We start from the raw sequence: 230,686 nt of genomic DNA, 5'->3' as shown, positions 1-230,686 counted from the left end.
GGACGCCTTGTTACGTTCAGGTGTTCAGGCTGAGGCATTTGATCCGCAAGACCGTAGCGTGACTGAACTTGTAAACTATGACCGTGCATTTATTGTATTGCATGGTCGTGGTGGCGAAGACGGTCAAATCCAAGGTGTGCTTGAGTGGTTGAACATCCCTTATACAGGAACGGGTGTACAAGGTTCTGCCATTGGTATGGATAAAGTCAAAACCAAGCAAATCTGGCAAGGAAGTGATTTACCAACCGCACCGTATCGCATTATTACTAAAGAAACTGACTTGGATTCAGTGATTGCTGAATTGGGGTTGCCTGTCATTATCAAGCCTGTACATGAAGGTTCAAGTGTAGGCATGAGTAAAGTTGAGAAAGCTGAAGATTTTGCGGCAGCAATTGAAAAGGCAACTCAGCATGATGCTGTAGTTATGGCAGAAAAATGGATTACAGGACGCGAATTTACGATTTCATTCTTAAATGGTCAGCCTTTACCAGTTATTCGTTTGCAGCCACCAGCAGATGTTGCTTTCTATGACTACGAAGCAAAATATCAACGTAATGATGTTGAGTATGGCATTCCTTGTGGTCTTAGCGAAACTGAAGAGAAAAAACTACAAGCTCTATGTTTACGCGCTTTCCAGGCCGTAGGTGCAGAAGGCTGGGGACGTATTGATGCAATGCAGGATGAGCAAGGTAACTTCTGGCTTTTAGAAGTAAATACTGTGCCAGGCATGACCAGTCATTCGCTTGTACCAAAGGCTGCTAAAGCAGTAGGTTATAGCTTTGATGAATTGTGTGTTGCAATTCTTGAGCAAACATTGGAAGGTACGGCTTAAATATGGCACAACTTCCGGCATCCATGCGCCGTAAACGTGCGGCAATTACCTCCATTCATGAAAAACCGCCTACGCGCAAGCAAAAACTTGCCAATGCCGGCGGATGGGTGTTGCTGGTTATTGCCTTTTTAGTCTTGGCGGTCGGAATTTACGGACTATATAAAGTTATTACTGATGCAACTGTTGCAAAACTTGAAGTTGTAGGTTCAACAACTCCAGTTGAGACTCAGCAAGTGATGCGATATGTGCAGCCGATTGTAAAAGATAACTACTTTACATCTGATTTAGAGCAGATTCGTGATAAAGCATTAGAAATTTCATGGGTAGACCGAGTCGTCGTATCTCGTGCTTGGCCCAATGGTATTCGCGTTCGTGTTATGCCTCGACATGCTATCGCCCGTTGGGGAACAGGTCGCTTATTGAGCGATGGTGGCGATGTATTTAGTGAAGCAGAGCCGAGACTTCATCCTGAGCTTCCGTTACTACACGGTCCGGTAAGTCAGTCTAAAATGATGATGCGACGCTATAATGAAATTAATCAGTTATTCCATCCTGTTAATTTGCGTTTAAAAGAGTTATATCTAACAGAGCGAATGACTTGGTTTATGCAGTTTGACTCTGGTTTACGAATTATTGTTGACCAAGATCAAACAATGAATAAATTGCAACGTTTAAGTCATTTGGCACAATCTGACCTAAAACCTGTGTGGACAAAAATCTCAGCCATTGATTTGCGATATCGTAATGGATTATCTATTCAATGGAAGAATGCAACCCCACCTAAAATCGTGAATGGTCAGTTTGTTGTAACGAGTGATGACACAAGCATTGCAGGTGGTACAAAAGCAAAGCCATAATACGTGGCTTTAAAATAGGCAATTTGCCTGGTATTAGACAACAAAGAAATGGTATGAGTGATGAGTGAAGCTGTTCCCTCAGTTGTTGCGATTGACATTGGGACGCATAAAGTTTCAGTTTTGATTGGAAAAATTCATGCGCCGGATAACATTCAGGTTATCGGTATGGCAACTGCTCGCAATCGAGGCATGAACAAAGGAAAAATTGTAAGTCTCGATAAAGTCATTGCTGCGATTAAAAACGCTGTTGCTGAAGCGGAAAATATGGCCGAATGTCGCATTCATAGTGCGTGGGTATCTATTCCGAGTACCGAGCTACAAAGTTTCTATGCTTCTGGACGCACACCTGTTGCTAACCCGGCACATGTGATTACAACCAATGAAGTTGTACGTGCATTAGAGTTGGCAAAAGCAAGCCATGTGACTTCTGACTATTATCTAGCGAGTGCAGTCCCATTAGGATTTGAATTAGGCGACTCATCTGAATGGGTTCAAAACCCAATCAATATGACCGCTCACAGCATGACTGGTCATTATCAGCTTATGATGATGCCGATTGCCACTATGCAAAACCTTGATCGTGCCATGAAAGGCGCGAACATTGGAGTTGAGAAAATGGTGGTTTCTTGCTTGGCTACGGCTGAGGCAAGTTTGCTTAAAGATGAAAAAGAATATGGTGTCTGTCTTGTCGATATTGGTGCAGGTATTACCAATCTGGCAGTTTATTTAGATGGCCGTTTGGCTTTAGCACGCACCTTACAGCGTGGTGGTGAGCATGTGACACGTGATATTGCTGCCGTGTTACAAACAACCACTGAAGAAGCTGAACGTATTAAGATTCTGCATGGCTGCGTTGATCTAAGTGCTGTTAAGCCTGACCATATGATTCAAGTACAGGGTATTGATGGTCCGCAAACGATTAGCCGAATTGAGTTAGCGGAAATTATTATTGCTCGTTATGAAGAGATTTTCAGCCAGATTCGCGAAGAACTCGAACAAAGCGGTGCAATCCATGGTCTATATCATGGTGTTGTATTGACTGGTGATGCTTGCCAGATTGAAGGTATGGTAAGTTTGGCGCGTCGTATGTTAGGTGTGTCTGCCCATCTAGGTAATCCGCCATTACAGGTGTATGCTGATGATCAGCATCAAGCTGCATTACGCCGCTCAATGTATGCAACAGCAGCTGGTTTACTTATGTTTAGCCAAAGTGAATTACAAGAAGCTGTTGAGGAGCCTGAAGAGGGAAATGACCGTTCGGTATGGGAACGAATGGTGAATGGCTGGAATGCTTTTAATAGCAAACTTAAAGCCATTTTTTAGGATGTATGTATTTATTGGTAGAATTGTTAGGAAGTTGTAAGAGAAAACCACTGTACTTGACAAGGTTGGTATTGCACAGCATTCTTAAAATTAGTTATTTTTGAAAATCAAGGCAGTATACGGGCTGAAGTGACTGCCATAATGTATTAGGAACCCTAAAGGTCATGGCCTCATTTGAATTTATAGAAGATGAACTAAACGATGGCAACGGTCAAGCCCGTTTCACTGTATTTGGTGTAGGTGGCGGTGGCGGTAATGCCGTTCAGCACATGGTACAGTCTGATATTCAGGGTGTTAAATTCGTTTGTGCTAATACAGATAAACAAGCACTTGACTGTATGAATGCCCCTTTCAAAATTCAGTTAGGTGAGCAAAGTACACGTGGTCTAGGTGCAGGTGCTAACCCTGAAGTAGGCCAGGTAGCAGCAGAAGAAAGCCGTGAAATTATTCGTCAGCACCTTGAAGGGACTGACATGGTGTTTGTAACCGCTGGTATGGGTGGTGGTACAGGTACTGGTGCAGCTCCGGTTGTTGCCGAAGTTGCTAAAGAAATGGGGATTTTGACTGTTGGTGTTGTAACAACTCCATTTAACTTTGAAGGCCGTCGTCGTCAAAAGTCTGCTGAGCGTGGTATTGAAGCGCTGGAAGCTCATGTTGATTCATTGATTATTATTCCTAACCAACGTTTATTAAGCGTTTATGGTGATATTTCAATGAAAGATGCCTATAAAAAGGCAGATGACGTATTGTTAAACGCTGTACGCAGTATCTTTGATCTTGTGGTTAACCGTGGTCATATTAACCTTGACTTCGCGGACTTGAAAACTGCAATGAGTACTCGTGGTTACGCAATGATGGGTGCTGGTTTGGGCCGTGGTGAAGACCGTGCGCGTCAAGCAGCTGAACAAGCTATCCGTAGCCCATTACTTGATAATGTGAATATTATTAATGCGAAAGGCGTGTTAATTAACATTACTGGTGGCGATGACATCACATTGCGTGAAACAGAAATCATTACTGACGTTGTTAACCAGATTGTTGACCTCGATGAAGGTGAAATCTTCTACGGTACAGTATTTGACCCAGACGCACGTGATGAATTACGCGTAACTGTGATTGCAACTGGTTTAACACGTAATGCAGCTGATGCAGAGCCAAGAAAGCGTAATACAGTTAGCCATACATCAACTCAATCTGCACAATCTGTAGATGAAGATGACGTTCCTGCAATTAATAAACGCCAAAATGCTGAAAATGACGTGAATAATGCGCCAAGTTCAACACCGCGTTCTTCGCCAATGAGTATTCAAGATTACTTGAAAAATCAGCAACGTAAGTAATTTAGCGTACAATCTATTGAAAGGCAGTGTATAAACACTGCCTTTTTTTATTTTTGATCAATGACTAAATATGCTAACGTATAGCGGTTTTAAAAAAGAAGTTACAAAGCATGGTGAAACAGCGTACTCTCAATCGTGTGGTAAAAGCGAGTGGAATAGGTCTTCATAGCGGTCAAAAAGTGATGATCAATTTCATTCCACATACCGTGGATGGAGGGATTGTATTTCGCCGTATCGATTTGGATCCACCTGTCGATATTCCTGCTAATGCATTGCTGATTCAAGAAGCATTTATGTGTTCAAATCTTGTCACTGGCGATATTAAAGTCGGGACAATCGAACATGTGATGAGTGCGATTGCCGGTTTAGGAATCGATAACTTAATTGTGGAAGTGTCTGCTTCTGAAGTTCCAATTATGGATGGTAGTGCTGGTCCATTTATTTATTTGCTCATGCAAGGTGGCTTGCGTGAACAAGATGCTCCTAAGAAATTTATAAAAATATTAAAGCCAGTTGAGGCTTTAATTGATGATAAAAAAGCAATATTCAGCCCGCATAATGGCTTTCAGCTTAACTTTACGATTGATTTTGATCATCCTGCATTTGCCAAAGAGTATCAGTCTGCAACTATCGATTTTTCTACTGAAACGTTTGTGTATGAAGTCAGTGAGGCACGAACTTTTGGTTTTATGAAAGACTTGGATTATCTCAAAGCAAATAATTTAGCTTTAGGAGCAAGTCTAGATAATGCAATTGGTGTAGATGATACGGGTGTGGTGAACGAAGAAGGTTTACGATTTGCCGATGAGTTTGTTCGTCACAAAATTTTAGATGCAGTTGGTGATTTGTATTTACTTGGTCATCAAATTATTGCCAAGTTTGATGGCTATAAATCAGGACATGCCTTAAATAATCAGCTATTACGCAATGTTCAAAGCGATCCGAGTAATTATGAAATTGTAACATTTGATGACGAGAAAGACTGTCCAATTCCATACGTGAGTGTGACATAAGTCATTGTCTTTATTTGGGTATGTTATAATGTAACATTAATAAGTGTGATTTTTATCACATATTAAGAACGATTCTAATTAAGAAATAGAAAGCTCATCATTTTTTATTGCTTGCCAAACGTAGTAAAGCTTGGCTAAGCTTAGGGTCGCTCACGAAGTCGGCGGCACTACGTAACATTTCTTGTGTTTCCGGGGGGATGGATTTAGAAGGCTCAGATGAGGTCGTTACAGGAATAGTTTTATTTCTTAAGCGAACTTGAATTCTTTGTAAGTCTTTTAATCCTTCAAGTTGAGATAATTTAGATACATATTGGCTCTGTAAATAGCTGAGTTGACTAATCATTGCCTGATTTTCACCAGTAATAATTAAAGAGCCATTTTGATAACACACGACTTGCCATTGTTCCGGTTGGGGCAATAAGGGTTGGATTATTTTCGTAAGTCTTTGCCATTGCGCGACTTGCGTTGTTAGAAACGTAAGGTTTCCTGTTTTTATGTGTTTTCCGGTTTGTTGAAAAACGTTATCGGGTTTAGACATTGATCATTCTCAAATGGTTTCTTGTCCTAATCTTAAGCGTTCATTTCAACCGATATCAAGGAAGAGATCATAAGGAACTTGAGTAAGAACAGTTTCAAGAGGTTTTTATGCACACGCGTCGTATTTTATTAGCGTTTTCACTTGCCGCTTCGGCAGCATCGGTTGCTTTTGCAGATTATCAAAATATTAACCAATCTACTGATTCAGATCGATTGGAACAGTTATCAAAAACACTATCTCAAGGCTCATATACTCATCCTGATGATTTAGATCTTCCGGCGAGTGCAAAAGTTTCAGTGACTTTACGTGAGAAAACAGTTGAACTCAACAATGATTCACTGGCAAAGAAATACGGCACAACGACAGCTAAAAACTCATTTAAAACCTCTTCTTCAAATCCTTATTCTTGGTTAGTTTCTCATCCTCTTCCTGATACAGTACGTGTTTCTTCTAACTTTGGTGGTCGTACCATGGGTGGTCGTGCAGAGCATCATGGTGGTTTAGATATGGCTGCACCAAGTGGTACGCCAATCTATGCGACTGGCCCGGGTATTGTGACTAAATCAGGCTGGGGCACAGGTTATGGCCAATATGTTGAAATTAACCATGGTAATGGTTATTTAACACGTTACGCGCATGCTTCACGCTTAATGGTTCGAGTTGGTGATCAGGTTTCTGCTGGTGACCATATTGCTAATGTTGGTTGTACAGGCCGCTGTACTGGTCCACATTTACATTACGAAGTAGTTAAAGATGGTCAACGTAAGAATCCATCAACTTACTTGGCAATGTTGCCTTAATTGCATTGCCTCCAAGGTCAAGGTTATTAAATTTATGAATTTGAAATTAACTTAAACCTTTTTTAACGTAATGATTGTATAAAAAAACGCCTTTATTGGCGTTTTTTTGTTATTTTGTTTACTGCTCGGTCAATGACTATTCATTCAGAAAATAATAGGCCCCCCCCACATTCACCCGTGGCAATAACTTGAAAGGGGTAAAACGTGGTAAAAATACAAAGTAGATTAGAGAACAAGGAACAGGTGAATTATGGCGTTTTACGGTGACTCCGACGCACAAGAAACCCAAGAATGGCAAGATGCATTCGATTCAGTTTTACAACACATGGGAACTGAGCGAGCGGCATTCTTGTTGGAAAAACTTTACCAACAAGCAATTGCTAAGCATGTTCCAATTCAACGTCTCAATACACCTTACTTAAATACAATTTCTGTTGAAGAGCAACCTGCAATGCCAGGCGACCAAGATATGGAACGCCGTATTCGTGCATTGATTCGTTGGAATGCCTTAGCAATGGTACTTCGCGCGAATAAAACGGGTGATGATTTAGGTGGTCACTTGGCGAGCTTCGCATCAAGTGCAACATTATATGACGTAGGTTTTAACCATTTCTTCCGCGCTAACAGTGATAACTTTGGCGGAGATATGATTTATTACCAAGGACACTGTGCTCCTGGTATTTATGCACGTTCATTCCTTGAAGGACGTTTAACTGAAGAACAGTTAAGTAATTTCCGCCGTGAAGTTGGCGGTAACGGTTTACCAAGCTATCCACATCCATATTTAATGCCAGACTATTGGCAATTCCCAACTGTATCAATGGGTCTTGGTCCAATCATGTCGATTTATCAAGCGCACATTCAAAAATATTTGATGAACCGTGGCTTGATCAAAGAAGAAGATCGTAAAGTTTGGGCATATCTCGGCGATGGTGAGATGGATGAGCCAGAAAGCTTAGGCGCGATCTCACTTGCTGGTCGTGAGAAGCTTGATAACTTAATTTGGGTAGTTAACTGTAACTTACAGCGTCTAGATGGTCCTGTACGTGGTAACGGTAAAATTATTCAAGAACTTGAATCAATCTTCCGTGGCGCAGGCTGGCGTGTCATTAAAGTAGTATGGGGTCGTCATTGGGATCCATTACTAGCTAAAGACACAAGCGGCGCATTAAAAGCACGTATGGAAGAAGCTGTTGATGGTGACTATCAGCGTTATCAAGTAAAAGGCGGCGCATATACACGCGAAAAATTCTTTGGTAAGTACCCTGAAGCTGCGGAACTTGTAAAAGATTTAAGCGATGAAGATATCGATAATCTTAACCGTGGTGGTCATGACCCTTACAAAGTTTTTGCTGCATATGCAGAAGCGATGAAGGCAAAAGGTCAACCAACAGTAATCTTGGCGAAAACCATTAAAGGTTACGGTTTATCTGAAGAAATTGAAGCGGTAAACAAAACTCACCAAATCAAAAAGATGCAAATTGACTCTTTAAGATATGTACGTGACCGTTTCAATCTTCCATTCACAGATGAGCAATTAGAAGAGCTTCCATTCTATCGCCCAAGTGAAAACTCTCCAGAAATGAAATATATGAAAGCGCGTCGTGAAGCGTTAGGTGGTTACTTACCTGCACGTCGTCGTGAGAGTGAATCTTTAGCGATTCCTGATCTATCTGTATTTGATGCAGTGTTGAAAGGTTCGGGTGGCAAAGAGCAATCAACCACTATGGTGATGGTTCGTTTAATTGCTGCTTTACTTAAAGAAAAAGCAATTAAAGACCGCGTAGTGCCAATCGTTCCAGATGAAGCACGTACTTTTGGTTTAGAGGGTATGTTCCGTCAGCTTGGTATTTATGCTGCACACGGTCAAAAATATACACCGGAAGACCAAGAGCAGTTAATGCATTACCGTGAAGCAAAAGACGGTCACATGTTACAAGAAGGGATTAACGAAGCAGGTGCGATGAGTGCATGGGCTGCGTTAGCGACAAGTTATTCAACCAATAACTTGCCAATGATTCCAATGTACATGTACTACTCAATGTTTGGTTTCCAACGTATTGGTGATATTGCATGGGCTGCGGGTGACGCACAAGCTCAAGGTTTCTTGTTAGGTGCGACTGCGGGTCGTACAACATTGAACGGTGAAGGCTTACAGCACCAAGACGGTCATTCTCACATCTTGGCGAACACGATTCCAAACTGCGTATCTTATGACCCATGTTTTGGTTATGAGTTGGCTGTCATCGTGCATGACGGTTTACAACGTATGTATGTGAACCAAGAGCGTGTGTTCTATTACTTAACTGTAATGAATGAAAACTACGAGCATCCTGCAATGCCAGAAGGCGTTGAAGAAGGCATTAAACGTGGTATGTATTTATTCGAGAAAGATGAAAAAGCAACTGTTCAGTTACTTGGTTCAGGTGTAATCCTTCGCGAAGTGATTAAAGCTGCGAAAATCTTACGTGATGAATACCAAATCCATTCAAACGTTTGGAGTGTAACAAGCTTCAATGAATTGGCACGTGATGGTATGGCATGTGAAGAATACAACCGCCTACACCCACTTGCTGAAGAAGTTAAAGAATCTTGGGTATCTAAACAATTACGTGGTACGGAAGGTATCGTAGTTTCTGCTACCGACCATATGCGTGCTTACAGTGAACAAATCCGTGCTTATCTTCCAGATGGTCGCCCATTTGTTGCATTGGGTACAGATGGTTACGGCCGTTCAGATACACGTGCGAACTTACGTAGTTTCTTTGGTGTTGATGCTGCGCACATCGTTGTTGCTACCTTGAAAAAATTAGCTGACGAAGGTGAAGTAGACGCACGTTTAGTGAAAGATGCAATTTCTAACTTTGAGCTAGATACTGACCGTCCGGTTGCATGGGCGCCGCAAGCACATCCGGAAGTTCAGCCAGTTGCTGAATACAATGAAACGCAAACAGGTGAGGGGAACTAAGTATGCAAATTAAGACCCCTGATATTGGTGTAGATAAAGCAAACGTCGCTGAAATTTTAGTAAAAGTTGGCGACCGTGTTGAAGTTGACGACAGTATCGTTGTGCTTGAGTCTGATAAAGCAACTGTTGAAGTGCCTAGCACTTCAGCAGGTGTCGTAAAAAGTATCTTGATTAATCAAGGTGATGATGTGGCTGAAGGTGTTGCTTTGATTGAGATCGAAGCAGAAGGTGCGGCACAAGCAGCTCCGGAACCAACACCAGCTCCTGCGGCTGAAAAGCCAGCTGCTCCAGCACCTGCGCAACAAACTCAAGCTTCAGCTCAACCTTCTGCTGCTACATCAACTGCAACTGTTGAAGTGACTGTACCTGACATCGGTGTTGAAAAAGCATTGGTTGGTGAAATCCTCGTTAAAGTGGGTGACCAGATCGATGTTGAACAAAGTATTGTGGTTGTAGAGTCGGATAAAGCGACTGTAGAAGTTCCAAGTAGTGTCGCTGGTACTGTAGAAAGTATTCAAGTGAAAGAAGGCGATACCGTTAAAGAAGGTGTTGTTCTTATTCAAGTGAAAACAGCAGCTGCATCTAATGCGCAAGCAGAAGCTCCTGCTACTACACCAGCTCCAGCTGCGGTAGCTGAACCGGTTGCTGCAAAGCAAGAAACTGTGGCAGCGGCTCCAGCTCAGTCTGGTTCAGTTGATATCAATGTTCCTGATTTGGGTGTAGACAAAGCTGTTGTTGCTGAAATCTTGGTTCAAGTTGGCGATAAAGTTGATGTAGACCAAAGCCTTGTTGTTGTTGAGTCAGATAAAGCAACTGTGGAAGTCCCAAGTACCGTTGCTGGTGTTGTAAAAGCAATTCACTTGCAAGCAGGCCAACAAGTTTCACAAGGTGTATTGCTTGCAACAATTGAAGCTGAAGGCCAAGCACCTGCTGCTGCACCAGCGGCAAAAGCAGAAGCAGCCCCAGCTCCACAGGCAGCAGCACCTAAAGCAGCCGCTCCTGTTGCAACTCAGTCTGCACCTGCGGCGTCTACATCTGGTACTGATAAGTTAACGAAAGAGCAAGAAGCAGAAAACGCTAAAGTGTATGCTGGTCCTGCTGTTCGTAAGCTGGCTCGTGAACTTGGTGTGATCTTGTCACAAGTTAAAACTTCTGGTGAGCATGGCCGTGTTGTTAAAGAAGATATCTTTGCTTATGTGAAGAGTCGTTTAACTGCACCGCAAGCTGCACCAGTAGCTCAAGCTACTGCTGCTCCGGCTGGATTGCCGTCATTACCTGACTTTACTGCTTTTGGTGGCGGTGAAGTAAAACCAATGACGCGTTTACAGCAAGTTTCTGTACCACAGTTGTCTTTAAACAACTACATTCCACAAGTAACTCAGTTTGACCTTGCGGATATTACTGAGCTAGAAGCTTGGCGTGGTGAGTTGAAAGACGGCTTTAAGAAACAAGGTGTGAGCCTAACAATTTTAGCATTTATTGCAAAAGCAGTAGCACACTTGTTGAAAGAAGAGCCTTATTTCGCGGGTCACTTAGCAGATGATCAGAAATCTGTATTACTCCGTAATGAAATCCATATGGGTATTGCGGTTGCAACTCCAGATGGTTTGACAGTGCCTGTACTACGTAATCCTGACCAAAAATCAATTAAGCAAATTGCTGTTGAATTAGGTGAGTTGAGTAAAAAAGCGCGTGATAAGAAATTAACACCGAAAGATTTACAAGGTGCTAACTTCACGATCACAAGCTTGGGCTCAATTGGCGGTACAGCATTTACGCCACTAGTTAACTGGCCACAAGTTGCAATTTTGGGTATTTCACCTGCAACGATGCAGCCTGTATGGAATGGTAAAGACTTTGATCCACGCTTAATGTTGCCGTTGTCATTGTCTTATGACCACCGTGTAATTAATGGTGCGGATGCAGCGCGCTTTACAAATAAACTTACGAAACTTCTTAAAGATATTCGTACTTTATTAATCTAATGCTTTGAAAGAACATACTAAAACCTCGCTTCGGCGAGGTTTTGTTTTAATGTCTATTTGACTTAATTTTAGGTTAATCTACAGATTAAGCAGGACTTATCGAGAGTGAGGAGACATTTCTCGTTATTACGTAAAGGAGAAATAGTAAATGTTGGGTTTTCTGAAAATGATGTTGCCCTTATTGTTGGTTGTATTTTTATTGATGGGAATATGGGTCAGTATTTTGCACTTCCCTTGGGAGTGGATGACTTATGTTGTCATGGGGATTGAAGTTTTTGTCGCTACTCTGATTTTACCCCTTGAATATCAAACTGGAACAAGTAGCAGCCATATTGGTTTTATCAGTATAAGTGCTTGTTTTGCAGTGCTGTTAGGAATAGCCCGTTTATTCGTGTGGACATGGGTAAAATTTTTTGCCTGAATATTTGAAAAATAGATTTAGTCGAATATAATAAGCCCATACTTCATTGGGGAGTAGCCGCTATTCACAGCAAATGTGAATAGGTGATGGTCAACATAATTGTTCAACAGAACATGGTCATCATAGCTTAAACGTCTCATCGTTCCTGAGTTGGCAAGACCTTTGATTTACCACTCTGCAATCATTTTATGATATTTGGCTAGCAGGAGGGGTAGGTCATAGGCATTTATGCTAGCCAGAGAACCGACATGCAAGAATTTCTGATTTCTACCTCGATTGTTGCCCTCGCTGAAATGGGTGATAAAACTCAATTGTTGGCACTTTTATTATCTGCACGTTTTCGTAAGCCAATCCCTATTTTAATCGCGATTCTTTTAGCAACTTTAATTAACCATGGTATTTCTGCTGTGCTTGGGCAGTGGATTACAACGGTTTTAAGCCCTGAAATCTTAGTCTGGGTACTTGCAGTTGGTTTCATTGGTATGGCGTTCTGGATGCTTATTCCGGATGAGCTTGATGATGAAACAGCGAGTATTAATAAATGGCAAAAGTTTGGTGTTTTTGGCGCAACCTTTATTTTGTTTTTCTTGGCGGAAATTGGCGATAAGACTCAAATTGCAACAGTCGCTTTAGCTGCACGTTATGACAGCATTTTCTGGGTAATGTTAGGCACAACTTTAGGAATGATGATTGCCAACGCACCAGCTGTATTTATTGGCAACAAATTGGCTGAACGTTTGTCTATTGCGCTCATTCATAAAATTGGCGCAGCTATTTTCTTCATTGTAGGTATCTCTACTTTAGTACAGCATTACTTCTTCTAACGCATTTAAAGCTACCAAAAAAACGCACTCATTAAGAGTGCGTTTTTTATAGGTAATTTTAATAGTTAAATTTCACAGTAAAGTTAATTTGACGTGGATTACCTAAAGTCACCAAATTTTCGTTGAGAGCACCTGCATAGTAATCTTTATCAAATAAATTACGAATCGCAAGTTGAGCACCCCAACGCTCAGCCTCATAGCCAGCTTCGGTATCAAATACTGTATAGCCCGGAACATGCACATCTAAACCATCAACAGTTTTATAAGTTTCACCTCGGAAACCACCACCTACATACCAACCAAGTTTTGATGATGGATCAAATTTGTAACGAGCTGACAAGCTATAAGCGTGTTCAGGAATATTGTCGAGCGCTTTCCCTACATTGCTTGCATTTGCATCTTTACTAATTTCTGCATCAATTGTGTAGGTATATGCAGCCGTTAATTTTAAACCTTTTAAAATTTCTGCACTAAGTTCAGTTTCAATACCGCGAGTTAACTGTTCACCACGTTGTACTTTATAGCCACTATTCGCAGTATCAGTAACCAAAACATTCTGACGTTTTAGATCATACCAAGCGATAGCACCTTGAATTCGTTGATCCGGACTTTGTAATTTCATCCCGACCTCAACCTGTTTTCCTTTTTCTGGCTTAAATGGGTTGCTATTTACATCAGTACCACTATTTGGGGTAAATGAAGTAGCGTAGCTCACATAAGGTGCCACAATGTCATTGAGGGTATACATGACAGAAGCACTGCCCGTAAATGCATTATCTGATTGTTTACTCGCATTGCCAGTTACTAAACTTGTAGTTTGGGTTTGTGCCCAATCTTGACGTCCTGATAAGCTTAAAAGTAATTGATCATTAAGCTGAATACGGTCGCGTAAATAAAGCCCCAGATATTTGAGACGGTTGATATCACGTACATTTTGCTTCAATGTCACGTTCTGACCATAGACAGGGTTATAGATATTTAAATCACCAATATCATATTTATCATTGGTGTAATCACTTTTTTCCTGAAAAGCATCGACTCCAATATTAATGTCATGTTGCATGCCATATAGATCAAACTGTTTATTTAAACGGTTATCGATGGCGAAGCTTAAGTTATCAATAACTTGGTGTCGGCTGTTATTTTTACGGCTGATAGTCGTGTAATCAATTTCACCTTGTTTATCTTTTGCCCAAAAGTTACTACCTGTACGAGCAAAGACTGCTTTGCCATCCATTTCGGTTTTTTGTACGGCAAAATTCTGGTTAAAGTTCCAGCCATTATCAAAAGTATGTTTAAACGTATAACCAGTGCGATAAACATCTGCCTCATATTTACCGAAATTAGGATCTCCAATATATAAACTACGATCTATAGGTCCGTTAGGGTTGTCTTTTAATGTACCAATTACAGGTAAACCTTGCTGACGAATATATTCGCGGTGTTGATAGCTTGCGATTACAGAGAGGTCAGTGTTATCACCGAGGTCAAAATTATAAGAAGGCGAGATATAAAAATTTTTAAAATAAACATAATCGGTTGGATCATCTTGATCAGAGATACGTCCATTTAAACGGAAAGCACCTTTTTCGCTATTGTTTGGGCTGTAGTTTAAATCGAATGTTCCTTCTTTAAGGCTGTAACTACCATAAGTCATGCTAGCACGTGCAAAGCTTTCTGCTTCCGGTCTTTTAGTCACTAAATTGACCATACCACCCGGAGCAACTAAACCGAAATTAATAGAAGCAGGACCTTTTAAAATTTGTACCTGATCCATTCCCGAAATTTCAGCAGCTACAGAAGGGGTAGGAGAACTTTGGCCAATTCTTAAACCATCGACATAAACCGAATCAGAAGAAGTTTGACCTCGAATAATAAAGTCGTCCCAACCGCGGCGACCAAGTTTCCCTGCTTCTACACCTGCGACCCCTTCAAGCGCATCCGTAAGAGTTCTTGCTTGTTTTTGGTCAAGTTGTTCACGGGTGACGACAGAGACTGATTGAGCAGTTTTAAATAGAGGTGCATCTGATTTTAAAGCTGAGTTTGCTTTTGTTGCGACATAAGAAGTGGGATTTTCTTTTTGTGCTTGAATAGAAATAGTGGGTAACACATTGGTTGAATTTTGCTGTTCTGCCGTTTCTTCAGCATGACTTGTTGTCATTGAAGTAAAAATAGCAACTGCTAACAAAGTTTTTGAAGTTGAAAAAGCAAAGCGTTGAGTCATGGGAGGCCTAAACAGCACAAAAAGTAAATTTGATAATGAGAATTATTTTAATTTATTGCAGTTTAATTTTAAATAACATTATGATTCATTTATAAAATAAGAAAAGCAAAATCAATTTTAAAATATTATGAGAAAAATAGAGTAATTCATTGCATGAGTTATTGAATCCCATTATTTTATTATGGAAATAAAAATATCTAATATTTAAAGTTTTTTTGGGGAATTTTATGGGGTTTGAAAAAACAACATCACAGATATTATTTGATAATGGCGTACACAAATGTATTAGTTTTACCAGTTTGGTCAAAGGGGAAGGCATACAAGCCAATCAATTTTTAATTATTGATCATGAGCGTGCTGCCGTGATCGACCCGGGTGGTGATTTGACCTATGTTCCGCTGACAATGGAACTTAATAAATATACGCGCCTTAAAAATCTTGATTATGTGATGGCTTCGCATCAGGATCCAGACATTATCACCTCAATGCCCCGCTGGTTGGTTTATACCGATGCTAAAGTGGTGGCCTCAAGATTATGGGCAAGGTTTTTACCTCACTTAAATTCATCATTTATGAGTGAGCGTATGAAAGGGAATTGGGAAGACCGTTTGATTGAGCTGCCTGATCGTGGTCAAGTGATTCAATTAGGTGAATCGAAACTTGTAATTATTCCAGCGCATTTCCTACATTCGGTGGGTAATTTTCAGTTTTATGATCCCGTTGCTAAAATTTTGTTTTCGGGCGATATGGGAGCATCCATCGTAGATGATGCAAGTCAGCCTCTAAAAGATTTTGATAGCCATGTGATGAAAATGAAAGCTTTTCATCAACGTTATATGTGTTCAAATAAAGTCATTCGCTTATGGGTCAACATGGTTCGTCAGATGGATATTGAAATGATTGTCCCTCAGCACGGTAGTCCATTTATTGGTAAAGAGATGATTAATCAGTTTTTAGACTGGATTGAAACATTACCATGCGGTGTAGATTTAATGACAGAACAAATTTTTAGCTGTCCAACATAAAAAATAATGTTCGACATATTGAGTCCAATTTGAAATTTTTTTAGGATTTCGCGTCGCAGAAAAATTTTTGATGACGAGAATTTGAATAAAAATGTTATCTCAAGTTGCGACTCCAGATGAATGCCTACGCTGTGGGGCATGTTGTGCACATTTTCGGGTTTCATTTTACTGGGCTGAGGCCGAGTTAATGGAAGAACATCTAGTTGAACCTTTGACACCTGTCTATTCATGTATGCGTGGAACTAATCAGCTTGAGCCCCGATGTCAGGCTTTGACGGGTGAAATTGGTAAAGAGGTGGGTTGTTCCATCTATGCAGTGCGTAGTTCTACCTGTAGAGAAGTGCAGATTGCTGATGAGCAGTGTAATAAAGCTCGTTTAGCGCACCAGCTTATTCCTCTTATTCAAGTTAGCCCGGCAGATTCAGAGAATGATCACGACTATGATCAGGTGAGTTAAATATAAGCTAACACAATAATAAGTGGGAAATATTTAGAGTAGGCGAATATCTATTGCTGAAAAAGGCAAAGATAATATGAAAATTGCATCGAAATTTGTTTATAATAGCTCACGGAATTTACCAGTGAGATTGTTATGCTGACCATCGTTCAAGAAGCGCTAACCTTCGATGATGTCTTATTACTTCCTGCCTACTCTACTGTTCTCCCAAAAGATGTCTCTCTAAAGACACGTTTAACTCGCGGCATTTATTTAAATATCCCATTAGTTTCAGCTGCAATGGATACAGTGACTGAGTCACGTATGGCGATTGCAATGGCGCAAAATGGTGGTATCGGGATTTTGCACAAAAACATGGATATTGCTGCTCAAGCTGCAGAAGTACGCCGTGTGAAAAAATTCGAAGCGGGTATGGTGAAAGACCCTATCACTGTAAGCCCTGAAACTACAGTACGTGAACTGATTGCAATTACCTCTGCTAATAACATTAGTGGTGTACCTGTTGTTAAAGACGGCAAGGTTGTTGGTATTGTGACAGGCCGTGATACGCGTTTTGAAACCAATTTAGAACAACCTGTTAGCAACATCATGACAGGCCAAGATCGTTTAGTCACTGTACGTGAAGGCGAGTCTAAAGAAAATATTCAAGCATTATTGCAAAAACACCGTATTGAAAAAGTCTTGGTCGTTGGCGAGAGCAACGAACTTAAAGGCTTAATTACGGTGACTGACTTTCGCAAAGCTGAGAGCTATCCAAACAGTTGTAAAGATGATCTTGGTCGTTTACGTGTTGGTGCTGCGGTAGGTACAGGTGCTGATACACCAAGTCGTGTGGAAGCATTGGTTGAAGCTGGTGTTGACGTCATTGTTGTTGATACAGCACATGGCCACTCTGCTGGTGTAATTGAACGTGTACGTTGGGTGAAACAAAACTTCCCTCAAGTACAAGTGATTGGTGGCAATATTGCAACTGGTGATGCTGCATTAGCATTATTAGATGCAGGTGCAGATGCTGTAAAAGTGGGTATTGGTCCTGGTTCTATCTGTACAACACGTATTGTGGCTGGTATCGGTATGCCACAAATTTCTGCAATTGACAGCGTTGCTAGTGCATTAAAAGATCAAATTCCTTTAATTGCAGATGGCGGTATCCGCTTCTCTGGCGATATGGCTAAAGCGATCGGTGCGGGTGCAAGTACGATCATGGTTGGTTCATTACTTGCAGGTACTGAAGAAGCGCCGGGCGAAGTTGAGTTTTTCCAAGGTCGTTACTACAAAGCATATCGTGGTATGGGTTCATTAGGTGCAATGGCGGGAGCAACTGGTTCTGCTGACCGTTATTTCCAAGATTCAAAAGCGGGTGCTGAGAAGTTAGTACCAGAAGGAATCGAAGGCCGCGTTCCATATAAAGGCCCAATGGGTAACATCGTTCATCAAATGATGGGTGGTTTACGTTCATCGATGGGTTATACAGGTTCAGCTGTGATTGAAGATCTTCGCCAAAATGCGAAATTTGTGAAAATTACTTCAGCAGGCATGTCAGAGTCACATGTTCATGATGTAACGATTACTAAAGAAGCTCCGAACTATCGTGTTGGTTAGATTTTGGTAACCAAAACAATCAAGAAAGCCGTCAGTACACTGACGGCTTTTTGTTTTTGGTGTAAAGTAAATCCGATGAAAAGAGATATGGCGGAATAGCCATATATGAAATGAGCCACGGCTGAAGTGGCGTAAAAATGAGATAAGCTATGAGTTATTTTGGAACGGATGGTATTCGTGGAAAATTTGGGCAAATGCCGATTACGCCAGAGTTTGCTTTAAAACTCGGTTTTGCTGCAGGGAAGGTATTAAAACGAACGAGTCCGAAAAATAAACCACTTGTTGTATTAGGAAAAGATACTCGTTTATCCGGTTATATTTTAGAGTCTGCTTTGCAGGCGGGATTAAATGCTGCTGGTGTATATGTTCACTTACTTGGACCATTACCGACACCGGCTATTGCACATCTTACCCGTGCCTTACATGCACATGCAGGGATTGTTATTTCTGCATCACATAACCCATATTTTGATAACGGGATTAAGTTCTTCTCAAGTGAAGGTAAAAAATTACCAGATTCATTGCAGGAAGAAATTAATAAAGAATTAGAAAAAGATTTATTTATCGAAGACACTGCAAACTTAGGTAAAAGTGTTCGTGTGACCGATGCAAATGGTCGTTATATCGAATTTTGTAAATCTACATTCCCATATCATTTTGATTTAAATAATTTAAAAATTATTGTGGATTGTGCGCATGGCGCTGCTTACAGCGTTGGCCCTTCGGTTTTCCGTGAACTCGGCGCTAAAGTTGTCGCTTTATACAATGAGCCAGATGGTTTAAATATTAATGAAAACTGTGGTTCAACTCATCCAGAGAGCTTACAAAAGGCGGTTGTGGAACATGGGGCTGACTTAGGTATTGCCTTTGATGGTGATGCTGACCGTGTAGTGATGGTTGATAAGTTCGGTAACTTAATTGACGGTGACCACATCTTATATATTTTAGCGACTCAGGCAAAAAATAAGCCAGCAGGTGTTGTTGGTACGGTAATGAGTAACATGGCACTTGAAGTTGCACTTGAAAAAGCAAATGTTGGCTTTGTCCGTGCAAAAGTCGGTGACCGTTATGTGTTACAAGCCCTAGAAGAAAATGGATGGGTAACAGGTGGTGAGCCTTCTGGTCATATTCTGACTTTAGACAAGAGCACAACAGGCGATGCGATTATTGCAGCATTACAAGTGTTAACTGTGATGGTTGAGCAGAACAAAGCGCTGCACGAATTAGTTCACGACTTTAAACTGTACCCACAAGTTCTTGTAAATGTACGTTTGGAACAAATGCTTGATCCATATTCTATTCCTGCATTAGTTGCTGAGTTTAATAAAGCTGAAGAGCAGCTCAAAGGACGTGGACGTATTTTAATTCGTAAGTCTGGAACTGAGCCAGTCATTCGTGTCATGGTTGAAGGTGATAACGAGCAAGAAGTGAAAACTTTAGCTGAACATTTAGCAAATGCAGTTCGTTCACAGGCACAAGTCGCATAAGGTGTATGGCATGAGTGATGTCATTAAAGACTTAAGTGAATTGCGCTTAAGCTATGAACAAGGCGAGTTGTACGAGACTCAAGTTGCTAGCAATCCCCACGAACAATTTCTAGGTTGGTTTAATCATGCCTTAGCAGCTAACTTGCATGAACCGTATGCAATGTCATTAGCAACTGCGAGTGCTAGTGGTCGTCCGCATGTCAGAACTGTGTTGTTACGCGGTGCGACAGAAGCAGGTTATGATTTCTATACCAACTATGACAGTCAAAAAGGTATAGATTTGGCAGAAAATCCATATGCTGAATTGTTATTTTATTGGCCAAGTCTAGAGCGTCAGGTACGAGTAGGTGGGCATGTTGTAAAAATTCCTGAACAGGAATCTACAGACTACTATCATAAACGTCCACGTGATAGCCAGATTGCAGCTCATATCAGTACTCCTCAAAGTGGCAAAATTGAAAGTCGCGAATTGTTACAACAGCGTTTTCAAGACTTGCAACAACAAGTTCAAAGCCACGAAGTACTCGATAAGCCGGAGTTCTGGGGTGGATACCGTCTACAGCCGGATTATTATGAATTCTGGCAAGGGCGACCAAATCGTTTACATGACCGCTTGAGTTATGAAAAAATCGACGGTCAATGGACGTTGCACCGACTGATGCCTTAAATGACAAAAATACAAATTAAACAAAGACCTTTATTGACACGCCCTGAACAGTTTCAGGGCGTGCCTCCGTTTATTGCCGAAATTTTGGCAAGACGGGGCGTACAATCCGAGCAAGAACTAGAGTTAAAGCTTAAGAATTTACTGGCCCCTGAACTCAAGGGGTTGGACGCTGCTGTAGCATTAATGGATCAAGCCATCGATGAGCAGAAAAAAATAGTTATTGTGGGGGACTATGATGCTGATGGCGCAACCAGCACTGCTTTAATGATGCTCGTGCTTCGCGATATGGGAGCACAAGTCGACTATTTGGTACCGGATCGTTTTAAATACGGTTATGGACTTACTCCTGCCATTGCTGAGCTTGCTCATCACACCTATCAACCCGATCTATTAATTACGGTAGATAATGGTATTTCTAGTCATGCTGGTGTTGATGCAGCACATGCTCTAGGCATGCAAGTGATTATTACTGATCATCACTTAACGACTAAAGAAACACCACTTGCAGAAGCAGTGGTTAATCCAAATCAATTAGGCTGTGAGTTTCCAAGTAAAGCACTGGCAGGTGTGGGCGTCGCTTTTTATGTACTTGCCAATTTGGCGAGCCTACGCAATAGACAAGGCAAAAGCACAAGTAAAGTTACCCAATATTTAGATTTAGTCGCTTTAGGAACTTATGCTGATGTTGCTGTCCTAGATTATAACAACCGTATTTTGGTCGATGCAGGTGTAAAACGTATTCAGCAACATCAGTGTCGAGTGGGAATTTTAGCCTTACTCGATATTGCTGGTCGGGAAGCTACTTCAATACGTGCCCAAGATTTAGGTTTTGTGCTTGGACCGCGCATTAATGCTGCTGGACGTATGGAGAGTATGCGTATTGGGATCGAGTGTCTATTGGCCGAGACAATGGAAACTGCATACCCCATTGCTCAGCAATTAAATCAGTTAAATATCGATCGCCGTCAAATTGAAGGAGAGATGAAGCAACAAGCTTTATCTGCTTTAGACAGTTTACAACTCTCACAACAAGATATTCCGGCAGCGCTTGTTCTGTTTGAAGAAAACTGGCACCAAGGTGTAATCGGGATTGTCGCGGGACGTTTAAAAGAACAGTTTCATCGCCCAACGATTGTGTTTGCTCCAGATGAAGATGGTATTCATATTAAAGGCTCAGCACGTTCCATTGATGGGGTGCATATTCGAGATACCATTGAACAAGTTGCCGAACAACATCCTGAGCTGGTGAGTCATTTTGGTGGACATGCGGCAGCGGCAGGCTTAACGATTCGTAAAGAAAACTTTGAAGCTTTTAAAACCGTATTTAATGATTGTGTAGCTGCTATGGATGAATCAATCTTTCAAGCGACATTATGGACCGATGGTGAGCTACCTGTCTCTGCTTTGCAATTAGATACCTTAAACTGGATTGAGCAATTAGGTCCGTGGGGACAAAAATTTCCACTGCCTCAATTTGAAGGACATTTTAAAGTTATCGATTTTCGTTGGCTCAAAGAGACACATTTAAAGCTTAGATTAGCGATAGACCAATATAGTTTCGATGCTATTGCTTTTAATGCGGCAGGTCGCTTCGAGTTTGATCCGATGCGTGACCATGTGCATTTGGTTTATGAAATAGACCGTAATGTCTTTAATGGTAATGTGAGCTTACAGCTACGCATTGTGCATTTAAATCAATAAAAAAATCCGCTCAATTGAGCGGATTTTTTTAATCTAGGTTAGATTAGAAGCGGTATGCTGCACGAACACCATAAGTGTTGTCGTTATCACCGAATCCAACACGACCTTCAACACTTACTTGCTGATTTAAGAATTTTTTAGCATTGATACCAAATTCATCTTTATCAGTTAAGTCGTTGTTGTAGTAGTCCACACCTAAACTTAAAGTTTTATCGATGTAGTAGTCACCACGAACTTTATATTCGTCAAGGTCACCAAACGCACCATAAGCTTCAAGGTTTACGTCATGTTGACCAACTTGAGTTACATACTTAGCACGAACGGTAGGATCTGCACCGTCTTTACCGTCTTTTTCGTCGTAACCTTTAACACCTAGAGCAAGTAATAAACCAGGAGCTGGTAAATAACCTACTTCTGCAGCATAAGTAGTCACTTTACTGTCGATATTAGTGTTGTCGATTTCACGTTCGTTTCTGCCTACATCACCGCTAAGGTAAAAGTCAGAGTTAGGAACGAAGTACTCAACGCCTACGCCATATTGAGTGTCTTTTGTGCCGCTGTTATCGCCATAGTTAACATGCGCGTTAACATTACTTGCACGGTTTAAGAATGCTGCTTCTGCAAGCGGTGCGTTACGTGTTTGAACAGGGTTGAAATAATAAGTCCCATCAACACCGAATTTGCTTACGCTGCTGCCGTTATCTGGATCAAGATAATTGTAAGAACCACCAACTTCAGCTTGGTAAGCGTTTGCTGTGCCACTTACTGCAAGAGCAGATAAAAGAGCTGATGCAATTGCTAGTTTTTTCATGGAATCTCTCCCCTCTAAAAACGATTTTATAAATGTTTTGTTACAACTTTCAGTCTAGAGCAAAATCATTCACCGTCAATCTTGTCCAAGTAACTGGACTGTAACCATGTGCTTTTTATGTAACTATATTTAATTTAATATATTGATTTTAAATAATAAAAAAACAATGTTTTATTTTATTAAAAATGAGGAGATTTTGTGTAGAAACTTAAAAATGCTGGAAAAGTACCCAATTTTGTATGGGGATGTTACGAGTTAAGCTTAAAATCTACTGAAAGAAAATTAGCAAACTTATTCATTGAAATAAGAGTTAGCGATTAAAGCAGGTTCGAAGATAACCGTAGCTATGATAAAATATTCGACTGTTTATCTGCTTTTATGGGAACACTCGCGTGGAAATTAATCCTTATCTAAACCAATTGAAAGACTTAACTGATCGTAGCCAAACACTACGGGGGTATCTTTGACTACGATCTAAAAAAAGAACGTTTAGAAGAAGTTTTACGTGAGTTAGAAGACCCTGCGATCTGGAACGATCAAAACCGTGCTCAGGCAATGGCGAAAGAAAAGGGCGAACTAGAAAACGTTATTAATGTATTAGATGGCTTATCTACACAGCTTGAAGATGCAAAAGCAATGTTGGATTTGGCTGTAGAAGCTGATGATGAAAGCTTACTTGAAGATGTTCAGTCTGAACTGAGTACTGCTGAAGAAGAATTAGCAAAACTTGAATTCCGCCGTATGTTTAGCAATCCAATGGATCCGAATCCTTGCTATGTCGAGATTCAGGCGGGTTCAGGTGGTACAGAAGCACAAGATTGGGCTTCAATGCTATTACGTATGTATATGCGCTGGATTGAACGTCATGGTTTTAAAGCAGAACTTATGGAAGTCTCTGACGGTGACGTCGCAGGTATCAAATCTGCTACGATTCGTGTTGAAGGTGAATATGCGTATGGTTGGTTACGTACAGAATCTGGTGTACACCGTTTAGTACGTAAATCACCATTTGACAGTGGTAACCGTCGTCATACTTCATTCTCTGCGGTATTTATCTCCCCAGAAGTCGATGACAATATCGAAATTGATATTAATCCTTCAGATGTTCGTACTGATACTTACCGTGCATCTGGTGCAGGTGGTCAGCACATTAACAAAACCGATTCGGCAGTACGTTTGACGCATATTCCGACTGGTATTGTAGTGGCATGTCAGAACCAACGTTCACAGCATGCGAACCGTGATCATGCATGGAAACAGTTACGTGCAAAATTGTATGAATTAGAAATGCAAAAACGTAATGAAGCCGCTCAAGCACTTGAAGACTCGAAGTCTGATATTGGTTGGGGTAGCCAAATTCGTTCGTATGTACTTGATGACTCTCGAATCAAGGATTTACGTACGGGTGTTGAAAATTCAAATACTGGTGCGGTTCTTGATGGTGACCTTGATCGTTTTATTGAAGCGAGTTTAAAACAGGGGTTATAAGAGTCTTTTGAACTTTTAATTCTCTATAACTCTTAAATTTTTAGCGATTAAAACGGCAAAGCAGTTTAGTGTTTGGAAGTTAATCGGAAAAATACGATATGAATATCGAAAAAAATAGATATGAATATCGTCAAAATACGATATTATGTTTCCGAAATGCTGAACAAAGCTTTGTTCGTTTACAAGACGTGTTGAGCCTATGGATATTGATGCAATTAGCAAAGCCCTAGCCAATCCTCTGCGTCGGCAGATTCTGCAATGGTTAAAAGAGCCGGAGCATTATTTACCAGTAGAAGAGTGTGGTGGTAGTTTTGAAAAAGGGGTTTGCGCAGGTCATATTGAACGTTTGGGTAAAGTAGCTCAGTCTACGATGTCCAATCATTTGTCTGTATTACAGCAGGCGGGTCTCATTCAGGTCCAAAAATATGGACAATGGTCTTATTTTTCACGTAACGAAGCTTTGATTCAGCAATATATCGAACATTTAAAACAAACACTTTAAAACAAATAAAGTGTAAGTCGAGGCGATCATGGCTGAACTCAATACTCCCTTAACAGTTGGTGATTTTGAAATTAAAAATCGACTGGTAATGGCCCCATTAACACGTGCGCGTAGTGGCGAAAGCCGTGTTCCAAACGATTTAATGGTGCAATATTATCAGCAACGTGCAAATGCTGGTCTCATTCTCACTGAAGCAACAGTGATTGGTTCAAAAACCGTAGGTTATGCAGATACTCCGGGACTATGGTCACAAGAGCAAGCACAAGCATGGAATAAGATTATTGAAGCAGTTCATGCTCAAGGTTCAAAAATTGTAGTTCAACTGTGGCATGTGGGTCGTATTTCACATCCAGAGCTTTTAGATGGCGATATTCCTGTTGCACCGAGTGCGATTCAACCTGCGGGTGAAGTAAGTTTATTACGCCCTAAACGTCCATATGTAACGCCACGTGCGCTTTCAATTGAAGAAATTCAGGAAATTGTTGCTCAATATAAGCATTCAGCTGAATTGGCTAAAGCAGCAGGTTTTGATGGCGTTGAGCTACATGCAGCAAATGGTTATTTAATTGACCAGTTCCTTCAAAGTAATACTAACCAGCGTGATGATGAGTATGGTGGTCCGGTTGAAAACCGCGCTCGCTTGTTATTAGAAGTAGTTGATGCCTTTATTGAAGTGTGGGGCGCTGGCCGAGTAGGTGTGCATATTGCACCGCGTGGCGACTCGCATGATATGGGTGATGAAAACCCGCTAGCGACATTTGGTTATGTGGTTGAACAACTCAGCCAACGTAATGTGGCTTTCATTTTCTCTCGTGAATATGAAGCAGCTGATAGTATTAGCCCACAATTACGTAAAAAATTTAATGGTGTATGGATTGCCAATGAAAATCTGACACCAGAGTCAGCAAAACGTATCTTGCGTGAAGGTCAGGCAGATGCTGTATCTTTTGGTAAAGCATATATCGCTAACCCAGATCTATTACAGCGTTTAGAACAAGGCTTACCATTAAATGAACTTCAACCAACGACTTTATATGCTAAAGGCGCTGAAGGATATACAGACTATCCGGCTTTAGAAGCTTCATAAATTCATAATATTATTAAAATTTACTATGTGCTGAACTTGCTCTTTCGTGAGTTCAGTAAATGACTTTTCTTGTATATGGTAGAGTTTAGGTATCGAAACTCTGCCATTTTTTTTATCTATGTTATATTTTCCGCAGTTTTTGAATTTTGACTATTTGAGGCAAATCGCTTGGCGACCCCATTTTGGTACAACACCGCACTTCATTTATTAAAACCGTTTTATCGTTGGCGGATAAAAAGACGTGCAGAAAGTCTAGAATTATATCAGCAGGAATGTCTGGAAAGATTTGGGCCGTTTGAAGCACCGAAGAATGTAAAAGCGATCTGGTTTCATGCTGTTTCAGTCGGGGAAACCAATGCTGCACAGCCTTTAATTGAGTATTATCTAAAACTTGGGCAGCCAGTCTTAGTGACCAATACCACGAAAACAGGTCAGGCTCGTGCCAAGTCACTTTTTCTAAAAGAACCATATTTAGATTTATTTCAAGCCGTTTATTTGCCTGTAGACCAGAAGCCTCTTTTAAAAAAATTTTTTGAGTTATATCAGCCAAAGCTTTTAGCACTGGTTGAAACTGAACTCTGGCCAAATTTAATCGATCAAGCCAAGTTACAGCATGTACCTTGTTTGCTGCTTAATGCTCGGTTGTCAGAAAAATCTGCAAAAGGATATGACAAAGTCTCGGGTTTAACCGCAGGTATGTTAAAACAGCTGGACTGGGTGTTAGCGCAAGATAGTGCAACTCGTCAGCGTTATGTTGAGCTTGGTTTAGACGAACACAAAAGTCAGGTCGTTGGTAATATTAAATTTGATATTCATGCGCCAGAGGCTTTTATTAAACAAGCAGCGCAATTGCGTCAGCAGTGGTATCTGGAAAATCGGCAGGTTGTGACAATTGCCAGTACACATGCACCCGAAGAACAACAGATTTTGGAAGCACTCGCACCTTATTTAAATTCAGATCGTGAGTTGGTGTGTATTGTGGTGCCTCGTCATCCTGAGCGTTTCGATGAAGTATTCGAAATTTGCCAAAATTTAAATTTAATTACGCATCGTAGAAGTATGGGCCAAAGTATTCATGCCAGCACGCAAGTTTATCTCGCTGACAGTATGGGTGAGCTCTGGTTATGGTATGCCTTAAGTCAGGTGTGTTTTGTAGGCGGTTCTTTAAATGAGCCGGGTGGGGGGCATAATATTTTAGAACCTATGGTTTTAAATGTACCTACTGTAGTTGGACCGCGTTATTTTAACTTTCAAACGATTGTCGATGAGTTCATTGATGAAAATGCTGTGCTTATTGCTCAAGATGCGCAGCAGGTCGTTGATATCTGGTTAGCATGTCTGGCAGAACCTGAGGCGACTGAACAGTTAGTGGTACAGGCGCATAAAGTGTTGCAACGTAATCAAGGTTCCTTACAAAAACATATCGGGGTGATTAATCGCTATCTGGCCGAAAAATCATGAATATTGTTTTACTAGAGTCTGAAGATGTTCAATCGGATACATGGTCTATCCATTCAAAACGTCAATTACAGCATTTGCGTGAACATCTTGATATTACAGTCGGCCAGAATCTAAAAGTTGGTATTCGCAACGGTGCCCGTTATATCACTGAAATTGTTTCGATGAATGAGCATGAAGTCCGTATACGGCCTATTCGTGAAGAACCACTACCAGCAAAACTTCCGGTTCATTTAATTGTAGCTTTACCAAGACCTAAAGTTTTACGCCGTCTAATTATGGACAGTGTGACTTTAGGGGTTGAAAAGATAAGCCTGATTCATAGTTATCGTGTTGATAAAAGCTATTGGCAAACACCTTTTTTACAGCAAATAGACAACTACGTTACGCTGGGACTTGAGCAAGCAGGCGATACAATTGTTCCTGAAATTCAACTCTATAAACGCTTTAAACCTTTTGTTGAAGACGTCTTGCCAAGTTTAATTACGCAGGAAACACCTGCCTATGTGGCTCATCCTTATGCTGAGCAGCGTATGCCAATTAATATTAGCCATGCTTGTAGTGTAGTGGTCGGGCCGGAAGGAGGATTTATTCCTTACGAAGTAGATTTGCTCATAAAAAACGGCTGCCAAGCTATGAGCTTAGGCAACCGTATTTTAAGAACCGAAACGTCTATTTCTTATATTTTAGGTCGTTTGTTTAGCTGATGTTTCAGGGTTTAAAGCTGGTGGATTAGATACCATTTTTAATTCCTGAATTGGGTAAGGAATATCAATATCATTTTCATTGAAAGCTTGTTTTACTTGAGCTTGAATATTACTAATAGATGAAGAGATATCAGTTTCAGTGGTATCAACCCACCAGCGTACAGTCAGGTTAACCGAGAAATCTGCTAAAGCTGTGACGTTAACCGAAAACGCAGGCTGACTCAGTACATTTCGGTCATTGTTGAGAATATCTAAAATAATCTGTTTGGCTTTTTGCTCATCATCATCATAGCCAATTCCGACTACAAACTCACAGCGTCGTTGTTGATAAGCAGTATTAACAGTTAAGGCACTTGTATAAACCGTTGCATTTGGAATAACAATACGGCGACCATCCGGTGAGCGTAGGAAGGTTGCACGGATCTGGATGTCTTCTACAGTTCCTTCAAGTGAATTCACCACAATTGAATCGCCAATACGGAATGGCTCGCTCAATAAAATCAAAATACCTGAAAGCAGGTTTTGAAAAATATCTTTAAATGCAAAACCAATGGCGACCGAACCGATCCCTAGCGCACTCATAAGCTGGCCTGGTGTGAACCCCGGAATCATAATGACAAGAGCTATTAAGAAACCAAAGAATAAGATCGCTGTACTACCGACACGGTTTAAAACTAAAACTAGATTTTGACGAGTATAAGAGCGATTTTCTAAAGTCTTACGAACAAAGAACTTAAATAATTTGGTCAGTAGCCAAAAAATAAGAAAAACAACAATCGCAATGCAGATATAAGGTACACGTTCCCAAAAACTATCTACGATTTTGTCGATAGTGGTATAGGCATCATGGTATTTCTCGGTATGCGCTAAAACTGTTTGAGTGGTTTTAGTACCTGCTTCTTGCAAAAGTTCGCCTGTATTTTTTGCCACATCCGTTAAGGATTTTTGTTCATCAGCCACGACAAGTCTCTAATTAAATAAATTCAGAAAGCCTTTTCAGCTTCCATCATAGTAGGAGATAAAATGTGCGCCTACTATAATGAGTTCATCTAAATAATAAAGTGTTTTTTAATTAAAAGTATTCCGTTCCTTTTTGTAAGATTTGTGTCGGGGTTTGAATAGTATCGGTACCAGAGAAGTAGTAAAAAAAGCCTGCTGTAGAAATAAGGCTAATTAAAATAGCGATTAAAATAAGCCAAGCCATCAGTTTTTCTATAAACGTTGAAGGCCGAACGGGACCATATTGATTAGTGCCCGCTGTACCAGAAGCAAGCAGTAAATAAAGCATAAAAAAGAACTGAACGACTGGAATAAATAACAGCAGCCCCATCCAGCCACTTTTATTTAAATCGTGTAGGCGTCGAACGACCAGAATAATGTTGAGATAGATCAGAAATAGCCAGAAAGCCCAGACCATTAAAGCACTTATACCGGAGAGAGAGCTGTAAAATTCAAAATTAAATAGATCACTTGAAAGCTGAAAACTTCCAAGAAACGAAGCCAGTATAAAATAGCCCACGATTGTGACTAAATAAATCAGGCCATATCCACCCAAATAACTCATTCGGTTAAAGCGGCCATGAATTGAAAAAGGGCTGTCTTTAAACGGGAGTTGAGGTGGACGTGAAGAGGGAGTTTCGGCAAACATCTTATTTTATTCCTGCACTGCTTCTAAAAGCTAAAATAAACTTTGTTGATGGTCAAAACCATCAAAACTTAAAAAAATTATAAAAGTAAAAGCTATAGACAAATGTTTTAAATCAACTTAATTTTATAAAAATGTTCACAATTTCGTATGCTTGAGTAAGTGATTAATATATGACCAAAGTCGCATTGTCTAGGCTTTGAAAGAGTCATCATACTGAAAAGGCAAACAAATAAGATCCAGTAAAATAATAGCCACAGTCTCGAGATGGGATGCACAAGATCAAGGAAGTTGCGTATGAATGAGATCTATCCAGTACCAGAGGAATTTAAAAAAACAGCTCGTACTGTTGAAGCAGACTACTTTAAACGTTATCAACACTCTATCGAGAACCCAGATGAATTCTGGGCAGAGCAAGCTAAAATTGTCGATTGGATAAAGCCATTTACCCAAGTTAAAAATACCAGTTTTGACAAAGACAATTTCAAGATTGAATGGTTTGCTGATGGTGAGTTGAACGTATCAGCAAACTGCTTGGACAGGCATCTTAAAGAACACCCTCACAAACCTGCAATTATTTGGGAAGGTGATCATCCTTCTCGTCATAAAATCGTTTCTTATAAAGAATTACACGACGAAGTCTGCCGTTTCGCCAACGTTTTAAAGAAATATGGCATTGGTAAAGGTGACCGCGTTGTGCTGTATATGCCAATGGTGACTGAGGCTGCAATTGCCATGTTAGCCTGTGCCCGTATTGGTGCGGTGCACTGCGTGGTATTTGGTGGTTTCTCACCAGACTCGTTGGCGAGTCGTATTGAAGATAGCCAAGCTAAACTTGTGATTACGGCTGACTCAAGCCTACGTGCCGGTAAGTTGTTACCACTTAAAGAAAATGTTGATTTGGCTCTAGCATTGCCGGGCACAGAATGCGTTGAAAATGTGATTGTGGTTTACCGTAATGCAAACCCAATCGAGATGAAGCCGGGTCGTGATTTGTGGTATCACCTTATTATTATGGAGGTGGATGCAAACTGTCCTCCAGAACCAATGAAGGCCGAAGACCCTTTATTTATTCTTTATACCTCTGGCTCGACGGGTAAACCTAAAGGAGTGTTGCATACGACAGGTGGTTATCTGGTGTATGTGGCGAGTACCTTTAAAGAAGTTTTTGATTTAAAACAAGATGATGTGTACTGGTGTACCGCTGATGTCGGCTGGATTACAGGCCATAGTTATCTAATCTATGGACCACTAGCAAATGGTACGACGACCTTAATGTTCGAAGGTGTGCCTCAGTATCCAACATGGGCACGTCTTGGTCATGTGGTCGATAAACATAAAGTCTCTATTTTATATACAGCGCCAACCGCGATTCGTGCCATGATGCGAGAGGGTGATTCGTATGTACGTGAAAGTAACCGCAGTAGCTTGCGTTTGTTAGGTTCAGTGGGTGAACCTATTAACCCAGAGGCTTGGAACTGGTATTACAACGTTGTTGGTGAAGGCCGCTGTCCAATTGTTGATACATGGTGGCAAACCGAAACAGGTGGTATTTTGATTGCGCCATTACCGGGGGCAACAGCTTTAAAACCAGGTTCGGCAACGCGTCCTTTATTTGGTATTCAACCAGCTATTGTAGATGGTGAAGGCAATGAACTAGAAGGCGCTGCCGAAGGTAACCTTGTGATTAAAGATTCATGGCCGGGCCAGATGCGTACCATTTGGGGTGACCCAGATCGCTTTATTGAAGCTTACTTCTCGACCTTTAAAAATACTTATTTTACAGGTGATGGCGCCCGCCGTGATGAAGATGGCTATTACTGGATCACAGGCCGTGTTGACGATGTCTTAAACGTTTCAGGCCACCGTCTAGGTACGGCTGAAATTGAAAGTGCTCTTGTATCGCATGAATCGGTGGCAGAGGCTGCTGTTGTAGGTATGCCGCATGATATTAAAGGGCAGGGTATTTGTACTTTCGTAACCTTGCAGGCGGGGGTTCCGGAGTCGGAAGAACTGCGAAAAGAGTTAATTAGCTGGGTACGTAAAGTACTTGGACCAGTGGCTTCACCAGATGCACTGCACTGGGCACCTGCATTACCTAAAACCCGTTCGGGTAAAATCATGCGTCGTATTTTAAGAAAAATTGCAGCGAATGAACTGGATAGTTTGGGCGATACCTCAACCCTAGCTGAACCTGCTGTGGTGGATCAACTGATTGCGACAGTTTATCCTGATAGACAAAAATAACGTTTTTATAAAAAAGCCCCGATAGGGGCTTTTTTATTAAGCCTGTTTAAGATTTTGCTAGAAAGTCAGCAGTATTTTGTACGCTCGCAAACATACCAAGAGCAGCTAAAAAAGCAGTTTGTACATCTTCGGCTTTAACAGTTTTTCCGTTATGGCTTAAATCACGGGTCGCAGTGGCATCTCCAATTAAGATGGGTTGATAACCTAACTCTTTGGCTGCACGTGTGCCAGAATCAATACAAATATGTGTCATCATGCCTGTGATCACGAGTTGTTCAATTTGATGTGCTTTTAAAAGTTCTTTTAAATTGGTTTCTAAAAAACTGTTTGGATAATGCTTTGTCACGATTAATGAATCACTGCCAGCACTGAGTTCTGGATGAAGTAACACACCTTCAGTATTTTCTTGAAAGAAGCTGGCTTGTGGCGGGTTAATATGTTGCACATAAATAATCGGTAAATCTTTTTCATTAAAATATTGCTCGAGCTGTTTTATTTTATCGAGCGCTTGATCTGGTCCAACCAATTCCATTTTGCCATTTTTAAAATAATCATTTTGTACATCGATAACTAATAGTGCTTGTTTCATGAGAATACTCTTGTTGGTATAAGATAAAACAAGGTTATTCTCTGCCCGCAAAATCGGCTATAGTCCTATGAAAGCATTATCGCCAGTTTTCTTTCGTTATGAAAAATGAATATTGAATTAGACCCTATTGATCTAAAAATTATTGCATTGCTTAAGCAAGATTCTCGCTTAACAAATAAAGAAATTGGGCAGCGTGTTCATCGGACAGGACAGGCAGTAGGAGCGCGAATTGCTCAGTTAATGGATGCAGGCTTTATTAAAAATTACACCATTGCTGTGCAATACAGGCATAAACAATTTATTCATTTGCATTTAAATGAACAACGCTCCTTTGAAGAAATTGAAAATTTAGTGAAGCAATATGAACAAATCGATGAGTGCTTTAAAGTTATGGGTAATGCTTGTTATATGATCGTTAGTCATTTCGAACCAGCAGAACTCAATGCTTTTATTGAAGTCCTCTCAAAATGGTGTCGTTACTCAGTTGAAACTGTCATTCGAGAAGTAGAGAAAGCTTAAAAAAAATAAAAGCTCCAAGCCGAGTCTTGGAGCCAATATGTCTTTATTTTTATTTATTGTTTTTATTGTCTTGCGCTGTTTTAACTGGAGGTTTTAGGCTGATTTAGCTTGAATTTCTACCTCCTTTTCCTGTTGTAGTTCTAACTGACGAACGAGCGGCAGAACTTTTTCACCAAAGTATTCCACCTCTTCAATAAAGTGTAAGAAACCGGAAAGAACCAAATCGACACCTACATTTTTAAGCGCCACAATCCGCTCTGCAATTTGCTGAGGTGTACCAATTAAATTGGTTTTAAAGCCATCGTTATATTGAACTAAATCTTCAAAAGTTGATTTTGCCCAGTTGCCTTCTTGTTCTGGTGAAGCAGCACCCGCTTCGCGAGTTGCATCGCCAAACGCATTTACTGCTTCAGTGTTGGCTTTATCAATAATTTCTTGAAGTACCGCTTTTGCTTCTTCTTCGGTATCTCGAGCAATAATGAAAGCGTTCACCCCAATTTTAACTTGATGGTTATTGGCTTTTGCTTTGGCTCGGATATCTTCGACTTGTTTTTGAATTTCTTCTACAGTATTACCATTGGTGAAATACCAGTCAGACACACGAGAGGCCATGTCACGTGCGGCACGTGAACTACCACCTTGAAAGACTTCAATATACGGTTTTTGCAGAGGTTTCGGCTTAAGAGTGTAATTATGAAATTGGTAATATTTACCATCGAAACTATAGTTATCTGTGGTCCAGATTCCTTTTAACGTGCGAATAAATTCTTCAGAGCGAACATAACGCTCATCATGCTCGGGCCATTCTTCGCCAATCGCATCAAACTCACCTCTGAACCAGCCACTTACCACATTAATGGCAATACGGCCTTGAGTTAGATAATCAATCGTCGCGAGTTGTTTAGCTGCAAGTGCCGGTTTCCAAGGGCCGGGCAGAATAGCCGCAATCACTTTAAGTTTCTCAGTTTTTGCAAGTAATGCATGACTGAAACTCACAGATTCATGCTGGTTTTCTGCCCCGTACCCTGCCGTAAAACGAATTTGGGTGAGCGCATATTCAAAACCATTGTTTTCGGCAGCCTGTGCAAGTCGAACATTGTAGTCATAACTCCAGTCTGTACGCTGTTCGATGTTACTTACGACAAGGCCACCGCTTACATTTGGTACCCAATAAGCAAATTTAATTGGTTGTTGTAATTGCGTCATGGTGCTCTCTCCCCATTCGTTATTTTTATTTAGCTATATTGCGCTTAGGCAACATGCGTTAATGATTTACCGGCCTTATGATGCAAACGAGATTCTGCTGCATCGAGATTTGGTACAGCTGCTGAAGGCAATACTTCTTCTTGCTCAATTTGCTTGTTAATACCGAGCTCTTGATTCGCTTGCTGAGATTTAGGTTTAACCACTTCAGCACGTTTACCTTTCGCTGGCGCCCATTCTAAAATTGGCAATGCACGCGCTACGGCTAGCGTAATACGGTCAGATAACTGTTCACTTTTCACCGTATATTCAGGAGTAAAGTCGCGATCTGTTGCGTATACGCCAATTGGTAAAGTTTGTGCCTGAAAGAAGCTAAACAATGGGCGAAGCTGATGTTCAAGTACGAGTGCATGACGATCACTACCACCTGATGCAGCTAAAAGTACAGGTACATCTACTAATGCAGTTTGTTCAACGAAGTCAAAAAAGTGTTTGAAAAGGCCTGTAAAAGAAGCACGGTAAACAGGCGTACCAACAATTAAGGCATCTGCTGCTTCAACCGCTGCAAGGTCATCTTGTACGCGCTGTGGAAGCTGGTTGCGATAAAATGCGCCGCCTAATAAGGGCCCGATTTCACTCAATTTAATAAAGTGAACTTTAATATCAATTGCTTCAGATAACTCATCAAGAATGGCCTGAACCAGACTTTCGGTTTTAGATGGCGTATTCAAACCACCAGAAACAGCAACAATATTTAAGGGTTTTGATGATGTGATACCAGTCATGATTTGGTTCCTAAGCCTAAAAAAGAAGATTGGACTTATTAATCAACAATGCTGGCGAACTGTAAAATAACGAAATTGGTCAACCTTATCAGTTTTAAATATAAAACCCGAATAGTTGATTTTTATCATTAAATAGTGAGTTAAATAACTGTTTTTATTTTATATAATTATTGATGATATATTTTTTAGAATAAAAATAAAGCTTATATAAAAAACAGATTAATTTTGATTAAAAGGTAAAAAACATCCGAAAATCGAAGCAAAGTTCTGTATTTAACAACATTTTGCATAAAAATGGATAAGATGAGCATATCTTTCATCTAAATAGTAGGGTTACAATAGGTCATACTTATGCTCAAGATTACTTTAATCGCTTATGAATATTTTAATCGTTGATGATCATCCTTTGTTTCGTCATGCTTTGATTCAAGCAGTACGTTATAGCCTGCCGCAGGCACAAATTCATGAAACAGCTTCGGTTGATGAGTTTTATGAGCGTTTGGAAAATGGGGCAGAACCTGATCTGGTATTACTCGATTTAAACTTACCGGGTGCTTCAGGCTTTTCGGCTCTGGTCTATGTAAGAGCACAATATCCATCTATTCCTATTATTGTGGTTTCTGCACACGAAGAAGCGTCAATTATTCAACGTGCAATTGCGCATGGTGCAATGGGTTATATTCCTAAATCGGCTCATCCAAGTCATATTGGCGAAGCAATCCGTCAAGTGTTAGATGGGGAAATCTGGTTGCCGCCAAACTTGCCATCGAATATTAATCTTGACCCGAGAGCGGCAGATGAAACTGCTTTGGCTGAACGTATTCAGTCGTTAACGCCTCAGCAATTCCGAGTTTTGATGATGGTTGCAGAAGGTTTATTAAATAAACAAATTGCTTATGAACTCGATGTTTCAGAGGCTACCATTAAAGCGCATGTAACGGCTATTTTTAGAAAACTAGGCGTACAAAATCGTACACAGGCTGTATTGGCAATTAGTGCATTAAATATTGAAGATAAAAAAATCTAAAATAAAAAAGACCTCAATTGAGGTCTTTTTTATATGTTCCACTTAGGCAAGGCAATCTTGCTTAGGTGTTAGGCTGTCGCAGTACAGTGGGTTAAGCGCACATTGCAAATCATCAATTTGTTCTTGGGTCACATAGCCTTTGCTTTTTAAATATTCAGCTACGCGGTCATCACGCAAGCTTAAGAAAGCCGCATCATAAACACCTAAATCAACAAAGAGAGCTGCGGTTTCTAGGCTATTGAACCGATCAAGGAAAATATCATTGCCATACATTAAGAAGATATGGTCAAGTTTTGCTTTTTCATCTACATGCAAACGTTCAGCAAGTTGATGTGGAGGTGTCTTAATAAACAGCAAGTCAGAAAGCTCATCGAATTGAGTCATATCTAACTGGTTTTCTCCAAGTTTGACATGACCAAGCCAAGCCTTGAAAACCAGAACAGCACCACCGCGTAGAAGCATACTCCAGATTTGATGGCGTGTTTCATGGTCAAGGTTTTCACTTTCAGCAGTAAGAACTTTTAAGAAGTTCTCTTCTTGTTGGGCTAATTTATCAAATAAACCCAAGCCTTGCGGATGATAAGCAGCAGGCGCAAATACATCAAAATTTAGATCATGAAATACATTGAGTGCGAGAGGTACAGCACACTGATAAATAGTATTGAGTGCTTTGATATGTGCTTCGCTAAGCTTGCTATGCGGAAAAATACTTTGCCAATCTAACTCAGGAAGTAAGGCATTGGCACTGTATTGACGATAAAATTGTTGAGACGAGAGTTGCCCTTGGGGGGTGTTATCAGAAATATTCATGGCAGTTATCCTTTGCATTCATTCTAGAGCAGTGAAGCTATATAGATTGGAAATCGATTTGATAATTCGTTATACAATTTAAAAATTCGTTTTGAATATTTATGTGTCATGAAGAATGCAAGTAGAATACGACTAAAGTCGTATAAGGTGATTTTTTGTAAATAATTTTATATAAAAACAATGATTTACTAAATTGTAACTAAGTATACAAGTGTTCACTTACAAAAAAGGTGGGCTTTGCCATAGAAAAAAAGGTATTGGAAATTTTGGTCAATGATTTACTGGGTAAAAGTAGACTTTTTGAGCAGTTCTGCCTATTGGCTTAAATTCAGTCAAACATTTTTGCCAAGAACCGCTCCCCAAACTTATCAAAGGTTGGGAAGCGATAAATGATTAGTCTGTCGTGCTAGCAATTTTAAGCCCAGATAACCATGCTCTTAATGAAGCAGGTTTTAACGGCTTTTTGAGTAAAACAATATTCAGTTCTTTTAATTGCTGCGGTAACTCTGGGTGCGAGTCCGCTGTAATTAAGGCAACAGGAACATCTTCTTGACGATTTTGAGTAATAAAATCAACCCCAAGTTGATTGTGGTTTAAATGCTGGTCAATGAGCCAAACCTGAATATTCTCTTTTTGAATAATTTCTAGCGCCTGTTCAGGTTCAGTCGCTTTGAAAACTTGATAACCCCATCTTCCTAATAAACTACTCATTCCTTCAAGAATAGTTTCATCATTGTCTAGGCACAAAATACGGTAGGCTTTAGTTTTTAAAGGTACGGCTTGTACAGCTGGTGTTGCAACTTTTGGTGGCTCGACAATAGGTACTTCAATCATAAAGCATGAGCCTTTGCCCAACTCTGAGTAAACATGAACAGGGTAATTTAGCAAACCTGTCATACGTTGTACGATGGCAAGTCCTAGCCCTAAACCTTGTTCACCCCAAGGTGATAAATGCCCACAGCGCTCAAACTCTTGGAATAGCTTAATCCGTTGTTCTTCGGCAATACCAGGTCCAGTATCCCAAACCCCAATTCGAATATGTCCAGACTTCTGCGCAGAGCGGAGTACACCCACCACCACTCGACCTTTGGCGGTATAACGCAAAGCATTACTGACAAAGTTTTGGATAATACGACGAATCCACTGCGGGTCGGTATCAATCCAGAAAGACACATCGTGGACTTTCAGTGAGATATTTCGCTGAGCAGCGATCGATTTAAACTGCAACTCAAGATCACTGAGTAAATCATGCAACGGATAAGGTTGTCTTTTTGGCTGTATGGTGCCGCCTTCCAAACGCGCAATATCGAGTAGGGCAGAGAGCATACTTTCTGCTCCATAGAGTGCTCGGTCAAGTTGTTGTAGGGTCTGGCGGTCTTCTTCGGTCGAAATACTTTGCTCAAGAACGGTACTAAACAGACGAGCAGCATGCATAGGCTGTAATAGATCGTGACTTGCCGCGGCAATAAATCGACTCTTTGACATATTGGCCATATCGGCTTGTTCACGTGCAAGCTGTTGTTCAGTTAAGGCATCGGCAAGCTGTTGTGTTCTATCTTTTACGCGGGCTTCAAGCACGGCTTCGTTCGCACGGAAGGCCGTAATATCGGCAAATGTCGTTACAAAGCCTCCACCTGCAATCGGATTTCCTCGCATTTGAATTACACGGCCATCTTTACGAATACGTTCAAATTCGTGAGCACTTCCCACTTTCATCCAGTGAAGACGTTTACGCACATGTTCTTCAACTGAACCGGGGCCACATTCACCGCGCTCGGCGTTATAACGAATGAGGTCGGCAATTGGGCAGCCCACATAAACGAGGTCTTTTGGATAACCAAACAGTTTTAAATATTGGTTGTTCCAAGCGACCAAACACATATTTTTATCAACCACGCTTACCCCTTGGGTCATGTGGTCAATCATGGTCATAAGAAGGTTCTGATTAAAACGTTGCCACTGCGATGCTTGGTCTAAAATATTAGCCACTTGCCCTAAAGCGAGGCCGTTATTAATCATTGCTGTTGTGAGCAACGTACGTGCAGAAGCGGCACCGATAATACCGGCCAGATATTGCTCGGTAAAACGCCACCACATGCCATTGGCAATACTATTCGGGTTGAGGGTGAGGTGATTTTGCTCACAAAAATTTTCGAACGCTTGCGTAGTGGGTTGCTCACCCGTAATTCTTTTGGCTAGGGCAAATAAATCACCCACTTTTAAGCGGGCCGCATCATGAGGAAGATAGGTTAAATCAGTAGATGTGTGCGGTGATGGTAAAGGCTTTGTTTCATAATAAAAGAAGCTTTCTGCCTGAATTTGCTCAGCGACGCTTGGCCGATAAATTTTTGAAATCCAGATATATAAAACAATATTTAAACCGAGTGACCAAATAACACCGTGAGTTAAAGGTGCAAATGACTCAAAACCAAATAAAGATTCCGGGCGTAGGGCATTAATGCTGAAAGGACCGAAAAGTAAAATACTTTGAGCAGTTTCCTGATAGGCTTCAGGCAAGCTACGTAAAATAGTTGGAAATAGTAATGTATAACTCCACATTAAAAATCCAATAATAAGTCCTGCATAGACGCCTTGACGGCTTCCGCCACGCCAATACAAACCACCAATCAGTGCAGGTGCAAACTGTGCTACAGCACTAAAGGCCAATAAGCCGAAAACTGAAAGTTGGTTAATGTCATTAAAGAAATGGAAGAATAAAAAGCCAAGTAGCATCACCGCAACAATACTGATACGGCGGCTAAATTTAAGAACTTTAGGTAAATGCTTATCGTGACGTGACAGCAACTTAAATCGCCATAGAGCAGGCATAATCAAGTCGTTACTGAGCATAATAGACAATGCTACTGATGACACCAGTAACATGCCTGTTGATGCAGAGAACCCGCCTAAAAAGGCCAGTAAGGCCAGCCACTCTTGGTTATAACTTAAAGGCAATGACAGTACAGCCACATCAGGCACGGTCAGAAACTTCGGTGCGGCATGTAAAGCCCAGCTTGCAATCGGAATAATGGCAAGAATAGTTAAAATGAGATAAACCGCGAACCATTTACGGGCACCACGAATATGCTTCTCATCGCGTAGCTCGACCACAGCCACGTGGAACTGACGTGGTAAGCAAATAATGGCTAAGCCCGCCAATAATGTTTGAATCCAGAAGGTTTCGGGTACACCAAAGAGCTGAACTTCCTGAAAAGTTTGGTTTACATCAGAGGTCATTTGGCTCAGGTTGGCCGGTGATTCAAAAATAAAAAATAAAGCGACACAAAGTAAGGCAAATAACTTCACAAATGATTCAAATGCAACCGCAAGCATGAGGCCGCCGTGTTGCTCCGTGTTTGCAATCTGCCTTGTACCAAAAATCATGGCTAAAATCGCAAGCACACTGGTGAGCAATAACACACTGTTGGTCGTCGTATGAATATGCGAGCTTTGCTCCATAATGACCGAGGTACTTAACGCAATCGCACGGAGCTGTAACGCGAGGTAGGGGATAATCGCAATAACTGCAAGAATAGTCACCAACGATGCGAGTACACCACTTTTACCATAGCGTGCCGCGACAAAGTCAGCGATTGACGAAATCGCATGATGCTGACGAACTCGACCTAGACGCCGCCAGATGTCATAACCAAACCAGACAAATAACAGTGGACCTAAATAAATAGGTAAGAAGATGACGCCTTCACGTACGGCAGCCCCAGTTGCGCCATAGAATGTCCATGAGGAACAATAGACACCTAAAGTTAAGCTAAATAAAAACATACGGCCACGCGTGCTAAGACGACTGGCATGCTTCTCACCAAAAAAAGCACAGACAAATAAAAGCGCAATATAAAGAGTGAGCACCCCAATAATCAGCCAGCTGTTCATATGACCTACATAAGTGAAACCTTATGCCTATCATAACCCAAGCCGAAACAAAGCTATAAATTGATTAAATTTTAACGACCAAAGTCTAAGTTACGACTGAGCTGGAATCTTGCTAACTTTAATAATGAAAAAATACATTAAAAAAAAGTGACCAAGGTTGGGCACTATGTAAGGAGTTTGGTTATGGATCAAAGCCAAGTAGAACAGATTCTACGTAATCCAAAGTTTCAAAAAATGGTCAAGAAAAAAAGTGCATTAAGCTGGACGCTCACAATCATCATGTTAGTGCTTTATGTGGGCTTTATGCTACTTGTGGGCTACAACAAAGAATTTTTGATGAGTTCCTTTAGTGGTGGTGTAACGACATGGGGGATCCCGCTAGGTTTAGGAATTATTGTTTTATCTTTCCTACTTTGTGGTGTGTATTCCTATATCGCAAATAATACCCTTGACCAATTGAGTGAAGAAGCGTTGAAGGAAGTTGAAGCCATCACGCATGAGAAAGGACTACACTAATATGAAATGGAATTCATTAAAAGCGAAAGCCTTATTGGCAGCAGCATCGCTATATTCAACTGTTGCTATGGCAAGCCCGGACTTAGGTGAAGCAGAACAGCAAGCCACCAACTGGCATGCCATTATCATGTTTATCATCTTTGTTGGCTTTACCTTGTTTATTACCAAATGGGCGGCTAAACAAACTCAATCGGCGCAAGACTTCTATACTGCTGGTGGTGGGATCAGTGGTTTCCAAAACGGTTTGGCGATTGCGGGTGACTATATGTCAGCAGCGTCATTCCTTGGTATTTCTGCAATGGTGTTTAGCTCAGGTTTTGACGGCTTGCTCTATTCACTCGGGTTCATGGTTGGTTGGCCAATCGTTTTATTCTTGGTGGCAGAACGCTTACGTAACCTTGGTAAATATAACCTTTCAGACGTAGTGTCATTCCGTCTTGAAGAAAAACCAGTTCGTACTTTAGCTGCTTTCAGCTCGCTTGTTGTAGTCGCGTTCTATTTGATTGCACAAATGGTAGGGGCAGGTCAGCTCATCAAACTATTATTTGGTTTGAACTATAACATTGCAGTTGTGATTGTCGGCTTGCTCATGATGGCATACGTGATTTTCGGCGGAATGCTAGCAACCACATGGGTACAAATCATTAAAGCAGTGATGTTATTAAGTGGTGCAACATTCATGGCCTTTATGGTGATGAAAGCGGTTGGTTTCAGCTTTAGTAACATGTTCACCCAATCAATTGAAGTGTTCAGTAAAGTTCATGATGTAAGCTTTGAAGATGCTGCAAAAATTATGGGACCAGGTAAACTTGCCGCAAACCCGATTGATGCCTTATCTCTTGGCTTGGCACTCATGTTTGGTACAGCAGGTCTTCCACACATTCTTATGCGTTTCTTCACGGTAAAAGACGCAAAAGAAGCTCGTAAATCGGTTGTCGTTGCAACAGGTTTTATTGGTTACTTCTATCTTTTAACTTTCATTATTGGTTTCGGTGCGATCCTTTTCGTATCAAACAACCCGCAATTCCTTGATGTTGCGAAAATGGCAATGACCGGCAAACTTGAGCTTGTTGGTGGTAACAATATGGCAGCCGTGCATTTAAGTGACGCTTTAGGCGGTGACTTATTCATGGGCTTCATTTCAGCAGTAGCGTTCGCAACGATTCTTGCAGTTGTTGCTGGTTTAACACTTTCAGGTGCATCTGCGATCTCACACGATTTATACGCTAACGTATTTAAGAAAGGTCAAACCACGCCAGCTTCAGAGCTTCGCATGTCAAAAATCGCGACGCTTGGTTTAGCAATCTTTGCCATGATTTTAGGTATTTTGTTTGAAAAGCAAAACGTAGCATTCATGGTAGGTTTAGCATTCTCTGTAGCGTGTTGTGCAAACTTCCCAATTCTTGTTCTTTCAATGTTCTGGAAAGGTTTAACAACTCGTGGTGCGGTCATTGGTGGCGTAGTTGGTCTTGTAACAGCGGTTGTACTCATTATTCTGTCTAAAGCAGTATGGGTAGATACTTTAAAAATCTCTGATACCCCAATTAACCCGTTCAATGGTCCTGCATTATTTGCAATGCCTTTGTCGTTCCTTTGCTGCTGGTTCTTCTCGGTAACTGACAGCTCAGCACGTGCGAAAAAAGAACGCGCTTCTTTCGACGCTCAATATGTTCGTTCAATGACAGGTATTGGTGCTTCTGGCGCATCAGATCACTAATCAAAATATATTGAACATCTCAAAAAAGCCCTACGGGGCTTTTTTTATTTATCTCATTAAGTGTATTGAAAGAAGCTCCTTAATAAAGAACAACTTGTTTATCCTATTTTTTGTACAGTATGATTTTCTATAATCCAAAACATAATGAAAAAATGGAAAATAATTAAATGCGATCTATCATTGAATTCTGGTCGAGCTTTCGATTGTTGCCTTCTGCATGGCTGCTGTTGGTGCAATTCATTTTACTTATTCTGGCTATGCTGACTTTTGATAATGAGGCTTACAGGACCTTAACTTGGGCGCTAGGGGTACTTGCATTACTCATTATTGCTAAAGTTATTCGCCAAACACCCATGTTCACTTTTCTCGGTCTCGCATTTGTCAGTGGGGCAATTATAGCTTCGGTCTTTATTTTATTAGGCTATAGCAATTTAACCATCCAGATTTTTGCCCATAGCTGTGAAGCCTTAGCTTACTTTTCGGCTGCTTATGGTTTATTTCGCTATATGTTTGCCGACCGATATTTAACCCGCGATGAGTTGTTTGCAGCTGCCGCAGTTTTTACCTTGCTGGCTTGGGGATTTGCATTTTTATATAACATTTGTCAGTTACTCATTCCTAATAGCTTTCAAAATCCAAACCACATCCATCACTTACAAACTTGGTTAGATTTACTGTTTTTAAGCTTTAGTTTGCAGTCCGCTACGGGACTGTCTGACTTAATGCCCCTTAGTCCACCAGCACGTGTTTTAGCGATGTTACAGATGTTTTGTGGAGTGATGTATTTGGCCCTAATAGTCACGCGTTTAATCGCTTTACAATATATCAAGCACACGCCTAAAAAGAATTCTGATAAATAAAGAAGGAGGTGTTTTAATTTATTTACACCTTTGTAACTGCAATATTATTTAAGTTTATTTAAAGTATTATCGGCTTTCTCTATTGAAAGATAAAACTTTGTTCATTCCTGAATGTCTTTATTGGCTTTAAGCCTGTCATTTTCATTAAAATAACATGGAGGATTTATGCCTTCCAAACAAGCGAGTTGGTTCGCAAATGTTAATCCCAATGTCTTTTTGGGTACGGTCATTATTATTGCTTTGTTCTTAGCAGTTGTTGTGATCGCTCCGAGTTCTTTTGAACTTCTCACGCAACAGTTAAAGCAGTGGATCACTGATTCTTTTAGTTGGTTCTATGTCTTATCGGTTGCCTTCTTTCTTATCCTACTCATTTATATTGCCTGTTCTGCGATTGGACGTATTAAATTAGGTCCTGACCATAGCCAGCCCGAATATAGTAACGGATCATGGTTTGCCATGTTGTTTACTGCGGGTATGGGTATTGGCTTAATGTTCTTTGGTGTGGCTGAACCTGTCATGCACTATGTCAACCCACCAAGTGGTGAGCCACAGACAATTGAGGCAGCACAACAAGCTTTACGTGTAACCTTTTTCCACTGGGGCTTACATGCATGGGCAATTTACGCCGTGGTCGGTTTAGCATTAGCTTATTTTGCTTATCGGCATAATTTACCGCTAAAAACCCGTTCAGCACTGTATCCACTAATTGGTAAAAAGATTTATGGACCGTGGGGCGACAGCATTGATATATTTGCGACCATTGGTACGGTATTTGGTGTAGCGACTTCTCTCGGTTTTGGTGTTACCCAGATTAACTCTGGTTTACATTATTTATTCGGTGTTGAGCAAAGCACTACTACTCAGGTTTTACTCATTATTTTTGTGAGTATTCTCGCTTCATTATCTGTGTTCTTAGGACTAGATAAAGGGGTCAAACGTTTATCAGAGCTAAACTTAATATTAGCTTTAATATTATTAGTATTCGTTTTTATCGCTGGCCCTAGTATTTATTTACTTCAGACCACTATTCAAAACACTGGGCAGTATATCTCTAACCTTTTTACCATGACATTCAATTTATATGCTTATCAGCCGAATGGATGGATTGGGGGATGGACGATTTTATATTGGGCTTGGTGGATTTCTTGGTCGCCATTTGTAGGTATGTTTATCGCAAGGGTTTCACGTGGTCGTACCATTCGAGAATTTATTGTCGGGGTACTCCTCATTCCAACAGGCTTTACCATTATCTGGATGGGCTTTTTAGGAAATGCTGCGTTATTTAGCATTATCCATGAACATCAAACCACTTTGATTCAGGCTGTTCAGCAAGACTCGTCAGTTGCTCTATTTGAGTTTTTAGGACACTTGCCATGGTCAGGTGTCATGAATATTCTGGCGACTATTTTGGTGGTTTTATTCTTTGTGACTTCTGCTGACTCAGGGGCATTGGTTACTGACTACTTAACAGCAAAAACAGAAAATTCACCTACTTGGCAGCGCCTGTTCTGGACAGTACTTATGGCGGTGCTGGCTATTATTTTACTCTTGGTGGGCGGTCTTGCGGCGCTTCAGTCTTCAATCATTATGAGTGCGTTGCCTTTTACCGTAGTCATGCTGTTAATGAGTTGGGGCCTAATAAAAGCCTTGCATCTTGATGTCACTAAAATGATAGCAATTCAAGAGGCTCGCATTACACCACGCGCCATTCATAACCCTAGAAGCTGGCAGCAGCGTCTTGGTTTAATCATGCATTATCCTCATAGTGAAGAAGAGGTGAAGCAATATATTGAAAAGCAGGTTTCACGTGCTTTTGAAAATATTCAGCATGAGTTTAGACGCCGCCATCTTGAGGTGTCGATTAGTGAAGTGGAAGATGGTATGCAGCTTCGAGTCGATCATCATCATGAAATTAATTTTATTTATAAAGTTGTTTCACGTGAAACAGTACCCCCAAGTTTTTTAATTGGTCGTACAGAAGCAGAAGACGGTCAGTATTTTCAAGCCGAAGTGTTTTTAAGAGAAGGTGGACAGAACTATGATGTAATGGACTGGACTCAGGAAGATTTGATTCAGGATATTATTGATCAGTACGAACGTCATTTACATTTCTTAAATATCGTACGCAGTTAATAGCCATAAAAAAAGGACTCAATTGAGTCCTTTTTTTTTAATTCAATTTCTAAATTAAATTAGAAACGGAATTTAGCATTTAAGCCGATAGTTTGTGTATCGTAGCTAGACTTTTTAACGTCAGCTTTCATGTAAGATGCACCAACTGCTAAAGCAGGAGTGATGAAGTAGTTTACGTTACCACCCCAAGCTTGGCGGAATTCACCAAGGTCATTACCTTTGATGTCAGCTTCGCCATCGTTACCAACGAAAGTAGCGCCAACACTTAACTTAGGAGTTAAGTAAAGGTCAGTTTTTAAACCGTATTGGTTTTCTTGACCGAATGCACCAGCAGCTTCAAAACCGATTGCCATGTTAGTTCCATCGATTGGACCAACATATTTAGCACGTGCTGTAACAGCATCTTGGTCGTTTTGGATAGCAGCAGTTTGGTTAACAGCAGAGTAGATACCGTTACCGATGATACCGAAGTTATCTAAAGCGAATTGGTTAGCAACACTTGTATAACCAACAGTCATTAAGAAGTTAGGTAACAACATAGCACCAACTTCTAATGCATAACGGTCACCGTTGTCATCTTTAGAGAAGTTGTTTTTACCATCAACATCAGTGTGGTTGTAAGTTGCGCTAGCATATACAGGAAGGTAAGGAGTTGGAACGTATGCCTCACCTTTAACACCGTATGTACCAATGTGGTAGTTTACGTTGTTTTGGTCATATTGTTGATAGCTATAACCTAAAGACACGCTAGAAGCTTGGTTTAAGAAAGCTGCTTCAGCTAAAGGACCCTTAGCTGTATCAACATTTTTCAAATAGAATGTACCAGCAACGTCACCAGTGAAGTTTTTATCATTTGCAGTTGTGTCAACATATTCAGATTGACCTTGAACTTCAAATTGATAAGCATGAGCACCGGTCATGGCTAATAATACAGCAGTGGCTAAACCAAGTTTTTTCATAATCATTTCCAGCATTAACAAGAGATAAAGCTGGGGTCATTGTATTGTAACAATTTATGAAGTCAATAATAGATGAAACGTAATGTTAAGGAAATTTGACACTTATGTTAAAAATGGTTAAAAAAACAACAATTGAAGTGTATTATGTCAACCTGCTAAAAAAATGAACATTAACAAGAGTCTAAACCTTAAGTTTCATAGGGAATTGACACTAAATAGTTTAAAAATAATTACATTTACAATTGGAAAAAGCGATTTTATTAATCGGTTTTAACGTTAATTTATTTGTCGACTTGTTTAATAAATAGCCACTCAAACATTATTCTTTTTTCAATTTTGCTGTATTTTGAGTAATAGTTAACACTATTTCGATAAGTTCATCTAAATAATCTATCTATTTTGAATTATTATATAATTGAATAAAGCAAAGAAAATATGTTTTTAAACTAAAAAAACGATTAAAAAATTAATTCTGATCAATTTAATCAACTTTACAAAATTAGAGATAAGTCACACAATTCAATTGCAAAGTTCACTATCTAACATTTTTAGAGTTGGAAGTGCTTTCCCAGATACGATGTGTTATCACATCAGACTTTACGAGCTCAGCTTTCCCCAAGGTTGAGCTTTTTTTTATCTATAAGAAAACATTAATATTTATTAAAAAAAATACATGAAATTTCTTCTATTGAGTGTGTATAAAAAAGAACCCAGCTGAGGGCTGGGTTTAGGATGCTGGGAGAAACATCCAAGAGGAAAAAGAAGCTAATTATAGGATTGCGAAATTTACATCATCTGTAAAATGGAGTTTTGCTATAGCCATCATTTGCTCTTTCGATCAAATTTTTAAGAAATAGAAAAGATGAAAGCGTATATTGCGTTAATCGAACTTTGTTGCTGAACTTCTGTTCAGTAAAGTGCTAGGATGCGGATTAATTACTTCATTCTATAGTAGTGATCATGGTAGGACATTTACGGAGTACCAGCTAGAAATGTCAGGATTACGTTCAGAACATATCAGTAATCGACTGTTTTTCTTCATGTTGGTCATTATTTTGTCCTTACTGTTTATGGCGGTTCCGCTTATTGTCAGCAGTTATCAAGAGTACTTAAAAACTAAACAGGCTTTGGTTGAAATTAAAAGCTTAAGATCAATTGCTGAAGTTGCAAATAAAGTCTCTAAAGAACGTGCGCCCGCAAATAAATTAATGTCGAGTAACGCTGCCGACTTTTTAAAAAATCAAAAAAACTTAAAAGAATATCGTCTCTCTGTTGATCGCCAACTTAATGAAACTATTCATATTTTAAAAGAAGAAGGTTATACCGATTTAGCAAATACTTTAGATACTAAATTTAGAGATGATTTAAAACAGGCGCGTGCTGTAGTTGACTATTATGTTGCAACTCCTGAACAAGCGAGAAGCTCTATACAATTCGATAATGCAATTTTGGCTATGTTTGGAGCTTGGGATAGCTGCCGAGAAGTTTTACAAAATTTGATGCTACAGTTAAAAAGTAAAGATAGCCAAATTAACAATTACTTTACTTTGATTGTGGTGTTGACCGATATGCGGGATCAAGCTGGTCGTACCGCATCTAATGTTATTGCGCCTGTGACCTTTAAAGAAACTATACCTAATGATAATAGGGCGCGGTCTTTGCAGACTCAGCAGCAAGCACGCTACTTATGGGCACTTGTAGACACACTACAGTCAGAGCAAGCTAAAACTCCGGAATATCATCGCCTTTACTCAAGGGTTAAAACTGAATTTTTAGATAAAGGCGTACCTATTGTGGGTCAGCTTTTAGATGAAAGCCAAAAGCACCAAGCCTATCATTTAAATGGAACAGAACTGACAGACCAAATCGTTGATAAATTTACCACGGTTATTGATTTGCAAAAGTTTTTACTTAATAAAAGCGTCTTGATTGCATCTCAAGAAAACTATTTGGCAAAAAAGAAGTTTTTCCTTACTTTGCTCATTTCAAGCATATCCTTAGCAGCAGCTTTACTTACACTAATTTATGCAAAGAGAAGGGTGTTTGAGCCTCTTATTCAGGCCCGTACCTTAATTCTTGATTTATCTCATAGCACAGATTATCCAATAGATGAGTTGAAACCTAAAAAAGGAGAATTTATTTCGTTGTTCGAAGCTATTGATCGTTTACAAAGGATGCTCAAGCAGCGAGATGCTTTTGAATTCCAGCTTAAAAATATTGCCAATACAGATCCATTAACGGGTGTATCCAATCGTTTGGCTTTATCTGAGTATTTAAAAATTGTTGAGAGTTACCCTCAAAAATTTTCTCAAACTTGTTTGATGATTATTGATATTGATCGCTTTAAACACGTGAATGATCAATATGGTCATATTGTGGGTGACCAAGTGATTCGGCGTATCGCAGATCAATTAAAAGCAAATGTACGGGCTTCTGATTTAATTGTTCGTTATGGTGGTGATGAGTTTTTAATTTTGTTAGAACAAGTGCAGTTTTTAGATGCACGTCTCTTGGCCGAAAAAATTCGTATTGCGATTTCTTTAGAGGAAATTGATCTATCTGGTACACAAGAAAAATTGCATGTATCGGTCAGTATTGGGTTTGCGATTGGAGCGACAAGCTGGATGGAGTTATTAGAGAACGCTGATCGTTCACTCTTAAGAGCTAAAGCTCGGGGACGAAATGTAGTAGAGGGATAAAAAAAGCCGGAAAATAAATTCCGGCTTTTTGTTTTATTGTTTCAACATCGGTTTCAAGAAGCGACCAGTATGGGAAATCTCGACCTCGGCTACTTGTTCAGGTGTACCTTCGGCAATGATCATACCACCGCCCGAACCACCTTCTGGACCTAAGTCGACAACCCAGTCTGCTGTTTTAATGACATCGAGGTTATGTTCAATCACCACAATGGTATTACCCTTGCTGCGTAGCTCATGCAAAATATCGAGTAACTTGGCAATATCATGGAAATGCAGACCTGTTGTTGGTTCATCCAAGATATAAAGCGTTTTACCCGTATCACGTTTTGCTAACTCACGAGCCAGTTTGACACGCTGTGCTTCACCACCAGATAAAGTAGTAGCCGCCTGACCTAAACGAATATAGCCTAGACCTACCTGAGTTAAGGTTTCTAAACGACGGTGAATAACTGGAATAGCACTAAAAAACTCAGCAGCATCTTCAACCGTCATTTCTAAAACATCAGAAATGTTTTTGCCTTTATAACCGACTTCAAGTGTTTCACGGTTATAACGTTTGCCATGACAAGCATCGCAAGGTACATACATGTCTGGTAAGAAGTGCATTGCGACTTTAATCATACCGTCGCCTTCACACGCTTCGCAACGTCCGCCTTTTACGTTAAACGAGAAACGACCCGCACTATAACCACGAGCTTTCGCTTCTGGTGTTTGAGCAAATAACTCACGAATTGGCGTAAATAACCCTGTATACGTTGCAGGGTTAGAACGTGGAGTACGGCCAATTGGGCTTTGGTCAATATCAACGACTTTATCCAGATGTTGTAGACCATCAATTGAATCAAACTTTTCAGCGGTTAAGGTCGTTGCACCGTTGAGCTGTGTTGCAGCCAGTGGGAGTAACGTACGGTTAATCAGTGTTGATTTACCTGAACCTGAAACACCCGTGACACAAGTCATAATGCCAAGTGGGATGGTTAAATCGACATTTTTTAAGTTATGACCCGCTGCACCTGAAAGTTTAATTTTTTCTTCAGGTTTAGGTGGTTGAGTTCGCTGTTTTGGCACTTCAATTTTGAGTTTGCCTGAAAGATATTGACCTGTGAGCGAGTCGGCATGTTTAGCCAGCTCATCATACGTACCTTCAGCAATGACAACACCACCATGCACGCCAGCACCAGGGCCGATATCAATAATATGGTCAGCTGCACGGATTGCATCTTCATCATGTTCAACGACTAATACCGTATTGCCCAAATCACGTAAGCGAATTAGCGTTTGTAATAAACGGTCATTATCACGTTGATGGAGACCAATTGATGGTTCATCAAGGACGTACATGACACCCATCAAACCTGCACCAATTTGCGAAGCTAGACGGATACGCTGGGCTTCACCACCCGATAGTGTTTCGGCAGAACGAGCCAGACTTAAATAGTTCAGGCCAACACTCACCAAGAAATGTAAACGCTCACGAATCTCTTTAAAGATTTTATCTGCAATTTCACCTTTGGCACCTTCAAGGTTTATACCTTGATAGTAACTTTCGGCATCTCCAATCGACATGCGGGTAATGTCAGCAATGGTTTTATCTTTTACACGAACATGACGTGAAATTTCATTGAGACGTGAACCACCACATGCATCACACGCTGCATTAGAGAGATATTGTGCTAAATCATCACGTACATAGTTACTTTCAGTTTCACGATAACGGCGCTCAAGGTGAGGCAAGATTCCCTCAAACGGTTGTACGCGAGTATGTTTACGGCCGCGTTCATCGATATAACTTAAATCGATTTTTTCTTTGCCAGTACCTTGTAAGAATTTCTTTTGCGTGTCTTTATCTAACTGATTCCAAGGTGTATCAAGTTGAAAACCGAAATGGTCGGCAACTTTTTGCAGCATTGAATAGTAATAAGGACGTTGACGATCCCAACCACGAATAGCACCTTCACTAATTGCAAGCTCAGGGTTAGGAATGAGCTTTTCAGGGCTAAAATGGCTACGTGTACCTAAGCCATCACAGACAGGGCACGCACCAAACGGGTTGTTAAATGAAAATAAACGTGGCTCAAGCTCTGCGACTGCGCGATCACATTCAGGGCATGAGTGCTTTGCAGAAAAGACGCGATCAGGGTGTTCGCCATTCATCCATGATAAAACAGCAATATCACCACCTAAACGCAGTGCGGTTTCAAATGATTCAGCAATACGGTTGCCTAAATCATCACGTACTTTAAAGCGGTCAACAACGACTTCAATGGTATGTTTTTTCTTTTTGTCGAGTTCCGGTGGTGTATCAATATCAATGATTTCACCATCAACACGGGCACGAACGAAACCTTGACCTTGTAGTTGTTCGAACAAGTTGCTGTATTCACCTTTACGCTCACGAACAACAGGGGCAAGCAACATAAGTGCTGTACCTTCCTCAAGGTTTTTTACCGCATCGACCATTTCAGAAACAGTTTGCGCAACCATAGGTAAGTCGTGTTCAGGGCAATAAGGCGTACCGACACGTGCATAAAGCAGACGCAAATAGTCATAAATTTCGGTAATCGTACCAACCGTTGAACGTGGGTTATGGCTAGTAGACTTTTGCTCAATCGCAATGGCTGGTGATAAACCTTCAATCGAGTCAACTTCAGGTTTTTCCATTTGCGATAAAAACTGACGGGCATAGGCCGAAAGTGATTCGACGTAACGGCGCTGTCCTTCGGCATACAAGGTATCAAAGGCAAGAGAAGATTTTCCTGAACCTGATAGCCCCGTAATTACCACAAATTTGTCGCGTGGAATATCGAGTGACACATTTTTTAAGTTATGGGTGCGTGCGCCTCGAATACGGATATGACTTTGGCTCATAAAACATCTCAATTGTGTATTGATGAAAATTTAGGTGTTGAGTGATCAGCCGCAGGGAGGTGTGACTGGTTATAAACAACAGACCCTATATATGATAACGATTTAAAATTGTTCAAGTGGTATAAAATGATTTAAAGCGACAAATTGTGACGGTTAAACGACAAACGACAAAATTTGTTTAATTAAGCAGGTTGTATTTTTAACATTCCTCATTCTACATTTCTACTCTAAGCAAATTTTAACCAGCAACATAATTTTACTAGACGACTGGTCTAATAGTTGTTTATGATGAATGCATGAAACGATTAAATAAAAGCGAAACCACACGACAACACATTTTAGATACCAGTTTTGAACTGGTGCTACATAAAGGTTTTGTCGGTGTTGGTTTGCAAGAAATTTTAAAGGCTTGTGACGTACCTAAAGGTTCATTCTATCACTACTTTGCTTCAAAAGAGGCGTTTGGCTGTGCGTTGCTCGAGCAATACATGGCCAATTATAAAGTCCGTATGGAACAGCTTTGGCAGCACAGTGAGCAAAGTGCCCATGCCCGTTTAATGGCTTTATGGCAGGCGTGGATTGATGATCCGGTCCATGGTAGCTGGGCTGAAAACTGCTTGATTGTGAAATTGGCAGCCGAAGTTTCGGACTTATCAGAAGATATGCGTCAAATTCTAAATGACGGTGTGCACAAATTAACGCAGCGTCTAGCTTTGCTACTCAAAGAAGGGCAACAAGAAGGATCAATTCCAAAACATATTGAACCTTTGAAAACTGCGCAAGTCATGTATCAGCTATGGTTAGGTGCTGCTTTACTTACAAAATTGTCGCAAGACAAAGCACATCTACATCTAGCCTTAGAAACCACTCAACAACTCTTAAAACCGATAGAGGAATAAAGCATGCGAAGTATTATCCATCGTAATTTTGGCGAACCTGTAGACGTTTTAGAGCAGGCGGATATGCCAAAGCCTGAACCAAAAGCAGGCGAAGTGCGTATTAAAACCATCATGTCTCCGATCCATAATCATGATGTATGGACAGTACGCGGAAGCTATGGCTATAAACCAACCTTACCTGCGATTGGTGGCAGTGAGGCAGTTGGTATTGTAGATGCGTTGGGTGAAGGTGTTGAACATGTACAGGTAGGGCAACGTATTGCTGTTGCGGCTGTGCATGGCAGTTGGGCTGAATACTTTATTGCGCCTGCTCAAGGTATTATTCCACTCAATAATGAAATTGATGATGAAACTGCAGCACAGCTGATTGGTATGCCAATTAGTGCTCTCATGCTACTCGACTTTGTAAATGTTCAACCGGGTCAATGGCTCATTCAAAACACGGCAAATGGTGCAGTCGGTAAAACAGTTGCCATGATTGCACAGGCACGTGGCTTACCTGTGATTAATCTGGTTCGTCGTACTGATGCAATTGCAGAAATGCAAGCATTAGGTATTCAGCATGTTGTTGCGACTGATCAGCCGAACTGGAAAGAGCAAGTTAAACAGATTCACGGCGACCAACCTCTTATTGCCGGTGTGGACTCGATTGGTGGAAGTGCAAGTGGCGAAATGCTGCACTTACTCAGTGAAAATAGCCTGCTCGTTTCGTTCGGTAGTATGACTGGCGAAACCATGCAGATTTCATCGGGTGATCTAATTTTCAAACAAGCGACAGTAAAAGGTTTCTGGGCGAGTGTGGTTAATAAAGAAATGCCAGCAGCTCGTAAAAAGGAACTGATCGTTGAGCTGCTAACATTAGCGACTCAGAAAAAATTAATCCTTCCTGTAGAAGGTGTATTTAGTTTTGATGAGATTAAAACTGCCGCTCAAAGAGCAACGCAAGGTGCTCGTCAAGGCAAAGTGTTGTTAAAACCGTAACACATTAAAAGATCAGTCGAGAGACTGATCTTTTTTCATATCTTTAAAATAAAAAGGAAAATTGTATGATCGGACAAATATTGATTGCGCTTATCGCAATATTACATGTCTATATTTTAGTGTTAGAGATGTTTTTGTGGGACAAACCTTATGGCATGAAAGCCTTTGGAAATAATGCAGAAAAAGCAAAACTCACCAAAGTCATGGCACAGAACCAAGGTCTTTATAATGGCTTTTTAGCAGCAGGTTTATTTTGGTCTTTATTGGCTGATGCGCCATTTGCAACATCAATTGCCAACTTCTTTTTAGGCTGTGTACTGATTGCTGGTATTTATGGTGGTCTGACTGCCAGTAAAAAGATTATTTATATTCAGGCGGTTCCGGCATTGATTGCTTTAGTCGCTGTTAATTTTCTTTAAAAAGCGCAAAATACAGCGTTTTGAAATGAATATGACCAGATAGGATCAGCGCATGTGGGCGTTATTTTTAAAGTGTATGTTGGGGGCCGGGGTTGTCCTCATTATTTCGATTTTATCGAAAAGTAAGGCATTTTATATTGCGGGTTTAGTCCCGCTTTTTCCAACCTTCGCTTTAATTGCCCACGTAATTGTTTTTCAGCAAAAGGGAGCTGAGGCATTACAGAAAACGGCTTTATTTGGTTTATGGTCACTGATTCCTTATGCCATTTATTTAGTTGCTGTTTATGTGCTGGCAACGCGTATGTCGATGTGGTCTTGTTTAGGAGTCGCAACACTATGCTGGGTTGTGGCTGCTGCAGGTTTGATTTACGGCTGGCAATTGTTTCAAAGTTAAATTAAAGACTGACCATTTAACGAACTAAATGGTCAGAACTCATCTTATTTTAGATCTGATCTAAACCTAACCATTGTCTTTGATGGTAGGCACTATCCCAAAATAACCATTCAAGTTTTGCACCCATGGTATAGGCTGCATGCATTTTCTCTAAAGTATCTGCATCACAACGTGCGGCAACTTTATCTACCGTCGCAATCACATTACGAACGGCGGTATGGAATTCTTCACCTGCGTAGGTATCAATCCATGCCTGATAAGGATTGTTCGGGACAGACTTACTCACAATGTCTTTACCGACTTCGGCATAAATCCAGAAGCAAGGTAATAGAGCCGCAAGTACAACAGGGTAGCTTTCAGACCAAGCAGTTGCCGTCAAAAATGAAGTGTAATGATGTCCTGCCAAGGTCAATGGGGTATTTTTAAATTCTTCTTTAGTTACCCCAAAATTTTTCATAAAGTCGTCATGCAAACTGCGCTCGACCACAATTGCAATTTTAGCTGCATCAGAAAACTGCATAATATCGTCAGCATCAAAAGCTTTAGCTGCTGCAACAGCCAGCACACGGCCATAGGCCACTAAATATTGAGCATCTTGAATAACATAATGACAAAAAGCTTCTTTATCTAAAGTACCGTTAGCAAGTTCCTGATTAAAAGGCAGGTCGAGAATTTTTTGATATAAATTTAAATTACGTTGCCAGAGTTCTTGAGAAAAAAGCATAAAAACATTCCATTTAAAATAAGACAGCTAAACCCGATTTTAAATCAATTTTAAAATACAAAAATAATAATGATAGATATATCGCAAGAAAATATTTAATACGATTAATAAGTTAATGAAATATTATAAATTTCTTTATTAAACAGTGAGATAAAGTAAAGTGAATAACGGCACAAAACAACATCGTTTTGTGGTTAATTATCGATATAATAGCCGCGGTTTTAAGAAAGATTAAATTTAGTTCTTGGTATAGGTCTGATCCATGAAGCATTTCCGATTTTCGATATTTTTTACGGTGGTGTGTTTAGCACTATCCGCTTACTGGGGTTTTACCCATGGACCTGAAGCGGGCGTGTCAACCATGCTTAAAGCTTTAACCATTACCGCGATTTTAGCTGTGATGGAAGTTTCTTTATCTTTTGACAATGCGGTCGTGAATGCATCGGTTCTACGTAATTGGGACCCGTTCTGGAAAATGATCTTTTTAACGGTAGGTATTTTAATCGCCGTTTTTGGTATGCGTCTGATTTTCCCAGTCGTGATTGTTGCAGTGACTGCTGATATGGGTGTTGTTGAAGTAGCCAAAATGGCACTTAATGATCCAAAAACCTACTCTGAACGTTTAATGGCACATCATGCTGAAATTTCGGCTTTTGGTGGAACATTCCTATTACTGGTTTTCTTAAACTTCTTCTTTGATGACGAAAAAGAAACGCATTGGTTTAGATGGCTTGAATCTAAACTTGCAAGCTTGGCAAGCGTACCAGCAATGTCTGTATTTCTTGCTTTGATTGCCTTAATTGTGATGGCAGGTTATGTCGATGACCATCAACGTTTAGCTGTAACTATGGCCGGTATTTGGGGCATTGTGGTTTATATTGGCGTTGAAGTGTTAAGTCATTTATTGGGCGGCGAACCTGAAATTGATGAAAATGGTAATGCTGTATTACAAGATGGATCAGGTGCCGCTTCTGGTGTTGTAAAAGCCGGTTTAGGTGGTTTCTTATATCTTGAAGTGTTAGACGCATCATTTAGTTTTGATGGTGTAATTGGTGCATTTGCCATTACTAGCGACGTTGTTGTAATTATGCTCGGTCTTGCAATTGGTGCTATTTTCGTCCGTTCAATGACAGTTTATCTTGTAGAAAAAGGTACGTTAGATGCCTATGTGTTCTTGGAACATGGTGCGCATTATGCGATCGGTGCTTTAGCATTCATTATGATTGCAAGTGGTACAGGCGTGCATGTACCGGAAGTTGTTACAGGTTTAATTGGTGTAGCGTTCATTGTTTGGGCGGTTATCGCTTCAATTCAATATTCGAAGCGTGAGCAACAGTCGCCTTAAGCTAATTTTCAGCAAACTTCGATAAACTAAAGAGGCTAAACGCCTCTTTATTTTTTTAAGCCCAAATCGTTATTTTAAATAAGGTGTCCCGTATTTTTAGAAACGAATCGGCTTATAATTTACTTAGTTTGATAACGTGTATTGATATGATGAATGCTTTGGAACGTCGCTCAACTTTTGCCTTAAGTAGTATTTTTGCGCTACGCATGTTGGGCTTGTTCATGATTATTCCTGTCTTTTCTGTAGTTGGGCAGTCATATCAATATGCGACTCCAGCACTCATTGGTTTGGCTGTAGGTATTTATGGTTTAAGTCAGGCCATTTTACAAATTCCATTTAGCTTACTTGCTGACCGTTTTAGCCGTAAACCGCTTGTGGTCTTTGGTCTATTGCTTTTTGCTATTGGTGGTGCAATTGCCGGATTATCTGACACCATTTATGGCGTAATTATTGGCCGTGCTATCGCTGGGGCGGGTGCAGTTTCGGCAGTAGTTATGGCACTTTTAGCCGATGTGACGCGTGAAGAGCAGCGTACTAAAGCCATGGCTGCCATGGGTATGAGTATTGGCTTGTCTTTTGTAGTCGCTTTTAGTCTTGGGCCTTGGCTCACAAGCCTTGTAGGTATTTCTGGTTTGTTCTTTGTAACAACCATCATGGGTTTGATCGCGATTGCGATGTTATTGCTGGTGCCTAAAGTCACTCGCCATCATCGTAACTATCAGCAAGGCTACATGGCACAGCTTAAGCAAGTCATTCAAATGGGTGATTTAAACCGTTTACACGTTTCGGTTTTTGCATTGCATTTATTGCTGACCGCCATGTTTATTTATGTGCCGTCACAGCTTATCGAGTTTGCGCATATTCCTTTGGCGAGCCACGGTTTGGTGTATTTGCCACTTTTGGTTATTAGTCTGTTTTTTGCATTTCCTAGCATTATCATCGCTGAAAAATATCGCAAAATGCGCGGCATTTTCTTAACAGCAATTACAGGCATTATTGCAGGTTTGCTTCTTCTTATATTTGGTTATCAGTCCAAATATGTCTTGCTTGCCGGCTTAGGAATTTTCTTTATTGCCTTTAATGTCATGGAGGCTTTATTACCTTCTTGGCTGTCAAAATCCGCTCCAATCCAGTCGAAAGCCACCGCTATGGGGGTAAATGCCAGTAGCCAGTTCTTAGGTGCTTTTTTTGGTGGCACACTAGGTGGTCAATTATTGATGTTACATAATACTGCGATTGGATGGAGTGTCTTAGCAGGGATTGCTATAATATGGCTGCTAATTAGTTTTGGTTTAGCTCAGCCGCGGTATTTGTCATCTATTGTGCTGCCATTGCCGCAAGTGCAACAGGTGAATGAGTGGACCACACAACTATTGGCAATTCGTGGTATCGAAGAAGTTGTGGTGATGCCTGACCAGCAAGTTGCTTATATTAAAGTCGATAAACAGTCTCTTGATGACGCTTCGCGACGTGATTTAACGCAGTTGTTCGGTAAAGAGGTAGCCATTTAAGCATAACTCTTATAAAGTAAAACATAGAAATGTATAGGATGAAGACAGCTAATGCGTGGTGTAAATAAGGTTATTTTGGTTGGTACTTTGGGTCGTGATCCTGAAACAAAAACTTTTCCAAATGGGGGCTCGTTGACCCAGTTTTCTATCGCAACAAGTGAAGTTTGGACTGATAAAAATACAGGTGAACGTAAAGAACAAACAGAATGGCACCGTATTGTTTTGCATAACCGTTTAGGGGAAATTGCTCAGCAGTTTTTACGTAAAGGTTCTAAGGTTTATATCGAAGGTTCATTACGTACACGTCAGTGGACAGACCAAAATGGTCAAGAACGTTACACTACAGAAATCCGTGGCGACCAGATGCAAATGTTAGATGCTCGTCAACAAGGTGAACAAGGTTTTGCTGGCGGTAATGATTTTAACCAACCACGTTTTAACGCGCCTCAACAAGGTGGCGGCTATCAAAATAACAACCAAGGTGGTGGCTACGGCCAAAACAATGGTGGTTATGGTGGCCAAGGTGGTTTCGGTAATGGTGGCAATAGCCCACAAGGTGGTGGTTTCGCTCCTAAAGCGCCACAACAACCAGCATCTGCACCAGCTGATTTAGACGACGATTTACCGTTCTAATCAAAGTTTCGAAAAGGGCGAGTTTATCTCGCCTTTTTTATTATTCAATTCCAAGTAAACGTACCAGTGCTGTGCCAGCCGCTGCCAGACAAATCACCAATAAAAGCGGTGCTTTTTTCCAAACTAAGAAAAGTGCCAAACCCACCCCAAATATACGTGCGAAACCTGCGAAATGTTGGCCTTCAAAAAATGTAGTGGTCACAGCAATGGCACAGAGCAAAACGGTGGCGCCGTTTGAGAGTAAAACTTGGTATTTTTCAGAAAATGAAAACTTGGCACCTAAGTGGAAACCAGCAAAACGGATACTGTACGTACCCAGTGCGAGTAGAGCTATTCCTACAATAATCAGTAACTGTTGACTCATTTTCTTCTACTCCATATCAAGCCAAAAAGTGAAATCAGGATTGGAAGTCCTGAGGCCAAAAAGGGCGTGGTGATCAACGCTAAAGTTGATCCGGCAAATGCAGCTTTTCGAGTCACCTTATTCTTTAAAGCAGAAAAAGTAAGAGCAATTAAAATCGCTGGGAAAATCGCATCTAAGCCAAATGTTTTAGGGTCTGGAATAGCACTCCCAATAAAATAACCTGCAGTGACACCTAGTGGCCAACTGAGCATGATGCCTATACCGCATAGCCAGTAAGCAGCCTTTTTGGTTTCGAAATCAGGCTGTGCCATACCAAACAAAACGCTTTCATCGTTCATGATATGAGACCCAAAATATTGAGAGAATTTGCCTCGAATCAGTTCGTTGACCGCTATGCCAAAAGGCAGATGTCTTAAATTGACGAGTAGTCCTGCAATTGCAGCCGCAATCGGGCTACCACCTACCGCCAAGAATCCAATAAAAATAAATTCGGCAGTTCCCGCGAGCACAAATATGGACAGACAAAGTGGGATCCAGAGTGCTAAGCCATAACTTGCGGCGAGTGAACCTAAGGACATACCAACAACACTCGTTGCTAGACACACAAAGAAAATCGAGCGAGTAGTATCTTTACTAAGTTTTCTAATAAGAGCGTATGTAGTCATGGCATGATATAACGAACGATTTTCCATTATAATGAATAAGTCTGATTGTTTTGTCAAAACGAACGATCGTTTTTTTTATAGAACGGATAGAATGAATGTCTCAGCCAATCGAAATTATTGCCAAAGGTTTAACGCGTGAACGCCAAAGAGCAGGGCTTTCATTGGCAGAGGTTGCGCGCCGTGCAGGTGTTGCCAAATCTACACTTTCTCAATTAGAGGCAGGGCAAGGTAACCCAAGTATTGAAACCTTGTGGGCACTTTGTGTTGCACTCAATATTCCATTTGCACGTTTGATGGAAGAACCGAGCAATCAAGTGCAAGTCATTCGCTGTGGTGATGGGCCAACGGTGAGTTCGGAGATTGCCAATTACAAAGCAATTTTGTTGGCGACCTGTCCACCCTATGCGCGCCGAGATGTGTATTTATTGATTGTTGAACCGGGCGAAGATCGACTTTCAGAACCACATCCAGTTGGTTCTGTAGAACATATTATTGTGGTTGAAGGGCGAGCTTTAGTGGGTTTAATTGATGAAGCGGTTGAGCTGGGTGTTGGAGACTATATTTGTTATCCAGCCGATCAAAAACATATATTTAGAGCCTTGGAAACAGGCACAAAGGCGTTATTAATTTCTGAGCAAAACTAAAGAAATTCAATCTGATTAAAATAAAAACAAAAAGCCATTTACCAGCATCTTCTATAAAAAGGGCCAATTTTGCGTATAAATTTTGCAATTGGCTCTCTCTTTTATTACAAAAATGGCTCTCGTTTCTTGAGTGCCGAAACGACAAATTAAAGCCATTGGAAGTATGCATACGGAAGCGCCGGATAAGCTCAGTGAATTTTCTGTTTTAGGAATTGGGCAGAACGGCTAAATTTTTAGGGGATATTTTTTGGCTTCGGAGGATTTCCGAGACTAGCCGATATCCTCCATATATTAAGGAAAATGATATGGCAGCTCATCAAAATGGTTCTGAAGCCAATCACTCCCAAAGTTTAAAACATGGACTTAAATCACGCCACTTAACTATGATCTCGATTGCAGGGGTTATTGGTGGCTCTCTCTTTGTTGGCTCAGGCAGTATTATCTACAACACCGGCCCTGTAGTTTTTCTAACTTATGCTTTAGGTGGCCTTCTAGTTTGGTTCATTATGCGTATGTTAGGCGAGATGGCCGTTTTAAATCCAGACAGTGGCTCTTTTTCAACTTATGCGGACCGTGCGATTGGTCGTTGGGCAGGGTTTTCAATTGGTTGGTTGTACTGGTGTACGCTGGCGATGCTCATGGGCTGGGAAGCTTATGTAGCAGGAAAGATTTTAAACAACTGGTTCCCGTTTATACCGATCTGGGTTTATATGACCGTTGTCATTGTCGCACTGGTTGTTGTCAATTTACAAAACGTCAAGAACTATGGTGAATTCGAGTTCTGGTTTGCGCTCATCAAAGTCATCGCGATTGTTGTTTTCCTTGTGATTGGTAGTTTAGCCATCATGCATTTGTGGCCTTGGGGCAATCCGGCTGCATCTGGTATAAGTAACTTAACCTCTCAAGGCTTTATGCCAAATGGCGGTTCGTCAGTGATTACCGCCTTGCTTGGGGTGATGTTCGCCTATATTGGCGCTGAAATTGTTACCGTAGCAGCAGCAGAGTCTGCAAATCCATCTAAAGAAATTCGTAAGGCATCGAACTCGGTGGTTTGGCGTATTATTTTATTCTACGTTGGTTCAATGTTCGTTGCTGTATGTCTTATTCCTCACAACAATGAACTTTTAAAAGATTCGACTTGGGGTACTTATAGTGTAACTCTGTCTGCACTTGGTATTCCGGGCGCGCGCCATATCGTAAATTTTGTAGTTCTAACATCGGTATGTAGTTGCTTTAACTCAGCACTTTACACGTGTTCACGGATGCTATTCTCGTTGTCTAAACGTGGTGATGCACCAAAAAGTTTTGGTTCTGTAAACAGTAAAAGCAGTCCTTGGGTGGGTGTGATTGTGTCATGCTTCTTCTCTGTAATTGCGGTAATTTTAACTGCAACAGAGAGTATGAATGTTTATGACTTCTTCATGTTAACAACAGGTGCAGCAACACTATATGTGTACCTGACCATTGCTTATTCTCAGCTTCGTATGCGTAAAAAATTAGAAGCTGAAGGCGTGAAGATTGACTTTAAAATGTGGATGTTCCCTTACCTGACCTATGTGGTGATCTTTGCAATTATTGGTGCAATTCTTACCATGTTGATTGAAGGTACTTATTTTAAAGAAGTGATTTACACCACAGCATTGTTCGGCATTATTGTGTTCTTCGGGTTATTGTCTGAAAAGCTAGGTTGGGGTAAAGACCGTCGCGCAACCCATTTAACTCATAGCCATGAAGAAAAGTTAGTTTAAATTTTTAAACCAAAAGAGCCTCACAATGAGGCTCTTTTTTATTTTACTCAGATAAAAATCAATTCAGTGTGGATACACCTGCTTCACGTAAGCATTGAAGCAAGACGCCAAAAGCCATCACCATATCTTTTTCATTTACACAGGCAAAGCCCATCAGCAGTCCGCGCTCTGCATGTGCATGCGACTGCATGTAGTACTGAGACAGTGGACGAACCTTGACGCCACGTTCAAGCGCTGTGGCTGCAATGGCGACATCATCGCAAGAGTTCGGTAGTTTTAAAACCAGATGTAACCCTGCCGCTTCGTCATATTCATGAATAAATTCGGGGCCAAGATAGCGTTGAATTAAGCTCACCAAGTAATCACGGCGTTTACCATAGAGCAGACGCATACGGCGAATATGCGCTTCATAATGGCCTTCACGAATAAATTCAGCGAGGGCTTTTTGCTCAAGCAAGTGCCCACCACGATAAAGTTCGGCCGCAACAATACGTAGCGGTGAAAATAACGGCTTAGGGACGACCAAATAGCCAATTCTTAAAGATGGATAAATAGTTTTACTAAACGTGCCCATATATAAAACAGGTGCGTTATTTTCTAAGCCTTGCAAAGATGGATAAGGCTGGCCCGAGAAACGGAACTCACTGTCATAGTCATCTTCTACAATCCAGCTATTGTGCTGACGTGCAATCTGAATCAATTGTCTGCGACGATCAAGGCTTAAATGTGAGCCAAGCGGATATTGATGTGATGGTGTGACAAAAATGAGTTTAGGCGGTACTGCTGGATTTTCTTCGGGAATAATGCCTTCAGCATCGACAGGCATCGGCTGAATATCGAGGCCATTAATCCGTAACGTATTACGCATTCCCCAATAAGCGGGATCTTCAATCCAGACTTTATCTCCCATATCACTCAGTGCACGTGAGACTAAATCAATGGCTTGATGAATGCCTTCGGTAATAATAATCTGGTCCGCATCGCACTGGACTGAACGCGCAACACGTAAGTAATCTGCCAACGCACTTCGAAGCTCTATGCATCCACCTGCATTGCTATAAATTAGACGGTTAATGTCCGGTTCGCGGCTTAAGCGTGCTTGAATACGACTAAAAATATGATGTGGAAACTCGGTAACATCGGGTGCTCCCGGAACAAAGGCTCCCCATTGATGTGGCGAGGCTGCGGCATAGCCCAATAAGTTTGAGCCACGCTGTGAGAGGGCGTAAGAACTTTGAATATTTGGGCTAGAAACTACTTTTTTCTTGTTTTGTGTATTTAAAAAACTCTCTGGTAACTTTTCGGCAACCCATGTGCCATGTCCTGTCCGTGCTTCTAAATAGCCTTCGGCCTGTAGTTGTTCGTAGGCACTAAGAACGGTATTTCTCGAAACATGAATTTCACTGGCTAAATCGCGTGATGCAGGTAGACGAGTCTTGGGCTGGATGACTCCATCAATAATGGCACCACGCAGGCAACGGAAAAGGCGTTGATGTAGTTTCCCTTCAGTGTCCTGTTGGAGTCGTTGCAGCAAATGATCTCCAAGTAAACTACGCAATTGGCTCTCTCCTACAGTTAAAAAGTGGCTCTCGTCAGTTGCCATCAGACGAGCGAAATTACATGCATAGGCAGTCGTTGTAAAGCACCCTGAAAATTAAGCACAGGATGCAAAAAAACTAAGCTGCAACTGATGATGAAAATATGAGGGAATCAAATGGATACTCAACATTCTGCACTTAACGCACGTAAACAGCAAGCAACTCCACGTGGTGTAGGCGTGATGTGTCAGTGGTATGCGGAAAAAGCTGAAAATGCCACGATTTGGGACAAGGAAGGCAACCAATTTATCGATTTCGCTGGTGGTATTGCAGTTTTAAATACAGGCCATCGCCACCCTAAAGTCATTGCAGCGGTGACTGAACAACTTACTAAATTTACGCATACTGCGTATCAAGTTACGCCTTATGAAAGCTATGTGGCTTTAGCTGAACGTATTAATGAACGCGCGCCAATTGCTGGTCCTGCGAAGGCAGCTTTTTTCACAACAGGTGCAGAAGCAGTTGAAAATGCAGTGAAGATTGCTCGTTGTTACACAGGTCGTCACGGCATTATCACGTTTGGTAACGGTTTCCACGGCCGTTCATTTATGACCATGGCAATGACAGGTAAAACAGCACCTTATAAACGTGATTTCGGTGTAATGCCAGCGGGTGTGTTCCACGCACGTTACCCAGTACCTGCAAAAGGTATTTCAGTAGATGCGGCAATTGAAAGCGTTGAAGATATTTTCAGTGAAGATATTGCGCCACATGACGTTGCAGCAATTGTACTTGAGCCAGTACAAGGTGAAGGCGGTTTCAATGTGGTGCCAGCCGAGTTCTTAAAACGTTTACGCGCAATTTGTGATAAGCACGGTATTTTACTTGTCGCTGATGAAGTGCAATCTGGTTTTGCTCGTACTGGTAAGTTATTTGCGATGAACCATTATGAAACTAAAGCAGACCTCATCACGATGGCGAAAAGCTTGGGCGGTGGTTTCCCTATTTCAGGTGTTGTGGGTCGTGCAGAAGTCATGGATGCACCAAACCCGGGTGGTCTAGGCGGTACTTATGCAGGTAGCCCGATTGCAGTTGCCGCTGCGCATGCCGTGATTGACGCGATTGAAGAAGAAAACTTATGCGACCGTGCAAATGAATTAGGCGCTGAGTTAGTTGCTACGCTTAAAGATATTCAGCAAGCAACAGGTGACGTAGTAACCGATATTCGTGCATTAGGTTCAATGGTTGCAGTAGAGCTTGAAACAGCTGAACAAGCAAAAGTTGTACAAAACTATGCAATGGAAAACGGGTTGTTACTTCTTACTTGTGGTAAATACGGTAATGTAATTCGTTTCTTATATCCATTAACCATTCCTGCTGAGCAATTCCGTCAAGGTCTTGATATCTTGAAACAAGGTTTTGCGACACTCAAAGCAGGTAGTGCAAAAGCAATGGAGCAATCTGCATGATTCAAAATAATTTGCAGTATTTATTAAAACATCCTGATATTTCATTAGAAGCACCTGCATCAAATGACTATATCGAGGTAAATGATGCTGCTACAGGTGAAACTTTGGCATGGGTAAAAACCTATGACCGTGCAGGGGTTGAAGCCGCAATTAACCGTTCAGCAAAAGCGCAGGCTGCTTGGAAAAAGCAAACTGCCTTGGCGCGTGCTGATGTGCTATTGGCATGGTACAACCTCATGCTTGAGCACAAAGAAAATCTGGCTCAAATCTTAACTGCTGAGCAAGGTAAACCATTGGCAGAAGCACGTGGTGAAATTGGTTATGCAGCATCATTCATTCGCTGGTTTGCCGAGCAAGCGCGTCGTATTGATGGTGAAGTCTTAACACCTACGTTGCCAAACCAACGTTTGCTCGTGATTAAACAAGCGATTGGTGTTACAGCTGCAATTACGCCGTGGAACTTTCCGGCTGCCATGATTACGCGTAAAGCAGGTCCAGCCATTGCTGCGGGTTGTTCAATGTTGGTTAAACCGGCAGAGCAAACGCCGTTAACCGCCTATGCGCTTGAAGTATTGGCGTTACAGGCAGGCTTACCAGCAGATGTTTTAATTAACATTAGTGGTGATGCAGTTGAAGTCGGCAAAACCCTATGCGAAAGCGATATTGTTCGTAAGTTAAGCTTTACTGGTTCAACACAAGTTGGCCGTATCTTGATGCAACAATGTGCGCCAACCATTAAAAAGCTTTCGCTTGAACTGGGTGGTAACGCGCCTGTATTGGTATTTGATGATGCCAACCTTGAACAAGCGGTTCAGGGCATCATGGCAAGTAAATATCGTAACAGCGGTCAAACCTGTGTCTGTGCTAACCGTATTTATGTTCAAGATGGCATTTACGATGCGTTGGCAGAGCGCTTGGTTGAAGCTGTGTCTAAGCTTAAAGTTGGCGATGGCCGTCAAGAAGGTTCAACTCAAGGACCTTTAATTGATGAAGATGCGATTGCAAAAGTTCAGTCTCATATTGCAGATGCAACTGAGAAAGGCGCAACAGTTCGTATTGGTGGTAAACGTTCGGCACTTGGCGGTACATTCTTTGAACCGACTGTGTTAACTGGCGTAACGCAAGACATGAAAGTGTCTAAAGAAGAAACTTTTGGTCCGCTTGCCCCACTATTTCGCTTTAAAACTGAAGATGAAGCAGTGGCAATGGCGAACGATACCGAGTTCGGTTTAGCTGCTTATTTGTTTACTCAAAGCACAGCTCGTCAATGGCGAGTAGGTGAGGCACTTGAGTACGGTATGGTCGGCATTAACACGGGCGCGATTTCAAACGAAGTTGCTCCGTTTGGTGGCGTAAAACAGTCAGGTCTAGGTCGTGAAGGTTCAAAATTCGGCATCGAAGAATATGTCGAAATGAAATACCTCTGCGTAGACTTATCTGAGTAAGGGTTAAAGCGAGTTCGCTTTGTTCTGAACGAAAACATGCAGTTATACTGCATGTGATGTTTCACAAAAAAACCGGTCATGCCCATTCATGACCGGTTTTTTATTTAAGTCGGCAAATATCCTTCATGGCTTTCGGGTAAACGACGAAGCTCATCAATGAGGGTTTCAATGAGTTTTTCGACCACAAGGCGTTGGCCTTTTCTAGACACATAAACCAGTTGTAGCATGCCAATATTCGACTTCCAGTCAGGAAGTATATGGACCAGCGTTCCTTTACGAATTTCCGATTCAACGGTTAAAAAAGGAAGGTCGGCAATACCTAAACCGTCCATCACGGCATAGTAAACGCCAGCCAAGTCATTACTTTTAATTCGTGGTTGATAAGGCACATCAACCGATTCACCATTACGTATATTGCATAAATGCCAAATATAATTTTGCTTTTGTGTGCCTAAGCTAATACTTGGAAAGTCCTGTAATTCGGAATAATGCTTAATGGTGCGACCTTGCAGTAATTCAGGCGAAGCCACCAGACAATGATCGGTTTTAATCACGTCACGAACAATCAAATTTGAATCTTCATTCGGTTCAAAATTGGTTCGAATCGCAAGGTCGATGTCATCATGCAAGATATCTACTCGACGGCTCGTTAGCTCAAGAGATATTTCAACTTTAGGGTAGGTTTTTAAAAACTGATTTAAAATTTTTCTAATTTGAAAATGCATCATTAAAGGCGGGCAGCTTACTTTTACCAAACCTTGAGGCTCACTTTTTTGCTTTAATAACACGTTCTCTGCACATTCAACTTGAGCAATGACTTTGCAGCATTCCTCGTAAAACTCTTGACCTAAATCGGTCACTTTAAAATGGCGGGTTGTTCTTTGAATCAGGCTGACATTAAATTTATTTTCAAGGTCAATAATGCGTCGGCTGAGCTTGGATTTACTAATATTTTCGGCCTCACTGGCCGCACTAAAGCCGCCGTGTTTTACGACCAAATAGAAATAATAAAAATCATCAAAAGAGCTTATCAATGTCCGTTCAACCCATTAAAATGTAAGATTAGAATGCTTAAGCATTCTAATCTTGGCAGTAGAACTTATTTTTGGCTAGTGTTGTGATTGTAACTTGAAATCAGGTTACGGTAGTCAGGGATATGATTTGAGAACAATGTGCCCAAACCTTCAATATCATTACGCCAGTCACGGTGTAATTCACACGCCATACCGAACCAAGTCATCAGCTGAGCACCTGCTTTAGACATACGGTCCCAAGCTGCATCACGTGTTAATTCGTTGAAAGTACCAGAAGCATCAGTAATTACGAATACTTCAAAGCCTTCTGCCAAAGCAGATAGTGCAGGGAATGCCACACAAACTTCAGTTACAACACCTGCAATAATCAGTTGTTTTTTACCGGTTGCTTTAACCGCTTTTACGAAATCTTCATTGTCCCACGCATTGATTTGGCCTGGACGTGGAATAAAAGGCGCATCTGGGTGAATTTCTTTTAACTCAGGAACTAAAGGACCGTTTGGACCAGTTTCAAAACTGGTTGTTAAAATTGTTGGAAGATTGAAGTATTTTGCTGCATTTGCAACAGCAAGTACGTTGTTTTTAAATTTATCCGGATCGATATCTCGAACTAAAGAAAGTAAACCTGCTTGATGGTCAACTAAAAGAACCGCAGCATTATCCTTGTCTAAGCGTACATAATCTTGAGCCATTTTTTATGTCCTCATGTTATCAAATTGAATAATCAAAAATTATTGGGTAGGTCATCAGTGCCTAAAATCATGCTAGATGAGTTTGTTGTCGTAATTAAGTCTAAAAAATAGGATTAAGAATTTTAAAAATAGGACGATCTCTTAAACAAAACATCAAAATTTATGATTGTCCCATAAATGCAATAATGTGTTGCTAATCCTGATCTATAAACTGCAATTATTGAGGCGTAAAATCAATCTCAGTTCAAGAAAATCCTACATATATAGGAGAGATCAGATGAAGAAATTTCTTGGTGCATATCAAAATAACCACATGCATTGGGTTGGTGATGGTTTCCCTGTATATAACCTGTTCTCTTATGACCGTTTAGGCCAAACCCTAAGCCCATTTTTGTTACTGGATTATGCAGCGCCATATAACTTCTCACCAACCACTGAACAACAAGGTGTAGGTTCACATCCTCACCGTGGCTTCGAAACAGTTACTATTGCCTATCAAGGTGAAGTGACTCATAAAGACTCAAGTGGTGGTGGCGGAACCATTAAAACCGGTGACGTGCAATGGATGACTGCGGGTGCAGGGGTGTTACATGAAGAGTTCCATTCTCCTGAATTTGCAGAGCATGGCGGTCTTTTTGAAATGGTGCAATTGTGGGTAAATTTACCTTCGCATTCAAAAATGACCCCTGGAAAATATCAAGCCATTGAAGCTAAAGATATTCCGGACATTGCACTAGACGAGCACGGTAGTCATTTGCGTGTGATCGCAGGTGAATATGCAGATGCAAAAGGTGCAGCAACTACATTTAGTCCATTAAATGTATGGGACGGTAAATTGGTAAAAGGCCAAAAACATACCCTGTATGTACCTGAAGGGCATACTACCCTTGTTGTTGTGCTAGAGGGCGCGGTTGTGGTCAATGATACAAACCGTCTTGAAGGCAAAACCGTTGCGATTTTATCTCGTGAGGGCGTTGAGTTTAGCTTAAATGCTGAAGAAGACACTAAATTCTTGGTGTTGACTGGCCAACCACTAAATGAGCCAATCGAAGGTTATGGTCCATTTGTCATGAATACCAAAGCCGAGATTATGGAAGCGATTAACGATTTTAATCGTGGAAAATTCGGTTCAATCATGCAAGAAGGATAAATTGCTAAGCTGTACTTAATGATCTTTAAAAGCAAAGTAATAAAAAGCCCGCTATCAAGTGTGAATAGCGGGCTTTTTCGCTGTAAAGTTTCTGTTTTTATGATGGATATCATTATTGTGTCGGCATTGTTTTGTGTGATTTAGTTCTCATTATTATACCACCATGATACCGCAAAAAATGATACTTGTAAAACGAATGATATAAATACAGTTAAATTATCTTATTTTATTTAAAAGAATTTTTTTAAATTTTTAAAAAATATAGATTTTTATACAGTCATCCTCTTTTGTAAAATTTTATGAAAAACTTTTGGGCTTACCTTTTAAAATTTTTCTATATAAATTGATGCAAAAAATAAAAATCTGGTAGTTTTTAATACGGTGTTTTTTTAGGGTATGAGTGATAATCAAAAAAATTCTCGAAAAATGGGACATCATTTTGGATATCGCAATTATTGGCAGTGGAATGGCAGGACTTGCAGCAGCAAGAATTCTGAAAGATGCAGGACATACAATCACGATATTTGAAGCACTTCCTGGCCGGGGAATGGACAGTCATAGCATTGAGTTCGATGGTGGGATTATTGATGCACCATTGCGTGTTATGAACCCGCATCTATGGAAAAATACACTCAGCCTTGCTGCACATTTAGGCATTAAAACCTTTCCGGTTCGTACCTATATGTCTTGTAGCTGGTTATTTGAAGATCGTACTGAAACATGGTTAACCACATCTCGTAGCCGTATTGGTAATTTCCCAATTATCAATAACCGTAAAGGTATCCAGCAATATGGCTGGCGTCTGGTAAAAGGGATGCTGCAATTAAAAACTGCGATTCACCAGTTCTTTAAATCTAAAAATCAAGATATTACTCTCGCTGAATTTATTAATCAGAACGATATTGAAGAAGTATTCTGGCATGGTGTAGTTATGCCGGTGCTTTATACGATTTGTACATGTAACCCAAAAACAATTGGTGATTGGCCTGCGAAAAACCTTCTTGAGTTTTTGCGTCATTTAACTGATGGTGACATGTTGTTGCGTATGAAAGGCGGTACACCTGCATTTGTAGACAGCTTAATTAAAGGCATTGATATCCATAGCGGTTCGGCAATTAAAAAAGTTGAGCTACAAGGTGAAAAAGTACTGGTCGAAAATGAAAAAGGTGACCAAGGTACATTTGACCGCGTTATTGTGGCGACGCCAACATCTAAACTTGAAGAGTTCTTAAACCCTGAACAGTTTGCAGAAGATATGAATCTGCTTAAACAGTTCCGCTTTGAACAAGGCGACTTGGTTATTCATACAGATGCAACAGTAATGCCACCACGCCGTAAAGACTGGTCAGTGCTGAGCTATATGATGGACCGTAAGTTTACTCGTCAGCAGTTTACAGTTTGGATGAATGCCGTTGAGCCATCACTAGTAGGTAAAAATCCTGTATTCCAAACTTGGCGTCCAGTAGTGGATATCGACCCTAAAAAAGTCATTTCAAAAGTGACCTTAACGCGTGCAGTTGTAGACTCGCAAACTATTGCTTTAAACAAAGAGCTACAACAACGTCACTTAGAACCAAACCGTAAAGTATTCTACTGTGGTTCATGGTCATGTGATGGTTTGCCAATTTTAGAGTCAGCAGTGACTTCTGCGATGCATATTGCTGAAATTTTGGGTGCACCTTTACCATTTGTGGGATTAAAGCCTAAGGTCGAAGTTGCCCCTGAACTCGGTTACTAAAATTGTGAAAGCAAAAGTTCGAGCAGCTCTTTCTCGATTTATCCCTCATAAATATGCAATTGATGCATCAAGTTTGGGAGATAGTGAAGAGCTTGCTTGGACAAACTTGGGTTTTTGGAAAAATACCCAAACCTACCGTGAAGCTTGTCGCCAATTGGCTGATCATCTGGCACAAGCTGTCAATTTAAATTCAAAAGATCATCTCTTAGATTTAGGTTGTGGACAGGGTGCAAGTTTATTGCACTGGTTACAGCACTATCACCCCAAAAGCCTTAGTGCTGTTGAACTACAAGCCTCATGTGTTAATAAAATTCAAAAATTTATTCCTGAAATAAGTCAGATTTTCTGTGGTTCATTTTTAAATTTAAAACAATTTGAATTTAAACAACGCTTCGATGCCATTTTATGTATCGATGCGGCTTATCACAGTCATTTAAATTCATTTCTAGATTCGGTTACGCCAGTTTTAAATTCAAAAGGACGATTAGGTTTTCATTACTTGATGCGTGCCGACTCATGTCACAACATGACCATACTACAAGAACAAAAGCATCGTTATTTACTTAAAGCAGCCGATGTCACTTGGGATGCCTTACTCACGGAAGAGATACTGAGAACTACCTTGGAACAACAAGGTTTTACAGATATTAAAATCGAAGATTTATCAGAACAGGTATTATTAGGTTTTTCACAGTATATTCAAAATCAACAAGCACAAAGCCATAACCGAGGGTTGGCAAATTTTAAAATCCAAATGACTGCAAAGTTATGCCAACAACTCTATCAAAATGGGTATGTACGTTATATTCAAATAACAGCAATAAAAAAATAGGGTGAGCCATGTCAGTTAAATATCAAGGATCATGTTTATGTGGAGCTGTGAGCTATCAAAGTGATGCAGAGCCACGTTATAGTTTTAATTGCCATTGTCGAGATTGCCAAAAGGCAACAGGTTCGGCCTATGCGCCAATCGCTTTTTTTCATCAATCTGAATTGAAAATAAGTGGCGAACTTAAATATTTTGAGACATTAGGTTCTTCTGGTCGTCCCATTAAAAGAGCTTTTTGCCCGACTTGTGGTTCTCAACTTTTTGGCTTACCTGAACTTGTTCCTGAAATGATTTCAATACGCGCAGGCACTTTGGATGACCCAAGTCTCTATCATCCTAAAGCGGAGGTTTTTGTGAGCCAGACTTATGCTTGGGACATGTTGAACCCAAACCTTAAACACTTTGAAAAAATGATAGAGAAGAGCAAGAAATAAGGCTTAATTAAAGAAGCCAAATATTGCCAAAGCACAGATTAAAGTAAGACTGCCAAGAGCTAAAAATAATATGGTTTTTCTAAATTTTAGCTGAGGCATTTTACTTACAAGGATAATAAGGCATGCAAGTATGATCACTAAAGGTTGAAAAAGATTTGATGGTAGATTAGACATGTCGTTCCTTGTTGTTTTTAAATTTATTTTAGAAATAAAGTAATAAACTCATTATATCTTTTTCTTATTTAATTGAAGAACAGAACTTCTTTATAAATTCATATTTTTTATTTCAATGATGGGTAAATCAAGTTTTAAATTTAAAAGAACCATGTACGCTTTTTCCTACATCCATTCAGGAAATTGACGTCTTTCTATGACCTCACGAATTGCCTATGATGAACTCATCAGGAACAGGAAGTTCCAAAACGTAAAACAACAATAATAAGTTTAAGCATCAGGACGTGAGGTATTACAGGATGTATGCCTAGTAACGAAATACGAAAAAAGCCCAACAGGATGTTGGGCTTTTTTCATTTCTTATTAATAAAGTTTATATACCATTCAGTAAAAATTTTTTATAGAGACTTTCTGCTTAACTTTAATGTCTAAGAGTTAAAAGAAACTTCATATTCAGTTTATATATCTAAAGTTTAATTATTAGTTGTCCTATTTAATTATAATTATGTCCCATTTGGATTGAAGTAAAATTGTAGTATTTAAAAATACCCCAATTTATTTTACTTAAACTAATTGGATTGTATGTATTTCTTTTGTGAGTTTTGTGATGGGTTTTATATCTTTTATCGATTTTTTTCTAGTATTTGTTTTTATAACTTCTATAGTTCTTTCAATTATTTGGGTTTTTAGTAAAAGAAATAATCCCTATATACATTGGTTTGATAAAATTCTTGTATTGTTTTTTATTCCTGTAATAAGTTTATCTTTTTTTTTAATATTAATAATAAGTACTGAGAAAATTGTAAATATTTTTATATAGATAATTATATTTATTTCTAATGAAATTTAAAATAATTATTTTACTTGATCTCGAAATTCTTGCGGTGTCTTATTTGTCCATGTTTTGAAAGCTTTGCTAAAACTACTAAAAGATTTAAAACCTAATAAAAATGCTATCTCTTTATAGCTTAAATTGCTGTTTATAAGTAATTCTATTGCTTTGTGCATTTTATAATTTTTAATTAAATTTCTAAAACTTTCGTTCTCAAGTTTAAGTTTTCTTCTTAATGTTCTTGTATGCATATTTAATTGATTTGCTATAGATATTTCATCTGGAATAGTATTTCCAGATTGAATTAAGATAGAGTAAATTTTATTTTTTAGATTTGTATGGTTGCAATTTTTAGGTTGCATTGTATTTAATAAGTCTTTGATTTTCTTATCTATCTCTGAGTAATCTAAAGGCTCAATTTTTTTGGTTAAGAAATTTCTTGAAATATCAAAAAAAATTTGATTTTCAGTACTATTAAAAATTATTTCACAGTTGAAAAAATCTCGATATAGTTGGGCATTTTGGGGTTCTGGAAAACGTAAATTAATTTTCTTAGGATATTTTATGGTTGGAATAAAATATCTTATAGTTTGCATAATTTGATTAAGATGATATTCAACACAAAAAATATAAGAACTATCAGTAACGGTAGTAAATAAGTTTGGTTTTATTTCAAAATAAATGTTGGAATTTAAATATAAATTTATTTCGGCAAGTGGATAAGCTGCTTGTTGATATTGAAATATAAATTGTAGCGCTTTGAGATGATTTTCTTGGATAAGGGCTCCTAATTCTAAAAGTGAAAATTTAGAAATATGTATGTGATTAATATCTAAAGAAATTTTTTTATTTGGATAATTCGCGCAAAAATTAATAATTTTTTTCATATAAAAAACATTATATTCGCTAAATATTTCATTATTTATGCAAAATGAACCGCAAATTTCTTTACAGCTAGTACTATCTAAAATTTTCTTATTAATCAAGTATTCACAAATAAGTGAAAAATGATTGCTCATCATAAACATATTTTAAACCAAGTATTTCAGGAGGATTTTTGAATAACTATATGTTACATAAAGAATACACTTTGGCTATAATTCTTTATGTCATTTTGGGACAATTAGAGGTTAATTTTGGTCAAAAAAAGATTTTATTGATAATTATATTTTTATTGTCTGTATTTGAATAATAAAATTATTAAAAAAATAGTGATAAATTTTGAAATTATTTTTTAATTTGTGGTTTGTTTATCATTTTGAATTTTTCCATTTGTTTAAATATTACATGAAATTTCAAGTAATTATGTTTTTGATTTTATATATAGATTTAGTTAATTTGTACTTGAGAGTCTTCCCAAGAGCTCTCTTTTAGTTGTTCTGCTTAGCCTAAAGATTTAAGAACACACCTAAGGAAAGGAGGCATATCGTTCCTTAGGTTTTTTTATTTTGCGGCCAAAGAATTAAAAAGAAAGAAAAAGAATATTTTCTAATACTATTTTGTAGTACTTCTATTGCTAACAATAAAGATAAAAAAGAATCTTCTCCTCACACACATATAAAGAAGCAGTTTGCAGTTTATTTGGATTGATAGTGTTTTCTAGTATAGGAGTTATTAACTAAGAAATGACTTCGAATGACCTATTTGGACCATCAGACTATCGAACTGATGGTCTGAAAAGATAGGGGGGATAGTTTGCGAATTTCAATGAAATGATGAAACGTTTTAATAATAATCTTCTAATAATCCTATAGTTTTTGCTGCTTCTAAAGCTATCCAAAACCGTGTAATACCTAAGCTTGTTGTGGGCTTTATGCCAGTTAATTCTTCTATAACTCTTAATCTATAGACTAGTGTCTGCCGATGAATATCTAATTTAGAAGCGGTTACCTTCCAATTGCCATCATATTTTAAAAATACAGCTAGGGTTTTGAGCAATGGTAGGGAATTAGTTTGTTCATATTCTAAAATACGGCCAAAATAATGACCAACAACAGCTCTCGCTTCTGCAACAGTCTTAGGGCCTAAGGCTAATTCTAGATCTAAATGATTGTAGTGAATTAAATCAGTTTGGCTTTCTTTGATTCTTCCTAAAGCTAAACATGACTGGAAAATACTTTCTTTGAAACCAAGCATTGCTGTAATTGGGCTACTTATACCTATTTTTGTTCCTTTTCCAAAATAATTAATAAGAGCATTTAATAAATTACTATCATCAGGAAGTACCGCAAATATTCTATTTTCATCACAAGAAAATAATGGATAAATTTTATAAAATTCAGGTATATGGTGAATGTCTGCGTATTGTCGAGATCCTTTGTTTGAGGGATCAATTGCGATAGTAACTAATTTACCTTGTAAGCCACGTCTTTCTAACATAATTTTTGCAGCACCAAATTCAATTTCCCCATTTAACAAGTCATCAAATAAAGCTTCACCTTCTTCACGAATTCCATCACGGTCTATCATTTCACGTTCTAGCTCAATACTAAGTAAGCCGGCTAAAATACGCGGTAAAAATGTCTCATCAAAAAAACGCGACTCTTTATTAATAATATTTAGAGTAGTTTGGGATCTACCCGGTATTTTTACACTATAGGGAATATTATCTTTTGATACCGGAGAACTAAAATTAAAAATAGGAGTAAGTGTTTCATTATCTAAGATTTGTAAATTTAAAGATAACTTTTGCCCGATAATCTGTAGACGCTCATCTAATTGTGAACTTTCCCATAACGCATCAGTATAGACTTGAAATAGCTTATTTCCTGCGTCAAAACGGTCTCTTTGAGCTTGCAAAACGCTCTCAATTACCAAACGAGCTAATCTCAAAAACTCTAAATCAAAACTAGCTCCTAATATTGGAAATCCTAAATCACTTGCTTCATCTAGCATCTCCTCAGTAATAGAAGGAGCAAAATCTCTAGGGGCAATAACAAGGGCGCTGGCTTGAGCTTCAGCGAGCTGTCGTAACCATTCAATCTGTTCAGCGGGTTCTGTTGGTAAACCACCACCAGTGGTCATTACGAGGGTGCCAGGTGATATCCAATGCCAAGGATCTGGTAAATCTACAGCATGGGCCCATTTAACTATACGTTTACCTCCTGATCTACCAGACTTAAAAGTTAGGCCTAAATTATTATTTTTCACCAATTCATCAATAGTAATCATAAGCATCCTGCTTTTTTCATCATACATTTGTATAAAAGATAGCAGTTTTTATGCTTATCTTACCAATAGAATCGTGCTTAATATGACCTTAACATCCTCAATCAATACTAAAAATGTTTGAGGAATAATAAATGAATGAAGCACTTAAGGATGAGCTCATCAAATTACCAAATATTCCATATTGGTATGAAAAAACTGATGAAAGACCATCGTTAAATAATGAGGTTGATGCTGATGTAGTCATTGTCGGAGCTGGTTACACAGGCCTATGGACTGCATATTACTTACTTAAAACATCACCTTCTCTTAGAGTTGTAATTTTAGAGCGTGAACATGCTGGATTTGGAGCATCAGGCCGTAATGGCGGTTGGGCTTCTGCCATATTTCCAATTTCCCTATCTAAAGTAGCAAAGAATTCATCTCACCAAAGCGCACTATTTTTACAGCAAGTAATGAATGAGACAGTAGATGAAATTGGTCAAATTCTTCAACAGGAAGGTATTGATGCCAATTATTCTAAAGATGGCTTTTTATCAATAGCGCGAACGCAAGCTCAACTACAGCGTGCAAAATCCTCAGTTAAAGCTTCGAAAGATTTTGGTTTACCTGATCAATGGTATTTTCTTGATGCTAAAGCCACAAAATCAAAGATTAATGTAGCTAATGCATTAGGTGCAATTTATACACCGCATTGCGCTGTAATTCATCCAGGCAAGCTTGTTAGAGGTTTGGCTAAAACTGTAGAAAAATTAGGAGCTAAAATTTATGAGAAAAGCGCTGTAACGAAAATAAACTCGGGGCAAGTTACGACTCTAAATGGAAAAGTCAAAGCCCCTATTATTGTAAAGGCTACAGAAAGTTATTCATGTCAATTAGATGGATATAAACGTTCAATTATTCCTTTGTATTCATTAGTGCTAGCCACAGAACCAATTCCTGCGTCTGTAAGAAATGATCTTAAGCTAAACCATAGGTTAGCTTTTAACGATATGAGGCATTTACGTGTATATGCTCAAATGACTGCTGATGGGAGATTGATTTTTGGTGGGCGCGGTGCTCCTTATCATTATGGTTCAACAATTTCCCCCGAGTTTGATCTTGTTGATAACGTTCATGAAAGTATCCGTAGCACTATTAATGACTTTTTCCCAACTTTAAGCAGTTTAAAAATAACTCACCGATGGGGCGGAGCATTGGGGGTCGCCCGTGATTGGTCACCATCTGTAGGTTTTGATCCGAATACAGGCATTGCTTGGGGTGGTCATTATGTAGGTGATGGTGTTGCGATGAGTAACCTTTCAGGACGAATACTCAAAAATTTAATACTAAATATTCAAGAGCCAATTAATAAGTTACCAATCGTAAATCATGCTTCTCCTTTATGGGAACCTGAGCCTTTACGATGGATGGGAATTAACTTTGGTTTATCTGCAACGGCGTTTGCTGATAAAGAAGAAAATATTACTAACCGTCCTTCTACTGTTGCATCTGCACTAGAAGCATTGACGGGCGCTCATTAATTTAAAGGAGTAAATACATGACAACTATGACTATTGTTAAGCGCGATGAAATTGAAAACGGTAATTTACCTGCTGCAGGTTTACGTGCTGGCGCTGATAGTGGAAACCCTCAATTAGGAGTTCAAACTCTTGCACCTAATGCTCAAGGGAATTTAGGGATATGGGAGTGTCAACCAGGAGGATGGCCTGTTATTGACAGAAAAGATACCGAGTTTTGCTACATCATTTCTGGTAAAGCAACTCTAACTGATGACAAGACAGGTGAGGCCATTTCTGTAAGTAAAGGCGATTTGATAATTCTGCCTGTTGGCTGGACAGGTCGTTGGGATGTAACTGAAACAGTTCGAAAAATATTCACAATTTATTAATTCAATCATTTCCTTAAGGAAAAGTAAGGAATATATCTAAAGTTAAGGAGAATCAAATGAGCCAGATCGTTGGACATTTTATCAATGGCAAAGTAGTTGTAGATGAAAGTAATACTCAACCGGTATTTAATCCATCAACAGGTGAGGTTAGTAAGCAAGTAAGTTTAGGTGGAGCTAAAACAATTGATGAAGCAGTCGCTTCAGCTAAAGCAGCGTTTCCATCTTGGAGTAAAACACCTCCACTAAAACGTGCTCGCATCATGTTTAAATTTAAAGAGTTATTAGAGCAAAATACTGCTGAAATTTGCCGTTTAATTGGTGAAGAGCATGGAAAAATTATTCATGATGCGGCAGGTGAGTTACAACGTGGTATTGAGAATGTCGAATATGCATGTGGCGCACCTGAGTTATTGAAAGGTGAGCATAGTCGTAATGTCGGCCCTAATATTGATTCTTGGAGTGAGTTTCACCCCCTAGGTGTAGTGGCTGGTATTACACCATTCAACTTTCCTGTAATGGTGCCGTTATGGATGTTCCCAATGGCAATTGTATGTGGAAACACTTTTGTCCTAAAACCTTCTGAACGGGATCCTAGCGCGATTTTATATATTGCTCAGTTGTTAAAAGAAGCTGGTTTACCTGATGGTGTACTTAACGTAGTAAATGGTGGCAAAGAAGCTGTAGATGCTATTTTGGTTAATAAAGACATTCAGGCAGTAAGTTTTGTAGGTTCTACTCCAATTGCTGAATATATCTACAGAACTGCTACAGCCAATGGTAAGCGTTGCCAAGCGCTTGGAGGTGCGAAAAACCACGCAATTGTTCTACCTGACGCAGATTTAGACAATGTAGTGAATTCCTTATTAGGAGCTGCTTTTGGTTCTTCTGGTGAGCGATGTATGGCTCTATCTGTTGCAGTTGCTGTTGGTGATGAAATTGCTGACAGAATGATTGCAGCTTTAAAAGATGCGATGGCGAATTTAAAAGTTGGTATTCATTCAGATAAACAAAATGATTTCGGACCTGTAATTACTGCAGAACATAAAACCAAAGTTATTGGACATATCAAAAGTGCAGAACAGCAAGGAGCTACTATTTGTGTAGATGGCTCAAATCTCGTCCATGCAGATTATGAAAATGGTTTTTATGTCGGGGCTACATTGATCGATGGAGTTACCAAAGACATGAGTAGTTATCAGGCAGAGATTTTCGGTCCTGTACTGCAGGTTATGCGTGTTAAGACAATGCAGGAAGCAATGGATCTAATCAATGAACATGAGTATGGGAATGGTACCTGTATTTATACTAGAGATGGAGAAGCTGCTCGTTATTTTGCAGATAACATTCAAGTTGGTATGGTTGGTATTAATATTCCACTGCCTGTGCCAGTAGCCTATCAAAGTTTCGGTGGTTGGAAGCGTTCATTATTTGGTGATTTATTTATGTATGGTCCAGACGGTGTACGCTTCTTCACTCGCCGTAAGACTATCACTCAGCGTTGGCCAACTGCACAAATCCGAGAGGGTGCTCAATTTTCAATGCCTACTTTATAGTTTGAATAATAAAAAATAACTTAATGGCTTAAATCCTAAGAGGTTTAAGCCATTTTTCTTAAATTAAATAAATATTTTCTACTTTTCTCTCATTGAGAGAATTCTAAACTAGAGCTTTCCAGCTCTTTCCTGTAAACGGTAGTGGATAAATTATCTTTACCTTATGTGGTCGTTACTTATTATGTAAATGCTATAACAATACTATTTCTCTAACCTATGGTAAGGTTTTCAAATAAACAAGTATTGAAAAATACCTTCCTGAATGAATCATAGAATCATTTAATAAAAGCATTTTTTGTAGTTGGCTTAATTATGTGTGCTAATTCTTTTTATCTTGGCACAACTCTAGCAATTTGGCTGAGTGCAACTCAGGATTATTATTAACATTAAGCTATCTTGGAAAGGTCACATTACTGCTTAAGTAGTTCTAGTAGTCCTTAACTACACGTTCAACCAGCAAATATGTATCTATTTCAAGGTTAGTATTCATGAATACTTTTATCGATAATATTCAGAACTCAGAAGCAATTATCACAATATAGACCGTCATTCATAGAATCTAAAGCCTACTGATAGTTTTCCAATGCAGCTACTTGTAGCAATTATGCAATACGCTTTGATAATTCTCGCTTCTAGAGGTTAAGCAAATTTAAGCCCATTAGACAATACACTAGATAAACCAGCTTATGATTTCAGTCATAACCATGACGATGAATACTACTAAAACATTTCCAGAATACTAATTGAGGAGATTATTTAAGTACATTTGAATAGCTTGCTTAGGGAAGGGACAGTTGAAGTCATAAGATTTTATATCTAATTATAATATTACTTATTGATTTTAAAATTAAAATCTCGGTATTGTTATACCGAGATTTATTAAATTAAGAATAGAAGGTAATTACGATTATTTAGTGTGTCTTAAGGGATTAACTTGTGGAACATGTGTTGGCTTATTAGGACTAACAATTTTCATAGCGCCGTATGCAATTACAATAACAAAGATTGCAATTAAGGACTGTAATAAGCTAAGTCGTGTGGCTGGATTGATCCCCATATTAACTAAAACAGCGACGATGCAGAGAGTTACAAATAACGGTAACCAAGGATGCAACCACATCTTAAACGTTAGAGTTCCTTCCTGTACCCACTTTTTACGTAACTTTAATTGTGATAAGCAAATCATCAAATAGATAAATAAGAATAGAGCACCAGATGAGTCAAGTAAAAACTGGAATGCAGTGTCTGGCCACAATGCCGCAATTACAACACATCCATACCCGACTAAAGTAGAGGTGAGTACACCCCAAACTGGCACACCACGCTTATTTTTTCTAGCTAACCAACTTGGAGCTTCATTATTTGAACTTAATACATGCAATAAACGAGATGCAGTATATAAACCTGCATTAAGTACAGATAATACAGCAACAAGAATTACTACTGTCAGCATTGTACCTGCACCAGGAATACCAATTTTTTCAAGTGTTGCCACGAAAGGTGATTTGCCTGGAATTATATTAGTCCAAGGTTGTGCAACAACAATGAACAGTGTAGATAAAACAAAAAAGACTAAGATACGTGCCATTACAGTATTTACAGCACGGCGGATGTTGTGTGAAGGATTATCTGATTCTGCAGCAGCAATAGTAGCAACCTCTACTCCACTCATTGAGAAAATTACTGAAACCACACCAGAGAAGAGGGCTAATGTGCCGTGTGGTAAGAATCCGCCATGCTGAGTTAAATTAGAAAAAGAAGCTGTTGAATTCGGCCATACTTTAAATACATATGCGCCAACAATTACCAAGAATACAACAATAGCTGCTACTTTAATTCCTGCAAACCAATATTCTGCTTCACCGAAAGAACTTACTGATAACAAGTTGAGAGAGGTCATCAGAATTAGTAAGCCAAGTGAGATAATCCAAACAGGAATATCTGGTAACCACTGATTAATAATTTGTCCACCAACGACTGCTTCAAAGCCAACGACAACTACCCAGAAATACCAATAAAGCCATCCTGTTGAAAAGCCGGCAAGATTGCCGAAAGCTAATCTAGAAAAATCTACAAATGAGCCAGTGGAAGGGCGAGCTGCCGCCATTTCTCCTAGCATTCTCATAATTAAACCTACCATAATTCCCGTAATAGCGTAACAGATGAAGGCTGCTGGGCCTGCTGCAGCTATTACTGAACTGGAACCGACAAATAAGCCGGCCCCAATCACACCACCTAAAGCTAACATGCTAATGTGGCGGGTTTTGAGTGTAGATTTCAGACGTGGATCATGTTCCGTATGAATAGGCATCTTTTACTTCCTCTATGATTATAGTTTTAACTCCATTTGAGGGAATATAAGCATTACTGCAAGAGATTGCCTATATGTAAAAAAGATGAATTTACAAGGTCCATTTGTATAAATGTATGAATGAAAAATAAACAGGATATAGGGTAGAAAAAATTAGAAATTCAAATAGAAATTTCAATTAATTCTCTTTGGAAGAACAAATTTAATTAATTTATATATCAGCTTATATAACTGACTCATATTATTGTATACATATTACTTACGGACCACTAGACTATCGATCAAATGGACCACAAAATAGTCCGTTGGACCAGCAATGTACAAAACCTACAGACAACAAAAAACCCCATAAATCAAATATTCATGAGGTTTAATGATGGTGCCGGCACACGGATTCGAACTGTGGACCTACTGATTACAAGTCAGTTGCTCTACCAACTGAGCTATGCCGGCGATGTGGAGTGAATTTTACAGTTTCTTAAAAAAAATACAAGCCAAAAAATGAGCATTTAAATTTTTTCATATGATTTTTAAATGCTCATTGGGTTTAGCCTAAAAAAGTTAAGGTTTTACTACATTAATGCGCTTTGGCATGTGATGTATAAATCGCTAAAAATATTCCAATTAAAGACAAGAACACGGTTAAACCGACAATCGCACTCCAGCCACCGTGTAACCAGAACCAACCGCCCGCCGAGCCGACAATACTTGAACCCATATAGTAAAACAGCAAGTAAAGCGAACTGGCATGAGCTTTAGCTTGTTTGCTTTCGGCACCCACAGAACTACTCGTAAGTGAGTGGGTAATAAAGAAGCCTGTGGTAATAAATGCGATGCCAATGATAATGCCGAAAAGAGAGCTGAGCAGGGTCATGAGACTACCCACGATCATCAAGGCAAAGCCACTCATCATCATGGTTTTTTTACCGAAGCGATCAGCTAAGCTACCTGCCAACGATGAAGACACCATACCAAAGCTATACGACAAGAAAATAAGGCTAATTTGTGTCTGACTGAGTGAATAAGGTGCGCCGCTTAAGCGGAAGGTCGCATAGTTAAATAAGGTGACAAAAACACTGGTAAGCAAGAAACCAATCGCAAAAAGGCGTAATAATTTAGTATTGCTTAAATGAGCACGCCACATTTGTATGTGAAAGCCTAAATTCAGCCCTTTTTTCTGCACAAAATTACGCGATGCGGGAAGTAATTTTAAAAATGCAATTGAGCAAATAAAACAGATTGCTCCAAGTAGGCCTAAGGCGGTGCGCCATGAAAAATATTCAACCAAAATACCCATACCGACACGGCCCATCATGCCACCAAAGGCCGTACCTGCAATATATAAACCCATAGTTTTACCGAGGTGTTCAGGTGCAATTTCTTCGGCAATCCAAGCCATAGTCACTGCGGGTACGCCACCGAGCAGCAAACCTTCTAAAGCACGCGCCATCAGCAAACTGTGCCAATTCGGTGTAAGCATCGAGACAATATTTAAAATTGCGGCACATAGCATAGATGTAAAGATTACACCGCGACGGCCAATCGCTTGTGAAAAGGCACTCGATAGCACAATCGAAATGGCTAAAAAGGCAGTCGTTAATGACAGGGCCAAAGAGCTACTCGCAGGACTAATCTGGAAGCTTTGGCTAAATGCAGGTAAGAGTGGCTGTACACAATAAATTAGAGAGAAGCTGGCAAAACCTACGAGGAATAAAGCAAATCCTGCATGTTTATAAGCTTTAGTCCCTTTGTGAATCCACTCAAGGGAGGAAAGAACAGACGTTGCCTCAGTGTTTAAAGTACTGGGTGTAGATGAAGAGTTCATATCATGACCATGACAGAAAAAAGAGCAGGACCTAAAGGCATGCTGCATCGAGAAAATTCGATAAATTAAAATTAGCAATTTAAAAGGTATTTTTCTAATATATTTAATAATGGGACACGATATGTTTTATATATAACAATGGAACTCAGGCATATACGCTACTTTTTGGCAGTAGCAGAAGAAAAAAACTTTACCAAAGCTGCGCAGCGCTTAAACATGAGTCAGCCGCCTTTAAGTATGCAAATACGAGACTTAGAAGAAGAGCTAGGTGCAGATTTATTTATTCGTTCGCCTCATGGGGTGGAGCTGACCGAAGCTGGGCTTGCCTTTTTAAATGCAATTCAGCCAGTACAGCAGCGTGTAGAAGATGCAGCAAACCTTGTTAAACAAGTGGCAAATGGCGAAGTGGGTCAATTACGGTTAGGCTTTACAGGTACTTCAATGTTGAACCCTTTAATTCCTAAATGTGTTCGCTATTTCCAGCAGCAATACCCGAAAGTAAATTTAAAGCTTGAAGAAGCCAATACCTTACTACTTATCGACTTATTGCTTGAAGACCGTTTAGATGTCGCAATTATTCGTTCGCCACGCAATATGCCGGATAGTCTTATACTTCAAGAATTATTGGCTGAGCCGCTCATTGCTGCTTTACCTTCCGAGTCTTTTAATCTGGACGATGTATCACAAGAAATTGATTTAACTGCGCTGCGAGAGCTTGATTTTATTGTCTCGCCACCTTCAGTGAGTGCAGGGCTTTTTGATGCGATTAAACAGGCCTGTCATGAGCGTGGCTTTGAACCGAAAATTGGACAAAACGCCCCGCAAATTGTGTCAATTTTATCGTTGGTATCTGCAAACTTAGGGGTGTCTTTGGTTCCCGAGTCGACCAAACAATTGCAAATACAAGGTGTGGCTTATCGCTCTTTGAAAGCGCCTGTACCTACGGTGGGTTTAGGGCTTGCTTATAAGAAACACGCCCCTTCACAGATGGCGATTAACTTTGCCAGTGTGGTGCAAGTGGCTTGTCACCACGCCAACGAAATAAATGAAATCAGCTAGTTTGATTTCGGCGCTCTGTTCATTAAAAAGATGCCTGAAATAATAAAAATCGCGCCATATAAAAACGATAAAGTCGGCTGTTCATGAATGAAAACCCAAGCCATGAGCGCTGCAAAAATAGGTTCTGAAAGCTCGGTCACTTGTACCTTTGCGGCGCTCATATAAGACAACGCTTTAGTGGTACAGAAAAAGCCGAGAATGGTCGGCAGCACAGCTAAACCAATCAAACCTAAAATGATGTCACTATTAAAAGTAATGCTATGCAAATTTACTAAAAACGGAACTGCAAGATAAACACTACCAAACAGCAGTAAGTATTTAGTCAGAAACAGGCCGCCGTTTAACTTGAACTTTTTCACTAAAACCGAAAATAAGCCATAACCCGTACCGGCAATAGAAGCATTGATCAGCATTAAAAGGCTATTTTCACCTTTCCACGAAATAATGCTAATCCCCGCAACCGCCAATAATGTTCCAATAAGCGAATGAATGTAGATACTTTCTTTTAAAATGAACCTCCCAAAAAATAGGGCAGAGATGGCAGCCGAAGCCATGAGTACCACCACCACATTGGCCGCAGCACCGTGGTTATAAGCAATGGTCTCAAAAAAGAATAGCGAGAAAATACCTAAAAAAGCACAGATAGCAATTTGAGCAAAAACGCTGAGTTTACTTGGCGTACTGCTAATAAATGCAATCTTTTGGCTAACTGGCACTTTAAATAAAAACACACTTAAAAAGAAAAAGGCGATAATGGTTTTTAAAAAGGCAATGTCTTGTGGGTTTAAACCACTGTGCATGAGTAATTTACTAATTACACCAATAGATGCATTTAAAGCCGCTGCACACAGTGCAAATAGGGTTCCAATAATTAAATTATTCACTCTTATAATTCTTCCTAATTTTTACGCATGCAGTCTACATTATTTTTTGGTTGAATATTCAATTAAAATAACCAGTTAAGGTTGAATGTTTTCAAAAATTTATTTTGTATGGATTTAACTATTTTTATAAAAACCTAAACTCTTCTAATAGACTTTTGTTTCAAATAATTGTGATTTATAGCGCCAGCTCATATTATATAATTAGTTAATTATTAAAGAATTTTAAAAATGATTAAATCGATTATTACAGGCTGCGCGGTTCTTACACTTTCAGCTTTAACGATAACTCATGCAGAGTTTTCTTATGAACAAGAATTACAACAAAGCTGCAATAAAGTGAAGCAATACGCGAGTTTAGGCAAGAAATTCTACGATCAAAAACAATATAAAAAAGCGCTCGAAAACTTCCAAAACCAAGCCTCTTGGACTGCTTTTTGTAAAGCCAATGAAGATGAAACCACAGTTAAATTTACCGACCGTGATATTGAAGTTGCCAACAATAACGTGGGCTTAGCCTATGCCAAATTGGGTCAACCACTTTGGGCAAGAGCATGGTTTATGCTCGATGAAAAATCCAAATCTAGTCAATTTAACCTTAAGCAGTTGCCTCAACCTAAAGCATCAAATGATTTGTCGGGTGAGTACGTCCGTTACTCAGGTTTTGGTGAGTGGGATCACATCACGGTAAGTCGTAAACAGGGCCAATATGCTATTAGCTATTCAGGCGTTTATATGGGACTTAGAAGCTTAATTTACGGCCCAAATATGGGTGAGTTTGACACCAAAATGCCGACCAATGCCAAGCAAACCATTTATAAAGATCAAGACTGCCGTATTCAGCTCGATTTTAAATCTAATGCGAAATTAGGAAATTATATTCAGGTCAAACAAAACGAAGGCGAGTCGGGTTGTGGCTTTGGACATAACGTTTATGCCGATGGAACGTATTTAAAAGTTGAGTCTGGAAAATAAGATTAAACATATAGGAACACAATAATGAAAAATATATTTGCACCTTTACTGCTTGTTTCTACAGCTATTTTTTCTGCTCACATTTATGCAGAGCCGACTAGTACCTGTAAGGAAGTGAAATTCCAAAAGGCCGATCAGGCTTGGAGTGGGCACTATTATTTACATGGTGTGATGGAAGTCGGTTCAGAGCTTTTACTTCAGCCAGACGGTAAGTTTCAATGGATGCTCGCTGTGGGTGCTTTAGACCAATATGCCGAAGGTACATGGTGGAAAAACGGTGACTGTATTGGTTTAAAACCAGAGGCTAAATTTAAAAAGGATTTAAGTATTTTCCCTGAAAGTCTAACGATTTCTGACAAGTCCTTAGACGCGATTTGGGAAGGTGGGCGCCAGCAAGGCACATATAGCAAAGACTAAATTAAAAAGTCCGACACTCAGTCGGACTTTTTTATGACTTATATTTTAGTGGTTGACCGCAGCAAGTTGCTGAGCGTTATAGCGTGCGCCCATATTTGGGTATCTCGCGATAATCGCATCGATTTCTGCCAAATCTGCCGCTGTTAAATGAAGGTCTACAGCACCCGCATTTTCCACAAGTCGCTCGATTTTACGCGTACCCGGAATTGGAATAATGTCGTCACCTTGCGCCAAAATCCAAGCCAAAGCCAGTTGAGCTGCTGTCGCATTTTTGCTTTGAGCAAACTCGCTAAATGCTTGCGCCAAGCTTTGGTTATTTTTCCAGTTATCGCCCTGATAACGTGGTAACTGGCGACGGAAATCATTTTCATCTAGGTTATTTACATCAAGCGTATTGGTAATTAAACCACGCGAAAGCGGTGAATACGGCACAAGGCTAATGCCTAACTCACGAATAGTTTGCAAATGGGTTTGCTCAAACTCACGAGTGAGTAGTGAATATTCATGTTGAACTGCTGCAATTGGGTGAATCGCATGTGCTTTACGAATAGTTTCAGCCGATGCTTCACTGAGCCCTAAATAACGAACTTTACCTTGCTTGACCAAGTCTGCCATTGCGCCAATGGTGTCTTCAACTGGAATGTTTGGATCAATGCGATGTGCATAATACAAATCAATCACGTCTGTATTTAAACGTCTTAAGCTGTTTTCGACCGCAACTTTAATCCACTCTGGAGAACCATCAATATAAGACTCTAAAGAGTTTTTCGGGTTAAGGTTATCTTCTTTATAACGAAAGCCAAATTTGGTCGCCAAAAACACTTTGTCGCGGTGTTTTTCTAAAACTTTTGAGAGCAAAACTTCATTTGCACCGTTGCCGTACATGTCGGCAGTGTCCCAAAAGTTAATCCCGAGGTCTAAGGCCTTTTCTAGAGTTGCAATGCTTTGTGTGTCGTCTGAGGCACCATAGGCAAAGCTCATTCCCATGCAACCTAAACCAAGTGCTGATACTTTTTCGCCTGTTTGTCCTAAAGTTCTATATTTCATTTTTCACACTCTTTTTGCAAAATCACTTGAGTAGAAAAACTATAAAATGCTTTGGCTCAAACTGACGTATAACATTCAAACCAATAATTATAAAATTCAAACAATCTGTTTTTAGGCTACACAGTCTTCGCGGAATTTTTTAGGCGAAAATCCGGTATTTTTCTTAAAGAAGTTGGTGAAATACGCTGAATATTCAAAGCCTAAGCTATAAGCAATTTCGGAAATATTCCAACTGGTGTGCTGTAGCAGCGCTTTGGCTTCTTGCGTAATACGCGAGCTAATATGTTCAGAGGTGGTTTTACCTGTGGCTTCTTTTACAGCGCGGTTTAAATGGTTGACATGCACTGACAAGCCATAGGCAAAGTCATTTGCAGTTTTGAGTTTAAGCTGAAAATGTGGCGAGTCGATTGGGAACTGGCGCTCTAATAATTCAAAGAATAAATGGCAAATGCGCACCGAAGCATTACTATGTTTTTCAAACTGTTGGGTCGGTTGCATTTTCATGGCTTCATGTACAATCAGATGCAAATAATTTCTTAAAACATTGTATTTATGAATGTAGTCTGAATTTATTTCATTCATCATCTTTTTGAAAATAAATGAAATTTCATCAACCTGCTGGTCATTTAAAAAATATAGCGGGTCGCCGTCGACTTTAAACAGCGGTGAGTCTTTTAAAAAGCTTTGTCGCGTTTCTTGGTTTACAAACTCTTCGGTAAATAGACAAAACCAGCCTGCCTGTTCGGGCGAATTAATTTCCCATGCATAGGGCACCATTGGGTTTGAAAACAGTAAAGCAGGGCGGTCGACTCGTATCCAGCGGTTAGCATAGTGAAGTTCACCTGTGCCTAAAACCAGTGAAATTTTATAATAATCGCGGCGGCTATAAGGCGTTAGAAATGAGCAGGCATCGCGTTGGAACACGTTAAAATGTCCAAACGAAGTCGATGGAACCGAGTAATCGCTATCTCTGGTTAAAGAAAAGCGGCGATAAAAATCATGTATGGTTTCCATGTTTTTGCCTGCATGCGTTATCAATTTATTTAAAGTTATAAAATTCAAACTTTATTTAATGTAGCTTTTATTTATAGCGTGATCAATCTGTTCATTTAAACAGGTTTGAAAATGAACGATAAATTAACAATGAAATAAGCAGCCAAACTAAACTTTAAGAAAATATATTCTTAAATCACTAGGCCAATGAAAAATAAAAATAATCTTTATAAATGAATAGCCAATATCACATTGACACTTAAAAACACGCGGATTATCCTTTGCCTGCTGGCCTACATTGCCAGTCGATTTTGACAGATCGATATAACACACAAGACATCAAAAAGTTCTCTTTTTGGTGGCGAACTCGTTCGTCCCCCTTCGTAGCGGTAGGGCGAGGGAGGGACGCCTTGTGCGTGCTGATTCTTGTGTGTCAGTCTGTCAACCTTCTCTCGTTCTACCACCATCATTTGACAGTGATTAGGTAGAACTCCTTTACACACAAGGAGTCCGCATATGCGTACTATTTCATCTCTTTCATTGGCAACCTTCGCCAAAATCTTTGACTCTATACCCAACTGGTCTTTAAAACGGTTTAACCGACTCTAGGTTTTAGCCCATAGGTCATTACGACTAAAAAATCATAGCAACAATAAAACCCGAGATAGGCGAGCACACCATTTTTGTGCTGCTTTTGCACGCCTGTTTTTAGCGCTCAATTTAAGAGCGACGGCATTTCTATCTCTTTTATTTACAACAAAAAATTATTTTAAGCGATATACATGAAAAATTTAGAAGCTTCATTTAGAGCATTGCGAGTGCTCCATACGGCAAAAGATTTATTTAACCAATATGGGTTTCATAAGGTAGGGGTAGACCGAATTATTGCCGACTCCCAAATTCCCAAAGCCACCTTTTACAACTACTTCTATTCAAAAGAAAGACTCATTCAGATGAGCTTAACTTTTCAAACAGACGCTTTAAAAGAAGAGGTATTTTCCACGATCTATTCGTACCGTGAACTGATGGTGTTCGATAAACTCAAGAGAATTTTCTTTTTACATGCTGACTCAGACGGGCTTTATCGTTTGCCTTTTAAAGCAATTTTTGAAATAGAAAAGCATTATCCGTCGGCTTATAAGGTAGTTATTGATTATCGAAACTGGCTTATTCAGGAAATTCATAAACTGCTTTTAACTGTAAAACCTGCCGCTACAGTTGAAGATGCGCATATGTTTTTATTTGTGATTGATGGGGCAATGGTTCAGCTTTTAAGCTCAAATCAAACTGATGAAAGGGAATATTTGATTGATTATTTTCTAAGTCGGGTTTGATGGGGAAAGGCCTGACGGGAGTTGGGCTTTAGTGTAATTAAAAAGAAATTTATAAGTTTTAAATAGCAAACAGATTAAAGATAAATATTTTCGCCATACGGGAGGTGATTATTTAATTCATTAAATTTAAATAGCTCTCATCTATTATTGTTTGATTATAAAGGTTAGAAAAAACTATTTAAGGTTAGACATGAATAACTTCAAAATTCTTTTCATTACTATAGGACTAATGTTTTCAATGAATTTATTTGCTAATCCAATTTTCTCAGATGACCTATTAAAGAGAGCTACAAATGGTGATATATCAGCTCAACTAGAGTTAGCAGATGTTTATATATATGGATGGGGTATCGAAGAGAATGAAACTCAAGCGGAATTCTGGGCAACTAAATCAGCCGAAAGCGGTAATGTAAAAGCAATGCAATGGCTCGGTGAGGGATATGCCACTTATGCTAGCCTTGTTGGAGATATGGATCCAGCTGATGCAGATGAACACTACAAGAAAGCTTTTAAGTGGTTTTCGAAAGGAACTCAATTAAATGATGCAGATTGTATGGTTGGTTTGGCTAACTTGTATAGTAGCGGTGACGGAGTTGAGCAAGATACTTATAAAGCACTAGAGCTACGTAAAAAGGCTGCTGCTCTTGGAAATAAACAAGCTATGAGGGATATTGCCTTTATGTATAAATATGGATTGGGTGTAGAGAAAAATTTAGAGATTGCAAAATATTGGAGTGAGAAAGGAAAGATTTAATAGATTTATATTTTATATCGAGTTCCATTTTATTTGAGAATGGAAAGACCTAAATCTCTAGTTTTAGGTCTTTAAAAAGGAAAGTTTCTAATGAAGCATAAATTAATAATTATTTTTTCAATTATTTTTGTACTTATAGGTTGTGGGAAGAAATATAAAATTTCTCCTGAGAGTTTACCTATCGCTCATATTAATCAAGAATACCAACAAATTATTAAGATTTCTGGAGGAAAAGTTATAGATAAATACGCTGAATTAGAAACGAATATTCCAGAAAATCTAGGCATTACCGTTAAACCTGTTGATGACTTGGATGGATATAATGTTATACAAATCAAGGGTGTTCCAAAGTACAAAGGAAAATATACTATCCATATACGAGCTGACTTCTATGCAGGTGGTGATGCTGAAATTGACAAGACATATAGCTTTATTGTCCAAGATTAAAAATTATCGCAGAGTCGGGAAATAGCAAAGTAGAGAAGTTAATAATGACGGTAAAATTTAGACAATATTTCTTAATTTTAATTTTTGGATTATTACTTTCCGCTTGTCAGCCAGCCGCAAAACATAATGAAAGTTTAGATTCCCAACAGCAAGCCTACACTTTGCATATGGGTGAAAAAGGTATTCAAGATTTTTCAAAATATAGTGATAGCAATGTCGATAATCATCCAGCTGGCGTTAGCTTTAGAGAACTTCAATTTTCTCCTCCTAACTTAGGAAAAATAACTATAGAGAATGGTTCTAACACTTTATCGATTGAACATGTTTTCTCTGTTTTAGGAACTCAATATGACAAAAATGAAGGGATCCAAGTTTTAGATATTGATGCTGGCCTCACAAAAGAAGAATTTGCTACCCCAGAGCAGGTTTATCAAAGCTATGTAGCTTTAATGAAACGTATTAATCAGGCTGATTGGAAAAACTATTTCTTTACAGATGCTCCGCGTATTGCTAAAGAAGATAATATTAAGCATCTATCGAAAAGTCGTGATGTCATTGATCCTAGTTATATTTTTAGCTTTGAGGAGTGGAAAAATATAATAAACAACAGCCCAACAAAATCATTGGGTTATAAATTGTACGCTAATGGGATTATTTTAGATATCAGTTTAAAAAGAACAGCTAAGAATGAGCGTAATGAAGAGCAATATATGCTTAGATTTAGCTTTCAGAGTGTTCGATACAATGAAAGAGACTCAATTCCTGACTCTGATAAAATGACACCTAGTGAATTCGAGCAAGCGTTTAAAAAGAGATTAATTGAAAATAAAAAATATCGGGAAAAGGAGGAGAGAAAAGCTAAGGCTGAGGGCTATCATATCAATGAAAAATATACAGACCCTGATGTTTGGTCATATGTTAAATAGAAGTTTTTAAAATAATAAAAAGGCTTAATTTACTTAAATTTAAGTCTTTTAAATAATTCTATTTTTAGCTTTCACTCAAAACCAATTGTTTAATCTTCACAGCTTTCTCGAAGTGGTCTAGCTTATGCTCCATAATCCACCAATGCGCTGCTTCCATAAGTAGCTCAGGGTTATCATTCTTATTTTTAAAAAAGGCATAAAAAGATAGACCGACATTGTCTCCCTTCTTTTCAATTTTCTCGTCGCATCCCTTAATAAAAATTTCTTTTAATTCATGTCTCATATTGAGTATCACTTCAAGTCTATAAAACTAAGACGGCTTATTTTGCTCGCCCCATTGGCACATCATATCTAACAAGGGAATTAAAGATTGTCCTCTTTCAGAAAGACGGTACTCAACCTTTGGTGGAATTTGAGGATATTCCTTACGAATAATAAGTTCGTCTCTTTCTAACTCTTTAAGTGTATTGCTCAGCGTTCTAAACGAAATATTGCCAATACAGCGCTGCAACTCATTAAAACGCATAACAATTTTTCCATACAGCCAATACATGATGATCATCTTATATTTGCCATTAATTAAAGAAAGAGTGTAGCCAAATCCCGTTTCTTCTAATGGCGTATTTGATGGTAGGCAGTCAGTCATTTTTTAAATCTACACTATCTTTTAGTATAGTATATAACAAAAATTACCGTACTTATATTTAGGAAAGCACACTTCTATAATCGATTTATCTACTTTTCGATAAGAGTGTTTTTATAATGAAAAAGACATTAGTGATCGTTGCGCATCCTCACATAGACCAGTCTGTAATTAATAAAAGATGGGTAGAGGAGTTAGAAAAATATCCCGACCAATTTACCGTTCACCAGATTTATCAAGCCTATCCAGATGGCGTAATTGACGTTGCCAAAGAACAAGCACTTGTAGAAGAACACGAAAATTTAGTATTTCAATTTCCAGTGTATTGGTTTAACTGCCCGCCACTTTTGAAACAATGGCTTGATGAAGTTTTGGCGTATGGTTGGGCTTACGGCTCAACAGGTGACAAGCTTAAAAATAAAAAATTTATGTTGGCTGTGTCTGCAGGTGCTCAAGAAAAAGTTTATTCAGAGCAAGGCGAATATAAGCTTTCGTTAGAACAGATTTTTAGTTCTTTTGAACTCACCGCTTTATATGTTGGGGCAGTTTATCAACCGCTTTATGCATTTTATGGTTTAGACACAAACCCTTCACCAGATGATGCTATTCCAACTCACCAAGAAATAGATAACAGTGCCGTTCAGTATGTTCAGAAGTTATTAGCGTTGTCTGAATAAGTTTTAAAAGCAGGAGGCCTGAACGTGAGGGTTTAGGCCTTTTATATAGAAGATTTTTTAAAAACATGGATTAAGGTATTAAGTTAAATATACGATTTATCTATGATATAAATGTTCGTTAAATATAGATTAAATTTAAAAAATTATGACCGTTTTTCGCATTAAAGAAAAAGAAAACTCTCTTATAACTGAAGATGCTCATGAATTAATATGCTACGCAACAATCAGTGAAATAAACTCATGGAACGATGTTGTTAACTTATATTCAGAAATTAAGCAGAAACATTTCCCTAAAAAAGTATTATTACTTTTAGAAGATATAGGACAGTGCGAATACACGTCCATGCATGCTTCAATGGGAGAGGGGCTTTATTTTGATACCACAGAATTCGTTGAAGATGACAGTGCAGCAAGTTGGGAAAATACTCGACCTTTAGAGCTTCAATACCATATTGAACAATTATTAAAGCCAGAAAATTATTTAAACTTTAATAACTTGCCAAAAAAACTTAACTATAGCGATGAAGATCAGGCAACTCTGCTACAGATCAATGCTGAACCAGAAAAAATTTTAGATGAAGTTATTCAAGTAAAGTTAGTCAATATTCAAACTGAAACTCAAAAATTTGCAGCATGCCTCAATGGTTACTTTACTTGTGATTTGAACCCTTTTGAGTCTTTTAGCTTGATTGAGCATTTAGATCAAAACTATGGCTTAGAGTATGTGGGTTTAGGGGCAAGCTTATTATTCTTTATTAAAACATCAAAATTTGATGCAAATAAAACTCCTCAATTGCTTAATGAGTTGAGCAACTTTTATCAATTCAGCCAAACAACTCATAACCAACTAGAACAACATTTATCTAATCATGAATATCTTATTTTGCCTCTCTGTACACGACAAATTTCACAGAACCCTTATCCTATCAGGATTCTGCTTTCTTAAAATTGCCAAAATTTCCTTAAACTCTTCTTTTTTCCCAAAACCAATTAAACGCTGAATCGCCATTTGAACATAGTCTAAACCATAGCGAAATAAACTCATTGAGAGTCGTCCATGCTTCTTTATTTTTATCGCTTTTTTTTGATTATGTTGCCATTCACCCGTTAAGTAACACCAACAGAAGCTTATAGCTAACACCGCAATCAATTTTTTCACTCGTCTAGGGTCTGTCAAGCGCGTATTTTCAAGATTAAACCCGCGTCCTTTGAGACAACTGAATAAGGTTTCAATTTCCCAGCGTAATGCATAATCCTGAATAGCATTGGCATTAAACTGAGGAGAAACGACGAGTAAAAGCTCTCCATTTTCTAACTGTAGTGCACTTATATATAGTTTCACCCGACCAACCAAAATCCGTCGTTTACGACATTCAATTTGACCAACTTTAAGATGGCGAAATAAATCACTAATTTTATGATTCTTTCCTAAATGATTGGTGACAATGAAGTTTTTTTAACACGAATGCAGAAGTTGATGTCTTGTTCAATTAACCATGTAAACCACTGCTCACCGATAAACTCTCTGTCTGCGAACACATTCACAATACGGTCTTTACCAAAAATGGCTATAAAGCGTTGAATCAAAGCAATACGCTCTTTCGTATCTGAATTTCCACGTTTATTAAGCAATGTCCAAAGGATAGGTATCGCTATTCCACGATAAACGATTGCGAGCATCAGGATATTAATATTTCGTTTTCCCCATTTCCAATTGGTTCTATCTAAAGTCAGTTGCACTTGGTCGAATGAAAACATATTGAAAATCAACTGAGAAATTTGACGATAATCAAAATACTGACCTGCAAAGAAGCGCTGCATACGTCGATAAAATGATTGTGGTAAACACTTGATGGGCAAGGCTTTAGATGCAGAAGAAAGATTACATGTTTGCTTTAAAATAATCACAAGCATGATGAGCGCAAAGCACTTTAAATGTGACTTGTTCCATTTTAGAGATTTGTTTAAGATAAGATATAACTCATTGAGATGTGTCATAGTATTCGTCGTTAGAAAACAATTATTGTGACATTATTTCAATGAGTTATCTATTTTTGTCGTGTACAGAGCGCTTCATCAGAAAACTGAAGGAACCTCCATTGAATCGAACTAATATTTTTTTTGGTGAATCGCATTCTGACTGGTTGCCTGTCAGAGGCGGAGAATCTGGTGATTTTGTTTTTCGACGTGGTGACGGGCATGCCTTCGCGAAAATCGCACCTGCTTCCCGCCGCGGTGAGCTCGCTGGAGAGCGTGACCGCCTCATTTGGCTCAAAGGTCGAGGTGTGGCTTGCCCCGAGGTGATCAACTGGCAGGAGGAACAGGAGGGTGCATGCTTGGTGATAACGGCAATTCCGGGAGTACCGGCGGCTGATCTGTCTGGAGCGGATTTGCTCAAAGCGTGGCCGTCAATGGGGCAGCAACTTGGCGCTGTTCACAGCCTATCGGTTGATCAATGTCCGTTTGAGCGCAGGCTGTCGCGAATGTTCGGACGCGCCGTTGATGTGGTGTCCCGCAATGCCGTCAATCCCGACTTCTTACCGGACGAGGACAAGAGTACGCCGCAGCTCGATCTTTTGGCTCGTGTCGAACGAGAGCTACCGGTGCGGCTCGACCAAGAGCGCACCGATATGGTTGTTTGCCATGGTGATCCCTGCATGCCGAACTTCATGGTGGACCCTAAAACTCTTCAATGCACGGGTCTGATCGACCTTGGGCGGCTCGGAACAGCAGATCGCTATGCCGATTTGGCACTCATGATTGCTAACGCCGAAGAGAACTGGGCAGCGCCAGATGAAGCAGAGCGCGCCTTCGCTGTCCTATTCAATGTATTGGGGATCGAAGCCCCCGACCGCGAACGCCTTGCCTTCTATCTGCGATTGGACCCTCTGACTTGGGGTTGATGTTCATGCCGCCTGTTTTTCCTGCTCATTGGCACGTTTCGCAACCTGTTCTCATTGCGGACACCTTTTCCAGCCTCGTTTGGAAAGTTTCATTGCCAGACGGGACTCCTGCAATCGTCAAGGGATTGAAACCTATAGAAGACATTGCTGATGAACTGCGCGGGGCCGACTATCTGGTATGGCGCAATGGGAGGGGAGCAGTCCGGTTGCTCGGTCGTGAGAACAATCTGATGTTGCTCGAATATGCCGGGGAGCGAATGCTCTCTCACATCGTTGCCGAGCACGGCGACTACCAGGCGACCGAAATTGCAGCGGAACTAATGGCGAAGCTGTATGCCGCATCTGAGGAACCCCTGCCTTCTGCCCTTCTCCCGATCCGGGATCGCTTTGCAGCTTTGTTTCAGCGGGCGCGCGATGATCAAAACGCAGGTTGTCAAACTGACTACGTCCACGCGGCGATTATAGCCGATCAAATGATGAGCAATGCCTCGGAACTGCGTGGGCTACATGGCGATCTGCATCATGAAAACATCATGTTCTCCAGTCGCGGCTGGCTGGTGATAGATCCCGTCGGTCTGGTCGGTGAAGTGGGCTTTGGCGCCGCCAATATGTTCTACGATCCGGCTGACAGAGACGACCTTTGTCTCGATCCTAGACGCATTGCACAGATGGCGGACGCATTCTCTCGTGCGCTGGACGTCGATCCGCGTCGCCTGCTCGACCAGGCGTACGCTTATGGGTGCCTTTCCGCAGCTTGGAACGCGGATGGAGAAGAGGAGCAACGCGATCTAGCTATCGCGGCCGCGATCAAGCAGGTGCGACAGACGTCATACTAGATATCAAGCGACTTCTCCTATCCCCTGGGAACACATCAATCTTACCGGAGAATATCGTTGGCCAAAGCCTTAGCGTAGGATTTCGCCCTCTCCCGCAAACGACCCCCTTTTATCTACACTAGATTTAAAACAGTTGAACGTATGAAAGAAGCTGTTTCTCAAAATATTCAATCAGACAACTTGAGCCATCAAAACGCCATCAAGAACAAGGAAGAACAAAAAGCCCGAATTAAAAAATTCCGTGATCAGTTAGAGATCGGGACGATCTTATATACCTCATGGGGATATGAGCAAACAAATGTAGACTTCTATCAAGTTATTGAGAAAAGCCGGGCATATTGTGTCATCCGTGAACTTAAACAGGCTTATGATGCAACAGGTTCAATGCAAGGTTATGTTGTGCCTTTACCGAATGAATTTACCAGCAAAGAGCCAATGAAAAAAAAGATCATGGATAACTATATCGTGATTCATCAGTCTGCAAATGCAACAGTATTAGATTTTGAATTATTGCCGACAGGTACAAAAGTTTATAAACGCTGCTATACATCATCATACGCATAAAACAGTTGACCCCCTGAAGGGGGTCAATTCACTACAGAGGAAAATATGAAGCATTCAAAATTAATATATAAAGATTGGCAATTATATTTAAGGCTCTTATTTGAAAATAAATAGGGGTAATAGTCACCCGCATTTTTTTGATGTTTAGATTTCTAATGCTTCAAAAAAATGCGGTTCATTGCGTATCATATAATGAATATTAAGGAACTGAAAAAATGAATAATGCTCAATTCAAAATTGAATGCTTCAGAAATGGTTTATATAGCCCAGAGCAAATAATTGAATTTTACAAGGTAGTCCACACGGAAGAAACTAAGTACAATAGCCGTGATGCTCAACTTTGGATTAATGGGAAAAGCTCTAGGGAATATCAAATTGACCCTAAAGCAATTCAAATTGTAGATATGCTTAATGCAATCAGATCGGAAGTAATTGCAAAAGAAAAAGAGCGTATAGAACTTGGCAATCCAAGATATAAATATCTATTCAAAGGTGAACAAGCACTATGGTCGGAGCATCAGGAATTTATAAATTTACCTGTCAATTTTTATAATTCAATAATGGTTGAGCTAGGTAAAAAAGATTTAATTTATTTTGAATTTTCAAAAAAAGATATTGAATCCTAAACGATAGAGCAGAGCAAAGTGTCTACTTTGCGAACTGAAAAATCTGAAAAATCCTCCCTTCTCTGATTACTGTTGAATGGGGCAAGCGAAGCAGACAAAATCTGTGATTTTGGCTAGCTGACCGCAGACCCGCAACTACTTCCATGTTACCTATAAGCGGGATTAACAAAGCAATCCCGCAGGGTTGCGACTGAAAAAAATTAAATTATATTTTTACCAGTTTGAATATTCTTTAATTTGTAGAGCCTGAATTATCAACTAGAGTTGATTTAGATTTTTTTGATTGTTCCCGATCAGCAATAAATTTGTCACCAGCAATTTTTAAACTGTCAAAATGTTGGGGATTGGATTTATATGATTCAAGAGCCTTTAAAAGAACACCAGTAATAATTCCTTTATCTTCAGTTGGGAAATCTACTATTTCAAAAAGCGCACCAATTGAAATTAATTTATGTTCACGTTTTTTGCGATCTTTAACTTGAGCAGCTTGAGCATCTTTTTTCAAACTAGCTAAAAGTTTTTTTTCATCTTCCTTAATTTTTTCTAATTCTAAACGTGCTTTATGTTTTTTAAATTCATTTTTCATTACACGTTCAAATGAACTAATTTGCTGCTTTGTTGGTGAGCCTGATTCAATACTTTTAACAAGTGACAAAATTAAATCTTCAGTTTGGTTTCTATTCTCTAATCCCTTCAAACGAGAGATTTCATCAGTTACAAACTTTTTTTGATCTTCAGTAAATTTTAGATTTTCGATAGCCATTGCCACTTCCTCATTGTCAATATTTTTAAATCATAGCATAACTAAAAATAGAGGAAATCTATTACAGCACTAAACAACAAAAATCATATTAAATTATTAATTTCTGACTTTTACAATTAAAGAAATATTTATTCTGAGTATGACTTGAATTGAAAAATATTTAGCCAGGTGATCATTTTTTATAGGATTTTTAAAATTTTAAAATTGGCTTTCAGTCCTTTAGTTTAAAAAATATCCTAATGTCTATCTAATAACAAAAAATTACAGTTTATAGCTTAAAAAAATCCTTATTAATCGTGTCACTTATAGACCCTCAGATTTGGGGTTTCTGAACTATGGGTTATCACCTTGTAGCGAATATATATTGAAGTTATCATGACAACAGCAGTTGGAATGCACGCTTCCGCGTTTCTCTCCGAGAAACAAAAAAAGCAGATTCAAAATAGGCGAATTATGGCGATTTATCACTTATCAGTTAAATCAGGTAGGCAATACGGTTCTTCGGGAAGTCGAGGGGCAAGCCATTACGCTTATATAAATCGTGAAGGTAAATACAAAAGAGAAGATTTAGAAAATATAAAATCAGGAAATTTACCAAATTGGGCTAAAGATGCTGCTCATTTTTGGAAGTCAGCAGATAAGAACGAACGCATTAATGGACGTATTTATACTGAATTGGAAATTTCATTGCCTAGAGAATTGAATAAAGAACAACGTGAAGAATTAGTACAGGAATTTGTAGATAAGACTTTAGGTAAAAACTTCACATATTCCTATGCAATTCATAGCCCATTAGCAAGTGATGGTGAACAAAATCCTCATATTCATTTGATGTTTAGTGAAAGAAAATTAGATGGTATTGATCGTGACGAAGTACAACACTTTAAACGCTACAATCCGACTAATCCTGAAAAGGGCGGGGCAGGTAAAGATCGCTATTTTTCATCTAAAGTTTTTGTGGCAGATACACGCTTATCATGGGCTAACCATGTAAACGATTTTTGCGAAAATTTAGGTCTTGATGCTCGTATAGATCATAGAAGTTATAAGGCTCAGGGGCTTGAATTATCCAGTCAAAACTTCAGGGCTGATTATGTTAGTAATCATAAATATTTCATTAATGAAAATATAAAAAATATACGTCATCAAAATGGCGAAATTATTATTGAGCGTCCTTCGGAAGTTATTAGAGCTTTAACTTCTAATCAGTCTGTATTTACTGCCCGTGATCTTGAGCGTTTTGTTATGGCTCATACTGACAGTCAAGAACAATATCTTAAAGCCTATGAAGCTGTAATGACTTGTCCTGATATGGCAATGTTGTTTGGGAAAGATAAGGTTGTATTCTCATCAAAAGAATTGGTCGGAATTGAAGATTCTATTACTGCATTTATCTACAATGCCAATGAGCAAAGTCGAGTACAGAAGCCATTTAATTTAACTGAAAAATTCACTTTAAATGCTGTAAAAATTGCTGATAAAAGAACATTCAATAGAGAGCAAGAAGCAGCCTATTATACTTTGACTTCTACTGATCGAATCTCATTGCTAAATGGTTCGGCTGGTACTGGTAAGTCTTATGTTCTTAGTGCTGTTTCTGAAGCCTTCAAAACTTCAGATTATAAAGTTCATGGTATTGCTTTGCAGGCAATTACAGCTAGAGCTATTTCTGACGATTGTAATATTCCAAGCAGTACAATTGCTTCATTCCTTGCCCGATATGAAAGTGGTAATTTTGAGATCAATAATAAGACTGTCTTGATCTTAGATGAAGCGGGGATGGTCGGCTCAAGAGACATGCAAAAACTTCTCATGATCGTAGAGAAGCATGATGCTCAAATAAAACTTGTTGGTGATAGTTATCAGTTAAGTGCTGTTAGTGCTGGTTCTGCTTTTGCTCATATTCAAGATAACCTTGATAAGAAAAATATTGCTTCATTAGAAAATATACAACGACAAAAATATGCGAAGGAATCAGAGAAAATGATTGAAGCATCTAAGTTGTTATCTAAGCATGAAGTTGACAAAGCATTAGATATTTATAAGACCATTAATGCTGTTAATGAATATGAATCTCACGATCTAGCACTAGCCAAAACTATTAAATCTTGGAGTGAAGATTCTAGCGAAAATAAGTTAATGCTTGCTCATTCAAATAATGATGTGAATGAATTAAACCGCATGGCAAGAAATGTATTAATTAAAAATGGTCAACTTTCTGCTACTGGTAATCATGTTAAAACTGCTTTCGGTGATATTGAAATTACTGTCGGAGAAAAAATTGTATTTAAGCAGAATGATTCAAAATTAAAAGTTAGCAATGGTGAAACAGCAAAAGTAATCGGTTTTGAAAAAGATAATCTTAATAACATTAAATTTATGATGGTTCAGTCAGATAGAAATAATGAGATCATTAAAGTAGATTTAAATGAATACAACCAATTTAAATATGGTTATGCAAATACTATTCACTCATCACAAGGTATGACTGTTGATAATGCCTATATTGTGGCGAGTGAGAACATGAATGCTAATTTAACTTATGTTGCTTTGACCCGACATAAACATAATGTCGAAATTAATTATTCTGCTATGTCGTTTACCACGAATGAAAAAGAATTCGTTAAACGTCCAGATGGGAAAATCTCATATGATCAGAATTACAATCCTGTTGAAAAAGAAGTTACACCTTTTGAAAACTTCAAAAAAGTTCTAGGACGATCAGAAAAGAAAGAATTTTCTACAGACTTCACTTTAGTAGACAAGCAAGAAAAATTGATCAAAGCATATCTGCAAGATCACCGCCACCATATTGAAGATAAGCGGGAGATATACGGAATTAACTCGAAGATACATGCTTTAACTTCAGAGAATCGTACATTCACGAAGGAAGAAATTGTTACCGAGGTTCGTGCGAATCTTAAATCTAAATCTATTTTAGGTGATGAGATCGGTAGCATTAGAGGTATGAAAATTGCAAAAGGTGAGCTTCTCAAACTTGAGGAAGGGTTACAGATCAAGACTGGATTCTTTAAGAAAGAAACCTTTGAGAAGGGAACAGAATTAAAGGTTCTTGATGCCTACAAGATGAAAGATAAACCAATGATTAAAGCTCGAATCAATGATATGGAATATGAGATTCCATTTGAAAAACTTTCTGTTAAGTATTCAGATCGGTACTTCACAGAGTTTAAAGATCAGAGCGCACACCGTTTTACTGCCCGCAATAAAACTGAAGTTTATAGCGAGTACCGTGAGCAGTTATTGAAGCAAAAGATTACTGCACCGGAAGAAAATTTGAATGCTCCTAATCACAAGATGAAGCTGCAAAGCAATCTTAATACTACCCCTAGAAATACACCTAGAATCTAACTTCACCTGGCATAAGCAAGTGAAAATAACAAACCATAAAAGACTTTTTAATGAGTAAAGATGATCATGATAAATTTGTATTATTCCTGATAGTTGTAGGCTTTATCGTGTTAGTTGTTTGCGGTCTTGCGTGGCAGGGAGCAGGCATCTTTAACTTGCCTTTCACAGTGATGCTATGGACTATCATTAGATTAATTATCGTGGTATCGCTTGTATTTATTACTGGAAAATTCGGTCTATCAAGAGAGTTTACTTTCCCCGCAGCAGCAGTAGGTTTAGCTTTTAGTTTATTCCCTGTCCTTGATCATATTGCGTTAGGTTATTCTGCTAAAAATTTCTATGAAACCACTAATTTTAGGTTCTTTGCACTTTAGCGTGAAGATTGTTACGATATGGACTCATTCACGAAATAACCCGCACATGAGCGCTACCAAGAAAGCAGACAAGTAAGCCGCAGCAACCTTCGTTTTCGGTTGTTGCGGCGTTCTCAAGAACCTAGTTGCTCTGCAAGAGCGCCGCCAAATTCTTAACTTAAGGAGATGGCTTCGTGCGCTCAAAAGATTTTTCCTGGCGGTATTCTCTTCCCGCCACGCTATTGCTGTTATCACCATTCGATTTGCTGGCGTCACTGGGCATGGATATGTACCTGCCCGTGGTGCCTTTCATGGCGGATGCACTTGGGTCCGGTGCAGGGACGATCCAGCTGACGTTGACGGCATACCTGGTTTTGCTTGGAGCCGGACAGCTTCTCTTCGGCCCACTGTCGGATCGGCTGGGTCGCCGCCCCGTTTTACTTGGTGGCGGGATTGCCTATATTGCGGCTTCATTCGGCCTCACCGTAGTTTCATCGCCAGAACTTTTTCTGAGCTTCCGCGTTCTTCAGGCCTGCGGCGCTTCGGCATGTCTCGTTTCCACTTTCGCGACGGTACGCGACATCTATTCGGGCCGTGAGGAAAGCAACGTCATCTATGGCTTGCTCGGCTCTATGCTTGCGATGGTTCCAGCGATAGGCCCACTGCTAGGAGCGCTGGTCGACGCGTGGCTCGGGTGGCGCGCAATCTTCGGCTTGCTAGGGATGGCAATGATAGGCGCTGTTATCGCAGCCTGGCGACTCTGGCCAGAAACTCGGCGGCACCGGACGGCAGACCTACAGTGGTCGCAGCTATTGACTCCTGTGAAACACCTGAACTTCTGGCTGTACACGCTCTGTTACAGCGCGGGGATGGGCAGCTTTTTCGTCTTTTTCTCGACCGCCCCTTGGCTAATGATGGGGAGGCAAGGGTTATCGCAGCTTAGCTTCAGCTTGCTATTTGCGACAGTGGCCATCGCTATGATGGCTACAGCGCGAGTCATGGGACGACTGATTCCCCGGTGGGGAAGCCTGAAGACTTTACGAGTGGGAATGGGGTGTCTGATGGCGGGAGCGCTGTTGCTCGCTGTTGGCGAGACATTGGCACCGGTCTCGGTGCTTGGCTTCATCGCCCCGATGTGGCTCGTTGGTGTTGGTATCGCCACTGCGGTATCGGTGGCACCCAATGCCGCTCTTCGAGGTTTCGATCATATCGCTGGGACCGCTACAGCAGTCTACTTCTGTTTGGGTGGACTACTGTTAGGGATTATCGGGACACTCATTATTACGCTTTTATCGACTGGTACCACCTGGCCGATCATCGCTTATTGCCTCATCCTCGCAACAGCAGTGCTTTGTCTGTCCTGCATCAATCCCAACAGACGCCATCTCAGCCAAGAAGAACATGATGCCCTGGCGCTACAAGGCACCGATAGCGCGCAATCGGTCCATGATCATGACTAGCGCTGATGTTTGGAGCCTGTTCTGGAAGGGCTTTTCGCCAGCGTCTCATGGGCTTCTGGATGAACAGACTTTGCTGATCCGTCTTACACACGACGAGGAGCATACGCCAATTTGTAGCCGATGCGATTGCCCTTGTTTCCTAGTACATGACATCAATTGGCGCCGAGTTCGCGAGTCACCCATTATGCAGTATCGCGTCGAGTTGGATGTACCTGTGCGGCGGCTGCGTTGTCCACAATGCGGTCCAACCAGAGAGCGGATCGATTGGCTACCACGGCGCTCCCGTATTACGCAATCATTGCGCAACTGGATTGAGAAATTAGTACAGATGCTGCCCGTCAGCCATGTTGCCAATCTTTTGGGCTTGCATTGGCATACAGTCAAGACCATTGACATGGAGCGGCTCAAACGTGATTTGCACGAGCCAAATCGAAGTCGATTGCGCCGCCTGATGATGGACGAATTCGCCCTGCACAAGGGTCATCGCTACGCCACGGTGGTCGCCTGTGCCGACACCCAGCAGGTGGTGTGGATTGGCGAGGGCCGCTCCCGTGAGGCGATCCGGCCGTTCTTCGAGTGGTTAGGCGATGCCCGGAACCAGATCGAGGCAGTGGCCATGGACATGAACTCAGCCTTCGATCTTGAAGTGAAGGCCCAGTGCCCCAACGCGGTGGTGGTCTACGATCTGTTCCATGTGGTGGCTAAGTATGGCCGCGAAGTGATGGATAGAGTGCGAGTTGATCAGGCCAATCAACTGCGAGATGACAAGGTCGCCCGCAAGGTGATCAAAAGCAGCCGTTGGATACTGTTACGCAATGCTGACAACCTTGAGCCCGAGCAGGCGGTCAAGCTGGACGAACTCCTGGCCGCCAATGCGTCCTTGACTACGGTATACGTGCTCAAGGACCAACTTAAGACGCTATGGTTTGCGGAAAGCGAGACGACGGCCAGAAGCGCCTGGCTGGAATGGGCCGGCATGGCCCTCGGTAGCGGAATTGATGCTTTGGTACGATTTGCCAAGAAGCTGGAGCCATATATGGAGGGTATCGTTTCCAGTGCCCTCCACCGGCTGAACACCAGCGTGCTGGAGGGCATGAACAACCGGATCAAAGTCATTAAGCGGATGGCCTACGGATACCGCGACACGGACTACTTCTTCCTCAAGATCCGTGCTGCATTTCCCGGCAAAGTGCGATGAACCTAATTTTATGGGGCAAACGGTTCGGGAATTTGGTGCCAGTAAAATTACGGTCTGGTGGGGTTCGATTTATGCCAAAATAGCCTATGCTAGCCTTGCAGGTTTAATTGGATATGGTGTTAAGGTCGCCACTGATGATTAAAAAAGAAAAACCAACTTGAAGTTGGTTTTTTTGGCACTGTTGCAAATAGAGATTTGAGTCGATGATGTTCCCTTTAAAAAGTACTTAGAGACCGAAAACCCTGTTGATTAGACACACTTCACCCTGAGGCTGACCATAATAAAATGACGATGCTTGTCCTTTACGTAGTGCACGCATGACTTCAATACCTTTAATTGTGGCATAAGCCGTCTTCATAGATTTGAATCCTAATGTGGCCCTGATGATCCGCTTTAGCTTGCCATGATCACATTCAATCACGTTATTTTTATACTTAATCTGCCTGTGCTCAAGGTCTGGTGGACATTTACCTTCCCGTTTTAACCGTGATAAAGCACGTCCATATGTGGGTGCTTTATCCGTGTTGATCACTTGTGGAATTTGCCACTTCTTCACATTATTTAAAATTTTTCCAAGAAAACAATATGCTGATTTGGTATTACGTCTAGAAGAAAGATAAAAATCAATGGTATCGCCACGTTGATCGACTGCACGATACAGATAAGACCATCGTCCATTCACTTTTACATAGGTTTCATCAATATGCCACGAGCTCAGATCTGTAGGATTACGCCAATACCAGCGTAAACGTTTTTCTATTTCAGGAGCATAACGTTGAACCCAACGGTAAATAGTCGTGTGATCAACATTCACACCCCGTTCGGCCAGCATTTCCTGCAGTTCACGATAGCTAATGCCATATTTACAATACCAGCGCACAGCCCAAAGAATGATTTCGCCCTGAAAATGCCGACCATGGAAAGGATTCATATGCTGCACCTTTAGCTAAAACAGTCTTCAGCTTACCATTCGTGGTTATTTGCAACAGTGCCCTGGCGAATGGATCTCTAGCCGACAGTTGCCCCACCGGCCTGCCGCAAAGGCTGACAGTGCATGGATTGAGAACTTAGGCGCGTCAATTAAATAGGCAAGTCTGCGATGGGTCGAACAGGCTGGGAGTCAGTGGCGGGGCTCGCTCTGGCGGCAATTCGTGCTGTTTGGCAGCGTCAACCTTAGCGGCTTTCTGCCTGAGGTAATTAAGAATCAGCTCAATCACCTTCGGGTCTTCAATGCTTGCAATCACTTTGACTTGGCCACCGCAGTGTTCACAGACCTCGATGTCGATGTTGAAAACACGCTTGAGTCGTTGCATCCAGGTCATAGCGCGGTGGCGCTCTGCGGGCTCTTGTCACACCAGCCAGTATCGAGACCTTCCGATTGATCGGGCTTTTTGCCCCGCTTAGCGGGTGTTACTTGAACGCGGTGTTTGCTGTTCGGTGCAAAAAGCCCGTGGAATCGAGTAAGGTTGACCCTAGGCTTGGGTACCAAAGCCGCTAGCTTGGCAATGAAATCCAGTGGTTCGAAGATCACATGCGTAGTGCCATTGCGGTAAGGGGTTTTGAGCTCGTAGCGGATTTGTCCATTGGCGGTCAATGCCAGACGCTTTTCCGAGATCGCTGGCCGACTGATATAGCGACACAGGCGCTCAAGCTTATCTCGCTGATGCGCTTCGGCCATGACACCGGCGTGTAGCGAGAAGCCGGCATAGTTCGCCACTCGGCTGTTGGTGTCGGCCTGATTCTCTCGCCCCGGTAAGGTTTGTAGGGTGAAGACCTTGCGCCCCTGCTGAGGACCGGTGGCGATGCGATAGGTCACTGATGCGCCCTGCAGTTGCGTCAGCACATCGCCTTCCTCCTCTTCCAGAGTCAACCAGGTATTCTCGGCATCGCGCTCTAATACGCCTCGCTTTTCCAGACAGCGAGCAATGCGATGGCTAAGCGTGTGGACGAGGGTATTCAGCTCATCGTGGGTCGGCGCTTTGACCCGATGGAAGCGCTGTTTACCATGGCCGTCTTCGGTGTAAATCCCGTCGAGAAACAGCATGTGGTAGTGTACATTCAGATTCAGCGCGGAGCCAAAGCGTTGGATGAGCGTTACCGATCCACTTTGTGCCGTAGCCTTGGTAAAACCCGCTTTCTTAATCAGATGGGTTGAGAGTATACGGTAAACGATGCTCAAGACCTTGCCCATCAGCTCCGGGTAACGGGCCAGCAAAAAGCGCAACTGGAAAGGAAAACTCAGCACCCATTGGCGAATAGGCTCTGCGGGAAATACTTCATCCACCAAAAGTGCGGCACTCTCCACCATCCGGCGGGCACCGCAGCTGGGGCAGAAACCACGCCGTTTGCAGCTGAAAGCGACCAAACGCTCGTGATGACAATCTTCACAGCGCACACGCAAAAAGCCATACTCTAGCCGACCACATTGGAGAAAATCCTCGAATTCTCTCTGAACGTAACGCGGCAAACTTTGTCCCTGGTCATCTAAAGAAGACTTAAAGACCGGATAGTGCTGCTGAACCAATTGATAGAGAAGCGTCTGTTCGGGCCGATGACGTTCATAGTTCGGTACTTGACTCGCCCTGGCATTCCTTGCCGATGACATGAGCATCTTCCCTGATACTGTACATATAAACAGTATACAGAAGAAGCTTCTAACTGACGATCAGGAATAATTCTGGGCACAAGTTTTTAGTCCGCTATTCAACAAGAGCCAATAACATCGCGCGCATCGGGGGAGCGGTTATAGTACGCTTCTACGAGGGTGAGGTTTTCCATCGCTTCAGTGAATTTATTCAGTTTTGTCTGGATGCCCGCCATATTGAGGCGGGCTGAGGCTTCTCCACGTTGATCTTTCTGTTGGATTACGTAGTCTAAATATCCCTTATAGTGTAAGCGATCATTTTAGCTCGTCTTTTTCTCTTAATCTCATTCGGTATCGTTATTGCCATTCGTTCACCTCAAAAAGGGAAAGGCAATAATGGCAACTAAACGAAGAACCCAGACCCAATGGCAGCAACTCATCGAACAATGGAAACAGACTGATGAGACCATTGCCAATTTCTGTGTTCAGCACGGTTTAAATCAGGCGAGTTTTTACAATTGGCGTGCACCCGTCAATCCGGCACGCCGGGCTTTAAACTCGCCTCGATGGAAGCGCATACTGATCTTCTGGAGATCGCTCGTAAAGATGCCCGTCTGATGCTGGAGCGCGATATTGATCTGCAATCTGAGCGCGGTCAGGCACTTCGTCTGCTGCTCTATATTTTCGGGCGTGACGAAGCCATCAGACTGCTGCGCGCGGGATAATACTGCATCAGCCAGCAATCTTGCAGCTGCCCTTCATGCATTTCATGGGCGGGCAGCAAGCGGAGTTTTTCAAAGCCGCATTTTTCATAGCAGGCAATTGCGCGTGAGTTGCGGCTTTGCGGGTCGAGAACAAGGCGCTGTGCGGCCTTGTCTGTTATGAGATAATCGCGCACCAGCGAGACAAGCTCAGTACCAAGTCCCAGCCCCCAGAAATCCGGTTCGCCGATAAACTGATCCAGCCCGTAGATCACATCCTCAACCGGTAGTTCCAGCGCCTGTTTATCTTCGCTATCCAGCGGGTAGAACTGCACATAACCAAGCGGTTTATCATCCAGTAACACCAGACACGGTGTGGTTTCCCCCTGATCCTCGATAAAAACTTCAATGACCGTTTGCAGATCGAAGTGTTTGTCACGCCCTTCGTAAAATTCCAGCACCCGCTCATCCTGCAGCCAGCGCAGCATCACCGGCGCATCGCTTTTCTGTAATGCACGTATTGCCAATCTGCCTTGCTGCACCAGCATAACCACTCTCCCGCTGAGTATAGGAAGTATAAAGCACCTTTTCACCCCTAAGCTGAAGTATCATACCCGAAATTGCTGCTCATTTTTATTGCCTAAGCCCCAGAATTTAGCTTCACAGCGCCTAAAGCAGGTCGTATTTTGGTCGATTTGACCGAAAAGTGCCTGGCGAAGGCACTGTTGCAAATAGAGATTTGAGTCGATGATGTTCCCTTTAAAAAGTACTTAGAGACCGAAAACCCTGTTGATTAGACACACTTCACCCTGAGGCTGACCATAATAAAATGACGATGCTTGTCCTTTACGTAGTGCACGCATGACTTCAATACCTTTAATTGTGGCATAAGCCGTCTTCATAGATTTGAATCCTAATGTGGCCCTGATGATCCGCTTTAGCTTGCCATGATCACATTCAATCACGTTATTTTTATACTTAATCTGCCTGTGCTCAAGGTCTGGTGGACATTTACCTTCCCGTTTTAACCGTGATAAAGCACGTCCATATGTGGGTGCTTTATCCGTGTTGATCACTTGTGGAATTTGCCACTTCTTCACATTATTTAAAATTTTTCCAAGAAAACAATATGCTGATTTGGTATTACGTCTAGAAGAAAGATAAAAATCAATGGTATCGCCACGTTGATCGACTGCACGATACAGATAAGACCATCGTCCATTCACTTTTACATAGGTTTCATCAATATGCCACGAGCTCAGATCTGTAGGATTACGCCAATACCAGCGTAAACGTTTTTCTATTTCAGGAGCATAACGTTGAACCCAACGGTAAATAGTCGTGTGATCAACATTCACACCCCGTTCGGCCAGCATTTCCTGCAGTTCACGATAGCTAATGCCATATTTACAATACCAGCGCACAGCCCAAAGAATGATTTCGCCCTGAAAATGCCGACCATGGAAAGGATTCATATGCTGCACCTTTAGCTAAAACAGTCTTCAGCTTACCATTCGTGGTTATTTGCAACAGTGCCGCTGACGCACACCATCGCCCACCGGGTGGGTCGCTATCTGGAACGGCAAGGCCTGCTGGAACGGGATGTCGAAAACAGCTATCTGGCCTCGGATGCGGTGGATGACGACCCGATGACACCCCTGCTGGGGCACTCGATCACTTACCGTATCGCTGTCGGTTCACAGGCGGGGCGAAAGGTGTTCACTTTGCAAACTCTGCCGACCAGTGGTGATCCGTTCGGTGACGGGATTGGCAAGGTAGCCGGGTCCAGCCTGCACGCCGGCGTGGCGGCCAGGGCCGATGAACGCAAGAAGCTCGAACGGCTGTGCCGGTACATCAGCCGCCCGGCGGTATCCGAGAAGCGGCTGTCGTTAACACGAGGCGGCAACGTGCGCTACCAGCTCAAGACGCCGTACCGGGACGGCACCACGCACGTCATTTTCGAACCATTGGATTTCATTGCAAGGCTGGCCGCCCTGGTACCGAAGCCCAGAGTCAACCTAACCCGCTTCCACGGGGTGTTCGCACCCAACAGTCGGCACCGGGCGTTGGTCACGCCGGCAAAACGGGGCAGGGGCAACAAGGTCAGGGTGGCTGATGAACCGGCAACACCAGCACAACGGCGAGCGTCGATGACATGGGCGCAACGGCTCAAGCGTGTTTTCAATATCGACATCGAGACCTGCAGCGGCTGCGGCGGCGCCATGAAAGTCATCGCCTGCATTGAAGACCCTATAGTGATCAAGCAGATCCTTGATCACCTGAAGCACAAAGCCGAAACCAGCGGGACCAGGGCGTTACCCGAAAGCCGGGCGCCACCGGCTGAGCTGCTCCTGGGTCTGTTTGACTGACGAGCCTGAAGGCCAACGATACCAATCAAAATGCTGCGTTCACAGCGCCGCGGCAGGGATCCGCCGTGCTGGTTGTCGGAAAAGGAGCCGCTAGTGGGAAAGAGGAGGGTAAATTTTCAGCGTTGCTGGCTCCCCGTCAGCCGGATTGGGTTGCATCGCAGGGGTGTCGAAAGAGTCAACTGCGGTCCAAAGCTGTTGGACTTGGGTGAAAAGGGCGTTTATTCTTCCTATACGTTGTCGGCAGCGGGCCAAAAAGGAATACGTCCATGCCCATCGAGGTGAAACCGGCTGTGAGCGCGGGTTCAAGCATATAGCCCGACAGGCGCGTATCCTTGCCGATCACGACACGATGGCGGTGGTCACCGCGACGAAAGACACGGCCAGCCGCCATGCCGACGCGCAAGGCGGTTTCCGCCGTCATCGCGCCTTCGTTGGCTTTGCCACGAATACCGTCTGTGCCGAAATATTTGCGCACCATAAGGTCGATTATCCTGTCGTCGGGTCGCCCTCAAAGGGGACATGCCTGCTGAACCGCGAATATAGAGAAATATCCCGAATGTGCAGTTAACGAATTCTTGCGGTTTCTTTCAGCGCCGCCAATACCGCCAGCCCGTCGCGCAAGGGGCGCGGCTCGTGTGTGCGGATGAAGTCAGCTCCACCTGCGGCGGCGGCAAGCTCTGCAGCGAGTGTCGCGGCCCCGACATCCCCCGGACCACGGCCTGTGAGCGCGCGCAGAAAGGATTTGCGCGAAACAGACAGAAGCACCGGCAAATCGAAGCGCAGCCGCAATTCATCGAACCGCGCCAGCACCGAGAGCGAGGTTTCGGGAGCAGCCCCCAGAAAAAACCCCATGCCGGGATCAAGGACAAGGCGGTTGCGTTTGATACCGGCACCCGTCAGCGCCGCGATGCGCGCGTCAAAGAACGCCGCAATGTGATCCATGATGTCGCCAGCGGGTGCCTCGCGCCGATCTGCCTGCCCGTCTTGCACCGAATGCATAACGACGAGTTTGGCAGATGATTTCGCCAATTGCGGATAGAACGCAGCGTCTGGAAAACCGCGAATATCATTGAGATAGGCCACACCACGCGACAAGGCATAGGCTTGCGTCGCGGGTTGATAACTGTCGAGCGAGACGGGAATGCCATCTGCCTTGAGCGCGTCCAGCACCGGCGCGATACGCGCGATTTCTGTGTCGGACGAAACAGGCGCGGCGTCGGGATTGCTGGATGCCGGACCGAGGTCGATCACATCTGCCCCCTCGGCCATCAGCTTACGCGCCTGCGCAATGGCTGCGTCTGGCGCCAGATACCGGCCTCCATCGGAGAAACTGTCCGAGGTTATGTTGACGATGCCGAAAATGATGAGCGATTTATTCATGGGGGCTTCTATAATAATCTCTGTACACGACAAAAATAGATAACTCATTGAAATAATGTCACAATAATTGTTTTCTAACGACGAATACTATGACACATCTCAATGAGTTATATCTTATCTTAAACAAATCTCTAAAATGGAACAAGTCACATTTAAAGTGCTTTGCGCTCATCATGCTTGTGATTATTTTAAAGCAAACATGTAATCTTTCTTCTGCATCTAAAGCCTTGCCCATCAAGTGTTTACCACAATCATTTTATCAACGTATGCAGCGCTTCTTTGCAGGTCAGTATTTTGATTATCGTCAAATTTCTCAGTTGATTTTCAATATGTTTTCATTCGACCAAGTGCAACTGACTTTAGATAGAACCAATTGGAAATGGGGAAAACGAAATATTAATATCCTGATGCTCGCAATCGTTTATCGTGGAATAGCGATACCTATCCTTTGGACATTGCTTAATAAACGTGGAAATTCAGATACGAAAGAGCGTATTGCTTTGATTCAACGCTTTATAGCCATTTTTGGTAAAGACCGTATTGTGAATGTGTTCGCAGACAGAGAGTTTATCGGTGAGCAGTGGTTTACATGGTTAATTGAACAAGACATCAACTTCTGCATTCGTGTTAAAAAAACTTCATTGTCACCAATCATTTAGGAAAGAATCATAAAATTAGTGATTTATTTCGCCATCTTAAAGTTGGTCAAATTGAATGTCGTAAACGACGGATTTTGGTTGGTCGGGTGAAACTATATATAAGTGCACTACAGTTAGAAAATGGAGAGCTTTTACTCGTCGTTTCTCCTCAGTTTAATGCCAATGCTATTCAGGATTATGCATTACGCTGGGAAATTGAAACCTTATTCAGTTGTCTCAAAGGACGCGGGTTTAATCTTGAAAATACGCGCTTGACAGACCCTAGACGAGTGAAAAAATTGATTGCGGTGTTAGCTATAAGCTTCTGTTGGTGTTACTTAACGGGTGAATGGCAACATAATCAAAAAAAAGCGATAAAAATAAAGAAGCATGGACGACTCTCAATGAGTTTATTTCGCTATGGTTTAGACTATGTTCAAATGGCGATTCAGCGTTTAATTGGTTTTGGGAAAAAAGAAGAGTTTAAGGAAATTTTGGCAATTTTAAGAAAGCAGAATCCTGATAGGATAAGGGTTCTGTGAAATTTGTCGTGTACAGAGATTTTGCCTTATGTAGAGTCATTAGAAGTTTTTGATCTGGATTAAGGCTGATTAGAGAAATCTAATGAGTTTCTTTCTTAGTTGGGCGTTGGCTTTAAGAGATAATATTTTTAAAGTGTTTGCAAAAACCAATTTTGTCTATAAGTTGAAAATACAATAATACGTCTTTGGGAAAACTATGAATATCGCGCCTTTTCCATTTCAAATTACAAACTGGGAAGAAATAGAAGTCACTGAATATAGCGGTGAAACTGGAAAAGCTTATTGGAAAACTCAATTTTTTGGTGAAGAAGGAAATAAAATAAGAGTAAGGCTTGTAGAGTACTCTGCAAATTACTTAGCAGACCATTGGTGTGAAAAAGGGCACATATTATTTTGCCTAGAAGGCGAGTTGGAAAGTAGATTGAAGGATGGACGAACATTTACTTTAACTTCAGGCATGAGTTATCAAGTCGGAGATAACTCCGAACCACACCAGTCTTATAGCTTGAATGGTGCGAAGTTACTTATCGTTGATTAAGTTGATTTTATTTAAGTTAAATAAAAAGACCTAAATCAAAACGATTAGGTCTTTTTTGAATTCTGGCGGTGAGAGAGGGATTCGAACCCTCGATACGCGTAAACGTATACACACTTTCCAGGCGTGCTCCTTCAGCCACTCGGACACCTCACCAAGGCGTGCGATAGTAACTAAAAAAACGAGTCCTGCCAAGATTTAAGACGAGCTTTACAGAAAAAAAATAATAGAGGTGATAAGATTGCGCTAAAAATCATATTGGTTTAATTACACAATGCAAAATACGGCCAAAAAAGCGACCTTGCCTGCCACGGCTTTGGCAGCTCTTGGAGTGGTCTTTGGAGACATCGGAACAAGTCCGCTCTATGCCTTGAAAGAGTCCTTCCATGCAGCGCATGGGTTGGGAATTCAGCCTGAAAACGTATTAGGAATTTTATCCATTATTTTTTGGTGCTTAATGCTGATTATTAGCATCAAGTATGTCGCAATCGTGATGCGTGCAGACAACAATGGCGAAGGCGGCATCATGGCCTTACTCGCGTTGAATTTGCGTAAAGCGAAAATTGCCGACAACAAAAAAATCTACATGATTGCGATAGGCTTTATAGGAGCATCACTGTTCTTTGGTGACGGTATTATTACCCCAGCCATTTCGGTATTGTCTGCGGTCGAAGGGTTGTCTATTGCAACCGATGTGTTTGACCCGTTCATTATGCCTATTGCAATTGCCATTATCGTCACGCTGTTTTTGGTGCAAAAGCACGGTACGGCGTTTGTAGGTAAGTTTTTTGGTCCAATTACGCTTGTGTGGTTCTTATCTTTAGGAATCTTGGGTATTCACAGTGTCATCCAAACACCTGTGGTACTAGGCATGTTTAGTCCGCATTGGGCGATCCAGTTTATCTATCACCATCCGATCATGACATTTTTTGTGATGGGTGCTGTGGTGTTAACAGTGACTGGTGGTGAAGCGCTATATGCCGATATGGGACATTTCGGACCAGTGCCGATTCGTCTGGCGTGGTTCTTTGTGGTATTGCCATGCTTGGTTTTAAACTACGCAGGACAGGGCGCATTATTACTCAGAGACCCAGCGGCAATTGAAAACCCGTTCTATTTACTGGTGCCGCAGTGGGCCTTGTACCCAATGATTATTATGGCAACTATGGCAACTGTCATTGCTTCTCAAGCCGTAATTTCAGGGGTGTTTTCTCTTGCGCGCCAAGCGATTCAATTGGGTTATTTACCGCGTTTAAGTATTAAACATACGTCTGAGTCTGAAGAAGGTCAGATTTATGTACCTTTCTTAAACTGGTTACTTTTAATCGCAATTATTATCTTAATTTTAATCTTCAAAACCAGCTCGAACTTGGCAAGTGCATACGGTTTGGCCGTAACTTTGACCATGCTCTGTGACACGATTTTGGTTGCCGTATTTATCTACTCGGCGTGGAAGTGGAGTTTGCCAAAAGTGCTTCTCCTGATTATTCCGTTCTTTATTTTAGAGTCGGTATTGGTTGGTGCAACTTCACTTAAAATCTTGTCTGGCGGTTGGGTGCCATTATTGATTGGTGCGATTGCAGTGACCATTTTAATGACATGGAAACGTGGCCGTGAGCTTACTTTTGCTAAGCTTGAACACGATACTTTGTCACTCGATTTGTTTGTAAAAAGTATTGGTAATAGTGTGCACTGGGTGCCGGGCGATGCGGTATTTATGACGGGTACGCCAAATGTTGTGCCACATGCCATGCTGCATAATATTAAGCACAACAAAGTATTGCATCAGCGTAATATCTTGGTCACTGTAGTGATTGAAGATGTACCGTTTGTTGCACCTGAAGAGCGTATTACGACAGAAACCTTAGCCGAACATTTCTTCCGTATTAAAATTTTCTACGGCTTTAAAGATGAAATGAATGTGCCGAAAGCATTAATGCAAGCCTATGAACAATTAGGCCTTGAATATGACTTGATGCATATCAGCTTCTTTATTTCGCGTGATCGTATTGTTCATTCTGTAGGAGACGGCATGTCGCCATGGAGAGAAAAGCTGTTTATTTCAATGCAGCGTAATACCAGTCCGGTCAGTGATTTCTATCAAATTCCAACTAACCGTGTTGTTGAATTAGGTAGTCAAATCGAAATATAAAATTTGATGTAATAAAAAAACCAAGACATATGTCTTGGTTTTTTTATGGCTCGGATTATTGAGCTTGTGGCATAGGTGCATCTGCTGGTAACGCCCCATCTTTTGCCATTGGGTCTGCTGATTGGTTCGGGTTAGCAGCTGGCGGTGGAGTGTTCGGATCTTGTGGCGCTGGAGCCGCTTGATTCGGTGCAGGTGGCACTGCATCAGTTGGTGCAGCTGGAGGAGCCATTTCACCGCCCGCTGGAGGTGCTGGTGGAACATCTGCCGGAATAGGAGCACCGGTAGGCGCTGCGCTTGTTGGTGCAGCAGAAACTTGCTGTACTTGTCCGCTATTGACCAAATCGCTAATAGAACCTGGTTGGCCGTTGACGGTTGTAGTCACTTTTACTTTAGATAAGCTCTCTAAAGTATCACCTGGCTGGACTGCTGGTTCAGCCAAAGCAGCCATACTACACAATCCTGTGATTACGCCAATACCAATAATCTTTGAATGGATCATTAAATGGACTCCGATTATATTTTTATCCAAATTTGTGGAGCTAACCATGTCATAAGCTATAAGTGCATTTCAACGAAAGATACGCAATTGGCGCAATTCAATAGCCAAAGGCTCTCATAATGCCAACAGACTGTTACGTAAAACCGATTAGAGTTACAAAAAAGATGACCACGTTTTAACCATTTGAAAGATAAGCGATATACTTAAAAAAGCAGGATTGTTAAGCTGCGTGTGGACAGTGGTATTGATAGAAACATGGCAAGTAAAAAACGTAGTAAAGGTACAAATTCATTTTCTCTAAGTGAGCATGTTGGCAAGATTATTCTTGCTTGTATTGCAGCCGGAAGCTTTGCAATTGCTTTCGGCAGTGAAAAGATTTCGCAGTGGTTTTCGCCTTTAAGTACTAACTCGACTTGTCTTAACCAGTTTTATCGTGAAGTTCCGCCTGCGTTAAATAAAGAAAGCTTAAAAAAAGACAGCTATCCGCTGTGCTTTAACGGTTTTAATGTCCTCTATTCAGGCATTTCTAAAACACCATTATGGTCGGCCGAGCATTTAGATGCAGAACGTTTAAGTGTCAAAATTAAACGTGAAGATAACTTCCATGAAGAAACGCGTGTTCCTCAAAAGCATCGGGCACTTTTAAGTGACTACCGTGGTTCAGGATATGACCGTGGGCACATGGCACCAAATGGCGATATGCCAAATAAAGAATCACAGTCTGATAGTTTCTCGCTCAGCAACATGGTGCCGCAAGCGCCTAAAAATAACCAAGAAGTCTGGCGTAAACTTGAAGAAGCAACCCGTGCCATTGTCACCAAGCAAAAACAAGATGTATATGTCGTGACAGGACCTGTTTTTGAGGGTAAACGTCTCAAAACGATTGGGCAGGGCGTGATTGTACCTACCGCAGTTTATAAAGCGGTGTATATGCCAAAAACTGGCGCTATTGGGGCTTACTACGCACCTAACAATAACTCGCAGCAAGTGAAGGTAGTGAGTGTTTGTTATATAGAAGAAAAGCTTGGTATTAACTTATTTCCACAGTTAACCGAACAGCAAAAACGCAATGTTTATCGCTTACCGTTAACTGCTAGCCAAGTTAAACCTAACCAAAAGCTCGACTATTTGCATTGGGATGGTGAAAGCCAGTGCGAACAAGACCTAAGCGCAGAACAAATTCAAGCGTTACAAGATCAGTTTAAAAAGCAAAAAACTGGTTCTTCTGAACCGATGGAAGCAAAAGTTCCAAGTATTGATGAAGAAACTAGAAATGCCATTGTGAAACAATTGGTTGAAGCCTTGGTGAACTATTTCTTGCAGATAATGAAATAAGACCCTTCTAGCACTGTTGTGAAGCCTGAATCGATACAATAAGATGAACAGACAGATCTGTCTGTTCATCTATTTATTCGAATAAGGATAATAACAATGTTTGCCTCGATGTTTCTTTTTTCTTTTGCAATGTCGATTACACCCGGTCCCGTCAATACAGTTATTTTATCGACCAGCTTAAATCATGGTTTAAAAAGATCACTTCCCTATATTTCAGGCGCCACCATTGGCTTTACCTTGCTTTTGATTTTTATGGCCTTTGGCCTTCAAAGTGTATTAACTCAGTTTCCAGTTGTCTTAAAAATTCTTGCAGTTTGTGGAACGCTCTTTGTTTGCTATATCGGCATAAAAATTATTCTTTCTGCTGCCAATATTTCAATTTCAAGTGCACCTGTAGAGCACATGCTTATTCCCAATTTTAAAGATGGTTTCTTATTACAGTGGCTTAACCCAAAAGCATGGTTGGCTTGTGTGTCGGGTATTACCATGTTTACTAGCATTGAAAACCCGCAGTCGTTGCCGATCTTTATCGTTATTTATTTTTTCACTTGCTACGCATGTTTGTTCTTTTGGGGGTTCTGTGGTGATAAATTTTCAGTGGTACTGAATCAGGGCAACCGTTTGAAATATTTTAATATCCTGATGGGCGCTTTCTTAATTTTGTCGGCTCTTTTAATTTTGATTGATTTTTTTTAAATTGGTCGTATTACACTGTGAAGATATAACAACGAGATAACAGCTATGTTTAAGCCATTTGAAAAGGGTACTGAGTCTTCTTCAATTGAAGATTTAACATTAGAAAATGATGTCGATTGCGTGAGTATTTATGGCAATTTGCAAATCACTAAAGACAAAGTCGGGTTAGAGCAGGCAAAGGCATTGCAGAGTTTTTTAAATGATGTAGTTGCAGCTTTGGAAAAAGAAGAATTGCCTGAGAAAATTGAACGTCCAGCTGAACAAGAAATTAATAATCCGTTTTTGTAATAAATATATTTTACTCAATTTGCTACCGCGACGGCGGCACGGATGCCGCCTGTTTCACTGCGTTACATGGAAGTAACGTCAGTGAAACGAATGAGTTTTGTCACTTTTGCTCACTCAAAAGTGAGGCATTACCTATACAACTACAACTTGAGTGACCGTGGTATTTGCGGTTGTGCAGTTAATCCTTATCCCCAGCAACTACCTTATAAATAATTGCCCCAATCACAGCCCCTAAAATCGGTGCTACCCAGAACAACCACAACTGACTTAACGCAGCCGTTTCAGCAAAGAACGCAACACCTGTACTACGTGCAGGGTTTACCGAAGTGTTCGTAACCGGAATACTGATTAAGTGAATGAGTGTTAAGCCTAAACCAATCGCGATAGGAGCGAAGCCAGCAGGTGCACGGCGGTCAGTTGCCCCTAAAATAATGATTAAGAAGAAAGCAGTAAGAACCACTTCAATAATGAAAGCAGAACCTAAACCAAATTTATTTGGTGATAAGTCACCAAAACCATTGGTCGCAAACCCGCCAACACCACTAAAGCCTGCTTGGCCTTGAGCAATAATATAAAGAACAAATGCAGCAGCAGTCGCACCAACCACTTGCGCAACAATATACGGAATTAAATCTTTAACATCGAAGCGGCCACCGACCCAAAGGCCAACACTTACCGCGGGATTGAAATGTCCACCTGAGATATGCCCTAGAGCATAAGCACCTGTGAGTACGGTTAAACCAAAGGCAAGGGCTACACCTGCAAAGCCAATACCAAGTTCAGGGAAAGCTGCGGCTAAAACTGCGCTACCACAACCACCAAAGACTAGCCAAAACGTACCTAGGAATTCAGCAAAATATTTATTCATTGTGATTACTCATCTATTGATCTATTTTTTAATTAATGTGAAATACGTCACAAAAAATTAAGCATGTGACTATATGAAATTTTTGTTTTCAGTGTTGTTTTAATCAAGAAAAGATTTGTAAGTTTTGGTTGGTTATTCTTTGTTTAAAAATTGATCTCTCCACTGTTGTGGTGTTTGCTTGGTCCAATGCTTAAATGCTCTTTGAAAGGCACTTTGTTCTGAATAACACAGCAAAAGTGCAATCTCTTGTAGGCTTAAATGCGGATCTTTTAAATACTCGGTTGCCAGCATAAAGCGTACTTGCTGAACACGTTCCTGAAAGGTGGTGTTCTGCTGTTGTAAGTGCCTTTGGAGCTGTCGAACCGATAGGCCTAATTGAGCTGCAATATATTCAATTTGATACTGATTCTTTTGCAGACCAGTCAAAATTGAATGCTGTAAACGCTGATCGAGTTGGGTTGAATTGGGTAACTGTTCTAAAAGTGCTTGGGCCTGCTGAACCAATAGTTGCTGTAATGTGTGGTCTGCGCTGCTAAGCGGTTTATGAATTTCCGTAATGGGTATAAGTAACTCTGTACGGGGCTGGCTAAAACGAACGGGACATTGAAAATACTGCTCATAAACTCTGATATTTTTAGGGGCAGCATTTAAGAAACGCACTTCATGTAACTGCACATCTTCATGAGACATAAAAAGACGTAAGAACTGAATCACCAACGCAATCGCGATTTCATCGGTAAGCTGGGTAGGGTGTAACTCTGGTGCCTCCCAACGAATAGAACCATACCGTCCCTGTAACTCAACCACTAAAGGGCTCCCGTCATAAATCAGACGGTGAAAATCATGGTAACGAATTAAGGCTTCACCTAAGTTATCGCAAGAAAGAGCAAGGTAGGCAATAATGCCTAAATGTTTGGGTTGTACATATTTGGCAATTTCTAGCCCTAAACCTGGCTTAGGATCCAGTTTATAAATAACTTCTAATAGGTCGCGCCAAACCACATAGTCAAAGCGTTCCAGATTTTGAATTTGCTCTAATTGTTCTGGAATAGTTAACTCATTGGCTTCGCAATAAGCCTTTAACAGGTGCCCCAGTCCTCCATATACCGAGCCTGTATAATTTTTTAGTTGTGGCATCCCTAACCACCTCTTTCTTGTCGTGATTTGTCAATGAAACCATAAATTCTGGTCAATACCTAGCATAACGAATTTTATATGCTGAATAAAAAGAAAAAGGAGTTAGGTGATGTTAAAAGGGTTTATTGCCGGAATTGCAGTTGCGAATGCATTTGAATGGGTGGCACATAAATATATTTTGCATGGTGTGCACCGTGCCGGACAACCGCGCTATAGCCCAGTGCCGAAAAGTATGGAGTCGCATTGGGCACACCATCGTGAAGTCCGTAAACAACAATTTCATGATGATTGCTATGTGGAAGGCGTGGGAAACTGGCGAACTAAAAATGAGTTAATTTCGCTTGCTGTGGTGGCAACCGTTTCAAGTGCAATTTTTTACCCTTTTTCAAAAGGCATGGCACTCGCAGCTTGGTACAGTGCAGGAAACTATTATTATATTCATCGCCGTGCACATTTAGAGCCTGACTGGGCAAAGCGTAAAATTCCGTGGCATTACGACCACCATATGAACTCTAACCAAGATGCCAATTGGTGTGTGACCAAACCTTGGTTTGACTATGTAATGGGAACACGTGTAGTGTCTTCGGCAGATTTAAAAGAACAAAACCCTTTGGGGATACGGTTACCTACTGTGCTTGCTAGGCCACTCTCTCAAGTTGTAGAAAAAATCTTTCCAGCAAAATGGGTCGAGAAAAAAGAACAGCCTAAACTCGTTAGTGATGTAAATGCGATAGAAGGTGCTGCATAAAAAATTAAAGGGGCATATTGCCCCTTTAAATATAAATAAGCTTACAAGCGCATTTCGATGCCTTGTTCAGCCAAATATTGTTTAGCTTCTGGAATTGTATATTGGCCAAAGTGGAAAATACTCGCTGCCAATACTGCATCGGCACCACCTTGTAAAATACCGTCTGCAAGGTGTTGTAAGTTACCCACACCGCCTGAGGCAATCGTTGGAATGGTCACGCGGTCATTAATAGCACGCATTAACGCAATGTCATAACCTGCTTTAGTACCATCGGCATCCATACTGGTAATGAGTAACTCACCGGCACCGTAGTCAGCCATTTTTACAGCCCATTCAATGGCATCAATACCCGTTGGTTTACGGCCACCGTGAGTAAAGATTTCCCATTTGTTGTCACCAGTTTTTTTGGCATCAATCGCAACCACAATACATTGTGCGCCAAAATGCTGAGAGGCTTCTTGAACAAATTCAGGGTTAAATACGGCAGCCGAGTTAATACTCACTTTATCTGCACCTGCATTTAATAACGCACGAATATCTTCAACCTTACGTACACCACCACCGACAGTTAAAGGCACGAATACAGTCTCGGCCATACGTTCAACAGTACGGTAAGTGGTATCGCGGCCATGATGTGTAGCGGTAATGTCTAAGAAAGTAATTTCGTCTGCACCTTGTTCGTTATAGCGACGTGCCACTTCAACAGGGTCGCCTGCATCACGAATATCGAGGAATTGAACGCCTTTAACTACGCGTCCGTTATCAACGTCTAGGCAAGGAATAATACGTTTAGCAAGCATAGCTTTTTCCAAAAATAATCGCCGTTGGTGAAAGTTCCTACACAGGCGCTACACCTTCATGGAGGGAAGAGGTATTCTATCAAACTTCACAGATGTTTTTTGCAGGTTTTCCATGTCGGTTTATACCCCGTTGAGTTTAGATGAAGTTCGCACCTTTGCTGCACCTTATGGATTAGAGGTGTTGGAGCTGAACCCAATTCAGGGAGGTATTCAAAACACCAATTATTTTCTGGTTGATGTAAACCGCAAACAATATGTACTTACCGTATTTGAAGAGTTAGATGCACAAGGTGCAGGCGAACTAATTCCGGTGCTTGAGCAGTTAGGTACTCATGATGTACCCGTTGCCGTGCCATTAAAGCACAGCGGCCAAGCGGTTCATTTTATTGCGGGTAAGCCTGCACAAATTGCACCACGTTTAATGGGACACCATCCCATGCAAACTACAGTAGCCCAAGTTGCTGCAATTGCAGATGCACAGGCGAAGCTACATGTAGCTTTACAAGATTTTCCGCTTGAACGCGAATATCGCCGTGATCATCAATACTGGACAGGTGTTGCTGAGCAGCTTAAACCAAATATGACTCAAGATGACCAAACGTTACTTGAGCAGGTTTATCAAGCTTTTAATGCGAAAACAGCGCAGTATTCAAATCGACCGACAGGTTTTATTCACTCAGATTTGTTCCGTGACAATACTTTGTTTGAAGGCGAGCAACTACAAGGTATTTTAGATTTTTACGAGTTAAATCAAGATGAGTTGCTGTTTGATATTGCGATTACCATCAATGATTTTTGTACCGAATATCCAGCAGCGCATTTAAACTCAGACAAAGTAGACGCTTATTTAGAGGCATACCAAAAAGTCCGTGCGCTGACTTCAGATGAACTTGAATGTTTAGATGTATTCTTGGCAATGGCGGCTTGCCGTTTTTGGTCAATGCGTTTGCAAGTTGCTCAAAAAAATAAAGAAGAAGGACGTACCGGCGATGACATCTTGCAAAAAGACCCGCAAGAAATGCGAGCAATGATGCAAGACCGTTTAAGCCATGTAAAATCATAAAAGGGAATAAAGATGCGAGATCAGGGGCGTTTAGTCGAATGGTTCGACGAAAAGGGTTATGGCTTTATTCAGCCGGATGATGCTGAAAAAGAGCGAGTCTTTTTGCATATCAAAGATTTTGCACGCCCCGGACCTCGGCCAATTATTGGTTGTGCACTGGAATATCTGGTAATCCTCGACGAACGAGGCCGTTTTCGTGCTCAGCAGGTCACGTATTTAAAGGCATCTCAAACCCGTAAGGCTTTAAAACCTACAAAAACACAATCTTCTTTTCAGACCAGCCCATGGTCTGCTATGCAAATGGGGATTGTGTTTTATTTCGTTTTAATGGGCATTATGAGTTTTATTCATATTTTGCCGGCTTATACCTTATTGTTTGTCTTAATGATGAATGTGTTGAGTTACTGGCTATATTCACAAGATAAAGAAGCAGCGCAATTGGGTAATCGCCGTGTTCCTGAGCAGACTTTGCACATTGTCAGTTTCTTAGGGGGATGGCCAGCTGCGTGGTGGGCACAACAAAAACTGAGACATAAAACACAAAAACAACCATTTCGTAAGATTTATTTTTGTACCATATTCTTTCATTTACTTTTGATTTTGTGGCTAATTTCTCCTTTAAACGTTTTGCGGGGATCATAAAAGTAAATTGTTTTATTAAACTTGAGAGGTATAAAAATGAATAGTTCTATCGACCAAGATCCAAATCGTACTTTAACACTTATCTTATATGTACTTTATATTGTTGCCATTTTTACAGGCGGCTTACTTGCGATTATTGCTTTAATTATTAACTATGTAAAACGCTCTGATGTGCAAGGTTCAATTTTTGCGAGCCACTTTACATGGCAAATCAGAACATTCTGGTGGTACTTGGCTTGGAATATTATTGCCTTTTTGCCGTTTATTTTCTTGTTCTTTACGGGTGAAAATACCGATCTATTTGCAGGCGTTGCTATTTCATCGACTGTATTCTGTGTGGGTGTTATCGCGGCAGCATGGATCTGGATTGTATATCGTGCAATTCGCGGTTTGATTGCGTTAAATGATAACCGACCGATGTATTAATAAATCATGATTATTGAACATGTGCATTTGAAAATAAAATCGGGACAAAGTGAAGCATTTCTTAAGGCATTCGAGCAGGCTAAACATATTGTTTCTCTAATGGAAGGTTTCAATGCGGTCCAACTGATTAAGCATACAACCGATCCCCATCATTATATTTTAATGATTTTCTGGGATGAAATTGAAAATCATACAGAAGGGTTTAGAAAGTCGGAGGCTTATCAAGAATGGAAAAAATTGCTTCATCCATTTTATGATCCAATGCCGACAGTTGAGTACTACGAACCCTCTATTTTATTAAAGAAAAGTGATATATAAAAAAGAGAGCGTTAAGCTCTCTTTTTTATTCTCGGACTCTTTTGTTTTTCTTAATAGGCAGCTTAATTTTTAACTCACTGACTAAAACACCTAACACCACTAAAGCCCCCCCAAAAAGGGCAATAACTGGTAAACGCTCACCTGCAATTCGACCAATAATACCTGCCCAAACAGGTTCTCCTGCATAGATAATTGCAGCACGCGAAGGGTCAACCACACGTTGAGCCCAGTTCATTACAAATTGAATGAGTGCACTTGCTAAGCCTAATGCGACAGCAATGAGTATTAGAGGCCATGAAAATGCTGGAATTGTATGTTCACCTACTATAGGCATAATGGTAAACGAAAGTAGAGAGGCGACACCAAGTTGAATAATGGTGACGCGACGCAAATTTACCTTTCCAGCAAAGTAGCTAATAAAAATAATTTCTAAGGCAATCGCAAAGGCGCCGAGCACTGTTAAAAGCTGTCCAAAACTCAAGGAAATTTGCTTAAAACCATTACCCGTCAATAAAACAAGGCCAGTAAAAGCAAGAGCTGCTCCCACCCAAGTCATGATATGTGGAGTTTTTCTAAATATGAGCCACATTAAAATAGGAACAAGCGGAACATACAGCGCCGTTAAAAAAGCTGATTCACTACTCGGAATAGTTTGCAGGCCAATTGTCTGCGTGCCATAGCCAGCTGCAATGACAAGGCCAATTACACTGCCAGCGCCCAAGTCTTTTAATGTAACGCCTTTCATGCTCTTTAATGAAATAAGTAATAGCGTTAAGGCAGCTACGGCAAAACGGCAGCCTACAAAAAACATAGGTGATGAAAAATTCAGTGCGTACTGCACAGTAAGAAATGTTCCACCCCAAATGACCGTAATCAAAATGAGAGCTAATTGAGGAACTTTGCTTGAACTCAGATAAGTTGGTGACATACTCAAACTAAAGGGAATTGTGCAATATACTGCACATATTGCGCTATTCTTCTGTTTTGTGCAATATATTGCTCAAATTTTCTTTATTCATCTATTTTATGAGCCAGTCGAGTAGCGTTTTACAACATGTAGGCACAAATATCCGTTCATTAAGAGATGAGCGTAGTTTAAGCCAACAGGACTTGGCTGATCGGGCAGGTGTAAGTAGACGTACCATTGCTGCTCTGGAAACAGGCCAAGTCAATATTAGCTTAGCTAAACTCGATGCGATTGCGGCAGTGTTGGGAGTAGATTTTAGAACAATTGTGAGTGCGCCTGAGCTAAAAGAACATGCCCTAGTAAATGCACTCGCTTGGCAAGGTGAAAAGGAAGAAAGTAAGGCAACTTTTCTTGCTTCAGTTCCTTCCCGTTCTCAAGTTGAACTTTGGACATGGTCTTTGGCTGTTGGGGAGTCTTATGTTGCTGAAGCCGATGCTGAAGGATGGCAAGAACTGATTTATGTGTTAGAAGGCGAATTGACCATACAATTTACAGACAGCTCAAAAACCATAGCGGCTGGTTCATCTTTTATTTTTGCCAGTTCAGTGACTTATACCTATATCAATAGCGGTAGCCAAGTACTTAAATTTATTCGTAATGTGGTGTATTGATTCGGAATATATTTTCATATCAGCAATAAAAAAGAGCCTAATCAGGCTCTTTTTTACATCTTAAAAAATTAAAGACGGTTTTCATCTAACAAAAGCTGAGCTTCACGAAGGTTTAAAGTACCTTCATAAATTGCACGGCCTGTGATTGCACCTAAAATGCCCGGTTGGCCTTTTAAGTTACGAACGTCATCAAGGTTGGTTACACCACCTGAAGCAATGACTGGTAAGCCTGAGTATTGAGCCAAGTTTACAGTTTGCTCAACATTTACACCTTGCATCATGCCGTCACGCGCAATGTCTGTGTAAACAATGCTAGACACGCCTGCATCTGCAAAGCGTTTTGCTAAATCAGTTGCTTTCACATCAGTAACGTTTGCCCAACCGTCAGTTGCAACCATGCCATTCATGGCATCAATACCGACAATGATGTGGCCTGCAAAACGTTTACAAGCTTCTTCTACAAATTCAGGCTCTTGAACGGCTTTAGTACCGATAATGACAAAAGTCACGCCAGCTTCTAAATAGTGTTCAATGGTTTCTAATGAGCGGATACCGCCACCAATTTGAATTGGTAATTCTGGCTGAGCTTTTGCAATTGCTTCAACAACAGGTTTATGAATAGGCGTACCTGCGAAAGCACCATTCAAATCGACCAAATGCAAACGTCGTGCGCCTTCATTTACCCAATGCTGGGCAGTTGCAACCGGATCGTCAGAGAAAACGGTATCGTCTTCCATACGCCCTTGTTTTAAACGCACACATTTACCATCTTTCAGGTCAATTGCTGGAATGATTAGCATGCTTTCGCTCCTTGCTTCATCATGTTTATGAAATTGTGCACATCTTAGCAAAGTATTGATCAATCGCTAAGCCTTAGAAAAGACTTTTATAACTTTACCTTTGAAGTGCGGTTTGAATCTTTTCAGAAATATGTATCGGTAATACTTTTCTTTTTTTAAGCTCGAGAAATACCAATAGGGCAGCATAGGCGTCAGCAGCTGCATAACTGATTTGTTGTGAAGTAAGCGGTTTTCGCGCCCAATTTGAAGTTCCGACTTTCTTCGACTTGGCAAGATACTGACCAAGTAATAGTGCTACGGCTTTTTGTACACCCATTTGTTGTTTAAAACCAAAGTGGCTAAAACCTTTAGCAAGGTCAACGCAGCTTTCAAGCTCTATGCCTTTTTTGTGAAAAATATGCTTATCATTTTTAAGCCCAAACCCGACTTTAATTTGTTTTGGATTAGACAAAATGGGCTGTAAAAATTTTAAAGTCGATAAATTGACATGAAATAAATAGGCTTTGTGTTCTGTAGCCAGCTGAATCAAATGTGGGCCAGTTGATACTTCACCTACCTGAAAAGTAGGTTTAGATTCAGAATCAAATCCTAAAAAGGTCGCTGCTTTTAATTCTTCTTCAATAGTTTTGCATTGCTCGCCATTTTCAATCACCACAATATTTTGATGGTTAAGATTTTCAAAAGGAGGGAGCTGCTGAATAGAAGTTTTATCAAGAAGGGCAGAGGCTTCAGACATATTTAACAGCGTACAAATGAATAGGGCTATTCACTTTATATATGAATAAAGCCTAGAGAACTAGGCTTTATGTACATCTTTAAAAATTATTCAGACTGAGATGGGCTACCAATTACAATACTTTCGCTTTTCTCGACATAGCCTTCATAGGTTGGAGCCATAATTACGGCAATAACACCAAAAATTAATGCAAGCGGAATAAGCACAATATAAATCCAGCCTAAAACACGCTCCCAGCTTGGCGTTGGACGCTTAGGTCCATAATCATTAGGACCTTCAGTTCCTTTTGCACAGAATAAATAAATGGCAAGGCCAATATTCACGACCGGTACTAGCATCAGTAAAGAGAGCCACCCTGTATTATTGCGGTCATGCAAACGGCGGATGGTAAATACGAAGTTAATATAAATACCGACTATATAAAGAATTGCTATACAGATTAAGCCAGGCGTAGAAAAGTCTGGGGCACCTTCAGGGTTTGTAAAACCAAAAGTAAACATAATAAGTAGAATGGCGGTAACAAGGACTAGCGTAAATAAGAATGTCCAAGCTGCATAAGAGAGTCGTCCAAAACGACCATTTGCCTTAAACGGTGAATCTTGTGAAATGGGCTGATTTTCAAAAGGTGAATTCATTGTGTTTATCCTAATCATTTGATTTTATTTAAAAGTATGAATATTCAATATTTTGTTGAATAAAATATCATTCTATAAATGATTGGTTATTATTATAAATAAAAAAACAGATCAGGCTATCTTGACCTGATCTGTTTTAGTTTTTGAATCGAATTAAATATTCCATTCCACAAAGTTTTTCAGTAACTGCAAACCAGCAGTGTGACTTTTCTCTGGGTGGAATTGAGTCGCGAATAAATTATCTTTGTGAATTGCTGTGCAGAAGTTCACGCCATACTCACATGTAGCAGCCACAAGATTTTCATCTTTAGGTTCAACATAGTAGCTGTGTACAAAGTAGAAGCGGGCATCTTGTTCAATGTTGTTCCACATCGGGTGACTTGGGTCCATTTGGTGAACCTGATTCCAACCCATGTGTGGGACTTTTAAACCTTCCATTTGAGGAAAGTGTTTTACTACCCCGTCAAAAATACCTAAGGCATCTACACCGCCGTTTTCTTCTGAGCTTTGTAGTAGTGCCTGCATGCCTACGCAAATTGCAAGAACAGGCTTATTAAAAGCTGCTTTACGTACAACTTCATCAATACCTGCTTCACGCATGCCTTGCATACAGTCACGCATTGCCCCAACACCCGGGAAAACAATTTTGTCGGCTTGTGCAATTAATTTTGGATCATTTGTCACATCGACGGTTGCACCTACATATTCAAGTGCTTTAGCGGCTGAGTGCAGATTACCCATGCCATAATCAAGCAATGCGATACGTGTCATTAGAGGCTACCTTTTGTCGATGCAATCGTGTTTTCAGCACGTGGATCAATTTCACATGCCATACGTAAAGCACGAGCTAGTGCTTTAAATACACTCTCGATTTGATGGTGGCTATTTTTACCTTTCAAGTTATCGATGTGTAAGGTCATAAGCGCATGGTTTACGAAACCTTGGAAAAACTCGGAAAATAAATCTACGTCAAAGGTACCGATGCGCGCGCGAGTAAATGGAATATCCATAAATAAACCCGGACGTCCAGACAAATCTACAACCACACGAGATAAAGCTTCGTCTAATGGCGCGTAAAAATGCCCATAACGACGTAAACCTTTTTTATCACCTAAAGCTTGTGCAAAAGCTTGTCCAAGCGTGATACCGCAGTCTTCTACGGTATGGTGATCGTCAATCTCTAAGTCTCCATCACAATGAATATCGATATCAAATAAGCCATGTCGCTTGATTTGATCAATCATATGGTCTAAAAATGGAACTCCGGTGTTTAGTGTGCCTTGACCAGTACCATCGAGATTTAAACGAACTCGAATTTTGGTTTCATTGGTATTTCTAACCACTTCACTGATACGTTGCGTCATGGACACGTTCCTCAAAAAACGTCAAAAATGATTGGATGTTAACGACAATTTCGCTGTGACGAATTCGTGACAGCATCATAGTTTGCTCAGGAGGGTTAATCAATGCCTATTACCGTACATGCTTATAGTTCTCTAGATAATTCAGAGATCCGCGATCAGCTTGAGCGACTGTATGACACAAGTCCGGAGTTTGGTGACGGGCACGATGCGATTGAACAACTTGAACAAGATTTACAACAGTATACCACGCTATACACTGCCGAATTTAACACCAAAATTATAGGTGCAATCTGGTGTTCAGGACAAGGTGAAAGCAAGGTGCTTGAATATATAGTTGTACACCCTGCAAATCGTGGACGCGGAGTAGCAGAGCGTCTAGTTGAAGAAGCTTGTCGTATAGAAGAAGCAAAAGGCGTTAAAATTTTTGAGCCAGGTTGTGGTGCAATTCATCGCTGCTTAGCTCATATTGGTAAATTGCATAGCTAAAATCCTATTTTTACGGCACTTGTGATTTAAAATTAAACACTTGTTACAAAAAATGCGGAAGTTGCTTGACGTCCTCCTATAAACATTGTTTAATACGCCCACTTCGGCGTGATAGCTCAGTTGGTAGAGCAACGGATTGAAAATCCGTGTGTCCCCAGTTCGATCCTGGGTCTCGCCACCATTATTTGTGTTTTCAATCCCTGATCCCATCAGGGATTTTTTTTGAGTATAAAAAATACTCATTTAAATCAAAAACTCAGGATAATTGTTGACTATTGTTCTGAGATACGGCTTAATACAGGCCATCGGCGTGATAGCTCAGTTGGTAGAGCAACGGATTGAAAATCCGTGTGTCCCCAGTTCGATCCTGGGTCTCGCCACCATATTCGAAAAAGCCCCATACTTAAAGTATGGGGCTTTTTTCATGCCTATTTATTTGATTCGTGATTAGAATGACTTCACCTGTGTATAACTCTCATTTTATCCACAAGTAAAGTGAGTTATCCCAAGGTCTAGCTTTATTTCCTAAAGGTTCTTCATTTCAAGAGGCGCCTTTAGTCATGAGAGTTGTCACTAATAAGACGTTTTCCTAAACATACCGCTTCTACTTCGTCATAGCCGAGCTGCTCGTAAAAATTCAACACATTCAGATTATCTTTACGTACTAATAATTGTAATTTGGGACAGCCACGCGCCATAAGCCGCTTCTCAAGCTGTTGAACAAGCGCTGTGGCTATTCCTAAGCGTTGTTGGTGGGGATGAACAGCCAGATAATTAATCCAGCCTCTATGGCCGTCGTAGCCGCCCATAAGCGTACCAATTAGTTGCTCATCCTTAATAGCAACGAGGAATAAATCATCCTGCTGCGAAACTTTCCTGAAAATATCCGTTTCAGGGTTATTCCAGGGGCGAGTTAGGCCACAGCTTTCCCATAAATTGACCACATCATCCAGATCTGCATTTGTAAATTGGCGAATAATGAACATATGGATTTCTACTTTTTGTTTTGATGTATTGAAAAGATAAAATAAAAATTCGAACTTGAGCAGTAGTTTGTGAATAATTTACACAAATAAAAAAGCACCCCTGTAGGAGTGCTTAAATTAAAAGTATGACTTAAGCTGATTTTGCAACTGGTGTTGGTTGAAGCATTTGGCCTGTTTCTTCGAAGTTTGCATGCCAAGACAATGCTTCACGAAGTAAGTGAGGTGTATGTCCGCCTTTAGCACATGCACGATCAAAGTAGTCATTTAATGCATCACGGTAAAGCGGGTGTACGCAGTTGTCGATAATAGCGCGAGCGCGTTCACGAGGTGCTAAACCACGTAAGTCTGCTAAACCTTGCTCTGTCACTAAAATATCAACGTCGTGTTCACTGTGGTCAACGTGGCTCACCATTGGCACGATAGAAGAAATATCTCCGCCTTTAGCAATAGATTTGGTTACAAAGATTGCCAAGTGCGCATTACGAGCGAAGTCACCTGAACCACCAATACCGTTCATCATTTTAGTACCGCACACGTGAGTTGAGTTCACGTTACCGTAAATATCAAACTCAAGTGCAGTATTAATACCGATAATACCTAAACGACGTACAAGCTCAGGGTGATTAGAAATTTCTTGTGGACGAAGCACTAATTTGTCTTTGTAAGCTTCGATATTGCCAAAAACTTTTTCACCGCATTTTGCTGAAAGCGTAATTGAACTACCAGAAGCAAATTTCATTTTGCCTGCATCAATTAATTCAAAAGTACAGTCTTGTAGTACTTCTGAGTACATGATGAGGTCTTCAAAATTAGAATCTTTTAAACCTGTTAGTACAGCGTTTGCAATTGAACCGATCCCTGCTTGGAGTGGACCAAGGTTTTTCGGTAAACGACCTTCAGCCACTTCTTTTTCAAAGAATGCGATAAGGTGATTGGCAATGCCTTGAGTCTCATCATCTGGTGGAGTGACTGTCGATGGAGAGTCATGTGTATCGTTAAAGACAATACCAACAATTTTCGAAGGATCGATTTGGATAGCTGTTGTACCAATACGTTCGTCCACTTTTGTTAATGGAATTGGTGTGCGTGTTGGACGGTAAGTTGGAATATAGATATCGTGCAAACCTTCAAAGCTTTCGCTTAAAGAAGTGTTGATTTCAACAATTACTTTTTCGGCAAAAATCGCAAAACTTGCAGAGTTACCAACAGAAGTTGTTGGAATAATGCCACCATCTTCAGTAATCGCAATTGCTTCAATGACCGCAACATCTGGACGTTTAAGTTGCTGGTTACGCATTTGCTCAACAGTTTCTGACAAGTGTTGGTCAATAAACATGACTTCGCCGTTGTTAATTGCGCGGCGCAAAGTGTTATCCACTTGGAATGGCATGCGACGAGATAAAACACCTGCTTCCGTGAGTTGTTTGTCTAAGTCATTACCTAAGCTAGCACCCGTAATTAACGTGATTTTTAACGGATTCTTTTTTGCAAGCTCTACAAGTGCTTGTGGAACAGCTTTAGCTTCACCGGCACGAGTAAAACCACTCATACCAACGGTCATTCCATTTTCGATGAATTGCGCAGCTTGTTCAGCACTGATGACCTTGTCATGAAGAGAAGCTAGGCGAATACGACTTAAAGACATTGGACATCCTCAATATTGTCAAAACATACCGGATTTTAGCTATGAAAAAATGAAAAGTGCATAGGTGTTAGGCTAAGGTCTAATTTTTTAAATAAATGCGGGTATAACTTATTTTTATGATTTTTAATATATTGATTATTATTGTCTTTTTTGAGGTTTAAAATAGCGCTTTAAATGTTCAATTGCTCAAATTAAAAGCGCTCACTTAAAGTTTGTTTGATTTTTTCTAAAGGATTATGCGTTGTATTTTCTTCAGGGGCGGGTTTTGGAATTGGTAAAGAAATAATTACCTCTAAACCGCCTTGTTCACGATTGTGAATCTGGATTTCACCTTGGTGAATATCGACAATACGTTTAACAATGGCAAGACCCAAACCGCTTCCCTGAATCGTTCTAGCCGAGTTGCCTCTTACAAAAGGCTGCATTAATTCTTCAATTTGATCTTCTGGAATGCCTTCACCATGGTCAGCAACCGTAATTAAAATATGTTCATTTTCAACCTTTGCACTGAGTTCGATCGGTTCAGCACCATAACGCTTTGCGTTATTAATGAGGTTGGCAATAAGTCGTTTTAAAGAGAGGCTGCGTGCAGGAATAATCGGAACATCCTGCATGTTAAAGCGAATATCAAGGGGTTTAAACTGAACCACCAATTCTTGTAAAAGAATATTGATATTAGTGTCTTTTAATTCCTCATCTGAACCATCGCGCATATATGAGATGAACTGATTTAGAATCGCATCCATATCATCTACGTCATAAACCAGACCTTCACGTAGAAACTCATCAGGTAGCATTTCTGCAGTTAAACGAATACGTGTAAGGGGAGTCCTTAAATCATGTGAAATTCCCGCTAGCATGATTCGTCTTTCACGCTCAGTTTGTTCAAGCGTATATACCATACGGTTAAATGCTTGGTTTACTTGGCGAATTTCTAAAGGGCCATGGTTAGTATCTAAATAAGGTGCAGTTCCAGACTTACTGTATTCGTTGGCAGCATTTTGCAAACGACGTAATGGTCGGTTCATTTGTCGAACCAAAATTAAAATGATGATGGCCGAAACTAATGGGACACCCACAACCCAGCCTACCAGTAGCTCGGGGCTATAGTTGGCATAGGTTTTTAAAGGTTCACGAACCCAGTTACCATGCATTTCTGGCGTTTGAATCCAAATACGTGGGCTAGGTTTAAATTGGAAATAGACAGTAACGTCTTTTGCGCCAATTTCATTTGCCAGTTTTTGCTCAACTTGGTTGGTAAAAAACTCGGCAATAATTTTATCGCGAACACTTGGATATTCTTTGGGGTTCGTGACATATTCAATGCCAACCCGATTGCGTAACCATGTGTCGACGTCAACTTCGCTATCGCGATGAAAAATACGAATATTAGGGTTATTTACCAGTTCTAGTTCAACTGCTAGATAGCGCGCATGTTGCTGAATTTCAGGTAAATAGAGGGTTCGCCAAAAAAACCACAATGACATAAATAAGCTAAAGAGTACCACCAGCAGTACCAAAATTGTGGTACGCATGGCCGCAGAACGTGGCTTAATCTTGTCGAGAAAACGTTCCCATCGGGTCCGTTTACGCTCTGAGTACGCAACGTAGTCGGTAAAGGTTTGCGGTGGTATTGGCTCTAAACTCACTCTATTTTATCTCAAGCTTATTCAGCACCATCCGGAACAAACACATAGCCTACGCCCCATACAGTTTGAATGTAACGTGCGCGTGCCGGGTTATCTTCAATTAAGCGGCGTAGACGAGACACTTGAACATCAATAGAACGTTCCATTGCACCCCATTCACGGCCACGAGCCAAGTTCATGAGCTTGTCGCGTGTTAAAGGTTCACGTGGATGCTGTACCAAAGCTTTTAATACGGCAAATTCACCTGTAGTCAATGTAACGATTTGACCCTCACGAGTCAGTGTACGTGTAGATAAATCTAGAGACCATGGACCGAAGCTAACCACTTCAACTTGTTGGCTTGGCGCACCCGGAACTTCACGTACCTGACGACGCAATACTGCGCGAATACGCGCTAAAAGTTCATTTGGGTTAAATGGTTTTGGTAAATAGTCATCTGCGCCGGCTTCAAGACCAGCAATACGGTCAGAGTCACTACCACGTGCAGTTAACATGATAATTGGAGTATCAATATTTGACTGACGTAAACGACGACAAATACTTAAACCATCTTCAACGGGCAACATAAAGTCGAGCACGATAAGTGAAAATAACTCACGTTGTAATAAACGATCCATTTGTGAGGCATCATGGGCAGTTTTTACAACAAAGCCTTTATCTTCCAAAAAACGTTGCAAGAGGGTACGTAAACGCACATCGTCATCGACCACTAAAATGCGCTCGACACGATCCGTTTCGTTATGTACGGTTTCAGGATGTTCAGCAGGTACAACTAAACTCATGATGTACTCCCTTTTAAAGTCATAATTTATATATTATTGGATCGGTTAGGCTTATTGCCAACAAGCCCTCAGTATAATGCCGATGTTCTTGTTAAGACTATGTATCAATTTGCTCAAAATTACAATTTTCGTAGGGGCTTGAAACCAAAAAACAACATCTTATGCCCATAATTTAGCAAAGCCTTAAAGAAAAACTCAAATATTTGACTATTTACCTCTTTCTTATCGAGTAAATTCTAATAAATATTTGTTTCAAATAAATTATTTTAAAAATGAGTTTCGGTTTTTAAGTTCTAACTTTTAATTTATTCATTCACGGTTTAAGTATGAAGACTTAATAATTTATTTAGAAAGATAAGAAAAACTATATTTTGATCGTTCTGGCAATGTATCAATATGTTCTTTTTCTCATAATTTATATTAAAAATTTTCTTTAATTAAAGAAGTATCTATAAATTTCATATTTTTTAAAAGGTAAAAGGCTAGCTTAAAGGCCCAAATGAGTCACAGAAAAAACTTTTTTACGGCCATAAGAATGTGAAAAATTCATAGTCAATACAAAAAAACGTTTTGAATACGCAAACAAGTGTGGATTTTATGGTCTTGGTCTTTATAATCAGTGCTTTTAAACTTTATCCTTGTGGGATCAAACACGATGACTGACTTAGTTCAGCAGTTGGCAAGTGAGCTTGCCGTACGTCCAAACCAAGTAGAAGCTGCCATCCGCTTAATTGATGAAGGTGCCAGTGTTCCATTCATTGCCCGTTACCGTAAAGAAGTAACACAAGGTTTAGATGATACGCAGTTACGCCAATTAGATACTCGTTTAGCGTATTTACGTGATTTATATGAGCGCCGTGAAAAGGTCATTCAGTCATTGCAAGAACAGAATAAATTGAATGATGACTTGTTGGCGCGGGTGAATGCAGCCGAAACAAAAAATGCTTTAGAAGAAATTTATGCGCCGTACCGTCCTAAACGTACGAGCAAATCTTTCAAGGCGAAAGAAGCGGGCCTTGGACCAATTGCCGAAAAAATTATTTCAGAACAAATTGATCCGACAGAAGCATTGGCTGGTTTTAGTCATGAAGACTATCCGGACGTTGAAAGTCAATTAGACGCAATCCAGCATATTCTGATTGATGACTGGGCACAAAACATTCCTCTTACTACAGAATTAAAAGCAACTTTTGCAAAAACAGCAGTATTAAAAAGTACTGTTGCATCTGAAGAGAAGAAAGAAGTGGGCAAAAAGTTCCGCGATTACTTTGAATTCTCGGAAGGCCTAAACAAATTACCATCACATCGTTTATTGGCGATGTTACGTGGCCGCCAAGAAAACGTACTTGGTTTAAAAGTTGATGGCGAAGATGATGCACCATTGGCTCGTATTGAAACTGAATACAACCTTGATCAGGTTCAGCCACAAACACGTCAAGATTTCTTAAAACAAACTGCAAAATTATTTTGGTTAGGTAAAGTTCGTCCTCAAATCGAGCATTCATTACTTACAGAAAAACGTCTTGCTGCTGAAGCAGAAGCAATGCAGGTGTTTGCTGAAAATCTTCGTCACTTATTGTTATCAGCGCCAGCTGGTAGCCGTACGACTTTGGGTGTTGACCCTGGTATTCGTACTGGTGTGAAACTAGCCGTAGTAAGCGAAGCTGGTGATGTACTTGCACATAGCACGATTTATCCATTTGCGCCTAAAGAAGATAAAGAAGGTTCAATTGCTGAACTTGCACGTCTATGCCGTGAATACAATGTCGAGCTTATTGCTATTGGCAATGGTACTGCAAGCCGTGAAACAGAAGCTGTTGTAGCTGAAATGATGGCTGCAAATACAGATCTTAAATTAACTCGTGTAACTGTAAGCGAAGCAGGTGCCTCTGTTTACTCTGCAAGTGAACTTGCTGCGGCGGAACTTCCAGAGCTTGATGTTTCAATCCGTGGGGCAGTTTCTATTGCGCGCCGTTTACAAGACCCGTTGGCTGAGCTTGTTAAAATTGATCCGAAGTCGATTGGCGTAGGTCAATATCAACACGATGTGAACCAAACTGGTTTAGCAAAAACGCTTGATGCGGTTGTAGAAGACTGTGTGAATGCTGTCGGGGTAGATGTAAATACTGCTTCACCAGCAATCTTGGCTTATATTGCAGGTTTAAACAAAGCAATTGCACAGCAAATTGTTGAATACCGTAAAGAGCATGGCCGTTTTGACACACGTCAGGCACTTAAAAATGTACCGCGTCTTGGCGAACGTACTTTTGAACAGGCAGCTGGTTTCTTGCGTATCCAAAATGGTTCAGAGCCATTAGATGCATCTGCTGTTCACCCTGAAAGTTATGGTCTTGTTGAGAAAATTGTTGCAGCAAAAGCGACAACGGTAAAAGACATTATTGGTAATACCGAAATTATTCGTCAGGTAAAAGCAGAAGAGTTTGTTGATGACAAATTCGGTTTGCCAACCATTCAAGACGTTTTAGCAGAACTTGAAAAACCGGGCCGTGACCCTCGTCCAGAATTCCGCACAGCTAAATTCCGTGAAGACATTACTGAAGTTGCTCAGTTGACTGAAGGTATGCAGCTTGAAGGTGTTGTGACGAACGTGACGAATTTTGGTGCTTTTGTTGATATTGGTGTGCATCAAGATGGTTTGGTTCATATCTCTGAATTAGCCAATGAGTTCGTTTCTGACCCGCATAAAGTGGTAAAACCAGGTCAGATCGTACAAGTGCGTGTTATGCAGGTTGATGTTGAACGTAACCGTGTGAACTTGAGTATGCGTGCAGAAGGTGCGGCACCTGTGAAAGCACAGCGACCACCACGTCGTGAACAAAATAACGAACAGCGTTCTGAGCGTAAACCACAAGGTAAACGTCCACAACCGCGTAAAGATCAAGTTGAACGTCCGCAGCGTAGTAAGCAAGAAAAACCACAAGAGCAAAAAATTGGTGGTTTTGGTGCATTATTATTGCAAGCAGGAATTAAGGGTTCTAAATAAGAGCCTTTAGAGAACTTAAAAAAGCCTCCTAAACGGGAGGCTTTTTTATTGTTTCTAAATCATCTTCTAAATGGCTAGCGCTATGTTTTATTAAAACATCACGCTCATAAAGATGAGGTGAATCTTAAGATCAACAAAAACGTCGTGAAATCTACAATCAACTATACAACGTTATAGCATAACTCAACTTTAACCCGATTCAGTTGTCAGACAATATCGATAAAGCCTTGAAGTAAGTTCCTCACTTTCAGGCAGTTACATTAAAAATTGATTGTTTTTTTATATTATAAATGGTTGTTTTTATGCCGGCTTTAGAACTGAAAAATAGATTTCACGTAAACGACCTCCTTTCGGGAGTTGTCGTATTTCTCGTGGCCTTACCCTTATGTTTGGGTATTGCCTTAGCCTCAGGTGCTCCAATTATTTCTGGCATTATTGCTGGAATAGTGGGTGGAATTATTGTTGGCCTGCTGAGTGGCTCTCACATCAGCGTTTCTGGCCCAGCAGCAGGGTTGACTGCGGTCATCCTTGTACAACTCGATCAATTAGGCGGCAATTATGCCGCCTTTTTATTGTGTATTGTATTTGCAGGAATTTTACAAATTCTGTTTGGTGTATTTAAGTTGGGTTTCTTTGCCAACTTTATTCCAAACAATGTCATTTTAGGATTATTGGCAGCCATTGGTGCCATTTTGATTGTGACACAGTTACCTTATTTATTTGGGTTGACTGATTTTTCATGGAAAGAAGTTTGGACTGCTACTCCGGATACGTTTATCCAAAAATTTGATGCTGGAGCAGCATTGATTGGGCTGCTGAGCTTATTTTTAATTTTAGCTTGGGACAGTAGCCCACTTAAAAAGTTAGCGTTGCCTTCTGCCTTAATTGCCGTGGTACTCGCAGCAGTTTTTAACTTTGTTTTAATAAGTATCGGTTCTTCATGGGCTGTGCAAAGTAATAATTTGATTCAACTACCAAATATATTGCAAGCACCAGAAGAGGTATTGGTTTTTCCTGACTTTAGCTATTTAGCTGAACCATTAATTTATACCGGAGCCATTACACTTGCGATCGTGGCATCTTTAGAAACATTACTAAATTTAGAAGCAGCAGATAAACTTGATCCTCAAAAGCGTTCATCTCCACCTAATCGTGAGTTATGGGCGCAAGGAGCAGGTAATATTGTGTCAGGTTTGATTGGCGGAATGCCAGTGACCTCAGTGATTGTCCGTAGTTCTGTAAATGCCAATACAGGTGCACGTAGTAAATGCTCAACCATTATTCACGGTGTGTTGTTACTGCTTGCAATTCTATTTTTTGTCCCACTCATGAACATGATTCCTTTGTCTGCACTTGCAGCAATTTTGATCGTGACTGGTTTTAAACTGACTCATCCAAAGTTATTCAAACAGCTTTACCAAAAAGGTTGGAGACAGTTTTTACCATTCATTATTACCTTGGTTGCAATCTTGCTGACAGATTTATTAACCGGAATCTTGGTGGGGCTATTTACCAGTAGTGCATTTATTTTATATGGCAACTTCAATAAAGGTGTTCGTGTTTATAAAGAAAAGCATTTACATGGAATCGTGACGCGTATTGAACTTCCTTCACAAGTGACTTTTCTGAATCGTTCCGCGCTCATTTCTGCCTTGGAACATGTTCATAAAGATCAACAGTTGATTATTGATGCCACTCAATGTGATTCGATTGATCCGGATATTTATCAAGTCATTCAAGACTATCAAAATGAGACGGCAGTTAAACGCCAAGTCGACCTTAAGCTTATTGGATTTAAGCAGCACTATGAAGAGGTAGATGATGCAGTACTGGATATCTACATTAGTACGAGAGATCTACAACGTAAATTAAGTCCACAGCAAGTCATTACTTTACTTAAAGAAGGAAATGAACGTTTCGTAAAAAATGAGCGCTTGCAACGTGATATTTATCGCCAAATTCGTGTTACTGCAGATGAAGGCCAGCACCCAATTGCTGCCGTTTTGGGTTGTATGGACTCACGTGCTCCAACTGAAATGATTTTTGATGTGGGTATTGGTGATCTATTTAGTTTAAGGATTGCAGGTAATATTGCAGGTCAAAAGGTATTAGGCTCGCTTGAGTTTGCTTGTCAGGCCAAAGGCTCAAAAGTCATTTTAGTTTTAGGCCATACTGACTGTGGTGCAGTGACGAGTGCATGTCAGTTACGCTTACAGCAAAAGCAAATCTCTGATGTCAAAGAGATGCCGCATATTCAATATGTGCTTGGTCCGCTCATGCATTCGGTAGAAAGCGTATATGACATTATGCAACCCCGTGAATTAAACAAGACCTTCGTAAATCAGGTAACTGCTATGAATGTTCACTACAATATCCAATATATTATTAATAACAGTACGGTACTTAAAGACTTATTGGATCGTGGTGAAATAGCGATTGTTGGCGCGATTTACGATGTTAAAACAGGGCATGTCGAGTTTTTAGATGCGTAAATAGAATCAAATAAAAAAGCGCCTTTCATGAGGCGCTTTTTTATTTAAGTTCGCTGAATATTTTAAATTACCAATGCTCACCTGGGAAAATGCGTGCATATGCTTTTTGCACCCAGTTAAGTTTTTCAGCTTTTTTGCCTTTTGCGGCGTCTGAACTTGGAAACAGACGGAAACCAATCGACATAAACATATTGTTAATGCCAGGGGCCACTGAATAGGTCATAGAAGCCAAACGGCCTAAGTTAGTTGCAATACGTTTTGGACGTTTCACAATTGCATAAGCAATTAAATCGGCTGCTTGCTCAGGTGAGAGAGTCGGTACATATTTATAAATCTTGGTCGGCGCAATCATTGGTGTACGCACTAAAGGCATGTAAATTGAAGTGATTGCAATTTTATGTGCATGAACTTCTGCCGATAGACAACGGCTAAATGCATCAAGCGCAGCTTTAGAAGCAACATAAGCCGAGAAGCGGGTTGCATTTGCTAATACACCAATCGAACTAATATTAATAATTTGCCCATCTTTGCGTTGAATCATGTGAGGCAAAATATTGAGTACTAAACGTACAGCGCCAAAGTAGTTTAATTGCATAGTACGTTCAAAGTCGTGGAAACGATCATAAGACTCATGAACAGCACGACGAATAGAGCGACCTGCGTTATTAATTAAAATATCAATATGGTCAACAGAAGCTAAAATCTCTTTAGAAACCTGATCAATCATTTCCATGTCATTCAGATCACATGGGAAAATTGATGCCTGACCGCCACGGCTTTCAATATCTGCTTTGACTTCTTCTAATGTTTCTTGAGTACGGGCAACCAGTAAAACATGCGCACCAGCGTCAGCAAGTTTATTGGAAATCGTTAAACCGATTCCACTTGAGGCGCCTGTCACTAAGATGACTTTACCTTGTACCTTTTCCTGGAACAGAGCTTCTAATTTTTTATTCACAGCATTTTACCTAAGTAGGGGCAGGGGCTATTTATTCCGGTATGTAATTTTTATTTTTACAACCGTTGGTTCATCCTGATGAACTCCTAAATATTGCCTTATCTTAATAGATGTTTAAAAATTGTCTAGTGTGTAAATATATGAAATTTAACAATTTATTTAGAGTAAAAACTCTAAATTATTACCCTAATCCATTAATTATTCTTAATAGTTAAATCACTTAAAAATAAAAAAGCCTCTATATTCCAGAGGCTTGTTAGATGGGTTTAAAATTTATACGGATGAAAGTGCTTGTTCTAAATCGGCAATGAGGTCATCAACATGCTCGATACCAATTGAAAGACGTACCATATCTTCACTTACACCAGCAGCTTTTAGTTCTTGTTCGTTGAGTTGGCGGTGAGTTGTGGTTGCAGGGTGACACGCCAGACTTTTCGCATCACCAATATTCACAAGACGGGTAAATAGCTGAAGGGCATCAATGAAGCGAGTACCGCCTTCACGGCCATCTTGAACCCCAAAAGATAAAATTGCAGAAGGTTTACCTTTTACATATTTTTGCGCAAGTTGATGTTGTGGATGATCTTTTAAGCCTGCGTAATTGACCCATTTTACTTTCGGATGATTTTGCAAATATTCCGCAATTCTTTGTGCATTTTCAGTATGGCGTTCCATCCGTAAATTAAGCGTTTCTAGACCCTGTAAAATTAAGAAAACACTGAGCGGGCTAATAGCTGCGCCTGTATTACGTAATGGTACAACGCGAGCCCTTGCTATATAGGCAGCTTCACCTAATGCCTCTACATAGTTCACACCATGATAGCTTGGGTCTGGCGTGTTCAATACTTTAAAACGCTCCGGATATTTACCCCAAGGAAACTTACCGCTATCGATAATCGCACCACCAATACTATTGCCATGTCCACCAATATATTTAGTCAAAGAATGTATGACGATATCGGCGCCATATTGGAATGGTTTTAATAAAGCAGGGGTAGCGACTGTATTATCAACAACGACAGGTACGCCATATTCATGGGCGATTTTCGAAATTTCTTCTAGATCGATGATATTTCCGAGCGGATTGCCGATTGACTCAACAAAAACAAGTTTAGTTTTATCATCAATTAAGTTACGTAAGCTTTCAGGCTTTTGATAATCAAAAAAGCGAACTTCAATGCCTTGTTTTGGCAGGGTATGAGCAAATAAGTTGTACGTTCCACCATATAAAGTTGAGACTGAGGCAATATTATCTCCAGCTTCTGTAATCGTTTGGACAGCATAGGTAATCGCTGCCATTCCAGAAGCCAAGGCTAAAGCACCAATACCGCCTTCTAACGCAGCAAGGCGCTGCTCAAGTACGGCTGTGGTTGGATTCATAATACGGGTATAGATATTGCCTTGAACTTTTAAATCGAAAAGGTCAGCACCGTGTTGTGTGTTATCAAATGCATACGAAGTTGTTTGATAGATAGGGACTGCAACAGCTTTAGTAGTTGCTTCAGGAGTGTAGCCTGCGTGAATGGCTAAGGTTTCATCTTTATAAGTCATGATTACTTCATCTTCGTGAGTTAAATATTGAGCGAGTCTAGCTTAAAATTTATATAGAAAATTGCAGAAATTCTGGTTTGTTATCCAATTTTAGGAATATAGATAGAAAAATATACGCTGAAACGTTGTATAAATCTTATACGTAAACATTTTGCAACTTATTGAAAAAGAAAATTGTTTGATAAATCCGTACGATGGAAATCATAACTTCAAGTCATTAGTGTTTTCATCGTATAATACGCGCGATTATTTTTGTCGCGTCTTGCGATGTATTGGTTTTTCAATTGAGGAGTCCTGCGTGGCCCAATATATTTATACGATGAACCGAGTGTCTAAGATGGTTCCGCCAAAGCGCGAAATCTTAAAAGACATCTCTTTATCATTTTTCCCGGGTGCCAAAATTGGTGTTCTCGGTTTGAACGGTGCGGGTAAGTCTACCTTGCTTCGTATTATGGCTGGCGTAGATAAAGATTTCTCTGGTGAAGCTCGTGCACAACCTGGAATTAAAATCGGCTATTTAGAGCAAGAACCGCCACTTGATCCGACTAAAGACGTTCGTGGTAACGTTGAAGATGGTGTGCGTGAAGCTTTAGATGCTTTAGAGCGTCTTGATCAGGTATTTGCAGAATATGCAGACCCAGATGCTGATTTTGATGCGCTTGCAAAAGAGCAGGAAAAATTAGAATCAATTATCCATGCTTGGGATGCACATAACCTAAACAACCAGCTTGAAATCGCGGCAGATGCCTTGAACCTTCCAGCTTGGGATGCAGATGTAACTAAGCTTTCTGGTGGTGAACGCCGTCGTGTAGCACTTTGCCGTTTATTGCTCTCTAAACCAGATATGTTGCTTCTTGACGAACCAACGAACCATTTGGATGCCGAGTCTGTATCTTGGTTAGAGCGTTTCTTAAAAGATTTCCCTGGCACAATCGTGGCGATTACGCACGACCGTTATTTCTTAGATAATGTTGCCGAGTGGATCTTGGAGCTTGACCGTGGACACGGTATTCCTTATCAAGGTAACTATACTTCTTGGTTGGAGCAAAAAAATGCTCGTTTAGAACAAGAGCAGAAACAAGAAGAATCTTTTGCTAAAGCATTGAAAAAAGAACTTGAATGGGTTCGTCAAAATGCGAAAGGTCAGCAAAAGAAAAACAAAGCGCGTATGGAGCGTTTTGAAGAGCTTAACTCACGCGAATTCCAACAGCGTAATGAGACCTCTGAAATCTATATTCCACCTGGTCCACGTTTAGGTAACAAAGTTGTTGAAGTAGAAAATATCAGCAAGTCATTTGGTGATCGTTTACTTTACGAAAACTTGTCATTTACCGTACCACCAGCAGCGATTGTAGGTATTGTTGGTCCTAACGGTGCCGGTAAAACGACTTTATTCCGTATGATGACAGGTGAGCAAAAACCTGACACTGGTACTGTAACACTTGGTGATTCGGTTAAAGTTGCTTATGTTGGTCAGATTCGTGACACTTTAGATGATAACAAAACGGTTTGGGAAGAAGTTTCTGGCGGTTTAGACATCTTGAAAGTGGGCGATTATGAAATTGCATCACGTGCTTATATTGGTCGTTTTAACTTTAAAGGCCAAGATCAGCAAAAACGCGTAGGTGAATTGTCAGGTGGTGAGCGTAACCGTTTACAACTTGCGAAAATTTTACAGCAAGGTGCAAACGTTATCTTACTGGATGAGCCATCAAACGACTTGGACGTAGAAACTTTACGTGCACTTGAAGATGCAATTTTGGTATTCCCGGGTACAGTAATGGTTGTATCGCATGACCGTTGGTTCCTTGACCGTATTGCGACTCATATCTTGTCATTTGAAGATGAACAACCAGAGTTCTATACAGGTAACTATACCGAGTTTGAAGCTTATCGCCGTGCTAAGCTAGGTGATGACGCTCAGCCTCATCGCAAGAAATACAAAAAAATTAGCGGTTAATTACTGCTAAATTTAAAAACCAGCCTAAGGGCTGGTTTTTTGTTAGAAGGCAAGTTTACTAAAAGCTTCTTGTAAGCAACGTTCAGCATCAGGATGTCCCTGACTTGCTGCTTTGTTTAACCACTTTTCAGCTTCAGTGTAGTTTTTATCTAAACCAAATTGACCATTTAAATAGCCAATACCAAGTTTAAAGGAAGCGTCAGCATTACCTCTTAAAGCTGCACGGAGGTAGCACCACATCGCATTGCGGTCATTTGGGGTAATATCTAACCAATTCTGCATACGTTCATGATCTTGTATGGCTAACTCTTCAAAGCGTAAGCCTTGTTCAATTTCATCCTCAGCTTGTGAATGCATATCGGCTGGTAAGTTTTCAAAGGCAAACAAGTGATTAAGCCCATGCTTGATTGTTTTCATATTCATGACAGTCTCCCCTTGTTCCTCAATTTGATTGAATTGACTCACACTTTTAAGCTAGTCCCTTATATGAAAATCTTATGTTATTTTTTGTAAATCTGATATAGCGCATTTGGATGAAAAATGATGAAGTTTTAGCTTACATAAAAGTTACACATGTTTTTACGCTTAGCGAAACTTCTATAAAAGTATTGGTATACAAACGTGAAAATAGAATTTAAAAAGTTTAAGAACAAATGATTATTCAAAATAAAAAAATTGAGAAAATTTATAAATATCAAACAAAAGAAATTTTCTTAAACAAAACCAGTCTAAGGGCTGGTTTTGTTTTTAGATTAGTAAGGGTGCTTATTTAGTAAAGTCACCTCGTAAATCTGACAAGATGAGAGAAGGAGCTACCGTCACTATATCAAATGCCATCGCTAAAGGATAAAGCGCCATACGCGTTACACGTTTAAACGGATGTTTCTTGGTTATTTCATCTTTTTGTTGTAAGGCGATTGGATATGGAGTTGGAATCGTTTGTTGAACTTTTAAAGTAGGACTGGTTTGATAAATTTGGCCTTTAAAACGAATAATAGCGTAGGGATATAAAAGCTGTGTTTGGTTCTCCATAACCATAAAATGATTTTTAAACCCTAAATTTTTTAAATTTTCTTTCTGTTGATCAGAAAGTTTTGAAGCGGGAATATTGTATTGAAACTTGAGTTCACCATGAAAATGCGTAGGGTCATCCATTTCAAGTAGCAGAGGAGATGGAATAATTAAAGTTCTTTGATTTACAGGAATATTTTTAATGATATTTAAAAATTCCGAACTTCCTTCCGTCATTAAATAATTAAAGTCTTGTCCTATAAATACGACGCCTTGTTCTTGCTGGTTTTTAATGGCTTGCCCCAGTACAATAATTTGATCTGTCTTTAAAATAGTTGTTTGGACCTCAGTCGTCTCATTCGGAAGGGCAGTCGATAAAATAGAAGTTGCACATCCACTTAAGCCAAGACAAGTTACTAGTAGGCAAGTGGTCAATGTTTTATACATGAACATTACTCTTAAAAATTATTTTTAAAAAACTTAGGAAACATCTGGGTTAAGAATGGAACCCATAAATCAACGTTTTGTAATTTTATTACATGTAGCTCGCCTGCTATAGTTGCTTCGTGCAATTTCTAACAGCCATGGTGTACTGTTGCCACGTTCTGCAATTTTCACGTCCGTCTTATTCTGTTTGCTTATATTCCAGAGTTTATGGAATATAGCAGCGGCTTTTTGCGCGCATGAAAATCAAGAAAAAGCACTACATCATTTTGGTCATCATGCAGCTTTAAATGTATATCAAACGTCTTCTCATACCCATGTTGAACATACTGAGACTTTAGATGCTGCTCATAAAGCACCTTTAAACTTACAAGACCATCATGATCATTTACCGACATGTTTTCATGTCGTCATGACAGAAGTTGCAAAACAAGCTCAAACCCCTGTTTTACATGTGCATGAACTTTCACAAATTTATCATTGGTCCAATTCTTACCAGTCTCCACATCTTAGTGCCTTAAAACCGCCTCCTGTTTTAACCCCGCTATAGGTGGGGTAGCCAAAAAAAGCCCACCAGAAATTTATTTATTTCAAAGGGTTATTTTATGCTTAATTATATGTGCAAACAAAGCGCAGCAATCTTCTATGTAGATTACTCGCTTAAACATTCACGTCTTTATGTTAATGACAAGGCGGGATATAAGGTTCTGTCAAATTTTTCCGGAACACAAAAATATCATTTTAATGAATCGGTTATCTTATCTCTGATGATTCACAGTGATGGAGGTTTATGGAAATGAATATTTTATTTACCCCCCGTGTTAGAACTGTGAGCTCCCGAGTGATTGGGCTGATTTTAGCTATTATTCTTGCTTTAAGTTTTAGTAAATGGCATTTCCAGGCGGCATTTATAGAACATATTTTATGGTTCTTTGGATGGTTTTTTGTGGGCATAGGAGTAATGGGAAGAATATGGTGCAGTCTTTACATTTCCGGATTTAAGAATGCTAAGTTGGTGACAGACGGTCCCTATTCTTTATGTAGAAATCCACTCTATCTGTTTAGTTATCTGGGTGGAGTCGGGATCATGTTGATTACAGAGACGTTTATCTTTCCAATAGTATTCACGCTTTATTTTCTCTGTTACTACCATTTTGTTATACGCCAAGAAGAAGCATTCCTAAGTGAAAAATATGGAACTGCATATTCAGATTATATAAAGACAATTCCACGCTTTTTACCAAGTTTCAAAAATTTTAAAGAGCCTGAGTTCTATCAGGTTTCACCGAAGCATTTCCGTATTTTTTTGACGCAGGTGGTGTGGTTTATCTGGGTTGCGGCCTTAGTCCAACTTTTTGATGAGTTGCGACTGCACGGTGTTCTCCCTTCATTGTTTAGTTGGTTCTAAAAATGAAATGAAAGTATATCCGCATGCTTCTTAGAGACTCAGAAGATTTGTCCTGAATTGATTAACTAAGGTATGCGAAAAATTAATTTTATTTCTGGGATAAGTCCTTAAATAAATTAGGAATATTTAGATCTGGTGATTATTATGTCTATTAAACTAAATACAAAATCGGCTTTGATGGTTTTACTTCTTTCAACAAGTTTGGCTCATGCTGATGGAGGGTTAATATTCCTCGAAAAGAATCTTAAGTCTCAGCAAGAAACAAAAGCTAAAGCTGAAGAAGGTAAGAAGCCTCATTTAACTTGTAAGCATAAATAATTTTTTTTGTAGGAAACTAATTACTTAATAATTAGTTTCCTATGAGTAAAGATAAAGATTCTTAATGATTTATTCTTATCTTTACTCAGGCGAGATTAGAATCGCTTCTATACTGCTACTTATTAGATGTAATTTTATTACATGCCCACGGCCTGCTATAGTGGCTTTGCTCAACTTCTTAGTTTAATGGTGTGCTGTTGCCACGTTCTGCACTTTTCATGTCCGTCTTATTCTGTTTGCTTATATTCCAAAGTTTATGGAATGTGGCAGCGGCATTTTGCGCCCATGAAAATCAGGAAAAGGCATTACATCATTTTGGTCATCATGCAGCGTTGAGTTATGAAGCTTCACAGCATAGCCATACGGAAAAGACAGATATCGCGGGGACTCATAAAGCTCCGTTAAACTTGTCCGATCATCATGACCATTTACCTTCATGTTTTCATGTTGTGATTGTAGAAGCACAAGAAAAAATTGTTTCACCGTTAATACAGTCATCTGAGCCAAAACAACAATATTATTGGTCTAATTCTTATAAGTCCCCTCATATCTCTAAACAAGACCCGCCTCCTGTTTTAACCCTGCTATAGGTGGGGTAGCCGAAAAATAACCCACCAGAAATATTATTTATTTCATAGGGTTATTTTATGTCTATTTTTTTATACAAAAAAAGTTTCGTTAGTCTGAGTACGTCTTGGGTACTTAAATCATTAGTTGTTGCTGTTGCACTTTCAACTGGTGTCGTAACAAACGCAGCCAGTTCAAATCAGAACCTTGCTGAGAATACACAACTACAGCGTGTACAGAATGTTTTAACTTTTGAACAGGTGCTCGATCAGGTTAAGCAGTTTCAGACTCAAACAGGAATTTGGCAAACTCAACAAGATATCGCCGAGAGCAATATCAAACAGAGCCAGCTATGGGAAAATCCGACGGTTTCTGTACAGCAAACGGGTTTTAAATCTGGAAAAGATCAGGAATTAGAACTTGGGATCTCGCAAAAACTAGATATTTTTGGTGTACGTTCCGCAGCAAAAAAACTAGCAAGTGTTCAGCAAAATCAAGTTGAGTTAAATCAGGTTTTATATGAGGCTCAACTGAAGCTGGCGGTAAAATATTTATGGTCACAAGTATCTATTTTAGAGCTTGAACATGAAGTTGCTAAAGCCCAGTTAAGAACGAGTAAGAACCTTTTAGATGCTACCCGCTTACGCTTTCAGGCAGGCAGTATTGCTCAGGTTGATTTAGATCGAACTCTCATGACGCATGTTGAAAATCAGCGTTTATATCAGGAAGTTGAATTATCACTGAGTAGTGCTAAAAGAAAATTGGCTAACTTATGGGGTGAGACAGAAGATAACTTCACGTTACGTCCAGATATAAAAAGTACGTGGCCTTTAAAAAATGAAAGTGATATCGACCAATATTTGAAACAGAATTTGTTAGAACAGTCCCTACGGCTTCAAGCAATACAACAAAATTCTGAAATTAATTATTTAAAGGCAAAAAATCGGCCTACGCCTACTGTAAATATGGGCGTGGTTCGTAGTAAAACCGCAGAAACGAGCAGTACCGAAAATCAGATCCGAGTAGGTATAGCGGTTCCTTTAAACATTTTTAATCGCCAGCAATATGCCCTAAAAGTTGCTCAAAGCAAACTCGATTTAATTGACCAGCAGCAAAGCTTTTATAAAAAGCAAAGCGAGAATTCTATTCGTACTCTACAGTACGAGTTAGCGGGTTTAAAGCAGCAATATAATTTAATGAATGAGCAGCAAATCCCTTTATCAGAGACGGTACAAGAGAAAATGCTGCTTGGCTTTAAAGTCGGTAAATTTGCAATTACCGATGTTCAGCAATCTACCCTTCAATTACAAGAACAACGCTTGAAAAAAGTTCAACTTCTTAAATCTGCTTGGCAAAAAGCAATTGAGGCAGAAAGTTTAGCTCTCGGGATCGATCCAAATATGGTGATGTCTGGAGATGCATTAAATCAAATTAATCAAAATTTATGGCAAGACACCTATCAGTTGCCGACAGTTGGAGGGGCAGAGTAATGTCAGTTAAAAAAATGAAAAACCAATGGCTTATTGCTATTTTGCTGCTGATTGTCTGCCTTGCTTTAAGTGCTTGGTTATTTTTCTCTGGAAAAAAACAGCCTAATACTGAGAAAAGTGAAGAAGCGCATGCAGAGGGTGAAGCTGGTCATGAAGAATCTGAAAAAGAGGAAGGCAGTTTAAACTTAACTTCTAAGCAACTGGTTGAATATGGAGTGAAGTTAGAGCAAGTAGGACGTGGAGAAGTTGAGCAGAATCTCTCGTATCCTGCCAAACTTGTTGTAAATACAGACCAGCAAGCACATGTCTCTTCAACTTTTTCTGCGCGTGTAGATAGTGTAAATGTTGCGTTGGGACAACAAGTTGAAAAGGGTCAGGCGCTTGCGACTTTATTTGTACCTGATTTAGTCGATCAACAAGCTAACTTAAGCATGGCACAAGAAGCACTGACATTAGCCCAGCAAGATTATCAACGTGAAAAACAATTGTGGGAACAAGGGGTTTCAGCACGTCAAGATTACCAGCGCGCTTACAATGCTTATCGTCAGGCGCAGATTCAAGTGCAGGCTGCAAATAGCCGTTTATCTGCATTGGGAGCAAATCGCTCAAGTAAAGGTCGATATGTTTTAACTGCACCTTTAAGTGGTGTAATCAGTAGTAAAGATATTGTCATTGGTGAGCAAATTGGTCCTGAAAAACAGTTATTTGTTATTGATCGCCTAGATCAGTTATGGATTGAATTTGTGCTACCAAGTGCAAATACTAATATTCAGCCTAATCAGGAAATTGAATTTAAATCACTGCAAACGAATAATATTTTTAAAGCACAGGTACAAAGTTTAACTTCAGAAGCAGATACTCAAACTGGTCGTCTACAGGTTCGTGCCAAGGTACTCACACCTTCAAAAGAATTACGCCCTAACTTAATGGTCAATGTGTTACTGAAACAAAATAATGCAGCGACTGTATTACGAGTTAATAAGACAGCGATACAACAGATTGATGGAAAGAATGTCGTCTTTATTGCAAAACAGGAGAAGGACAAAATTCATTTTGCTCCTGTTGCGGTAGAGTTAGGCAATTATTCTTCAGATGCACAATGGGTAGAGGTTAAATCTGGAATTACTGAAAAGCAGCAATATGTGACTCAAGGTAGTTTCTTGCTCAAGTCCGAACTTGAAAAAGGGGAGGCAGAGCATGGACATTAATAAACCTGATTTGCCAAAGGCTGAAGGTTTGTTTGATCGAATTATTCAGTTTTCAATTAACAACGCCATTTGGGTCATGATGTTTGTTATTGCTTGGATTGGTGTCGGAATTTATAGCTATCAAAAACTTTCAATTGATGCTGTGCCTGATATCACCAATGTACAGGTACAAATCAATAGTCAGGCCAATGGTTTTACAGCACCAGAAGTTGAGCAAAGGATTACTTATCCGATTGAAAATGCCATGTCTGGTATTCCAAATCTGGAACAGACTCGTTCAATTTCCAGATATGGTCTTTCTCAGGTCACGATTATCTTTAAAGATGGTACTGACATTTACTGGGCAAGACAGCTGATTAACCAACGTTTACAAGAAGCTAAGAGTGCTTTACCAGATAGCATTGATCCGCAAATGTCTCCAATTTCGACTGGACTCGGTGAGATTTATCAATGGGTGGTAAAAGCAGAGCCAAATGCTAAAAAAGCAGATGGCTCAGCTTATAGCGCGATGGACCTGCGTGAAATTCAAGACTGGATTATTCGGCCCCAGTTACAACGTGTACAAGGGGTAGCCGAGGTTAATAGCATTGGTGGATATAATAAAACCTATGTGGTCTCTCCAGATCTGACACGGTTACAGCAGTTGCAGATTCCACTTACCGACTTACAGGATGCGCTTCAAAATAATAATGAAAACCGTGGTGCCGGATTTATTGAAGAGAACGGCCAGCAACTCACCGTTCGTGTTCCCGGCATGCTGATGTCAATACAAGATATCCAGAATGTTACGGTCGCCACTAAAAACGGTTTACCTATACGGGTTGCCGATGTAGCGTCAGTATCGATTGGTCATGATTTGCGTACAGGTGGTGCTACCTATAATGGACAGGAAACTGTTTTAGGTATCGCCATGATGATGATGGGTGAAAACAGTAAAACTATTGCTAAGGCGATTGACGATAAAGTTCAGGAAATTCAAAGATCACTCCCTCAGGGCGTGGTGATTGAAACAGTCTATGATCGTAGTAGCCTCGTAGATAAAGCGATTAAAACAGTAGCTAAAAATTTGATTGAAGGGGCGATTTTAGTCATCGTTATCCTTTTTATTTTTTTAGGGAACTTTCGCGCCGCTTTAATCACTGCTTGTATTATCCCATTGGCAATGCTTTTTACCTTAACAGGTATGGCGGAACAAAAAATCAGTGCCAACCTGATGAGTCTGGGCGCTTTGGACTTCGGGATCATTGTTGATGGGGCCGTTGTTATTGTTGAAAACTGTATTCGGCGTTTAGCTGAAGCGCAGCATTTAAAAGGTCGTTTATTAACACGTTCAGAGCGTTTCACAGAGGTTTTTCTCGCAGCTAAACAGGCACGACGCCCATTAATCTTTGGTCAGATCATCATTATGGTCGTGTACCTACCAATTTTTGCTTTAGCAGGCGTTGAAGCAAAGATGTTTCATCCTATGGCAATGACCGTTGTCCTAGCATTATTGGGAGCAATTATTTTATCTGTGACCTTTGTCCCGGCAGCAGTAGCTCTGTTTATTACGTGTGAAGTGAAGGAAAAAGAAAGCCGCTGGATGATGACGCTGAAAAAAGGTTATGCAGGCTTACTCGATAAAGCATATGCCTTTCGATATGTTGTTGTCACAGCAGCGGTCAGCATCTTAATTTTGACAAGTGCTATTGCAACAAGAGTGGGGAGTGAGTTCGCCCCTCAACTCAGTGAGGGTGATTTTGCATTACAACTCATGCGTGCACCGAGCACAGGCATAGAAGAGTCGCTTAAGATTCAAGAGAATGTAGAAAAGCAGTTACTGAAAGCTTTCCCTGAAATTAAAGCCATTTTTGCAAGAACAGGAACAGCCGAGGTTGCTACCGATGTCATGCCTCCAAATATTTCCGATGGTATTGTTCTATTAAAACCACATGATCAATGGCCAAACCCTAAAGAAACGATAGATGAATTGCGTACCAGAATGCTGCAATTCGTGAATCAGATTCCTGGTAATAACAGTGAATTCTCGCAACCGATTGAACTACGTTTTAATGAACTCATTTCAGGCGTCCGTAGTGATATCGGGGTGAAAGTTTTTGGGGATGATATGCAAGTCCTCAATCAGGAAGCGGAAAAAATAGCCCAACAGCTACGTAGTATTCCAGGTGCCAGTGAAGTCAAAGTCGAACAGACTGATGGTTTGCCATTACTTAATGTAGATGTTAATCATGCACTAGCTGCTCAATATGGATTATCAGTCAAGTCTATTCAGGATATTGTCGCTGCGAGTATTGGAGGACAGAGTGTAGGGCAAATTTTACAGGGCGATAGACGTTTCGATTTCGTGATTCGCTTACAGGAAAACATGCGTACGCCTCAGCAGCTAGCACAATTACCGATTCGCTTACCAAACGGCGGTCTGATCCAGTTACAAGACGTTGCCAAGGTTGAGAATATTCTGGGCCTTGCTCAAGTGAGCCGTGAAAATGGCAAACGCCGAGTGATTGTGACGGCAAATGTGCGTGATCGTGACCTTGGGTCTTTTGTACAAGAGATGCAAAGCAAACTGGCGCAGCAAAAGCTACCTAGCGGTTATTGGTTAGGCTATGGAGGGCAATTTGAGAATCTTGCTTCTGCCACTGCAAGAATGCAAATCGTTGTGCCGATGGCGCTCATCATGATCTTTGTATTGCTGATGGCGGTATTTAGTAACTTTAAAGACAGTTTACTTGTATTTAGCGGGGTTCCTTTCGCTTTGTCTGGCGGATTAGTGGCTTTGTGGCTGAGAGATATTCCGCTTTCTATGTCTGCTGGAGTCGGGTTTATCGCTTTATCAGGTGTTGCGGTATTGAATGGTTTGGTCATGCTCACATTCATTAAAGAGCTAAGAGCAACCCTAGATGTTCATGCTGCAACTTGGAAAGGTGCTGTACTGCGACTACGCCCTGTATTAATGACGGCATTTGTTGCTTCACTTGGTTTTATTCCAATGGCTTTGGCAACTGGAACTGGTGCAGAAGTTCAGCGGCCTTTGGCAACAGTGGTTATTGGTGGCATTATTTCATCTACGATATTAACTTTGGTTTTATTACCGGTCATTTATCGATGGATGAATGAAGACAAGACGAAAAGTGTTGAGCATTCATAATGTCATCGATTTGAGATATCTTTTTTGATTACAAAATTTAAGTCGAAAAAGTGTTTGTAAGAGTTAAAGGTAAAGATGTCTTCATCGTTACTTTTAACTCACCATAAAGATAAATAAAAAGGAGTCCGCAAAATGGGTGGACATCATGGTCATGACCATAGTCATGCTGTAGTGACTGAAGGTAATGCTAAAAAATTAACGATTGCCTTGGCGCTTACCACGACATTCTTAATTGTTGAGGTGATTGCAGGTTTAATCACACAAAGTTTGGCATTGCTCTCTGACGCTGCACATATGTTTACAGATGCAGCTGCTTTAGCCATTGCTTTGGTTGCCATACAGATTTCTAAACGTCCTGCCGATAATAAACGTACTTTCGGTTATCAGCGCTTTGAAATTCTGGCCGCTTTATTTAATGCACTTATGCTTTTTGTGGTGGCAATTTATATTTTATATGAAGCCTATATCCGCTTTTCGCAGCCACCTGAAATTCAAAGTGTAGGTATGCTCATTGTGGCGACCATTGGTTTGGTAATAAACCTCATCTCAATGAAAATTCTTATGTCGAGTGCCAATAACAGCTTAAATGTGAAAGGTGCTTATCTAGAAGTATTGAGTGATGCACTAGGCTCAGTTGGCGTTATTATTGGTGCAATTATTATTTACTTCACTAATTGGTACTGGATTGACACGCTTATTGCGGTACTGATTGGATTTTGGGTATTGCCAAGAACATGGGTTTTACTTAAACAAAGTATTAATATTTTGCTCGAAGGTGTACCCGAAGAAGTCGATATTGAAAAGCTACGTGCAGATTTACTTTCATTAAATGGTGTGGAGAGTATTCACCAACTCAAAGTCTGGGCAATTACGTCTAAAAATATCCATTTAACCGTGCACTTATTTGCGCCTGAAGCTGACCGTAATAAGCTCTATCAAGATGCAGTTGAAATGCTTTCTCATGAGCATGGTATTGGTGAAGTGACATTGCAAATTGAAGATGATGCTGAGATCAACTGTCAGCATATTGCTCAACATGCTTCACACGAACATAACGATAATGACAAGACGCATTCACATCAGCATTAAGCTGATGTGAATATAGTTTTAAATTTCCCACTCATGATTGCAGTCACGACATTTCCAATGTTTTTGTGACTGCATAAATGCTTGCATAGACAATTTAAAATCAGGCAGATCGCGCCAGAACATAAAACCTGCACCTACAGTAACCACAAATGCAACTACTGTTGCAATTTGAAGAGAGCTGCCTGCACCATTGCCAAAAATCCACATAAAAATACTAATCACAACCAAGAGTAAAAGTACAAAAATGGCAGGAACTAAAATCACTAAGCTTTTAGGCACAACAGGTTTAGCACTATTAACACCTTGGCTCACCGGCATAATTTTAACACTTTGACATTGAGGGCAACGATATTGCATGACAGCTCCACATTAAGTTTGAATCTATTCTAACGGAAATACAAAGAAAGAAAAAAATTTGTAGCTGATTAAAAAGTTGAGGTGAATATCCGATATAAAATACTTTTTTGAAACAAGGATATATAAAAAAACGATGATTTATGCGTACACATAAAAATTAAAATAATACTGTAGAGCATGCTAATCTAGATAAAAACCAAGTGTGTCCAACACTGGAAATGAGCTGAAATGCTCATTAATAGGATGTGAAAGAAATATAAAAAGGAGAGGGACTTGGGTCAAGAAGATGACAATAAGTCGAAGCCTACAACGACATCAACAGTTTCAGGGAATCCTGACCCTATAAAACTGTCATTCTCACGCCGTTTGCTGCATAAAACATTACAGCATGCACAAGATGCCGTCGGGTTTGCTAGTGATACTACACGTAATCTTGCTGAAGTTGCTGATGCAGCCCTAGATGCTTTAGATCAAGTGACCTCTCATACAAAGCGTGGAGTGGTGGGCATGACCAATCTGGCAGCAGGGACTGTCAGAGATATGGTGTCTGAAACAAGTGAAACTGCAAGACAGGTTGCCTTAATCATGGCACGTACTTTTCTAGGTAAAAGTACCTTGAATTTGTATTTGCCTGAAATGCTATTAAACAGTCAAATTCGTAAACGCATAGATCGTTCTGAAATTGATGATATTAAAGTTCAATGTGGCAATGATCGGTTTCAGGTTGAAATCGATGGACACTATCACCGTTTCCTATATCGCCTAAGTTTAGATTTTCGAGTATTGGAATGCCGCATTGGACAAGAAAAGTTCTTGCGCTTACGCCAAATGGATGAAAGTCTGGATGTGCAAATACGTCATGGTGGAACATTATCGAATTGGGCTGTTCGCCGTATTGGTCGAGTAGGTTTTGAAGTGATTAATATGTTGCCTATTCCATCGCTGATTAATCATTTGATTCGTGATATTCCGGGTATTCAGCGTGATGGTCATCGCATGTGGTTCATTGACCTTGAGCAAGCGGGTTTTATTGATTTCATTAATAACCGTTCATGGATGGTAGAAAAACTTTTAAATTTAACCGACTTTAGTATTCTACCGGGACTCAATATTTTAAGAGAAAGTCGTGAGCTTGTGCAGCAACTGGTAGATCAGTTCGAAATAAAAGGACTACGTGTTCAATCAGGCCGTCTGGAAGTTCAAGTTGGAATCGCAAATTAAATAAGTATGATGGGAAGCTGGTTTATGATCAGCTTTTTTATTGTCTAGATAAGAAAAAAGCCACTGTCGTTATGCAGTGGCTTTTTAGAATTTGGCGTCCCTACGGGGATTCGAACCCCGGTTACCGCCGTGAAAGGGCGATGTCCTAGGCCTCTAGACGATAGGGACTTATATGAGGCATACATCTGAAAAATATTGGCGTCCCTACGGGGATTCGAACCCCGGTTACCGCCGTGAAAGGGCGATGTCCTAGGCCTCTAGACGATAGGGACGTTTCAGAGGTGGGCGTATATTAGGTCGATTTAATAAAAGTGTCAAATAGTTTTCTGAAGAAATATTAAAAAAATCAGTTAAGCGCTTAAAAATAACTCAAATTGTAGAAAATATATACGTTTATAGATATTTTTTATTGGAAAGGCTCAATAATTGTTTTTACCACAGCATGATGTTGTAAGTAGCCGACAATTTCATGAGGTTGGTTGGCAAAAGTAAAAATCTCTTGATTAATAATGGGGGGAGTAAAATTAAAAGGTGCCTCACTTAATGGAAAAGCGGTTAAAAAGTCATCTTTAGAATAAAAGTTATACCAGTCGCCCTTTAAACATTTAGGACGTTCAATGGGAGTGGGGAGTTTGCTTTGTATGACGCGAAAAGAAAGAGGGGATGCTAAGGTAATAAAGCGCTGTACTGAAAACTGATAAGAAGGATCTGATAATAAATGATAGGCAATCACAGAACCCAAAGAGTGGGCGACTACAATACAATCTTCATCATCATGCATTTGTTTTAAAATTCTTTGATGAACCTCATACATAAAATCAGGATTAGATAAGTACATATAAGTTTCAATCAAGAATTGCTGAATTAAGCTTTCATGTAATTTTGGAAAATTATTTAAAAGAACCACCATCTCCTTAAGAACGCGATCTTTCACCATCTGTGAAGTTAAATATAAACGCTCTGATAAGCTTTGCGCTGGTTGATCGGGTGAAAGAGGGAGGTGGGGTATAAAAGGAGTATGTTCCTTAGGTGTTGATGGTTGATGATGTAAATGGATGGGTAAATGAAAATTAAAAGTTTTTGGAAGTAAAGTATTAAGATCAAGTTGATTGGATAATTGATACTTCGTCATTAAATCGCCATAAAATGGCATATGTATATGTAGATCTCTTAAATTAACTCTACAGTGCAATTGTTTTAAGCCCAGTTTAAATACTTTTAGCCAGTGCTCTTTTAAACGATGTGCGGTGTAATTCTGCTGATTCATCCCATGGATAAATATAATTTTCATTGTATACAAGGAATTGTTTTTTAATATAAATTTAAATCTACAACGGTAGATTATATAAAGCCAGTCTCTAAGCAAAAAAAAGTGTAGCTTTTTGCTACACTTTTTAAATTACAAACACTTAAGCTTTATTTCGATAGAAAATAAAGTAGCTGAGATAGCACAAGGCAGTAAAAATTAAGCAACCTATAAAGCCAGCACGCATTTCAGGATCTGCTGCCATACTTAAACATGTAATAAAGCAGAAAAGAAAACCTAAAATTGGAACGATAGGGAATAACGGTGCTGCATATTTTAAATCGCTAACCGTATGTCCAGAACGGTACCATTGTCGACGGAAATTGAACTGGCTTAAACAAATACTCATCCAGACAATAACCATGGTAAAAGCTGCAACACCTAGCAAGTTTTTAAAGATGGTTTCAGGAGCAAATTGCTCTGATAATAAGCCTGGAATTGCGCCGAACATCGTTACAACTAAAGCAACAATAGGTGTTCCGCTTTTTGAAAGTGTTGCAAATACACCCGGAAGGAGCTTTTGCTCTGATAAAGACCACATCATACGTGAAGCTGCATATAATCCCGAGTTTGCGGCTGAGAGTAGTGCAGTAATAATAACAAAACGGATGATGTCATCTGCATATGGAATACCGATGTAATTAAATACGGTAACGAAAGGACTATTACTTACGTTGTCACCACCTAAACCAGCAAGTTGGAAAGGAAGTAATGCACTAATTACAATAATGGTGCCTACAAAGAAGATAAGAAGACGCCAGATTGCAGCATTAATCGCTTTAGGGACATTCTGAGCCGGATCTTTAGTTTCGCCAGCAGCTACGCCAATTAACTCTGTTCCAGAGAAAGCAAAGTTTACAATGAGCATAGTGGTGAAAATAGGAAGAAAACCGTGTGGGAACCAACCTTGGGCAGTTAAATTACTAAACAATGGAGCAGTTTGAGCGCCGTGGAAAGGAATTAAACCAAAAATTGCTAATAATCCAAGCACAATAAAAGCAATAACGGTAATGACCTTAACTAGCGCTAGCCAGAACTCTGACTCGGCAAATACTCGGGTTGAACTGATATTTAACCCGAAAATAGTTACTGCAAAAATAAGTGTCCAGATCCACATTGAAATTTGTGGAAACCATTCCTGCATAAGTAGAGCAGCGGCGGTAAACTCGGTTCCTAGCGTTGCTGTCCATGTTAGCCAGTACATCCATGAAATCATGTAACCTGTACTTGGACTAATGTACTTTCGAGCGTATGCGCCGAAAGAACCCGAAACGGGCATATGTACAGCCAGCTCGCCTAAACAGAGCATGACCATGTAAGCAATTGCACCCCCAAGAATATAGGCAATAATTGCGCCAATAGGTCCAGTTTGTGAAATGACTTCCCCTGAACCCAAAAATAAACCAGTACCGATTGCTCCACCTAGCGATAACATGACAAGGTGGCGAGTACTCATGGCTCTTTTTAAAGGTGCAGTACTGTTCTGATGCTGAGCATCTAGTTGTTTGTCAGATGGCTGCATATTACACATTGAGAGAATTTGAGAAAGACGCTATTTTAGATAAAATAGACAAATGTGCAATCAAGAAGCAGTCAAAGAATAGACAGGAAGGTGACGATAGAGTCTTTAAAAGGAATTTTTAAAATAGAAAATGGCGTCCCTACGGGGATTCGAACCCCGGTTACCGCCGTGAAAGGGCGATGTCCTAGGCCTCTAGACGATAGGGACTTGATGAGGCAAACACAAAGGAGCTTGGTGGAGCCAAGCGGGATCGAACCGCTGACCTCTACAATGCCATTGTAGCGCTCTACCAACTGAGCTATGACCCCAGTTTGTGTGAGCGCAATATTAGGGTGAATGCGCTCACACGTCAATAAAAAAATGAATTAAGCTTCGCTAGTTGCTTCATTTTTCGGCAATTTTAAACTTTCATTAAGCTTTTCCCAGTTTTTTACCTCTTTTTTACTCGGTGCACCTACAATTTCTAGCGCATGTCGTAAGCGAGCAAAGGTTAAGTCAGGGCCAAGCGTAACCATTGACTGCATAACTGGTGTTGAACTGGTTGAGCCAGCAATTGCAATAAAGAACGTTGGCATGAAGTCACGTAATTTAATGCCCATCTGATTTGCCAAATCCATTAAAGTTTGACTAACTGTGTCGTTATTCCAAGTAAACTGACTTTCAAGACGCCAAATTGCGAATTGTAAACTTTGACGAACTTGCTCTTGAGTCAATTTTTTACTTTCAAACATTTCAGCCGTAATTTGTGGTATATGGTTAAAGTAGAAACCAGCCCAATTTACAGCTTCGGAAAGTAAATTAATACGTGGTTGAATAGCGGCAGCAATGTCTTCTAAAGTGCTGCGATCACTTTTCCATGTCAATAAACGGTCTAATAGTTGTCCTGGGGTTAACCCTTTAATCCATTGACCATTTAACCAATTGAGTTTTTCAACGTCAAAAATTGGCCCACCTAGTGATACGCGTTGAATATCAAAGTTATCCATCATGTCTTGTAATGTGAAAACTTCTCTTTCATCCGGCATTGACCAACCCATACGGCCTAAATAGTTGAGTAAGGCTTCTGGTAAAACGCCGATATCACGGTAGTAGTTAATTGAGGTCGGGTTTTTGCGTTTAGATAACTTCGATTTATCTGGATTACGAAGCAACGGCATATGGCAAAGCGTTGGCATTTCCCAACCAAAGTATTGGTAAAGCAATTGATGCTTCGGTGCAGACGGAAGCCATTCTTCACCACGTAATACATGCGTGATTTCCATTAAATGGTCATCAACAACGTTAGCTAAATGGTAGGTTGGTAAACCATCTGTTTTAAGAAGCACTTGCATATCGACTTGTGCCCAAGGAATTTCAACTTCCCCACGGAGTAAGTCGTTAAATTTACATACGCCCTCTTCAGGCACTTTCATACGGATAACATGAGGTTCACCCGCTTCAAGACGTCGAGCTACTTCTTCTTGAGACAGCTTTAAACCACGACCATCGTATTTTGGTGTTTCGCCACGAGCTTGCTGCTCGGCACGCATTTGGTCAAGTTCTTCTGCTGTAGCAAAACAATAAAAAGCATGACCTTTTTCAACAAGTTCTAACGCGTATTGCTTATAAATTCCCATACGCTCTGATTGGCGGTAAGGAGCATGAGGACCACCTACATCCGGACCTTCAGACCAATTTAAGCCTAACCAGCGTAGAGAGTCTAAAATCATTTTTTCAGATTCTGGCGTAGAGCGAAGCTGGTCTGTATCTTCAATTCTTAAAATGAATTCCCCGCCATGCTGTTTCGCAAAACACATATTGAATAGGGCGATGTAGGCAGTACCAACATGTGGGAAACCGGTAGGAGAAGGTGCAATACGAGTACGAACTTTCATAGTTAATGGGTCAAAATAAAAATTGGAACTATTATAACGAAAAAGCCCAGTATTCTGACGTTTTATTTAACGACAGTCTGGGCTGAAATTGAAACGATGAGGGGTCGTTTCAAATATTAAGAAGTGTGCGGCTGGAAGATTGCCTGAACAAAACGTGAAAAACGTTCATGCTGTGCTGCAAGAAAGTTTTGAGTTGGTGTAACACGGATAGTATTAAGTACTTTTAATTCATCATCTGTTGATGGAAGTACAATAGTGTTACGTTTTTGCTGATCTAAAGCTTTTTCAATAAGTGAAGACTGTTTGTCTGAAAGACTTTTACTTGGTGTATCTTTCAGTACAGCTGCTGTAGACAGTTGCGATGCAAAACTAAGCACCAAACCCAAGCTTAAAGCTTTTCCATAATGAATTTTCATTTTCTGTTCATCCCCTCAGTACATTTCGTCTATTTTTTGAGTTTAACCAAATGTAAAATTACGGTAACGCTACGATTCAAACATAAATTTTAATAAAAAAGTAGAACTATGTCACACTTTTTACAAAAAATACCTTTATTTTACGCTGGTACCTTTAAATGTAGCCTATGTGTATCCATTACGTCTCATTATTTAACAAATTAATGTGTAGATAAAGTGAAGACTATAAATAAACTATAAGAATAATTACAAAACTTTTCAAAAAGGAGAAGGAAAAATTAGAGTTAACTATATCTTTTAAAGTGATTAGTAAAACATTTATTTATATAACTATTTGATTGAAAACTAAAAAATTAAAAATATAGTAGACATTAAAAGTAAAATTGGTTTTTATAAATGAAAAGAATAGCAATAATTGCAGTCGCTACATATATGGGGTTAGCAGTAAATGCTGTGCAGGCGGCGACTACATTTTTAAATGTTTCTTATGACCCAACTCGAGAGTTTTATCAGGAATATAATCAGGCATTTGGAAAGTTCTGGAAACAACGTACCGGGCAGGACGTGGATTTTAAACAATCCCATGGAGGCTCAGGTAAACAGGCTCGCGCTGTAGCAACTGGTCTTGAGGCAGATGTGGTGACCTTAGCCTTAGCCAATGATATTGATGAAATTGTAAAAGCAGGCTTTATCCAGCCAAACTGGCAAAAAGAATTCCCTAATAATTCTGCACCGTATACCTCTACAGTTGTGTTTTTAGTACGAAAAGGCAATCCGAAAAATATTCGTGATTGGAATGATTTAACCAAACCTGGTGTTGAAATTATTACACCTAATCCGAAAACGGGTGGAGCACCGCGTTGGATTTATCTTTCTGCATGGGGATATGCTTTAAAGCAGCCGGGTGGAAATGACGCTAAAGCCAAAGAGCTGGTTAAAAAACTTTATCACAACGTTAAGGTGTTAGATTCGGGAGCACGAGGCTCGCTTACTACATTTGCTGAGCGTGGAATTGGAGATGTTCTACTTTCTTGGGAAAATGAAGCACTATTGGCAACGAAAGGTCTCGATAAAGATAAATATGAAATTGTTTACCCATCAATTTCAATTTTGGCAGAACCATCTGTTGCTATTGTTGACAAAACAGTCGACAAAGACGGTAACCGTACTTTGGCAAAAGGTTATCTCAACTTTTTATACTCACCTTTAGGTCAAGAGTTGGCTGCTAAACACTATTTCCGTCCTCGCAACCCTCAAGTTGCTGCTAAATATGCAGCACAATTCCCAAAAATTAAATTATTTACGATCAATGATGTTTTTGGCGGTTGGGCAAAAGCTCAGAAAACCCATTTTGCCAATGGAGCCATCTTTGATCAGATTTATGATGGAAAGCAGTAGATAAAATATTGGTAGAGTAGAATTTTAAAAATTAGTTTACTTTTTTATAGTGAAGCAAGTGAACCTGAAAAGGTGAGCTTGCTTTTTTGTTTTGCTTAAAAAATGAAAAGAAAACGGTTTTCTCTATGAAAAATTAATATTTTCCTACAAAAAGCCGTTTGGTGTTAGCCATAAACAAGGTGATAATGTGCAGTTACATTTTTACGCTATGATTTAACTCCTATGTCGCATATTTCTGTCTTACTTTTTGAGACCGTTGAAAGCTTATTGGCAGATCGCACAACTGGGGTGTATATCGATGCAACCTTTGGACGAGGTGGGCATACGCGCTTGTTATTGTCGAAACTCGATGAAAACGCCCGAGTATATGCTTTTGATAAAGACCCTCAAGCTCTGGAAGTTGCGGCTGCTTTAGCACAAGAAGATCCAAGATTTACCATTATTCATGCAAGTTTTGCTGATATTAAGGAAAAAATGCAGGAAATTGGGGTGCAAAGTGTCGATGGAATTATGGCAGACTTAGGTGTGTCCTCTCCTCAACTCGACCAGGCTGAACGCGGCTTTAGCTTTATGCAAGATGGCCCGTTAGATATGCGCATGGATAACTCTAAAGGATTGACTGCTGCCGAATGGTTACTTGAGGTAGAAGAGGAAGATTTGGCAAATATCATTTATCAATATGGTGAAGAACGATATAGTCGCCGTATTGCTAGAGCAATTAAACAGGCCGGAAAATTGGATACTACGGCGCAATTGGCTGAAATAGTAAAAACAGCCCATCCAAAATGGGAAAAGCATAAACATCCGGCGACACGTACGTTTCAGGCAATCCGTATTGCTATTAACAAAGAACTAGATGATATTGAAGTATTTTTACCGCAAGCTGTAGACTTGCTTAAACCAAAAGGGCGTTTGTCTGTGATCAGCTTCCATTCGCTTGAAGATCGGTTGATCAAACAGTTTATTCAAAAAGAATCAACTCTAGCAGAAGATTCTGGTTGGGGGATGCCTCAACAGCAGATTGATACGAGAAGATTAAAGAAAATTTCACGGGTTCGTGCGAGTGAAGAAGAAGTAAAAGCGAATCCACGTTCACGTAGTGCATGGCTTCGGGTTGCTGAACGCTTGGAACAAAAAGGCGCGTAATGAAAAGCAGTGATGAAATCGAAACCACAGAAAATAAAGTGGTCAAAAAAGTTGTGGTATATGCAGTCATGGTGGCATTGGTTTTTATCAGTGCCATGATGGTGGTATTTCAAGTATTTGAATACCGTCATGATTATAGAGAGTTAAGCTCTTATATGCGTGAACGTGATGACCTCAATGCTGAATGGGGGCGTTTATTGATTGAGCAACAAACATTTGGTGCGACTGCTCAAATTGGTACACGTGCTGTGACACAATTACGAATGTTTTCGCCACCTGCTGCAGAAACGGTGGTAATTTCTTTACCGATGACCTCAGAGCAAAATAAGTAAGGCCTTGCTGTATGGTAGATAAGCGAACAAAGCAAACACGAAAAAAACAGCAGTCTATTTCGGAAAAACCAAGTCTTGCCTTTGATATGTGGCGGTTTTATTTGCTCTGGGCGGTAGTGCTACTGTGTTTTGTGGTATTAATTGCACGTGCATTTTATGTTCAAGTCATTAATAAAGACTTTTTGCAAAATAAGGCCAATGCCAATATTTTGCGTACTGAACGTATAGAGGCTATGCGTGGAGTGATTAGTGATCGCCACGGTGTACCTTTAGCGATTAGTAGTCCAATCATGAAAATTGTGATTGATCCGCGTGATTATTTTGAGACCAAGCATTTATATGATCAAATTACGGCTGAACTAAAACAAGATCCAAACAACCGTAAATTAAAACGCCAGTTACCAGATAAAAATTTAAATCTTGATGAACTTGCCGACGTGGTGGGTGTTGATCGTGCTGATCTTAAAAAACAGATGAATGCGCGTCCGCGTTCTCGCTATCTGGTTTTGAAAAAAGAAGTACCTCCTCAGCAAGCTGACCTCATTATGAAAGGTAATTTCCAAGGGGTGTATGCAGAAAAAACTTATAAACGTTATTACCCGCAACCTCAGCCAAATGCCCAAATTATTGGTTTGACCAATAGTGAAGGTCAAGGTATCGAAGGCTTGGAAATGCAGTTGAATAAGCAACTGTCAGGTGTAGACGGTGAGCAAAAAATTATTCGCGATAAGCGTGGTAACCGTTTAAAAGTTTCTGAGGTAATTCGTGAGGGTGAACCTGGTGAAAATATCACTTTAAGTATCGACTCACGTTTGCAGTACATTATGTACCGTGAATTAACGGCTGCAGGTGTGGCTAACAATGCGCGTTCAGCAACGGCGATTGCAGTTGATGTTAAAACGGGTGAAATTCTGGCAATGACCAGTTGGCCATCTTATAACCCGAATGATAAGAATGGCTTATCAAATAAAGATGCTATGCGTAACCGTGGTGCGATCGATATGTTCGAGCCAGGTTCAACCATGAAACCTTTTACTATTTCTGCAGCTTTAGAAACTGGTCAATATACGCCAAATACGATTGTAAATACCTCCCCTGGCTCAATGCGTTTAGGCTGGCATACTATTCGTGATACCCATAACTATGGGGCTTTGACCGTAAGTGGTGTCATTATTAAGTCTTCAAACGTGGGTTCTGCAAAAATTGCATTATCACTTCCGAAAGAAACTTTGCCGAGCTTCTTTAATCGTGTTGGTTTTGGTAAGCGTTCTGCAGTAAGGTTCCCTGGGGAAAGTTCAGGTCTGGTTTTACCTGTTAATAAATTAAACTCTTCTCAAATCGGGACCATGGCATATGGTTATGGCTTAAACGCGACAATCCTTCAATTGGCTCAAGGTTATGCCATGCTTGCAAATCATGGTGTCAAAATGCCATTAAGCTTGCATAAACTAGATCAGCCACCTAAAGGTGAGCAAGTTTTAAATCCGAAAATTGCCGATCAAGTTTTGTTAATGCTTGAGCAAGTGACTATGCCGGGTGGTACTGCAAAACAAGCCAATATTCCTGGTTATAGGGTAGGTGGTAAAACAGGTACTGCACATAAATTGCGTGCAGATGGTAAAGGATATTCAAATAATGAGTATCGTGCCTTATTTGCGGGTGTTGCACCAATTAGTGATCCACGTTTAGCCGTTATTGTAGTGGTGGAAAACCCACAAGGTCGTTATTACGGTGGTTTGGTTGCCGCTCCAGTTTTTGCTCGTATTATGCAAGAGTCGTTGCGCTTAATGAATGTGCCGCTTGATAAGCCACTTAATACTCCAGAAAATCCTATTCGCAGGTAAGCTATGACTGTTTCTTTTCAAGAAATTCATCCAATCGAAATTGATGCTCAATGGCCTCAACAGCCATTTCACGGCTTTAGTTTAGATAGTCGTAAAGTTGAAACGGGCCAAATTTTTATTGCTTTGACAAGTTATAGCCAGCCTGAAAAAACGCGTACATTTGCTGAAGCGGCTTTAGCAAATGGAGCGTTGGCTGTCATTAGCGAAACCGAATTAGGTGTAGCAAATGAATGGGTATGCTCTGACGTGCGTCAGCGCATGGGAGAGTGGCAAAAACGTTATTTGCAACAAGCTGATGTAGTAAAACCTCTACGGATTATTGCTGTAACAGGCACAAATGGTAAAACAACAATTTCTCGTTTAATTGCTGAGTTAATTAGTTCACAACAGCAGCGCTGTGCAGTGATGGGGACAACAGGGAATGGTATTTTACCGAATTTAACGCCTTCTACGCATACTACCCTCGACGCTCTACAGTTACAAAATGCGCTACATGACTATGCTAAACAGGGAGCAACTTTTGCTTCTTTAGAAGCAAGTTCACATGGTCTTGAACAGGGGCGATTAAATGGTTGCGATATTGAAATTGCTGTTTATAGCAACTTAAGTCGTGACCATCTGGATTATCACGGCACTTTAGAAGCTTATGCAGAAGCGAAGGCGCGTTTATTTCAGTTTAATTCGTTAAAAGTCGCTGTTATTAATTTAGATGATGCGCATGCTGACTTGATGATTAAGTCTGCCCAAAATAATCCAGCACAACCTAAAATTTTGACTTACTCACTAACTCAAAATACAGCTGATTATTACATTACCGATTTAAGCTATAGCTTGGCGGGTGCAACTTTTAATTTAGTAAGTCAGCAAGGTTCATTTGCGGTAGAAAGTCCATTATTAGGTCATTTCAATGTTGAAAATTTAATTGCCGCACTCATCGCTGCTGAGCAAGCTGGTTTCGATTTACAGGCATTGGTTAATTTTGTTCCTAAACTAATTGGTGCACCAGGCCGAATGCAAGTTATTCGTGATGATGAGCGATTATTTGTAGTGGATTATGCGCATACCCCAGATGCATTGATTCAAGTGCTTAAAACATTAAAGCGTCATGTTTCGAATCAGCTTTGGGCGGTGTTTGGATGTGGTGGTGACCGTGACCGTGGTAAGCGTCCACTCATGACTCAAGCAGCTTTGGATGGCGCAAATCCTGTTATTCTGACTTCAGATAATCCAAGAACAGAAGACCCTGAACAAATTTTTGCTGATATGAAGCAAGGAATCGATTTTTCAGGGCATCGTATGCATGAAATTCATGACCGCCGTGAAGCAATTAAATTTGTTGCAGAGCAAGCTCAAGCTGGTGACATTGTAGTGATTGCCGGCAAAGGTCATGAAAATTATCAAGAAATTAATGGTGTGCGTCACTGGTTTGATGATGTGGTTGAAGTGCGTTCCGCGATTGATGCCCAACATCATACGGTAGATGCTGCTTACCCTGCACAATAGGAAAAATTATGCATACTTCAACCACCAGTACCGTGCCTTTGGAACCGTGGACAGCTCAACAATTACAACAGGCAACACAGGGTTACTGGCATAAAGACCAGATCCCTCAAACTGAAATTAAACGTATTTTGACTGACTCGCGTCATGCAGAAAGTGGGGATGCCTTTTTAGCACTAAAAGGTGAACGTTTCGACGCGCATAATTTTGTCGGGCAAGTGGCTGCAAATGGTTGCCAAGTTGCTATTGTCGAGCGGCCTATAGATGCAGAAATTGCTCAGCTTGTAGTTGCCGATACCCGTTTGGCTTTGGGGCAGCTTGGTGCGTATCGTCGTGAACAAAATGCTCAATTGAAAGTAATTGCTTTAACGGGCAGTAGTGGTAAAACCACCACCAAAGAAATGCTAGGAAGTATTTTGTCTCGTTTAGCACCTACATTGATTACCCGAGGCAATTTAAATAATGATCTTGGTGTGCCGATGATGTTGCTTGAGCTTCGAAAGGAGCATCAATATGCGGTGATGGAACTTGGTGCAAATCATCAAGGTGAAATTGACTACACATCAAAACTTGTTCAACCGCATGTTGCTGGTATTTTAAATATTGGAACTGCTCATTTGGGTGAGTTCGGCGGGCGTGATGGCATTTGCCGCGCTAAATCAGAAATCTATCGTCATATTTTACCTCAGGGCGTTGCTATTGTTCCGCAACAAGATGACTTTACCGCTGAGATTCGTGAAGCAGCCAAAAGCCATCAAATCATGAGCTTTGGTGCTGGTGGTGATGTCTTTGCTACAGAGATTGAATTGTTGCCACAATCTGCCAATTTCCAGTTACATACGCCTCAAGGTTCAAGTTTTGTAAGACTGCCGTTTGCGGGTGAGCACAATGTGCAAAACGCAACTGCAGCAGTAGCATTTGCTTTGGCGTTAGGTGTTAGCTTGGAAGATATCGTAAAAGGTCTAGAGCAAGCACAAGGTGCAAAAGGTCGTTTGAATTTTATTCAAAAAGCGCCTCATTTATTTATTGATGATACTTATAACGCCAATCCAACATCTATGCGTGCTGCGGCACAAGTATTACTTCAGCAAAATGGCATTAAAGTCATGGTGATGGGTGATATTGGGGAGTTAGGTGATAGTAGTTGGCAAGAACATCACGATCTAGGTCGCGATCTTGCTGAGCTTCCTTTAGACCATATTATTGCAGTTGGGCAGTTTGCCTCAGCAGCTCTCGAAGGCGCAGGTCTTCATTCTACTAAATTGAAAGCATTTCAGACTCAAGCTGAGGCGCTTCCATTTTTAATCAATCTAATCCAAACACATCAACCCCAGTCCATGAGTTTCCTGTTTAAAGGTTCTCGCTTTACTCATATGGAAACGTTGATGGCTGATTTGATGGAGAAACTTTAAATGCTGTTATGGTTGTTTGAACAACTTGCGGGCTATCACAGTTCGTTTCAGGTTGTTCGTTATTTAACATTACGTTCTTTACTCAGTGTATTAACGTCACTGACCATTGGTTTGGTTCTCGGACCAATCATGATTCGTAAATTACAAGCGTTAAAATACGGTCAGGCAGTAAGTTCGTTTGCTCCTGAAAATCATGCTAAGAAGATGGGTACACCGACCATGGGTGGGATTTTAATTCTGCTCTCAATTGGTATTAGTACTTTATTGTGGGCTGATTTATCTAACCCTTATGTTTGGATTGTACTTGGTGTAATGGTTGTGTTCGGTGCGGTTGGCTGGGCAGATGACTGGATTAAAATTCGCTATAAAGATAATGCAGGTCTACCTGCCCGTAAGAAGTTTTTCTGGACTTCTGTCGCATCGCTGGGTGCTGGTATTGCGTTATATTTAATTGCTACCCAACAATCTAATGCAGAATACACAGCAAATATGCTGGATTTATTGATTCCTTTCTTTAAGAATCTTTCAATTCCGCTTTCTATTGTTCCTTTAGGTTTAGCATTTATTGTATTTACCTATTTAGTAATTAATGGTGCCTCTAATGCGGTTAACCTAACTGATGGTCTAGATGGTTTAGCCATTATGCCAGTAGTTATGGTAGCGACGGGCTTAGGCGTATTTGCGTATTTATCTGGTGATATTCGTTTTGCCAACTATTTGCATATTCCTTATGTGAAATATACCTCTGAACTTGTGGTGATCTGTTCTGCCATGATTGGTGCAGGTTTGGCATTTCTTTGGTATAACGCACATCCGGCGCAAGTCTTTATGGGTGATGTGGGCGCTTTAGCTCTAGGCGCAATGCTTGGAACCATTGCCGTTATGGTTCGCCAAGAAATCGTATTCGCAATTATGGGCGGTGTTTTCGTTATGGAAGCGGTATCGGTATTCCTGCAAATCGGCTCATTACGAATGCGGAATAAACGCGTATTCTTGATGGCACCTTTGCACCATCACTATGAAAAACAAGGCTGGAAAGAAACCCAAGTGGTCATCCGTTTCTGGATTATTACGATTATGCTGGTTGTTTTAGGCCTAATGACCTTAAAATTGCGCTAGAACTTATTTTGGTGTCAATATAAAGCCAGTTTCTACTGGCTTTTTTTATTGGAGAGGTAAATGACAAAAGTTGCTGGTCTAGACCAATTATCTGTAATTAATCAAAAAGTAGTTGGAGAGGGCGAAGTCTTACCTCAAGTTGTGCTTAAAGATGGAAGTCAGGTGCAAACGGGAACTGTCGCGACGATGCTGCATAATATTGAACTCTATAATGCGGGGCAAAGAGGGCAAATTGAAGAAGAGTTGAAGATCGCAATTCCAACTTTAGTTAAAGTGGGCTTGTTTGATTTGTTTGAAGTAGATGAATGGATTAAGGGAACAAATGCAGGCCGTACATTTGTTGGAATACACGCTAAGGCTTATTTACAACAAAAAGAACAAGAGAATAATTAAACGTGACTACGCAAAATTTAATGTGCCCTGTGTGTCGTCAACGACTTGAGCTGGTAAGCAAAACATGGCGATGTGAACAGGGTCATAGCTATGACATTGCAAAGCAAGGTTATGTGAACTTACATGTTGTACAGCACAAACATAGTAAAAATCCGGGAGATACTCCTGAGTCTATAGATGCGCGCCGTGCTTTTTTACAAGGTGGCTATTATCAACCTTTACAGCAAGCAATAGTTCATTTGCTGAAAGATCTTAAAGCTAAAATGGTACTTGATATTGGCTGTGGCGAGGGCTATTACACCAGCGCAATGCAACAGATCGTTGAACAGTGTATAGGTGTAGATATTGCAAAAAATGCAGTACAACGCGCAGCAAAGTTAAATGACAAAGTGACATGGGTGGTTGGTACAGGAGCAACTTTACCGGTCATCGATCAAAGCATGGATGTGTGTACGAGTCTTTTTAGCCCGATTCCCCAAACGGAAATTCTGCGTGTTTTAAAAGATGATGGTTATTTAATTGTTGTGACTCCGGCAACCGATCATTTGTATGCGATGCGTGAGGCATTGTTTGAACAGGTTAATCCTCATACACCACAGAAATTTGTTGAACAACTACAAGATTTATTTGAGTTGAAAGAACAGCAAGTTATTGAGGCTCCTTTAGTACTTGACCAGCAGGCTTTAAAAAATCTTATTGCTATGACTCCCTATGCTTATAAGGCATCTCCAGAACGTCGTATGCAATTAGAACAGAAAGCACACTTACAAGTGACCGCATCTTTTCAAATTTATCTTTTTCAAAAGCGTAATAAAAAAGCCATCTAACGATGGCTTTTTTATTTTTATTCAATTTGATTAATCAAGTTTTCTAATTCATCTTTTTCACGCTTCGGCGCTGCCCCTTGCGAAGGTTTCATCGCTGGAGGTGTTGTCTTGGAAGGAATCACAATTTCCTCACCCGGTAAGTCATCGAAGTCATTATTGGTGGTTTTAGGTTGTGGTGGTGCAGGACGATAGAGTGGGCGTGCTAATGGAGGGGCAGCACGATAGGTTTTCTTATCGCCTACTTCAGTTGTGACTTCTTGCTTATCGCGAGAAATAGGTGCCTGAGCATCTTTTTCTAAACGAACCCAAGCAGCTGGTGTACCTTGCAATGCTTGACCCATAAAGTTAATCCAGATTGGTAGTGCAGCAATACCACCATACTCACGGCGACCAAGTGTAGTCGGCTGGTCAAAACCAACCCATGTTACAGTTACTAACTTGCCATTAAAACCTGCAAACCATGCATCTTTTGCATCGTTAGTCGTACCTGTTTTACCTCCTAAATCACTACGGCCAATCTTGAGTGCAGCACGACCTGTACCATGCTCAATTACGTCACGTAAGATATTTGCCATGTCATAAGCAGAGCTTGATTTTAAAATGCGCTGAGCTTGACGATATTGACTGTTATTTTTGTCCGTCTGTTTAAGATTAAGTTGTTTGGTTGTCTTTTCTTTCTGCTCTAGCTCTTTATTTGTGACTTCAACAACTTGATCGTCTGGAGTAGTTACCTGTGCATCGTCAGTTGTCTCAGGAGCATTAATACATGGAATACATGCATATTCTGGCTTGGCTTCGTAAATGACTTTACCGTATGCATCTTCAATACGCTGAATAAAATGCGGTTGAACACGGTAACCACCGTTTGCGAATGTTGCATAACCAGTTGCCATTTGAATTGGTAATACTTGAGGCGTACCTAAAGCAATGGTGTAGTTACGTGGAATTTGATCCTCTTGTAAACCAAAATCCATGAATAATTGGCGAGTACGTTCAATTCCTACAGTTTGTAAGAGTCTTACTGAAACCGTATTACGAGACAAATACAAAGCACGGCGTAACGGGATCATGCCTAGGTAGCGACCATCAGAGTTCTTCGGTGTCCACTTGCCAATCGTAATAGGGCTATCATTCACCATACTATATGGTGTCATGCCACGTTCTAATGCTAAAGCATAGAGGAATGGTTTGATGGTAGAACCTGGCTGGCGCCAGCCTTGTAAAGCACGGTTAAATTTTGATTGATAGAAATTATAACCACCTACAATTGCTTCAATTGAGCCATCGTTTGGGTTAATTGCAATGAGCTGACCTTGAACTTTTGGTACTTGAACTAGTGACCACGCAGTTTTAGCTTCATTTGGGCGTAAACGAACAATATCTTTAACTTTAACAATTTGAGATGCACGAGAAGGTGCTGCACCTACGCTATTTGCATTGCGATAGGGACGGGCCCATGACATGCCGGACCATTGCACGGTTACTGTTGAGCCATCTTGCATTAATGCTTCAAAAGAGCTGCTATTTACCTTGGTGACTTGCGCCGGATAAGTGTTGGCATATGCTCTAAATTCGCTTAATGGCTTATCATGTGCTTCTGCACCACGCCAGCCATGACGACGGTCATAAGCTTCAAGACCGTCCTGCACAGCTTTTTCCGCAATCGCTTGGCGTTTCGCATTAATTGTTGTGTAGACTTTATAACCAGAATCAATTGCTTGTTCACCAAAATGTTTTACAAGCTCTGAGCGGACCATTTCACCTGCGTAGGGGTGAATATTATTTAGGTCACGGTTGGGCATATTCAAATTGATTGGCTCTGCAACGGCCTTTTGATATTCCGTTTGAGAAATATAACCAAGTTGAAGCATCCGGCCTAAAATCCAGTTACGACGTTCAAGTGCACGCTCAGGGTTAACAACTGGATTATATTTAGATGGTGCTTTAGGCAAGCCGGCAATCATGGCCATTTGGGCAATGCTGAGCTCATTAATGCTTTTGTTGTAGTAAATCTTTGCAGCCGCTGCGATACCGTAAGCGTTTTTACCTAAGAAAATCTTATTTACATAGAGGCTTAAGATGTCTTCTTTAGATAAGTTTTGCTCAATTTTTCGAGCCAAAAAGATTTCTGTTAGTTTGCGTTTTAATGTTCTTTCTGGACTTAAATAATAGTTCTTTGCGACCTGCATCGTGATGGTTGAACCACCAGTTTGTACATCAGAACCCGTAACACTTTCACTCAAAGCACGGCCTAAACCTTTAAAACTAATGCCGCTATGTTCAAAGAAAGAAGAATCTTCTGCTGCTAGAAATGCATGAATAAAATTAGGAGGAATTTGTTTGTATTCAACCGGAATAGAAAGTTTGCCACCGTATTCAGCAATGAGTTGATTGTCGGCTGTATAGACTTGCAATGGTTTTAAAAGCGGTGCTTTTTTTAGTGAACTCATTTCCGGAAGCGTTGGGGCAATATAGAGATACATGCCATAGAATCCCATCGGAAGTGAGACTAAGATAATAATAATGATCAAAAAAATTGGACGCACGAAGCCCAAACTGGATAGCTTTTTCATGATAAGTAAGCTTTAATAAGATCGAATACAAACTAATTGTGGTCAGTATAGCCTTTAGACATGCGGATTGTTAGATGAGATATTGTATCCGTGTAAAAATAAAGACCGAGATTATTGGTTTGTAATTTTTTTTGGGGATAAAAAAATAATAGGACAATAGTGTGCTCAGGTTATATCGTAAACCTAATAAGGGGTTAATGGGTGTCGATATTAGTTCGACTTCTGTTAAGTTGTTAGAGCTCTCTGTCAAGAACGGTAAATATTGGGTAGAAAGCTATGCTTTGATGCCTTTACCCGAAAACAGTGTAGTTGAAAAAAATATCTTAAATCCAGAAGCAGTTGCAGAGGCTTTGGAACGGGCGATGAATTTAGCAAATCCCCAAACCACTCATGCTGCAATTGCTGTTCCGACATCGACGGTTATTCATAAAACTATCGAAATGGATGCAGATATGAGCGATGACGAACGCGAAGTTCAGATTCGTGTAGATGCGGAGCAGTATATACCGTTCCCTTTAGATGAGGTGAGCCTTGATTTTGAGGTTTTGCCGGATCGTCTTGCGAATCCAAATCGTGTAAATGTGCTCTTGGTCGCCACAAGAACAGAAAATGTTGAAACACGCGTTGAAGTGCTTGAATTGGCGGATTTAAATCCTAAATTGGCTGATGTCGAAAGTTACGCGGTTGAGCGCGCCTTTAGCGTGTTTGCTGATAGCTTACCGATGGGTGCAAATACCATAGGGATTTTAGATATCGGTCATACTATGACGACATTATCTGTCATGCAAAATGGCAAGATTATTTATACACGAGAGCAGGTTTTCGGCGGAAAACAACTTACGCTTGAAATTCAAAGTCGTTATGGTTTGTCTTTAGAAGAAGCAAGCAGAGCGAAAAAAGATCGTTCTTTACCAGATGATTATGAAATTGAAGTGCTAGACCCATTTCTAGATGCGGTAGTTCAGCAGGCGGCCCGCTCACTACAATTTTTCTTTTCCTCATCCCAATTTAACGAAATAGACCATATTTTGCTCGCTGGTGGAAATGCGAATATTCCAGGCCTTGCCAAGCTTTTGCAGCAAAAATTAGGTTACCGTGTCACGATTGCCAACCCATTCTTACAAATGGGCTTTTCTCCTCAAGTCGACGTTCAAAAAATTGAAAATGATGCTTCATCTTTAATGGTGGCATGTGGCTTGGCTTTAAGGAGTTTTGATTAATGGCAACAATTAATTTACTGCCTTGGCGCGAAGAGCTGAGGGAGCAACGAAAAAAACAATTTATAACGTTATGTTTTGGGGTGGTTGTTTTGGGGATTACAACCGTATTTGGGGGATGGTTTTATTTTGACCATAAATTAGATGATCAAGAGCAAGCGAATCAGCTCATTATGAGCACAAATCAGAACCTTGATCAGCAATTAAAAACATTAAACGGCTTACAGGAACAGCGTGATGCTATTATTGAACGCATGAAGTTGATTCAAGGTTTGCAGAGTCAACGTCCAGTAGTGGTAAGACTTGTTGATGAGTTAGTTCGAGTCACGCCATCAGCTATGTATTTAACGAAATTTAGCCGAACCGGAGATAAGTTTACGATTGAAGGTAAAGCTGAAAGTCCAAATACAGTAGCCGAACTACTCCGTAATCTTGAAGCATCTCCTTGGTATCGTAATGCTTTTATGAACTCTTTCTTGGCTAATGAAGAGAAAAAAGATAAGGCTGCAAGTTCTCTTCTTCCTAGGGTGGAAGACCACTATGGTAGTTTTGTTGTGACTGTCGATTTGGGGGAAATGGGCGTGACCACAACGGATGATTCTGCTAAGCCATCTACAGGTGAAAGTGTGGGGGCCGCTAAATGAGTCAAGACGAACTTCAAGAATTGTCATTAGAACAATTATCTGCAAAGAAAAAGAAATTTAATCTCGATAAATTCCTTCAGCAATTTAATACGCTGGATATGAACAACTACGGTAGTTGGCCAATATCTGTAAAAATTACGTGTTGGATTTTTATTTTCTTTGCTGTGTTAGCTTTGGGGTATTTCATTGTTATTCAACCAAAATTACAAGCTATTGATAATGCTCAAGCTCAGGAAAGCAATTTATTAAACGAATTTCGTGAAAAAGACTCGAAATTACGTAACCTGCAACAGTATCAGGTACAACTTCAAGAGATGCAGGCAAATTTCAACCAGCAACTAGAGCAGTTACCAAAAGAAACTGAGATTCCGAGTTTAGTTGAAGATATCAACTTAACAGGAGTGAACTCTGGATTGAAATTTAAAAATATTCGCTTGGAAGATGAAGTAAAGCAGGAAATTTTTATTGAGCAACCAATTGCCATAGAAGCGACCGGAGACTATCACGCATTTGGAGCTTTTGTAAGTAGTATCGCTGCTTTGCCTCGTATTGTAACCATGCACGATTTTACTGTTGATGTATCGCCAGCTAAGGATAACAAGTCTGATATTCCTGTACTGAACTATTCCATTAAAGCAAAAACATACCGATACGTAGGGGCAACAGATACATCGGAGCAAACAGGCAAAGCTCCAGCAGCATCTGCTTCAACGAACACTACTGTTCAGCCGAAATAGGAGAGTTATGATGAAAATTAAGCAAATTACTCTTTGTGTTTTGGCGAGTGTTGTGCTTGTCGGTTGTGATTCAAGAATTGATGCAGTAAATCAGGAAATGGCCAATATTCGTAATCAGCCGCCACTCCCTATTGAACCAGCACCGATTTTTACTCCTGTACCACAATTTAATTACGCTGCTCATCAATTAAAAAGCCCATTTATGCCAAGTTCTCTTGCTGCCGAGCTCAAGATTATGGCGGGGAAACGGGTTTATCCGAATTTCTCACGTGCGCCGCAACCACTCGAAAGTTATGCACTTGAAGCTTTAAATATGAAAGGGAGCATGCGTAATAATCGAGGGCAGATATTGGCCCTGATCCAGTCACCGGATCAGCAGATTGAACGGGTACAAGTGGGTAACTATATGGGTATGAATCAGGGCCGTATCACCCATATTAGTCCAACCCAGATTGATCTGGTTGAAATCGTACCGGATGGTCGAGAAGGCTATGTCGAAAGACCGAGAACCTTGGTCTTGATTGGGCCTGCACCCTAAAATTTAGGGAATAACAACGAAAAAATATTTTTAAAGATTATTTAATTGGGGATGGTCAGACAATGAATCACGTATTCCGTCAGTTTTCTATGGGGGCTGTAGCTATTGCGATTATGCAGGCTGCATCTGCACAGGTCAGCATGACCAATATTGTACCAATGCAAATTGCAGGTCAGGGCACAGAAATTAGAGTCATGTTTAATGGCTTGCCACCACAACCACAAGCTTACCAACTTGAAAATCCTTCACGTTTAATACTTGATTTTGATAAGGCACAGCAAGGTTTAAAACAGTCTAAAATTAGTGTTGCAACTAATGAGACAAGTTCTGTAGATGTTACTTCAGATGACCAGCGTTCACGTTTAACTGTAAACCTAAAAGATGCTGGAGCATTTACAACACGAGTAGAAGGTAATACCTTTATTTTAAAAATTAATTCTGCTCAAACAAGTAATAAGCCGCTACCTGTGGTCTCAGCACAACCACAAGGTGTTTCAAATATTGGCTTTCAACGTGGTAGTCAGGGAGAAGGCCTGGTTGTTGTAGATCTTTTAGGAAGTAATACGCCTGTAGATGTTCAGCAGCAGGGTAGTAAAGTCGTTATAAGAACAATAGGTACAAAAATCCCGACACATTTAGCACGTCGCTTAAATGTAAATGATTTTGCAACCCCGGTTTCAAGTATTGATGCTTATAATGATAAAGGGGTTGGTGTAATAACTATCCAGTCCTCTGGTAGCTATGAATATATGGCCTATCAGGCAGAGAATAAGCTCACGATCAGTTTGAAACGTCCCCAAGATAAAAATGTTACCTCTTTATATAAAACGCCAAATTATTCAGGAAATAAACTTTCATTAGACTTCCAAGATATTGAAGTACGCCGTGTGTTGCAATTACTTGCTGATTTTACAGGCATCAATATGGTAGCTGCCGATAGTGTACAAGGTAATATCACACTACGTTTAAAAGATGTACCTTGGGATCAGGCTCTTGATATTATTTTAAAAACTAAAAATCTTGATAAACGCCGTAATGGCAATGTGATTTGGATTGCTCCAGTTGCAGAATTGATTAAGGCGGAAGAAGAAGAAGCGAAAGCTGTTGCACAAAGTGTCAAACTTGCACCCTTACAGACTGAGTATATTCAACTGAAGTATGCTAAAGCTGGCGATATTATGGGTCTCATTACACAAGGCTCAAATAATAGTAATGGTTTACAGCATACTTCTGGTGGAGGGACTTCAACTTCAACCAATTTAAATACTGGAGTTGATAGTCTAGGCAATAATGTGGGTAGTTTGCTTAGCCCACGTGGCACTATTACCCAAGATGACCGAACTAATACTCTTATTATTAATGATACTGCTCAGTCAATTGATCAAATTCGTAAAATGATTGACTTGCTTGATGTGCAAGTTAAACAAGTTATGGTTGAAGCACGTATTGTGAGAGCCTCTACGTCATTTACCAAAGAACTTGGTGTGAAGTGGGGTATTCTGTCGCAAGGTATTACCAATAACAACAATTTGCTGGTTGGCGGTAGTGAAACAACTTTATGGAATTTACGCGAACCTAAAAAAGATGAAACTACAGGTGGGTATAAATATACGATTGAGCGCCCAGATAACTTAAACGTGGATTTAGGAGTTTCTAATCCTGCAGGAAGTATTGCTTTTGGCTTGATTAGTATGTCTGACTTTATGTTAGATCTTGAATTGTCTGCTTTACAAGCGGATGGTTATGGTGAGGTTATTTCTACCCCTAAAGTCATGACTGCCGATAAACAAACAGCGAAAGTTGCAACTGGTCAACAAGTTCCATATCAATCTACAACTAACTCTGCAGCAGGTTCAACTGCTACAACATCTTTTAAAGATGCTTTGCTGAGTTTAAATGTGACACCAAGTATTACACCTGATGGCAAGATTCAAATGAAGTTGGATATTTCTAAGGATTCTGTAGCGGGTGCGGCTCCAAATGGAGAGTTGATTTTAAATAAAAATAATATCAACACCAATGTATTGGTAGATAATGGCGAAACTGTCATTTTGGGTGGTGTTTTTGAGCAAACGACTATGAATTCACAAACCAAAGTTCCTTTCTTTGGTGATATTCCTGTTGTTGGGCGTTTATTTAGAAAAGATGTAAAGTCTGATGATAAACAAGAGTTGCTGATTTTCGTTACACCACGAATTGTTAATGACACTTTAGCGAGAAATCATTAATATATTTTTTAATGAAAGCAATTGAAATAGGTGGCGCCTTGCCAAGCAAAGCGTTTGAAACCCTACCAAATATTTATTTGGTAGGGCCCATGGGGGCAGGAAAAACAACCGTTGGACGTCATTTAGCAGAACTATTAGGGCGTGAATTTTTAGATAGTGATCATGAAATTGAACGCAAGACAGGGGCCACTATTCCCTGGATTTTTGAAAAAGAGGGAGAAGTCGGCTTCCGTACGCGTGAAACTGTCGTTTTAAATGAGCTTACTTCACGTAAGGCATTAGTACTTGCCACAGGTGGCGGTGCTATTACTCAGGCGCCTAATCGGGAGTTTTTAAAGCAACGTGGAATCGTTGTTTATCTATATACTCCTGTCGAATTACAACTACAAAGAACCTATCGCGATAAAAATAGACCTTTATTACAAGTTGAAAATCCTGAACAAAAATTGCGGGATTTATTAAAGATCAGAGATCCTCTGTATCGTGAAGTTGCACACTATACGATTGAAACGAATCAAGGTGCTGCACGTGATCTTGCCCAAAAGATTTTGCAACTTATTCTATCGAACAAGTTAAAATAGACGAACTGACTAGTGGTTTTATAAATTCATGCAAACTTTACATGTTGAATTAGGCGAACGCCGTTATCCTATTTTCATTGGTAGCCAACTTGACCCGAAACAATTACTAGAGCCTTACATTCATGGTCAACAGGTCATGATTGTGAGTAATGTTACGGTTGCACCTTTATATTTAAGCCACTATCAGGAAGCTTTGAAAAGTCTAGATAAAACGGTTGCGACTTGTATTTTACCTGATGGCGAAAAGTATAAAGATATTCAGCATTTAAACTTAATTTTTGATGCATTGCTTGAAGCTGGTTTTAACCGTGATTGTACGGTTTTAGCTTTAGGTGGTGGTGTCATTGGTGATATGGCTGGTTTTGCTTCTGCTTGTTTCCAACGTGGCGTTTACTTTGTACAGGTTCCTACGACCTTACTTTCACAAGTAGATTCAAGTGTTGGTGGAAAAACAGGAATTAATCATCCGCTTGGCAAGAATATGTTAGGTGCTTTTCAGCAACCACAAGTCGTTTTAGCTGACATGGCACAATTGAATACATTGCCAGAACGTGAGCTCTCGGCCGGTTTAGCCGAAGTAATTAAATATGCACTTTTGGGTGATGAAGATTTCCTGGTTTGGCTTGAAGAAAATATGGATGGCCTAGTTGCAAGAGATGCTGACCTTTTAGCAGAGGCTGTTTATCGTTCATGTGCTCACAAAGCCCGCATTGTTGCCAACGATGAGAAAGAGCAAGGTGAACGTGCTTTACTTAACTTAGGTCATACTTTTGGCCATGCGATTGAGTCGTATCTAGGTTATGGAACTTGGTTGCATGGTGAAGCTGTAGCAACTGGAATGGTTATGGCGGCGGATTTATCACAACGTTTGGGCTGGATCTCAAATGAAGATGTGGCACGTACAAAAAAAATCATTCAACGTGCGAATTTGCCGATATCATGTCCACAAATTCCATTGGATGATTTCCTTGGATATATGGCTCATGACAAAAAAGTTCTTAATGGGCAATTACGTTTGGTGTTGCTAAAACAACTCGGACAAGCTGTAATTACTAAGGACTTTGATGTTGAACTTATGAAACAAGCTATTTTGGCGAATCAACACGGATAACAAATAAGGTAAAGCATGACTGTATCACGTACACTTTGGCAGAATGTTCAACAATATATCTGGTTGGTTGGTGGTATTGTCTGCTTATTCCTTGCTTTTATTTTTTGGGTCATAACTGATAATAAAAAACTGGTTGAGGTTGAAAAGTCGGCTGATTCCGATGCACCCGTACAAATTCAGCCAGAGAAAGTTGCAACCACTCCTAACTTAGGTGCTTTAGCTGACGAGGTTCGTCCACTGGATTTAACAACACGAACTGTGGCGTCAGGTGAACATGAGCCTGAGTTTCGTGGCACAAAATTTATTAATGAAAATAAAAAACAATGGACGCTTGAGTTATTCAGAGCTTCTGATGAAGACATCATTAAAAACTTTTTAAAAAGTCGTACTGATCGTAATAAGTTTATTTATTTCCGCTTAAGCGGAGAACAACAAGCAGAACAGTATGTGTTGGCTTACGGAACATTCAAACGTTCAGAAGATGCGGTTCAGCAATTAACACAGATTAATTTGCAGTTACCTGATTCGGTTAAACCTCAGCCACAGCAGTTCTCAAGTTATGCCCCACTGGTAAATGATTTGGGGGCAGATGAGATGAAAGGTGGCAATAATCAGTTATATGAAGTTAGATTGCGTCCAGCAGCTTTGCCTAGAATTGATGAATCTTTATTAATGTCAGCTCCAGCGAGTGGTACCCTAAACACTCAGCCAAAACCTGCTAGTACTAACTCGGCTACAAAAACTACTATTGTGCGTCGTGATGCGGCAGGAAATGTGGTTGATGTACAACAATCAAATTCTAATATTGATCAGCCAAATAAACCTGCACAGACAAGGGGTAATGAGAATCAACCAAAAAATGCTACAAATGAGGGCACAAGAGGGAACTAAATCACCTTAAGTTGTGCTCTAAAATAGTGCAAATATATGGTGTATTAATATTTTTTGACCAGATGTGGTGCATATTTAGTCATTTTTTAACATGATAACGTGAATAAAATAATTATATTTATAATAAATATAAAGGTTTAGGTCTATTTTTTTATTTTGGCACACTTTTTGCTTTATTGTTGTGCTTATTAATGTGCTGCAAACTATTTTAGCCTCTAAGAAGTGAATTCTATGCAGAGTCGTGGGGTCGAACTGCTTTAAAAGAGTGCGAAATAAGTCAAAACATTTTTCTAGCAAAAACCAGTGTACGTAAAAATGGAACAGCGTATATTGGCTTATCCGCCCAAAATTTTTTTTTGCGAAACATTGAGCTAACTATCGTCCATAGGCACTATCGCAAAAAGAAGTTGTTTGTTTGACGCTCGAAAGAGCCTTATTGAAAGAAGGGTACGCTATGCACATGCCATCGCCTAATACTGTAGCTCCCGCTCAAGGTTTATATCAGCCTGATGAGTTTAAGGATAACTGTGGTTTTGGACTGATTGCCCATATGAAGGGTGAATCAAGTCATCATCTAGTAGAAACCGCGATTCACAGTTTAAGTTGCATGACGCACCGTGGTGGTATTGCCGCAGATGGCAAGACGGGAGATGGTTGCGGCTTATTATTGGCGATGCCAAAGCAATTTTTCCGTGATGAAGCAAAAAAACTGAGTGATATTACACTGAGTGAAATTTTTGCCGTGGGTACGGTATTTTTAAATATTGATCCAGCATTAGCACAGCACTCTAAAAATATTTTAACGAAAGAAATTGAGTCAGAAGGTTTACGTGTACTTGCTTGGCGTATCGTTCCAACAAACAACGATGCGTTGGGTGAAATCGCGCTTCAATCTTTACCTGCTTTTGAGCAAGTCATCGTAAACTGTCCAATGGGCGTAACTGAGGTTGAATTTAACCGTAAGTTATTCTTGGCGCGTCGCCGTGCGGAACAACAACTCCAAAATGATCCGTTATTTTACGTGACTACGCTTTGCTCGACAGTTATTAGCTATAAAGGCTTAATGATGCCTGCGGCGATTGCCGAGTTTTATACAGACTTGGCAGATGAGCGTTTAAAATCACATATCGTGGTATTCCACCAACGTTTCTCTACAAATACATTACCTCGTTGGCCATTAGCTCAGCCATTCCGTTATCTTGCGCATAATGGTGAAATCAACACAATTACAGCAAACCGTAACTGGGCATTAGCGCGTACTCCTAAATTTGAAAACCCATTATTACCAGGTTTGACTGAGCTTAACCCGATTGTAAACCGTACAGGTTCGGACTCTTCAAGTTTAGATAATATGCTTGAGATTCTGGTGGGCGGTGGTATGGATTTATTCCGTGCTTTACGTATGCTCGTGCCACCAGCTTGGCAGAACGTTGAAACTTTAGATGCAGACTTGCGTGCATTCTATGAGTTCAACTCAAAACATATGGAAGCTTGGGATGGTCCGGCAGGCCTCGTTATTCAAGATGGTCGTCATGCGATTTGTATGCTTGACCGTAATGGTTTACGTCCAGCGCGTTGGGTAATTACCAAAAATGATTACATTACCTTGGCATCTGAAATTGGTGTTTGGGGCTATGAGCCAGAAGATGTGGTATCAAAAGGTCGTGTAGGTCCTGGTCAAATCTTGGTTGTAGACACCCTTACAGGTAAAGTGCTTGATACTAAAGATGTTAGCAATCACTTGAAAAACATGCGTCCGTACCGTGAGTGGTTGCGTGACCATGCGATTCGCTTAAATGCAAACCCGGAACTTGAAGAACAACTTGTTGATAAATGTTTAACTGGCGATGCATTAAAAGCGGCTCAAAAAATGTTTATGGTGACATTTGAAGAGCGCGATCAGTTGTTACGTCCAATCGCTGAGAGCGGCCAGGAAGCTGTGGGTTCTATGGGTGACGATACACCAATGGCTGTATTGTCTCGTCAAGTACGTCATGTGACCGATTACTTCCGTCAACAGTTTGCACAGGTGACAAACCCGCCAATTGACCCATTACGTGAGTCAATTGTTATGTCACTTGAAACCTGTTTGGGTCGTGAGCAGAACGTATTCGAACAAGGCCCTGAACATGCTGATCGTATCATCATCTCTAGCCCGGTTTTATCAAATTCAAAAATGCAGCAAATTCGTAGCATTGAACGTGCGGGATATGAGGCGGTTGATATTGATCTGAACTATGCTGAAACCGAAGGTTTGCAAGCTGCGATTACTCGTATTTGTGAAGAATCTGCACAAGCGGTTCGTGATGGTAAGACCTTAATTGTTTTAACTGATAAAAACATTCGTCAAGGTTATTTGCCTGCAAATGCTGCGCTTGCGACAGGTGCGGTACACCATCACCTCATAAAAACTGGTTTGCGTACTGATGCAAACATTATGGTTGAAACCGGTTTTGCACGTGATCCACATCAATTTGCGGTGTTACTCGGTTTTGGTGCTACTGCCATTTATCCATACCTTGCATATGATGTAATCAATGATTTGATTGCTAAAGGTGAGCTTTTAGGTGATCCAATCCATGCACAGGCAAACTTCCGTAAAGGTATCGAGAAAGGCTTATTAAAAGTTCTTTCAAAGATGGGTATCTCGACAGTAGCTTCTTACCGTGGTGGTCAGTTATTTGAAGCAGTTGGTTTATCTTCTGAAGTTGTAGATCAATGTTTCTTGGGTGTTCCTAGTCGTATCCAAGGTGCAACATTTGTTGATCTTGAAAATGACCAGAAAAAGTTAGCGGCTACAGCTTGGTCTAACCGTAAACCAATTGATCAAGGTGGTTTGCTGAAATTCGTATTTGGTAAAGAATATCATGCGTTTAACCCAGACGTGATTAACTCGCTACATAAGGCAGTTCGTTCTGGCAAATACGAAGACTTTAAAGAATATGCCGAGTTAGTGAATAACCGTCCGATCGCGACTATTCGTGACTTATTTAAGTTAAAAACAACCAATCCAATTCCGGTTGAGCAAGTTGAATCGGTTGAAGCTATCTTGCCTCGTTTCGACTCGGCAGGTATGTCATTAGGCGCGCTTTCTCCAGAAGCCCATGAAGCAATTGCAATTGCCATGAATACCATTGGTGGTCGTTCAAACTCTGGTGAGGGTGGTGAAGATCCTGCGCGTTACGGCACAATTCGTAACTCCAAAATTAAGCAAATTGCATCTGGTCGTTTTGGTGTAACACCTGCATATTTAACTTCTGCTGAAGTCTTGCAAATTAAAGTTGCTCAAGGTGCGAAACCAGGTGAAGGTGGTCAGTTGCCAGGTGGTAAAGTGAATGGCTTGATTGCACGTTTACGTTACTCTGTTCCGGGTGTGACACTTATTTCACCTCCGCCGCATCATGACATTTACTCTATTGAAGATTTGTCGCAACTGATTTTTGACTTGAAACAAGTTAACCCGAAAGCCATGGTATCTGTGAAGTTAGTATCTGAGCCGGGTGTAGGTACGATTGCTGCAGGTGTTGCTAAAGCATATGCAGACTTTATTACTATTTCGGGTTATGACGGTGGTACTGCTGCGTCTCCGCTTTCATCAATTCACCATGCAGGTTCGCCATGGGAGCTTGGCTTGAGTGAAGCGCATCAGGCACTTCGTGTAAATGACTTGCGTGGCAAAGTACGTGTACAAACTGACGGTGGTTTAAAGACTGGTCTTGATGTTATTAAGGCGGCTATTTTAGGTGCTGAAAGTTTCGGTTTTGGTTCTACACCAATGATCGCATTAGGTTGTAAATACCTACGTATTTGCCACTTAAACAACTGTGCGACCGGTGTTGCGACTCAACAAGATCATTTACGTCAAGAGCACTATATTGGCGAACCACAAATGCTCATTAATTTCTTCCACTTTATTGCAGAAGAAACTCGTGAATGGTTGGCAGCTCTTGGTGTAGCTTCACTTAAAGACTTAATTGGCCGTGTAGATTTACTTGAAGTCTTACCGGGTGAAACAGAGAAACATGCTCATCTTGATTTAAGTGCATTGTTAACTTCTCATCCTGCTGCTGAAGGTAAAGCGCAGTATTGTGAAGTAGAAGGTAATGCACCGTTTGACAAGGGTGTATTGGCTGAAAGAATGGTTGAAGAAATGCTTCCTGCAATTGAGTCAAGCGCTGGTGGTCAATTCAACTTTAATGTCGTGAACTGTGACCGTTCAATTGGTGCACGTGTATCGGGTGAGATTGCTCGTCGCTATGGCAACTTGGGTATGGAAGCACATCCGGTTGTAATGAACCTAACAGGTACTGCTGGTCAGTCACTTGGTGTTTGGAATGCTGGTGGTTTGCACATCCGTCTTGAAGGTGATGCAAATGACTATGTAGGTAAAGGTATGGCTGGTGGTCGTATTTCGATCTTCCCACCAAAAGGTTCACCTTTCCAAACACAAAATACAGCAATTATTGGTAATACTTGTTTGTATGGCGCAACTGGCGGTAAGTTATTTGCTGCAGGTACAGCAGGTGAGCGTTTCGCAGTTCGTAACTCTGGTGCGTTCGCTGTTATTGAGGGTGCAGGCGACCACTGCTGTGAATATATGACTGGTGGTGTTGTGACTGTGCTTGGAAAAGTGGGTCATAACTTCGGTGCAGGTATGACAGGCGGTTTTGCTTACGTGCTTGACCTCGATAATGACTTTGTAGATTACTACAACCACGAGTTAATTGACTTAACCCGTATTTCAACCGAATCTATGGAAGATCATAAAGAATTCTTATTGCGTATTATTGACGAGCACATCAAGGAAACAGGTAGTGCTTGGGCTTACAAAATCCGCAACGAGTTTGACTTCTACAGCCGTAAATTCTGGCTTGTAAAACCAAAAGCTGCTAACTTGCAATCGCTTTTGAAAACTACACAAGCTGACCCACAATAATTCCACGACTGCAAAGACATAGGCAGGTGCGGGCAACAAGGAAATCCGCGCCTACCCACGGAGAGAGACATGGCAGAACGCCTAAATAATGACTTTCAATTTCTGGATGTACCACGTCAAGATCCAGAGAAAAAAGATATTACTGTCCGCAAAGCAGAGTTTGTGGAAATTTATAAACCTTTTACTTCGGAAACTGTAACTAATCAGACGCACCGTTGTTTAGGTTGTGGTAACCCATATTGCGAATGGAAATGTCCTGTACATAACTACATTCCAAACTGGCTAAAACTCATTGCTGAAGGCCAAATTTTCCAGGCTGCTGAGCTTTGCCATCAAACAAATACTTTACCTGAGGTATGTGGTCGTGTATGTCCGCAGGACCGTTTGTGTGAAGGTGCTTGTACCTTAAATGATGGCTTTGGTGCAGTAACCATTGGTAATGCTGAAAAATATATCAATGACACAGCTTTTGCTTTGGGTTGGCGCCCAGATATGTCACATGTGAAGTGGACAGGTAAAAAAGTTGCAATCATTGGCGCAGGTCCAGCAGGCCTAGGCTGTGCCGACATTTTAGCTCGTGGTGGTGTTAAACCGGTGGTATTTGACAAGCGTCCTGAGATTGGTGGCTTACTAACATTTGGTATTCCAGAATTCAAGATGGAAAAAGATGTCATGAAACGCCGCCGTGAAATTTTCACAGGCATGGGCATTGAATTCCGCTTAAATACTGAAATTGGTAAAGATGTCACGATTGATGAATTACTTGCTGAATATGATGCAGTATTCATGGGGATGGGTACTTATACCTACATGAAAGGTGGTTTCCCTGGTGAAGATCTTGACGGTGTTTATGATGCGCTTGATTTCTTAATCTCTAACGTGAACCGTTGTCAGGGATGGGAAAAGGACCCAAGTGAATACATTAGCATGGATGGTAAAAAAGTTATTGTTCTTGGGGGGGGTGATACCGCAATGGACTGTAACCGTACTTCATTACGTCAAGGTGCCCACGACGTAACATGTGCATACCGCCGTGATGAAAGTAATATGCCGGGTTCGGCACGTGAAGTAAAAAATGCGTATGAAGAAGGCGTAAAGTTCTTATTTAACCGTCAACCAATCGAGATTGTTGGTGAAAATGGCAAAGTGACAGGCGTAAAAGTGGTAACGACACAAATGGGTGAACCAGATAGTCGTGGTCGCCGTAGCCCTGAGCCAATTCCGGGTTCTGAAGAAGTTTTACCAGCTGATGCAGTTTTGCTAGCGTTCGGTTTCCGTCCAAGCCCTGCTGACTGGTTTGGTAGTGTGAATATTAATCTTGATGGTTCTGGTCGTGTTGTTGCACCTGAACAGCAGGAATTTAAATTCCAGACTTCAAACCCAAAAATCTTTGCTGGTGGTGATATGGTACGTGGTTCAGACCTTGTAGTTACAGCAATCTGGGAAGGTCGCCAAGCTGCTGAAGGTATTTTAGATTACCTTGGTGTTTAATCTAAAAAATCATTATTAAAGTTTTTGATAAAGCCTGCGATATGCAGGCTTTATTTTTTTACCATTAGTCAGTTTGATGTTTTTGGCAAATACAATAAGCTTTTTTGCCCTGTTTAGCCCCTTAGTCGCAAGAGATACTCAAAGCTTCCTTCTTCAATACAATAGGTGTTGAATATGAATATCGCAGGTATGACGGCAGAAAAATCATATTTAAATCGTCGAAAAGCGTTGGGTATTACAGTGCGTCGCCTTGAGTTTAATCCTCAAGCTATCAAACGCTATTATTTTGCAAATTCGCCTTTAATGTCCCATTTTTTAACTGCACTCTCTTCAACATTTCCCGTAGGAGAACAGTTTTTTGTAAATAGCGTGCGTAATGTACGTGACAAAGTTTCCGATCCTCAACTACAGGCTCAGATTGCGGCATTTATTGGGCAAGAAGCAATGCATTCGAAAGCACATGGAGAGTTCAATGAGGCTTGGCGTCGTGATGACTATAATCTGGATCGCTTTCAAAACTGGTTGAATGAGCGTGACAAGTATTTAAGAACAATTTCTCCTAAGCTGCAGCTAGCACTGACATGTGCATTTGAGCATTTTACGGCTTTGCTGGGGGGATATATTTTACAGCATCCAGAACTTCTAAAAACTTTGGATCAAGATGCGTTAAAGCTTTGGGTTTGGCACGCTATAGAGGAAATCGAGCATCGTTCAGTTGCATTCGATGTCTATCAACAGGTATATGGCGATGACCGTATTCGTCGTTTACTCATGCGGAGTGTTACTACAGGGTTTGCAAGTCTTGCTTTTTATGGCACTACACGGCTATTTTGGCAAGATAAATGGAAGAGCTTGCCTAAAATCGGAGGTAACTTATTTGGGCTATATTTACTTGCTAAAATGCTTATACAGCTAACTCCTGAATATTTTGCTTATTACAAAAAGGACTTCCACCCGAGTCAGAAAGATTATGGCCATATGGTTGATTATTGGAAAAGTTATTTGGCTGATGAATATCAAATGACAAGTTTCCAAGAGGGAAAAAATCCAAGACCAAGCTAATAAAAAAACCGGATTTAAAAATCCGGTTTTTTTAAATCTATAAAATAAAAGCAACACAATAATGCCAAAATCGTCATACAATCGGGAAAAGTGGTTAAAAATATAAAGAAAAACTTGAGGATAATGTGACGATGAAAACGTTTAAACAACTTGCTATCGCGACAACACTTGCCAGTACCCTATTATTTTCAGGCTGTGGCTATAATACTTTACAGGTTAAAGATGAAGCTGTAACAGCGGCTTGGTCTGAAGTACAAAACCAATATCAACGTCGTGCCGATCTAGTTCCAAATTTGGTAAATGTTGTAAAAGGTTATGCTAAACATGAAGAACAGGTTTTAACAGAAGTTACTCAAGCACGTGCCAATGTTGCAGGCTTGAAGGTTGATAAAGAAGTATTAGAAGATCCAGCATTACTTGAAAAATATCAACAGGCACAAAGCCAGTTAACTGGGGCATTATCTCGACTTATTGCCGTTTCAGAAAACTACCCGGATTTAAAAGCCAATACCCAATTCCAAGAATTGCAAGTTCAGCTTGAGGGAACAGAAAACCGAATTGCTGTTGCCCGTAATCGTTATATTACAACTGTTCAGGACTATAACGCTTATGTTCGTCAGTTCCCACAAGCAGTAACAGCAAAAGTGATTGGCATGCATCCTAAAGCCAATTTCTCTGCAGAAGCATCTGCTCAGCAGGCTCCAAAAGTTTCTTTTGATTAATTTAAATCAAAGGAGTGCCGCATGAGAAATACTATATTGCTTCAGCCTAAGCAAATTAGGGTATTCGTTATTACTTTAATTGTTCTCTGCTGTGGTGTTCTGTTTCAGAATGCGGCTTGGAGTGAGAATAATATTGCCACTGCTACCGATGAAACGGATACGGTAGTGGCAGGCAAAATTATTCAACAGCAGCAAGCTCAAGCATCTAAGCCTCAAATAAATTCTCAGGCAGCTTCGAGTGTCACACCTCAAACGCAAGTTGCAAATGATATGGCTGATGGTGAATCAATTCGTGGTTTACCAACATTAAATCAACCTGTCATTGATCAAGCTAACGTTTTGAGTGAAACTGAAAAACAACAGCTTAGCCAGAAAATCTTAAATCTGTACCAGCAAGGTAAAGCACAAATAGGTATTGTGATTGTACCAACTACAGGTCAAGAAGATATTTTTGATTATGCTTTGCGAGTAGGTGAAAAATGGCAACTCGGTTCGAGTAAACGAGATAATGGCTTACTTATCGCAGTTGCAATTAATGACCATAGAATACAGATTCTAACTGGATACGGTTTAGAAGGGGTATTACCTGATATTGTTGCAAGTCGAATTATTCGAAATCAAATTACCCCTTATTTTAAACAAGCCCAATATGCTCAAGGACTAAATGCAGGACTTGATGAAATTGGAAGAATTTTAAATTTAGATCCGGAAGTTGCTCAGCAAGCTGCTCAAGATTTAAAAGAACGCCAACATCAAGCTGCCGAAGAACAACAAGCCAAACAAACAACGCTTACAATGGCTTTATTTATTCTTGTTGCTGGGGTTGTGGGATCATTTATTGTTGGTCGACCACTTAGCGCGTCAACAGCTGGCGTTGCGGCAGCGGTAGCTGGTTTTGTAAATGGTGCTGGCGTAGTAATGAGTTTACTACTGGGTTTTGGTATTTTCTTTTTACTCATAACTTCAATTGCCCAACTGATTTTACAGGCTATTCTGAGTGGAGCTGGTGGCGGTGGACGCGGAGGAGGTTTTGGCGGTGGTGGCGGAGGCTATGGCGGCGGCGGTGGACGTTTTGGCGGTGGAGGTGCTTCAGGCTCATGGTAACAACATCAGAAACAACCCAAATTATTACTCAGCCAAAAATTGAGGAATCTGTAGAGCCAAGTTTAAAACGTTGGTTTAAGCATTTTTGTTATTTACCAGCAAGTAGCAGATATTTCTCCAAACAAGACAAACAAGTTATTGCTGAGGCTGTACAGCAAGCAGAGCATGGACATGTTGGCGAAATACAGGTTGTCATAGAAGGCCATATCCCATGTTCACAAGCGTATAGACAAAATACACGTTTAAGAGCCCAGCAATTATTTGCAGAACTGGGTGTATGGGATACAGAGCTCAATAGTGGTGTATTGCTCTATTTAAATCTGTGTGAACGCACAGTAGAAATCATCTTTGATCGTGGGATTAGGAATGCAACTACTGAACAAATATGGCAGCAGATTTGTAAGTCGATTGTAGAGCAGCTTCAACAAAAGCAATATCAGAAAGCGGTAGTTACAGGAGTTCAGCAAATTGGAGAAGTGATGGCACGCTTTTACGATGAAAACATGCCAGATCAATTAAATGAATTAGGTAACGCACCTATCATTATCAATTAAATGATTGACTCAAAAATTTAGTTGTTTTTTTTTAAATTTTTGCTCAATAAGGTGGCTGACAAAAAATGTCACCTATTTGATTATTTTTATAGAGATTTTTATCACATTCGTTATTAAAAAAATGAAATAGACAATAAATTAATTTTTATCGGTGATCCAGTCCTACTAAATTCCTAGTGACAATTTTTGTCAGTTAATTACAGCTTAAGCTACTAAAATAAGGCTTTATAAATTATAAGCTTATGTTTTTTAACAATAATAAAAGTTGGCATGGTTGCTGCAATATATTTGATAGCTGAAAAGCTTATATAAAAACATACATACAATCTTTGGGGAAAAGGCTATGAATGCACAAAAAGGTTTTACATTAATCGAACTTATGATCGTGGTTGCCATTATTGGTATTTTGGCTGCGATTGCGATTCCTGCTTATCAAAATTATGTAGCTCGTTCTCAGGCTACAGCTGGATATTCTGAAATTAGTAACATGCGTACGGGTTACGACACCGAATTAAATGATGGTACAGCGATTACCTCTCTTTCTCAAGTTGGCTTTACTGCGACTTCATCTGGCGCATGTTCAGCCATAGGTGTTACAAATTTTGGTAACGATGGCGCAGCTACTAACGCTATTACGTGTACTTTAAAAGGAAATCCAAAAATCGCTGGAAAGATTATTTCACTTTCACGTTCAGCGACCGGTGCATGGACTTGTAGTACAGATATTGCCACTACTGACGAATTCTTACCAAAAGGATGTACGGGTGGTGGAACACCAGCCGTTGGTGCAATTACTACTTTGTAATGTTCATACCATATTAAAAAATGCGCCTTATTTAAGGTGCATTTTTATTTAAAGGCTATCAGTATTAAATTTAATAAAACATTTTATTTCTAATATTTATATGAATAGCTAAGAAAATAATTTTACTTTCAGAATTATAATTTTAAAAAATTGAATAAAATAATTTGCATATAGAATATCATTTTGCTTACTTTCTTCCATGTATAATCCTTTTCAAGTTTTTGGTCTGTAACCTGTCACTATGCAAGTATTTTTTCTGTTCCTCGCTGCAATTTTGTTGGGTTTTGCGTGGTTATCACCATTTCACTATAACCCTTGGGTAATGTTTTCTAGTGAAATGAGTACTTTTGCGGCAGGTTTAAGTGTCTTAGCTGCACTTTTTTATCAAAATATTAAAATTTCACGTGCACAATTATTGCTATTGCCATTTATTTTAATTCCAGTGGTGCAGTGGGCTTTTGGTCTAGTTTTTGATTTTAGTACAGCTTTGTTAAGTTCACTTTACTTATTAGGCTTCTGGTTTATGGTTGTGGCGGGTTATAACTTGTCACTAGATCAACAAAAGCGAGATCAAATTTTTACAGGCTTTAGCCTATTACTGATTATTGTATCAATTGCGACCAGCTTTATTGCGATATGCCAATGGTTAAATATTGAGTCTCATTTTGTGCATATGTTGCATTTAATTGGTAACCGTCCTTACGGCAACTTTGGTCAACCTAACAATATGGCAACCTTTCTGATTATGGGGCTATTAGGTTGTCTATTTTTATATGAAAAGAATAAAGCAACAGTTTGGTTACTTTTCCCTTCAGCACTCCTTATCTTGTTTACAATCACTTTAAGCCAATCAAGAACGTCTTGGGTCGTTTTTCCATTTTTACTTATCTATTGGATAGTTAAACTATTTGGAAAACAAAAAAGATTTGGTTTTATTCAAGGGTTCTTGTGGTGCGCTGGTTTTTTTGTAATAGCTGGCGTGATTCTGCCATTTGCTACTAGTTTAATTGAGGCATGGTCGAGCGCTGATGTAACCCAAGCAAGTAGTTTAGTTGAAAGAGCAAGTTCTGGATATTTACGTTTTAATATCTGGACCCAAATGCTACTTGCTGTACAGCAGCATCCTTGGTTGGGGTATGGTTGGCACCAAACCAGTGTGGCGCAAATGTCTGCTTATGCTCTTTTTCCAACAACTGAGTGGACGACCAGTGCCCATAATATTTTATTAGATCTCATCATCTGGAACGGTATCCCAATAGGTATAGTCATTATTGCTTACTTTACGTGTTGGTTCCTTTGGCTAAATCAGCAGGCTAAAGAAACTATCTCAATTATTGCAATTATGATGGTGTGTACCGTACTCATTCATACCATGTTAGAGTTTCCTCAACGCTACGCTTACTTCTTGCTTACTTGTGGATTCTTATTAGGCATAATTCAGGCACAGACACCTGTACTCAAAGGTATTGTGCTCAACAAGCAGGTTCTTCGTTTAATTTGGGGAGTAAGTTTAATACTTCTGCTAGCAATTTGGCGTGACTATAATGTCTATGTCACAAATAGTAATTTGCTGTTTAAGAATAAACAGCCAAATGCTGAGGTTTTGGGAAGTAATCAGATTTTTGTTTTAACGCAGTTTGAGCAGCGTTTAAAATGGATTGAAATGAAGCCTGAAACTACTTTATCTGATGCTGATTTAGCAGTGTGGGGTAATTTCGTAAAAAATAAAGCAACGCCTTATAACTTGCGTAAATATGCCCAGCTACTTGCCTATAATGGAAAAGTAGAGCAAGCTGAGCAACAAATATTTATTTTGCAGCATCTTTATCGACAGCAAATAACTTTGGCAGAGTTGTTAAAAGATAAATAAAAAAATCCCCTTGAGTACAAGGGGATTTTTTTATGAGGAATTACATTTGGCTTTGGATATAATTTTCGATACCAACACTGCCAATAAGATCAATTTGAGTATCTAACCAATCCCAATATTCTTCCTCTTTTTCTAAGATTTCTTGTACCAAATCACGCGTTACATAGTCTTGTTCGGTTTCGGCTAAAGCGACCGCTTTCTGAATTGCTTCAATATTTTCTTTTACTTTACGGATGTCGCATTGCAGAACTTCTTCTGTATGTTGACCGATATACAATTTACCTAAGTGTTGAAGATTAGGGAGACCTTCTAAAAATAAGATACGCTCAATAATTTTATCAGCATGCTTCATTTGGCGAATTGATTCTTTATATTCGGCAGAACCGAGTTGTTCAATTCCCCAATCATTAAACATACGAGAGTGTAAAAAGTATTGATTAATTGCAGTTAAATGATGATACAGCACTTGGTTGAGCTGATTAATGACATCACGATTGCCTTTCATTGTAGCTACTCCAAAACAATTTCTGCCTTAATTCAATTAAGGCAATCTATAAATTCATTTTAGTGAACAATCATGGATATGGCGAGTAATTTATGGAACAGCAAATGAAAATCGCAATCAAAAACAACACAATATTGGTAAATGTGAATTTCCTTCCAAAAAAAACCGCTTCAATGAGGAACATTTAACGTTCCGCAAAAAGCGGTGGAGGAGTCAATAAATTTTTGTTAAATATTAATTTTTATTATGCAGCTACAGAAATGCGAGCAGCAATTTCTGCTAATTCTTCACTAATAATAGCACGTGCTTCTGGTGCACAGCGTCCACAGCAAGTACCAAGATCAAGCAAATCGCGAATTTCACGATAGCTTTCAGCGCCATTTTCAATAGCGTCTTTAATATCCTGATCGGTAATGCCACGACACAAGCAAACGTACATGGGAGTGATCCCCAAATATAAATGCGATAATTGATATTATTGATAATTATTATCGTTTGTCAATGAAATTCATTTAAAATCTCATTTATCATTATTGGGATTTTGGATAAAAAAATACCACCTAAGCGGAAATCTGAGAGTTACTCAGCTTTTTAAGCTGGGGTGGTATCTAATTTTAGAGCTAAATAATTTCTAGTTAATATTTTATCTTACTGATTAATAATAACAATTCCATCCATTTCAACTAAAGCCCCTTTAGGCAGGCTTGCTACACCAAGTGCAGCACGAGCTGGGTATGGTTGAGCAAAATATTCGCCCATAATTTGGTTAACGAGTTGGAAATTAGATAAATCAGTAAGAAAAATATTGAGCTTTGCAATATCTGCAAGTGTGCCGCCTGCAGCTTCACATACTGCTTTGAGGTTATCAAAAACACGGCGGATTTGAGCTTCAATACCGTCTACAAGTTCCATACTGTAAGGATCTAAACCAATTTGCCCTGATAAATATAGTGTGTTACCTACCAAAATGGCTTGAGAATATGTGCCGATGGCAGCAGGGGCATTTTCAGTATGAATGACTTGACGGGACATTTGGTTCTCCTTGATTAAATCTTTTTTCATCATAATCGATGATACGTTTTGACAAAAGTATCATCGATTTAATTGATTAGGTACTTCTAGAAGTTAGATTTTAGTAAAGCAGAACAAATTTTAGCTGACTTTGGAAATTTCCATTTGTGGAGCAGGGGCGTCTAGACGCTCAATACGTGGGAAGCCATAGTGCATTCGTAAATCACGAATGACTTTTGCAATATGTTTACGGTTGTTTACTACAATATTGACGAAAGTACGCTGTTCGTTGGAATGTACCATTTCTACCCCAGCATTATTTTTACGACATTGGTAGATGAGGTCTGATACCTGTTCATCATTCATTGCCATATAAATCGCAAGGTAAGCAGTAAAACGTACATCATCTACGTCGTCTGCTTTCCATTGAAGCGGCATAATGTTTTCTGGGTGTAAATGTTGTTCATGAAGCAAATTATGACAACGAATACGGTGCACAATTAAACCACGTCGTGTTAAATGGCCTTGAATTGGATCGCCTAAAATAGGATTACAACAGTGGGCATATTTAACATCAATGCCTTCAGTTCCTTGAATTAGCCGATCTGAATTTTCTGCTCGAGGATGCTTGTCATTTGCAAACAAATGGTTAGCTACAAGTTGAGGAAGTAAATCTCCAACAGCAATTTGCTCAAATAATGCATCTTTATTATCAATATGACGCCATTGTAAAAGATCTAACCAATCTGCATCTGAAAGGTCGTTAATAGAACGATTAAAGAGTTTTAAAGCTCTTGAAAGTGCTTGGGCACCAACTAAACGTTGTTCTTCAATATCTTGGTCTTTGAGTACGTGCTGTAAAGCACGGCGAGCTTTTTGAGTGTTAATGAAGCTCAGCCAATCTGGATTTGGCGTTGCTAAAACGTCAGTAATAATCTCAATAACCTGCCCACTAACTAATGGTGTAGAAAGTGGCTTAATTTCACCATCAACTTTCGCACCTACCGCATGGTTGCCTAAGAAAAGACTAGCTGAATAGGCAAAATCAACTACTGTGGCACCTTGTGGTAACTCATGTAACTGGCCGTGTGGTGTGTAAACCCAAATTTTTTCTTGATGCAAATAATCAAGTAAGTCATTAAAAGTCGTTTTAGCGCATTCACCATCAATGAGTGTATTTAGGTTCTGCATGGAAGCTTGAATGGCAGAGCGGCAAGTTTGTGGAGCATTTTCGCCGAGTACTACACCGAAACGTGCAGCTTTACGCATCAACTCGGTTTGAATAGTGAGCGATAAGGTGGTTTTTTCACCCTTAAGCTTGATCATTAATGACTGATTACCACCTGGTAATGGCCGGCGGATATGATCTTGATATTGGATGACTTGAAAATTTTCTTTTAATGCTGCTACTAAACGATCGCAGTCTGCAATGGATTGCAAAACGATTTCAAAGGCATGGCTATGAGTAAGTTCTTGTAAATCCATTTCATTTTTTACGAAATGGCGTAAGAGCTCAATATTATTATTTTTCTTTTTAATTCGACCTTGAATATGATAATTGTGGAGAAGCTCCGCAAGATTTTGTTCCCAGATACTTTGGTATTTACATCGCTCTGGTTTGGTTTGAAGCAACGCATTTTGAACGTTATCAAACATATCTAAATCAAGATTTTGATAACATAAATTTTCAAGGTTATCGGCCATTTCATTCATGCCGACTAATCTTGCCATCGGTACGAAAATATCAAAGGTTTCTTGAGCAATACGAGCACGTTTATCGGGACGTAAGGCGCCCAATGTGGTCATATTGTGGTAGCGATCAGCTAGTTTAATAATAATGACGCGTGGATCTTGCAAAGTAGCTTGTAGAATTTTTCTAAAAGAAGCAGCTTTATTATATTCTTTATCACTCGACTGGCTTAGTTTGGTTACGCCATCAACAAGCTCTGCAACTGTTTGTCCAAATCGCTCAATAATATCGTCTTTTGTATATTGAGTGTCTTCAATGACATCATGTAAAAGTGCAGCCATTAATGTTTCAGGATCCAGGCGCATATTCGCTAAAATACAGCTAACCGCGATAGGATGCAGAATATAAGGTTCACCACTTTTACGGGTAATACCAGTGTGTGCCAGATCTCCAAAATCGCAGGCAGCAAGCACTTTTTCGACTTCACTTACCGATAAGTAAGGGTCGATAATTAATTTGAGCTGTTGCTTGGCTTGGCTGACCTCTTCGCCTGGCATAGACCACCCTTTTTCTGTTGCTTAAAAAACTAAATCTATCTACTTCTTAATGAAAAGCATATTGCGGAACTTGTCAATTTTTTCGATTGAAAAAGTGTATTTTTTTTTCAATGAAAATAATTGCTTTTACCAATATGTTTTAAATATGCATAAGCCAAATAAAAAACCATCGCAAAAAAACGATGGTTTTTTATAGAAACAGGAATAATTAGAAAGAAAAACCTTCTAAATTTAAGCTGTTTGTAGAAAGGGCAAGATCAAGACTAGAAGTTTGGTAATCTTGCTCACGTTGTTTAAGAATTTCTTTCGTTACGTGACCTACAGCGATTTCACGTAAAGCAACAACTGTTGGTTTGTCGTTATCCCATTCTACAGTTGGCTCCATGCCTTGACGTGCCAATTGACGAGCACGTTTACTTGCAACGAGCACAAGCTCAAAACGGTTGTCTACATGATCTAAACAATCTTCAACGGTGACGCGTGCCATAAAAGTTCTCGTTTTGGAATGGTAAATTTGAACAGACTAAATAGTATAAAAGGCTTTCGTTCCAGACTCAAGTTATTCCTGTTTTGGTTGTGGAGTAATCAAGTCTTGAATTAGATTTTGATGTCTTTTTGCCTGTTGAGATAAGACTAAACGATTTGCTGTAATGACGGCTTCAAGCTCATGTAGGGCTTTATTAAAGTCATCATTAATGATGATATAGTCGAAATTTACATAATGCTGCATGTCTTCAACAGCACAGCTTAAGCGGTGTTCAATAACTTCAACAGAGTCTGTACCACGGTTAGATAAACGCTGACGTAAATCGAATTGAGTAGGTGGTAAAATAAAGATCTGTTTAGATTCAGGAAACAGCTTGCGTACTTGCTCTGCACCTTGCCAGTCAATTTCAAGCAAGACATCATGTCCTTGAGCTAACTGTTGTTTTACGGTTGCTTGCGAAGTGCCATAGTAATTACCAAATACTTCAGCATATTCGATAAATCCACCTTGGTTCACTTGGTCTAAAAATTCATCTTTTGTTGTGAAGTGATAGTGAACACCATCTAACTCACCTGGTCGTTGACCTCGGGTAGTATGCGAAACTGAAACATGTAAATTGCTCACACGGTCAAGTAGGGCTTTCACCAAAGATGTTTTGCCCGTTCCTGATGCAGCAGAAACGACAAACAATAGACCCGACATGATATTTTTCCTGATATGATAAAATATCTTCGCTATTGTAGTGTACCGTGCGTTTAAACTGAATAGTTTTAACTGCAAATATTTACGAGAAGTTCCCCTGTTTTATTAATTTTGAGGCTGTTATGGAAATTGTGTTAGCTAATCCGCGTGGTTTTTGTGCCGGTGTTGATCGAGCCATAGCAATCGTCAATCGGGCTTTGGAATGTTTTAATCCTCCTATTTATGTACGTCATGAAGTTGTACACAATAAATTTGTGGTAGATGACTTACGCCAAAGAGGGGCTGTTTTCGTTGATGAGCTGGACCAAGTGCCAGATGATTCTATTGTAATTTTCAGTGCGCACGGTGTTTCAAAAGCAGTTCAGCAAGAAGCAGAGCGTCGAGGCTTAAAAGTTTTTGATGCAACTTGTCCATTGGTGACTAAAGTACATATTGAAGTAACTAAATATGCTCGCGAAGGGACAGAAGCTATTTTAATTGGTCATGAAGGGCACCCAGAAGTTGAAGGTACGATGGGACAATATGACAAATTAAAAGGTGGAGATATTTATCTGGTTGAAGATGAGGCTGATGTGGCAGCACTCGAGGTTAGACATCCGGAAAAATTAGCATTTGTTACGCAAACGACCTTATCTATTGATGATACAGCAAAAGTGATTGATGCTTTGCGTGCGAAATTCCCGAATATTCAAGGTCCGCGTAAAGATGACATCTGTTATGCAACTCAAAATAGACAAGATGCAGTACGTGACTTAGCTGAAAAATGTGATGTTGTGCTGGTTGTTGGCTCGCCTAACTCTTCAAATTCGAATCGTTTACGTGAGCTTGCTGAGCGTATGGGGAAAGCTGCTTATCTAGTAGATAATGCAGATCAACTTGAACAATCATGGTTCAATGATACTTGTAAAATTGGTGTTACAGCGGGAGCTTCAGCTCCAGAAATTTTAATTAAGCAAGTGATTCAACGTTTACAAGATTGGGGAGCTCAGGCGCCTAAAGAATTAGAAGGACGTGAGGAAAATATTACTTTTAGTCTTCCTAAAGAATTACGTATTCATGTGACCCAAGCATAAAATGTGACTTATTTAACATACTGATTTTAAATAGTTAAACAGATAATTGTTAACATGACAGTTATCTGTTTTTTTATACCCTTTGTCTGTTTTGTATTTGTTTTGTAATTTGTAAAAGTAAAATTTAAATAAGAAATAAAAAATTTTAGTTTTATTTGGGGTTCTGGGGATGAGGGGAATTATTCCGCAAGAAGGGTTCACCTTGGTCGAGCTAATGGTGACGATTGCGGTCATGGCTATTATTGCACTGATGGCTGCACCATCAATGTCAAATTTATTAGAAAGTAAACGTTTAGATGCTAATCAAAGAGACTTAATCAACACTTTATCAGAAGCGAAAAGTCAGGCAATTTTAGGACGTCAGAATGTTTCTGTTAACTTGAACTCAACAGCTTCAAATACACCCACTTCATTAAATTGGCAGACAGCTTCTAATAATACTCTTGAGCTAAAAAATATAGCCGCTGATGGTACGCAAAGTTCTTTAACGACTACCACTTTAGCTTTTAACGCAAATGGAGTAGTGGCAAATATAACTCAAGATACGCTTTTATCTATTTGTAATTCTAGAATAAATAAAAAGAAAGTCATTATTTTGACCAAGCTTGGCACTTTAGTTTTTAAGGCCGAGGAGACTTGTTAATGCATCACTATAAGCAAAAAGCCCAAGCTGGGGTGGGCTTACTCGAAGTTTTGGTTGCCTTAATTTTACTTGCTATTGGAGTTTTAGGTTATGTTGCCTTGCAGCTAAGAGCTATGGATGCCTCTTCAGAAGCATTAAGTAAATCTCAAGCCATTCTAGTGATGAGGGGATTAGCAGAAAATATCCGTACAAATAGTACTCAAGCTAGCCAGTATCCTACATTTGTGCGTAGTTATAGCAACTATACATCTGATACTCCTGCACCCACGTCATGTTTTAACTCTCTATGTACTGCCTCCCAACTTGCTCAATTTGATGCCTATCAAGCAGCTAGAAATGCTAATCAACTGGGTATGAGAATTACGATGTCAAATTGCCCTGGCGTTACAAATACAATGGTGCAACAACGCCAGTGCCTATTTGTCTTTTGGGGTAAAACTGCGCCAGTGATTACTACAAATGGAACAAATACTAGTGTGGATGTTTCAAGTTGTATGAGTAATAACGGTGTTTACGTGAATAATTCAACTTGCTTAATGATGGAGGCATATTAAATGGCTCAATCATTTATTTCTAATAAAGAACAAGGTTTTACCTTGATTGAACTTATAGTCGCCTTAGCTTTAGGCCTAATATTAGTGGCTGCTGCAACACAGCTATTTATTGGAGGGCTTTTATCGAGCCGATTGCAAAAGGCCAATGCTGAAATCCAGGATAGCGGTATTTTTGGTTTGGAATATATGGCACGTGATATACGGCTTCTAAATTATGGAAATGTTGTAAATCCACAATTAACAGATACAACGCCTTGGGGAGGTATTGTATTAACAGGTTCAACAGCAACAAATGCCAACAATATTAATTTTATTCCAAAAGTTGATACAAATACTTATATTCCGGAAGCGTTATTAAGCCGTGGTGCAGGTGATACGGTAAGTACAGTGAATAACTACTGGAAAGGTCTTTCAAATATACAGAATAGTTCAAATGCTGAAGTACAAAGCGATCAACTGACTATTCAATTCATTGCCCCGACCAATATGACTAATTGTGAAGGTGTGAATGTGTTAGCGGGGGACCTAATAGTTCAACGGTATTTTTTACGTGTTGATAATAATGGTAGCTCTCAACAGGATTATGCACTTGCATGTGATGCGAATACCCCTGCGGTTAGTGCTACAGCGCAACCTGATATCGTTAATGGATTAGGAGATGCAGGCCAAATTATACTGCCTCGTATTGACCATTTTCATGTCTTATTAGGTGCGAAAAACGCAGCTGGTAATTTTGCTTATTACACAATTCCTCAGTATCGGGTGGCTGCACAAGCTGCTCGAGATGCGAGTCCAGCTGTGGCTGCTCCAAGAATTCTGTCAATACAAATATCGGTATTAGCCCGTTCTACAAATAATGCTCAAAATAAGGCAATAGACCCTAATCAGTCTTTTCTTATGCTAGATCAGAATGTGCATGCTGCCGATAACAGAACTCGCTTTTTGCGACGCGTATATAGCGTGACAATTGCTTTACGCAATGCAATGGGGGAAACAATATGACCCATTTAAATTATAAAAATATTAAAGGTCGATCTAAGGAAACGGGTGCCACACTTATTGTTGTACTTATTATTTTATTGATTGTTATTTCTGTCGGGGTTTTGGCAATAAGAGTAGCGATTGTTTCTCTAAAAGTTGCAACTAATAGCCAAGTTGGCCAATTAAACTTTCAATCTTCAGATACTCCGTTAGAGCTTATTGTACAGATGAACCCAACCACATTGACAAATATTACCAATGTGATTGGAGCAGCACTGAAAGCACATGAAAGTAACCCTGGTGCGGAATATAACTTTTGCTATAAACCAACTTCTACATCTGTAAGTTTTGCTCAAACTCGGGGGGCAAGTTTGCTTCGAGCTGGCAGCGCTAATAATGCTGTGGTTGAAGATGGTGGAGTAGCAGGTTTCTGCGATTTAACAAGTGACTATGGGAGTAATCGTCAAGCGGTAGTTACTCAAGTTGCTGTCAGTATCCCAACCGATGCTATGGCTGATATTCCGGGTTCAAATCTACCTCGGGACATAAATCTTTCCGAAGGAACCCAACTTCCTAAAAGCATGCTATCTACGCAACGTATCCGGGTTATTACAACAGCGTTTTTACCTGCTTATGCCTCAACTTCTTTAGAAACTCTGCAATCTGATTGCTTAAGTACGAGTTCCGCAAAAATTAGTGACAACTTTGATAGTGCATTAACGGATAAGCAAACTCTAGCTGATTGTTTGGCAAACCATAACGTACCTTTTAGTACTCAAGTTCAAGAATTTAACTATACCAATAAGCTGACTGAAATCACGGCACCAGGTTCATAATGGGGAATATCATGAAACTAAAATTGAAGAATTTTAAGCCAAATAATTTGTGGTATGCCGTCTATTCAAGCTCAATGATATTCACATGGCTAATGACAAGCTCTGTGGTGCAAGCAAGTGATTTACAAATTTATGCCTCACCTACAGCAGGTAAAAAAACAATTGTGATGATGTTGGATACATCAGGAAGTATGACCAACAATAGTTATGGTGAAAACCGCTTAGCCATGCTTAAAAATGGTATGAATGCTTTTTTGGCTAGCAATAACCCTGTCTTAAATGATACGCGAGTAGGTTTAGGAAATTTCTCGGCAAATGGTGACAGCCGAAGTGGACAAATTTTAGTGGCTGCTGCTCCTTTAGGTGATGCAAGTACTTTAAATACGGTAGGCTCACAACGTTATAAATTAAAACAAGCTGTTGCTAATTTAACTGCGGGAGGCTCAACACCTTCAGCCCACGCTTATGCTGAAGCAGCTGCTTACTTAATGGGGACAACCACATATTCAGAGACGAATTATGCTATTCGTAAAGATAGTTATATCAAACGTGTAAGAAGATCTGATAATAGAACTGAATATTCATATTGTACTAATTACCGTGATTCGCAAATTGATACAGCCAACCTATGGCAACCTTGTCGTTCAAATAGTTATTGGAGTAGCTGGTCAACAAATAATCCAGGTGTGGATAATGCTACTGCTTATGATACTTCATCTGACTGGACTTATTACTATACTTATTACTACACCACTTTTAATTATGCTGTAGCAAATGCAGATAGCGGTATTCCAAAATCTAAATCAAACGATACAGCTAGCAATCCGAATATTGTTGTAGACCGAAATGCTACTAACTCCAATGCAGTGTATCAGTCACCTTTACCTGCAGTAGCGAATCGCCAGAGTTGTGATGGGCAAGGTATTTACTTCTTATCGGATGGCGAACCGAACAATACAACAAATACACGTTCGGCAAGTGTCATGTCGACTGCTTTAGGTAGTACTTTTGGAGCTGATTTTAATTGTTCTGGAGGTTTATCTAACACTACGGCAGACTCTGGTTGGGCTTGTATGGGGGAGTTTGCAAAAAGATTATTTGATAAAACAAAGAACCCTGCCGGAGTTTCTATTCAAACAGCATTTGTCGGTTTTGGTAGTGACTTTTCTAGTTTGAGTTCTTCTGATGTAAAAAATGCCTGCCGTTTAAGTTCGAGAACCCAGTCTGACCGAAAAGGAGATGATGCGTGTTCACCGAATCAATCTACAAATGCGGTAGCTGCACCAGGTTATGGGAATGGTGGTTTTTTCCCTACTCAGAGTTCACAAGGCGTAACAGACAGCGTTATCGCATTTATTAATAATTTAGATAAAGTTCCTTTAGAACCCTTAACCACAGGTGCTATCTCAGTTCCATATGATGCATTGAATCCCAAAAATTTACAGGAATATGGTTATTTACGAGCTTTTGAGCCAAATCCAGCTAACACGTACTTAACATGGCGTGGAAATTTAAAGAAATATCATGTTGTTTTATCTGGAGCGAATGCAGGTGCTTTTGAGGCCAATTCTGGCGGATTAGTCTACAATGCAAGTGGGGCTTTTAGGACTGGAACAAAGGATTATTGGAATAGCTCTACTTATACTGACGGAGGCAAAGTCTTTTTAGGTGGTTCATATGCGAATGTGCCTTTACCCATTGCTGGACAACCTGAAACACGTGATGCAGAAGGAAATATCACAAAATATTATTACGCAGTACAAACTAAAATCCGCAACTTATTTACTGATGTTTCCGCCGTTGCAGCAGATGGTAGCTTAACGAAAATTTCAACTTCTGGAACTAATTTGCTAAAAATTCCAGCTGCTCCACCAGAAGGAACTAATCCTTTTGATACGGTGGCTAATACAGCAAGTTATGTTTTAGGTAAATTTGATCCATCAACTGGACAAAATATTTTAAAAGCTTTTCCTATAAGCTTGAAATTAAAAATATTAAATTATTTAGGTTATTCAACAGATATTAATGCAACAACTCTGCCTTCATCTTTGGTTACATCGAATGAACCTTATTTATCGATGGGGGGAAGTATTCACTCTTTACCGGTTCAACTAACCTACAATGGAACACTAGATGATAATGGGAATTTAACATCTGCCCGAGAACAATCCATCCTCTATGGAACTATGGAAGGCGGATTACATATTGTGGATGCTTCATCTGGTATTGAGCAAATGGTCTTTGTTCCTGCAGATATTTTAAATGATTCAGTTGCTTCCAAAGCTTTAGTTGTTGGTCAAAGTGATGCTTCAGCTCCCGCTCATGGTATGGACGGAGCTTGGGTATCTGATCCAGCCTATAATATTACTACAGTGGGAAGTGGTAGCTCGGCAGTATCAAAAGTAACTGCAAAGCAAATGAATATTTATGGCGGCATGCGTATGGGAGGAAGTAGCTACTACGGACTAGATGTATTAAGCCCTACTTCACCGAAACTGCTTTTTAGAATAGGGGCAGACCAGACTGACTATAGCCGTATGGGTCAAAGCTGGTCTAAACCCGTACTCGCGAACATCCGTTATAACGGTTCTATTAGACGCGTCCTGATTGTTGGCGGTGGTTATGATCAGTGTTATGAAAAACCAAATATTACGTTGACTGACGCTTGCTTTACCAATGGAAAAGCAAAAGGAAATGCTGTCTATATTATTGACGCAAAAACTGGTCAGCGTTTGTGGTGGACAAGTGATACAGGTTCTAATACTGATAACGCCAATATGAAGCATAGTATTGTTAGCCGTATTAGTACTTTAGACCGTGATGCTGATGGCTTAGTCGACCATCTATATTTTGGAGATTTAGGCGGACAAATTTTTCGCGTGGACCTTAATAATAATCAGACAAAAACCAATTCGACCTATAGCAGTTTTGGTGTCAGAGTTGTGCGTTTAGCGAATTTAGCAACAAATGATTCAACTTATGATGGCACAAATGATTATACAGGTGGGAATGCTCCTCGTTTTTATGAGCCTCCAACAGTAACGATCCACGATTATGGAATTCACACTTTTATTACAGTAGGTATTGCATCAGGAGACCGTAGTACACCTTTAGACGTTTACCCACTCACAGGTCGTGAAGGTATGACGCCTGCAAGTGCATTAAGTGGACGTCCTGTAAATAATGTATATGGAATTATTGATAAAGACTTTGTTAAAAAGAACTTAATGTCTTTAACTGATAATCAGCTTGAAACAAAAGATATTACACGGACAGGCTTAAGAAAAAATCCACAAATTCTAAGAACAGGTGAAACAAGAGTAGCTCAAATTTTCTTCCCCACTACAGGAGTAGGTAAAGGTGGTTGGTATCGCTCGCTTTCTAGTACGAGCGATGGTACAGAAAAAGCTAATAATAGTTTTCGTATTAAAGGAGGACTCAAAGCTTTTGAGGAACCAATGGCAATTACGGGTAATTTAATTATTCCAGTTTATGACCCTCAAGGAACGGGAATTGTTGCGGCAGATCCTTGTCTACCTCGTGTTGTGGGAGAAACAGACCGACAAACTTATTGTTTACCATTTGGTGCTTGTCTTAATCCGGATGGAACCATTAATTCAAATAAAGAAAACCCGAGCGGGTTTCAAACAAAAACTGGTAGTAACTGTCCAGCTGGAGTCTCTGAATGTAATACAAATGTCATTGGTGCAGGTATTCGTAATATCACATTTGTTCCAAAAAGAGATGAACCTCCTGTGACTAATAGTTGTGGGAAATTACAGCTGTCTGGAAACGAGAACGGAACAGGTGAGTGGCAATGTACAAGTCATTTACTTCCTGTGCGCTGGTATGAGCGCTATCGCTAGAAGGAACAGCTTATGAATAAGTACTCTATTCTACGGTTCAATCAAGGGGTTACCTTGATTGAGCTTATGGTCGTGATTGTTATCGTTGCTATTTTTGCTTCAATTGCTATCCCTTCATATCAAAGTTATAGCCGTAGAGCTACTGCATCTGCGGCTAAAAGTGAAATTTTGAAATTAGCTGAACAATTGGAACAGCATAAATCAAGAAATTTTACTTATAGGGGGTTTACCACAACCTCTATAACCCTACCTCGCGGGGGATATACGATTCAGATTACTGATGATACGACGACAGGAAATTTATTGACGAATGCTGCTGCAAATGGACAAACATGGGTCATTAAAGCGACAACTACAGATTCAAGAAACTTTAATTTTATTGCTAAGAATTCAGGTTTGCGTTGTCAAAGTTTAACAGCTACGGCTGTTGATAATGACTGTGGTGGAACAGTCACTTGCAATGTATGTGAAACAAATAGTGAGAATTGGCAATGAAGAATGGTTTTACTTTAATAGAAATCATGATTGTAGTAGCGATAATTGCAATTTTAGCAGCTATAGCGACACCTTCATATTTGCAATATTTACGTAAAGGGCATCGTACAGCTGTTCAATCCGAAATGATGAATATTGCCCAAACATTAGAATCAGAAAAAGTAGTTCACAATCGTTATCCGTCGAATGCGACCATACAGTCGATTTATGGTTCTAATGTGAGTCCTATACAAGGTCAGGCTCTATATAAGTTAGCTTTTGCAACTCTGAATGATTCAACTTGGGTACTTACTGCAACACCTATTTCTACTAGCTCACAAGCAGGTGATGGAATTATTTGTTTAAATGACCAAGGGCAAAAATTTTGGGCAAAAGGTGCCACAGTTTGTGCACTATCTGCTTCATCAAGTTGGACAGAGTAATTTAAATTCAAAACTGCGGATAACTCAAAATTTAATCTTTCTTTCAGGGTGAAAATCACGTAGAATGTCGCCCTCTATGAAAGGGGTTTGAAGTGTTGCCGATGGTCGGCGCAGGGATAATCCGTAAGAATTATAAGGCTTTTATCATGGTTGTTATTCGTTTAGCACGTGGCGGCGCAAAAAAACGTCCATTCTATCAAATCGTTGTGACTGATAGCCGCAATGCACGTGATGGTCGTTTCATCGAGCGTATCGGTTTCTTTAACCCAACTGCACAAGGTCAAGCAGAAAAACTTCGTTTAGACGCAGACCGTTTTGCTCACTGGGTTTCTCAAGGTGCTCAACCTTCTGAACGTGTTGCTTCTTTGGCTGCTCAAGCTAAAAAAGCTACTGCATAATTATTGTAGTAGGTAGCCCATGACACCAACACAGAATGTTCCCGAAGATCGTATTCAGATTGGACAGTTACGTTCAGCTTATGGATTAAATGGGTGGCTCTGGGTGTATTCCAATACAGAACCCATGAGCAATATGTTTGACTACTTGCCTTGGTACATCGAGACCAAGGCCGGTTGGCAAATCGTTGATGTAAAACGTTGGAAACCACATGGCAAAGGCCTGGTTGTTGCTCTAAAAGGTGTGAGTGATCGCACAGGAGCAGAAAGCTTGGTTGGCGCTAATATCTGGATTGCTAAATCTCAACTGCCGAAAGCAGATGTAGATGAGTACTACTGGTCAGATTTGAAAGGCTTAACAGTGTTAGGTCTTGATGACGACGAACAGGAAGTGAACTTGGGACAAATTCATGAGTTGTTTGAAACTGGAGCCAATGATGTGATGGTTGTACGCGCTACACCAGACAGCATTGATTCAGAAGAACGCATGATCCCGTGGCATAAAGATGTGGTGCAACGCGTTGATCTTGAAGCTGGTCGCATTTACGTCAATTGGGGCGTAGATTATTAATCCTTTTTATAGGATTAACGCAGCAGGAAAATAGAGGAGTCTGCGGTGTTTTTTGCAGTCATTACGCTTTTTCCTGAAATGTTTGAAGCGATTACAGCCTATGGGATTAGCGGGCGTGCAGCAAAACGTGACATAGTACAAGTCACTTGTATTAATCCACGTGATTTTGCTGAAGGGAATTACCGAAGAGTGGATGAACGTCCATTTGGTGGTGGCCCTGGTATGGTGATGATGGCGGAGCCTTTGGCAAAAGCAATTAACCATGCCAAACAACTTGCTTCGCAAGCAGGATGTGTTCATGTACCTGTGGTGTATATGTCTCCACAAGGCAAAACTTTAAATGAACAGGCAGTACAGCAGTTTGTCGATTATGATGGCTTAATTGTATTGTGTGGGCGTTATGAAGGCGTCGATGAGCGTTTGATCCAGCATTATGTTGATCAGGAATGGTCAATTGGAGATTATGTCTTATCTGGTGGTGAACTACCTGCCATGGTGTTGCTTGATAGTATTATTCGCCGTTTGCCGAATGTAATGTCAGATGAGCAATCAGCGATACAGGATTCTTTTGTAGATGGTCTTTTGGATTGTCCGCAATACACTAAGCCAGATCAGTTTGAAGGTTTAGATGTTCCTGAAATTTTAAAGTCGGGACATCATGCCAATATTGAGAAATGGCGTTTTTTGCAGCGTTATCAACGAACTTTAGAGCGTCGACCTGAGTTGATTGAAAAGGTTGCGTTGACTAAGCAGCAAAAAAAATGGCTGTCAGATGAACAAGGGTAAGCACATCGCCTGTGTTTTTCTGAGCAAAAGATGAGAAGCTTTGCTTCGAATTAAAGCATAAGTCTATTTTTTATAGATTTATGTGTACTTAAGGCTCTTTACGGTTGTCGTAAAGGGAAAGTTAAACGGGTTGATATGCGCTTTAGCCTCTATCCCCAGCGGAAACTCAGGCCTCTTCTGACTCCGCACATATTGGAGATTCCCACAATGAGTGGTAAACATCCTTTAGTTCAAGCTATTGAAAATTCACAGTTAAAAACTGACCTTCCTGAATTTGCTCCTGGTGACACAGTAGTTGTTCAAGTTAAAGTAAAAGAAGGTGACCGTGAACGTCTTCAGGCATTTGAAGGTGTTGTAATCGCTAAGAAAAACCGTGGTTTGAACTCTGCGTTCACAGTACGTAAAATTTCTAGCGGTGTTGGTGTTGAGCGCGTATTCCAAACTCACTCACCAGTTGTTGCTAAAATCGAAGTGAAACGTCGTGGTGACGTTCGTCGTGCTAAACTTTACTACCTCCGTGACTTGTCTGGTAAAGCTGCACGTATTCGTGAAAAATTACCAGCTCGTAAAGCGTAAGCTTATAGCGAGTAAAAAATGCGCCTTTTGGCGCATTTTTTTGTTTTAAAGCTTATAATCCTTGAAGTTTTAAACGGTTAGCATGTTGACGGTAAACCGAGACAGGGTCTGCTGCAAAAATAGAACGTATTCCCATGACTTGATTGACTTCATCTAAATGATTCCAGTTGTAGTCGTCACGAATAGTTTTACCAAATTTGGCACTGCATCGAGAAACCAGCCCATCATTATCCCCAAATGGGTCAACCACTAGACTACTTCCTGTCAATGCCATGTCAAATGGATCTAATGGGTTCGTCAGCGCTTTATTACCAGAGAATGAATACATATAAATGCCTTTCTCCTGATAAGCACCCTCACCACAAGACGTGGTAGGAACACCCATTGGAAACTGGGCATTAAACTGTGCAGAGCCTTGAGTCGATAAACTGTGGGCACCTGCTAGGGAGTCATGCGGATAACTATTTGGGTCTAGACCTCCTGCCCAAGTAATTGCTGCGGAAAACCAGTTTACTAATGTTGCCAGCCCGGATAGAGGAGTACCCTCAACATTCAGGATGACATCTGCCATTGGTGATCCTTTGTGAGGTGCACCAATAGTAGTAAGTGAAGCGACTTTTTCAGGCATGATCCCAGCGACATAGCGAATTGTAGGTCCCCCGTGGCTATGTCCGATCAAGTTGACTTTAGGCTTTCCGGTGATGGCAATAATTTCTTCTACTTGTTGGGCAAGTTGTTCTCCACGAACTTCAGTTGAGTTAAACGGTGAAACTCTTGTTGCCCAGACATTTCCTCCGTTACGCGCAAGATCAGGAAGAATCTGATACCAGTAGTCCAGACCAAGCGTATCTGTTCCAACTCGGTTAAAACCCGCCATACCATGGTTAAAAACCAATGGATATTTGGTTTGTGCATAAGTCGAATAGACGAATGAGCTTTTGACTTGCTCAGCATTTGTGGCATGGGTTGCTGAAACACTCAGTCCTGAGAGTATTGCAGCACAGAAAAATATTAAGTTCCTTTTCATTTTTTACTCACTATTTTTATTTTGTATGAGAAGCAGCTTCTACTGCTGGATAAGGTTTGGCTCACTTTGAAATAGAAAAGCCTAGTAGTTAAAGGGTAGTTCACCTCCTTGGTCATGGACTGTTTCAAAAGTTCTAAGACGAAGCTGTTCTTGCGATGAGCTAAATTGTTGTTGGCGTAGTTGTTGAATAGCTTGTTTTTTAGCGCTGTCACTCATATTGCTATGCAGGACTTCATCACGTTGATTTAAGTAGCCAGTCACTCGCTGTTGCCACGCATTACGCTGTATATCTAAAGTTTCTAATCGTTGAGTTGCCTCGGCTCCAACAAGTGCTGTACGCATTTGCCGAAGTTCCTCTGCTGAACCATTGCGAGCTTTAATTTGTTTGGTCAGTGTGTGTAAATCATCAAGCTTTGAGAGTTCTTGTAGGTTTTCTTGCCAGTCTTCTGGTAATTGTTCAAAGCGCTCTTTGAGTTTTTTAGCTTTTTCAATTTCGCTTAAAGATGAATCTTCTAAAATCTTCATGCGATCTAATGTGTAGTTCTGATAAATGTCTTCTGTTGAAAATAACCCTTCAATTTCAGAGGCAGAGAAGAAACGTTTTCTTATATCTTGAATTGAACTGAAGATCTTTTGAAAATAATTTTGATCTTGTTGTTTAGATTGAGGCGGTTGAATTTGTGCAAGCTGCTCACGGTATTTTAAATAACGCGTCCACAAATCAATAATCTGTGAGCGGGCTGGCTCTAAATATTGATCTTGTATAAATTTCTCAAAATGAGTTTTAACTTGTTGTAAATTGCTCTCGCCATACTGCGTAATAAAATATTCAAAGCAGTCACGGGTTTGGCTATTCACAACTAAATGTTGTGAACTATCAATTTTTAATTGGCAGTTAACTTGAGTATCTTGCTGACTTTTACTCAAATAAGTATTTTCGTTTAATGGTGAATTTAAAGTAGATTGCGAAGTAGCTACCAAACTTTTAGCTTCATCCTGATTTGGCTGAGGTGAAGTATTTTCCGAGTCTGGGCTTAGCCAATACACACATGCGATGAGGCTCAAAATAAAAAATCCGAGCACACACCACCATATCTTTTTCTGCATCCTTTGCATAAAGATATCTTCCTTAAGTTTTCATTTGTTGTTTTTTTACTCGATCATTAATGTGCCATAAAATAAGTGAAAAGGCACCTAAATATTATGAAAATATCTTGCTGAATTTGCTAACATGTCGGCACTTTTCTCTAGCTTTGTGTTCCAGTAAAAATGACGACAAAAAATCAAAAAATTTCTCGTCGCCATATCAGTGGTGTATTTCTTTTAAATAAACCATTAGGGCTAAGTTCTAACGCTGCTTTGCAAAAAGTGCGTTGGCTTTACCGTGCCCAAAAGGCGGGTCATACTGGTGCATTAGATCCATTAGCAACCGGTTTACTTCCTATTTGTTTAGGAGAGGCCACTAAATTCTCACATTACTTGCTAGACTCGACAAAGCGTTATCAAACTACTGTTCGATTAGGCCAAACTACAACAACAGGCGATGTTGAAGGCGATATTTTACAAGAACGTCCTATCCCGGTTCTTAGCAAAGAGCTTATTGAGCAAACTTTAGAAAAGTTTAGGGGCGATATTCAACAAGTTCCACCAATGTACTCGGCATTAAAAAAAGAAGGTAAGCCACTATATGAGCTGGCCAGAAAGGGTATAGAGATTGAGCGTGAAGCACGCCCGGTTACGATTTATGCCTTAGAACTCATTGAATTTACTGAAAATAGTATCACTTTAGATGTAACTTGTTCTAAAGGAACATATATTCGTGTGCTAGGTGAAGATATTGGTGAGGCACTTGGTTGTGGTGGTCATTTAACCATGCTTCACCGTATTCAAACTGGACATTTTGAACTCATCCCAAGTTATACCATTGAATATTTGGAAAGCTTAACGGAAGAGCAAAGAGAAGCTTTGCTACTGCCCGTATATGCTCCAATTGACCATTTCTTAAAAATTCAGGTTCCCGAAGGACGGGAAAAATATTTTTGTAACGGTCTAGAAAGCAATATTGATCATTCTGCAGAAGCAGAAGTGTTGGTTTTTTCGGGTGAACGCTGTCTAGGTTTAGCTGAAATTACCGATAAAAAACGGTTGGTACCTAAACGTATCTTAAATTTGTAGTAGATGTAGAGTATAAAACATGGGCATGGAATGGGATGTTATCCTTAGTTTGATCTTTTTTGCGTTTACTGCGGGAGCAATTGATGCTGCTGTTGGTGGCGGCGGACTCATCCAGATTCCCGGGATCATGAGCACTTTTCCTAACATGTCGACTGCTACGGTGATTGGTACCAATAAAGTCTCATCCATTTTTGGTACGGCATCGGCAGCTTATACATTTGCTAAAAAAGTAAAATTGCAATGGAAGCTTTTAGCCGTTATTGCCATTTGTGCCTTGATTAGTTCTTTCGCTGGTGCGGCTTGTTTGTCGCTTATCCCTCAATCGGTATTGCGTCCTTTCGTTTTCGTGATGTTGATTGTGATTGCGATTTATACCCTAGTTAAAAAGAACTTCGGACAGGTTCATACCGAGCAAAAAATTACCACGAAAATGCTCGTTTTAGCTGGTATCGGTAGTCTGGCGATTGGCTTTTATGACGGTATTTTCGGGCCGGGTACTGGTAGTTTCTTTATCTTTTTCTTCATTCGTTTTTTACAAGTCGATTTTTTACATGCTTCGGCGTTGTCAAAAATCGGTAATTTTATGACTAACTTAGCTGCGCTGAGTTTCCTCATCCCAACTGGGCACGCTATTTTACATATTGGTTTAATGATGGCAGCGGCTAACGTGCTAGGTTCTATTGTTGGGGTGCGTACCGCGCTTAAATACGGTAGTGGTTTTGTACGTATTATCTTTTTAATTTTGGTGAGTATCCTGATTTGCCGTTTGGGATATCAAATGTTTGTTACAGGTTAAATAAGATAAAAAGTATGAACTGTCCTGAGGAGTGGTTCATACTTTTATGTATCTTTTAAAATTAGAAATATAAAAAACATTACAGAAACTTACTAGAAAGAAAACTGTGTAAAAAATAGTCTCATTTTAAGCTACTTAAATAATATAAATTTTGCCGTACGATAAACCTTGAAATAAAAAAGATTTTTTAACTAAAAATGAGGAAGAGAATGAATATTTTCGAAGCATTAAGAGAAAGCCACGAAAATCAACGCAACCTTTCTGAACAATTAATCCAGACACATGGTTTAACCGAAGAACGAAAAGAATTATTTGATGCATTAAAAAACGAACTTTATGCTCACTCAGTTGCCGAAGACCGTTATTTATATATCCCTTTAATGTTTGATGATGTCGGTTTGGATATTACGAGACATGCTTTATCTGAACACCATGAAATGGATGAGTTGGTCGAGCAACTTGAAAAAACGGATATGAGTAGCCCAAGTTGGTTGGCAACCGCTAAACAGTTGAGCGAAAAAGTCCATCACCATTTAAAAGAAGAAGAGCATAAATTTTTTCAGCAAGCCGGTAAAATTCTTAAAGACAGTGAAAAAGAAACGCTAGGCAATAAATATTTAAAGGAATATAAAAAGTATAAAAAACAGCAATAAGCTACACCTATGATGCTGTTTTGCTTCTTAAAGTAACCCCAATTGACGCTAGCATTACGCAAGCTAAAGCCACCCATTGCAGCATGCTGATTTCTTCATGAAGTAGTAAGAAACCTGTTAATGCTGCCAATGCTGGTGCTAAACTTGTTAGGGTGCCATAAGTTAATTTATTAAGTTGTTTGAGTGCCATTAGGTCAAGTGCATAGGGAATAGCAGTCGCTAAAACTGCAATAAGTAAGGCTTTACCCCAGTACTGTGTATCAAGTAATGCTGGGCCATTATACCAAATACCAATTGGTAATAAGGTGAGGGCAGATACCGTAATCCCTATGGTTAAGGCATGCATTCCTATATTTTGAGTTACAACTTTTTGACCAAAATAAATATAGAATGCCCAACAAAGCCCTGCGCCTAAAGCACAGGCTGCACCTACGTAAGAAAAGTGGTGTTGAGTTGGATCTTGCCAAGGTACCATGAGTGCAATACCCAGCATGGCAAAAGCTACCCAGATATATTCGCTCTTTTGTTTGATAGAAACTAGGGCTAAGCCTAATGGACCAATAAATTCTAGACCTACTGCAATCCCTTGGGGTAATTTTCCAAGAGAGGTATAAAATAAAATATTCATTACCCCTAAAGATGCGCAATACATTAATAAATCACGCCATTTTAAATAAGGTAAGCGAGACCAGATTTTCCAAGAACGGAACATAACGGCAACAATCACTGCTGCAAAACATAGTCTTAAAATAGTAACGGTAAGCGGGTCTAAAGCTGCGATAAGTTGCTTGGCAAATGAAGCGCTGATTTGATACGAAACCATCGACAAAATCATATAGAGCACAGCAATAATTGGAAGATTTTGCATGGAAATACCTTAACGCTTTATTTGATATTTAAAAAATAAGGGTGATTAATTATAGCCAATACTGGGTTTCAACCCGCAGGTTTTGCAGAATTAACCTACTGTTTTTTCACGTTGTTGTCGGGCTCTTTGGGTGGTTATGGTACAACCCACAGAAGCAGTAATAATAGTGGCGAGTGCCAACCATTGATTCCATAACAGGTATTCACCTAAGAAGATAAAACCGGAAAGTGCAGCAACAGCTGGCTCTAGGCTCATCAATGTTCCAAAACTTAAAGGTGTTAAATTGCGTAGAGCTAACATTTCTAAAGAGAATGGAAGTGCACTAGCTAAAACGGCGAGACCAATAAAATAAAAAAAGTATGGTAATTCTATAACTTGCCCAATAGAGCCTGAGAAAAAAGTAATAGGTAAAAGTATACAAGCACCTACAGTCATGCCCAAACAAACTGTATGGTTACCTGAGATACCAGAAGGCTTTTGCCCCGCAATAATATATAGGGCCCAACAAGCACCTGCACTCATCGCAAATAGGACTCCAATCCAGTCCAAACTATGTGCTTGGTTAAAAGGAAATAATAAAATGAGACCAATAATTGCGAAAGTGACCCAGACAAAATCATATTTTTGCTTAGCATGGTAAAGGGCCACACTGAGTGGACCAATAAATTCAAATGCAACCGCAATACCAATGGGTAAACGTTCAAGCGATAAATAGAAAAGAGCATTCATGCCAGCAAGAGCAAAGCCATAGCTCAAAATAGCTTTCCATCGGACCTGACTAAAATTAATTTTCCAGATCTGAAAAATGAAAGCCAAAATAAATGCCCCGATACATAAACGCATTGCAGAAACAGTCAGTACAGGAAAGTTCTGAAACAGGACTTTAGCTAAGGATGCGCTACTTTGGACACTTAACATGGCAAGAATAAGAAAGCCCAAAGCATGAAGCTGGGATTTCTGGCTTGGACTGGACATTTTATTATTTGATCAATTGGTATACTTTTCACATGATAATGTAAATACCTATAAAAAAGCCACAGACAATGCTGTGGCTTTTAAATTTACAGTCTGTATTAAAACAATACGCGTACGCGAATTGTGCCTTCAACTTCATGCAACATATCTAAAGCTTCTTGAGAAGCAGAAGCATCTACGTCCATTACAAGGTAACCGATGTCGCCTTTAGTCATAAGTGACTGACCTGAAATGTTAATGCCTTGTTCAGCAAACAAGTTGTTGATTTTAGACAATACACCCGGTACGTTTTTGTGGATATGTAGTAAACGGTGTTGACCCGCTGTCAATGGCAACGCGATTTCTGGGAAGTTTACCGCAGAAAGTGTCATACCCTTATCAGAGTAAGCAACAAATTTCTCTGCTACTTCTAAACCGATGTTTGCTTGAGCTTCCATCGTTGAACCACCAACGTGAGGAGTCAAGATCACGTTGTCTAAACCACGAAGTGGAGACTGGAATTCTTCACCATTTGCTTTTGGTTCTTTCGGGAATACATCAACTGCCGCACCTGCAAGGTGACCAGATTTGATTGCATCAGCTAAATCTTCGATCACTACACATGTACCACGTGCAGCATTTAAGAAGATCGCGCCTTCTTTCATTTTTGCAAATTGTTCTTTAGTGAAGAAGTTACGTGTAGACGGAACATCCGGTACATGCAAAGTCACAACATCAGCAGTTGCTAAAAGTTCATCTAAAGAACCAACTTGGCGAGCATTACCCATTGGTAATTTAGTGACTGCATCATAATAAATGACATGCATACCCATACTTTCAGCAAGAACTGAAAGTTGAGAACCGATGGAACCGTAACCCACAATACCTAAAGTTTTGCCACGAGTTTCAAAAGAACCCACAGCAGATTTGTCCCAACCACCACGATGACAAGCCGCTGACTTTTCAGGAACACGGCGAAGAAGAAGAATAGTTTCAGCAAGTACGAGCTCTGCAACCGAACGCGTATTTGAATATGGTGCGTTAAATACAGGAATACCACGTGCCATCGCTGCTTTAAGATCTACTTGGTTTGTTCCGATACAGAAACAACCTACTGCGATCAATTTATTTGCAGCTTCGAAAACTTCTTCAGTCAATTGGGTACGCGAACGAATACCAATAAAGTGAGCATCTTTAATTGCTTCTTTAAGCGCTTCGCCTTCAAGAGCAGTTTTGCGATAGTCAATGTTGGTATAACCCGCAGCGTTTAAAGTATCGACTGCGTTTTGGTGAACGCCTTCTAACAAAAGGAAACGGATTTTATCTTTAGGTAGTGAAAGATGTTGGCTCATTACGGCTCCGCTACAAAGGCCAAATTTGGTGGCGGTATAATAACATACTGGGCAGCGCTATAGATATTTCGTTTATACCATCGCCTTATGGCAATTTTATCTATGTCTAATCACTTCCATTTATGGCTTGTCGAGCGTTACAAAATATGCTTGGCCTACGTTGAGGCTCAAATTTTCCTTTAAGGCCTTATAAAAAGTGTTTTATTGGTGTTAAACATGTTTTGTAGTGACAGTATCTCTATTCTGAACTTTATCGCTTGTGCTGTTACATGTAGAATATAGGAGTTCCTTGAACATTATGGCTTTGCTCAGGTGAAAACCTAGAGAAATATGAGGTCATAGTCCCACCACAGTTTACTTCTTGCTAGGTCTGCAAACGATGAATGCTCCAGTCGCTTTAACACCTGAGTTACTCACCCAATTAACAGCAATCGTTGGTGAAAACCGTATTAAAACTGATGCTGATAGTCTCGAAAACTGGGGTAAAGATCATACCAAGCATTTTAATCCGAACCCATCGGTCATCGTTTTTCCATCAACGACTGAACAAGTTCAGGAAGTTGTGAAGCTTGCAAACCAGTTTAATATCGCAATTACACCGTCAGGTGGTCGTACTGGACTCTCTGCTGGTGCTGTAGCAACCAATGGTGAAATTGTCATTAGCATGGACAAAATGAACCAGATTCTTGAGTTCTTCCCGGCAGACCGTATGGTTCGTGTACAAGCTGGTGTTGTGACTGAGCAATTGCAAAATTATGCAGAAGAGCAGGGTATGTATTATCCGGTTGACTTTGCGTCAGCAGGTTCTAGTCAGATTGGCGGTAATATCGGTACCAACGCTGGTGGTATTAAAGTCATTAAATATGGCATGACGCGTAACTGGGTACTCGGTTTAACTGTAGTGACGGGTAAGGGCGACATTTTACGTTTAAACAAAGGTATGATTAAAAATGCAACTGGTTATGCATTACAGCATTTGTTTATTGGTGGTGAAGGTACATTAGGTTTAGTGACTGAAGCAGAAATTAAACTTGAGCGTCAACCACAAAACCTACAAGTTTTAGTTTTAGGTGTGCCAGATTTTGATGCAGTAATGCCTGTGTTACATGCTTTCCAAAAAGATATCGACTTAACTGCATTTGAGTTCTTTGGTGAGCTTGCAATGCAAAAAGTACTCGACCGTGGTCATGTTCAACGTCCATTTGAAACTCAATGTCCATTCTATGTATTGCTTGAGTTTGAAGCGCCATACGAACCGATTATCGACAAAGCAATGGAGATTTTCGAGCACTGTATGGAACAAGGTTGGGTACTTGATGGTGTAATGAGCCAGAGTCTTGATCAAGTAGAGAGCTTGTGGCGTTTACGCGAAGATATTTCTGAATCAATCGCGCCGTTTATTCCATATAAAAACGATATTTCAGTATTAATTACTCACGTACCTGCATTTATTCGTGAGATTGATGCAATTGTTCAAGAAAACTATCCTGACTTTGAAATTTGCTGGTTCGGCCATATCGGCGACGGTAACTTGCACTTAAATATTTTAAAACCTGAAAACTTAACCAAAGATGAGTTCTTTGCGAAGTGTCAGGTCGTGAATAAATATGTATTTGATACCGTTAAAAAATACGATGGTTCAATCTCTGCCGAGCATGGCGTAGGTATGACGAAAAAGCCATATTTGGAATATTCGCGCTCAGCTGAAGAAATCGAATATATGAAAGCTTTGAAAAAAGTATTTGACCCGAATGGCATTATGAATCCGGGTAAATTATTTGATCTTTAATGCTTGATTGAATAAAAGAATTTCTGTTAAAAGCGTATCGAAAGATGCGCTTTTTTATTATGAGAATTTTATAAAAATGAATATTCTAATTGTCGGCAATGGTTTTGATTTATCACATTACTTACCTACGAAATATGATCATTTCATGGTCGCAATGGGAGCTATAGAAAATTGGGATGAGCAAAAGGGAGAAATGCAGTTTGATGATCTGTTTGGCTCGTTATATGAGAAAGAAAATTACTTCTTTAAATACACAAAAGCAATGTATCAAACAGATGAGATAAAAATTTCGACTGAGCAAGTTAAAAAGTTAAAACAAAAATTAAAAGAAAATGTTTGGTATCAGTATTTTTCTGATCATGTTAGGGAGATTAAAACATGGATTGACTTTGAGCAAAAAATTGAGGAAGCATTAATTTATACTACTCATTTTCTAGATAAAATTAATGAAATATCTGTAAATGAGAATAAATTAGAGCGAGTCATAAGGACTTCTGGCTATAAGTCCTCTAATCATGATAATAAATTTATTTATTTAGGTGAAAAGATGAGTCATGTCCTTTGCTCTATAGGATTATTAAATAAAAATTATTATAATGTTAGATATGATAATAATGGTTTTTTTCAAAAAGAAATTGCTACGGAAAAAACGGATTCCCATGAATATGTAATTTCATCAAACTTTATTAGGATTTTTTCAAATTACGATATATATAATAATGAGGGTAGTTTGAATTTTCTTAATAATCAGCTTGATAGCTTTATTCTAATTTTCAATTTATATTTGGAGTTATGTATAAAAACTCTTACTCCAATTATTAATTTAATTGAAGATTTTAATTTTGGCTTTGTAGATAAGATTTTTTCTTTTAACTATACAAATACATATATTAAGTTTTATGACGCTAGTATAGATACAGATTTTCTTCATGGAAGTAGTGGGGAAGATCAAAATATTGTATTAGGTATTTCTGAGTTAAAAGGAGATTTGCTAAGAAGTTTAAAAGCTTACGGTTTTACTAAATATCATCAAAAGTTATTTAAGAATACAGATTACCAATTTTTAAGTGAAGATCGGAACATAAAAAACATACAGAAATTTTGGGAGGTAATCAAAAAAAGGAATCTTGCAATTACATTAGATGAAAAATATAGAAATAGCATCAATATCTTTATTTGGGGGCATTCTCTAGATATTTCTGATGAAGTGTATATTAATGAAATTTTTTCATTAAATAATGAAGACCATATTAATGTAATAATTTATTATTTTGATAACTATTCAAAATTTAATTTACTTACAAATCTTTTACATATTTTAGGCAAAGAAAAAGTTGAAAGATGGATGAAAAAAAAGTGGTTAAGATTTGAACCAAATCCTAATATTGTAAAAATTAATAATATTGAACCTGTTGATTTATCTAAGTTGGAATAAAGCCTTAATAAAATTTATTTTTTATGAATAGCTTTTTTTGAACTATTTTTTGTAAGCTTTCCAACCCGTCAGAATATGATAAATCAGCGGTAAAATACTAAGAGCAAAAAGCTAAAAAATACAATGCCTACATAGACAAATTATTTGATCTGTAAAAGAGTAGCCATCCTTAGAACTACATAGTTTCTACAGAGTAACCGGCAAAGGCATAGCATCATAAAGCTATGCCTTTTGTTTTTTGGTGATGAAAATGCAACGTTTATTTTTAATTTCTGCACTCTGTGCTGGACTTATGACGGGTTGTGCAACCACAAGTAAATTAATTCCTTTTGTGGGCTCAGAAACCCCAATGCAACAAGTACTTAAAACGCAACCCGAGATTGTAAAAGAGCATAACAATACTTCAGTTCAGCAGGTATTTAACCGAGTAGAATCCCCAACTGTTTCTCGCATTACTGTTATACAAACCGGTTTAATGGATGACTCTGTCTCAGCAATTCGGACGGAATATTTATTTAAATTGGTTGATGAAAAGTGGCAATTGCAAAATAAGCAAAAGAGCTACCAATGTGCAAGAGGAAAAGGTTCTAAAGGTTTCCAAACGCAGCTTTGTTCTTAAGCATAAAAAAAGACGATAAATATATCGTCTTTTTTATTTCTTAAATTATACGCCGCTTTCTAAAATTTTAATTTTGACGTCAACTACATCATCTTTGACTGCTTCATGATGTGCTTGCATATGAGGTGTAGCTAAGTGTGCTTCAAGATGAGCCACACTTTCCCATTTTTCTAACATCACAATAATGTCAGGGTCTTTGTTTTGGAAGCTCGCATTTGAAATGTGGTCAACTAAAGGTTCATAACCATGGCAACCATCTTCGGCTAAAACAGTTGGAATGATTTTTTGAAATGCATTCAATACGTTTTGGCGGTGCTGTCCACCCGATTGAGTACGAATTTCCGCGATAATAGTAAGCATGGTTTTCTCCGGATTAGGCTGCTGCAAATAGTGTGTTCAAATGTGCTTTGTATGCTTCCACATAACTATCTACATCAGGCATTTTAATTACATCATTTACAATAAATGTTGGTAGGGTACTCATACCTAAGAACTGATTGGCTTTATGAAATGGTAAATAAACACCATCTACACCCACGCCATGGAAAAACTGATCCGCCTCGTCAAATGCTTCCATTGGCGCATTCCAAGTAAGCGACAGCATATATTTTTTGTCATGAATTAAACCACCTGAACCATATTTTTTTGAAGCATCAGAGCGGCTACGACCATCGTTTGCATAAAGAGAACCATGACCTGTCGTAAATACATCGTCAATATATTTTTTTACGGTCCACGGTGCACCCATCCACCAGCCAGGCATTTGATAAATTACGACATCTGCCCATAAATACTTTTCTACTTCGGCTTCAGCATTGTAGTCACTATCTGCATGAGTGACTTGAACTTCGTGGCCGAGTTCAGTGAGGTGATTCGTCGCTAGTGTCGTGAGTGTGTCATTTAATTCACCATTTGAGTGGGCAAATTGTTTGGCACCATTAATGACTAAAATATTGCTCATGGGAGTTACTCTAATTCAATTCTTAAACTTGAGCGATACTGTAGAGAACTTACTCTTAAAGAAAAATGTAGTAATTGGAAAAATATTATTGATTAAAAATCATTAATCTTGGTTTGATACCTCATATTGGTTTCTTTATTTTAATGGTAAATACTTTACAAAGTTGAACGGAAAAAATTATTTGTAGCCTTTAGCATCAAGGTGAAGTTGTGGTGGAGTTGAGTATGAAAAAGATTGGTTTACTCATGATGTGTAATTTGTTGATTCTGAGTGCTTGTACACCAAATACAAATCCACCTACACCTCAAGCGAACAGTCCGATACAAGCTGTTTTACTCGATCAACCTAATCTTTTAAATAATGCCAGTAATTTAAGTATTTCACAGCAAATGAATGCCTTAGAGGATCCTTCTAATGCTCAAGTCACTATTTTGCAGACAGAGCCGAGTGAAGATGCTGTTTCGAAAACACGTACTGAGTATTTATTAAAAAAAGATCAGAATGTTTGGAAAATCGTGAATAAAAAACAAAGTTATCAATGTACAAAAGGCGAGGAAACAGCAGACTTTCAAGTTAATCCTTGTCCTTAAAGCTGAATCTCTATTGAATATGTGGATAACTTTAGGGTTATTCACAATATAAAAATGAGTTCGTCATCATTAAAATATAGAATTTAAAATTGTTGGAATTGTCCGATTGATGATCAATTTGAAAAGTGATATTGTGTCATCCGGCAATTATGCCAGATGGTAAAAATTACCGAATCTCACGTCATACATTTTTTCTCGTTTTAGACACCTTGTGAATACGGTGTTTCACATTCTAAACATGCACTCTCACGGCATATAACAACTTAACTAAAGATTGACTGACCATACTGTCATCGTCATGACTACATTATTTATTTCAATATGTAGTTGCTGAGACATAGTGGCCGCTATTTTGAAGTGTACAAACTCATGAAAAATATTCAAACGACAGCGTTGAACCGTACAACGTTGATGTTTCCTTTAGCTTTAGTGCTATTTGAATTTGCGGTTTATATTGGTAATGACTTGATTCAGCCAGCCATGTTGGCAATTACTGAAGATTTCGGTGTAAGTGCAACTTGGGCGCCGTCTTCAATGTCATTTTATTTATTAGGTGGTGCATCTGTTGCATGGTTACTAGGACCTTTATCAGATCGATTAGGCCGTAAAAAAGTACTTTTGTCTGGTGTTTTATTTTTTGCCTTGTGCTGTTTTTTAATTTTATTAACGCGACAAATTGAACACTTTCTGACATTACGTTTTTTACAAGGTATTGGGTTAAGCGTAATTTCAGCAGTGGGATATGCAGCAATTCAGGAAAATTTTGCCGAGCGTGATGCGATTAAAGTCATGGCACTTATGGCAAATATCTCATTGCTTGCGCCTTTGCTAGGACCTGTACTTGGAGCTTTCTTAATTGATTATGTTTCATGGCACTGGGGTTTCGTGGCAATTGCTTTACTTGCACTGCTGAGTTGGGTTGGCTTAAAGAAACAAATGCCTAGTCATAAGGTGAGTGTAACCAAACAGCCTTTTAGTTATCTTTTTGATGACTTTAAAAAGGTATTTAGCAATCGGCAGTTCCTTGGGTTAACGTTGGCCTTACCGCTTGTGGGTATGCCGCTTATGCTTTGGATTGCATTATCGCCAATTATTTTGGTCGATGAACTGAAGCTAACGAGTGTGCAATATGGCTTAGCACAGTTCCCGGTATTTTTAGGTTTAATTGTTGGTAACATTGTTTTAATTAAAATTATTGACCGTTTAGCTTTAGGTAAAACTGTCTTAATTGGCTTACCGATTATGCTTACTGGTACGCTAATTTTAATATTAGGTGTTGTCTGGCAAGCCTATTTAATTCCTTGCTTGTTAATAGGTATGACACTCATTTGTTTTGGTGAAGGAATTAGCTTCTCAGTGTTGTACCGTTTTGCACTCATGTCATCTGAAGTGTCAAAAGGAACTGTAGCTGCTGCTGTTTCAATGCTATTGATGACGAGCTTCTTTGCAATGATTGAGCTTGTACGTTACCTCTACACCCAATTTCATTTATGGGCTTTTGTCTTATCTGCTTTTGCATTTATTGCCTTGTGGTTTACTCAACCACGTTTAGCTTTAAAACGAGAAATGCAGGAAAGAGTTGCACAAGACTTACATTAAAAAAATACCGGAATTTATATTCCGGTATTTTTTATTCTATTTAATTTCATGCTCTAAAAGTTTGCCTTTTAAGCTTAAGAGTTCAGGCAAGGTTTCTAATAATAAACTCATCTGTTTTAAGACAAGTGTGTAGTTCTCTGAAAAATGTTCTTGAGTTATTAAACTTTGAATTTGCTTTAAAGTCTGTTCAAGAAAACTAAAGTTAACCGAAGTTTGTTCAGATAAACTTTGTTTAAGAATTTGCCGACAATCCAGTAAGAGTTGTAATACCTGTTGATCATCAATTTTTTGTCTTTGGCTGCCTAAGGCGGCGACATAACTCAGCTGGCTGTGGCTATAAACCAAATAACGAAAGGCATAATGAATCAGCTCTGGATTCGGGTTGGGCTCGGCACTTAAGCTTGAAATCATATTCGACAATTCAATTTGTGCGTTATGTGCAGCTCGGCGAATTCGACGATATTCAATGTCTTGATTTTTCCCATGCTGATATTGCTCGACAATCATATTGAAGTAATCAAAGGTGGCTTGGCTACTTTTCTTAATATTGTTTGGAATATTACGGAAGTTCCAGTCTGGCCAAATAAAATTAACAGCAAGCCAAGCAATAAAGCAGCCTAATAAGGTGTCGATTAGGCGAGGTAAAATAATGCTGTAACCTGCACCTTTTAAGTTGAAAATGAGCAATACCATTAAGGTTGCCATCAGTGTTGCCAGCGCATATTTTTTCTGGCGTAAGTAGAAAAAGCTAACTCCACAAATAATGGTAAGAATGAGCTGACCTTCAATACTAGGAACAAAATATAAAATGGGAATACCCAATAAAACGCCGAGTAAAGTCCCAATCGTTCTAAGCTTTAAACGACTTTTGGTTGCAAAGTAAGTAATTTGGCAAACAAATAAACTGGTGAGCAAAATCCAGTAACCATGTTGGGCAAAAGGTAAGAGGGAAATGGCATAACCCGCGGCAAATACAACCGCAATTCGTACTGCATGTCTAAATAGGGCAGATTGTGGCGTCAGTTGCTGCCGAATTTTTAAAACAAGGTCTGAAAATCCTTGGATATCGTCATCTAGTAAATTGAGATGTTCTTGCTTGTTTTGATTCAACGTTTCATTAAACGGTTGAGCATATTGAAGCTGCTCAAATTGTTCATGCATTCCTTTTAAATTATTAAAAATTAGCTTTAAATTTTTAACTTCAAAATTTTGTGGATGCTGTTGTATCCAGTCTTTCAAAGAGCTTTCCAAATGGTTTAGGCCAATTTGGCTTTCTTGAGAAGACTGATATTGTTGATTATGCAAAATGCATTGAGCTAAATCATGGCAAGCTTGAGCTTGTAAGCGTAGGTTTTTCTGAGAACGAAAAATGAGATCACTACGGCTAAAATTTTGTTGGATATGCTCGTAGTGTAAATAATTAGAAGTTGCCTGCTCGTGTATATCTCGCGCAAAAAAGTATAGGTTTAACCAGTAAATACTTTTATTACTGACTCGTGATGCCTTAAGGCGAGTTAGCAGAGAGCTGCGTATTTGATTAAGACTTTGCGCAACTTGTGTATTTTGTAGTGATAACTCAAATAAAAGCTGTTCAACATTTTCTTTATTATCTGGGTCGAACAACCGTGCTTTAGCTTGAAGTAAGGCTGAAATTTCTTCAAAAATTTGTGAAAGTTTATCTTGTAAAGGAAGTGTTGGTTTAAGAATAAAAAATAAAATAGACGTTAGGCCGTA

The 230,686-nt window shown here is 40.0% G+C and carries 211 protein-coding genes, 8 tRNA genes, 3 pseudogenes and 1 riboswitch (2 of these 223 running past the window's edge); of the genes and pseudogenes, 141 read left to right on the top strand and 81 right to left on the bottom strand.

Annotated features, from left to right (window positions below; translation table 11 throughout):
• The 5 genes from EGT34_RS10575 to lpxC all read left to right on the top strand — a co-directional run.
• On the top strand, positions 1 to 832 hold the 3' portion of the coding sequence (locus tag EGT34_RS10575) for a D-alanine--D-alanine ligase (protein ID WP_000063661.1). Its footprint begins 95 nt before the window's first position; only the last 832 of its 927 coding nucleotides appear in the window; the start codon falls outside the window, past its left edge; the stop codon is at positions 830 to 832.
• Positions 833 to 834: 2 nt separating this feature from the next.
• Entirely contained in the window at positions 835 to 1,689 is an 855-nt protein-coding gene (locus EGT34_RS10570) for a cell division protein FtsQ/DivIB (RefSeq protein WP_000057904.1), read from the top strand.
• A 60-nt stretch (positions 1,690 to 1,749) separates the two neighbouring features.
• Positions 1,750 to 3,012, top strand: a complete 1,263-nt coding sequence (gene ftsA / locus EGT34_RS10565) for a cell division protein FtsA (protein ID WP_001287630.1) — start codon at positions 1,750 to 1,752, stop codon at positions 3,010 to 3,012.
• Between the two features lie 164 nt (positions 3,013 to 3,176).
• Positions 3,177 to 4,352: a cell division protein FtsZ gene (gene ftsZ / locus EGT34_RS10560; RefSeq protein ID WP_000135734.1), complete on the top strand. Its 1,176-nt coding sequence runs from the start codon at positions 3,177 to 3,179 to the stop codon at positions 4,350 to 4,352.
• Between the two features lie 110 nt (positions 4,353 to 4,462).
• Positions 4,463 to 5,365 carry a UDP-3-O-acyl-N-acetylglucosamine deacetylase gene (gene lpxC, locus EGT34_RS10555; RefSeq protein WP_000240700.1) on the top strand — a complete coding sequence of 301 codons (903 nt, stop codon included), beginning with the start codon at positions 4,463 to 4,465 and terminating at the stop codon, positions 5,363 to 5,365.
• Between the two features lie 97 nt (positions 5,366 to 5,462).
• Here lpxC and EGT34_RS10550 read toward each other — a convergent pair whose 3' ends face one another.
• Positions 5,463 to 5,903 carry a DciA family protein gene (locus EGT34_RS10550; RefSeq protein ID WP_000042455.1) on the bottom strand — a complete coding sequence of 147 codons (441 nt, stop codon included), beginning with the start codon at positions 5,901 to 5,903 and terminating at the stop codon, positions 5,463 to 5,465.
• A gap of 107 nt (positions 5,904 to 6,010) precedes the next feature.
• On the opposite strand from EGT34_RS10550, the gene EGT34_RS10545 reads away from it, so the two are divergent.
• From EGT34_RS10545 to EGT34_RS10525, 5 genes are all read left to right on the top strand, one after another.
• Positions 6,011 to 6,703: a M23 family metallopeptidase gene (locus EGT34_RS10545; RefSeq protein ID WP_000557460.1), complete on the top strand. Its 693-nt coding sequence runs from the start codon at positions 6,011 to 6,013 to the stop codon at positions 6,701 to 6,703.
• Between the two features lie 250 nt (positions 6,704 to 6,953).
• Positions 6,954 to 9,671, top strand: a complete 2,718-nt coding sequence (gene aceE, locus EGT34_RS10540) for a pyruvate dehydrogenase (acetyl-transferring), homodimeric type (RefSeq protein ID WP_000896433.1) — start codon at positions 6,954 to 6,956, stop codon at positions 9,669 to 9,671.
• 2 nt (positions 9,672 to 9,673) lie between these two features.
• Positions 9,674 to 11,656: a 2-oxo acid dehydrogenase subunit E2 gene (locus tag EGT34_RS10535; RefSeq protein ID WP_001166113.1), complete on the top strand. Its 1,983-nt coding sequence runs from the start codon at positions 9,674 to 9,676 to the stop codon at positions 11,654 to 11,656.
• Positions 11,657 to 11,804: 148 nt separating this feature from the next.
• Complete coding sequence (locus EGT34_RS10530) at positions 11,805 to 12,077, top strand: hypothetical protein (protein WP_000900288.1); 273 nt, start codon at positions 11,805 to 11,807, stop codon at positions 12,075 to 12,077.
• A 36-nt stretch (positions 12,078 to 12,113) separates the two neighbouring features.
• Positions 12,114 to 12,310: riboswitch (yybP-ykoY riboswitch) on the top strand.
• A 15-nt stretch (positions 12,311 to 12,325) separates the two neighbouring features.
• Positions 12,326 to 12,901 carry a TMEM165/GDT1 family protein gene (locus EGT34_RS10525; RefSeq protein WP_001154982.1) on the top strand — a complete coding sequence of 192 codons (576 nt, stop codon included), beginning with the start codon at positions 12,326 to 12,328 and terminating at the stop codon, positions 12,899 to 12,901.
• Between the two features lie 58 nt (positions 12,902 to 12,959).
• On the opposite strand, the gene EGT34_RS10520 is transcribed toward EGT34_RS10525, so the two are convergent.
• The gene (locus tag EGT34_RS10520; RefSeq protein WP_000194081.1) at positions 12,960 to 15,125 is read right to left on the bottom strand and encodes a TonB-dependent siderophore receptor; all 2,166 of its coding nucleotides are present in this window, start codon (positions 15,123 to 15,125) and stop codon (positions 12,960 to 12,962) included.
• 227 nt (positions 15,126 to 15,352) lie between these two features.
• Between EGT34_RS10520 and EGT34_RS10515 the strand changes: the two genes are divergently transcribed.
• The 6 genes from EGT34_RS10515 (at position 15,353) to recJ (ending at position 22,064) form a co-directional block, all read left to right on the top strand.
• The gene (locus tag EGT34_RS10515) at positions 15,353 to 16,150 is read left to right on the top strand and encodes an MBL fold metallo-hydrolase (protein WP_000505326.1); all 798 of its coding nucleotides are present in this window, start codon (positions 15,353 to 15,355) and stop codon (positions 16,148 to 16,150) included.
• Between the two features lie 91 nt (positions 16,151 to 16,241).
• Complete coding sequence (locus tag EGT34_RS10510; protein WP_000952247.1) at positions 16,242 to 16,607, top strand: YkgJ family cysteine cluster protein; 366 nt, start codon at positions 16,242 to 16,244, stop codon at positions 16,605 to 16,607.
• Positions 16,608 to 16,742: 135 nt separating this feature from the next.
• Positions 16,743 to 18,209 (top strand): IMP dehydrogenase, encoded by a 1,467-nt coding sequence (gene guaB, locus EGT34_RS10505; protein WP_000956023.1) that lies wholly within the window; start codon positions 16,743 to 16,745, stop codon positions 18,207 to 18,209.
• Between the two features lie 149 nt (positions 18,210 to 18,358).
• Positions 18,359 to 19,696, top strand: coding sequence for a phosphoglucosamine mutase (glmM, locus tag EGT34_RS10500; protein ID WP_000119865.1), 1,338 nt, complete (start codon positions 18,359 to 18,361; stop codon positions 19,694 to 19,696).
• 10 nt (positions 19,697 to 19,706) lie between these two features.
• Entirely contained in the window at positions 19,707 to 20,363 is a 657-nt protein-coding gene (pdxH, locus tag EGT34_RS10495; protein ID WP_001286113.1) for a pyridoxamine 5'-phosphate oxidase, read from the top strand.
• Positions 20,364 to 22,064: a single-stranded-DNA-specific exonuclease RecJ gene (gene recJ / locus EGT34_RS10490; protein ID WP_000161620.1), complete on the top strand. Its 1,701-nt coding sequence runs from the start codon at positions 20,364 to 20,366 to the stop codon at positions 22,062 to 22,064.
• Between the two features lie 43 nt (positions 22,065 to 22,107).
• Here recJ and EGT34_RS10485 read toward each other — a convergent pair whose 3' ends face one another.
• Complete coding sequence (locus EGT34_RS10485; RefSeq protein ID WP_000731729.1) at positions 22,108 to 22,875, bottom strand: putative porin; 768 nt, start codon at positions 22,873 to 22,875, stop codon at positions 22,108 to 22,110.
• A gap of 392 nt (positions 22,876 to 23,267) precedes the next feature.
• Here EGT34_RS10485 and prfB point away from each other — a divergent pair.
• From prfB to EGT34_RS10460, 5 genes are all read left to right on the top strand, one after another.
• A protein-coding gene (prfB, locus tag EGT34_RS10480) for a peptide chain release factor 2 (RefSeq protein WP_096640204.1) occupies positions 23,268 to 24,363 on the top strand; the annotation gives its coding sequence in 2 pieces (ribosomal slippage) (positions 23,268 to 23,339 and positions 23,341 to 24,363; 1,095 coding nt in all).
• 199 nt (positions 24,364 to 24,562) lie between these two features.
• On the top strand, positions 24,563 to 24,865 hold the full coding sequence (locus EGT34_RS10475) for an ArsR/SmtB family transcription factor (protein ID WP_000350419.1): 303 nt from the start codon (positions 24,563 to 24,565) through the stop codon (positions 24,863 to 24,865).
• Positions 24,866 to 24,893: 28 nt separating this feature from the next.
• The gene (locus tag EGT34_RS10470; RefSeq protein ID WP_000819050.1) at positions 24,894 to 25,952 is read left to right on the top strand and encodes an alkene reductase; all 1,059 of its coding nucleotides are present in this window, start codon (positions 24,894 to 24,896) and stop codon (positions 25,950 to 25,952) included.
• Positions 25,953 to 26,120: 168 nt separating this feature from the next.
• A complete protein-coding gene (locus tag EGT34_RS10465; RefSeq protein WP_000224839.1) occupies positions 26,121 to 27,413 on the top strand; it encodes a 3-deoxy-D-manno-octulosonic acid transferase in 1,293 nt (430 codons plus the stop codon).
• Positions 27,410 to 28,117 (top strand): 16S rRNA (uracil(1498)-N(3))-methyltransferase, encoded by a 708-nt coding sequence (locus EGT34_RS10460; RefSeq protein ID WP_001028412.1) that lies wholly within the window; start codon positions 27,410 to 27,412, stop codon positions 28,115 to 28,117. The genes EGT34_RS10465 and EGT34_RS10460 overlap by 4 nt, the downstream gene beginning before the upstream one ends.
• Here EGT34_RS10460 and EGT34_RS10455 read toward each other — a convergent pair.
• Together EGT34_RS10455 and EGT34_RS10450 are read right to left on the bottom strand one after the other, a co-directional pair.
• A complete protein-coding gene (locus tag EGT34_RS10455; RefSeq protein ID WP_000752853.1) occupies positions 28,097 to 29,077 on the bottom strand; it encodes a mechanosensitive ion channel family protein in 981 nt (326 codons plus the stop codon). The genes EGT34_RS10460 and EGT34_RS10455 overlap by 21 nt on opposite strands.
• A 112-nt stretch (positions 29,078 to 29,189) precedes the next feature.
• Positions 29,190 to 29,765 carry a DUF805 domain-containing protein gene (locus EGT34_RS10450; RefSeq protein WP_000457175.1) on the bottom strand — a complete coding sequence of 192 codons (576 nt, stop codon included), beginning with the start codon at positions 29,763 to 29,765 and terminating at the stop codon, positions 29,190 to 29,192.
• A gap of 294 nt (positions 29,766 to 30,059) precedes the next feature.
• On the opposite strand from EGT34_RS10450, the gene acs reads away from it, so the two are divergent.
• The gene (gene acs / locus EGT34_RS10445; protein WP_001002965.1) at positions 30,060 to 32,009 is read left to right on the top strand and encodes an acetate--CoA ligase; all 1,950 of its coding nucleotides are present in this window, start codon (positions 30,060 to 30,062) and stop codon (positions 32,007 to 32,009) included.
• A 46-nt stretch (positions 32,010 to 32,055) separates the two neighbouring features.
• Here acs and EGT34_RS10440 read toward each other — a convergent pair whose 3' ends face one another.
• Positions 32,056 to 32,598, bottom strand: coding sequence for a cysteine hydrolase family protein (locus EGT34_RS10440; RefSeq protein ID WP_000806364.1), 543 nt, complete (start codon positions 32,596 to 32,598; stop codon positions 32,056 to 32,058).
• 105 nt (positions 32,599 to 32,703) lie between these two features.
• Here EGT34_RS10440 and EGT34_RS10435 point away from each other — a divergent pair, with 105 nt between their 5' ends.
• Entirely contained in the window at positions 32,704 to 33,117 is a 414-nt protein-coding gene (locus tag EGT34_RS10435) for an Lrp/AsnC family transcriptional regulator (protein WP_001019408.1), read from the top strand.
• Positions 33,118 to 33,210: 93 nt separating this feature from the next.
• Here EGT34_RS10435 and sfnG read toward each other — a convergent pair whose 3' ends face one another.
• Both sfnG and msuE read right to left on the bottom strand, forming a co-directional pair.
• A complete protein-coding gene (gene sfnG / locus EGT34_RS10430; protein ID WP_000192760.1) occupies positions 33,211 to 34,323 on the bottom strand; it encodes a dimethylsulfone monooxygenase SfnG in 1,113 nt (370 codons plus the stop codon).
• A 44-nt stretch (positions 34,324 to 34,367) separates the two neighbouring features.
• On the bottom strand, positions 34,368 to 35,105 hold the full coding sequence (gene msuE, locus EGT34_RS10425) for an FMN reductase (protein ID WP_000145859.1): 738 nt from the start codon (positions 35,103 to 35,105) through the stop codon (positions 34,368 to 34,370).
• Between the two features lie 376 nt (positions 35,106 to 35,481).
• Here msuE and EGT34_RS10420 point away from each other — a divergent pair, with 376 nt between their 5' ends.
• Complete coding sequence (locus EGT34_RS10420; protein ID WP_001023261.1) at positions 35,482 to 36,132, top strand: response regulator; 651 nt, start codon at positions 35,482 to 35,484, stop codon at positions 36,130 to 36,132.
• A gap of 42 nt (positions 36,133 to 36,174) precedes the next feature.
• On the opposite strand, the gene EGT34_RS10415 is transcribed toward EGT34_RS10420, so the two are convergent.
• Both EGT34_RS10415 and EGT34_RS10410 read right to left on the bottom strand, forming a co-directional pair.
• Entirely contained in the window at positions 36,175 to 36,942 is a 768-nt protein-coding gene (locus EGT34_RS10415) for a hypothetical protein (RefSeq protein WP_001026735.1), read from the bottom strand.
• A 393-nt stretch (positions 36,943 to 37,335) separates the two neighbouring features.
• The gene (locus EGT34_RS10410; protein WP_001089746.1) at positions 37,336 to 40,833 is read right to left on the bottom strand and encodes a PAS-domain containing protein; all 3,498 of its coding nucleotides are present in this window, start codon (positions 40,831 to 40,833) and stop codon (positions 37,336 to 37,338) included.
• 183 nt (positions 40,834 to 41,016) lie between these two features.
• Here EGT34_RS10410 and EGT34_RS10405 point away from each other — a divergent pair, with 183 nt between their 5' ends.
• From EGT34_RS10405 to EGT34_RS10390, 4 genes are all read left to right on the top strand, one after another.
• Positions 41,017 to 41,349 (top strand): DUF485 domain-containing protein, encoded by a 333-nt coding sequence (locus tag EGT34_RS10405; RefSeq protein WP_000372818.1) that lies wholly within the window; start codon positions 41,017 to 41,019, stop codon positions 41,347 to 41,349.
• A gap of 1 nt (position 41,350) precedes the next feature.
• Positions 41,351 to 43,066: a cation acetate symporter gene (locus EGT34_RS10400; RefSeq protein WP_000871885.1), complete on the top strand. Its 1,716-nt coding sequence runs from the start codon at positions 41,351 to 41,353 to the stop codon at positions 43,064 to 43,066.
• A 167-nt stretch (positions 43,067 to 43,233) separates the two neighbouring features.
• Positions 43,234 to 43,926, top strand: coding sequence for an ion channel (locus tag EGT34_RS10395; protein WP_001256565.1), 693 nt, complete (start codon positions 43,234 to 43,236; stop codon positions 43,924 to 43,926).
• A 165-nt stretch (positions 43,927 to 44,091) separates the two neighbouring features.
• Positions 44,092 to 46,059, top strand: coding sequence for a BCCT family transporter (locus EGT34_RS10390; protein ID WP_001139475.1), 1,968 nt, complete (start codon positions 44,092 to 44,094; stop codon positions 46,057 to 46,059).
• 59 nt (positions 46,060 to 46,118) lie between these two features.
• On the opposite strand, the gene omp33-36 is transcribed toward EGT34_RS10390, so the two are convergent.
• Positions 46,119 to 47,018 (bottom strand): porin Omp33-36, encoded by a 900-nt coding sequence (gene omp33-36 / locus EGT34_RS10385; RefSeq protein ID WP_000733005.1) that lies wholly within the window; start codon positions 47,016 to 47,018, stop codon positions 46,119 to 46,121.
• Between the two features lie 992 nt (positions 47,019 to 48,010).
• Between omp33-36 and EGT34_RS10380 the strand changes: the two genes are divergently transcribed.
• Positions 48,011 to 49,717 (top strand): GGDEF domain-containing protein, encoded by a 1,707-nt coding sequence (locus EGT34_RS10380; RefSeq protein ID WP_000016109.1) that lies wholly within the window; start codon positions 48,011 to 48,013, stop codon positions 49,715 to 49,717.
• 33 nt (positions 49,718 to 49,750) lie between these two features.
• Here the strand turns inward: EGT34_RS10380 and uvrA are convergent, their stop codons facing one another.
• Positions 49,751 to 52,585, bottom strand: coding sequence for an excinuclease ABC subunit UvrA (gene uvrA / locus EGT34_RS10375; protein WP_000083357.1), 2,835 nt, complete (start codon positions 52,583 to 52,585; stop codon positions 49,751 to 49,753).
• A 296-nt stretch (positions 52,586 to 52,881) separates the two neighbouring features.
• Between uvrA and EGT34_RS10370 the strand changes: the two genes are divergently transcribed.
• From EGT34_RS10370 to EGT34_RS10355, 4 genes are all read left to right on the top strand, one after another.
• Positions 52,882 to 53,484: a TetR/AcrR family transcriptional regulator gene (locus EGT34_RS10370; protein ID WP_000826320.1), complete on the top strand. Its 603-nt coding sequence runs from the start codon at positions 52,882 to 52,884 to the stop codon at positions 53,482 to 53,484.
• Positions 53,485 to 53,487: 3 nt separating this feature from the next.
• Positions 53,488 to 54,465 (top strand): zinc-binding dehydrogenase, encoded by a 978-nt coding sequence (locus EGT34_RS10365; RefSeq protein ID WP_001256581.1) that lies wholly within the window; start codon positions 53,488 to 53,490, stop codon positions 54,463 to 54,465.
• A 65-nt stretch (positions 54,466 to 54,530) separates the two neighbouring features.
• Positions 54,531 to 54,884: a DUF1304 domain-containing protein gene (locus EGT34_RS10360; RefSeq protein ID WP_000580165.1), complete on the top strand. Its 354-nt coding sequence runs from the start codon at positions 54,531 to 54,533 to the stop codon at positions 54,882 to 54,884.
• A 52-nt stretch (positions 54,885 to 54,936) separates the two neighbouring features.
• Positions 54,937 to 55,278 carry a GlpM family protein gene (locus EGT34_RS10355; RefSeq protein WP_000263327.1) on the top strand — a complete coding sequence of 114 codons (342 nt, stop codon included), beginning with the start codon at positions 54,937 to 54,939 and terminating at the stop codon, positions 55,276 to 55,278.
• Between the two features lie 49 nt (positions 55,279 to 55,327).
• On the opposite strand, the gene tenA is transcribed toward EGT34_RS10355, so the two are convergent.
• On the bottom strand, positions 55,328 to 56,002 hold the full coding sequence (gene tenA, locus EGT34_RS10350; RefSeq protein ID WP_000899418.1) for a thiaminase II: 675 nt from the start codon (positions 56,000 to 56,002) through the stop codon (positions 55,328 to 55,330).
• Between the two features lie 262 nt (positions 56,003 to 56,264).
• Here tenA and EGT34_RS10345 point away from each other — a divergent pair, with 262 nt between their 5' ends.
• The 3 genes from EGT34_RS10345 (at position 56,265) to ssb (ending at position 59,491) form a co-directional block, all read left to right on the top strand.
• Positions 56,265 to 57,347, top strand: coding sequence for a DUF475 domain-containing protein (locus EGT34_RS10345; protein ID WP_000680213.1), 1,083 nt, complete (start codon positions 56,265 to 56,267; stop codon positions 57,345 to 57,347).
• Positions 57,348 to 57,493: 146 nt separating this feature from the next.
• Entirely contained in the window at positions 57,494 to 58,858 is a 1,365-nt protein-coding gene (locus tag EGT34_RS10340; protein WP_000980460.1) for an MFS transporter, read from the top strand.
• Between the two features lie 51 nt (positions 58,859 to 58,909).
• Positions 58,910 to 59,491, top strand: coding sequence for a single-stranded DNA-binding protein (ssb, locus tag EGT34_RS10335; protein WP_001215080.1), 582 nt, complete (start codon positions 58,910 to 58,912; stop codon positions 59,489 to 59,491).
• Between the two features lie 40 nt (positions 59,492 to 59,531).
• Here ssb and EGT34_RS10330 read toward each other — a convergent pair whose 3' ends face one another.
• Complete coding sequence (locus EGT34_RS10330; RefSeq protein WP_000082714.1) at positions 59,532 to 59,855, bottom strand: AzlD domain-containing protein; 324 nt, start codon at positions 59,853 to 59,855, stop codon at positions 59,532 to 59,534.
• Positions 59,852 to 60,547, bottom strand: a complete 696-nt coding sequence (locus EGT34_RS10325; protein ID WP_016685054.1) for an AzlC family ABC transporter permease — start codon at positions 60,545 to 60,547, stop codon at positions 59,852 to 59,854. The genes EGT34_RS10330 and EGT34_RS10325 overlap by 4 nt, the downstream gene beginning before the upstream one ends.
• Before the next feature lie 68 nt (positions 60,548 to 60,615).
• Here EGT34_RS10325 and EGT34_RS10320 point away from each other — a divergent pair, with 68 nt between their 5' ends.
• Both EGT34_RS10320 and EGT34_RS10315 read left to right on the top strand, forming a co-directional pair.
• Complete coding sequence (locus EGT34_RS10320) at positions 60,616 to 61,164, top strand: helix-turn-helix domain-containing protein (RefSeq protein WP_000081860.1); 549 nt, start codon at positions 60,616 to 60,618, stop codon at positions 61,162 to 61,164.
• A 305-nt stretch (positions 61,165 to 61,469) separates the two neighbouring features.
• Positions 61,470 to 62,912 carry an amino acid permease gene (locus EGT34_RS10315; protein WP_000718864.1) on the top strand — a complete coding sequence of 481 codons (1,443 nt, stop codon included), beginning with the start codon at positions 61,470 to 61,472 and terminating at the stop codon, positions 62,910 to 62,912.
• Positions 62,913 to 62,970: 58 nt separating this feature from the next.
• On the opposite strand, the gene EGT34_RS10310 is transcribed toward EGT34_RS10315, so the two are convergent.
• Positions 62,971 to 64,470 carry a PLP-dependent aminotransferase family protein gene (locus tag EGT34_RS10310; RefSeq protein WP_024437653.1) on the bottom strand — a complete coding sequence of 500 codons (1,500 nt, stop codon included), beginning with the start codon at positions 64,468 to 64,470 and terminating at the stop codon, positions 62,971 to 62,973.
• 156 nt (positions 64,471 to 64,626) lie between these two features.
• On the opposite strand from EGT34_RS10310, the gene gabT reads away from it, so the two are divergent.
• Positions 64,627 to 65,919: a 4-aminobutyrate--2-oxoglutarate transaminase gene (gene gabT / locus EGT34_RS10305; protein ID WP_000380899.1), complete on the top strand. Its 1,293-nt coding sequence runs from the start codon at positions 64,627 to 64,629 to the stop codon at positions 65,917 to 65,919.
• Positions 65,916 to 67,364, top strand: a complete 1,449-nt coding sequence (locus EGT34_RS10300) for an NAD-dependent succinate-semialdehyde dehydrogenase (protein ID WP_000615680.1) — start codon at positions 65,916 to 65,918, stop codon at positions 67,362 to 67,364. Before gabT ends, EGT34_RS10300 begins: the two co-directional genes overlap by 4 nt.
• 104 nt (positions 67,365 to 67,468) lie before the next feature.
• Here EGT34_RS10300 and EGT34_RS10295 read toward each other — a convergent pair whose 3' ends face one another.
• Positions 67,469 to 68,398: a LysR substrate-binding domain-containing protein gene (locus EGT34_RS10295; protein WP_000625761.1), complete on the bottom strand. Its 930-nt coding sequence runs from the start codon at positions 68,396 to 68,398 to the stop codon at positions 67,469 to 67,471.
• A gap of 65 nt (positions 68,399 to 68,463) precedes the next feature.
• Positions 68,464 to 69,090, bottom strand: a complete 627-nt coding sequence (ycaC, locus tag EGT34_RS10290) for an isochorismate family cysteine hydrolase YcaC (RefSeq protein WP_000046156.1) — start codon at positions 69,088 to 69,090, stop codon at positions 68,464 to 68,466.
• A gap of 277 nt (positions 69,091 to 69,367) precedes the next feature.
• On the opposite strand from ycaC, the gene EGT34_RS10285 reads away from it, so the two are divergent.
• The 4 genes from EGT34_RS10285 to EGT34_RS10270 all read left to right on the top strand — a co-directional run bounded on the left by EGT34_RS10285 (position 69,368) and on the right by EGT34_RS10270 (position 73,241).
• Positions 69,368 to 70,240, top strand: coding sequence for a pirin family protein (locus tag EGT34_RS10285; protein ID WP_000713965.1), 873 nt, complete (start codon positions 69,368 to 69,370; stop codon positions 70,238 to 70,240).
• Positions 70,241 to 70,679: 439 nt separating this feature from the next.
• Positions 70,680 to 71,978, top strand: coding sequence for an NAD(P)/FAD-dependent oxidoreductase (locus tag EGT34_RS10280; RefSeq protein ID WP_000350212.1), 1,299 nt, complete (start codon positions 70,680 to 70,682; stop codon positions 71,976 to 71,978).
• A 4-nt stretch (positions 71,979 to 71,982) separates the two neighbouring features.
• On the top strand, positions 71,983 to 72,810 hold the full coding sequence (locus EGT34_RS10275) for an SAM-dependent methyltransferase (protein WP_000645055.1): 828 nt from the start codon (positions 71,983 to 71,985) through the stop codon (positions 72,808 to 72,810).
• A gap of 8 nt (positions 72,811 to 72,818) precedes the next feature.
• Complete coding sequence (locus tag EGT34_RS10270; RefSeq protein ID WP_000114353.1) at positions 72,819 to 73,241, top strand: GFA family protein; 423 nt, start codon at positions 72,819 to 72,821, stop codon at positions 73,239 to 73,241.
• A gap of 1,029 nt (positions 73,242 to 74,270) precedes the next feature.
• On the opposite strand, the gene EGT34_RS10265 is transcribed toward EGT34_RS10270, so the two are convergent.
• Both EGT34_RS10265 and EGT34_RS10260 read right to left on the bottom strand, forming a co-directional pair.
• The gene (locus tag EGT34_RS10265; RefSeq protein ID WP_000480931.1) at positions 74,271 to 75,275 is read right to left on the bottom strand and encodes an AraC family transcriptional regulator; all 1,005 of its coding nucleotides are present in this window, start codon (positions 75,273 to 75,275) and stop codon (positions 74,271 to 74,273) included.
• Positions 75,276 to 75,972: 697 nt separating this feature from the next.
• Positions 75,973 to 77,418: a PucR family transcriptional regulator gene (locus tag EGT34_RS10260; protein WP_024437654.1), complete on the bottom strand. Its 1,446-nt coding sequence runs from the start codon at positions 77,416 to 77,418 to the stop codon at positions 75,973 to 75,975.
• 131 nt (positions 77,419 to 77,549) lie between these two features.
• Between EGT34_RS10260 and EGT34_RS10255 the strand changes: the two genes are divergently transcribed.
• Genes EGT34_RS10255 through EGT34_RS10245 form a run of 3 tightly spaced genes read left to right on the top strand, consistent with a single transcriptional unit; the run spans position 77,550 to position 80,859 of the window.
• Positions 77,550 to 78,938: an NAD(P)/FAD-dependent oxidoreductase gene (locus EGT34_RS10255; RefSeq protein ID WP_001001079.1), complete on the top strand. Its 1,389-nt coding sequence runs from the start codon at positions 77,550 to 77,552 to the stop codon at positions 78,936 to 78,938.
• Positions 78,939 to 78,955: 17 nt separating this feature from the next.
• Positions 78,956 to 79,306, top strand: coding sequence for a cupin domain-containing protein (locus tag EGT34_RS10250; protein WP_000210403.1), 351 nt, complete (start codon positions 78,956 to 78,958; stop codon positions 79,304 to 79,306).
• 56 nt (positions 79,307 to 79,362) lie between these two features.
• Entirely contained in the window at positions 79,363 to 80,859 is a 1,497-nt protein-coding gene (locus tag EGT34_RS10245; RefSeq protein ID WP_000078457.1) for a CoA-acylating methylmalonate-semialdehyde dehydrogenase, read from the top strand.
• Between the two features lie 907 nt (positions 80,860 to 81,766).
• On the opposite strand, the gene EGT34_RS10240 is transcribed toward EGT34_RS10245, so the two are convergent.
• The 3 genes from EGT34_RS10240 to sxtP all read right to left on the bottom strand — a co-directional run bounded on the left by EGT34_RS10240 (position 81,767) and on the right by sxtP (position 84,995).
• Entirely contained in the window at positions 81,767 to 83,170 is a 1,404-nt protein-coding gene (locus EGT34_RS10240; protein ID WP_001121395.1) for an amino acid permease, read from the bottom strand.
• Positions 83,171 to 83,547: 377 nt separating this feature from the next.
• A tRNA-Thr gene (locus EGT34_RS10235) sits at positions 83,548 to 83,623 on the bottom strand.
• A 124-nt stretch (positions 83,624 to 83,747) separates the two neighbouring features.
• A complete protein-coding gene (gene sxtP / locus EGT34_RS10230) occupies positions 83,748 to 84,995 on the bottom strand; it encodes a multidrug efflux MFS transporter SxtP (protein WP_001089023.1) in 1,248 nt (415 codons plus the stop codon).
• 138 nt (positions 84,996 to 85,133) lie between these two features.
• On the opposite strand from sxtP, the gene sxtR reads away from it, so the two are divergent.
• Positions 85,134 to 86,054 (top strand): multidrug efflux pump transcriptional activator SxtR, encoded by a 921-nt coding sequence (gene sxtR, locus EGT34_RS10225; RefSeq protein WP_000423156.1) that lies wholly within the window; start codon positions 85,134 to 85,136, stop codon positions 86,052 to 86,054.
• On the opposite strand, the gene EGT34_RS10220 is transcribed toward sxtR, so the two are convergent.
• On the bottom strand, positions 86,051 to 86,938 hold the full coding sequence (locus tag EGT34_RS10220) for a DMT family transporter (RefSeq protein WP_001061073.1): 888 nt from the start codon (positions 86,936 to 86,938) through the stop codon (positions 86,051 to 86,053). The two genes, sxtR and EGT34_RS10220, sit on opposite strands and share 4 nt — an antisense overlap.
• A gap of 228 nt (positions 86,939 to 87,166) precedes the next feature.
• On the opposite strand from EGT34_RS10220, the gene EGT34_RS10215 reads away from it, so the two are divergent.
• Positions 87,167 to 87,910, top strand: a complete 744-nt coding sequence (locus tag EGT34_RS10215) for a hypothetical protein (protein WP_000597384.1) — start codon at positions 87,167 to 87,169, stop codon at positions 87,908 to 87,910.
• 24 nt (positions 87,911 to 87,934) lie between these two features.
• On the top strand, positions 87,935 to 88,327 hold the full coding sequence (locus EGT34_RS10210; RefSeq protein ID WP_000789141.1) for a hypothetical protein: 393 nt from the start codon (positions 87,935 to 87,937) through the stop codon (positions 88,325 to 88,327).
• Positions 88,328 to 88,372: 45 nt separating this feature from the next.
• Here the strand turns inward: EGT34_RS10210 and EGT34_RS10205 are convergent, their stop codons facing one another.
• Both EGT34_RS10205 and EGT34_RS10200 read right to left on the bottom strand, forming a co-directional pair.
• On the bottom strand, positions 88,373 to 89,374 hold the full coding sequence (locus EGT34_RS10205) for an aldo/keto reductase (protein ID WP_000877465.1): 1,002 nt from the start codon (positions 89,372 to 89,374) through the stop codon (positions 88,373 to 88,375).
• A 111-nt stretch (positions 89,375 to 89,485) separates the two neighbouring features.
• Positions 89,486 to 90,388 carry a helix-turn-helix domain-containing protein gene (locus tag EGT34_RS10200; RefSeq protein ID WP_000447720.1) on the bottom strand — a complete coding sequence of 301 codons (903 nt, stop codon included), beginning with the start codon at positions 90,386 to 90,388 and terminating at the stop codon, positions 89,486 to 89,488.
• 761 nt (positions 90,389 to 91,149) lie between these two features.
• Here EGT34_RS10200 and EGT34_RS10195 point away from each other — a divergent pair.
• The 4 genes from EGT34_RS10195 to EGT34_RS10180 all read left to right on the top strand — a co-directional run bounded on the left by EGT34_RS10195 (position 91,150) and on the right by EGT34_RS10180 (position 93,828).
• Positions 91,150 to 91,701 (top strand): TetR/AcrR family transcriptional regulator, encoded by a 552-nt coding sequence (locus tag EGT34_RS10195; protein WP_000792721.1) that lies wholly within the window; start codon positions 91,150 to 91,152, stop codon positions 91,699 to 91,701.
• A 190-nt stretch (positions 91,702 to 91,891) separates the two neighbouring features.
• Positions 91,892 to 92,455 (top strand): tetratricopeptide repeat protein, encoded by a 564-nt coding sequence (locus tag EGT34_RS10190; protein ID WP_001058679.1) that lies wholly within the window; start codon positions 91,892 to 91,894, stop codon positions 92,453 to 92,455.
• Between the two features lie 90 nt (positions 92,456 to 92,545).
• The gene (locus EGT34_RS10185) at positions 92,546 to 92,902 is read left to right on the top strand and encodes a hypothetical protein (RefSeq protein ID WP_000681000.1); all 357 of its coding nucleotides are present in this window, start codon (positions 92,546 to 92,548) and stop codon (positions 92,900 to 92,902) included.
• Positions 92,903 to 92,946: 44 nt separating this feature from the next.
• Positions 92,947 to 93,828, top strand: a complete 882-nt coding sequence (locus tag EGT34_RS10180) for a hypothetical protein (protein WP_000216332.1) — start codon at positions 92,947 to 92,949, stop codon at positions 93,826 to 93,828.
• Positions 93,829 to 93,892: 64 nt separating this feature from the next.
• Here EGT34_RS10180 and EGT34_RS10175 read toward each other — a convergent pair whose 3' ends face one another.
• Positions 93,893 to 94,111, bottom strand: a complete 219-nt coding sequence (locus EGT34_RS10175; RefSeq protein WP_001215527.1) for a DUF6500 family protein — start codon at positions 94,109 to 94,111, stop codon at positions 93,893 to 93,895.
• Positions 94,112 to 94,138: 27 nt separating this feature from the next.
• Positions 94,139 to 94,474 (bottom strand): winged helix-turn-helix transcriptional regulator, encoded by a 336-nt coding sequence (locus EGT34_RS10170; RefSeq protein WP_000128770.1) that lies wholly within the window; start codon positions 94,472 to 94,474, stop codon positions 94,139 to 94,141.
• A gap of 116 nt (positions 94,475 to 94,590) precedes the next feature.
• On the opposite strand from EGT34_RS10170, the gene EGT34_RS10160 reads away from it, so the two are divergent.
• The gene (locus EGT34_RS10160; RefSeq protein ID WP_000753356.1) at positions 94,591 to 95,148 is read left to right on the top strand and encodes an NAD(P)H-dependent oxidoreductase; all 558 of its coding nucleotides are present in this window, start codon (positions 94,591 to 94,593) and stop codon (positions 95,146 to 95,148) included.
• Between the two features lie 145 nt (positions 95,149 to 95,293).
• Positions 95,294 to 96,094 carry a hypothetical protein gene (locus tag EGT34_RS10155; protein ID WP_049867141.1) on the top strand — a complete coding sequence of 267 codons (801 nt, stop codon included), beginning with the start codon at positions 95,294 to 95,296 and terminating at the stop codon, positions 96,092 to 96,094.
• On the opposite strand, the gene EGT34_RS10150 is transcribed toward EGT34_RS10155, so the two are convergent.
• Positions 96,056 to 97,146 (bottom strand): IS4-like element ISAba1 family transposase gene (locus EGT34_RS10150; protein WP_085940648.1). Its coding sequence is split into 2 segments (ribosomal slippage): positions 96,056 to 96,606 and positions 96,606 to 97,146, totalling 1,092 coding nucleotides; the frame shifts between segments, so codons are not numbered across the junction. The two genes, EGT34_RS10155 and EGT34_RS10150, sit on opposite strands and share 39 nt — an antisense overlap.
• Positions 97,147 to 97,247: 101 nt before the next feature.
• Between EGT34_RS10150 and aph(3'')-Ib the strand changes: the two genes are divergently transcribed.
• From aph(3'')-Ib to EGT34_RS10130, 4 genes are all read left to right on the top strand, one after another.
• On the top strand, positions 97,248 to 98,051 hold the full coding sequence (aph(3'')-Ib, locus tag EGT34_RS10145) for an aminoglycoside O-phosphotransferase APH(3'')-Ib (RefSeq protein ID WP_001082319.1): 804 nt from the start codon (positions 97,248 to 97,250) through the stop codon (positions 98,049 to 98,051).
• Positions 98,051 to 98,887 carry an aminoglycoside O-phosphotransferase APH(6)-Id gene (locus EGT34_RS10140; RefSeq protein WP_000480968.1) on the top strand — a complete coding sequence of 279 codons (837 nt, stop codon included), beginning with the start codon at positions 98,051 to 98,053 and terminating at the stop codon, positions 98,885 to 98,887. The genes aph(3'')-Ib and EGT34_RS10140 overlap by 1 nt, the downstream gene beginning before the upstream one ends.
• A gap of 141 nt (positions 98,888 to 99,028) precedes the next feature.
• The gene (locus EGT34_RS10135) at positions 99,029 to 99,451 is read left to right on the top strand and encodes a hypothetical protein (RefSeq protein ID WP_000656635.1); all 423 of its coding nucleotides are present in this window, start codon (positions 99,029 to 99,031) and stop codon (positions 99,449 to 99,451) included.
• 215 nt (positions 99,452 to 99,666) lie between these two features.
• Positions 99,667 to 100,077: a hypothetical protein gene (locus tag EGT34_RS10130; protein ID WP_001057867.1), complete on the top strand. Its 411-nt coding sequence runs from the start codon at positions 99,667 to 99,669 to the stop codon at positions 100,075 to 100,077.
• 232 nt (positions 100,078 to 100,309) lie between these two features.
• On the opposite strand, the gene EGT34_RS10125 is transcribed toward EGT34_RS10130, so the two are convergent.
• Positions 100,310 to 100,840, bottom strand: coding sequence for a conjugal transfer protein TraD (locus EGT34_RS10125; protein ID WP_000963725.1), 531 nt, complete (start codon positions 100,838 to 100,840; stop codon positions 100,310 to 100,312).
• Between the two features lie 453 nt (positions 100,841 to 101,293).
• Here EGT34_RS10125 and EGT34_RS10120 point away from each other — a divergent pair, with 453 nt between their 5' ends.
• The 5 genes from EGT34_RS10120 (at position 101,294) to EGT34_RS21445 (ending at position 107,365) form a co-directional block, all read left to right on the top strand.
• Positions 101,294 to 104,212, top strand: coding sequence for an AAA family ATPase (locus tag EGT34_RS10120; protein ID WP_005119228.1), 2,919 nt, complete (start codon positions 101,294 to 101,296; stop codon positions 104,210 to 104,212).
• Between the two features lie 50 nt (positions 104,213 to 104,262).
• A complete protein-coding gene (locus EGT34_RS10115; RefSeq protein WP_024437503.1) occupies positions 104,263 to 104,586 on the top strand; it encodes a hypothetical protein in 324 nt (107 codons plus the stop codon).
• A 173-nt stretch (positions 104,587 to 104,759) separates the two neighbouring features.
• Entirely contained in the window at positions 104,760 to 106,025 is a 1,266-nt protein-coding gene (gene cml / locus EGT34_RS10110; protein ID WP_031944395.1) for a CmlA/FloR family chloramphenicol efflux MFS transporter, read from the top strand.
• On the top strand, positions 106,018 to 107,223 hold the full coding sequence (locus EGT34_RS10105) for an ISL3 family transposase (RefSeq protein WP_031944396.1): 1,206 nt from the start codon (positions 106,018 to 106,020) through the stop codon (positions 107,221 to 107,223). Before cml ends, EGT34_RS10105 begins: the two co-directional genes overlap by 8 nt.
• Positions 107,224 to 107,233: 10 nt before the next feature.
• Positions 107,234 to 107,365: a hypothetical protein gene (locus EGT34_RS21445; protein ID WP_257787393.1), complete on the top strand. Its 132-nt coding sequence runs from the start codon at positions 107,234 to 107,236 to the stop codon at positions 107,363 to 107,365.
• 84 nt (positions 107,366 to 107,449) lie between these two features.
• Here EGT34_RS21445 and EGT34_RS10100 read toward each other — a convergent pair whose 3' ends face one another.
• Positions 107,450 to 108,154 (bottom strand): IS6-like element IS1006 family transposase, encoded by a 705-nt coding sequence (locus EGT34_RS10100; RefSeq protein ID WP_001067784.1) that lies wholly within the window; start codon positions 108,152 to 108,154, stop codon positions 107,450 to 107,452.
• Positions 108,155 to 108,299: 145 nt separating this feature from the next.
• Positions 108,300 to 109,834 (bottom strand): annotated as a pseudogene (locus EGT34_RS10095) (IS91 family transposase).
• Positions 109,835 to 110,203: 369 nt separating this feature from the next.
• On the opposite strand from EGT34_RS10095, the gene tnpA reads away from it, so the two are divergent.
• Both tnpA and EGT34_RS10090 read left to right on the top strand, forming a co-directional pair.
• A complete protein-coding gene (tnpA, locus tag EGT34_RS21540) occupies positions 110,204 to 110,425 on the top strand; it encodes an IS66 family insertion sequence element accessory protein TnpA (RefSeq protein WP_000201914.1) in 222 nt (73 codons plus the stop codon).
• On the top strand, positions 110,326 to 110,532 hold the full coding sequence (locus EGT34_RS10090) for a hypothetical protein (protein ID WP_040110388.1): 207 nt from the start codon (positions 110,326 to 110,328) through the stop codon (positions 110,530 to 110,532). The genes tnpA and EGT34_RS10090 overlap by 100 nt, the downstream gene beginning before the upstream one ends.
• Here the strand turns inward: EGT34_RS10090 and aac(6')-Ian are convergent.
• Positions 110,484 to 111,056: an aminoglycoside N-acetyltransferase AAC(6')-Ian gene (gene aac(6')-Ian, locus EGT34_RS10085; RefSeq protein ID WP_000960976.1), complete on the bottom strand. Its 573-nt coding sequence runs from the start codon at positions 111,054 to 111,056 to the stop codon at positions 110,484 to 110,486. The two genes, EGT34_RS10090 and aac(6')-Ian, sit on opposite strands and share 49 nt — an antisense overlap.
• A gap of 222 nt (positions 111,057 to 111,278) precedes the next feature.
• Entirely contained in the window at positions 111,279 to 111,983 is a 705-nt protein-coding gene (locus EGT34_RS10080) for an IS6-like element IS1006 family transposase (protein WP_001067784.1), read from the bottom strand.
• Positions 111,984 to 112,046: 63 nt separating this feature from the next.
• Between EGT34_RS10080 and EGT34_RS10075 the strand changes: the two are divergent.
• Positions 112,047 to 112,877, top strand: a pseudogene (locus EGT34_RS10075) (IS91-like element ISVsa3 family transposase); the annotation flags it as partial.
• A 175-nt stretch (positions 112,878 to 113,052) separates the two neighbouring features.
• Here the strand turns inward: EGT34_RS10075 and EGT34_RS10065 are convergent.
• The gene (locus EGT34_RS10065) at positions 113,053 to 113,355 is read right to left on the bottom strand and encodes a phosphoglucosamine mutase (RefSeq protein WP_000251875.1); all 303 of its coding nucleotides are present in this window, start codon (positions 113,353 to 113,355) and stop codon (positions 113,053 to 113,055) included.
• A gap of 86 nt (positions 113,356 to 113,441) precedes the next feature.
• Positions 113,442 to 114,257 carry a sulfonamide-resistant dihydropteroate synthase Sul2 gene (gene sul2 / locus EGT34_RS10060; RefSeq protein ID WP_001043260.1) on the bottom strand — a complete coding sequence of 272 codons (816 nt, stop codon included), beginning with the start codon at positions 114,255 to 114,257 and terminating at the stop codon, positions 113,442 to 113,444.
• Positions 114,258 to 114,346: 89 nt separating this feature from the next.
• On the opposite strand from sul2, the gene EGT34_RS10055 reads away from it, so the two are divergent.
• Both EGT34_RS10055 and EGT34_RS10050 read left to right on the top strand, forming a co-directional pair.
• Positions 114,347 to 115,437, top strand: a protein-coding gene (locus EGT34_RS10055; RefSeq protein ID WP_106451081.1) for an IS4-like element ISAba1 family transposase whose coding sequence is annotated in 2 segments (ribosomal slippage) — positions 114,347 to 114,887 and positions 114,887 to 115,437 — 1,092 coding nt in all. Because the reading frame shifts where the segments join, the coding sequence is not laid out codon by codon here.
• A 196-nt stretch (positions 115,438 to 115,633) separates the two neighbouring features.
• Complete coding sequence (locus EGT34_RS10050) at positions 115,634 to 115,975, top strand: DHCW motif cupin fold protein (RefSeq protein WP_001017479.1); 342 nt, start codon at positions 115,634 to 115,636, stop codon at positions 115,973 to 115,975.
• Between the two features lie 63 nt (positions 115,976 to 116,038).
• Here EGT34_RS10050 and EGT34_RS10045 read toward each other — a convergent pair.
• Positions 116,039 to 116,128 (bottom strand) — tRNA-Ser (locus EGT34_RS10045).
• A gap of 118 nt (positions 116,129 to 116,246) precedes the next feature.
• Here EGT34_RS10045 and EGT34_RS10040 point away from each other — a divergent pair.
• Positions 116,247 to 118,124, top strand: a complete 1,878-nt coding sequence (locus EGT34_RS10040) for a potassium transporter Kup (protein WP_001181667.1) — start codon at positions 116,247 to 116,249, stop codon at positions 118,122 to 118,124.
• A gap of 55 nt (positions 118,125 to 118,179) precedes the next feature.
• Here EGT34_RS10040 and EGT34_RS10035 read toward each other — a convergent pair whose 3' ends face one another.
• Positions 118,180 to 118,623 carry a hypothetical protein gene (locus EGT34_RS10035; protein ID WP_000581860.1) on the bottom strand — a complete coding sequence of 148 codons (444 nt, stop codon included), beginning with the start codon at positions 118,621 to 118,623 and terminating at the stop codon, positions 118,180 to 118,182.
• Positions 118,624 to 118,878: 255 nt separating this feature from the next.
• Between EGT34_RS10035 and EGT34_RS10030 the strand changes: the two genes are divergently transcribed.
• From EGT34_RS10030 to EGT34_RS10020, 3 genes are all read left to right on the top strand, one after another.
• Complete coding sequence (locus EGT34_RS10030; protein ID WP_000157132.1) at positions 118,879 to 119,958, top strand: DNA/RNA non-specific endonuclease; 1,080 nt, start codon at positions 118,879 to 118,881, stop codon at positions 119,956 to 119,958.
• A 96-nt stretch (positions 119,959 to 120,054) separates the two neighbouring features.
• Positions 120,055 to 120,654, top strand: coding sequence for a LysE family translocator (locus EGT34_RS10025; protein WP_000458291.1), 600 nt, complete (start codon positions 120,055 to 120,057; stop codon positions 120,652 to 120,654).
• A gap of 45 nt (positions 120,655 to 120,699) precedes the next feature.
• A complete protein-coding gene (locus EGT34_RS10020) occupies positions 120,700 to 120,942 on the top strand; it encodes a hypothetical protein (protein ID WP_000476055.1) in 243 nt (80 codons plus the stop codon).
• A 178-nt stretch (positions 120,943 to 121,120) separates the two neighbouring features.
• Here EGT34_RS10020 and aqpZ read toward each other — a convergent pair whose 3' ends face one another.
• Both aqpZ and EGT34_RS10010 read right to left on the bottom strand, forming a co-directional pair.
• Positions 121,121 to 121,810 carry an aquaporin Z gene (aqpZ, locus tag EGT34_RS10015; protein WP_001045987.1) on the bottom strand — a complete coding sequence of 230 codons (690 nt, stop codon included), beginning with the start codon at positions 121,808 to 121,810 and terminating at the stop codon, positions 121,121 to 121,123.
• Positions 121,811 to 121,942: 132 nt separating this feature from the next.
• Positions 121,943 to 122,947 (bottom strand): AraC family transcriptional regulator, encoded by a 1,005-nt coding sequence (locus EGT34_RS10010; protein ID WP_024437237.1) that lies wholly within the window; start codon positions 122,945 to 122,947, stop codon positions 121,943 to 121,945.
• A gap of 109 nt (positions 122,948 to 123,056) precedes the next feature.
• Here EGT34_RS10010 and EGT34_RS10005 point away from each other — a divergent pair, with 109 nt between their 5' ends.
• A complete protein-coding gene (locus EGT34_RS10005) occupies positions 123,057 to 123,695 on the top strand; it encodes a hypothetical protein (protein ID WP_000911631.1) in 639 nt (212 codons plus the stop codon).
• 41 nt (positions 123,696 to 123,736) lie between these two features.
• Here the strand turns inward: EGT34_RS10005 and hisF are convergent, their stop codons facing one another.
• Entirely contained in the window at positions 123,737 to 124,495 is a 759-nt protein-coding gene (hisF, locus tag EGT34_RS10000; RefSeq protein WP_000880078.1) for an imidazole glycerol phosphate synthase subunit HisF, read from the bottom strand.
• Positions 124,496 to 124,607: 112 nt separating this feature from the next.
• Between hisF and EGT34_RS09995 the strand changes: the two genes are divergently transcribed.
• From EGT34_RS09995 to EGT34_RS09980, 4 genes are read left to right on the top strand one after another with little or no spacing between them, the layout of a single operon-like run.
• Positions 124,608 to 125,558: a homoserine kinase gene (locus tag EGT34_RS09995; RefSeq protein WP_000118181.1), complete on the top strand. Its 951-nt coding sequence runs from the start codon at positions 124,608 to 124,610 to the stop codon at positions 125,556 to 125,558.
• Between the two features lie 12 nt (positions 125,559 to 125,570).
• Positions 125,571 to 126,200 (top strand): DUF1294 domain-containing protein, encoded by a 630-nt coding sequence (locus EGT34_RS09990; protein WP_001205594.1) that lies wholly within the window; start codon positions 125,571 to 125,573, stop codon positions 126,198 to 126,200.
• A gap of 36 nt (positions 126,201 to 126,236) precedes the next feature.
• Positions 126,237 to 126,626 carry a DUF4870 family protein gene (locus EGT34_RS09985; RefSeq protein ID WP_001088853.1) on the top strand — a complete coding sequence of 130 codons (390 nt, stop codon included), beginning with the start codon at positions 126,237 to 126,239 and terminating at the stop codon, positions 126,624 to 126,626.
• A 6-nt stretch (positions 126,627 to 126,632) separates the two neighbouring features.
• On the top strand, positions 126,633 to 126,944 hold the full coding sequence (locus tag EGT34_RS09980) for an antibiotic biosynthesis monooxygenase family protein (protein WP_000582725.1): 312 nt from the start codon (positions 126,633 to 126,635) through the stop codon (positions 126,942 to 126,944).
• Between the two features lie 25 nt (positions 126,945 to 126,969).
• Here the strand turns inward: EGT34_RS09980 and EGT34_RS09975 are convergent, their stop codons facing one another.
• Positions 126,970 to 127,872, bottom strand: a complete 903-nt coding sequence (locus EGT34_RS09975; RefSeq protein WP_000075490.1) for a DMT family transporter — start codon at positions 127,870 to 127,872, stop codon at positions 126,970 to 126,972.
• A 98-nt stretch (positions 127,873 to 127,970) separates the two neighbouring features.
• Here EGT34_RS09975 and EGT34_RS09970 point away from each other — a divergent pair, with 98 nt between their 5' ends.
• Positions 127,971 to 128,522, top strand: coding sequence for a helix-turn-helix domain-containing protein (locus EGT34_RS09970; RefSeq protein WP_000083600.1), 552 nt, complete (start codon positions 127,971 to 127,973; stop codon positions 128,520 to 128,522).
• Between the two features lie 68 nt (positions 128,523 to 128,590).
• Here EGT34_RS09970 and hisA read toward each other — a convergent pair whose 3' ends face one another.
• The 5 genes from hisA to hisB form a co-directional block, all read right to left on the bottom strand.
• Positions 128,591 to 129,322 (bottom strand): 1-(5-phosphoribosyl)-5-[(5-phosphoribosylamino)methylideneamino]imidazole-4-carboxamide isomerase, encoded by a 732-nt coding sequence (gene hisA / locus EGT34_RS09965; RefSeq protein WP_000905538.1) that lies wholly within the window; start codon positions 129,320 to 129,322, stop codon positions 128,591 to 128,593.
• A 94-nt stretch (positions 129,323 to 129,416) separates the two neighbouring features.
• Entirely contained in the window at positions 129,417 to 130,058 is a 642-nt protein-coding gene (locus EGT34_RS09960) for a 3'-5' exonuclease (protein WP_001287552.1), read from the bottom strand.
• 86 nt (positions 130,059 to 130,144) lie between these two features.
• The gene (locus EGT34_RS09955) at positions 130,145 to 130,693 is read right to left on the bottom strand and encodes a DUF805 domain-containing protein (protein WP_001087813.1); all 549 of its coding nucleotides are present in this window, start codon (positions 130,691 to 130,693) and stop codon (positions 130,145 to 130,147) included.
• 153 nt (positions 130,694 to 130,846) lie between these two features.
• On the bottom strand, positions 130,847 to 131,464 hold the full coding sequence (gene hisH, locus EGT34_RS09950) for an imidazole glycerol phosphate synthase subunit HisH (RefSeq protein ID WP_000196732.1): 618 nt from the start codon (positions 131,462 to 131,464) through the stop codon (positions 130,847 to 130,849).
• Positions 131,464 to 132,057, bottom strand: a complete 594-nt coding sequence (hisB, locus tag EGT34_RS09945; RefSeq protein ID WP_000194096.1) for an imidazoleglycerol-phosphate dehydratase HisB — start codon at positions 132,055 to 132,057, stop codon at positions 131,464 to 131,466. Before hisB ends, hisH begins: the two co-directional genes overlap by 1 nt.
• Before the next feature lie 102 nt (positions 132,058 to 132,159).
• Here hisB and EGT34_RS09940 point away from each other — a divergent pair, with 102 nt between their 5' ends.
• From EGT34_RS09940 to EGT34_RS09930, 3 genes are all read left to right on the top strand, one after another.
• The gene (locus EGT34_RS09940; RefSeq protein ID WP_001123235.1) at positions 132,160 to 132,543 is read left to right on the top strand and encodes a GNAT family N-acetyltransferase; all 384 of its coding nucleotides are present in this window, start codon (positions 132,160 to 132,162) and stop codon (positions 132,541 to 132,543) included.
• A gap of 105 nt (positions 132,544 to 132,648) precedes the next feature.
• Positions 132,649 to 132,724 (top strand) — tRNA-Phe (locus tag EGT34_RS09935).
• A 126-nt stretch (positions 132,725 to 132,850) separates the two neighbouring features.
• Positions 132,851 to 132,926 (top strand) — tRNA-Phe (locus EGT34_RS09930).
• A 171-nt stretch (positions 132,927 to 133,097) separates the two neighbouring features.
• Here the strand turns inward: EGT34_RS09930 and EGT34_RS09925 are convergent.
• From EGT34_RS09925 to ompR, 5 genes are all read right to left on the bottom strand, one after another.
• Positions 133,098 to 133,529: a GNAT family acetyltransferase gene (locus EGT34_RS09925; RefSeq protein ID WP_000469968.1), complete on the bottom strand. Its 432-nt coding sequence runs from the start codon at positions 133,527 to 133,529 to the stop codon at positions 133,098 to 133,100.
• A 130-nt stretch (positions 133,530 to 133,659) separates the two neighbouring features.
• Entirely contained in the window at positions 133,660 to 135,174 is a 1,515-nt protein-coding gene (locus EGT34_RS09920) for an acetyl-CoA hydrolase/transferase family protein (protein ID WP_000059344.1), read from the bottom strand.
• Between the two features lie 35 nt (positions 135,175 to 135,209).
• Entirely contained in the window at positions 135,210 to 135,338 is a 129-nt protein-coding gene (locus tag EGT34_RS09915; RefSeq protein ID WP_085916955.1) for a hypothetical protein, read from the bottom strand.
• Positions 135,339 to 135,365: 27 nt separating this feature from the next.
• The gene (locus EGT34_RS09910) at positions 135,366 to 136,823 is read right to left on the bottom strand and encodes an ATP-binding protein (RefSeq protein ID WP_000051217.1); all 1,458 of its coding nucleotides are present in this window, start codon (positions 136,821 to 136,823) and stop codon (positions 135,366 to 135,368) included.
• A gap of 17 nt (positions 136,824 to 136,840) precedes the next feature.
• A complete protein-coding gene (gene ompR / locus EGT34_RS09905; protein ID WP_000060753.1) occupies positions 136,841 to 137,605 on the bottom strand; it encodes a two-component system response regulator OmpR in 765 nt (254 codons plus the stop codon).
• Between the two features lie 655 nt (positions 137,606 to 138,260).
• Between ompR and EGT34_RS09900 the strand changes: the two genes are divergently transcribed.
• Positions 138,261 to 140,609 carry a Tex family protein gene (locus EGT34_RS09900; RefSeq protein ID WP_000131196.1) on the top strand — a complete coding sequence of 783 codons (2,349 nt, stop codon included), beginning with the start codon at positions 138,261 to 138,263 and terminating at the stop codon, positions 140,607 to 140,609.
• Between the two features lie 302 nt (positions 140,610 to 140,911).
• Positions 140,912 to 143,101: a bifunctional SulP family inorganic anion transporter/carbonic anhydrase gene (locus EGT34_RS09895; RefSeq protein ID WP_001111065.1), complete on the top strand. Its 2,190-nt coding sequence runs from the start codon at positions 140,912 to 140,914 to the stop codon at positions 143,099 to 143,101.
• A 67-nt stretch (positions 143,102 to 143,168) separates the two neighbouring features.
• Here EGT34_RS09895 and EGT34_RS09890 read toward each other — a convergent pair whose 3' ends face one another.
• Positions 143,169 to 144,059, bottom strand: coding sequence for an SDR family NAD(P)-dependent oxidoreductase (locus EGT34_RS09890; protein ID WP_001035486.1), 891 nt, complete (start codon positions 144,057 to 144,059; stop codon positions 143,169 to 143,171).
• 273 nt (positions 144,060 to 144,332) lie between these two features.
• Positions 144,333 to 145,610, bottom strand: coding sequence for an O-acetylhomoserine aminocarboxypropyltransferase/cysteine synthase family protein (locus EGT34_RS09885; RefSeq protein WP_000221160.1), 1,278 nt, complete (start codon positions 145,608 to 145,610; stop codon positions 144,333 to 144,335).
• Positions 145,611 to 145,908: 298 nt separating this feature from the next.
• Between EGT34_RS09885 and ettA the strand changes: the two genes are divergently transcribed.
• Positions 145,909 to 147,570, top strand: coding sequence for an energy-dependent translational throttle protein EttA (gene ettA / locus EGT34_RS09880; RefSeq protein ID WP_000090021.1), 1,662 nt, complete (start codon positions 145,909 to 145,911; stop codon positions 147,568 to 147,570).
• Positions 147,571 to 147,612: 42 nt separating this feature from the next.
• Here the strand turns inward: ettA and EGT34_RS09875 are convergent, their stop codons facing one another.
• Together EGT34_RS09875 and EGT34_RS09870 are read right to left on the bottom strand one after the other, a co-directional pair.
• A complete protein-coding gene (locus EGT34_RS09875; protein ID WP_001056509.1) occupies positions 147,613 to 147,993 on the bottom strand; it encodes a tetratricopeptide repeat protein in 381 nt (126 codons plus the stop codon).
• A 342-nt stretch (positions 147,994 to 148,335) separates the two neighbouring features.
• Positions 148,336 to 149,028 carry a hypothetical protein gene (locus EGT34_RS09870; RefSeq protein WP_000278588.1) on the bottom strand — a complete coding sequence of 231 codons (693 nt, stop codon included), beginning with the start codon at positions 149,026 to 149,028 and terminating at the stop codon, positions 148,336 to 148,338.
• A gap of 148 nt (positions 149,029 to 149,176) precedes the next feature.
• Between EGT34_RS09870 and EGT34_RS09865 the strand changes: the two genes are divergently transcribed.
• From EGT34_RS09865 to EGT34_RS09825, 9 genes are all read left to right on the top strand, one after another.
• Positions 149,177 to 149,575 carry a cation efflux protein, CzcI-like gene (locus tag EGT34_RS09865; protein WP_001138088.1) on the top strand — a complete coding sequence of 133 codons (399 nt, stop codon included), beginning with the start codon at positions 149,177 to 149,179 and terminating at the stop codon, positions 149,573 to 149,575.
• Positions 149,576 to 149,630: 55 nt separating this feature from the next.
• Positions 149,631 to 149,825 (top strand): hypothetical protein, encoded by a 195-nt coding sequence (locus EGT34_RS09860; protein ID WP_000935947.1) that lies wholly within the window; start codon positions 149,631 to 149,633, stop codon positions 149,823 to 149,825.
• On the top strand, positions 149,816 to 150,433 hold the full coding sequence (locus EGT34_RS09855) for a methyltransferase family protein (RefSeq protein WP_000425720.1): 618 nt from the start codon (positions 149,816 to 149,818) through the stop codon (positions 150,431 to 150,433). The genes EGT34_RS09860 and EGT34_RS09855 overlap by 10 nt, the downstream gene beginning before the upstream one ends.
• A gap of 144 nt (positions 150,434 to 150,577) precedes the next feature.
• A complete protein-coding gene (locus EGT34_RS09850; RefSeq protein WP_000023573.1) occupies positions 150,578 to 150,751 on the top strand; it encodes a hypothetical protein in 174 nt (57 codons plus the stop codon).
• A gap of 197 nt (positions 150,752 to 150,948) precedes the next feature.
• Complete coding sequence (locus tag EGT34_RS09845) at positions 150,949 to 151,341, top strand: cation efflux protein, CzcI-like (RefSeq protein ID WP_002017259.1); 393 nt, start codon at positions 150,949 to 150,951, stop codon at positions 151,339 to 151,341.
• A gap of 57 nt (positions 151,342 to 151,398) precedes the next feature.
• Positions 151,399 to 152,808, top strand: coding sequence for a TolC family protein (locus EGT34_RS09840; protein WP_000021709.1), 1,410 nt, complete (start codon positions 151,399 to 151,401; stop codon positions 152,806 to 152,808).
• A complete protein-coding gene (locus tag EGT34_RS09835) occupies positions 152,808 to 154,016 on the top strand; it encodes an efflux RND transporter periplasmic adaptor subunit (protein ID WP_000111949.1) in 1,209 nt (402 codons plus the stop codon). Before EGT34_RS09840 ends, EGT34_RS09835 begins: the two co-directional genes overlap by 1 nt.
• Positions 154,006 to 157,164: an efflux RND transporter permease subunit gene (locus tag EGT34_RS09830; protein ID WP_000353977.1), complete on the top strand. Its 3,159-nt coding sequence runs from the start codon at positions 154,006 to 154,008 to the stop codon at positions 157,162 to 157,164. Before EGT34_RS09835 ends, EGT34_RS09830 begins: the two co-directional genes overlap by 11 nt.
• A gap of 132 nt (positions 157,165 to 157,296) precedes the next feature.
• A complete protein-coding gene (locus EGT34_RS09825; protein ID WP_000508762.1) occupies positions 157,297 to 158,253 on the top strand; it encodes a cation diffusion facilitator family transporter in 957 nt (318 codons plus the stop codon).
• Positions 158,254 to 158,271: 18 nt separating this feature from the next.
• Here the strand turns inward: EGT34_RS09825 and EGT34_RS09820 are convergent, their stop codons facing one another.
• Complete coding sequence (locus EGT34_RS09820) at positions 158,272 to 158,610, bottom strand: hypothetical protein (protein ID WP_001200011.1); 339 nt, start codon at positions 158,608 to 158,610, stop codon at positions 158,272 to 158,274.
• A 273-nt stretch (positions 158,611 to 158,883) separates the two neighbouring features.
• Here EGT34_RS09820 and EGT34_RS09815 point away from each other — a divergent pair, with 273 nt between their 5' ends.
• On the top strand, positions 158,884 to 159,831 hold the full coding sequence (locus EGT34_RS09815) for a hypothetical protein (RefSeq protein WP_000529525.1): 948 nt from the start codon (positions 158,884 to 158,886) through the stop codon (positions 159,829 to 159,831).
• 92 nt (positions 159,832 to 159,923) lie between these two features.
• Here the strand turns inward: EGT34_RS09815 and EGT34_RS09810 are convergent.
• The 8 genes from EGT34_RS09810 to EGT34_RS09775 form a co-directional block, all read right to left on the bottom strand.
• Positions 159,924 to 159,999, bottom strand: a tRNA-Glu gene (locus tag EGT34_RS09810).
• Between the two features lie 28 nt (positions 160,000 to 160,027).
• Positions 160,028 to 160,103: transfer RNA gene (locus EGT34_RS09805), tRNA-Glu, on the bottom strand.
• Positions 160,104 to 160,237: 134 nt separating this feature from the next.
• A complete protein-coding gene (locus EGT34_RS09800) occupies positions 160,238 to 161,122 on the bottom strand; it encodes a hypothetical protein (protein ID WP_001988038.1) in 885 nt (294 codons plus the stop codon).
• A 118-nt stretch (positions 161,123 to 161,240) separates the two neighbouring features.
• Positions 161,241 to 162,659 carry an amino acid permease gene (locus EGT34_RS09795; protein WP_001183126.1) on the bottom strand — a complete coding sequence of 473 codons (1,419 nt, stop codon included), beginning with the start codon at positions 162,657 to 162,659 and terminating at the stop codon, positions 161,241 to 161,243.
• A 131-nt stretch (positions 162,660 to 162,790) separates the two neighbouring features.
• A tRNA-Glu gene (locus tag EGT34_RS09790) sits at positions 162,791 to 162,866 on the bottom strand.
• 25 nt (positions 162,867 to 162,891) lie between these two features.
• Positions 162,892 to 162,967, bottom strand: a tRNA-Ala gene (locus EGT34_RS09785).
• Positions 162,968 to 163,024: 57 nt separating this feature from the next.
• Positions 163,025 to 164,533, bottom strand: coding sequence for a glutamate--tRNA ligase (gene gltX, locus EGT34_RS09780; protein ID WP_000868419.1), 1,509 nt, complete (start codon positions 164,531 to 164,533; stop codon positions 163,025 to 163,027).
• Between the two features lie 116 nt (positions 164,534 to 164,649).
• A complete protein-coding gene (locus EGT34_RS09775) occupies positions 164,650 to 164,949 on the bottom strand; it encodes a hypothetical protein (protein WP_000690905.1) in 300 nt (99 codons plus the stop codon).
• 396 nt (positions 164,950 to 165,345) lie between these two features.
• Here EGT34_RS09775 and EGT34_RS09770 point away from each other — a divergent pair, with 396 nt between their 5' ends.
• From EGT34_RS09770 to EGT34_RS09730, 9 genes are all read left to right on the top strand, one after another.
• Positions 165,346 to 166,347: a sulfate ABC transporter substrate-binding protein gene (locus tag EGT34_RS09770; RefSeq protein ID WP_024437238.1), complete on the top strand. Its 1,002-nt coding sequence runs from the start codon at positions 165,346 to 165,348 to the stop codon at positions 166,345 to 166,347.
• Positions 166,348 to 166,569: 222 nt separating this feature from the next.
• Positions 166,570 to 167,493, top strand: coding sequence for a 16S rRNA (cytosine(1402)-N(4))-methyltransferase RsmH (gene rsmH, locus EGT34_RS09765; protein ID WP_000018345.1), 924 nt, complete (start codon positions 166,570 to 166,572; stop codon positions 167,491 to 167,493).
• On the top strand, positions 167,493 to 167,825 hold the full coding sequence (gene ftsL, locus EGT34_RS09760) for a cell division protein FtsL (protein ID WP_000842465.1): 333 nt from the start codon (positions 167,493 to 167,495) through the stop codon (positions 167,823 to 167,825). The genes rsmH and ftsL overlap by 1 nt, the downstream gene beginning before the upstream one ends.
• Positions 167,826 to 167,836: 11 nt before the next feature.
• Positions 167,837 to 169,669, top strand: coding sequence for a penicillin-binding protein PBP3 (ftsI, locus tag EGT34_RS09755; protein WP_000227936.1), 1,833 nt, complete (start codon positions 167,837 to 167,839; stop codon positions 169,667 to 169,669).
• 3 nt (positions 169,670 to 169,672) lie between these two features.
• Positions 169,673 to 171,172, top strand: coding sequence for a UDP-N-acetylmuramoyl-L-alanyl-D-glutamate--2,6-diaminopimelate ligase (locus EGT34_RS09750; protein ID WP_000218542.1), 1,500 nt, complete (start codon positions 169,673 to 169,675; stop codon positions 171,170 to 171,172).
• An 8-nt stretch (positions 171,173 to 171,180) separates the two neighbouring features.
• Positions 171,181 to 172,581, top strand: a complete 1,401-nt coding sequence (locus EGT34_RS09745; protein WP_000557516.1) for a UDP-N-acetylmuramoyl-tripeptide--D-alanyl-D-alanine ligase — start codon at positions 171,181 to 171,183, stop codon at positions 172,579 to 172,581.
• Positions 172,582 to 173,700: a phospho-N-acetylmuramoyl-pentapeptide-transferase gene (gene mraY / locus EGT34_RS09740; RefSeq protein ID WP_000928089.1), complete on the top strand. Its 1,119-nt coding sequence runs from the start codon at positions 172,582 to 172,584 to the stop codon at positions 173,698 to 173,700. It abuts the gene before it with no gap.
• Positions 173,701 to 173,760: 60 nt separating this feature from the next.
• Complete coding sequence (locus tag EGT34_RS09735; RefSeq protein ID WP_000169601.1) at positions 173,761 to 174,093, top strand: DUF7709 family protein; 333 nt, start codon at positions 173,761 to 173,763, stop codon at positions 174,091 to 174,093.
• A gap of 2 nt (positions 174,094 to 174,095) precedes the next feature.
• Positions 174,096 to 174,920 carry a putative RNA methyltransferase gene (locus EGT34_RS09730; RefSeq protein WP_086242007.1) on the top strand — a complete coding sequence of 275 codons (825 nt, stop codon included), beginning with the start codon at positions 174,096 to 174,098 and terminating at the stop codon, positions 174,918 to 174,920.
• A 17-nt stretch (positions 174,921 to 174,937) separates the two neighbouring features.
• Here EGT34_RS09730 and ponA read toward each other — a convergent pair whose 3' ends face one another.
• A complete protein-coding gene (ponA, locus tag EGT34_RS09725) occupies positions 174,938 to 177,493 on the bottom strand; it encodes a penicillin-binding protein PBP1a (RefSeq protein WP_000736683.1) in 2,556 nt (851 codons plus the stop codon).
• 161 nt (positions 177,494 to 177,654) lie between these two features.
• Between ponA and EGT34_RS09720 the strand changes: the two genes are divergently transcribed.
• The 16 genes from EGT34_RS09720 (at position 177,655) to EGT34_RS09645 (ending at position 197,984) form a co-directional block, all read left to right on the top strand.
• Positions 177,655 to 178,713, top strand: coding sequence for a pilus assembly protein PilM (locus tag EGT34_RS09720; RefSeq protein ID WP_002014066.1), 1,059 nt, complete (start codon positions 177,655 to 177,657; stop codon positions 178,711 to 178,713).
• Positions 178,713 to 179,354, top strand: coding sequence for a PilN domain-containing protein (locus EGT34_RS09715; RefSeq protein ID WP_000201227.1), 642 nt, complete (start codon positions 178,713 to 178,715; stop codon positions 179,352 to 179,354). Before EGT34_RS09720 ends, EGT34_RS09715 begins: the two co-directional genes overlap by 1 nt.
• Entirely contained in the window at positions 179,351 to 180,091 is a 741-nt protein-coding gene (locus EGT34_RS09710) for a type 4a pilus biogenesis protein PilO (protein WP_000076101.1), read from the top strand. The genes EGT34_RS09715 and EGT34_RS09710 overlap by 4 nt, the downstream gene beginning before the upstream one ends.
• Before the next feature lie 10 nt (positions 180,092 to 180,101).
• A complete protein-coding gene (locus tag EGT34_RS09705) occupies positions 180,102 to 180,629 on the top strand; it encodes a pilus assembly protein PilP (protein WP_000695058.1) in 528 nt (175 codons plus the stop codon).
• Positions 180,630 to 180,691: 62 nt separating this feature from the next.
• On the top strand, positions 180,692 to 182,857 hold the full coding sequence (pilQ, locus tag EGT34_RS09700; protein WP_001017038.1) for a type IV pilus secretin PilQ family protein: 2,166 nt from the start codon (positions 180,692 to 180,694) through the stop codon (positions 182,855 to 182,857).
• Between the two features lie 11 nt (positions 182,858 to 182,868).
• Positions 182,869 to 183,438 (top strand): shikimate kinase AroK, encoded by a 570-nt coding sequence (aroK, locus tag EGT34_RS09695; RefSeq protein WP_000643712.1) that lies wholly within the window; start codon positions 182,869 to 182,871, stop codon positions 183,436 to 183,438.
• Positions 183,439 to 183,466: 28 nt separating this feature from the next.
• Positions 183,467 to 184,549: a 3-dehydroquinate synthase gene (gene aroB, locus EGT34_RS09690; RefSeq protein WP_001194002.1), complete on the top strand. Its 1,083-nt coding sequence runs from the start codon at positions 183,467 to 183,469 to the stop codon at positions 184,547 to 184,549.
• 15 nt (positions 184,550 to 184,564) lie between these two features.
• On the top strand, positions 184,565 to 185,440 hold the full coding sequence (locus tag EGT34_RS09685; protein ID WP_000218798.1) for a hypothetical protein: 876 nt from the start codon (positions 184,565 to 184,567) through the stop codon (positions 185,438 to 185,440).
• Between the two features lie 460 nt (positions 185,441 to 185,900).
• On the top strand, positions 185,901 to 190,376 hold the full coding sequence (gene gltB / locus EGT34_RS09680; protein WP_171068624.1) for a glutamate synthase large subunit: 4,476 nt from the start codon (positions 185,901 to 185,903) through the stop codon (positions 190,374 to 190,376).
• A gap of 69 nt (positions 190,377 to 190,445) precedes the next feature.
• Positions 190,446 to 191,867 carry an FAD-dependent oxidoreductase gene (locus EGT34_RS09675; RefSeq protein WP_000840834.1) on the top strand — a complete coding sequence of 474 codons (1,422 nt, stop codon included), beginning with the start codon at positions 190,446 to 190,448 and terminating at the stop codon, positions 191,865 to 191,867.
• 174 nt (positions 191,868 to 192,041) lie between these two features.
• Positions 192,042 to 192,929, top strand: coding sequence for a metal-dependent hydrolase (locus EGT34_RS09670; protein WP_001017322.1), 888 nt, complete (start codon positions 192,042 to 192,044; stop codon positions 192,927 to 192,929).
• Positions 192,930 to 193,060: 131 nt separating this feature from the next.
• Complete coding sequence (locus EGT34_RS09665; protein ID WP_000846931.1) at positions 193,061 to 193,651, top strand: LemA family protein; 591 nt, start codon at positions 193,061 to 193,063, stop codon at positions 193,649 to 193,651.
• Positions 193,652 to 193,672: 21 nt separating this feature from the next.
• The gene (locus tag EGT34_RS09660; protein ID WP_001246375.1) at positions 193,673 to 194,755 is read left to right on the top strand and encodes a TPM domain-containing protein; all 1,083 of its coding nucleotides are present in this window, start codon (positions 193,673 to 193,675) and stop codon (positions 194,753 to 194,755) included.
• Entirely contained in the window at positions 194,749 to 195,309 is a 561-nt protein-coding gene (locus tag EGT34_RS09655) for a TPM domain-containing protein (RefSeq protein ID WP_000258949.1), read from the top strand. The genes EGT34_RS09660 and EGT34_RS09655 overlap by 7 nt, the downstream gene beginning before the upstream one ends.
• Before the next feature lie 343 nt (positions 195,310 to 195,652).
• Positions 195,653 to 196,114 (top strand): pilin, encoded by a 462-nt coding sequence (locus EGT34_RS09650; RefSeq protein WP_000993718.1) that lies wholly within the window; start codon positions 195,653 to 195,655, stop codon positions 196,112 to 196,114.
• Between the two features lie 241 nt (positions 196,115 to 196,355).
• Positions 196,356 to 197,984, top strand: coding sequence for a PglL family O-oligosaccharyltransferase (locus EGT34_RS09645; RefSeq protein ID WP_001195771.1), 1,629 nt, complete (start codon positions 196,356 to 196,358; stop codon positions 197,982 to 197,984).
• A gap of 40 nt (positions 197,985 to 198,024) precedes the next feature.
• On the opposite strand, the gene bfr is transcribed toward EGT34_RS09645, so the two are convergent.
• The 7 genes and pseudogenes from bfr to gmk form a co-directional block, all read right to left on the bottom strand.
• Positions 198,025 to 198,489, bottom strand: a complete 465-nt coding sequence (bfr, locus tag EGT34_RS09640; RefSeq protein WP_000678123.1) for a heteropolymeric bacterioferritin subunit Bfr — start codon at positions 198,487 to 198,489, stop codon at positions 198,025 to 198,027.
• A 244-nt stretch (positions 198,490 to 198,733) separates the two neighbouring features.
• The gene (locus tag EGT34_RS09635) at positions 198,734 to 198,928 is read right to left on the bottom strand and encodes a bacterioferritin-associated ferredoxin (RefSeq protein ID WP_000289091.1); all 195 of its coding nucleotides are present in this window, start codon (positions 198,926 to 198,928) and stop codon (positions 198,734 to 198,736) included.
• 209 nt (positions 198,929 to 199,137) lie between these two features.
• Positions 199,138 to 199,521 carry a RidA family protein gene (locus EGT34_RS09630; RefSeq protein ID WP_000090000.1) on the bottom strand — a complete coding sequence of 128 codons (384 nt, stop codon included), beginning with the start codon at positions 199,519 to 199,521 and terminating at the stop codon, positions 199,138 to 199,140.
• Positions 199,522 to 199,641: 120 nt separating this feature from the next.
• Entirely contained in the window at positions 199,642 to 201,747 is a 2,106-nt protein-coding gene (locus tag EGT34_RS09625; protein WP_001117590.1) for a RelA/SpoT family protein, read from the bottom strand.
• A 39-nt stretch (positions 201,748 to 201,786) separates the two neighbouring features.
• Positions 201,787 to 201,917: pseudogene (locus EGT34_RS09620) on the bottom strand (hypothetical protein).
• A 38-nt stretch (positions 201,918 to 201,955) separates the two neighbouring features.
• Complete coding sequence (gene rpoZ / locus EGT34_RS09615) at positions 201,956 to 202,234, bottom strand: DNA-directed RNA polymerase subunit omega (protein ID WP_000135049.1); 279 nt, start codon at positions 202,232 to 202,234, stop codon at positions 201,956 to 201,958.
• 72 nt (positions 202,235 to 202,306) lie between these two features.
• A complete protein-coding gene (gmk, locus tag EGT34_RS09610) occupies positions 202,307 to 202,936 on the bottom strand; it encodes a guanylate kinase (protein WP_000015937.1) in 630 nt (209 codons plus the stop codon).
• A 122-nt stretch (positions 202,937 to 203,058) separates the two neighbouring features.
• Here gmk and ispH point away from each other — a divergent pair, with 122 nt between their 5' ends.
• From ispH to rplS, 12 genes are all read left to right on the top strand, one after another.
• The gene (gene ispH, locus EGT34_RS09605; protein WP_000407064.1) at positions 203,059 to 204,009 is read left to right on the top strand and encodes a 4-hydroxy-3-methylbut-2-enyl diphosphate reductase; all 951 of its coding nucleotides are present in this window, start codon (positions 203,059 to 203,061) and stop codon (positions 204,007 to 204,009) included.
• Positions 204,010 to 204,178: 169 nt separating this feature from the next.
• The gene (locus tag EGT34_RS09600; protein ID WP_001214065.1) at positions 204,179 to 204,652 is read left to right on the top strand and encodes a pilus assembly FimT family protein; all 474 of its coding nucleotides are present in this window, start codon (positions 204,179 to 204,181) and stop codon (positions 204,650 to 204,652) included.
• Positions 204,646 to 205,206, top strand: a complete 561-nt coding sequence (pilV, locus tag EGT34_RS09595; protein ID WP_002194578.1) for a type IV pilus modification protein PilV — start codon at positions 204,646 to 204,648, stop codon at positions 205,204 to 205,206. The genes EGT34_RS09600 and pilV overlap by 7 nt, the downstream gene beginning before the upstream one ends.
• Positions 205,207 to 206,208 carry a PilW family protein gene (locus tag EGT34_RS09590; protein WP_000079200.1) on the top strand — a complete coding sequence of 334 codons (1,002 nt, stop codon included), beginning with the start codon at positions 205,207 to 205,209 and terminating at the stop codon, positions 206,206 to 206,208.
• On the top strand, positions 206,205 to 207,023 hold the full coding sequence (locus tag EGT34_RS09585) for a PilX N-terminal domain-containing pilus assembly protein (RefSeq protein WP_000149374.1): 819 nt from the start codon (positions 206,205 to 206,207) through the stop codon (positions 207,021 to 207,023). Before EGT34_RS09590 ends, EGT34_RS09585 begins: the two co-directional genes overlap by 4 nt.
• 11 nt (positions 207,024 to 207,034) lie before the next feature.
• Positions 207,035 to 210,889, top strand: coding sequence for a PilC/PilY family type IV pilus protein (locus EGT34_RS09580; RefSeq protein ID WP_000768966.1), 3,855 nt, complete (start codon positions 207,035 to 207,037; stop codon positions 210,887 to 210,889).
• Positions 210,890 to 210,901: 12 nt separating this feature from the next.
• The gene (locus tag EGT34_RS09575; RefSeq protein WP_001046417.1) at positions 210,902 to 211,384 is read left to right on the top strand and encodes a type IV pilin protein; all 483 of its coding nucleotides are present in this window, start codon (positions 210,902 to 210,904) and stop codon (positions 211,382 to 211,384) included.
• Positions 211,381 to 211,806, top strand: coding sequence for a type IV pilin protein (locus EGT34_RS09570; protein ID WP_000788342.1), 426 nt, complete (start codon positions 211,381 to 211,383; stop codon positions 211,804 to 211,806). The genes EGT34_RS09575 and EGT34_RS09570 overlap by 4 nt, the downstream gene beginning before the upstream one ends.
• Positions 211,807 to 211,952: 146 nt before the next feature.
• A complete protein-coding gene (gene rpsP, locus EGT34_RS09565; RefSeq protein WP_000260334.1) occupies positions 211,953 to 212,204 on the top strand; it encodes a 30S ribosomal protein S16 in 252 nt (83 codons plus the stop codon).
• A 19-nt stretch (positions 212,205 to 212,223) separates the two neighbouring features.
• The gene (gene rimM / locus EGT34_RS09560) at positions 212,224 to 212,772 is read left to right on the top strand and encodes a ribosome maturation factor RimM (protein ID WP_000189236.1); all 549 of its coding nucleotides are present in this window, start codon (positions 212,224 to 212,226) and stop codon (positions 212,770 to 212,772) included.
• Between the two features lie 45 nt (positions 212,773 to 212,817).
• Positions 212,818 to 213,558 carry a tRNA (guanosine(37)-N1)-methyltransferase TrmD gene (gene trmD, locus EGT34_RS09555; protein WP_000464596.1) on the top strand — a complete coding sequence of 247 codons (741 nt, stop codon included), beginning with the start codon at positions 212,818 to 212,820 and terminating at the stop codon, positions 213,556 to 213,558.
• Positions 213,559 to 213,765: 207 nt separating this feature from the next.
• Positions 213,766 to 214,134, top strand: a complete 369-nt coding sequence (rplS, locus tag EGT34_RS09550) for a 50S ribosomal protein L19 (RefSeq protein ID WP_000014562.1) — start codon at positions 213,766 to 213,768, stop codon at positions 214,132 to 214,134.
• A gap of 52 nt (positions 214,135 to 214,186) precedes the next feature.
• Here rplS and EGT34_RS09545 read toward each other — a convergent pair whose 3' ends face one another.
• Positions 214,187 to 215,128 (bottom strand): lipase family alpha/beta hydrolase, encoded by a 942-nt coding sequence (locus tag EGT34_RS09545; RefSeq protein WP_085943440.1) that lies wholly within the window; start codon positions 215,126 to 215,128, stop codon positions 214,187 to 214,189.
• A 114-nt stretch (positions 215,129 to 215,242) separates the two neighbouring features.
• Complete coding sequence (locus tag EGT34_RS09540) at positions 215,243 to 216,277, bottom strand: lipase secretion chaperone (RefSeq protein ID WP_001189451.1); 1,035 nt, start codon at positions 216,275 to 216,277, stop codon at positions 215,243 to 215,245.
• 153 nt (positions 216,278 to 216,430) lie between these two features.
• Here EGT34_RS09540 and truB point away from each other — a divergent pair, with 153 nt between their 5' ends.
• The 3 genes from truB (at position 216,431) to EGT34_RS09525 (ending at position 218,785) form a co-directional block, all read left to right on the top strand.
• Positions 216,431 to 217,336: a tRNA pseudouridine(55) synthase TruB gene (gene truB, locus EGT34_RS09535; protein WP_000208695.1), complete on the top strand. Its 906-nt coding sequence runs from the start codon at positions 216,431 to 216,433 to the stop codon at positions 217,334 to 217,336.
• A gap of 19 nt (positions 217,337 to 217,355) precedes the next feature.
• Positions 217,356 to 218,132 carry a sulfite exporter TauE/SafE family protein gene (locus tag EGT34_RS09530; RefSeq protein ID WP_000525222.1) on the top strand — a complete coding sequence of 259 codons (777 nt, stop codon included), beginning with the start codon at positions 217,356 to 217,358 and terminating at the stop codon, positions 218,130 to 218,132.
• Positions 218,133 to 218,341: 209 nt separating this feature from the next.
• Positions 218,342 to 218,785, top strand: coding sequence for a hemerythrin domain-containing protein (locus EGT34_RS09525; protein WP_001019905.1), 444 nt, complete (start codon positions 218,342 to 218,344; stop codon positions 218,783 to 218,785).
• Positions 218,786 to 218,792: 7 nt separating this feature from the next.
• Here EGT34_RS09525 and EGT34_RS09520 read toward each other — a convergent pair whose 3' ends face one another.
• From EGT34_RS09520 to serA, 3 genes are all read right to left on the bottom strand, one after another.
• The gene (locus tag EGT34_RS09520; protein ID WP_001180518.1) at positions 218,793 to 219,653 is read right to left on the bottom strand and encodes an EamA family transporter; all 861 of its coding nucleotides are present in this window, start codon (positions 219,651 to 219,653) and stop codon (positions 218,793 to 218,795) included.
• Between the two features lie 90 nt (positions 219,654 to 219,743).
• On the bottom strand, positions 219,744 to 220,628 hold the full coding sequence (locus EGT34_RS09515; RefSeq protein WP_000098158.1) for an EamA family transporter: 885 nt from the start codon (positions 220,626 to 220,628) through the stop codon (positions 219,744 to 219,746).
• A 98-nt stretch (positions 220,629 to 220,726) separates the two neighbouring features.
• Positions 220,727 to 221,959 carry a phosphoglycerate dehydrogenase gene (gene serA / locus EGT34_RS09510; RefSeq protein WP_000077814.1) on the bottom strand — a complete coding sequence of 411 codons (1,233 nt, stop codon included), beginning with the start codon at positions 221,957 to 221,959 and terminating at the stop codon, positions 220,727 to 220,729.
• Positions 221,960 to 222,338: 379 nt separating this feature from the next.
• On the opposite strand from serA, the gene EGT34_RS09505 reads away from it, so the two are divergent.
• The 3 genes from EGT34_RS09505 (at position 222,339) to EGT34_RS09495 (ending at position 225,802) form a co-directional block, all read left to right on the top strand.
• Positions 222,339 to 223,748: an FAD-binding oxidoreductase gene (locus tag EGT34_RS09505; protein WP_000993505.1), complete on the top strand. Its 1,410-nt coding sequence runs from the start codon at positions 222,339 to 222,341 to the stop codon at positions 223,746 to 223,748.
• 76 nt (positions 223,749 to 223,824) lie between these two features.
• Complete coding sequence (locus EGT34_RS09500) at positions 223,825 to 225,183, top strand: AbiH family protein (RefSeq protein WP_001023267.1); 1,359 nt, start codon at positions 223,825 to 223,827, stop codon at positions 225,181 to 225,183.
• Between the two features lie 250 nt (positions 225,184 to 225,433).
• Complete coding sequence (locus EGT34_RS09495; protein ID WP_001189305.1) at positions 225,434 to 225,802, top strand: hypothetical protein; 369 nt, start codon at positions 225,434 to 225,436, stop codon at positions 225,800 to 225,802.
• A gap of 45 nt (positions 225,803 to 225,847) precedes the next feature.
• On the opposite strand, the gene EGT34_RS09490 is transcribed toward EGT34_RS09495, so the two are convergent.
• Both EGT34_RS09490 and EGT34_RS09485 read right to left on the bottom strand, forming a co-directional pair.
• Positions 225,848 to 226,162 carry a putative quinol monooxygenase gene (locus EGT34_RS09490; protein WP_000955560.1) on the bottom strand — a complete coding sequence of 105 codons (315 nt, stop codon included), beginning with the start codon at positions 226,160 to 226,162 and terminating at the stop codon, positions 225,848 to 225,850.
• A 13-nt stretch (positions 226,163 to 226,175) separates the two neighbouring features.
• Positions 226,176 to 226,763 carry an NAD(P)H-dependent oxidoreductase gene (locus EGT34_RS09485; RefSeq protein ID WP_024437241.1) on the bottom strand — a complete coding sequence of 196 codons (588 nt, stop codon included), beginning with the start codon at positions 226,761 to 226,763 and terminating at the stop codon, positions 226,176 to 226,178.
• Positions 226,764 to 226,987: 224 nt separating this feature from the next.
• Between EGT34_RS09485 and EGT34_RS09480 the strand changes: the two genes are divergently transcribed.
• Entirely contained in the window at positions 226,988 to 227,353 is a 366-nt protein-coding gene (locus EGT34_RS09480) for a hypothetical protein (RefSeq protein ID WP_000719495.1), read from the top strand.
• 369 nt (positions 227,354 to 227,722) lie between these two features.
• The gene (locus tag EGT34_RS09475) at positions 227,723 to 228,952 is read left to right on the top strand and encodes an MFS transporter (protein WP_000790118.1); all 1,230 of its coding nucleotides are present in this window, start codon (positions 227,723 to 227,725) and stop codon (positions 228,950 to 228,952) included.
• 36 nt (positions 228,953 to 228,988) lie between these two features.
• On the opposite strand, the gene yccS is transcribed toward EGT34_RS09475, so the two are convergent.
• On the bottom strand, positions 228,989 to 230,686 hold the 3' portion of the coding sequence (gene yccS, locus EGT34_RS09470; protein ID WP_001061810.1) for a YccS family putative transporter. It continues 453 nt past the right edge of the window; 1,698 of the gene's 2,151 nt are visible here — the last part of the coding sequence; the start codon falls outside the window, past its right edge; its stop codon occupies positions 228,989 to 228,991.

It is taken from the genome of Acinetobacter sp. FDAARGOS_558 (assembly GCF_003937785.1).
Lineage (GTDB): Bacteria > Pseudomonadota > Gammaproteobacteria > Pseudomonadales > Moraxellaceae > Acinetobacter > Acinetobacter baumannii.
The sequence above is the reverse complement of the archived record's forward strand: the minus strand, read 5'-3'. Positions and strand labels throughout refer to the sequence as shown.

Excerpts from the sequence above, each read along its gene's own strand:
- EGT34_RS10570 (WP_000057904.1), top strand. The coding sequence starts at position 835 with ATGGCACAACTTCCGGCATCCATGCGCCGTAAACGTGCGGCAATTACC.
- ftsA (WP_001287630.1), top strand. The coding sequence starts at position 1,750 with ATGAGTGAAGCTGTTCCCTCAGTTGTTGCGATTGACATTGGGACGCAT.
- ftsZ (WP_000135734.1), top strand. The coding sequence starts at position 3,177 with ATGGCCTCATTTGAATTTATAGAAGATGAACTAAACGATGGCAACGGT.
- lpxC (WP_000240700.1), top strand. The coding sequence starts at position 4,463 with ATGGTGAAACAGCGTACTCTCAATCGTGTGGTAAAAGCGAGTGGAATA.
- EGT34_RS10550 (WP_000042455.1), bottom strand. The coding sequence starts at position 5,903 with ATGTCTAAACCCGATAACGTTTTTCAACAAACCGGAAAACACATAAAA.
- EGT34_RS10545 (WP_000557460.1), top strand. The coding sequence starts at position 6,011 with ATGCACACGCGTCGTATTTTATTAGCGTTTTCACTTGCCGCTTCGGCA.
- aceE (WP_000896433.1), top strand. The coding sequence starts at position 6,954 with ATGGCGTTTTACGGTGACTCCGACGCACAAGAAACCCAAGAATGGCAA.
- EGT34_RS10535 (WP_001166113.1), top strand. The coding sequence starts at position 9,674 with ATGCAAATTAAGACCCCTGATATTGGTGTAGATAAAGCAAACGTCGCT.
- EGT34_RS10530 (WP_000900288.1), top strand. The coding sequence starts at position 11,805 with ATGTTGGGTTTTCTGAAAATGATGTTGCCCTTATTGTTGGTTGTATTT.
- EGT34_RS10525 (WP_001154982.1), top strand. The coding sequence starts at position 12,326 with ATGCAAGAATTTCTGATTTCTACCTCGATTGTTGCCCTCGCTGAAATG.
- EGT34_RS10520 (WP_000194081.1), bottom strand. The coding sequence starts at position 15,125 with ATGACTCAACGCTTTGCTTTTTCAACTTCAAAAACTTTGTTAGCAGTT.
- EGT34_RS10515 (WP_000505326.1), top strand. The coding sequence starts at position 15,353 with ATGGGGTTTGAAAAAACAACATCACAGATATTATTTGATAATGGCGTA.
- EGT34_RS10510 (WP_000952247.1), top strand. The coding sequence starts at position 16,242 with ATGTTATCTCAAGTTGCGACTCCAGATGAATGCCTACGCTGTGGGGCA.
- guaB (WP_000956023.1), top strand. The coding sequence starts at position 16,743 with ATGCTGACCATCGTTCAAGAAGCGCTAACCTTCGATGATGTCTTATTA.
- glmM (WP_000119865.1), top strand. The coding sequence starts at position 18,359 with ATGAGTTATTTTGGAACGGATGGTATTCGTGGAAAATTTGGGCAAATG.
- pdxH (WP_001286113.1), top strand. The coding sequence starts at position 19,707 with ATGAGTGATGTCATTAAAGACTTAAGTGAATTGCGCTTAAGCTATGAA.
- recJ (WP_000161620.1), top strand. The coding sequence starts at position 20,364 with ATGACAAAAATACAAATTAAACAAAGACCTTTATTGACACGCCCTGAA.
- EGT34_RS10485 (WP_000731729.1), bottom strand. The coding sequence starts at position 22,875 with ATGAAAAAACTAGCAATTGCATCAGCTCTTTTATCTGCTCTTGCAGTA.
- EGT34_RS10475 (WP_000350419.1), top strand. The coding sequence starts at position 24,563 with ATGGATATTGATGCAATTAGCAAAGCCCTAGCCAATCCTCTGCGTCGG.
- EGT34_RS10470 (WP_000819050.1), top strand. The coding sequence starts at position 24,894 with ATGGCTGAACTCAATACTCCCTTAACAGTTGGTGATTTTGAAATTAAA.
- EGT34_RS10460 (WP_001028412.1), top strand. The coding sequence starts at position 27,410 with ATGAATATTGTTTTACTAGAGTCTGAAGATGTTCAATCGGATACATGG.
- EGT34_RS10450 (WP_000457175.1), bottom strand. The coding sequence starts at position 29,765 with ATGTTTGCCGAAACTCCCTCTTCACGTCCACCTCAACTCCCGTTTAAA.
- acs (WP_001002965.1), top strand. The coding sequence starts at position 30,060 with ATGAATGAGATCTATCCAGTACCAGAGGAATTTAAAAAAACAGCTCGT.
- EGT34_RS10440 (WP_000806364.1), bottom strand. The coding sequence starts at position 32,598 with ATGAAACAAGCACTATTAGTTATCGATGTACAAAATGATTATTTTAAA.
- EGT34_RS10435 (WP_001019408.1), top strand. The coding sequence starts at position 32,704 with ATGAATATTGAATTAGACCCTATTGATCTAAAAATTATTGCATTGCTT.
- sfnG (WP_000192760.1), bottom strand. The coding sequence starts at position 34,323 with ATGACGCAATTACAACAACCAATTAAATTTGCTTATTGGGTACCAAAT.
- msuE (WP_000145859.1), bottom strand. The coding sequence starts at position 35,105 with ATGACTGGTATCACATCATCAAAACCCTTAAATATTGTTGCTGTTTCT.
- EGT34_RS10420 (WP_001023261.1), top strand. The coding sequence starts at position 35,482 with ATGAATATTTTAATCGTTGATGATCATCCTTTGTTTCGTCATGCTTTG.
- EGT34_RS10415 (WP_001026735.1), bottom strand. The coding sequence starts at position 36,942 with ATGAATATTTCTGATAACACCCCCCAAGGGCAACTCTCGTCTCAACAA.
- EGT34_RS10410 (WP_001089746.1), bottom strand. The coding sequence starts at position 40,833 with ATGAACAGCTGGCTGATTATTGGGGTGCTCACTCTTTATATTGCGCTT.
- EGT34_RS10405 (WP_000372818.1), top strand. The coding sequence starts at position 41,017 with ATGGATCAAAGCCAAGTAGAACAGATTCTACGTAATCCAAAGTTTCAA.
- EGT34_RS10400 (WP_000871885.1), top strand. The coding sequence starts at position 41,351 with ATGAAATGGAATTCATTAAAAGCGAAAGCCTTATTGGCAGCAGCATCG.
- EGT34_RS10395 (WP_001256565.1), top strand. The coding sequence starts at position 43,234 with ATGCGATCTATCATTGAATTCTGGTCGAGCTTTCGATTGTTGCCTTCT.
- EGT34_RS10390 (WP_001139475.1), top strand. The coding sequence starts at position 44,092 with ATGCCTTCCAAACAAGCGAGTTGGTTCGCAAATGTTAATCCCAATGTC.
- omp33-36 (WP_000733005.1), bottom strand. The coding sequence starts at position 47,018 with ATGAAAAAACTTGGTTTAGCCACTGCTGTATTATTAGCCATGACCGGT.
- EGT34_RS10380 (WP_000016109.1), top strand. The coding sequence starts at position 48,011 with ATGTCAGGATTACGTTCAGAACATATCAGTAATCGACTGTTTTTCTTC.
- uvrA (WP_000083357.1), bottom strand. The coding sequence starts at position 52,585 with ATGAGCCAAAGTCATATCCGTATTCGAGGCGCACGCACCCATAACTTA.
- EGT34_RS10370 (WP_000826320.1), top strand. The coding sequence starts at position 52,882 with ATGAAACGATTAAATAAAAGCGAAACCACACGACAACACATTTTAGAT.
- EGT34_RS10365 (WP_001256581.1), top strand. The coding sequence starts at position 53,488 with ATGCGAAGTATTATCCATCGTAATTTTGGCGAACCTGTAGACGTTTTA.
- EGT34_RS10360 (WP_000580165.1), top strand. The coding sequence starts at position 54,531 with ATGATCGGACAAATATTGATTGCGCTTATCGCAATATTACATGTCTAT.
- EGT34_RS10355 (WP_000263327.1), top strand. The coding sequence starts at position 54,937 with ATGTGGGCGTTATTTTTAAAGTGTATGTTGGGGGCCGGGGTTGTCCTC.
- tenA (WP_000899418.1), bottom strand. The coding sequence starts at position 56,002 with ATGCTTTTTTCTCAAGAACTCTGGCAACGTAATTTAAATTTATATCAA.
- EGT34_RS10345 (WP_000680213.1), top strand. The coding sequence starts at position 56,265 with ATGAAGCATTTCCGATTTTCGATATTTTTTACGGTGGTGTGTTTAGCA.
- EGT34_RS10340 (WP_000980460.1), top strand. The coding sequence starts at position 57,494 with ATGATGAATGCTTTGGAACGTCGCTCAACTTTTGCCTTAAGTAGTATT.
- ssb (WP_001215080.1), top strand. The coding sequence starts at position 58,910 with ATGCGTGGTGTAAATAAGGTTATTTTGGTTGGTACTTTGGGTCGTGAT.
- EGT34_RS10330 (WP_000082714.1), bottom strand. The coding sequence starts at position 59,855 with ATGAGTCAACAGTTACTGATTATTGTAGGAATAGCTCTACTCGCACTG.
- EGT34_RS10325 (WP_016685054.1), bottom strand. The coding sequence starts at position 60,547 with ATGGAAAATCGTTCGTTATATCATGCCATGACTACATACGCTCTTATT.
- EGT34_RS10320 (WP_000081860.1), top strand. The coding sequence starts at position 60,616 with ATGTCTCAGCCAATCGAAATTATTGCCAAAGGTTTAACGCGTGAACGC.
- EGT34_RS10315 (WP_000718864.1), top strand. The coding sequence starts at position 61,470 with ATGGCAGCTCATCAAAATGGTTCTGAAGCCAATCACTCCCAAAGTTTA.
- gabT (WP_000380899.1), top strand. The coding sequence starts at position 64,627 with ATGGATACTCAACATTCTGCACTTAACGCACGTAAACAGCAAGCAACT.
- EGT34_RS10300 (WP_000615680.1), top strand. The coding sequence starts at position 65,916 with ATGATTCAAAATAATTTGCAGTATTTATTAAAACATCCTGATATTTCA.
- ycaC (WP_000046156.1), bottom strand. The coding sequence starts at position 69,090 with ATGGCTCAAGATTATGTACGCTTAGACAAGGATAATGCTGCGGTTCTT.
- EGT34_RS10285 (WP_000713965.1), top strand. The coding sequence starts at position 69,368 with ATGAAGAAATTTCTTGGTGCATATCAAAATAACCACATGCATTGGGTT.
- EGT34_RS10270 (WP_000114353.1), top strand. The coding sequence starts at position 72,819 with ATGTCAGTTAAATATCAAGGATCATGTTTATGTGGAGCTGTGAGCTAT.
- EGT34_RS10265 (WP_000480931.1), bottom strand. The coding sequence starts at position 75,275 with ATGTTTATGATGAGCAATCATTTTTCACTTATTTGTGAATACTTGATT.
- EGT34_RS10260 (WP_024437654.1), bottom strand. The coding sequence starts at position 77,418 with ATGATTACTATTGATGAATTGGTGAAAAATAATAATTTAGGCCTAACT.
- EGT34_RS10255 (WP_001001079.1), top strand. The coding sequence starts at position 77,550 with ATGAATGAAGCACTTAAGGATGAGCTCATCAAATTACCAAATATTCCA.
- EGT34_RS10250 (WP_000210403.1), top strand. The coding sequence starts at position 78,956 with ATGACAACTATGACTATTGTTAAGCGCGATGAAATTGAAAACGGTAAT.
- EGT34_RS10245 (WP_000078457.1), top strand. The coding sequence starts at position 79,363 with ATGAGCCAGATCGTTGGACATTTTATCAATGGCAAAGTAGTTGTAGAT.
- EGT34_RS10240 (WP_001121395.1), bottom strand. The coding sequence starts at position 83,170 with ATGCCTATTCATACGGAACATGATCCACGTCTGAAATCTACACTCAAA.
- sxtP (WP_001089023.1), bottom strand. The coding sequence starts at position 84,995 with ATGAACTCTTCATCTACACCCAGTACTTTAAACACTGAGGCAACGTCT.
- sxtR (WP_000423156.1), top strand. The coding sequence starts at position 85,134 with ATGGAACTCAGGCATATACGCTACTTTTTGGCAGTAGCAGAAGAAAAA.
- EGT34_RS10215 (WP_000597384.1), top strand. The coding sequence starts at position 87,167 with ATGATTAAATCGATTATTACAGGCTGCGCGGTTCTTACACTTTCAGCT.
- EGT34_RS10210 (WP_000789141.1), top strand. The coding sequence starts at position 87,935 with ATGAAAAATATATTTGCACCTTTACTGCTTGTTTCTACAGCTATTTTT.
- EGT34_RS10205 (WP_000877465.1), bottom strand. The coding sequence starts at position 89,374 with ATGAAATATAGAACTTTAGGACAAACAGGCGAAAAAGTATCAGCACTT.
- EGT34_RS10200 (WP_000447720.1), bottom strand. The coding sequence starts at position 90,388 with ATGGAAACCATACATGATTTTTATCGCCGCTTTTCTTTAACCAGAGAT.
- EGT34_RS10195 (WP_000792721.1), top strand. The coding sequence starts at position 91,150 with ATGAAAAATTTAGAAGCTTCATTTAGAGCATTGCGAGTGCTCCATACG.
- EGT34_RS10190 (WP_001058679.1), top strand. The coding sequence starts at position 91,892 with ATGAATAACTTCAAAATTCTTTTCATTACTATAGGACTAATGTTTTCA.
- EGT34_RS10185 (WP_000681000.1), top strand. The coding sequence starts at position 92,546 with ATGAAGCATAAATTAATAATTATTTTTTCAATTATTTTTGTACTTATA.
- EGT34_RS10180 (WP_000216332.1), top strand. The coding sequence starts at position 92,947 with ATGACGGTAAAATTTAGACAATATTTCTTAATTTTAATTTTTGGATTA.
- EGT34_RS10175 (WP_001215527.1), bottom strand. The coding sequence starts at position 94,111 with ATGAGACATGAATTAAAAGAAATTTTTATTAAGGGATGCGACGAGAAA.
- EGT34_RS10170 (WP_000128770.1), bottom strand. The coding sequence starts at position 94,474 with ATGACTGACTGCCTACCATCAAATACGCCATTAGAAGAAACGGGATTT.
- EGT34_RS10160 (WP_000753356.1), top strand. The coding sequence starts at position 94,591 with ATGAAAAAGACATTAGTGATCGTTGCGCATCCTCACATAGACCAGTCT.
- EGT34_RS10155 (WP_049867141.1), top strand. The coding sequence starts at position 95,294 with ATGACCGTTTTTCGCATTAAAGAAAAAGAAAACTCTCTTATAACTGAA.
- EGT34_RS10140 (WP_000480968.1), top strand. The coding sequence starts at position 98,051 with ATGTTCATGCCGCCTGTTTTTCCTGCTCATTGGCACGTTTCGCAACCT.
- EGT34_RS10135 (WP_000656635.1), top strand. The coding sequence starts at position 99,029 with ATGAAAGAAGCTGTTTCTCAAAATATTCAATCAGACAACTTGAGCCAT.
- EGT34_RS10130 (WP_001057867.1), top strand. The coding sequence starts at position 99,667 with ATGAATAATGCTCAATTCAAAATTGAATGCTTCAGAAATGGTTTATAT.
- EGT34_RS10125 (WP_000963725.1), bottom strand. The coding sequence starts at position 100,840 with ATGGCTATCGAAAATCTAAAATTTACTGAAGATCAAAAAAAGTTTGTA.
- EGT34_RS10120 (WP_005119228.1), top strand. The coding sequence starts at position 101,294 with ATGGCGATTTATCACTTATCAGTTAAATCAGGTAGGCAATACGGTTCT.
- EGT34_RS10115 (WP_024437503.1), top strand. The coding sequence starts at position 104,263 with ATGAGTAAAGATGATCATGATAAATTTGTATTATTCCTGATAGTTGTA.
- EGT34_RS10105 (WP_031944396.1), top strand. The coding sequence starts at position 106,018 with ATGACTAGCGCTGATGTTTGGAGCCTGTTCTGGAAGGGCTTTTCGCCA.
- EGT34_RS21445 (WP_257787393.1), top strand. The coding sequence starts at position 107,234 with ATGGGGCAAACGGTTCGGGAATTTGGTGCCAGTAAAATTACGGTCTGG.
- EGT34_RS10100 (WP_001067784.1), bottom strand. The coding sequence starts at position 108,154 with ATGAATCCTTTCCATGGTCGGCATTTTCAGGGCGAAATCATTCTTTGG.
- tnpA (WP_000201914.1), top strand. The coding sequence starts at position 110,204 with ATGGCAACTAAACGAAGAACCCAGACCCAATGGCAGCAACTCATCGAA.
- EGT34_RS10080 (WP_001067784.1), bottom strand. The coding sequence starts at position 111,983 with ATGAATCCTTTCCATGGTCGGCATTTTCAGGGCGAAATCATTCTTTGG.
- EGT34_RS10065 (WP_000251875.1), bottom strand. The coding sequence starts at position 113,355 with ATGGTGCGCAAATATTTCGGCACAGACGGTATTCGTGGCAAAGCCAAC.
- sul2 (WP_001043260.1), bottom strand. The coding sequence starts at position 114,257 with ATGAATAAATCGCTCATCATTTTCGGCATCGTCAACATAACCTCGGAC.
- EGT34_RS10050 (WP_001017479.1), top strand. The coding sequence starts at position 115,634 with ATGAATATCGCGCCTTTTCCATTTCAAATTACAAACTGGGAAGAAATA.
- EGT34_RS10040 (WP_001181667.1), top strand. The coding sequence starts at position 116,247 with ATGCAAAATACGGCCAAAAAAGCGACCTTGCCTGCCACGGCTTTGGCA.
- EGT34_RS10035 (WP_000581860.1), bottom strand. The coding sequence starts at position 118,623 with ATGATCCATTCAAAGATTATTGGTATTGGCGTAATCACAGGATTGTGT.
- EGT34_RS10030 (WP_000157132.1), top strand. The coding sequence starts at position 118,879 with ATGGCAAGTAAAAAACGTAGTAAAGGTACAAATTCATTTTCTCTAAGT.
- EGT34_RS10025 (WP_000458291.1), top strand. The coding sequence starts at position 120,055 with ATGTTTGCCTCGATGTTTCTTTTTTCTTTTGCAATGTCGATTACACCC.
- EGT34_RS10020 (WP_000476055.1), top strand. The coding sequence starts at position 120,700 with ATGTTTAAGCCATTTGAAAAGGGTACTGAGTCTTCTTCAATTGAAGAT.
- aqpZ (WP_001045987.1), bottom strand. The coding sequence starts at position 121,810 with ATGAATAAATATTTTGCTGAATTCCTAGGTACGTTTTGGCTAGTCTTT.
- EGT34_RS10010 (WP_024437237.1), bottom strand. The coding sequence starts at position 122,947 with ATGCCACAACTAAAAAATTATACAGGCTCGGTATATGGAGGACTGGGG.
- EGT34_RS10005 (WP_000911631.1), top strand. The coding sequence starts at position 123,057 with ATGTTAAAAGGGTTTATTGCCGGAATTGCAGTTGCGAATGCATTTGAA.
- hisF (WP_000880078.1), bottom strand. The coding sequence starts at position 124,495 with ATGCTTGCTAAACGTATTATTCCTTGCCTAGACGTTGATAACGGACGC.
- EGT34_RS09995 (WP_000118181.1), top strand. The coding sequence starts at position 124,608 with ATGTCGGTTTATACCCCGTTGAGTTTAGATGAAGTTCGCACCTTTGCT.
- EGT34_RS09990 (WP_001205594.1), top strand. The coding sequence starts at position 125,571 with ATGCGAGATCAGGGGCGTTTAGTCGAATGGTTCGACGAAAAGGGTTAT.
- EGT34_RS09985 (WP_001088853.1), top strand. The coding sequence starts at position 126,237 with ATGAATAGTTCTATCGACCAAGATCCAAATCGTACTTTAACACTTATC.
- EGT34_RS09980 (WP_000582725.1), top strand. The coding sequence starts at position 126,633 with ATGATTATTGAACATGTGCATTTGAAAATAAAATCGGGACAAAGTGAA.
- EGT34_RS09975 (WP_000075490.1), bottom strand. The coding sequence starts at position 127,872 with ATGTCACCAACTTATCTGAGTTCAAGCAAAGTTCCTCAATTAGCTCTC.
- EGT34_RS09970 (WP_000083600.1), top strand. The coding sequence starts at position 127,971 with ATGAGCCAGTCGAGTAGCGTTTTACAACATGTAGGCACAAATATCCGT.
- hisA (WP_000905538.1), bottom strand. The coding sequence starts at position 129,322 with ATGCTAATCATTCCAGCAATTGACCTGAAAGATGGTAAATGTGTGCGT.
- EGT34_RS09960 (WP_001287552.1), bottom strand. The coding sequence starts at position 130,058 with ATGTCTGAAGCCTCTGCCCTTCTTGATAAAACTTCTATTCAGCAGCTC.
- EGT34_RS09955 (WP_001087813.1), bottom strand. The coding sequence starts at position 130,693 with ATGAATTCACCTTTTGAAAATCAGCCCATTTCACAAGATTCACCGTTT.
- hisH (WP_000196732.1), bottom strand. The coding sequence starts at position 131,464 with ATGACACGTATCGCATTGCTTGATTATGGCATGGGTAATCTGCACTCA.
- hisB (WP_000194096.1), bottom strand. The coding sequence starts at position 132,057 with ATGACGCAACGTATCAGTGAAGTGGTTAGAAATACCAATGAAACCAAA.
- EGT34_RS09940 (WP_001123235.1), top strand. The coding sequence starts at position 132,160 with ATGCCTATTACCGTACATGCTTATAGTTCTCTAGATAATTCAGAGATC.
- EGT34_RS09925 (WP_000469968.1), bottom strand. The coding sequence starts at position 133,529 with ATGTTCATTATTCGCCAATTTACAAATGCAGATCTGGATGATGTGGTC.
- EGT34_RS09920 (WP_000059344.1), bottom strand. The coding sequence starts at position 135,174 with ATGTCTTTAAGTCGTATTCGCCTAGCTTCTCTTCATGACAAGGTCATC.
- ompR (WP_000060753.1), bottom strand. The coding sequence starts at position 137,605 with ATGAGTTTAGTTGTACCTGCTGAACATCCTGAAACCGTACATAACGAA.
- EGT34_RS09900 (WP_000131196.1), top strand. The coding sequence starts at position 138,261 with ATGACTGACTTAGTTCAGCAGTTGGCAAGTGAGCTTGCCGTACGTCCA.
- EGT34_RS09895 (WP_001111065.1), top strand. The coding sequence starts at position 140,912 with ATGCCGGCTTTAGAACTGAAAAATAGATTTCACGTAAACGACCTCCTT.
- EGT34_RS09885 (WP_000221160.1), bottom strand. The coding sequence starts at position 145,610 with ATGACTTATAAAGATGAAACCTTAGCCATTCACGCAGGCTACACTCCT.
- EGT34_RS09875 (WP_001056509.1), bottom strand. The coding sequence starts at position 147,993 with ATGAATATGAAAACAATCAAGCATGGGCTTAATCACTTGTTTGCCTTT.
- EGT34_RS09870 (WP_000278588.1), bottom strand. The coding sequence starts at position 149,028 with ATGTATAAAACATTGACCACTTGCCTACTAGTAACTTGTCTTGGCTTA.
- EGT34_RS09860 (WP_000935947.1), top strand. The coding sequence starts at position 149,631 with ATGCTTAATTATATGTGCAAACAAAGCGCAGCAATCTTCTATGTAGAT.
- EGT34_RS09855 (WP_000425720.1), top strand. The coding sequence starts at position 149,816 with ATGGAAATGAATATTTTATTTACCCCCCGTGTTAGAACTGTGAGCTCC.
- EGT34_RS09850 (WP_000023573.1), top strand. The coding sequence starts at position 150,578 with ATGTCTATTAAACTAAATACAAAATCGGCTTTGATGGTTTTACTTCTT.
- EGT34_RS09840 (WP_000021709.1), top strand. The coding sequence starts at position 151,399 with ATGTCTATTTTTTTATACAAAAAAAGTTTCGTTAGTCTGAGTACGTCT.
- EGT34_RS09835 (WP_000111949.1), top strand. The coding sequence starts at position 152,808 with ATGTCAGTTAAAAAAATGAAAAACCAATGGCTTATTGCTATTTTGCTG.
- EGT34_RS09830 (WP_000353977.1), top strand. The coding sequence starts at position 154,006 with ATGGACATTAATAAACCTGATTTGCCAAAGGCTGAAGGTTTGTTTGAT.
- EGT34_RS09825 (WP_000508762.1), top strand. The coding sequence starts at position 157,297 with ATGGGTGGACATCATGGTCATGACCATAGTCATGCTGTAGTGACTGAA.
- EGT34_RS09820 (WP_001200011.1), bottom strand. The coding sequence starts at position 158,610 with ATGCAATATCGTTGCCCTCAATGTCAAAGTGTTAAAATTATGCCGGTG.
- EGT34_RS09800 (WP_001988038.1), bottom strand. The coding sequence starts at position 161,122 with ATGAAAATTATATTTATCCATGGGATGAATCAGCAGAATTACACCGCA.
- EGT34_RS09795 (WP_001183126.1), bottom strand. The coding sequence starts at position 162,659 with ATGCAGCCATCTGACAAACAACTAGATGCTCAGCATCAGAACAGTACT.
- gltX (WP_000868419.1), bottom strand. The coding sequence starts at position 164,533 with ATGAAAGTTCGTACTCGTATTGCACCTTCTCCTACCGGTTTCCCACAT.
- EGT34_RS09775 (WP_000690905.1), bottom strand. The coding sequence starts at position 164,949 with ATGAAAATTCATTATGGAAAAGCTTTAAGCTTGGGTTTGGTGCTTAGT.
- EGT34_RS09770 (WP_024437238.1), top strand. The coding sequence starts at position 165,346 with ATGAAAAGAATAGCAATAATTGCAGTCGCTACATATATGGGGTTAGCA.
- rsmH (WP_000018345.1), top strand. The coding sequence starts at position 166,570 with ATGTCGCATATTTCTGTCTTACTTTTTGAGACCGTTGAAAGCTTATTG.
- ftsL (WP_000842465.1), top strand. The coding sequence starts at position 167,493 with ATGAAAAGCAGTGATGAAATCGAAACCACAGAAAATAAAGTGGTCAAA.
- ftsI (WP_000227936.1), top strand. The coding sequence starts at position 167,837 with ATGGTAGATAAGCGAACAAAGCAAACACGAAAAAAACAGCAGTCTATT.
- EGT34_RS09750 (WP_000218542.1), top strand. The coding sequence starts at position 169,673 with ATGACTGTTTCTTTTCAAGAAATTCATCCAATCGAAATTGATGCTCAA.
- EGT34_RS09745 (WP_000557516.1), top strand. The coding sequence starts at position 171,181 with ATGCATACTTCAACCACCAGTACCGTGCCTTTGGAACCGTGGACAGCT.
- mraY (WP_000928089.1), top strand. The coding sequence starts at position 172,582 with ATGCTGTTATGGTTGTTTGAACAACTTGCGGGCTATCACAGTTCGTTT.
- EGT34_RS09735 (WP_000169601.1), top strand. The coding sequence starts at position 173,761 with ATGACAAAAGTTGCTGGTCTAGACCAATTATCTGTAATTAATCAAAAA.
- ponA (WP_000736683.1), bottom strand. The coding sequence starts at position 177,493 with ATGAAAAAGCTATCCAGTTTGGGCTTCGTGCGTCCAATTTTTTTGATC.
- EGT34_RS09715 (WP_000201227.1), top strand. The coding sequence starts at position 178,713 with ATGGCAACAATTAATTTACTGCCTTGGCGCGAAGAGCTGAGGGAGCAA.
- EGT34_RS09710 (WP_000076101.1), top strand. The coding sequence starts at position 179,351 with ATGAGTCAAGACGAACTTCAAGAATTGTCATTAGAACAATTATCTGCA.
- EGT34_RS09705 (WP_000695058.1), top strand. The coding sequence starts at position 180,102 with ATGAAAATTAAGCAAATTACTCTTTGTGTTTTGGCGAGTGTTGTGCTT.
- pilQ (WP_001017038.1), top strand. The coding sequence starts at position 180,692 with ATGAATCACGTATTCCGTCAGTTTTCTATGGGGGCTGTAGCTATTGCG.
- aroK (WP_000643712.1), top strand. The coding sequence starts at position 182,869 with ATGAAAGCAATTGAAATAGGTGGCGCCTTGCCAAGCAAAGCGTTTGAA.
- aroB (WP_001194002.1), top strand. The coding sequence starts at position 183,467 with ATGCAAACTTTACATGTTGAATTAGGCGAACGCCGTTATCCTATTTTC.
- EGT34_RS09685 (WP_000218798.1), top strand. The coding sequence starts at position 184,565 with ATGACTGTATCACGTACACTTTGGCAGAATGTTCAACAATATATCTGG.
- gltB (WP_171068624.1), top strand. The coding sequence starts at position 185,901 with ATGCCATCGCCTAATACTGTAGCTCCCGCTCAAGGTTTATATCAGCCT.
- EGT34_RS09675 (WP_000840834.1), top strand. The coding sequence starts at position 190,446 with ATGGCAGAACGCCTAAATAATGACTTTCAATTTCTGGATGTACCACGT.
- EGT34_RS09670 (WP_001017322.1), top strand. The coding sequence starts at position 192,042 with ATGAATATCGCAGGTATGACGGCAGAAAAATCATATTTAAATCGTCGA.
- EGT34_RS09665 (WP_000846931.1), top strand. The coding sequence starts at position 193,061 with ATGAAAACGTTTAAACAACTTGCTATCGCGACAACACTTGCCAGTACC.
- EGT34_RS09660 (WP_001246375.1), top strand. The coding sequence starts at position 193,673 with ATGAGAAATACTATATTGCTTCAGCCTAAGCAAATTAGGGTATTCGTT.
- EGT34_RS09655 (WP_000258949.1), top strand. The coding sequence starts at position 194,749 with ATGGTAACAACATCAGAAACAACCCAAATTATTACTCAGCCAAAAATT.
- EGT34_RS09650 (WP_000993718.1), top strand. The coding sequence starts at position 195,653 with ATGAATGCACAAAAAGGTTTTACATTAATCGAACTTATGATCGTGGTT.
- EGT34_RS09645 (WP_001195771.1), top strand. The coding sequence starts at position 196,356 with ATGCAAGTATTTTTTCTGTTCCTCGCTGCAATTTTGTTGGGTTTTGCG.
- bfr (WP_000678123.1), bottom strand. The coding sequence starts at position 198,489 with ATGAAAGGCAATCGTGATGTCATTAATCAGCTCAACCAAGTGCTGTAT.
- EGT34_RS09635 (WP_000289091.1), bottom strand. The coding sequence starts at position 198,928 with ATGTACGTTTGCTTGTGTCGTGGCATTACCGATCAGGATATTAAAGAC.
- EGT34_RS09630 (WP_000090000.1), bottom strand. The coding sequence starts at position 199,521 with ATGTCCCGTCAAGTCATTCATACTGAAAATGCCCCTGCTGCCATCGGC.
- EGT34_RS09625 (WP_001117590.1), bottom strand. The coding sequence starts at position 201,747 with ATGCCAGGCGAAGAGGTCAGCCAAGCCAAGCAACAGCTCAAATTAATT.
- rpoZ (WP_000135049.1), bottom strand. The coding sequence starts at position 202,234 with ATGGCACGCGTCACCGTTGAAGATTGTTTAGATCATGTAGACAACCGT.
- gmk (WP_000015937.1), bottom strand. The coding sequence starts at position 202,936 with ATGTCGGGTCTATTGTTTGTCGTTTCTGCTGCATCAGGAACGGGCAAA.
- ispH (WP_000407064.1), top strand. The coding sequence starts at position 203,059 with ATGGAAATTGTGTTAGCTAATCCGCGTGGTTTTTGTGCCGGTGTTGAT.
- EGT34_RS09600 (WP_001214065.1), top strand. The coding sequence starts at position 204,179 with ATGAGGGGAATTATTCCGCAAGAAGGGTTCACCTTGGTCGAGCTAATG.
- EGT34_RS09590 (WP_000079200.1), top strand. The coding sequence starts at position 205,207 with ATGGCTCAATCATTTATTTCTAATAAAGAACAAGGTTTTACCTTGATT.
- EGT34_RS09585 (WP_000149374.1), top strand. The coding sequence starts at position 206,205 with ATGACCCATTTAAATTATAAAAATATTAAAGGTCGATCTAAGGAAACG.
- EGT34_RS09580 (WP_000768966.1), top strand. The coding sequence starts at position 207,035 with ATGAAACTAAAATTGAAGAATTTTAAGCCAAATAATTTGTGGTATGCC.
- EGT34_RS09575 (WP_001046417.1), top strand. The coding sequence starts at position 210,902 with ATGAATAAGTACTCTATTCTACGGTTCAATCAAGGGGTTACCTTGATT.
- EGT34_RS09570 (WP_000788342.1), top strand. The coding sequence starts at position 211,381 with ATGAAGAATGGTTTTACTTTAATAGAAATCATGATTGTAGTAGCGATA.
- rpsP (WP_000260334.1), top strand. The coding sequence starts at position 211,953 with ATGGTTGTTATTCGTTTAGCACGTGGCGGCGCAAAAAAACGTCCATTC.
- rimM (WP_000189236.1), top strand. The coding sequence starts at position 212,224 with ATGACACCAACACAGAATGTTCCCGAAGATCGTATTCAGATTGGACAG.
- rplS (WP_000014562.1), top strand. The coding sequence starts at position 213,766 with ATGAGTGGTAAACATCCTTTAGTTCAAGCTATTGAAAATTCACAGTTA.
- EGT34_RS09540 (WP_001189451.1), bottom strand. The coding sequence starts at position 216,277 with ATGCAAAGGATGCAGAAAAAGATATGGTGGTGTGTGCTCGGATTTTTT.
- truB (WP_000208695.1), top strand. The coding sequence starts at position 216,431 with ATGACGACAAAAAATCAAAAAATTTCTCGTCGCCATATCAGTGGTGTA.
- EGT34_RS09530 (WP_000525222.1), top strand. The coding sequence starts at position 217,356 with ATGGGCATGGAATGGGATGTTATCCTTAGTTTGATCTTTTTTGCGTTT.
- EGT34_RS09525 (WP_001019905.1), top strand. The coding sequence starts at position 218,342 with ATGAATATTTTCGAAGCATTAAGAGAAAGCCACGAAAATCAACGCAAC.
- EGT34_RS09520 (WP_001180518.1), bottom strand. The coding sequence starts at position 219,653 with ATGCAAAATCTTCCAATTATTGCTGTGCTCTATATGATTTTGTCGATG.
- EGT34_RS09515 (WP_000098158.1), bottom strand. The coding sequence starts at position 220,628 with ATGTCCAGTCCAAGCCAGAAATCCCAGCTTCATGCTTTGGGCTTTCTT.
- serA (WP_000077814.1), bottom strand. The coding sequence starts at position 221,959 with ATGAGCCAACATCTTTCACTACCTAAAGATAAAATCCGTTTCCTTTTG.
- EGT34_RS09505 (WP_000993505.1), top strand. The coding sequence starts at position 222,339 with ATGAATGCTCCAGTCGCTTTAACACCTGAGTTACTCACCCAATTAACA.
- EGT34_RS09500 (WP_001023267.1), top strand. The coding sequence starts at position 223,825 with ATGAATATTCTAATTGTCGGCAATGGTTTTGATTTATCACATTACTTA.
- EGT34_RS09495 (WP_001189305.1), top strand. The coding sequence starts at position 225,434 with ATGCAACGTTTATTTTTAATTTCTGCACTCTGTGCTGGACTTATGACG.
- EGT34_RS09490 (WP_000955560.1), bottom strand. The coding sequence starts at position 226,162 with ATGCTTACTATTATCGCGGAAATTCGTACTCAATCGGGTGGACAGCAC.
- EGT34_RS09485 (WP_024437241.1), bottom strand. The coding sequence starts at position 226,763 with ATGAGCAATATTTTAGTCATTAATGGTGCCAAACAATTTGCCCACTCA.
- EGT34_RS09480 (WP_000719495.1), top strand. The coding sequence starts at position 226,988 with ATGAAAAAGATTGGTTTACTCATGATGTGTAATTTGTTGATTCTGAGT.
- EGT34_RS09475 (WP_000790118.1), top strand. The coding sequence starts at position 227,723 with ATGAAAAATATTCAAACGACAGCGTTGAACCGTACAACGTTGATGTTT.